This window comes from Xanthomarina sp. F1114, from assembly GCF_026410255.1.
Lineage (GTDB): Bacteria > Bacteroidota > Bacteroidia > Flavobacteriales > Flavobacteriaceae > Xanthomarina.
Map to the genome: position 1 here is coordinate 57,672 of NZ_JAPMLL010000004.1, position 165,986 is coordinate 223,657.

A 165,986-nucleotide genomic window follows, 5' to 3' on the forward strand; every position below is an offset into this window, starting at 1 on the left:
AGCATTCCTAATACTACGGATAATTGTTCTATTTATGTGTGTTTCAAATAACTGCTGATTATAAATTTTTAATTTCTTATTGCGTTCTAATAAATCAGCAGCAGCTTGTATAGTTTTTATAATAGTGTTTGTTGCTTGTTTTCGTTGTAATGAAACGGCATTAATGTAGAATAATAGATTAGGATCCGATGGCTGAATGTTTAAATGTTCTAATTGTTTGGTTTTAATCAGTACTTCAGATTTTCGAAGATTAGCTTCTTTTGTCTGACTAATATTTTCATCGTGCCAACGGTATTTTAATAATGATTCTGGAAGATTATGAAATTGCGTTTTATGAATTAATTGACTCCACAAGCCATAATCTTCTGCTGGTACATATTGATGTTCAAAACGTAGATTTCCTAAAACAGATTTCCGGAACATTACCGTAGGGTTTCCAATCCCGCAACTATGTAAAAATTGAACTTTTAAAGCTTCATGAGATACTTCGTGTTTTACTGTTTTACTTTTGGTTCCAAAAAATGTAAACCATGTGCCACAAACACCCACTTCTGGCTGTGCTTTTAAATAATCCAACTGTTTTTCAAGACGTGTAGGTAAGGCTATGTCATCCGCATCAAGCAGGGCTATAAATTCCGTTTTGGCCTTTTCAATACCTTCATTCCGTAAATTTGCTGGACCTTCATTTTTGGTTTTTGTAATTACTAAAACCCGGGAATCTTGCTTTTTATAATTATCTAAAATTTCTGCTGTAGCATCAGAAGAATTGTCGTTTAAAACCAATAATATAAAATCTGAAAAGGTTTGACTCAAGATGCTGTCAATAGATTCTTTCAGAAATTTTTCGCCATTATAAACAGGCATTATTACAGTTAATAGAGGCATTTTGGACAATTTTAATAACAAAAGTAGTTATTTATGTGTCATAAGCTATATTTGTAAAAAAATAATCTATGAAAAAAATTCACGTCGGTTTTTTATTGTCTTATGATTACGATAAACTAAAGAAGTCTATTCCTCCCGTATATCAGGAAGCGGATGCTATTTTTATTGCTATGGATCATAAAAACAGAACGTGGTCTGGAGAAACATTTGATGTGGATCCTACTTTCTTTAAATGGTTAGATACTTTTGATGTTGATAATAAGATTCAACTATATAAAGACGATTTTTATGATGAAAATTTAATTGCTATAGAAAACGATAATCGCGAGCGACACATGTTGTCATTAAAAATGGGCATTGGTAATTGGTTGGTGCAAATTGATAGCGATGAGTATTTTGTAGATTTTGCCAATTATGTAAAAGATTTAAGACGCTATGATAGTTATTTAGACAATCCTGAAAAAAACAATATTCAAATTGCTGCATTTTTAATCAATTTGTATAAGTACACAGATAATGGTGTTTTGTTTATAAAAGAACCAACGCGTGGAGTTATTGCCACAAACTATCCAAACTATAAAGTAGCAAGAAATACCCGTAAGCGTATTGTTTATACACAAAATATTCTACTTCATGAAAGTATTGCTAGAGATGAAGCGGAATTGGTTTTAAAACTGGATAATTGGGGACATAATATAGAAGTTCAGGACAAAGAAACCTTTTTAGAAAAATGGCGAACAACAAATAAATCCAATTATAAAGAACGAGAAAATTTCTTTTATATAGAACCAGAAAAATGGAAACATTTGGAGTTTTGTGAAGGGAATACTATTGAAGAAATTCGTAAAAACATTAATTTAGATGGGATTATGCCTTCTAAGTTTTTTATTGCTAAAAAGAATTTCGGACAATGGTTCAAACATTTATTTAAGTAAACTTTCGTACACTTTTAAATATTGTTTCGCCGTGTCGTCCCAGGAATAAGAATTGGCATGCTGCTGTAATTTGGCCTTGTAGCCTTCTGGGTTTTCATTGTAAATTTTCATCCCGTTCTGTAAAATATCTGCCATATATTTAGGTTCAAAATGTTTCCAATAAAATGCGTATTTTCCACCTACTTCAGGAAGGGAACTTTTATTCGATAAGAAAACAGGTTTTCCATATTGCATAGCTTCAATAGGAGGGATTCCAAACCCTTCACGTAAAGATGGAAAGCAAAATGCATAACAGTTTTCTAGATAATAAGCTTTATCAGCTTCACTTATTTTTCCAGTTAAAAACACTCGGTTTTCAAGTTGTAACTCGTCAACTGTTTTAAGTATATTTTTAGCGTAATCTGTGGTGTTTTTTCCGGAAATAATTAAGTTTAGATTTGGTAAATGCGCAAGCATTTCAACTAAAGTATGGAAATTCTTTTTCTCTAAAACTTCACCTATGGTAAAAATAAAATCACCTTGTGGCAGTAGTTGAGGTTTGTGGCTTTTGGGTGTTTCAATGGGTTTAGAACTTCCATTATATATAACATATTCAGGAATATTAGGTACTTTAAAATACCTGTGGGTCATGGTTTTTGCATATTCAGAAATATAGGTAATAGCATGACTGCGTTTTAATTTGTTATTAAAGAGTTTAACACGTTTGTTTAATGCTTTCCCAGATAATTCTTCCATAAAGTTTACATCGTGAACGGTCAATAAATATGGAATGCTTTTATAAGGTTCAACTTTTGTATTCTGATTTAAAGAATGCCATAAATCGTAAGGCTTCCTAATTCTGAAGAGTTTGTTACGTTGTAGAGAATTATATTTTTTATAGGAGAACGTGTATCCGAATTCTGCTTCCAATTTCTCTGGATACTTACTGATTAGGGTAATTTCAACATCTAAAGCTTTTAAAAGCTCTTGATTATTATGGAATCCTTTTATTAAATGATAATTAAATTGCCCAAAACCGAAGAATAAATTATCAATATTATGAGACTCCAAACAAATTGTGCGCATACTAAAAGCTTTTGTGCAAATTATATAATTTGTGAAAGAACTGCTAATTTTATTCATAATTAAAACAAAATAAATATTGTAATATTGTAGTATGAATTATACCGTGCATAAGGCGTTTCAAAAGGATAAGCAACAGCTTACAAGCTATATTGAAAATTACGAAACGACTGGTGAAAACTTTGGAAATCAAGATAGGAACTCGCTTAAATTATACAATTTAAATGGGCTGACAATCAATGTGAAATCTTTTAAAATTCCAAATATGATCAATCAGATTGCGTATCGGTTTTTTAGAAAAAGCAAGGCTCAACGTTCTTTTGAATATGCTAATCGTCTATTAGATTTAGGAATAGGAACTCCGCAACCTATTGCGTATTATGAGTATAAAACGCCATTATTATTCAAGAAAAGCTACTATATTAGTGAGCATTTGCCATACGATTTAACCTATCGAGAATTGACATTCGATTTTAATATGCCTAATCACGAAGCTATTTTACGAGCTTTTACACGTTTTACTTATGGACTTCATGAAGCTGGTGTGAATTTTTTAGACCATTCGCCAGGAAATACTTTAATTCAATTGAATAATGGAAAATATAAATTCTTTTTGGTAGACTTAAACCGAATGGAGTTTGGCGATCTGGATTTTGAAACTCGTATTAAAAACTTTGCTCGGTTAACCATTCATAAATCTATGGTAGAGATTATGAGCGATGAATATGCCAAATTAGGTGGCTATGATTATAATCGGGTTTTTAATTTGATGTGGGAGGAAACAGAAGCTTTTCAAGAGCGCTTTCATAGAAAAAGACGTATCAAAAATAAAATCTTGTTTTGGAGACAGAAGAAATAATTACTTTAAATTTCTACGTAATAACCAAAGTTTAACATAACGCATAAATACCACATAAGCTTGAATAGTACCAATGGTTAGTCCGACGACGCCATCTCTAAATCCGCTTTGTACAAAATAGTGTTTAAAAAATCCCCAAAAAGGTTTTATAACAAAATGATAAGCTGTTAGTTTGCCTGTTTTTTTATCATATTCTTCAGCTTGTTTAGTGGCATACCGATTCATTTTTTCAATATAGGCATCTATTGTGGTGTAAGTATTGTGGTAAAGTTTGTTTTTAAGAAAGCCAATAGAACCGTCTGCCACCATTTCTTCGTGAACCAACTTATCATCGTACTTACAGAAATCTCTTTTAAATAAACGAATCACTTTATCATTACGCCAACCGCTATAGTTTACGCGTTTGCCCATAAAATGATTGATTCTTCCAATCCAAAATGCGACATGTTTTTGTTTGGTATTTATAATATCAATTATTTCTGTTTGTAATTCTGGAGTTACGCGTTCATCGGCATCAACAATCAATACCCAATCATGTTTTGCTTGAGGAATGATCCAGTTTTTTTGCTCAGCGTGGTAACTAAATTCACGCTGAATTACAGTTGTATTTAAGCTTTTTGCTTTTTCAAAAGTCCCATCGGAACTAAAACTATCAACCACAATAATTTCATCTGCAAAATGTACAGATGCAACTACCGATTCAATATTATGAATCTCATCTTTTGTAAGAATAATGGCAGTTAGTTTTTCCATATTATCGGTTTATAGTTTTTAGAAACCTGTCCAACTTAGATTCAAATAAATTTGGTGTAAATTCCTGATACAATTCCATGGCCTGTGGCTTCACGTCTTTCTCTGTTTTTCCACTATATAATTTAGGCTTATAATCTTTTAGGTGAACAGATTCATTTATATTTTTTTCTTCAAAAATATTCCAGGTGTCTTTATCAATCCAAGTTGAAAAAATAGTAAAGGTTTTTATATTTAGTGCTTTTGCCATATTTACTGCGCCACCTTCGTTTCCAATTAAGGCATGACAATGAGCGGTGAGGGCTAAAAATTCTCTCAGGCTTTTACCAAAAAGATTCATATAAATATGAGTTTGGGTTTCAGGTTTACACAAGTTAAAGATAGCCTTAGCTTCTGCTTCTTGCTTCGGGATATAATTGAATAAAATTTGCCCATTGGTGGTGGCAATAATCTGGTCAATTACCTGAGACATATAGTCAAACGGATAGGTTTTATTGGTGCCACTACCTAAAACACTAATCATAATAAGTGCTTTTTCAAGATTAATACCGTTGGAAATTAGAAATTGTTTACTCGTTTCTGATTCTTCTGAAGTTAAATATATTTTAGGTTTAGCAGATTGAATGTGAATGTTTAAAGGTTCTAACAACTGTAATCTGTTTACAATGGCCAAACCACAAGTTTCGTTTGTTTGTTTATCTCGTTTTATATTGTGCGTATATATAAAAGAACTATAATATTTATAATACGAAATTTTAGTTTTTGCACCGGATAAGGCGGTAATCAGATTGCTAGATAATTTAGAATATACATCAATGATAACGTTATAATCTCTTTTACTTATTGACTGCGCTAAATTCCAAAGCTCCTTTTTACTTTTCTCTGTTTCTGGTGTAAAAAGTATAAACTCATCAATAAAAGGATTGTTTTCAACAACTGGCATAGTATGCGAATTGATTAAATAATCCAATTGCGCCTTTGGGTAGCGCTCACGTAAGGCCTCAAATAAGACACTTGATGTAAGCACATCTCCAATCATTTTTTGTTGTATAACTAATATTTTCAAATGCGAGTTATAATTTTATTTAATGCTAACTTAAACTAAAAATTAGTTAAACGGCTACATCATATTCACGTAAGGCATCGTTTAAAGATGTTTTTTTATCCGTACTTTCTTTGCGTTTACCTATAATTAGCGCACACGGAACTTGAAATTCGCCAGCCTTAAACTTTTTAGTATAACTTCCAGGAATTACTACAGAACGAGCTGGAACTACACCTTTGGTTTCTACTGGTTCGTCTCCTGTTACATCTATAATTTTGGTACTCATAGTTAATACGACATTTGCTCCTAAAACAGCTTCTTTTTCTACGCGTACCCCTTCAACCACAATACAACGAGAACCAATAAAAGCACCATCTTCAATAATTACTGGAGCTGCTTGAAGTGGTTCTAAAACACCACCAATTCCTACACCTCCAGAAAGATGTACATTCTTACCAATTTGTGCACAACTTCCAACGGTAGCCCATGTATCTACCATGGTTCCTTCATCTACATACGCACCAATATTTACATAACTTGGCATTAAAATAACACCCTTAGAAATATATGCACCATGACGCGCAACAGCATGCGGTACTACACGAATGCCTTTGTCTTTATAACCAGTTTTTAATGGGATTTTATCGTGATATTCAAAAATACCTACTTCAAAAGTTTCCATTTTTTGAATTGGGAAATATAGCACCACTGCTTTTTTTACCCATTCATTAACTTGCCAGCCATCTTTTGTTGGCTCAGCTACACGAAGAGTTCCTTCGTCAATTAAATCAACAACATTTCTAATGCTATCAATAGTTACTTTATCGGTTAATAATTCGCGATTGTCCCACGCGTTTTCTATTATTTGTTGTAGTTGTTTCATAATTAGTTTACTAAAAATTGAAAATCTAAATCTAAGATTTCTGCTCTTTTCACAAAGATAAAGTTATAATTGAATTCCTTATAACTGATTCTCTTTAAATACCAGGTTTTCCTTAAAGAGTTTCGTTTTTAATAGTAACTTTGTCATCTATGGGACGCATACTTGCAATAGATTACGGAAAAGTTAGAACAGGAATAGCTATTACAGACGAACTTCAAATAATAGCATCTGGATTGACAACGGTTGATACCAAAGAGCTTATCAGTTTTTTAGAAGATTATATTAAAACAGAATCTGTGGAGTTGTTTTTAGTGGGAGAACCAAAACAAATGAATAATACTCCATCTGAAAGTGAAGCTCTTATAATTCCTTTTTTGGAAAAACTTGAAAAAGCTATTCCAGATATTCCTATAAAACGTGTGGATGAACGATTTACTTCAAAAATGGCTTTTCAAACAATGATTGATAGTGGACTATCTAAGAAAAAACGTAAAAATAAATCCTTAGTAGATCAGATTAGCGCAACATTAATTCTTCAAAATTACTTGTATTCTAAATAAATAATTTAGATTTCAAGTTCATCTTATTGCTTTTGTTTTTTTATAAATAAGTGGTTTTTAAAATAGTTTATTGCTTGCCAATCGATAAAAATCAATTGTAAAGGATTATAAGTAGTACGTTTATCGATAAAATAAAGGTCTTTATCATATTATCGATTTTACACTGGGTTTCAACAAGTTTATTCTTTTTAAAGCGTTTTGTGAAGTTATATTTGTTTTGCTATTAATTAATACTGTAGAACATGAAATTTTTTGTAACCTTAATTTTTATTACCTTTTTATCTGTTTTTCAAATGAATGCTCAAGAAGAAGTTGGGACATATAATACTTCTGAAGCATTTTTATTAATTAGTTTGTCTAATACAGATACAGAATTAGCCGCTAAGAAGAAAGACATTTTAAACACCAAAATAAATTCCAAATTGAAAGGAGAAGTAGATTTGTTTTTTATTGCTGATAAAAGTAAAATTTGTTAAATATTTAATCCATCATTAGATATAAATTAAAAACTCCTCTTTTATAAGGGGAGTTTTTTTATGTATCTAAATTAAAGATTGTATTTTTGCAAAGAATTTTCAAAAAGAACAAAATGATATTACCTATTGTAGCTTACGGAGATCCTGTTTTAAAGAAATATGGAGAAGAGATCACTAAAGACTACCCAAAATTAAGTGAGCTTATAGAGAACATGTACGAGACCATGGATGGCGCTTTTGGAGTTGGTTTAGCTGCTCCTCAAGTTGGATTACCTATAAGATTATTTATTGTAGATACTGCGCCGTTTGCAGAAGATGAGAATTTGACTCCTGAAGAAAAAGCTGTATTAAAAGATTTTAAACGCACATTTATTAATGCAAAAATAACTCAAGAAGAAGGCGACGAGTGGCCTTTTAATGAAGGTTGTTTAAGTATTCCAGATGTTAGAGAAGATGTTTTTAGAAAACCTTCAATTACTATTGAGTATCAAGATGAAAATTTTAAAAAACAAACAGAAAGCTTCGATGGTTTAATTGCTCGTGTTATTCAACATGAATACGACCATATAGAAGGTATTTTGTTTACAGACAAACTGTCTACCTTAAAAAAGCGTTTAATAAAAGGAAAATTAACAAACATTTCTAAAGGGAAGATTAATGTAGATTATAGAATGCGCTTTCCTAATCAAAAAAAGAAACGATAATATTTGCTTTAAAATAACAAACTTAGCATATTTGCCCTCCTTAAAAATTAATTATGAGTTTAGAAAAAGTATTGGCCATATCTGGAAAACCGGGATTATATAAATTAATTACACAAACGCGTGGTGGTTTTATTGCAGAATCTTTATTAGATAAAAAAAGATTGTCTGTAAATATTCATCAAAATGTGAGTGTATTAAGCGAAATAGCGATTTATACTCTAACTGAAGAAGTTCCTTTACGTGAGGTTTTTAGTAAGATCAAAGAAAAAGAGAATGGAAACACAACTCCTATTAGTCATAAAGATAGTAAGGACAAACTAGAAGAGTATTTCTTTGAGGTATTACCAGACTACGATGAAGATCGTGTATACGCTAGTGATATTAAGAAAGTGGTGCAGTGGTACAATTTACTACACAAACACGATATGCTAGATTTTGAAGCGGCTACAAATGCTTCAGACGAAGAAGAATAAACCGTTTATTTTAAATATAAATAACAAATAAATCTAGCTTAATTGGCTGGATTTTTTTGTTTTATATTGAAAAGCATTCCTTTTAAAAATTGTAATTTTATACCTGTAACTTATTAGCTTACCAGGTAATAAAAATCCACACAGATGAATTCTAGAGAAAATCAATTAAAAGCGTTCGATCGTTTATTAACCATTATGGACGAGTTGCGCGAACAATGTCCATGGGATAAAAAACAAACAATGGAAAGTTTGAGACATCTTACTATTGAAGAAACTTACGAATTGGGCGATGCAATTTTGGATCAGGATTTAGAGGAAGTAAAAAAAGAATTAGGAGATGTTTTGTTGCATATTGTATTTTATTCGAAAATTGGTAGTGAAACCAAAGACTTTGATATAGCAGATGTGTGTAATACTATTTGCGATAAGTTAATACATAGACATCCACATATTTATAGCGATGTTGTTGTTGAAAATGAAGAAGATGTTAAACGTAATTGGGAAGAACTAAAACTAAAGGAAGGAAAATCTAGCGTATTAGAAGGTGTTCCAAAAAGTTTACCTGCTTTGGTAAAAGCTAATAGAATTCAAGATAAGGTTGCAGGAGTAGGTTTTGACTGGGAAGAACCAAATCAGGTGTGGGAAAAAGTAGAGGAGGAGCTGAGTGAATTTAAACAAGAGGTTAAAAATGGCAATATGGATTCTATGGAAGACGAATTTGGCGATGTCTTATTTTCTTTGGTTAACTATGCCAGATTCTTAAAAATTAATCCTGAAAATGCGCTAGAAAGAACGAATAAAAAATTTTCCAAACGGTTTCAGTATTTGGAAACTAAGGCAAAGTCTTTAAATAAAGATATAAAAGACATGACTCTATCTGAAATGGATGTGTTTTGGGAAGAAGCAAAACAGTCCTGAAAACATTAACTATTAAACCTGATATTTTTAAATAAATTGATTTAAAAATCAGGAAGAAGTTAAAAAAATGTAAAATTTCTCACTTCTCGTAATCCAAAAGAATAATCTGTGCGTATATATAATAATTGAATGGCTACTTTTATTTCATAAGTAGTAGATTAATAGCTTAAATTCTTACCTTTTAGAGAGCCATTCAAAAAATAAGTAGGTTATTTTTTTGTTGGGAAAAAAATAACTGTTTAGTTAGTTTAGTTAGATTAAATCCTATTTAAGAATAAGTTTTAAACGTATTCGATAAATAGGATTTAATGTTTTTAAGCTATTTTGAAAATTCATAGAATGTTCTGTTCTAATAATAAATCTAATACAACTCTTTAATCTTTCTTAGTTTCGTTTTCCAAAGTTCTAAAGCTTCTTTCTGTTTTTTTACATTGTCAATAACATCCTTAACCAATGGATTACTTTCATCTACATTAGTAAAGAACTGTAAATTATTTTCTAACTGATTGATTTCGCTTTTAACCTCATTTATTTTTTTACTTATAAACGAACGCTCGTTATCTAAATGTCTTGAATCTTCAGCATTGTTTAAAGTCTCCAACTTGTTGTCGAATTTAATCAGCTCAGCCTCAGTTTTGTTTAATTTTAAGCTTTTAAAAGATACATCTAGAGTTTTATTTAATTTTCCTTCAATATATCTTTTGTTGGAAGGCACATTGCCAATAGCTTTCCATTTTTCTATATGTATCTTAATGGTTTCTAAATCGGTTTCTTTGTTGCCAGAAAACTCTAAACTCTTTATTTCTTCAAGTAATTTTACTTTTGCTTCGTAAGCTTCTATTTCTTCTTTATTAGCTTCGTTTTTAGCTGCATGTAGCCTATCGAAATAATGGTTACAAGCTGCTTTAAACTGGTTCCAGATTTTATCGCTATTTTTTCTTGGCACGTGTCCAATCTTCTTCCAGTCGCTTTGAATTTTTTTCATTAAAGGCGTAGTTGCCTCGAAATCGTCACTATCCTTATTGTCTTCTGCAATTTTAATTAACTCCTGTTTTTTCTGAAGGTTATCGTATTGATCCTTCTTTAAGTCTTTATAATAAGAGTTTTTCTTCTTATTAAATTTTCTAACAGCAGTTTTAAAAGAAGCCCAAGTCGCTTCATTTACTTTAATTGGAACTTTTCCAGCCTCAAAAAATTCGTTTCTTAAAGCTTCAACTTCTTTAATTTTCTTTTGCCATTCGCTGTGCGTTTTAGCACCTTTATCACCTATAATAGTTATTTTTTCTATAATAATCTTTTTATTCTCTAGGTTTTTCTCGAATTCAATATCTAGTTGATCAAAATATACTTGGCGTTTGTCGTGAATTTTTTTTGTAGCTGCTTTAAAACGCTTCCAAATACCTTCTCGATGTTCTTTATCGACAGGACCAAGTTCTTCTTTCCACATTTTATGTAAGACCTGTAATTCTCTAAAAGCTCTATTGTGATTATCGTCTTGGGCTAATTCTTCAGCGCGCTCGATAATTTTAGTTTTTTGTTCTAAATTATGCTTGAAATCTAAGTCACGTAAATCTCTATTTAGGTGTAAAAAGTCGTAAAAAATCTCCACATGATGGTGGTAACTATTCCATGCATTATTGTATTTGTCTCTAGGAATAGGACCAGCTTTACGCCATCTTTCCTGTAAATCTTTAAAATGCTTATAGGTGGTATTAATGTTTTCTTCAACATTAATTAAACCTTTAATTTCTTCAATTATTTCTAAACGCTCGGCTAAATTGTCTTTTAAACTTTTTTCTAAACCTTTATAATGTGCATTTAGGTTAGAACGATATTCCTTTATGGCATCTTTATATCTTTTTTGAGTAGGATTGGAGTAGAAAAAGTCGATTTCGTTCCCGCCTTCATTTAAAAACTCTTCTTTCTTTTCGTCTAAAAGAGAACTAAATTTGGATTTAAATTCGCTTCTAATTTCTTCTACATGAGTTTTTATCGCTTGAACTTTTTGGTTTTTCACCAAATTTTCCAGCTCGTCTGCCAAGGCATCTAAAGACATTTTTTCATAGTCTTTTTTCTCTATGCTATGTCTATCTATATTACCTTCGTCTTCAGCATCTTCAGCATTAGATTCTTCAATTTCAGAAATCACCTTATCGTCGGTTTCTGTATCTTCAGGTTTATCTAAATTTTCGTGTTTTGTTGTTGTAGAATCTTCGTTGTTTTCTACTGAAGCTGTTACTTCTTTCTTTCCGTCTGCTTCTTGCAGGTTATCTTGCTCTGACATCTTTAAAATGTTATAGTTCGTAAAAATAGTATAGCGTTAAAGATACTAACAACTGTATTACTTACAAAGTCATCCTAAGTTTATTTGCTTTTGTAGAACGATTATAGATTCCAGATCTCCCAGGCTTTATTTGCTTGATAAATAAGCATATCTAAACCATTGATACAGGTTGCATTTTTTTCTTTCCCGAAACTTAGAAATTTTGTCTCTTGTGGATTGTAAATTAGGTCGAATAAAATGTGGGATTTAGTTATGGCCTGATACAGAATGTTTGGGCAAGCTTCTATATCTGGATAGGTGCCTAAAGGCGTGCAATTAATAATTATTAGATGGTTTTCTATGTCGATTTTTGATAACGAATTATAAGTAAACGCCGTTTCTTTTGAAGCACTTCTTGAAACAAAAGAAGTTTCAATTTTAAGTTCCTTTAAGGCAAATTCAATTGCCTTACTTGCGCCACCAGTTCCTAATATTAATGCATTTTTGTGAAATGATTGAAGTTGAGGTTCTAAAGACTTTGAAAATCCAAAATAGTCTGTATTGTATCCTTTTAATTTTCCGTTATCTAATATTTTAATGGTGTTTACAGCTCCAATTTTCGCAGCTTTTTCATCTATCTCATCTAAAAATGGAATAATAGATTCTTTATACGGAATGGTTACGTTTAAACCTTTTAAAGTTGAGTGTTTTGATAAAATACTTGGAAATTCTTCTATATTTTGAATATCGAAATTTTCGTATGAAGCATTTAAAATACCTTCGTCTTTAAACTTGTTTTTAAAGTATTCTCTTGAAAACGAATAGGAAATGTTTTTTCCTAAAAGGCCAAATTTATTCATTTAGTTTTTCGCGTTTTTCTTCCATATCTTTCTAAAGCGAGTACAATTACAATTCCTAAAATAATATAGGCAATTGCAAAATAAGTTTCGCTATTAAGTTCTGGAATATACCGTGTATAATTCTCTATAATAGTACGACCGGAAGAATCTAAAACATATTGTCCATCTGCATCTATTTTTAGAATGGTTTTTTTCCAAGGCCAAACGACACCTAAAGAACCGACTATAAAACCTATAATAGCCGAAATGGTAATACTTTTATAATTTTTTAAAATATAATTTAAAATATGAGAAAAGGTTACTAGACCAACTACAGATCCAATGGTAAATACGGCTAAGACCTTGATCATTCTTATGCGTTCTTGATTGTGAATGAAACTAAAATCTCCGGTAAGAACTTCGGCAAAAGTATCATACAAAGCATTTACCGAATCTACTAAAAGTAATACATAATTTCCTAATAGTATTAATATAAAAGATCCAGAAAAACCAGGAAGAGTCATGCCGGATACACTTATAATACCACAAAAGAAAACAAAAAACAGATTATCGTTTTCTGTTGCTGGATTTAAAAAACTGATACTTAATCCTAAAATAATTCCAATGGCTAAAGATGTGTAGGTTTTGTAATTCCAGTCTTCAAAATCCTTGCTTATATAATAGATGGAGCCAATTATCATTCCAAAGAAAACACTCCAAACATATAGTTCGTGATGTTTAATTAAATAATCTAGAAGTTTGGAAACGCTAAAGTAGCTTATAATCATTCCTAAGAAGAGTAAGCTTAAAAACCGTCCATTAATATATTGGTAAAAACTTTTAAACCTTCCGTTAATAAGTAACTTAAAAGCTTTGCCATTTACTTTTTGTAAGGAATAAATAAACTCTTCATAAAAACCAGCTACGAAAGCTACGACACCTCCAGATACTCCAGGAACTTTATTAGCAGCTCCCATTCCTAAGCCTTTTAGAACTAGGAATAATTTATCTGAGAATGTCCTTGTGCTCTGCATTATGCTTGTTTATTACCTACCTTTTCAAGAATAAAAATAGTTAAAAATCCTACAACTATAAGAATCAAGGCAGGTATTAATTGAGAGTCCACCCCATTATTTATGGAAGAATATACAAATGGCGAAACACTTTCTTCAGTAACTATTTTATAAGATTCAAAATCGTTTATTTGTTGTTGATATACAGCTAGAGTTCCTAATTCTGAAATACTTGAGAATGCAACAGTTTCTCCACTAAGATCGTTTAAAACTGAAATAGATCTTTTCCACGGCCAGATTTTGTTTAAAGACCCCATTATAAAACCTGTTAATAAGGCTAAAGTTGTATTCTGATAGTGTTTAAATAACCATTTTAAAACACGACTAAAACTCAATAAGCCCACAATTGCTCCAGCTCCAAAAATAGCAATTCGCTTAAAATCCCAGTGATGAATTGCATCACTTAAAGTTTTATAAGCCCCGAGAATAACTAAAATAAAAGATCCCGAAATCCCTGGTAATATCATAGCGCAGATGGCTATAGCGCCAGCTATGAACAAAAACAAGGGGTTGCTATTGCTAGCCATAGAAGGTAAGGTGGTAACATAATATGCCAATAGAGTTCCTGCAATTAAAGCAAGAACGGATGCTACGTTCCACTTGCTAATTTGTTTTCCAACAAAGAAAATACTAGCAATGATTAATCCAAAAAAGAAAGACCAAATTAAAATTGGATAATTTTCAATTAAGTATTTTGCCAAGCGCATAAAAGACACAAAGCTGGTTAAAATACCTATTAAAAGTGCTAAGATAAAATTACCGTTTAATTCTTTCCAAAATGCTTTAAAACCATTTTTGCGTAGCGTTTTTATCAAGGATAAATTAACATTGCTAATGGTGGAAATAAGTTCTTGATAGATGCCGGAGATAAGCGCTATTGTTCCCCCTGAAACTCCTGGAACAGCGTCGGCAGCTCCCATGGCAAGCCCTTTTAATGTAATTAGAAAATAATCTTTAAAACGTCTCTGCATACTTAGTTTATAAATAAGAAACCAAAGATATGTAATTTAAAAAGATATGTTATTTAAGTTAGGCGTTTTTCCTGTTACTTAGATTTAAGAAGGTTTTTTATAAGTCGTTTTTTGTAAACTTTAGGAAAGAGCTCTTCTATAATAAAGGCATATTCTGTATTAAAACATAAACCGTTTTTTAAGTGATATTCTCCTTTTTCAGTTTCGTTTAAACTAAAGTATAATCCAGCTAATCGATATTCGATTTCTGCGTTTTCTGGGTAGAACTCTGATGCTTGAATAAAATTGTAAATAGCAGCTTGAGGTTCGCCAAGTTTTAATAAAATATCTCCTCGAACCAACCATGTCTCTAATTCATAGTTTCCTAATTCCAAAGCTTTTTTATAACCTCTTTCAGCTTCTTCTAAGAAATTTAATCTAAAATTTAACTGGGCATAAAACTTCCAGAAAGACACGTTTTCAGAATCGATATTTATTGCTTTATTTACATAGTAAAGAGACTTTTTATAATTTTGCTTTTTGTTGTAAAACTTAATTATGGCAATCCATCCTTTGTCTAATAAAGGATCTTCTTTTATGGTTTTTTTGTAATACTGAATAGCTAAATCGTCCTGATTTAACTTTTCATAACACTGTCCAATTCTTAAAAGAGCAAAAGAAGTGGCGTCATCAAGTTCTAAAGTTAATGTATAGGATTCTAAAGCATCTTCATAGCGTTTTAGCTTTTCTAATACTTTTCCTTTTTCTAAATAGGCTCCAACAAAGGTGTCATCAGAAATTATGGCAAAATCAAAAGAAGTTAAGGCTTTAGTGTATTCTTTAAGAGCATAATACTGTTTTCCTAATTGATGCCAGGCAACCTCGCTGTAAGGGTTTTTATTTAATAAGGAGTTTAGATATTCTATAGCTTCGTCTTGTTGATCTAAAAATTCAAAGCAATATATCATATTGTACAAGGCAGAGTAATCTTCTGTATCCTCTTCCATACATTTCATGAAATAATATTTAGCATCTTCAAATTTGTCTAGAAACAAATATTCCATGCCAATCAAAGAGTAAATATCTTGCACATCATCAGTAAGTTCTAAAGCTTGTTTTAAAACGTGAATGGCTTTTTTATGATTGTCTTTTTTTGAAAATATATTAGCCTTTTGAATATAGATTTCGTCATTATGAGGTTCTAGTTCATAAAGTTCGTTAAGTAATATATCTGCTTCTTTCAGCTTATCTTCAAACACGAAAATTTCAACCTTGAAAAGCCTTAGGTTAATAGAGTCAGGGTGTTGCTGCAAGCCTAATTTTATTGCTTTTTTAGCTAAAGAAACCTTACCTAAGGTCAGGTAATGGTGTATTATATTTTCAAATTCTTCCGAGTCGAAAAACAAAACATGATTCGTTTTTAACATCGATTCAAATTTTGTTAGCGGCAAATTATTATTGGGACTAAATTCCATAAGCACATTTATTATGGTTTACATGACTAAATGTAACGTACTATTTGAGTTTTAAATGAAAATTGCTCAAATCTTTTTAACAAAGTAATGAACAGTTTTGATTAAATGCATGTAATTTACTGATTATCAGCATGTTAATTAATGGTGTTCTGAGTGTATTTTATCCAGAACTTTTAAGATTATTTGACAACCTTTAATTATTTCGTCATTAGAAATGGTTAAAGGAGGTGTTATTCGAATGGCTTTGGGTTCAAAGAGCAGCCAAAATAGTATGAGACCTTCATCTTGACATGCTAAAATAACCTGGTTTGTAATATCTGCCGAAGCTGTCATGGCAGCAAGCATGAGTCCTTTTCCACGAATTTCGAGAATTAATGGATGTACCAAGTATTTTCTGAAAATTTGCTCCTTTTCTAGAGTTTGAGCTATTAAGTTGCTTTTTGTTACTTCTTTTAAAGTAGCTAATGCTGCTGCAGCAATTACGGGATGTCCACCAAAGGTTGTAATATGTCCTAACTTAGGATTGTCTTGTAAGGAGTCCATAAGTTCTGCCGAAGCTGTAAAAGCGCCAATAGGCATACCTCCTCCCAAACCTTTTCCGGTTACTAGAATATCTGGTACACAATTGTAATGCTCAAAACCAAATAGTTTTCCTGTTCTACCAATTCCCGGTTGAATTTCATCTAAAATTAACAGAGCTCCAACTTTATTGCATCTTTCTCTTACTTTTTCTAAATAATGGTTTTTAGGTTGGATAAATCCGGCACCACCTTGGATGGTTTCTAAAACAACACAGGCTGTTTTCTTTGTTATTTTATTTAAATCTTCTTCATTATTAAACTCAATAAAGGACACATCTGGCAATAAAGGTCTAAAGGCTCTTTTGCGTTCTTCAAAACCCATAATGCTCATAGATCCCATAGTGTTGCCATGATAGGCGTTTTTTGCCGAAATAATACCACTTCTTTTAGTAACCCGTTTGGCCAATTTTAGAGCTCCTTCTATGGCTTCTGTTCCTGAATTGGTTAAATAGGTTTTTTCCAGATTGTTGGGTAAATGTTTAGCTAATAATTTAGTTAGTTCTACAGCTGGTTCTTGAATATACTCGCCATAAACCATAACATGTAAATATTTATCCAATTGCTCCTTAACAGCAGAAACCACTTTTGGATGACCATGACCTAATGTGCATGCTGAGACACCTGCAACAAAATCTAAATAGGCTTTATTGTCAACATCGTAAACATAAGAGCCTTTAGCGTGAGATATTTTTAACGCCAAGGGATGTGGAGATGTTTGTGCTTGATATTTTAAAAAATCTATAGCCATTTTTATTTGTTTGTTTCTGGAGACAAGGTGTTTTTGTTTACTCGTTTTTTATTCTCTTTTTTTAAGTTTATACTATCCATAACAGCTTGAGGCACATGTCTACTAGCTTTAAAGTTTTTATTTTGATTTTTTTCCTCTTCCGAAACATCTTCTAAGGAAGGTTTTTCTGCTTTTTTTGCTTTTTCAATACGGCCAACCAGGTTTTCATCAAAAAACTCTTCCTGTGGCACATAGTCATCTAAACCTTCAATTACAGGCAAATTTAATGGTGGATCGTCACTAAATAAATCTTCTACGCTTTTAGGGCGTTCTTCTTCTCGCCAATCAAATCCTCTTAGTTTTCTTGCATTTTTAGGGAACTCTGAATCAGGATAAGTTTTGGCGTCTATTTGGTTATATCGGTTGTATTTTTCAATCTCTCCATCTATAAAGAAAATGGATATACTTCCAGACTTCGCTTTGTCAATTCCAAAAAGTTCCTGTTCGTCGTTTCTGGCATAAAATATAGATTCAGCATTTTTTATAACATCTACTTGTTTTAGATTATTCTGTTCGTCAAATAAGCCAATAAGCCTTTTTCCAGATACTTGATTATAGCCATCCTCGCTAATGGTGTCTTTGCCAATTAAAAAGGCATCGTAAAAGACAAGCAAAGAATCTAACTTTTCGGTTTTCGGATTTGATTTAATATGAATGGTATCTCCAGTTATCTGCTTTTCTAAATTCCAAATAATAGGACGTCGTTGTACTGCAAATGCATCTTTAGATGAGAGTTTAGAAATATTAATTAGTTGGGTTAACCCAGTATGATGATTAACATGAATGGAATCTGCTTTACCACTCATATCAGATTTGTACATTTTTGTATTTCTAAAAGCTCTTGTAATTCGTTTGTCTGCTTTTCCAGTTACCATTAATGTGTCTGCATGAATATAGATGGAATCTTTTTCCTGAACAGATATAGCCAAAGCTCTTTTGGTTATGAACACAGAATCTTTGGCTTTGTACACTTCGGCATAATGTCCTTTAATAATACTTTTATTAACCGTATCTGTAACCTTTATATTATTGGTTGCCGAAGCAAAATTTCTTGTATTATCAAAATACATACTATCACCTTCAAATATGCGGTTGTCGTAATTAATCTTTGTTTTTTTAACACCATATCCAGTTTTATTTTCAGTATCGTAAAAACCTTTTTCACAGTAAGTTTTACTCTCATCGGTTATTATAGTTGAAGGTCCATAGAGATAAGCATAACCGCTTTCAGAATAAAAATCTAAATGCATGGTGTTGATATTGTAATCAGGATGCGTTAAAACCACATTATTGACAAACTGGTATTTTTTGGCATTCATATAATAGCGTCCAATGGTACTGGTAATTGTTCCGGAAGAATCTCTAACAACTTGTCCACCACTTTTATAATAAGACTGTTGTTTAGCTCTGTCAAAATATAGAGTATCTGTGGTTAGGGTTGAATTAGGTTCGGTAAGTACCACCTCGCCACTTGCAAAAGCCAACTTTGTTTTTCCACTGTACTCCACATATTTAGAAGTCATATTAATGGTGTCTCCTTGAATCATTCTAACGTTTCCGTAAGCTTCAATAAAGTCTTCGTTGCTATAAAGTAAGGCTTGGTCGCAATACATGTTTACGCCTTCGTGGACAACATGAATTTGTTGAGAGTCATCTCGAGTCATTACTTTTAATCCCGGAGCATCTTCTTCTTTGAATTCCAAAAATCCAGAATATTTAATTTCAATGCGCTTTTGTTCTTGGGCATAAGAAACCCCTAAGAATAAAAGGCAAAAGAAAAAGCTAAGTAAGTTCTGACTTGGTTGTAGCAACATTTTAAATTTTGTACAAAAATAATGATTAATATGTACTGTTGTATTGCATTAGGATATTTTTAATAGAAAAGACCTTTCAGGTTAAATAACTTGAAAGGTCTAATATTATTGTTTTGTAGAGTAATTACCTAAAAATAGTCTGTTTTCTATCTGGTCCAACAGAAACTACTTGAATAGGAATTTCTAATTCTTTTTCTAAGAAAGCTATGTAGTCGTTCAATTCTTTTGGGAATTGCGCCTCTTCTGTCATTTTAGTTAAATCTTCTTTCCAACCTTTGAACTCTGTATAAATTGGTTTTAGATTTTCTGGTTCAATACTGTAAGGTAGATGCGTGATAGTTTCACCTTTATAATTATAAGCTGTACAAACTTTTAAAGATTTGAAGCCTGAAAGCACATCGCCTTTCATCATCATTAATTTAGTGACACCATTAACCTGACAAGCATACTTTAAAGCTATTAAGTCTAGCCAACCACAGCGTCTGTTACGTCCTGTAACTGCTCCAAATTCGTTTCCAATTTTGGCCATTTTTTCTCCAACTTCATCAAATAATTCGGTTGGGAAAGGACCAGAACCAACACGGGTTGTATACGCTTTAAAAATGCCATATACTTCGCCAATTTGATTTGGGGCTACACCTAGGCCAGTACATGCTCCTGCTGCTGTTGTATTACTTGAAGTAACAAAAGGATAAGTTCCAAAATCTATATCTAATAAAGAACCTTGAGCACCTTCGGCTAGAATAGTTTTCCCAGATTTTTGCGCTTGGAATAAATATTCTTCAGAATCTATAAATTGTAAAGTTTTTAAAACTTCAACAGCTTCAAAAAACTCTACTTCCATTTCTTTTAAATTGTATTGAACATCCACATTGTAGAATTCAATCAGAGCTTCGTGTTTGTTAGCTAAAGCACGGTATTTTTCTTTCCAGTCAGACAGTTCTAAATCGCCCACACGAATTCCGTTTCTTCCGGTTTTATCCATGTACGTTGGTCCAATTCCTTTAAGGGTAGAGCCAATTTTAGCTTTTCCTTTTGAAGCTTCGCTGGCAGCATCCAACAATCTATGTGTTGGAAGAATAACATGTGCTTTTCTAGAAATAATTAGATTCTTTTTATAATCAATATTAAATTGATCTAAACCTTCTAATTCTTTAGCAAAAACCACTGGATCGATTACCACACCATTGCCTATAACGTTAACGGATTCTTTATGAAAAATTCCAGAAGGAATAGTCCTTAAAACATGTTTTATGCCATCAAATTCAAGCGTATGACCGGCATTTGGTCCTCCTTGAAAACGTGCAATAATATTGTAGTTGGAGGTAAGAACATCGACAATTTTTCCTTTGCCTTCGTCTCCCCATTGTAGTCCTAGTAGTAAATCTACTGCCATTTTAAAATAAGTTATTTGGTTGTTTTTCTGTTGCCGTAAAAGTAGAGTGAATGGTTTTTGATTTCTATATCAAAAACTTCTTCGATTGTTTTTTTGATACTTTGAATTCTAGGATCGCAAAATTCGATAACTTCCCCAGTATCTGTTAGAATAACATGGTCGTGTTGTTTATCAAAATACGATTTTTCGTAATGTGCTTGATTTTGTCCAAATTGATGTTTTCTAACCAAGCCACATTCCAATAATAATTCTATGGTATTATAAAGGGTAGCTCTAGACACACGATATTTTTTGTTTTTCATACTTAGGTATAAAGACTCGATATCGAAGTGTTCGTCGCTATTATAAATTTCTTGTAAAATGGCATAACGCTCTGGTGTTTTACGATGCTTTTTTTCTTCTAAAAAAGCCGTAAACACGTTTTTTACAATCTCTTGGTTTTTTGTATCTGTTTTTAAACTCATAATTCTGTGGCAAATTTACATTAATTTTTAAACTCTAGATACTTTATCTATACCATTAATTTTTTTCAAGTTATCCATGAGCTTTTTAAGTAAGGTAATGTTTTTTACGACTACATTAATTTTACCTGTAAAAATGCCGTCATCGCTTTGAAAACTTAAGCTTTTCATGTTAACATGCATATTGGATGAAATAACTTTAGTAATATCATTTACCAGGCCTAAATTATCAATTCCTGATAGAATAATCTGTGCCGCAAATTCTTCTTGCGAAGAGTCTATCCATTTAGCTGTCATAATTCTATAGGCATAATTGGATTGTAAGCTTACTGCATTCGGGCAGTTTTTTTTATGAACTTTTAAGCCATCGTTTATAGTTAAAAATCCAAAAACAGGATCGCCCGGAATAGGATTACAGCAGTTGGCAAATTTGTAATCTAATTTTTCTTCTTCTTTTCCAAATACCAGTAAATCGAATTTGGAGGTAATTTCATCTTTATCAATTTCCTCTTTGGTAATAGTTGGTCTTCTGGAAATTTTATTTTTAATATAACTCATAAAAGCATTGCTTCTAGATGAAGCAAACTCTTTTAGCATATTATTATCAATAGTTCCAATTCCAATTCTGTAAAATAAATCTAAACTTGTTTTAAGTTTAAAATAATTTACTAATTCATTAACCGATTTCTCGTTTAAAGTAATTTTTAATTGTTTTAATTTTCTTCTTAAAATTTCCTTTCCGTCTTCGGCTATTATTTTTTTGTCTTCTTTTAAAGCAGATTTAATTTTACTTCTGGCTTTTGCCGTGGTTGCATAATCTAACCAGTTGGAGTTGGGTTTGGCACTTTCTGAAGTTAAAATATCTACCCGATCTCCACTTTTTAAAACATGACTAAGTGGAACTAATTTACCATTTACTTTAGCGCCACGAGTTTTCATACCCACTTCGGTATGGATGCTAAAAGAAAAATCTAATGGCGTAGCTCCTTTTGGTAAAGATTTTAATTCGCCTTTTGGAGTGAAAACAAATATTTCTTTGGAATATAAGTTAAGTTTAAATTGCTCAACAAAATCTACTGCATTGGTTTCATGGTTTTCTAATGCTTCTTGTAATCTAGCAATCCAAACATCTAAGCTGTCATCTTTTTCGCTTCCTTCTTTATATTTATAATGTGCTGCAAAACCTTTTTCGGCTACTTCGTTCATGCGTTCACTCCTAATTTGAACTTCAACCCAACGGCCTTTTGGGCCAACAACCGTAATGTGTAATGCTTCGTATCCAGTAGATTTAGGTGAAGAAATCCAATCTCTAAGTCGGGTAGGGTTTGGTCTAAAATGATCCGTTACAATTGAATAAATTTTCCAGGCTAGGAACTTTTCGTTTTCCGGTTCACTTTTATAAATAATCCTTACAGCAAACTTGTCGTAAACCTCATCGAAAGTTACACCTTGATTTTGCATTTTTCTCCTAATAGAAAAAATAGATTTAGGTCTTCCTTTTATTTCATATTCTAAATTTTCTTTATCTAAGGTTGTTTTTATAACTCCTGTAAACTCGTTTATATATTCGTCTTGTTCTTCTTTGCTGTCTTTTATTTTAGTTAAAATATCGTGATATACTTCTGGTTCGGTATATTTTAAACCTAAATCTTCCAGCTCGGTTTTTATATTATAAAGTCCGATTCTATGAGCTAGTGGTGCATAAATATAAAGTGTTTCGGAAGCAATTTTAACTTGTTTATCAGAACGCATAGACTCCATGGTCTGCATGTTATGAAGCCGGTCTGCAATCTTTATGATAATTACCCTAACATCATCGTTTAATGTTAAGAGCATTCGTCTAAAGTTTTCAGCTTGAAGAGACACGTCCATTTCTGTATCTAACGATGAAATTTTAGTTAAGCCATCCACGATTTTTGCTACGGTTTCACCAAATAACTGTTCGATATCTGCTATAGAATAATCTTCGTTGTCTTCAACTACATCATGAAGCAAAGCAGCAGCAATGGACGTTGCATCCATACCAATTTCCTGAGCTACAATTTTAGCCACAGCAATAGGATGGAAAATATAAGCTTCTCCAGATTTTCTGCGCTGTTCTTTATGTGCATCTACAGCCACATCGAAGGCTTTTCGAATAAGTTTTTTATCCTCGTCTGAAAGTGTTCTATAACTTACGCGAAGTAATTCTTTATAAGCCTTGGCAATTGCAACATTTTCTTTTTCTAGCTCTAGTTCTGTCATAAATTTAAAAATAGTATAAAGGAAACAAATTTACAACCCTTTTCTACTTAAAATAAATGGTGCCACGAAGTTTTAAAATGGGTGTATTTTATATAAATATAAGATGTTTCCCGATTTTATGACATTTAAAACTAAAAATATTTTATTAAATTAATTGTAGACCTATAATTTTAAATTTCTAATCCTTTCCAAGAGGGTAGGATGTGAATAATGCATAAAAACATATGCCTTATGTGGTGTTAAATTGCTCAAACTATTTTTTGATAGCTTTTTAAGTGATGTAATTAAAGGCTCTGCTTTATACGTAGTTTTGGCATAATTATCTGCCTGATATTCGAAGGCTCTGGAAAACCAATTCATAATTAGGCTGGTTACTTCGGATATAGGCGCATAAAGTAATCCGAAGGCAATTAAACCTATGTGAAAACTTGGAGTGTTTACACCCAAAGCATTTGAAAGCAGAGGGTTTGATATAAAAATTGACAAGATATAAAGTGTTAATCCCGTAAGTAAAACGGAAGCAAATAGATTAAATACGATGTGCTTTTTCTTATAATGGCCAACTTCGTGAGCAAGAACTGCTACTATTTCTTCATCTTCTAAATCGTTAATCAGGGTATCGTAAAGTGTGACACGTTTTTCACTTCCAAATCCAGAAAAATAAGCATTGGCTTTGGTGCTTCGTTTGGACCCATCGATTACAAATATTTTATCTAATTTAAAACCGACAGTCTTAGCATAATTAGAAATCTTATTGCGTAATTCTCCTTCTTCTAAGGGTGTCTGTTTGTTGAATAAAGGCACAATTAATTTGGCGTAAAACATGTTCATAACTATTGTGAAAGCTGTAACTAATGCCCAGGCGTACAACCAGAAATCATCTCCAGAAAACTGATAAAACCAGATAATAAGTGCCAAAATACTACCGCCTACAACAGCTAACATGAGCCAGCCTTTTATTTTGTCTAATATAAAAGTCTTTTTTGTGGTTTTATTAAACCCAAATTTTTCCTCAATAACAAAGGTTTTATAGTAGGAGAATGGTGTTGAAAGAATATCGCTACCAATCATAATAATTCCAAAGAAAACTAGTGCAATAATAATAGGGTTTTCTGAATAGTTTCTGGCCATATTGTCAACAAATTCAAAACCGTCAAAAATTAAAAAAGCAAGAGTTAAAATAATTGAAAAGCTAGACGTAAGTAATCCAAATTTATAATTTGTTTTTTTGTAGGCTTGAGATTTTTTGTATTCCGTGTCATCATAAACATCTTGAAGCTCTTGCGGAACTTCATCATTAAAATGTTTTGCATTTAAAGCATCAAGGATTTTATCAATAACAAAATTGATAATAATTATGGCTATGATGATATAGAATAGAGTAGTAGAGGTCATTCAGTTTATTTAAAATTGCGTTGTCTTTTGGCTTCAAAAATAAGAATTCCAGCTGCAACAGATACATTCATAGAATCTATTTCACCTTGCATAGGAATAATTATGTTTTGTGACGAATTGTTTAGCCATTCTGTGCTTAATCCAGTGGCCTCCGTACCAACTACTATAGCTGTTGGTTTTGTATAATCTTGAGTGTGGTAAGAAACTGATGCTTGTAGGGCAGCACAATAGATAAAAAAGTTGTTTTCTTTTAAAAATTGAATAATTTCTTTGGTACTTCCGGTTGCAATCTGATTTGTAAATACACAACCTACGCTAGAACGAATAATGTTCGGGTTATATAAATCGGTTTTTGGATTAGCTATTATAACAGCATCTACATTTGCTGCATCTGCAGTACGTAATAAGGCTCCAATATTTCCTGGTTTTTCAGGAGCTTCGGCAACTAAAATTAAGGGGTTCTTAGTTTTAAATTCCAAGTTTTTTAATGTAAATTCCTTGGTTTTAGTTACTGCAATAAGACCTTCTGTTGTTTCTCTATAGGCTAATTTTTGATAGACGTCTTTAGAGATTTCTATGATGTTAGTTTGGGAATTAGCCAACTCTTTTGTTTGAGTTTCTGAAAATAATTCAGGGCAAAATAAAAGGGTATCAATAAAATAATTTCCTTTTATTGCTAAACTAATTTCTCGAATTCCTTCAATTAAAAAGAGTCCAGAGGTTTTTCGCTCTCTTGATTTTTCCTTTAATTTTAAAAGTGATTTTATATAAGGATTTTGCGTGCTTACTATAACTTTATTCATGATGCAAAAATAGAATATCTAAATTAAAAAGCTTCAGAATTATTCTGAAGCTTTTTCTGTTTACTGATTCTTATATTTTTCCGAATAACGTTCATAGAGTTCGGTTTGGTGGGTTTCCAAACTAATGTCCCTACCTTGAATAAAAGCTTTGCTTAATTTGTTTGTTCGCATATCTAAAGCATCTCCTTCGCTGATAAAGAGAGTTGCATCTTTTCCTGTTTCTAAAGTGCCACAAATATCATCAATGCCAAGAATTTTTGCTGTATTACTAGTAATAAGTTTTAAAGCTTCCTCTTTATCCAATCCATAAGCAGCACAAGTTCCAGCATAGAATGGAAGGTTTCTAGAATTCATGCGTTCCATTTGTCCACCATTAACTTGTAGAGCTACTAGAATACCATTATCCACAAGAGTTTTCGCCATTTTATAAGGTAAGTCGTAATCTTGATCATCGCTTGTTGGCCTGGAGTGAACACGTTTAAGTATTACAGGAATATTGTTCTGTTTTAAAATGCCTGTTACTTTGTAGGCTTCATAACCACCAACAATAACCATGTCTTTTATGTTATTTTTTTTAGTAAATTCAACAGCGTCGGTTATTCCTTTAGCATTATCTACATGAATATATAATTTTTTAGAACCCATAATAATACCTTGTAAAGCTTCAAAAGGCAAGTGTTTTGTTTGTTTTTCCCCTTTTAAATATGCTTTGCCTTGTTCCAAATAATCTGTGAGTTCTTCTATTTGTGTGATATAATCTTTATTTGGTTTTAAAGTAGAAGGTTCGCCCAGCCACCATTTGCCTTTAGTATAAGGATTTGGCCAATTTATATGTACACCATCGTCTGTTTTTAGGGCAGCATCTTCCCAATTCCATGCATCAAATTGTACAATGGATGAGGTTCCTGCAATGCGTCCACCTTGAGGAGTTATTTGTCCAATTAATACGCCGTTTGGTCTCATGGATTCCACAACTTTAGATTCAGTATTATAGGCAATTAAGCTTCTAATATGAGGATTCATACTTCCCACTTCATCATTATCTTGTGTAGCACGGACAGAATCAATTTCACCTAAACCAAGTGTGGAGTTTGGTACAATAAATCCTGGATAAACATGTTGGCCATCTGCGTTTATAACTTCCATATTGGACATGTCTATTTTAGAAGTAGTCGCATTGGCAACGAGCTCGATTTTTCCGTCTTTTAAAACAATAATACTGTTGTTTATTACTTGTCCGTTACCAATATGAGCGGTTGCGCCAATAATACAAATGTCTTGTACTTGTTTAGGAGCTGGAGTTTGTTGCGCTGAAATTATTGTAGTACACAATAAAAAAGCAGTTAAAATGTATATAAATGATTTTTTCATCTTTTTAATTTTTAATGTGTATGACCTTCAACAGTATCACAGTGAAATGTTTGTTTTTCTTTTTTCTTAACAGGAACTGTTTTTAGTCCTTTATTTTTTGCCTGAAGCATCATATTAGTGAGTTCGTTTTTTTCTTGTTTCATCTCACGTCTTAATTGTTTATCTCTTTCTATATCAAAATAGGTGATACCATCAATCAATGTTTTCTCAGCCTTGGCGTAGATAGATAAAGGGTTATGGCTCCATAATACTACATCCGCATCTTTTCCAACTTTAATACTTCCAACTCTATCGTCAATATGTAGTAATTTTGCCGGATTAAGGGTTACAAACTTCCAGGCATCTTCTTCGCTAACGTCTCCGTATTTAACAGATTTTGCAGCTTCTTGATTTAATCTTCTAGACATTTCTGGATCATCACTATTAATAGCAACTGTAATCCCAGCATTGTGCATAATTGCAGCATTATATGGGATGGCGTCGTTAACCTCGTACTTGTAAGCCCACCAATCGCTAAAAGTAGAGCCACCAACACCGTGTTCTTTCATTTTGTCGGCAAGTTTATATCCTTCCAAAATATGTGTAAAGGTGTTTATATTAAAATCAAATTGATCAGCGACCTTCATCAGCATATTTATTTCACTTTGTACGTAAGAGTGACAACTAATAAAGCGTTCTTCATTTAATATTTCGACAAGTGTTTCCAGCTCCAGGTCTTTTCTATAAGGTTTGCCACTTTTTTTAAGTGTTTCGTATTCTTTAGCTCTTGTAAAATAATCGATGTAAACTTGTTCCACACCCATTCTTGTTTGAGGAAAACGTATATTAGCATGGCGACCCCAATTGGATTGTTTGACATTTTCTCCAAGAGCAAACTTGATGAATTTTGGACTGTCTGTATAGATTAAGTTATTTGCTGTTTCTCCCCATTTTAATTTTATAACTGCCGAGCGACCACCAATGGGATTAGCTGAACCATGAAGTATTTGAATAGACGTAACACCACCAGCAAGGTTGCGATAAATACTTACATCTTCAGCGTCTATAACGTCCTCGATTGTAACTTCTGAAGATGCATTTTGTCCTGCCTCATTGACTGCTGAGGTTGCAATATGCGAATGCTCATCAATTATTCCAGATGTTAGATGCTTTCCTGTGGCATCTACTACTATGGCATTATTTTCGTTTAAATTGTTTCCTATTTTTGCAATTTTCCCGTTTTTAATTAAAACATCGGTCTCATTTAAGATTCCTTCTTGCTCATTAGTCCAAACGGTAGCATTTTTAAATAAAATGGTTTCTTGTTTAGGCATTGTTTTAAAACCATACGCTTCATTTGGATAATTAACAGGAATGAAAACTGGTGCATCTTTCTTGGTTTCTTTTTTATCTTTTGAGGTTGAATCTGTCTTTTCTATTTTCTTTGCGGAGAATGTGGTTTCATTTCCATTGGGTAAAAATGCCTTTCCCTTTATAGAATTGATATTTGAAATTTTTGATGTTAACCTGACATAATTTTGTTTCGTGGTATCAATATTAGAGAATGTAAGATTTAGCCAATTGTCTTGAAAAGAAATTTTTGAACCTAAGGTTTTCTCATTGGCTTTTACGGTCGATTTTAATTTTTCCATTTTCCCAGAAACATTTAAATCGTATGTGTTTCCGGCAAGTGAAATGCTATAATCTCCACGAATATCTTTGGTTGTCATAGAGGTGATTTCATATTTCTCACCTTTTACCCAGTTTTCATAAAGCGTGACATCTTTTTCGAAAATATCTCCAGAAGTAATTAAAAAATTAGCGTACGTCCCATCTTTTAAAGATCCAATTTGGTTTTGCTTCCCTAATATTTCTGCAGGAACAGTTGTAAGAGCTTCTAAGGCCATGGTTTTATCTAAACCGCGTTCAATAGCTTTTAAAAGATTTGGCATAAACTCTTTAGGCTCCTTTAATCCTTTTAAAGTAAGAGTAAACTTGATGTTGTTCTCTGCCAATATTTTAGGATTTGAAGGCTTTTGATTCCATTCTCGTAAATCTGATAAATTAGCTGCTTCCGCAATAAACGGATCTTCCATATCAAAAGCTGCAGGAAAATCTATTGGAATAATAAATGTAGCTTGTGTTTCTTTAATGGCATCGATGCGTTCGTATTCATCACCTCCACCAACAATTACAAACTGCGTATTAATTTCGTCTCCAACTTTATCAAAGCGTAAAGCATTGACTTTACTTCCGGCATCTATTATTTGAACTAAAGATTTATTTGTATTATAAGCTTCAAGGGTTCTATCCGTTACTTTAGAATGACCATTTGCATACCACTCTGCATCGTAATTTACTTGACGTAATAAAGCCATGGTTCCCATTAAAGACGTAGGATAAGACTGTCTGGATTGTACACTTTTTTTTGTTGAATAATATTGAGCAGAGCGATTATCTAATATCCTGGAAGCATCACCGCTATTAGGTGTTAAAGCTATTAAAGTACCGGTTCCTCTAATAATGCCATCTGGAATATGAGTGTTGATAACACCAAAGCCTGCTTTACGTAAATTATTTGCTTCTTTTTGGTTGTATTTAAAATGTTCTATAGCATTTTGTTCCGAACGGATATGGTCGTTCCAATAAAAACCTTCACGATTTGAATCGTATTGTGGACTATTAGATTTTGCTGCTGCCTGAGGCTTTTCTAATCCGAAGTTTGAATAAATATCTATAAACGACGGATAAATGGTTTTGTTAGAAGCGTCTATAATGACGGCGTTTTTAGGAATTGAAACTGAAATTCCTGTTGAAACAACTTTGCCATCTTTAATTAGCAATGTAGCATTTTCAATAACCTGATTAGGAGTTATATAAATTTTAGCATTGGTAATAGCTGTGTAATTAGTGTTCGTTGTGTGTACACCATCATTTTTCGGAAAATACTCTTGTGCATAAGTGCTAATATAGCCCAATAACAGTACAAGAATGGAGAACTTTTTTATCATTTAGGATTGAATAATTGGTAAGTTTCTAAAAATAGAAAATATTGATTGAGAAATTTAAATTTAAGAATTATTTAACGTGATTCGTTTCAAAATAATTCACAATTAGAGCCACCACATAGCTATAGCTTTTCATACCGTCTTTTTGATTATTGGCTATTAAATAACTGTTGTATGTGCTTTTAAATAATGGTTCGGCAGGATTTTGATAACTGTCCCAAAAATCTTGGACTTCCTGATAGTTTTTTAAAATACCTTTATTTATGGTTTTTAAGGTGTCAAAATATAAATTGGTATCCCGTTTGTAGATCTCCAATAAACAGTGTTTTAATAAGAATGTATAACCACTATAATTAAAATAAACATCTGGATGATTAATAGCTGCTAAACCCCCAATAAAATTAGCCTCGTTCTCTTTAGCATAACCTAATTGATGGGCCACCTCATGCGAACCAACTACTGGAAATCTATAAGAAACAATTAGCCCATTAATTTGTGCTTCGTTGGTTAAAGGGTTTAAATACCCACTAAAACCCATATAAGTTAATGGTAAACTAAATAATGATTTTTTAATACTTTTTGGATGGTATTCTAAATGTGGAAATTCTTTTTCTAAAGCTTTATATCCTTTAGGAATTAGAGAAATAATCTCATTCTTACTATATGGTAAATCTATTTTTACGGTATCGTTTTTAACTAGTTTTAAGTGAAGCGCGTTTGATTTTTCTATTAATTTTTTAGTCACAGAAATAAGTTGCTCGTTGGAGTAATCAGCTTCTAAATTTAAGTTTTTATGTAAAGGCATTCTGTGATAATTCATGGCCCAAAACAAGTGAAATGCAAAGTATATAATTGAAACAGCAGCAAACACATCAATCAACCAATGTTTGGTGTCTTTTATTACACGTCTTCTATTTAAAATAAGCCATCTTATTATATAGATTATGGCAAAACCATAAACTAGATCTCCAAATGAGAAAGGTATCCAACCTAAAGTAAAACGAAAAAAGCTAGAAATAATAGGGTAAATTCTCAGGCTGTAATAGGTTTCTACAACTTCTGGAAACTGCTTTAATAATTTCACTATTAGAAATAATGGAATTATGGAAAAAGCTATATACGGTTTTGGGTTTTTAAGCATCTTTCAAAAATAGACAAATGTTTTAATACTCTATAAGATATAAGTACCTTTGTAAAACTTAAAAATACAGATATGAATTCAGAAATAAGAAACCTAGAGCCAAAAGAACTTTGGAACAAATTCGCCGATTTAAATGCTGTGCCAAGAGCTTCAAAAAAAGAAGAACAGGTTATTGCTTTTATGAAAGATTTTGGTAAAAAGTTAAATCTCGAAACTATCGAAGATGAAGTTGGTAACGTCATTATAAAGAAACCTGCAACTTCTGGCATGGAAGATCGTGTAACAATTGTTATGCAATCGCATTTAGATATGGTTCATCAAAAAAATGCAGATACTAATTTCGATTTTGCTACTCAAGGCATCGAAATGTTTGTGGACGGCGATTGGGTTCGTGCAAAAGGAACAACTTTAGGTGCCGATAACGGCTTAGGTGTTGCTACAATTATGGCTATTTTAGAAAGTACAGATATTCCTCATCCGGCTATTGAAGCTTTGTTTACCATAGATGAAGAAACAGGTATGACTGGAGCTATGGGATTAAAAGGAGGTTTGCTTGAAGGTGACATTCTTTTAAACTTAGATACAGAAGAAGATGATGAAATTGGTGTTGGATGTGCTGGAGGTGTCGATGTAACTGCAACTAGAACATATAACGAAGAAGAAACGCCTGAATTTAAAACTGGATTTTCTATTGTAGTAAGAGGCTTGCAAGGTGGACATTCTGGAATGCAAATTCATGAAGGATTAGGAAATGCTAATAAGCTAATGAACCGTTTATTATTTGATGGTTTTGAAAATTTTGGGTTGCGTATTTCTGAAATCGATGGAGGTAGCTTAAGAAATGCTATTCCTAGAGAAAGTAAAGCTATTGTTGCTATTGATGCAGTTCATGAAGATGCTTTTATTGCTGAAATGACAGATTATGCCATGGAGATAAAAACAGAACTGAAAACTATGGAACCAGATTTAGAGATTGAAGTTTCTAAAACTGAAACTCCTAAAAAGATTATGGATTTAGGGGTTCAGGAAGGTTTAACCAGAGCTTTATATGCAGCCTTAAATGGAGTTTATAGAATGAGTGCAGATATTCCTGATTTGGTAGAAACGTCTAATAATGTTGCTAGAGTGGTTGTAAAAGATGGACAAATAGAAATAGCATGTCTAACGCGTTCCTCTGTAGAAAGTTCCAAATGGGATTTGGCTAATATGTTAAGAGCTACTTTTGAATTAACTGGTTGCGAGGTTGAATTCTCTGGAGATTATCCGGGATGGAAACCAAATATGGATTCGGCTATTTTAAAAGTATTAGATAGCTTATATCAAAAGATGAATGGAGAGAAAGCACATGTAGCTGCTTGTCATGCTGGATTAGAATGTGGAATTTTAGGTCAGAATTATCCAGATATGGATATGATTAGTTTTGGTCCAAACATTAAAGGAGCACACTCTCCAGATGAAAGAGCCCAAATATCTTCAGCTCAAAAATACTGGAAATTTGTTTTAGAAATTTTAAAGCAGATTCCTAAGAAGTAAATTAAAATTATACTTAGGTTTATAAAATGAAAAAGCAGCTCCATGGAGCTGCTTTTTTAGTGCATATATTGGAAAGGAAACAGAATTTTTATTCTGCTACTCCCATAATTTCTAAATCGAAAATTAAATTGCTATTTGGTGGAACTGGTCCCATTCCATTAGACCCATAACCTAAATAACTTGGAATAAATACGCGTGCTTTATCTCCTACATTCATATTAAGCATAGCTTCTCTAAAACCAGGAACTAGACTGGCTGTTTCGTTATAGATCATAGCAAATGGTTTGTAACCACCTTGAGCGTCACGCTGCTCGTTATATTGGTTGTTTTCTTTGGCTACATCAGCCCAAGAGGTGTCGAATAAACGTCCATCCTCAAAAAAGCCTGCATAATTAACAAGTACTTTTTGTGCAGAAGTTGGCTTTACGGCAGCTTCGTCTTGTTTGGTGAAAATCATAACCACTCCAGTATCTAACTTTTTAACTGTTCCGTTTAAATCGGCATTTTTGCTTATAAAAGTTTCAGCAGACTCTTTAGCACTTTCCTTAAGCTTCTTGTCTTCTAATTCTTTTAATTCTTTTTGTCTTTGTTCAACCTTAGGAAGCTCTTCAGTATAAACTTTGGCAGCATCAAAAGCTTCTGCATCTTTTCCTTTTCTAATTATGTTTAAAGATTCTATAATAACAGGATCAACAGGCTTGTTATCTCCTCTGTTAACTTCAACATTAGAAATACTATCTTGTACATCCATTCCAAGAACTAATTCTCCAAAAACTGCATGTCTGTTATCTAAATTAGGAGTAGGAATTTCGGTAATAAAAAACTGACTTCCATTAGTGGCAGGACCAGCATTGGCCATAGATAAAACACCAGGCTTATCATGTTTTAAATCCGGGTGAAATTCATCTAAAAACTGATAGCCAGGACTTCCAGCTCCCGTTCCAGTTGGATCTCCACCTTGAATCATAAATTTATCAATAACTCTGTGGAAAGTTGTTCCATTGTAATATTTTTTTCCTTTTAAAGAATCTGGAAGATTTGGATGTGTTCCTTCTGCTAAAGCTACAAAGTTTGCTACTGTTACAGGAACTCTTTTGTAGTTTAATTTTGCTACCATTGTCCCTTTGTTTGTAACAAATTCGGCATATAATCCATCTTCTAAATCAGGATATTTTTGTTGTTCGCAAGAAGTGAAACTTACTAAAATTGCAAGGATTAAAATTTTCATAGTATGTTTTAAAATATTCATTTGTAATTAATTTTTCGGTTGTAAAAATAGTGTTTTATTAAATTATTATTTGAGGTTATTTGTCAATAATTGAGTTTATAGAAACTTCACATTTTAATGGTACATTAATACCAATTCTATTATCGTCTCCATAATACCCATATGCTTTTTGCGACGGGAACATAAAAGTAACTGTTTCTCCTGTTTTCATAAGTTTTAAACCTTCTCTTAGACCAGAAAAAAGTTCTTGTTTATCCATAACATAGGTTTGGGGTTTAAGATCTTCTTTAGAATAAATAAGTTGGTCGTCTAAGGTTTTAACGTTGTAGTTGAAATTAACAATATCACCGAATTCTGGTGACATTAAACTGTCTGCCTGTTTTTTATTGTAGTAATACCAGAATCCACTTTCTGAGGCTATATAAGTCTCCTCAGGATGTTCTTCCATAATATTTTTAATATAGGCTTCTTCGCGTTCTCTTAATTTAATATTTCTCTCAATAGACTCATCAATAAATGAACCGGATTTGGAGGAAACTGGTCGTCTGGCTTCAGGCGATTTACATGCAATTAGAAACACGGTACTTAGTAATATACAGAGTATTCTACTCATTGTTTAGGGCATTTTTATAGCGTGGTAAGATACTAATAAAATTTTCAACTGTGGATTTTAAATCTAAATTGCTTTTTCCACCAGCAGCATTGGTATGTCCTCCGCCTTCAAAATGTGCTCTAGAAAATTCGTTAACAGAGAAATTTCCTTTAGAACGTAACGAGATTTTTACGATGTTATTTTGCGCGTCTTCAATAAATATAGCGGCAAAAATAATATTATTAAGAGAAAGCGCGTAATTCACAAAACCTTCAGTATCTCCTTTTTTATAATTAAATTCATTTAACTCATCTTGAGAAAGTGTTATAATAGCTGTTCGGTATTCTGGAAAAACCTTTAAATTACTTAACGCACGTCCTAGAAGCTGCATGCGGTCGTAGCTATTATTGTCAAAAATCTGATTGTGAATTTCTGAATGATTGGCACCATTATCTATTAAATCTCCAACTACCTGATGAGTTCTACTTGTGGTTGAAGGAAATCTAAACGATCCAGTATCTGTTAATATTCCGGCATATAAACAACTGGATATGTTCTTGTCTATCAGGTTTTTTTCTCCAAGCATTTCTATGAAATTATATACCATTTCGCAAGTGGAGCTCATGCTAACATCAGAGTACATATAAGTAGCATAATTGTCTGGTTGCTGATGATGGTCTATCATAATTTTCAAAGCCTTGCTTGTAGCTAAAGCCTCTTCCATGTCTCCGGTTCTATTAAGAGCATTAAAATCTAAAGTAAAAATAATATCTGCTTGAGAAATTAACGTATCACTTTCCTCTTTTTGAGAGTCGTATTTTAAAATTTCTGATTCTCCTGGCATCCATTTTAAAAAATCGGGGTAATCATTTGGAGCAATCACTCTTGCGTTTTGCTTGTGTTTTAAAAGATAATGGTATAAACCTAAAGTAGAACCAATAGCGTCTCCATCTGGATTTTTATGGGGAACAATAACTATTTGCTTAGGTGTTTTTAACAGCTGTTTTATTTTTAAAATATCGTCTTTCTTCATAGGCAACGAAGATACAATTTTTTAATATTGGTTTTTGAGGTTTTTTTACAGAAAAGAGTTACTTTTGCACCCAAATTAAAAAAATAATAAATGGCAACTAACAGAACATTTACAATGCTTAAGCCTGATTCAGTAGAAAAAGGGCACATTGGCGCAATTTTAGAAAAAATCAATGCTTCAGGTTTTAGAATCGTAGCAATGAAATTAACACAAATGACAAAAGCAGATGCTGAGACATTTTATGCAATTCACAACGAAAGACCTTTCTTTGGAGAATTAGTAGAATATATGACTCGTGGTCCTATTGTAGCTGCTATTTTAGAAAAAGAAAATGCTGTTGAAGATTTTAGAACTTTAATTGGTGCTACTAATCCTGCAGAAGCTGCAGAAGGAACTATAAGAAAGTTATATGCTGCTTCTATTGGAGAAAATGCTGTTCACGGGAGTGATAGTGATGAGAATGCTGCTATTGAAGGAGCTTTCCATTTTTCTGGAAGAGAGATGTTTTAATTAAAACAAGCTTTTATATAAATATAATAAGGCCTGAAAATTTAAATTTTCAGGCTTTTTTTATGCTTTTTAATTTAAATTCGCACATCTTAAAAAATCTACTCATGAAAAAAACAACAATCCTCTTGATTGGTTTTGTATTTATTAGCGCTTTAGCTTTTTCTCAAAATATCCAGGATGCCATTAAAAAACTAGAAAGTGAAACTGAAGCTAAAATTTCTGTCAATGCGAATGGAATAGCAGAATTTATTAAATTTCCTGGAAATAAACCTATGGCCTTGAATGGCTCAACTCTACAAGCTAAGGTGATTTCGTTTTTAGAACTAAATAAAGGGTTGTTTCCTTTTGAAACAGTTGAAAGTACTTTCACATTTGGAACTATTAAAGAAGACAATTACGGGTATAAACATATAGTTTTAACGCAACATAAAAATAATGTGCCAGTTTTTGATGGACAATTACGTTTTCATTTCAATACAAATAATAAGTTAACTGCCATAAATGGCAATTATATTCCTAATATAAAAAATAGTACAGAACCTTCCATAAGTGTTTTACAGGCAAATACTATTGCAATTAATACAGTAGACAAGCAGGAACTTAATACATCTGGCATCGCATTGTTTGCTTTTAAGACTACATTATATGTATTTCAAAAAGGTTTAATAAATAATAGTTTTGGGACAACTTCTTTGGTTTACGAAGTTGAGGTTAGAAATGATGCAGATGTAAGAGAATATGTTTATGTAAATGCACATTCTGGTGAAATTACAGAGCAATTTACCGGAATGGCTCATGTTTTAGATAGAGTAATTTACGAAAACAATGTCTCAAATATTGTGTGGCAGGAAGGAGATGCTTTTCCAGGTCCTTTAAATATTTGGCAACAAAATGAGGTTGTAGCATCAGGGCATGTTTATAACTTTTTTAACAATGCTTTTGGTTATGTATCGTACGATGGTGCCGATGCACAAATGCGAACCATAAATAATAATCCCAATATTTCCTGTCCCAATGCCAATTGGAATGGCGTTACGGCAAATTATTGTAATGGAACAGCGTCGGATGATGTAATTGCGCACGAATGGGGTCATGCTTATACCGAATATACTAGTGGATTAATTTATGCTTATGAATCTGGCGCCATAAACGAATCTTTTTCTGATATCTGGGGGGAAACTATAGATTTACTAAATAACTATGAAGATGAGGACGATGACAATTCTCCAAGAACAGCTTGTTATAGTTCAGATAGATGGAGAATTGGAGAAGATGCAACTGCTTTTGGTGGAGCTATTAGAGATATGTGGAATCCGAACTGTAATGGAGATCCAGGGAAAATAAGCGATTACCAATATTATTGTGGTACTGGAGATGCTGGAGGAGTTCATTATAATTCTGGAATTCCAAATCATGCTTATGCACTGTTAGTAGATGGTGGTTCTTATAATGGACAAACTATTACAGGAATAGGCTTTACAAAAGCCGCCCATATTTTCTGGAGAGCACAAAGTGAGTACCTTACAGCTACAAGCGATTTTTATTCGTTGGCAGATGCTTTGGAAGCCTCATGCACAGATTTATTAGGAATTAATTTAGAGGGTTTAAGTACAGATGCTCCAGCAGGACTTTCTAATGAAGTTATTACAGTTTCAGATTATAATCAATTAGTTAATGTTATATTGGCTGTAGAATTACGAACAGAGAATAATTGTAATTATCAACCACTTCTATCAGATACGGACGAGCCTTGCGAAGCCGGCATAAATGCACCAATCTTCTTTGAAAATTGGGAGTCTGGAATGGCTGGTTGGACATTGGAGCAAATTCCATCAGACCCTTCCACTTGGGAAGAAAGAGATTGGGAGATTGTTTCAAACTTACCAGAAGGAAGAGAAGGACAAGCTATTTTTGCTGTAGATCCAATAAATGGAAATTGTGTTACCTCGCTACAAGATGGAATTATTAGGTTAGAAAGTCCTGTAATTACTATCCCAAATCAATTGACTGGAATATTTGAAATGACTTTTATGCATTTTGTATCTACAGAAAACAATTGGGATGGCGGTAATATAAAATATAGTTTAGATGGAAGTGCATGGGCACTTTTACCGGCAAGTGCATTTACTGCAAATCCTTATAATGCATATTTAAATGTAGAAGGCAATACGAACCCAATGGGAGGTGAAATGGCTTTTACAGGTACAGATGAAGGTAAAGTTACTGGAAGTTGGGGAAGAAGTTATATTGATTTATCATCTTTAGGAGTGGTTGCAAATTCAAGCATTCAGTTAAGATGGGAATTAGGAACAGATGCTTGCAATGGAAGAGAAGGTTGGTATGTAGATGATATTTCTATTTATAATTGTGAGATGTCTCTTTCGGTTTCGGAAGTTGAAAACATGGAAAACAATATTAAAGTTTATCCAAATCCTTCAAACGGAAAATTCACACTTAAAAGTTTAAATAACATAAACTTATTAAAAGCTGAGATTTATGATATTAACGGAAGATTAATTAAATCGATTGATCTTTATAATAGTAAGAATCTTCAAACTATAGATATTTCGCAGGTTACTTCTGGAATTTATTTTATGAATGTGCATGCTAGAAATGCTACTCAAGTTATAAAACTGATTAAAAACTAATCCAGTTTATTTCTAATAAAAAAACCCACGACATGTAGTTGTGGGTTTTTTTGTTCTAAAAAGATAAGCGTATATACTAGATAACTTTTACGTTTATTGCGTTTAATCCTTTTTTGCCTTCTGTTAATTCGAATTCAACTTCATCTCCTTCACGAATTTCGTCGATTAGTCCTGAAATGTGTACAAAATGTTCTCTGTTTGAACCTTCTTCTATAATGAATCCAAATCCTTTGGTATCGTTGAAGAACTTTACTGTTCCTTTACTCATAATATTATAATTAAATTAATTATAAACTATAGAGCAAATTATATGCCAAAAACTTATTTGTGTTTAATTGAGGTATAGAGAATTAGCGTAATACTAATTTGGTTATAACGTCTTTTCCAAGAGATTCGTTTAACATACTAATAATTTTTTCTTTACCATAACTAAGTTCTTCTCTTAAAACACTAGAACTTAATTGTACATAAAGCGTATTGTTTTTTAATTGGATATCTGTTGTATAATTATTGACGCCATTTCCCATCATTTCTCTCCATGTGTCTTGTACTTTAACTACATCTAAGCCGTATTCTAATTTATTGGTTTCAACAAATTCTTTTAAGGCATCTGCAATGCTAATATGTTCGTTGTTTCGTTTTGCCATGATTTATAAACTTATTTAGTAACGTCTATAGCTGTAAATCTCTTATATAAAAATACAGCTTTATTTTTATTAATAACTTTAAGTTGCTCTTTATTTGCTGACAAAACCGTTTCTTTCCAAGTATCGAAAGGAGTTTTATAATATAAGTTTAAACTGTCATTTTCTATTTTAATAGTAAATTGCTCAGTGTCATTAGAGGTTTCATATGTTCCATCGAAACCTGGTTTTAATTTTAGCCTAAACCCAGTTAAACTGTCCGAAACTTTAATATAATCTACGGTATCATTATAAGTATATTTTTTCTTTGTACCATCTGCTAATTGTACTTCTTCTATTTCCCAATAACCTTCAAGATGTTCTATATAGGTTTCTGGGTTTTTAGAGCAGCTGTTTAAAATTAATAAGCTTAGAAATAGAAAGAGGTATTTTGAGTTCATAATTATATAGATGTTACAGTTTACAATTCAAAGTTTAAAAAAATTGAATTAAGTAGCAAGTTTAAAGTATTAAGAAAATAGGAAACTAAAAGTACACTCGCTATAAGATACTCCTATTTTATTTTTTATTTAAAGTTTAAATATTTCATAAGCTTGATGCACTTGTTTAATGGCTTTTTCGGTTCTATCAGCATGAGTGTCGCTTATAAATAATTGTCCAAAATTCTCGTCGTCCACTAGTTTTATAATTTGCGAGACCCGGTTTTCATCTAATTTGTCAAAAATATCATCAAGTAACAAAATGGGATTGTGTCCACTTTGAACTTTTATAAAATCGAATTGAGCCAATTTTAAAGCTATTAAAAACGACTTTTGTTGCCCTTGGCTTCCAAATTTCTTTATGGGATGATCTTCAATTTCAAAAGATAAATCATCTTTATGAATTCCTACACTTGTATATTGTAAAGCTTTGTCTTTGTTGATAGATTGTTTTAAAAGTGTTTCCAGTTCACCATCTAATAAATGACTAGTGTAAATTAAATTTACAGCTTCGTTGCCATTACTAATAGCTTTATATCGCTCTTTAAAAATGGGAATAAAAGTCTCTAAAAAAATCTGTCTCTTTTCAAAAATAACCTGTCCGTAACTATCTAATTGTTTGTTGTAGATGTCTAAAGTATCTGCGTTAAATGTGTTGTTTAAAGCAAAATACTTTAACAGTGAATTTCTTTGAACCAGTACCTTATTATAATTAATTAAACTGTCTAAGTAGGTTTTATCGCTTTGCGAAATGACACTATCTATAAATTTTCGTCTTGTAGTACTACCTTCAATAATTAAATCTCTATCTGCTGGCGAAATAATAACAAGAGGCAAAAAACCAATATGATCGCTAAATCTATCGTAATTCTTTCCATTGCGTTTTATAATCTTTTTTTGTCCTTTTTTTAGGCTGACAACAATTTTTTCGGTTTTATCAGATTTCTCATAATCGCCATTTATCACAAAAAAACTTTCGTTATGTCTAATGTTTTGAGAGGCAATAGGGTTAAAGTAACTTTTTCCAAAGGACAAATGATAAATAGCGTCCAGTATGTTAGTTTTACCCACACCGTTGTTTCCCACAAAACAATTAATTTTGTGATTGAACTCAAAAGATTGACTTTCAAAATTTTTATAATTGAGTAAAGAAAGCGATTTTAAAATCATAAAAAAGCGGCTTAAATATGGTTTTGAATTTATAAATGTATATGTTGCGCAAATTATTGAAAAATAACAAATAAATAGGCTTTTAAATATGAAGAAAAATCATATTTTTGCCACGCATTAATTAAAAAAATATGGCGACTTACAAGAAAAGAGGATACAAACCATCAACGAAAGAAGAAAAAGAGCATGATGAGGTTGATAATTCAACAACAGCTGAAGTGTTTAACACCCTGGACGAATCTGCTTCCAAAACGGAAGATTGGGTAATTGCAAATCAAAAATATATTTTTATAATAATTGGTTTGGTAGCGGCAGTAGTGTTAGGCTATTTAGGTTTTAACGAATTTGTTGCAAAACCAAAACAAAGTGAAGCTATGAACGAAATGTTCCAGGCTCAAAAATATTTTGGTCAAGCTGTAACTGGTACAGAAAAAGATTCTCTTTATACTTTAGCTCTAAATGGAGGTGAAGGAAAACTAGGAATGCTTGATATTGCTTCAGAATACAGTGGTACTCCGGCAGCTAACTTAGCTAATTATTACGCTGGAATGGCTTATTTAAACTTAAAAGATTATAAGAACGCTGTAACTTATTTAAGCGATTTTTCTAGCGATGATTTAGTTTTAGCTCCAATGGCAAAAGGAAGTATTGGTGATGCATTTGTGCAATTAAATCAACCGGAAGATGCTTTGGATTATTATACGCAAGCTGCTAAATTAAGAAAAAACGATTTTACAACACCTTTGTACTTATACAAAGCGGGGATTATTGCAATGGATTTAGGAAAATCTGATAAAGCCCTTACTTTCTTTAAGGATATCAAAGAAAACTATGCGTCTTCTACCGAAGCAGAGAATATTGATGTATTTATCGGTAAGGCTCAAGTGTTGGCTAACAAATAATTTCTCCGATTTATCGGAAAGTAAACATGGCAACAAAAAATAAAAATTTATCAGAATATGATAAAGCTACAATCCCAAACGCGAAAGATTTTCGGTTTGGGATTGTTGTTTCAGAATGGAACGACAATATTACAGAAGGTTTATATGAAGGTGCAGTTAACACATTAATTGAAAACCAGGTTTTACCAGAAAATATTATTCGTTGGAATGTGCCAGGTAGTTACGAGCTTATCTTTGGTTGCAAAAAGATGCAAGAACAAGAGGTAGATGCTGTAATTGCAATAGGAAGTGTTATTCAGGGAGAAACTAAGCATTTCGATTTTGTGTGCGAAGCTGTTTCACACGGAATTAAAGACTTAAATATTCTTTATAAGGTACCAGTCATTTTTTGTGTTTTAACAGACAATAATATGCAACAAGCTATAGATCGTTCTGGCGGAAAGCATGGAAACAAAGGAACGGAGGCTGCTATTGCCGCTATAAAAATGGTAGAATTAAATAAACAGTAAATTTATTTCAATAAGAACCTATCTGTAAAAAGTAGGGTTAATTCGCAATTCATATATTTTAGGTTAAAGATTTAAAATATATGAATTGTCGTTTTTTAATCAACTTCGTTAGTGTTAACAATTTTTGGCACTTCAAAACCTGTTTTTCTTTGTTTTTTAAGTATTTTTGAAAGATATCAAAGTATACTAATCGTGGCATTATTCAAGAAAGACAGACAATTTACTATCAAACCTAAACATCAAACTGAAGCAGATGGAAGGGGAGATGAGAATATCCAGTCAAAATGGAACGATTTAAAACAAACTAGAAAACGAAAAAGCAATATTCTTACCTCTCCTTGGTACATGATTTTGTTTTTAATAGCAATTTTAGTGCTTTGGTATTATTTAAGTGGTTATGAATAGAAGATATTATGGGGATTTTTAAAACAAAAAAGAATAAAAGATATAGCTATACACCTCGACATTATAAAGGTGAAGGCAGCCCTTTTGAAATAAAACACAAGTTTGACGATTATAGAAGCACTGTTGGGAGCAATAAAGGACTAAAAAACAAACTTGTTTCGGCATTAGAAGACTATAAACACAACCATAACAAGTCGGCAAATAAACGTGTTTTAATAATTATTGGAATTTTAATTTTAATCTTCCTACTTATTATCGAGTTCGATTTATCCATTTTCTTTTAAAAACGCTCATGTCAGATATCATTCAGTTACTACCAGATCATGTAGCAAACCAAATTGCAGCAGGAGAAGTTGTTCAACGTCCAGCTTCTGTTGTTAAAGAGCTTTTAGAAAATGCTATAGATGCAGAGGCAAGTAGTATTAAACTTTTAATTAAAGACGCTGGTAAAACTTTGGTTCAGGTTATAGATAATGGTTCAGGAATGAGTGTTACCGATGCCAGATTAAGTTTTGAGCGTCATGCAACTTCAAAAATACGTTCTGCCGAAGACTTATTTCAGTTAAATACTAAAGGCTTCCGAGGGGAGGCTTTAGCAAGTATAGCTGCTATTGCTCATGTAGAATTAAAGTCTAAAACAGAGGAAGATGAGGTTGGAACCCAATTAATTATTGAAGGAAGCGAAGTGGTTTCTCAAGAGGTTGTTGTAACTCCAAAAGGAACATCAATTGCAGTAAAAAATCTATTCTTCAATATTCCTGCTAGACGGAATTTCCTAAAATCTAATCAGGTAGAAACTCGTCATATTATAGACGAATTTCACAGAGTAGCTTTGGCACATCCAAATATTCAATTTGTTATGTACCATAATGGGAGTGAAGTTTTTAATTTACCTGAAAGTAATTACAGACAACGAATTGTAAATATTTTTGGATCAAAAACAAATGAAAAACTAGTTCCTGTTAATGAAGAAACAGAAGTAGTTAAAATCTCTGGATTTGTAGGGAAACCAGAATACGCTAAGAAATCCAGAGGAGAACAATTTTTCTTTGTCAATAATAGATTTATAAAAAGCGCGTATTTAAATCATGCTATTTCATCGGCTTTCGAAGGACTTCTTAAAGAAAGTACTCATGCCAGTTATTTCTTAAATCTTAATGTTAATCCAGAAACTATAGATATTAATATTCATCCAACTAAAACGGAAATTAAGTTTGACGATGAACATACGCTTTACGCTATTTTAAGAGCTTCGGTAAAACATAGTTTGGGTCAATTTAATATTGCTCCTGTTTTAGATTTTGAAAGAGATTCTAATCTGGATACACCTTATGATTATAAAGATATTCAAAACCCGAGTACGCCAAATATTGAAGTAGATAGAAGTTTTAATCCGTTTCAAGAAAGACAAACGTCAGGAAATCGGGCAACAGCTTTTAAAAAACAAACTCCTAGTAATTGGGATAGTTTGTATGTAGGTTTAGAATCTAAAGGTACAAAATCTCAACAGGATTTTACGAGTGTTCAGTTTGAGAGCGAAGAACAAACGGGATCTATATTTAATCAGCAAACGCCAGTAGAAACTAAGCAGAGTACCTTTCAAATTCAGAATAAATACGTTGTTAGCACTATTAAATCTGGAATGTTGGTAATAGATCAATATCGTGCGCATCAACGGGTTTTATATGAAGATTTTTTGAAGAATATGACAATTAAGGAAAGTATGAGTCAGCAATTGCTGTTCCCAATTCAATTGCATTTCTCTTCTCAGGAAATAGATATATTAAAACAAGTAAAAGAAGATTTAGAATATACGGGGTTTTTGTTTTCAGATATATCAAAAGACAGTATTGAAATTTCCGGAGTGCCCGTTCATGTGCCAGAGAGTGAGGTCTCTGTTATTTTAGAGCAGTTAATTAATGATATAGAAAACGAAGTTCCTGATAGCAATTTTAGTCCCACAGATTTATTGGCAAAATCTATGGCCAAAAGTTTAGCTGTTAAAACAGGACAGTCATTATCTGTACCAGAACAAGAGCATTTAGTTAATAGTTTATTTGGTTGTAAAGAACCAAATATGTCACCCACAAATAAATCTACATTCATAACGTTAAGTGTAGATGAATTAGATAAGAAATTTATATAAGTACATTTTTATGTTAAATAGAATTACAGATACCGTAAAGCATTTGATTATTATAAACGTGATTATGTTTATAGGAACTCTTGCAATTGGAGGTCAGGCTTTTGGAGCAAATGAATTATTTTACGATTGGTTTGCCCTTCATTTTCCATTAAACGACACCTTTCAACCTTGGCAAATAGTAACGCATATGTTTATGCATGGTGGGTTTATGCACATTCTTTTTAACATGTTTGCACTTTGGATGTTTGGTACGGCAGTAGAACAACAATTTGGAGCAAAAAAATTCCTTTTCTTTTATATTTCATCAGGTTTAGGAGCTGCTATTTGTATGATTGCTTTCTATTATTTCAGGTTTTATTCAGGGATGTCCATTTTAACAGATGCAGGTTTTAATGAGGCTCAGGTTATGGAAACCCTGAAATCTGGTTATAGCATGTACGATAGACGCTGGAGCGAATTTTTAAATCAAGAACAATTACAACATTTTGTTGGAGTTTTTAACAGTACAATGGTGGGAGCTTCAGGTGCTATTATGGGGGTTTTAGTGGCTTTTGGAATGTTATATCCAGAGTCTAAATTAATGCTTATATTTTTACCTGTTCCTATAAAAGCTAAGTACTTTATTCCAGGAATTATAGCCTTAGATTTTATTTCTGCAGTTACAGGGCAATCTTTTTTTAGTCCAAGTAATACGGCCTATATTGCTCACGTTGGTGGTGCTTTAACAGGTTTCTTAATTATGTGGTATTGGAAAAAAACACAGTTTAATAAAAATCGTTGGGACTAGATATGGCAAGCCTTAACAGAGACATACAAGACAAATTACAGAACCTGAATATATTTGAAAAAATAATAGGAATAAATTTTCTCATCTTTTTTGTGGGTTTATTTATTCGAGTTATTTTTAATATAAATGCAAGTTTAAGCTGGATAGAATTGCCTAGCGACTTTATGGATGCCATTTTGCAACCATGGGCAGTGCTTACTTACGGGTTTACACACTACGATTTTTTACACATCCTATTTAATATGATTTGGATATATTTTATTGGAAAAATGTCTATGAATCTCTTCCCAATAAAAATGGGATTAAATGTCTATTTCTTAGGAATTATATCTGGAGGTCTATTATTTTTATTGGGCTACAACGTATTTCCAGGCTTTTTTGAAGGCAAAAGCAGATTAGTTGGAGCATCTGCTGGAGTTCGAGCCTTATTGATTTTTTTATGTGCATATATGCCAAAAATGGATGTGCGCTTCTTTACCTTTAATATAAAACTCTGGTATATTGGTATTGCTATTGTAATTATTGATGTATTAGGCCTTTTTGGATCAAATTCTGGTGGCTATTTAGCGCATCTTGGAGGTTCTTTATTGGGCTACTTTTATGCTGTTCAATTAAAAAAAGGAACGGATATAGGAAAAGGTTTTGAAAACCTAATGGATGGAGTAAGCAGTATGTTTAAAAAGTCTGGAAAGTCGCCTTTAAAAACTGTACATAGAAAAAAAGCTGAGAAATTTGCTGGTTATACCAAGTCGGAATTTAACGAACTTAATAAGCAAAAAAAAATAGATGTTATCTTAGATAAAATTGGAAAAAGCGGGTATGACAGCTTAACCAAAGAAGAAAAAGAATTTTTGTTTAAAGCAGGTAAATAATAGATTATATATGAAAAATCTAAAGTTTGTCGAAAAGTTGATGTATTCAATTAACGCTTTAATGGCAATTATGCTTTTACTTTCTTATATATTACCATATTTCCCTCCAAAAAAGTTTGCCTTACTATCTGTATTAAGTTTGGGAGTTCCTTTTTTGATTCTCATCAATGTACTTTTCTTTATTTATTGGTTAATTAAAGTAAAAAAACAACTCATTCTCTCCTTGACGGCTTTAATTATTGGTTATTTTACCTTGGGTTCTTTTTATAAATTTACATCCTCTAATGACGTGCCAGATGAAACTGATTTGTCTGTAATGAATTATAACGTTCGCTTGTTTAACTTATACAATTGGATTCCAGAAAAAGGGATTGAAACTAAAGCAGTCGATTTTATAAAATCTAAAGCTCCGGATATACTTAGCTTGCAGGAATATCATCCACATAAAAACATCGATTTATCATTTTTTAAGTATAAATTCGAAAAACTTTCAGGCAATAAAGTAAAATATGGTCAAGCTATTTTCTCTCAGTATCCCATTATTAATTCCGGATCTGTGGAGTTTCCAAACACGTCAAACAACGCTATTTTTGTCGATATAGTTAAAAATAACGATACACTTCGTATTTATAACGTGCATCTACAGTCTCACCGAATAGATGCAGATTTTGGAAAACTGACTAAAGAAGAGTCTCAATGGATTTTTAAACGGGTAGAGCAGACCTTTAAGATGCAACAGGTACAAGCTGAATTGTTTTTGAAACATAAAAATGCCAGTCCGTATAAAATGATAATTTGTGGCGATTTTAATAATTCGGCGTTTTCTTATGTGTATAAAGAAATTAAAGGAGATTTAAAAGATGCCTTTCAAAAGGCAGGAAATGGTTTTGGAAGAACTTACGACTTTAAATTTTTTCCTGTAAGGATCGACTTTATTTTTGCCGAAAAAGAGTTTGAAGTTACAGACTTTAAAACTTTTGATAATAAATATTCAGACCACTATCCACTTTTGGCTAGTTTTAAGCTAAACCCTTAATCTTTATAAAAACGAATTGGATTTTATTAATTGTTGCGGGACTATTTGAAATGGCTTTTACTGTTTGACCTAGTAAAGCTAAGGAAACTACAGGAAACGAATTGACTTCTTGGTATGTTAGATTTTTAGTTTGTCTGGCAATTAGTATGTATTTCTTGGTTAAAGTAACTCAAGAATTATTCATAAGAACAGCTTATGCCTTCTGCACCGGAATTGGAGCAGTAGGAACTGTGTTGGTTGAGATTTTTATGTTTAAGGATACCAGTAAGCTTTTGGAGAGTCTTCTTCTTAATTACTTTAAAGGATTAGTTTAGGCCTAAAACTTGCTTCAAATAAAACTTCTACATGAGTAAACAATCTACAGAATCGGCTATAATATGAATTACTAACCCTAAACCTATTAATCTGGTTTTCTTAGGAAGTAATAAAAGGACATATATACCAATTGCGTAATAACTGTGTAAAGGATGAAAGTTAATACTACATCTATTTGGATCGAACATGGGGTTTGCAAGCAGATGATCTAAATCTATTAACATTCCTAATATCATGATAAGATAAGCAGTTTTCCATGCCGATTTAAAGAATAAAAAAGCAACAACTAAGGGTAGTAGAAAGTGTATTCCATAATGTACAAGTGGTTGTAGCATTATAAATATTTGTATTGATTTTCTAAGTAATTTAAAGTATTTGGACCTTCACTAAACAACAGGTCTAAAATGTTTAAGTTTGGAATAAAACCATGTTTGTCGTTAAACACCTGGGTGTAAGCATCAAAATTATAAAACTTTTCTTTTCTGGCATTTGCTAAATACCTGAAATCCATTTTGTCTTCTACAGTTTTCTGAAAGGTTTCAGTTTTAGAACTGTTAATTTCCCATTGTAAACAATCTAAAACAGCTTCCATACATTTAAAGTTGAAGTCTAATAGAAAATCGGCTTTTTCAGTAAATAACGGATGAAGTTCATCTTCATAAAACTCAAAAAAAGGGGAGGTTCTATAAGCTGTTTCTAATGATTTCCAGTGGTTATCTTGCCAGTTTTCTTCATTATATATTTTTATATCCCGATACTTTTGTCTTTCCTTTTGAGTATGAATAATAGGGATGCTTAATTTTAATATACCGTTAGCACCATAAATATAAGTTCTGTTTCTATAGGTCTGCTTTTGGTAATTATCGTCCATTTCAAACGTAACTTCATCCGCATGAAGCATGGCTGCAGCATGCGCAATATTAGGGAAATATGTAGGATGAATAAGCGCGTTCATAAGAATAACTGTTTCCTGGAAAATTTAAAAATTAGTAATTTCTATGCTTTGGCTTTCTTGTGTTTTCTCCATTTATTAAACCCAAATAGAGCAGCTAGTAAAACTAAAAATGGAATAAAGTACGAAACTGGTTCTCCGCTTCCATGAACTGTTGTAAAGAAACGTTCCCAACGTGGTTTACCAAATCTATCCCAGCTCATCCAAATAAGAACAGGCTTTCCTACAACATGGTCGAAAGGCACAAATCCCCATGATCTGGCATCTTGGGAGTTATGACGGTTGTCTCCCATCATCCAGTAATAATCCTTTTTAAATGTATAAGTATTTGCAACTTCCCCATTAATATAAATCTGATTTCCTTTTACTTGAAGCGTATTATCTTCATACTCCGTAATAGCTCGCTTGTATAAAGGCAGAACATTTAGGTTTATATCGATAGTTCCTCCAGCTTTAGGAATATAAAGTGGACCAAAGAAATCGTTGTTCCAGTGGTAATTAGGGTCGTGTGGAAATACGCTAGCTTCTCTTTCGCCTTTTTCACGTTTTAAAGATTCTACACTTCCTACATTTGGATGGTCTTTAAACTGATTTAACGTCTCGTCTGTTATTCCAGGAAAATAGCTTAAGGAATAATCCTGATTATATTGAGGCAGATCTGTTATACCATATCTTTTTGTTAACTGGTCATTATTGAAGGGGCCGTTTTTAGGTTCAATTTTATAAGCAAACTGAAGTTTGGCTCTATCAGGTAGTTCGTTTTGTTTCCCATCTATAAAAACATAACCATTGCGAACTTCTAAAGTGTCTCCAGGTAAACCAACTGCACGTTTTACATAATTGGTTTTTTTATCTATAGGTTTGTAGTGGTTTCTATCCGTATAGCGCATGTTTAACATGGTGTCTACAGGCCAGTTAAAAACCACAATATCGTTACGCTTTATTTTCTGAAAACCTGGAAGGCGCATATAAGGCAAAGACAGTTTATTTACGAAAGCCGTTTTCTTTTTCTCTACATGGTCGTTGTATAAATACGATTTCTTATTAATAAAAGGAATGGTATCATGTACCATAGGAGCAGCAATAGTAGTCATTGGTACTCGAGGTCCATAATGAAATTTACTTACAAATAGGAAATCTCCAACTAATAATGATTTTTCTAGAGAAGAGGTTGGTATAGTATAGGGTTGGATAAAATATGTATGAACAATAGTTGCAGCTACAATTGCAAAAAGAATAGAACTTACCCAATCTCCAGCTGTTGTTCTTGGATGTAAACTCCTGTCTTTTATGTATTCTAAATCTAGTCCATAATTAAGATAGAAATTATAAAAACCTAAAGAAAATATAGCTAAAATAGTATCTGTGGTCGAATTCTTCCCAAAACTTCGCGCCGTTTCCACCCAAACAACAGGAAACATAATGAGGTTTACAATAGGTAAGAATAGTAAAATAGTCCACCACCATGGTCTATTGATTATTTTCATTAAAATTACGGCATTATAAACGGGAACAAAAGCTTCCCAAGCTTGCCTGCCAGCTTTAATGTATAGTTTCCAAGTTCCTAATCCATGAATTATTTGTATAACTATAAGGAAAATAAACAATTGTGTTAAGGTCATAATTTCTTCTTTTGTTTTTTTATTAGTGCAAAATCACTAAAAAATGTTACTTCTTTTATATGTGTTAACCTATATTTAACACATCTTTCATGGTAAAAACGCCTGCTTTGTCTAGAATCCACTCTGCAGCAATTACAGCTCCAAGCGCAAAACCTTCCCGGTTGTTGGCTGTGTGTTTAATAGAAATACTATCCGCTTCACTTGCATAAGTAATCTCATGTGTACCCGGTACAGTATCAATACGTTTGGATGTAATAGAAATGGATTTTTCTTTATTTTTGTTTAAAATCCAATGTTTATATTCTTGATGTTTTTCAATAATACCTTCAGCTAAAGTAATGGCGGTACCACTTGGTGCATCTAGCTTTTCTGTGTGGTGTATTTCTTCCATAGACACCTCATATTGCTTTAAGTGGTTCATCAATTTAGCTAAGTTTTTATTCAGCTCGAAAAAAATATTAACCCCCAAACTAAAATTAGAAGCAGAAAGGAACGCCCCATTATTTTCATGACATAGTTTAACAGCTGCATCGTAATTTTCTAGCCATCCTGTAGTTCCCGAAATTACAGGAACACCAAGTTTCAAGCATTTTGCAATATTAAAAAAAGCTGCTTTAGGAACACTAAAATCTATGGCGACATCTGCAGAACTTAGATCGTAACCATCTTCATCATTTGTTTTAATTACTATTTCATGTCCACGTTGTAAAGCAATTTGTTCTATTGTTTTACCCATTTTTCCGTAACCTAGTAATGCTATTTTCATATTAAAACTTATAGTTAAGTGTTAAGCCAAGATCTCCAACATTGTCCATTTCGTTAATTTTATAATGAGGCCTTAAGGATAGTTTGTCATCTACATTATATTGCAGTAAATGTGCATCCACATTGGCGTCAATAATGTTTAGCGCATAAATACCTATAGTTACTAAAAGAGATATTTCTCTGTTTCTACTATAAGTTTTCTGTGCTTCTCTTAAACCAGATGTGGTTACTGTTCCAAAAAACTCGTCGTCTTCAAAACCAGCCAAACGTCTTTTGTAAGCATCTCTATATCTATGGTATTCGTTGTTATTATTTATATAGAAATAAACACTTACGCCTAAACCGGCATATACAATTGGAATTTTCCAGTATTTTTTATTGTATGCTTGACCTAATCCAGGAAGAACGGCAGAGTAGAAGGCGGCTCGTGCTGGGGCAAGTGGATCTATTGGATCTTGAATTATAGAACCTGCTTCAACAACCAACTCTTCGGTTGGAATATTGTTTTCGTTCTTTTTCTTATCTTTTTTCTTGTCTTCCTGGGCGAAAGTCGATAAACAAAATGCAAGTAAAAAAACAACTAGTATAACCTGTTTATTTGGCACTTTTAATAAGTTTTAACATGCGATTAAAGTCTTCTTCCGAATGAAAGGGAATTGTAATGCTTCCTTTTCCATTCTTAGAAACCTTAACGTTAATTTTATGTCCAAAGTATTCTGAAAAATCTTTAACCCCATCTTTTAAGAAAAGAGGTACTTCTTTCTTTTCAGGAACTTTTAGTGTTTTTTTGTTTTGATAGGTTTTTACTAATGCTTCCGTGTCTCTAACAGAAAGCTTATTAGTTATAATTTTCTCGTAGATATCTAATTGAATGCCTTGATCTTCAATATTTATAATGGCTCTTCCGTGACCCATGGAAATAAAGCCATCCCGCATACCTGTTTGGATAATTGGATCTAATTTTAATAGACGCAAGTAATTGGCAATGGTCGAACGTTTTTTACCCACACGTTCGCTCATTTGCTCTTGAGTTAAATTAATTTCGTCTATTAATCTTTGATAAGACAGAGCTATTTCTATTGGATCTAAATCCTGACGTTGAATATTTTCAACAAGTGCCATCTCCAACGATTCTTGATCGTTAGCAATTCTAATATAAGCAGGAATAGTTTTTAAACCAATAAGTTTTGAAGCTCTAAAACGTCTTTCTCCAGAGACCAATTGAAATTTATTGAAATCTAATTTTCTTACTGTAATAGGTTGAATTACACCTAATTCTTTAATAGAAGAAGCAAGTTCTACAAGAGTTTCTTCGTTGAAATTGGTTCTAGGTTGAAATGGGTTAATATCGATACATTCAATATCTAATTCAACGATACTGCCAATAACTTTATCTGCATTTTTATCTTGAACAGACGAAATGTCGTTCGATGGATCTTTTAAAAGAGCCGATAATCCTCTACCTAAAGCTTGTTTTTTTGTTGCTTTCGCCATTATTAAGAGTTTTTAATAATAAGTTCTTTTGCCAAACTTAAATAATTTGAAGCACCTTTACTACTAGCATCATAATTTATAATACTTTCACCATAACTAGGAGCTTCACTTAATCTTACATTTCTTTGAATAATGGTTTGGAATACCATATCGTTAAAATGCTTTTGAACTTCTTCTACTACTTGGTTAGACAGACGCAAGCGGGAGTCGTACATAGTTAATAACAAACCTTCAATATCTAAGTTTGTGTTGTGTACCTTTTGGATGCTTTTAATTGTGTTTAAAAGTTTTCCTAAACCTTCTAAAGCAAAATATTCACATTGAATAGGAATAATTACCGAGTCTGCTGCTGTTAAAGCATTTAATGTTAACAGGCCAAGAGAAGGAGCACAATCAATTAAAATAAAATCATAATCATCTTTTATGTCTTGTAGCGCTTTTCTTAACATGTATTCACGTTCTTCCTTATCTACAAGTTCAATTTCAATAGCAACCAAATCTATATGAGAAGGAATGATATCTAAATTAGGCGTACTAGTTTTTATAGTTACCTCTTTAGCTTGTTTTGTATGTTCAAGTAGTTGGTAGGTTCCAACTTCTATAGTGTCTACATCCAAACCTAAGCCAGATGTGGCATTAGCTTGTGGATCTGCATCTATTAAAAGTACTTTTTTTTCAAGCACCCCAAGAGAAGCCGCTAAATTAACAGAAGTGGTTGTTTTGCCAACGCCTCCTTTTTGGTTAGCAATTGCTATGATTTTACCCATTAATAATTTGGTTTTTTGTACCGGTAAAAATACAATTATTTGTGAGTTTAAAAAACGGACTTGTTAACAAAAACAGATCTTTTTTGTTAAACTCATTTATGTTAAGAATTTTGTTTAAAATTAAAATATATAGGTAGCCTTTAGTTGGAACCCAGAAGCTTTGTAGTAGGAAAAAATACTTTTTAAAACATGAGTATTTATAAGTTCAAATTTAGTTTCTGGTTGATAGGTTAAATTAAAATCTATTTTTTGTTTTCCAAAACGGATATATGTCCCAGCACTAAAGCTACTTGCTAACTTATTGGACGATTCATAAAAATAAGTTGGTGCGCCATATATATTTTGTTGTTCGGTAATCGTAGCCATACTATTAAATATAAATCCTCCGTTAAAACCTAAGTAAGGGCTAAATGTTTTACTCATGTTGTTAAATGTATAACGTATCCCTATCATAGTAGTTAAATAGGATAAATCTGCTTTTAAAAAAGTCGAATTTTCACTGGATTTAAATTCGTTAGGGAAAGTATAGTCAACTAAAAGTACAAAACCAATATTGTTTTTTAACATATTAGTGTTAAAGTACACTTGAGCTCCAAGCACTAGGGCTCCATAGTTATTATTCACTCCTGGAGATAATTTATCGAAAGAGGTGTTAAGAAAATTGTAACCCAAGTTTACTCCTACTTCTATAACTTCTTTCGGGGCATTCGCTTCAGTTATCACGTTTGTAGCAAATTGAATATCTTCATTTAAATTACAATTATTATATGTGTTTACAATAGACTGTAATGTACCAAAAGTTATAACCTGGCTCTTATTATAAGCTTGTTCTTGAGCTTCTTTGCATTTGTTTATATAAACAGATAAGGTGGCATACTCAAATTTATTTAATTCTTTATCATTTACTACAACTCTGGATATCTCTCTAAAGCCATGTTCGTCATTGTTTAAAAAATAGTGTTTCCCACTTTTATAAACTGAAAGTGCGCCTATGATAACCTCTTCAAATAAGTAAATAGTGTTTTTATATTGTCTAGGTACATACCTGGTATTATTGTCGTTGAAACTTTCTATTTCAGTAACACCATAAGTAGTTTTTACATTATTATCAGTTTTTGCTATTATTCCAATAATATAGGAGTCTGAGTCTAAATTAAAACTGGTTTTTTTAAACTGAACTTTTGAACCATCTTTAAAAGTTATAGTAGGAAGGTTTTTATTTTGAGCAAAGACAAAAGTGGAAAAAAAAATTAATAGTAGAAAGATTGGGGTTTTCATGTTATCTTTTTTAGTTTTATCAATCAAAGATATTATTTAAAAATTAATTACATGACTTTAGTCATGTTTTTCCTCTATTAGGACTTATATATTTGCAGTGTAGGATAGAGGATAGATTTGTCCGATTTATGTAATTTTAAAGAAAACCACTAAAAATCACACTTATGAAATCAAACCAAAAATTAAAAAGAAACTTAGTAAAGAGTATTGCTTTGTTGGCAATGCCCATGTTTTTTGTAGCTTGTTTAAACGACAAGAAAGAAGAAACAAGCACAGCTGAAATACCTGTAAACCAGGAAATGATGGCTGAATTAACCGCTCCTCCTAATGTGCCAACACCCGTTGGAACAAGAAAAGCAAAAAAACTTAAGGTTAATATGGAGATTCTTGAACAAGAAGGAGAATTAACTTCTGGAGTAAGATACAATTACTGGACTTTTGGAGGTTCTGTCCCTGGAAGCTTTATTAGAACAAGAGTTGGTGACGAAGTAGAATTTACATTATCTAACCATCCAGATAATAAATTACCTCATAATATTGATTTGCATGCTGTAACAGGACCTGGAGGTGGAGCCGAATCGTCGTTCGTTGCACCAGGATTTGAAAAAACCTTTTCATTTAAAACCTTAAACCCAGGACTTTTTGTTTACCATTGTGCTACAGCACCAGTTGGAATGCACATTGCAAACGGAATGTATGGTTTAATTTTGGTTGAACCAGAAGGAGGTTTATCACCTGTTGATAAAGAATACTATATTATGCAAGGTGATTTCTACACCAAAGGTAAAAATGGTGAAAGAGGGTTACAACCATTCGATATGCAGAAAGCTGTGGACGAAAATGCAGATTATGTTGTGTTTAACGGAAGTGTTGATGGTTTAACTGGAGACAACGCTATTACGGCTAAAGTAGGAGAGACTGTAAGACTTTATGTTGGTAACGGTGGTCCAAACTTAGTTTCATCTTTCCATGTAATTGGAGAAATTTTCGACAAAGTATATGTAGAAGGAGGAGACTTAATTAACGAAAACATTCAAACAACACTTATTCCAGCTGGAGGTGCTGCTATTGTTGAGTTTAGAGTGGATGTTCCTGGATCTTTAGTATTAGTAGATCACTCTATATTTAGAGCCTTTAATAAGGGTGCTTTAGGTATCTTAAATGTTGAAGGAGAAGAGAACGAGAAAATTTATTCTGGTGAAATATATGAAGGAATTTATTTGCCAGAAGGTCCTGGAATTCAAAGTATGCCTACTACAGATGAAATTGTGGAATCTGATGTACCAGCGAAGTCTATGGAAGAACAAATGAAATTTGGTAAGCAAGTTTATATGCAAACCTGTTTTGCTTGTCACCAAGGGGAAGGCCAAGGTATTCCTAATGCGTTTCCTCCATTGGCAAAATCAGATTATTTAAATGCTGATGTAAATCGTGCTATTAGTGCTGTGGTTAATGGACTTAGCGGCGAAATTACTGTAAACGGAGAGACTTATAATAGTGTTATGACAAGACAGATGATTTCTTCTGAAGAGGTTGCTAATGTTCTGACTTATGTTTATAACAGCTGGGGTAATAATGGAACAGTAGTGTCTAAAGAAATGGTAGAGAAAGTTAAAAATCAATAAGAAAATAATAGAAAATATGAAAACCAAAGTCTTTAGTTTGTTTATAATATGTATCACGTTTCAATCTTTAATGTTTGGACAAGCTAAAGACATGGTTCTTATAGAAGGAAACCGATATATACCATTGTATGGTCGAGACTCGACTGTAGTAGAAGTGAAAGACTTTAGGATGGATGTCTATCCGGTAAGTGTTGAAGACTATACAAAATTTTTAAAAGAGAACCCGAAGTGGCGAAAATCTAAAGTAAAAGGATTATTCGCGGATAAAAGTTATTTGTCGAATTGGGACTCAGATTTAAAAATGAACGATTCTGTTAACTCTAACAGTCCAATTACGAATGTATCTTGGTTTGCTGCCAAAGCTTATTGCGAATGTCAAGATAAACGTTTGCCAACTATTGATGAATGGGAATATGCGGCAATGGCAGACGAAACCACAAAAGATGCCCGAGTTAAGCCTGAGTACAATTCAAGAATTTTAGCTTGGTATGAAGCTCCAAAGAAACAACCTGTAATAGGGGAAAGTCCTAAAAATATATGGGGAGTTTATGATTTACATGGATTGGTTTGGGAGTGGACACTTGATTTTAATTCGGTATTAATAACGGGAGAATCTAGAAAAGATACCGACAAAGATAGTAACCTATTCTGTGGCAGTGCATCCATTAATGCTACAGACTTAATGAATTATGCTGCCTTTATGCGTTATGCTATCAGAGGAAGTTTACAGGCGAAAAATTCTATGAAAAACTTAGGGTTTCGTTGCGTTCAGGACATAAAACAAAATATGTAAATGAAGAATTTAAAAGCTATTATATCTATGTTGATGTTATTAACTGTAATAACATCATGTAATTCTGATAAATCTAAGGCATCCCACGAGCAATTAGTTGTATACCAATGCCCTATGAAGTGCGAAGGAGGTAAAACCTATGATGAAAATGTAAACTGCCCAATTTGTAAAATGGATCTTCAAGTAGTGGAAGGTGAAGTATCAAAAAAAGAAACCACAAATGAGATTTCAGATGAATCTATTTTTAACCTTACAAGTAAGTGGCATACAGAAGAAGATGAGGAAATTCAGCTAAAAGATTTAAAAGGGAAAAATTTAGTTATGGTTATGATTTATACGTCTTGTAAAGCTGCTTGTCCAAGACTAGTTGCCGATATGAGAAATATTGAAGCGCAAATTCCTAAAGAAAACCTTGGCGACCTTCAGTTTGTTCTAGTAAGTATAGACCCTACTGTAGACACACCAAAACGTCTTAAAGATTTTGCCAAAGAAAATGCTATGAATGACGAACACTGGACATTTTTACAAGGTACAGAAAGTGGAGTCAGAGAATTTGCTAATGTATTATCGGTTAAATACAAAGAAATTTCACCGATAGATTTTTCACATTCAAACATTATTAGTGTCTTTAATAAAGAAGGAGAATTAATTCACCAGCAAGAAGGTTTAGGTGTCGATAATAAAGAAACGGTTGAGTCTATTTTACAACTAACACAATAATAATTAGTATTCAATAAATTATTGAAAGCGTTATAAAACGCGAAAATCCTTATAAAAATTCAGATGAAAAAACTATTAGCAGTCCTATGTATAGGACTTGGCATGGCGACTTATGCCCAAGAATTTGAAATTTCTGCCGAGTTAAGGCCGAGATTTGAATATAGACATGGATACAAAACTCTAGCCGATGATATGCTTGATCCGGCAGCCTTTGTATCTCAACGTACACGGTTAAATTTTGGCTATAATAGCGAAAAGTTAAATGTTTATTTTAGTGCTCAAAACGTAAGAGTTTGGGGAGATGTAGCAACATCATCTTTATCCGATAAAAATGGAACAGCTATTCATGAAGCATGGGCAGAACTCTTGTTAAATAATCAGTTCTCCTTGAAGTTTGGACGTCAAGAAATTATTTACGACGATCAGCGTATGTTTGGTAATGTTGGTTGGGCACAACAAGCTAGAAGTCACGATGCTTTAATTGCAACGTTTAGGCCTAACGATAATAATAGAATAGACCTAGGTTTGGCAATTAGTGCCGAAAGTGAATCTTTATTTGAAATAGATTATAATGTTAATAATTATAAATCGTTTCAATATGTATGGTATCACGCCAATTTGGATAGCTTCGGATTAAGTTTTTTAGCACTTAATAATGGCTATGCGTTTGAAAATAGCAATAATGAGCAAGAGGTAGATTACAATCAAACTTTTGGGACACATGCCACATATGGACAGAATAAATTAAAAGCAGATGCTTCTATCTATTTTCAAACAGGAAAAATTGCCAACACTAAGTTAAGCGCATATAATTTTGCTTTAAATGCACATTACGCAATTGGCGAAAACTTTAATGTAGGCTTAGGTGGAGAATATTTGTCTGGAACCGATATGGACTCTAACAGTAACAAAATAGAGTCTTTTAATCCCTGGTATGGAACCAATCATAAATTTAATGGATGGATGGATTATTTCTATGTTGGAAACCATATAAACTCTGTAGGTTTATTAGATATTAATGCAACAGTCGCTTTTAATAAGAATAAATTTTCAGCTAAGTTAATGCCACATTTCTTTTCTTCGGCAGCAACTATTGTTGATGGGATGGGAGAGAAAATGAGTAATTCTTTAGGTACAGAAATCGATTTAGTGCTAGGTTATAGTTTGTCTAAAGACATTCAGTTTCAAGTAGGATACTCTCAAATGTTTGCAACAGAAAGTATGGAAATTTTAAAAGGAGGCGATAAAAGTGAAACAAATAATTGGGCCTGGGCCATGATTGTTGTTAAACCATCATTATTTAAAACATCTTTTAAGAAAGCAGAGACTATAGATTAATTTTAAAATTTAAAAAACCTCTACAATTTATAAATTGTAGAGGTTTTTTGTTTTAAAAAGACTTGTATAAGATATATATTATGAATTACTTCCAAAATTCATCATCCAGGTTGTCGTTAAAAGGCTCCGATTGATGAATTTTTTCTATATATAATAACTGCGCTTCCGTTGCAACCTTTTGTACCTCTGGAAAAAGAACTCGTTCTTCAAAGCGGATGTGTTGCTCTAATTCCTCTTCAATTTTACTCAAAGTTTTAGGTTCTACTTCGGTTTCAGAAAACAATCGCTTCAGACGCCTGTGCTCTGCTAATGCGCGTTTTACTAATTCATTGTTTTCATCTAAAATGGAAAAAATATGGGCTTCTTCCAATTCAAAATGAGGAATTAAATGATTTTCAAAAAACCAATCAGCATATGCTTTTATACGCTTTGGTTCGATACCTTTATTAAAACCACTTCTTATTTTCCAAGATAAAAGTAAGCCATGATGATGTTCTCTGCTTAAAGGTTGTAAGGCTTTATGACGTTTTTGAGGTTTAGTTTTCATACTAATTTGGTTTTGTAAATATTAAAAATAAGGCTAAAAACTCCTAAAGGAAGTAAGATACTACTAATAAATAGCAGGACATAATAGTTAGGCAACAATCCAATACCTACGTAGAATAAACAACCTTGAGCTATAATTATAATTTCGGTAAGAATAAATCCTAAAATAAAAATATACATACCATAATTTAAGTTTCTACTTTGTGTAACTAATTTACTTTGTAATATAAATGCAAATAAAAATCCACTAATAACTCCTAACATAGTTAAATGGATAAAACCAATAACTAAATTTCTATGTTGAAAAGCCATATTTGAAATCTCAGGAATTAGAGATAAGGTTTGGAGACCAATTTTTAGTATAAAACACAGCAATGAGAAGTGGAACATATATCTGGTAATTTTAGAACTGGAATCTAAAAGCTGCTTAAATGGTTTTTTAATTAATTTTAAAAACAGAATAAGACTTATAATTTGTAGAAATACGCCTAAGCCATTAATCCATAATAACGAAATATGTGGGGCAAACCAATTTACTGGAAGCGCAAAAGTTAGAATAGTAGAAATAATTAGTAATTTAAAAAATGTTCTAAATTCTTTAGAGTCCTTTATTTGAAGTTTATATATTAAAACGGCTAAAACGGCAATTAGAAACCAGCCATTAAACTGAAAATGTAAAAAGAACTGTATGGCAATTTGATAAAAAGCAGATGCCTGACCTAATAAGCCAACAGCTGGTCCCAAACACCAAACGCCAATAGTAGAAACAGTCATAAAAATAAGAGAAGACTTGAGTAAATAGCTAGTAACTACGGAATCTGTTTTATGATTTTTCCAAATAAGTCTAACAAAGTAATAACTACAAAATATATGAAGCGTAGAGAAGCTTATTGATATAGCAGCATAGCCTTGAAATGGAAAGCTAATCATCATGCCTACTACTGCGAGTTCTGTAACCCAAAATAGTCTATTATAGATGGGTTTCTTTTCTGGAACAAAGAAATATATAAACAGTGTATAAAGCATTAAATACACCCATCCCAACATAGCCACATGAGAATGTGCATGTGTTAAAAATCTATAATTAAATGGAATTGGCGAGATATAAGTATAGCGTAAAGCTAATCCCATGAGGGCGGCAATAAGAAAATTTATTAAGCAAGTAAGTACGAGCTTTTTGGGCATAAATTAAAATAAATAGCTGAGTTGTAAATATAAAGATATAATTAAAAAAAACACTCCTCTTGTATGACAAACTAAAGAAACATAAATTTACTCCTCAACAAATTTAAACTATTATTAGTAACAGGAGAAGTGCTTTTAATGAACAACTATTATAAATAAAAATTATAATTAAACCTGGAAGTTTTATTGGGGAATGACTCCCAGGTTTATATTAGAAAATACCATTAAAGATTACTGAATAAGTTTTTCTAACTTTTCAGCTTCAGGGAATAAGATGTTATTTTCTAAATGTATATGTAAGTGTAAATCTTTTTCAAATTCATCCAACATAGCAAATGTTACTTTATAGGTATTACAAGCATCTGCTGGTGGAGTATAATTGTCTGATAGTTCGGCAATTTCTCTAAAACGTTCACCCTCATTTTCATGTTCTGCCATCATCATTGCAATTGGGTTCTTAACCGTACCAAATTGGGGAGATGTAACCGGACTTTTGTCTATTTGAGCTTTCACCATTTTTTTAATGAAAGGAAAAAGAATTAATTCTTCTTTTTTCATGTGCGAAGCTAACTCTCCTGTAGATGCAGTAAACAATTCGTTGATTTTAAATAATTCTGGATGTCTACCACCATGAACTTTACACAATTTGTCTAAAAATTGGTGTAAAACCGGAGTTTTTTCCTCTACATATCTGTGGTGTTTTTTCTCCACATACTCTGCTAATAAATCTAAAGGCCAAGATCTGTAATCTATAGACTGATCTGTATTAGTAGATACAACTTTTTCTAAATCGTTTAATAATAAGTTGCTATCAAGATTGTTTTTAGTACAAACTTCTTCAATAGTTCTATTTCCTTTGCAACAGAAATCTATTCCGTATTTAGAGAAAACTGATGCAGTTCTGTAATCTTCGGCAACATATTGGCCTATTTCCTTTTGTGATTCTTTACTTAATGTTTCCATGTGCTTCTCCCAACCTTTTCTTTTATTTGTTATTCTTTCTATGTTAAAAGAATTGGTGTTTTTAAGGGTGTTTTATTAATTAATACTTGTTTTTAATCTATTCGGATATTTTTGTCCTATTTGTTTTTAAATTTTTTTAAGTCTTTAAAAATGCTACTCCAGATTTTATGTCTAAAGCTAATTCTTCTAAATTAGTATGTTCAAGCATGTGTTTTAGTTCGTCTCTTACACTTTTAAATTTGTCGTGAACAGGGCAGGGATGGTTCTCATCGCAGGTATTCAACCCTAAACCACATCCTTTATAAATATTGTCGCCATCAATAGCATTTACAATTTGCGATAATTTTATACTAGAAATAGCGTATTTATCTATCTCAAAACCACCATAAGCACCTTTTACAGATTTTATAATACCATTTCTTACTAAATCTTGAAGAATTTTTGCTGTAAAAGCTTCTGGCGAATTTATTTCCTTAGCAATAGCCTTAAGGCTTACCCGTTTACTTTCGTAAGAGTTCAAGGCTATAAAAATAGACGCCTTAATTCCGTATTCGCATGCTTTAGAAAACATATATTCTTTTTAATTATGGTACAAATGTAAATTAAATATTTAATACGGACAAACTTATCCGAATTAAATATTGTTAATTTTTTTGCCTTTTATAATAGAGGTGAAAATTAGTTCTATTTTCTTACGAAATCGGAAAGGAGAGAAGCTTAATTTGAAATTTAGATTATAATTAGTATGTTAGTATTTTAGCTATAACTGCAAGTAATTTGCAAATAGTTATTAGAATTGTAGTATTCCATTGAAATAGATAAGTAGTAAAACTGGTTATTTGAGGTTTTGTTTTACGATAAAAACAAAATATTATCAAGTTTAGAGTACTTAGAGTTTTAGCAAAATGAAAACATAAACCATACAGGCAAGGTAAATAAAGATTGTTTTTAATCCGATTTCTCTTAGTTAGATAAACTAAAATCGGAATATTAGTTAAGTGAAACCCCTTGAAAGATTATTTTTCAAGGGGTTAGTTTTTATTTAAAATTATTAAATAGATAGGTTAATCAGGTTTGTTTATTTGATAACACAGGCAGTTTTCATATGCTGGATATGCTTTTAGTTTTGGGTGTTTAAATTCACCCGCCTTAGTCATTCCAATTTTCTTCATCACGCTTTCCGATTTAAAATTACGCTCTGTACATACTGCAATTACCTTCTTTAACTCCGTTTTTTTAAAAGCGAAGTCAAGACATTTTTTTGCGCCTTCTGTAGCATAACCATTTCCCCAGGCAGACTTTTTTAGTCGCCAACCAATATCAACAGCAGGGGTAAAATCTGTTTTATAATCTTGGTAAGCTAAACCTATAAATCCTATAAACTCTCCAGTTTCTAAAATTTCGGTAGCAAAATAATTATAACCGTATGTTTTATAATGGTTTTGAAGTCTTTCAATAAACTCCGATGTTTCAGTTGTAGTTAGAGTATTTGGAAAATGCGCCATAACGTCGATATCCGCATTTATTTTAGCAAACTCCGTTAGGTCGTTTTTGTTCCAATTACGAAATCCGAGTCTTTCTGATTTAAAAATGTATAAATTCCCCATATTATAAACTGTTATATTTTGTAGTTAGATGAAAATTTGGCCATACTATTTAATTCAATTTTCATTCCAATAGTAACTATCCGGATGTTCTCTTTTGCCAAAAATAGCCGTACCAACCCGTACCATGGTGGACCCTTCTTCAATAGCCGTTTCCAGATCGCCGCTCATACCCATGGATAATTCATGAACAGGAATCCCATTATCCAGAAGTTGTAACTGAATATTTTTTAACAATTTAAAACATTTCCTTACTTTTTCGGTTTCAGCTGAAAACAAACCAATTGTCATAAGTCCTTTAATATTAATTCTGTCAAATTGTTGAAGCTCTACAGCAAATTTCATTGAATCCTCTGGTTTCATTCCAAATTTACTCTGTTCGTAAGAGGTGTTAAACTGAAGAAAAGCGTCTATGGTTTTGTCCTCATATTCCAATCGGTTTTGTAACTTTTCTGCTAAACGAAGTCTGTCTATAGACTGAATGCAATCTACATTGTATTTCAATAAATCTTTAACCTTATTAGTTTGAAGATGACCAATAAAATGGGTTTGATGACCAATGGTTTTTAAAGCTTCATACTTTTTACTAATCTCGTGAATTTTATTTTCACCTATTAATGTCTGGTTGTTTTTAAAAGCTATTTTAATGTTTTCGGCTGAAACTGTTTTGGTAGCCATTAGAAGCTTCACATCTTCTGGATTACGATTTGATTTTAGACAAGCATTTTCAATTCTTTTTAGAATTTCTGCAAGGTTATTTGTTATTGAATGTTCCATTTTAATAGGAGTTTTGAGCCACGTATATCCACACCTCTGCTCCAGAAGCTGTAGTTTCTTTAACTCTTTTATAATTAGAAAGCCCAAATCTATCAATCTGCATGAGTTCTTCTCCCAATATTTCAAATACCAAGCCCTTAATATGGTCATTTTCTTCTCTCGATTTTGTCGCAATTGAAAGAATTTCTGTTTTGTGTATTTTAATTACCGAAGTGTCTTTTATTTCTTCATCGGTTAATTTATATCCAGATAATAAATCTTCTGTTCCTTTAAGTTCTCTCCCAAAATTGTCTAGTTGTACTTCTTTAGATTTTAATGCTCCATAAGAGAAAAGTAAATGTTTTCTTTGTTTTTCATATTGAATAATATGTGCTTTAATCTGTTGAAAAGCGAGGTCCTTCGCTTCTGCAAAAGAAATATTGTAGGTTCTCACTATCTGATTTATGCCTTCAGGAAAACTAGATAAAATTCCGTCGTAATATATATCCAGAGCTTTTTTAGAAGGTAATTGATATTCCAGTTTTATCTGAAATCGTCTTAATAGAGCCGTGTCAATAATGTCTAAATGATTGGTTGCGCAAATAAGTAAGGAAGTATCCGATAAATGATCTATTTGTTGAATAAGAGCATTAACCAATCTTTTTATTTCGCCTGAATCTGTCGTGTCATAATCTCTTAATTTACCTATAAAATCGAATTCATCTATAAATAATATGGCCTTTTCATTGGATGCCGTTTTAAAAATTTCTGAAAGATTTTTTGCTGTTTCTCCTAGTCTTGAAGAGACAAATCCACCTAAATTTAGAGTTATTACTTTTTTATTTAATGCCAAGCCAATAGCATGAGCTGTAGCGGTTTTTCCACATCCTGTATGTCCATGTAATAATATTTTATTATCTACCGGAATATTTAGGTTATTTAGCGCGTCTATATAAGTGAATTCCTCAATTAGCTGGTTTATCCTGTTTCTGTTTTCATTATTTAAGTGTAGCTCTTCGAGAGATAAAATTGTTTTTTTTGACTTTAAAGTTGTGTTATGGTTTGCCATGGGGTGTTTTATTCTGAAGACATTAATTTCTTTATTAAGCTTTTAATCAAAGAGCTGCGAGAAATGAATACTTAGTTTAAGAATAAGTGATATTGAAATACACTTAAGTTGCGCACTAAATTAAGCAATTTTAGTAACAGTTTTGAAAAGCATTTAAATTTTTGATATTATATTTAATGATATTCCAAATCTCATTTTATTCAGTTTATCTGTTTTTGAACTGATTAATTAAAAAGCTGGAAGCGTACTTCCTATCAGGGTTATTTAATTATACAAGAATAGGATTGTTTATATTAAACGAAATACTCCTTTAACAATCATTAAATTAGAATTCGCTACAATTTTTATCCATTTAATTTGAACTGAGTAGTTTTTATCCAAAGGATTGGGAACATAAAACACTGTAATTATAGTCGTAGGAAGTGATATGAAGAATATTTCTAATAGTCAATATGTTTTCTATTTGGTTCTAATTCAGTCTTTGTTATATTTCTTATGTGCTATTTTCTTTTGCTCTAAAATTGCATAAAATTTTCGCGGCGAGATTTTTAAATCTTTTGTTATTTCGCTCACTTTTTTCTTTCCTTTTTTATACAACTTTAAGTTTTCGTTTACTTTCTTATTGAAATAATGCTTTTCTAGTTTTTCAACGATTTGCAATTCTGTAAAATTTGAATCGTTCGCATATGTATCAATTTCCGATTTTATGTTTTTTAGACTACTCATAAGTTTGATTTTTAAGGTTCCAAACCAATTCTGTCAACACTTTTGTTTAACATCTTTAGCTCCGTTTCGCTACTAAGTTAGTAAATAATAACCGAATATAAAATCCGAAAGGATTTTTGCAAGTAGGCTTGAGTTAGCCTTTAATTTTAAACGGTGTTCTACCAGTTTTTATTTTTATCAGACTCAAAATCAGAAGTCCGATTAAAATAATATTTGTCCGAAATGCAAACCTTTCTATTTGTTCGTTTTTGTCCGTTTTGAAAGTTAGTTCTTTTGCGATTTGTGCTTTACTTTGGTCAATATTTTGGTTTTCTATTATTTTTAAATCAAACTGACTTTTGTTTTCTGTGATGACATTCAAGTAATCAATTTCATTATTTGCGGTTTTTGCTACAATCCAAAATTCAGAAGTTCCGTCATTCTCAAACCAAAATTCAGATTTTTTATTCGGTTCTAATTCTGTGTCATAAGTCACAATACTTCCTGTTCCGTTCCAATTATTGCTCCAAAATGCGATGGCATAGATTTTCAATTTTTTGTCGGTAAGATTTTCAATCCGAACATTAACTGGCGTTGAAGCTCCGATTGAGTCGTCAAACAAAGAGTGTAATCCCAAAGCTAAAAACCCAATTAAAACTCCAAAACTCACGAGTATTTTTAATCCACTTTTGTGCTTTGAACTCGCAAAATAATTAATCAATAAGATTATGAATAGAAGTAAGGCTGTAAATAGTAATATCGTCATTTTACGAATTGAAGTACAACTAGTTATATGAAACTAAAACTTTTACTATACACGAAATTCCATATGGACATTTTTTCATTTTAGAATTTTTCCTAATCCGTTAATATTTCTAAAATCTGAATTGCAGCATCACTAATTCTAGTTCCTGGTCCAAAAACAGCCATGGCTCCAGCATCGAATAAGTATTGATAATCTTGCTTAGGAATGACACCACCAACAACCACCATTATATCTTCGCGGCCATACTTTTTAAGCTCGTCGATTACTTGTGGAACTAAAGTTTTGTGTCCAGCAGCTAAAGAAGAAACGCCAAGTACATGAACATCATTTTCTACAGCTTGTTTAGCTGCTTCTTGTGGAGTTTGGAACAGAGGACCAATATCTACATCAAAGCCAACATCTGCATAACCTGTGGCTACTACTTTGGCACCTCTATCGTGTCCATCTTGCCCCATTTTAGCAATCATTATACGTGGTCTTCTTCCATCTTGTTCCGCAAAAGTATCAGCCATTTGTTTAGCTTTACTAAAAGAACTGTCGTTTTTTATCTCTTTACTATACACACCTGAAAAGGATTTAATTTGTGCTTTATACCGTCCAAAAACGGCTTCTAAAGCATCGCTTATTTCTCCAAGAGTTGCTCTTTCTCTTGCAGCTTCTACAGCTAAAGATAAGAGATTTTCTTTTCCTGATTTTGCAGCAGCCGTTAAATTAGTCAAAGTCTTCTCTACTTTTTCAGAGTTTCGCTCAGCTTTAATCTTATTTAATTGTTTTATCTGTTGGGTTCTAACCGTTTGATTATCTACTTCTAAAGTAGCAATAGGATCTTCTTGTGCAAGTCTATATTTATTTACTCCTACAATAATATCTTCTCCAGAATCTATTCTAGCCTGCTTTCTGGCAGCAGCTTCTTCGATACGTAACTTCGGAATCCCGGCTTCAATGGCTTTTGTCATACCACCAAGTTCTTCCACTTCTTCTATAAGTTTCCATGCATTTTGAGCAATATCGTTTGTTAGTTTTTCAACATAAAAACTTCCAGCCCAAGGATCAACAGTTTTGGTGATTTTAGTTTCTTCTTGAAGAAAAATTTGGGTGTTTCTGGCTATTCTAGCAGAAAAATCTGTTGGTAGCGCAATTGCCTCATCTAGAGCATTGGTGTGTAAAGATTGTGTGCCACCAAAAGCAGCAGCAGCAGCCTCAATACAGGTTCTGGCTACATTGTTAAAAGGGTCTTGTTCTGTTAAACTCCAACCACTAGTTTGACAATGGGTTCTAAGAGCGAGTGATTTTTTGTTTTTAGGATTGAATTGTTTTACAATTTTAGCCCATAGCATTCTAGCCGCTCTCATTTTGGCAATCTCCATAAAATGGTTCATTCCAATAGCCCAAAAGAATGACAGTCTAGGGGCAAAGGTGTCGATGTCCATTCCAGCATCTAGCCCTTTTTTTATGTACTCTAAACCATCGGCTAAGGTATAAGCTAATTCAATATCGCCGGTAGCTCCAGCTTCTTGCATATGATATCCGGAAATACTGATACTGTTAAATTTTGGCATGTTTTTGCTGGTAAATTCAAAAATATCTGAAATAATCTTCATGGATGGCGTAGGAGGGTAGATATAGGTGTTACGCACCATAAATTCTTTTAAAATATCATTTTGAATGGTTCCAGCCAATTGGTCTGGGCTTACTCCTTGTTCTTCGGCAGCAACAATATAAAAAGCCATAATTGGTAAAACAGCGCCATTCATGGTCATGGAAACACTCATTTTGTCCAATGGAATTTGGTCGAAAAGCACTTTCATATCTTCTACAGAATCTATGGCTACTCCGGCTTTTCCAACATCCCCAAATACACGAGGGTGATCTGAATCGTAACCTCTGTGTGTAGCTAAATCAAAGGCTACGGATAAGCCTTTTTGTCCGGCAGCTAAATTTCGTCTGTAAAAAGCATTGCTTTCTTCGGCAGTAGAAAATCCGGCATATTGGCGAATAGTCCACGGTCTGCGAACATACATCGTGCTGTAAGGTCCACGAAGAAATGGCGAGATTCCAGCTACAAAGTTTAAGTGTTCTAAATTACTTAAGTCTTCTTTGGAATAGGTGGATTTGACATCAATATTTTCAGCTGTATTAAAAACGGAAGAAGCCAAAGGCTTTTCGTCTTTTAAATCTGATTTTAATGTGATATGTTGAATGTTTTTTCTTGACATTTTAATGTGGTTTCAATTCCTTAGCTTTTTTGTTCGGCATTAATAATAACTTTACTAGAGTTATTTTTTTACTGCATTATTAGCATTCGGTTGATTGGTGTTGCTGACTTGTTCTTTTTCCTTAACTTTTGTTGGATCTACGTTAAATAGATTGGCGTAAAATAAATCAAAAGCTACAAAAGCAGCCATATACCTGTCTTCGTGCGAGTTTTTTACAAACTTAACAAGCGGTGGCCCAAATATATCCGAACGCATACTATTAGTGGAAACTAAAGCATGAAAAGTAGCTTTTAAATCGTTGTTTCTAAAATTGTTTCCAATACAGGTAAGTAGTTTAGAATTGTAATTAATACTGTTGTCTTGGTTCCATAAATCTGTGTCTTTTTTTAATGCTTCAAAAACCTTCATAGTATGCGGAGATACAATTTCTTGGAAATTTACTTTTCCAGCTAAAGCGTCTCTGGTGAAAAAAGAATAACCTCTTCTCAGGTTTTTAGTTGAAGGATCGTATTTGTCGGTCATGTCATCCTCGAAAGAAACTAAAGCTTCAAAATACAGTTTCGTGTCTAAACCATTGCAAACTAATATATTTTCTTGGTCGGCATACTTATAATCATTAAAAGTTGATGTTTCATTTTTACAGTTAAAAAGTGTCAAACTAAATGTTACAATTAATAGTTTTATTAGCGATTTGTTCATGCTGTTGTTTATAATTAATAGGTGTTTAAAAATCTTTAGTTTTATACGTGTTTTATTTTTATTCTGCTTCTAACCTGTTTTGCTCCAAAGTTTCTGCCAATCGTTTTTCTATAATTGGTTCAATAAGTGTTTTTCTCGGGTTGGTTTTAACAAAAGGATAAAGTTCTAACTCATGTTTCATCTTATCTTCTTGATTAGGATGCTTATTGGTTCCAAGTAACACCTCTTCGCCCTTATTAAATTGAGTTTGTTCTTTTTCAGCACTTTCTTTAATTTTTCTTTGAATAATGCCTTCTTTTAATTGTTTTAAAAAACCACCATTGGCTTCAATGTCTTTAAACAATTCCAAGGCTTTTTCTGCCAATTGTTGTGTAAGACTTTCAATATAATATGCACCATCTGCAGGATTGTTTACATTGTCAAAATAGCTTTCATTCTTTAATATTAAGAGTTGATTTCTGGAAATTCTACTTCCAAATTCGTTGTCTTTATGGTAAATAGCATCGTAAGCTAAATTGTTTATGGTATTTGCACCACCAAGAATGGCACTCATACATTCGGTAGTAGTTCTAAGTAAATTTGTGTTGTAATCGTAAAGTGTTTTATTACGTCTTGTAGGAGTTACAAAAATAAAGCACTCTTCTGGAATCTTGTATTCTGATGCTAATGTTTGCCATAAAATTCTTAAGGCTCTAAGTTTTGCAATTTCAAAGAAATAATTGGTGCCTACTGAGGTTGTGAAAACAAGCTTAAGAGGTTGGTTAGAATTATTTGTAACAAAATTTAAATATTCATTAGCATGAGCTAAGGTATAAGCTAATTGCTGCACCATTGTAGCGCCAGCATTTTGATATAGAGACAAATCAACACTAAATAAGGCTGTTTTATTTACTATGGTTTCAAACTGTTTATGGTCTTCTTGGAGATTAGTAAACCAATTTCCACTTCTGGCAAGATTTCCAATAATATCAATAAATATAAAGGTGTTTTCTTTTGAGGTTACTTTCAAAATCTTAGTCACATAGTTCGAAGACAAAAACTGAAGTTCAAAATAGAGTTTTGTTTTAGTTAAATCGATATTCTTTAAAAGAGATTCAATTTCAATATCTTCAGAAGGGATAATAAATTTTAAACTATCCGCGCCCCTTGTCAAAAGTTCTATAGCACGACTGTTAGATTTTTCAATATCGGCAACAAAAATGCTTTCGCAGATTTGCCATTCGGTTGCTTTCGATGAAGATACGTTAGGTATAGAAGTAAATTCATCTGCGTGATAAAAAGGTTTTACATCAATTCCTTCATTGGTCTTCCAAATAAGTGTGTCGTTATAATCGGCTCCTTTTAAATCTGCCTGAATTTTTTGCCTCCATTCTTTGGATGAAACTTCGTTAAAATCATTAAATAATTTTGTACTCATTTTTCTTTAGTTTTTGGAAGACTGTCTTGATATTCTATAATAAATATCTCTTCATTGTCCTGCTTCATATAATATTTTTCTCGAGCCAATTTTTCAACACCTTCTTCTGTGCTCAATTCTTTTATGGCTTTTTTGTCTTTAATTATTTCGTTTTTATAAAAATCTTTTTCGGTTTCTAATTCTTCAATTTCCTTATTTAATTCGTTATGAATTAACCATGAATTGGCATCGAAAAACAGCATCCAAATGGCAAATATTAATAGTATGAAAACAAAAATATTCTTAAAAGGTTTTATGTATTTACTTGGTTTTTTTGCCACTATATAAGACTTTGATTGATAATTGTTTTTACAATATCTACTGCAACCGTATTGTATTTATTGTTGGGAATTATTATGTCTGCATACTCTTTCATTGGCTCAATAAACTGTTGATGCATGGGTTTTAAGGTGTTTTTGTATCTGGCAAGAACCTCTTCAATATCTCTACCTCGCTCAGTAATATCACGTTTTAAACGACGGATTAATCGCTCGTCGCTGTCTGCATGCACAAATATTTTAATGTCGAACATCTCTCTTAATTCTGGATTTGTAAGGATTAAAATACCTTCAACTATCATAACTTTTCTAGGATGTGTTAAAATAGTATCGCCAGTCCTATTGTGTTTTATGAAGGAATATACAGGTTGATGGATGTCGTTCCCTTTTTTTAATTCTTTTAAATGTCCCTCCAACAATTCAAAATCAATGGAGCGTGGATGATCGAAATTAATTTTCACTCGTTCATCCAAACTTAAATGCGAGGTGTCTTTATAATATGAGTCTTGAGAAATTACTCCAACCTCTCCTTCTGGCAATTGATTTAATATTTGATTTACAACGGTTGTTTTACCACAGCCAGTTCCTCCAGCAATTCCTATAATTAGCATGAATACATCTTTTTTTTAAAGCACAAATTTAGTTATTTACATTCAAAATATAGCGGCTATCTCTGAAACTTACAAAACCAAATACTATTTAGTTCATAGGTAAAAGTTTAACAATTCCTAAATTTTCTATTCCTACATAAATATATCCGTCGGGTCCTTGCTCTAAAGAGCGAACTCTTCCTAGCCCTTCTAGTATCTTTTCTTCATTTACAACCTCTTTATCTTTAAGAACACATCTACTAACATACTGAAACTTTAAAGAACCAACCAATAAATTACCCTTCCAACCAGGGTACTTATCGCTAGATATAAAAGCCATGCCACTAGGAGCAATGGATGGTACCCAATAGTGAATAGGAGGTTCTAAACCTGGTAACTCTGTATAATCTGATATTTTGGTTCCTACATAATTTACTCCAAATGTTACTTTGGGCCAACCGTAATTTTTACCAGATTTTATAATATTAATTTCATCACCTCCTTTTGGTCCATGTTCATGTGTCCAGACTTCTCCAGTTTCTGGATGAATTTTCATGCCTTGAGGGTTTCTGTTCCCATAGGTGTAAATAGCTTTTTTGGCATTAGGCGTATTGTAAAACGGATTGTCTTCAGGAATGCGTCCGTCGTCATAAATTCTATATACTTTTCCGCCATCTTTTGTTAAATCTTGTGGATTTATATCTTTTTCTCCACGATCTCCAATGGTAAAATACAAGTAACCAGCCTTGTCAAACACCAAACGCGACCCAAAATGATAACTAGCTTCTGTATTTGGAGTGGCTTTATAAAGTACTTCTTTATTAGTTAATTGATTATTCTCAATTTTTGCTCGCATTATAGCCGTGTTGCATCCTGAACCTTCCCCTTCTGGAGACGCATAAGAAAAATAAATCCAACCATTATCGGTATAATTAGGATGTAATTTTATGTCCATTAATCCACCTTGACCAAGTAGTTCTATTTCTGGAAGATTCTTTATCTGTGTCTTTTTTCCATCTTTATAATGAATAAGTTCTCCTTTCTTTTCAGTTATTAGTAAGGAATTGTCTGGTAAAAAAACAAATCCCCAAGGGTTTTGTAAATCGGATACTACAACCTCATAAGAGCTTTCGGGAGCTTTCTTGTTTTTTGTTTGAGCGCAAGATAAAATGCTTATAAAACATACAAGGACGGGCGTAAATAGATGTAACTTCATTTTTTTGTTGATTTGTCCATAAATTTAAACATAATACTTGTTAGTTAAAAAAGAAAAGCTATATATTTGCAGCTCGAAATTGATAACCGATTTATAAGTTGAGGTTCTTAAATTTTCTAAGAGTAATCACTTATAAATTAAACATCTCGGGGTGTAGCGTAGCCCGGTTATCGCGCCGCGTTTGGGACGCGGAGGTCGCAGGTTCGAATCCTGCCACCCCGACTAAAAAAATCCAATCATGAAAATGATTGGATTTTTTTTATTATAAATTTTGTGTTTTAAAAATTTTATTATCCAAATAGTAAAAATAAAATTCCTTCAATCTTTTCTCCAACTTTTTCCCTTAAAATAGCAAACGCCTTTGTTATGTGCGCTTCAACTGTTTTAAGTGAAATACTTTTGTATTCTGCAATTTCAATATTAGTTAAACCTTCTTCTTTACTAAGTAAAAAGGTTTCTCTACATTTTGGAGGTAAATTTTGAATTTCTTTTTTTACTAAAGCAATCATTTGCTCGATAGAACTTGGGTCTTGATCTTCGGTTATAATTGTAAGTTCGTCTATGTATTTCTTTTCTAAAGGGAATACGTTTTTTTGTTTTCTATATTGATCTATAAATTCGTTATAAGTCAATTTGTAGAGAAAACTACTTATAGAAAATTCGGTTTTTAACTTCTCTCTTTTATTCCAGGTTTTAATAAAAATATTCTGTACAATATCTTCTGCCAAATCATGATCGCGGGTTAATCCATATGCATAAACACAAAGTTTGTGGTGGTATGTATCGACCAAGAAAGTATAAGCTTTTGGTTTTCCAGATTTTAGAGCTTCAATAAGTTGCGTATTGTCTTTAAAAGGATCCATGTTATAAGAAAATACCAATAAAATCAGCATTTGTTGCGCAAATTATAAAAAAAGTCACAATAAAAATTAGGGTTAACAAAAAATCCGTCGTTATAAGTGTAAATAATGTAGTAAATGATACCCCAAAAAACAGAAAAATTAATTGTTAAATATCTTACTAATCAGGCAACAGCTTTAGAGTTAGATCAGTTGGAGGAATGGTTAAAAGATCCAAATAACAAACAGTTATTTAGTACATACGTTAAATTAAATTACGCTGTGGATTACAATACAAAACAGTTTGATTCGAGTGCCGTTAAAAGGAAGTTAGATCAACTTACAAAGCGTGAAAATAAAGTAATTAGATTGAAAAAATCTCAAGAGTTTTTAAAGTATGCTGCAGCTATAGTTATTGGAGTATTTGCTCTTGGCTATATGTTTAAAGACGATATATCTTTTATAAATAAGGAAGCTCAATCTGTTGAGATTTCAGATTATTCTATTGAAACAGGTTCTAATAAAGCTATTCTTACTTTAGAAAATGGAAAGGAAGTTGCTTTAGAGAAAACAAAAACCTATCAAACGGAGCAAGTTACTAGTAATGGAGAAGCTATAGTTTATCAACCTTCTAAAACATCTAATAAAGAGATTGCTTATAACTATTTAACAATTCCCAGAGGAGGTCAGTTTTTTATTACACTTTCAGACGGAACAAAAGTGTGGTTAAACTCCGACTCTAAATTAAAATACCCAATTTCATTTCAAGCTAAAGAGCCTCGTGTTGTCGAATTAGTCTATGGCGAGGCTTTTTTTGAAGTATCTCCCAGCAGCATGCACCAAGGAGCATCTTTTATTGTAAATTCCAATAATCAAGAAATCGAAGTTCTAGGTACGGCTTTTAACCTAAAAGCTTATGCCGATGAAACAAATACGTATACTACTTTAGTTGAAGGTAAAATTGCATTAATTACAGAGGAGACTAAAAATATATTAAAACCTACTCAGCAAGCAATTTTAAACAAAAATCAACCTGATAATATTTTAATTAAAACAGTAGATGTATATAACGAAATATCCTGGAAAGATGGTGTGTTTAGTTTTAAAGCAAAACCTTTAAAAGAATTAATGATTGTACTTTCTAGATGGTACGATGTCGATGTTGTTTTCGAAAATAAAAAATTAGAAAACACCACTTTTAGAGGCGTTTTAAGTAAGGAGCAAACAATAGAAGATATCTTATTAGCAATTCAAAATGCTAGTATTATTAACTCTTTTACTATAAAAGATAAAACAATAACAATAAAATAAAAAAGGGAACAAAGATTAGACCGTCCAAAGCTTAATACTTTATTCCCAGATAGTCATTACTAATCAATTAAATGTTTAACCAATTAAATAATATGCAAATTTATGGAAATTAACTTAAAGACAGTTTTTTTCGGCTTTAGAAAAAAACTACTCATCCAGATTATGAGATTATTCGTGTTTTTATGCTGCCTTTCGGCTTTTAGTTTTACGCCAAATACTATTGTTTCGCAAAATGCGAAAGTTACAATTGATATGGATAAAACAGTATCAGTAGATGAAGTTTTCGACATTATTATGACGCAAACTGATTACAGATTTATTTACCAAGAAGGTCTGTTTAACAACTTGCCAAAAGTAAATCTAAGGAAGGGAAGTATTAGAGCAAATAATTTATTAAAAAGAAGTTTGTCTTCGGGTAACTTTGATTTTGAGTTTATACAAAACAACACCATTGTAATTAAAAACGTACCATTGTCTGAAATGATGATTCCACAAGAACGCGAAGTAACTGGAATGATAAAAGACGAAACTGGGATGCCAATGGCCGGAGTTACAATTGTAATAGAAGGCACACAAAAAGGTGTGGTTACCAATTTTGATGGTGGTTACTCAATATTTTTGGATGGAAGTGAAGACGTTTTAGTGTTTTCATCTTTAGGTTATAAAACAGAACGCATAACAGTTGGAGAACAAAAGGTTATTAATTTAACCATGAAAGAAGATTTAAGCCAATTAGAAGAAATTGTACTTATTGGTTATGGCGAACAAAAACGTGAAGATGTAACTGGAGCAGTATCTTCTGTAAAAACGGAGGAAATTGTACAAGCTGCCACAGGAGCTATTGGATTCGATAAAGCTTTAGGTGGTTTAGTAAAAGGGGTTCAAGTAAGTCAATCAAGCGGACGTCCTGGAGCACCAGCAAGGCTAAATATTAGAGGTGTTACTTCGCCACTATCTAATGTTGGTGGTTTAAATCAACCGTTATATGTTATCGATGGTGTACCTTTTAATATAGATGCGCTTGGGGGAGCTAATCCTTTATTAACTATCAATCCAACAGATATTGAAAGTTTCGATATTCTTAAAGATGCTGCTGCTACTTCTATCTATGGATCTCGTGGTGCAAATGGGGTAATACTTATTCAAACAAAAAGAGGAAAACGTAATCAAGACCCAACTATTAATGTGTCTTTTACTTCAAGTTTTGCAAAACCAATAAATACCTTAGATGTATTAAATGGGAAACAATATAGCGAGTTTTACGATTTGTTATTACAAAATAGTGTAAACGCTATGAATGCTGGACAAATGGATCCATTTATGGCATTCGACTTAGCAAATATTGGATATGTAGATATAGACTTTAGTACTTTTGAAGTAACTTATGACGGCTTAAGAGAAGATTATTTCGGAACAGCTAACACTGATTGGAACGATGTTGTTTTTAGAGATTTAGCACTTACAAGCCAGGCAAATGTTAGTTATAATGGAGGGAGCGAAAGAACAAATTACTCGCTTAGTTTATCTCTTATAGATCAAGAAGGTTTAACTGTATATGATGAGATGTCTCAATATACGCTCGGTATATCTTTAGATACAGATGTTAGCAAATACATTAAAGTTGGAGGTTCGGCTAACTTGGGTTATACAAAATCACAGTCTGGAGAAGACGATTTATTCGGACAATATACCGTAAACACTGCAATTGCTCAAGCAAGACCAGATTTACCAGTTTACGATGAAAATGGGCAACTTTTAGGGCAAGAAGTGTATACTTATGGTTTTCCAACTTACGAGCCAAACCCATTAATGCGTTTGCAAAATAAAACAACCAATCAAGCTTATAATTTTATAGGGAACGCATATATTGAGGTAGAGCCTATTAAAAAACTTAAAGTTAAAGCAGATGTTAATTCGGCTGTGTTTTATTCAGACTACAGCAGCTTTATTCCAAAAATTACGCAAACAGACTTTGTGTTTTTTGAAAACGATTCCTTTTTATCAGAAGAAACAGCGTTAGTATCTAATTTAACTACCAACTTAACTGCAAGTTATGATTTTACTTTATCTAACAATCATTTTAATGTGATGTTAGGAGCTGCTTGGGATCGAACTAATTTTGATAATAAAAATCAGTTTTATAGTGGCTTCCCTAACGACGATGTGTTGATTAATGCCACGGCTGCAGAAACGGTAATTGGTTACGGACATACCAAGTTAGAAACTGGGTTAAACTCATTATTTTCTCGTGTTACGTACGACTATAAAGGAAGATATAATGCAACTTTTAATTTTAGAACAGATACCTCTTCTAAATTTGGTCCGGATAATAAACGTGCTTATTTCCCTTCCCTTTCGGCTGGATGGAATATTACAAACGAAAATTTTATGGCAGATTCAAAAACCTTCGATGCTTTAAAGTTTAGAGCAAGTGCTGGTCGTGTAGGATCTACAAATGTTTCAGATTATGCTTATATCCAATTTATTGGAACAACAGTTGCAGATAACTACTTGGGTAATACAGGACTGGTGCTAGGAAATAATTTTCCAAACCCAAATGTAGGATGGGAAACAACCGAAGAGTTAAATTTGGGATTAGATTTTGGTTTGTTTAATTCAAGACTTAGAGGAGGTATAGATGTGTATACCAGAAAAACCAATGGTGCTTTAGTAAAAGCTCCTATCCCATTAGAATTAGGTCCTAGTACTTATTATTCTAATTTAATAGATGTTACCAACAAAGGGGTAGAAGTAAGTTTAGGTGGAGATATTATTAAAAATAACAACTTTACTTGGTCTGCAAATATTAATTGGGCTTTAAATAGAAATAAATTAGTTAGTTTAAATGGTGCTAACATTAATAATTATCAATTAGATTACTTTATTGAAGGACAACCAGTAGGAACCATAAAAGGCTATAAAGTAGTTAAAATATTCCAATCTCAAGACGAGGTAGATGCGCTTAATGCAGACTCTCCAACAGGTTTATACGACCAATTCTCTACAGGAGCTGGAGACTATATGTACGAAGATATTAATGGAGACGGATTAATTACACAAGAAGATAGAACAATTATTGGAGATATAGAACCAGATTTCTTTGGTGGAATATCAAATACATTTCAATATAAAAACTTGACTTTAACAGCCTTATTCCAATACTCTGTAGGCGCAGAATCTGTTTGGAATTCTATTCCACAAGGGACATTCAATAACTTGGGTGAAAACAAATACAGCGAATATGCTTTAAACACTTGGACGCCAGAAAACCCAAATGCACAATATGCAAGAGCATTGTACTTCGATCCATCTGCAAGTAGTAGAGTGTCAGATCGCTATTTACACGATGCTTCTTATTTAAGACTAAAAAGTTTGCAGCTTAGCTACAAATTAGATAGTAACTTAATGAATAAAATGGGTGTGGATTTTGCCACTATTATGTTAACAGGATCTAACTTGGTTACATGGACTAAATGGCCAGGTGTAGACCCGGAAACTTTTTCTGAAAGAGGAGGAATAATTGATAGCGTTAGTAACGAAGATCCTTATCCTTTGGCTAGATCGTTCTCATTAGGTTTACAAGTTCAATTTTAAAAAAAAAGAAAATGAAAACATTTAAAAACACATATAGAAATTTTGTTTATTTATTGCTTTTAGTAGTAGCTACAAGCTGTAGTATAGACGATGTAAAACCTATTTATCAGCTGCCTGCAGATCAGGCTGTCACAGACGAAACATCTGCACAACAAGTATTAAATAGCGTATACGATTTAGGGCGACAATTCGACGTAGGAGGCTTCCCTTTATATCTAGCAGCTTATGGAAACGAAGGAAAGATTTCTGGTTTCCTTTCTGGAGGAAATGGGTATAACACCAATCAAGTGCCCGTAGAAAATATTTATTTAGCAAATCTTTATAATGGATATTATAAGATTATAAATCAAAGTAACTTTTTAATTAGAGAATTAGAAGCAGGAAAAGCTGTAGGTATTTCAGACGAACGTAAAGCAGAAATGATTGCCGAAGCAAAATTCCATAGAGCTTTTTCACACTTTACTTTATTGCGTTATTTTGGTCAGTTTTACGATCTAAACTCAAATCTTGGAATTGTAATAAAAACACAATACTCAACAGAACTGGTAGCATTACCAAGACATTCTGTACAAGAAGTTTACAACCAGATTATTGAAGATTTAGAATTTGCCGAAGCTAACGGCCCTGTTTTTATCCCTCATTACTTTACCGGTAGTTTAGCAGCACGTGCGTTATTAGCTAAAGTATCTCTATACGTTGGAGACTACCCAAGAGCAGCCACCTTAGCCAATGAGGTAATTAATAATTCTGAAGGCTATGTTTTAGAAACAGATTACTCTCAAATATTTTTAAAAAGCTTCGATTCTCAGGAAGTTATTTACGCTCCGTATAGTGGCCCAGGAAATGAAGGAGGTTCTACCATGGATCAAGTTAACAGAACCACATATAGCTCAAACTTAGAAGCCTTATCAGATGCGCAAGTTGGAGTAGTAGGAGACGGCGATTTATTTGGAAATGGTTCTGGATACGACCCGAGATTTAGTTTTGCCTACTCCGAATACACACAAGGAAATAACCAAAATGCTAAATATCCATTTTTAGATAACGTGACTTCTCAAGGAAATACCTTGTTTCATTTGCGTTTGGGCGAAATGTATTTAATTCATGCCGAAGCAGAAGCAAGACGTCCAGGTGGAGTTTTAATCGATGCTTTAAATAGCTTAAATGCGCTTAGATTACGTGCAGGTGTAACGGCTAAAGCCCTTGACACTTCAACCATTTTAGAAGATATTCGTGAAGAAAAACTATTAGAATTGTTTTTCGAAAATGGAGAACCTTGGTTCGATATGGTAAGGTATGCAACACTAGGCGATATTGATATATCTTTAGTAAAACCAACCATAATATCAGAAAACCAATATGTATTACCTATACCTTCGCAAGTAAGAACAGGTAATAACAATGTAAGTCAAAATCCAGGTTACTAATTAAAAACCTGAAAAAATAACTTTAAAAAAACACTATTTATGAAACATATTAGTTTAATAACACTATTAGTGCTTGTTCTGGTATCTTGTAAGCAGGAACAACCGCCTAAAGACTATTTAATTTTACATGGAAAGGTTACCAATCCAATCGATAGTTTAAAGCTACGTTTGTTTGATCCGGTTGCTAACAACACAATAATGGTTGGAGTGGATAAACAAGGTGAGTTTAGAGATACTATTAAATTAGAAAAACCAGCGACATTTACTGCTGTGTACAAAAATGTATTCGATCTGTATTTACAAAATGATATGGATATTAAAGTTGAATTTAATTCCGAGGATATAAGCAACAGCTTAAACTTTTCAGGAAAAGGTTTGGCAGAGAATAATTATTTAAAAACGAAATCTAAATCGACAAGCAAACTTTTTGGTAAAAACTATAAAGACTACCTTAGTTTAGATCAAGCAAGTTTTGATAAGAAAACAAATTCTTATGTAGATGACTTAAGAAGCGAATTAGATTCAAAAGCAGATCAAATAGATTCTACTTTTTTAGTAAATCAGAAAAACGCTTTAGAAAAGTTTAAAACGGATATTGCTAAGCAGCATAAAGAACAGTTACAAATTAATGAAACTTTAGGTAAAGGAAACCCATCTCCACAATTTGTAGATTATGTAAACTATAAAGGTGGAACAAACTCTTTATCAGATTATAAAGGGAGTTATGTTTATATCGATGTTTGGGCCACTTGGTGCGCACCATGTAAATACGAAATTCCATTTCTTAAAGAAGTAGAAAAAAAGTATCACGACAAAAATATTAAATTCGTAAGCCTTTCAATTGATAGAAAAGCAGACGAGAATAAATGGCGAGATATGATTAAAGAGAAAGATTTAACAGGTATCCAGTTATTAGCAGATAAAGATTTCGATTCTAAATTTATAAAGGATTATTACATATACGGAATTCCGCGTTTTATCTTATTAGATCCAGAAGGAAACATTGTTAGTTACGATGCTCCAAGACCTTCAGAAGACAGATTAATCGAGTTATTTAATAGCTTAAATATCTAATCATTATTGCAATGAAATTCAGAAACCAGAGAGGCAAAAATCTCTCTGGTTTTTTTAAATTATTATTTATCACATTATTATAATTAATAGATTGTAGCAATTCATATTTACACATGATAGTAGCTATGGTTTTAAAAACTCATCGTTGTATGACAAATAAAAAAAAGTTTAGTACACTATTAATGCTTGCGTTTTTAGTAGCGCCATTTTTTATGATATCTCAAGAATTAAAAACTAAATTTGAGAAGGTATCAGAAATGGGAGAAATTGAAGAATATCTGTACCAACCTAATGGGATGGAAATTTTATTACTTCAAGATAATTCTGCACCAGTGGTAACGGTCCAAATAGTATATCGTGTGGGTTCTAAACACGAAGTTTCTGGAAACACGGGTTCTACACACTTATTAGAACATTTAATGTTTAAAGGAACAGAAAAGTTTAATAAAACTAAAGGAACTTCCATAGATAGTAAATTAACGTCCATAGGAGCCCAAATGAATGCGACTACTTGGAATGATAGAACAAATTACTATCAAACAATTCCAAGCGATAAGATTGAAATAGCTTTAGATATTGAAGCAGATAGAATGCGTAACTCTCTATTGCTTAAAGAAGATAAAGAAGCCGAAATGACGGTTGTAAGAAATGAGTTTGAAAGAGGTGAAAACAATCCAAACAGTGTTTTAAGAAAAGAAATTTGGGCTGCTGCCTATATGGCTCATACCTATCACCATTCTACCATAGGATGGCGTTCGGACATAGAAAATATGTCTATGGAAGCTCTAAGAAACTTCTACGATACATACTACTGGCCAAATAATGCCACTTTAACTATAGTTGGAGATTTTCAAAAAGACAATCTTTTTCAGTTAATTGACAAGCATTTTGGAGTTATTTCTAAAGCACCACATGTTATGCCTCAACCAATAACTAAAGAACCTAAACAATACGGTCCAAGAAAAGTGGTAATTAAAAAAGCAGGACAACAAGGTGTTATTAATGTTACGTACAAAATTCCAGGAAGATTACACGAAGATTTACCAGCATTAACCGTTTTAGGTGAAATTATTGGTAGTGGTCCATCTTCTTTACTAACTAAAAACATGGTAGATAAAGGTTTAGCTTATTATGGCTATGCTAGTCCGTCGCAATTTCAAGAAGTAGGCTTATTTACAATAGGTTTAGGTTTTGAACCAACATCGGACCACGATAGCTTAAATAAAAAAGTTTTAGACATTTTAGAACAAGTTAAAACTGAAGGTGTAAAGCAAGAGGAAGTAGATAGAATTATCGCCAAAATTAATGCCGAAACTATTTTGTATAGAGATGGTTCTGCTAGTATTTCTGCCGAGTTAACAGAAGTTATTGCAGCTGGAGATTGGAAGGAGTTCTTTAATGCAAATACAAAATTAGCTCAAGTTACAGCAGAGGATGTTAAGCGTGTTGCAAATACGTATTTAGTAGAAGACCAAAGTACAACTGGTTACTTTATTCCTGTAATACCAGGAGCTAATAAAGAGACTGCAGAAGAAGCAAATAAGGTTTTTGAAGCAGACGAATTTGGAAAGTTCTATTACAGACATCCAGAGCATACCAAAACAGACCTTGAAGCACATAAATTAGCTGATAATAGAACTGCTGAAGTTTTAATTGTAGAGCAAGACAAAGACTTTGAACGTAAAACCATAGCTGGTATAGATGTTATTTCAAAAGAAACTGGAGCTAAAGATTTTATTACTGTGGCGGCTAGTTTTGCCATTGGAGAATACTTGGCCCAAGAGCATAATGAGATGGTACCATCGCTAACGACACAGTTATTAAGTAAAGGAACTCTTAAAAACGATAAGATTCAGTTTTCTCAAAAATTAGAAAAATTAGGTGTTAATATTTCAGTAAGCGCAGATAGTTACAATGTTAATATGTCTTTTAAATGTTTGAAAAAAGATCTAAATACAGTTGTTGAATTATTAGCAGAAGAGTTGAGATATCCATTATTTGACGAAGATGAGTTTCAACTTATTAAAGATCAAAACATCGGTCAATTAAAACAAGGTTTGTTAGACCCTTCAACCATGGGTAATATTGCTTTACTGCAAATTATTTACCCTGAAGGACATCCAAATTATGCAACGTCCATTGAGGCTTTAATTGAAGAAGTACAAAACACAAGTATAGAGGATGTAAAAGCATTTCATAAAAAATACTTCGGGCCAAAAAGTATGCACTTAGTAGCTATTGGAGATGTTGATGCCAAACCCTTATACAAAGCTATATCTACGTCTTTTAAAGGCTGGAAAGGAGGTGTTGACCAATTGTTAACTTCAAAAGAAATAGCAAAGGTTAATGCTGAAACTAAAATTATAACCATTCCCGAAAAGCCAAGTGCAGAAATGATTATTGCTCAGTTTACAGGTCTAAATAGATTAGATAAAGATTTTTTACCTTTTTATATTGGTAACAGTGTTTTTGGTGGCGGATTTTCAGGTCGTTTAATGAGAACGGTAAGAGATGAAGATGGTTTAACTTATTCTATAGGTTCAGGACATTCTGGACATACCTATAATAAAGGATATTGGATGGTAAAAGCTTCTTTTAATCCAGAGTTATTTCAACAAGGTTTAGATGCCACTATGGTACAATTAGAGAAGTGGGTAAACCAAGGTATTACACAAGAAGAGCTAGACGCTAAAAAAACGAATATTACTGGTAGTTTTAAAGTAGGAATGGCAACCACTACAGGTTTAGCAGGAACTATTTTAAATTTTGTAAAAAGAGGTCAATCTCCAGATTATATGTATCAATATTCCAAGGATATTGAAGCAGTAACTTTAGAACAAGTAAATGCAGCGATTAAAAAATACATTGATTTAGATAAATTAATTATTGTTAAATCTGGTTCCTTAGACGAAAACGGAAAACCACTTGAATAAAAGACTTTAAAAAAGATGCTTATTTAATTCGTACATTTATATTAATATAATGAGTCACTTTTAACTAATTAGCTAAAAGTGATTCATTATAAAATGTTTAAAATCATGGGTAAAGCAATAACTGATACAGTTTCAAAAAATAAAATTTCTGACTTAGAAAACTATTTTAAACCTTTTAGAGAACAGATTATTGGATTAAATCAAACATTCCAATCTCCTTATGGGAAAATGGATATGCTTTATGCCGATTGGACTGCAAGTGGCCGACTTTACAGACCCATTGAAGAAAAGTTTTTAAATACTATTGGTCCTTTTGTGGCAAACACACATACGGAAACTTCTACTTCTGGTGCAGCTATGACCAAAGCGTATCATGAAGCTAAACATATTGTTAAAAAGCATGTAAATGCTAACGATAAGGATGTCTTAATTTCTGTAGGCACTGGTATGACGGGAGCCATCAATAAATTTCAACGTATATTAGGTTTAAAAATACCAGAAGCAGCAAAACCTTATACAGATATTCCTGCCGAACTAAAACCAGTAATTTTTATTTCGCATATGGAACATCACTCTAACCAAACGTCCTGGTTGGAAACTATTGCAAAAGTTGAGGTTATTCCTTGCGATGAAACAGGTTTAATGTGCTTTAAAAGCTTGAATAATTTATTAGACAAGTATAAAGATCGGCCTATAAAAATAGCTGCAATCACGGCCTGTTCTAATGTTACTGGAATTAAAACAGAATATCACAAAGTAGCTAAAATTATGCATCAAAACAACGGACTTTGTTTTGTGGATTTTGCTTGTTCTGCACCTTATGTAGCCATAGATATGCATCCCGAAGATCAAGACGCATATTTAGATGCCATTACTTTTTCTCCACATAAATTTTTAGGAGGACCAGGAGCTTCAGGAATATTAATCTTCAATAAAAAATTGTATAAAAACCTTGTACCAGATAACCCAGGAGGAGGTACGGTTGCCTACACAAACCCATGGGGAGATCATGATTATATTGAGGATATTGAATCTCGTGAAGATGGTGGAACACCAGGTTTCTTACAAACAATAAAAGTAGCTTTGGCTATTAATTTGAAAGAAAGAATGGGCGTTGAAAATATTTTGGAAAGAGAACATGAGATTAATAATCGGGTGTTTGAAAAACTAACTAAAATTGAAAATTTACACTTGTTGGCTGGAGAACATAAAAATCGTTTGGGCGTTTTTTCATTTTATATAGATCAAGCACATTATAATTTAATTGTTAAGCTTTTAAACGATAGGTTTGGAATTCAAACAAGAGGAGGATGTTCTTGTGCAGGAACTTATGGTCATTTTTTATTGCATGTAAATAAAAAAACATCAAAAGCTATAGAGGAAAAAATCTTAAAAGGGTTTTTAAATGAAAGACCAGGTTGGGTACGTATGTCTATTCATCCAACTATGACCAATGCCGAAATAGATTTTATTTGTAATGCCATAAAAGAGGTTTCTATTCATTTTGAAACATGGGGAGATGATTATACTTTCGATAAAGTAAAAAATGAATTTACTCATAAAACTCAACCTAATATAGAAGAGCAAATAACAAAGGACTGGTTTTGTATTAGTTAGTTATTTTCTGTTATTCCAAGCGCATCCGAAAATAATATAATAACCAAAATCATTATTAGACCAGGCTACGTCTATTCCCATACGGATTTTAAACTTTCGGGCAATTAGGTATCTAAATCCTGTTCCGTAATTATAAACTAATTCGGCATCATTAAAAGAAACATTTTCCGGAACGGCTTTGGCAAGACCTCCAAAACCCATTAAACTCCATCTGGTAGAAAAATCAAAACGTTGTTCTGTTTCTATTAGATAGGTAGATTTTCCTTGATATCTCATTTTTGGAACCCCACGTAAGTTTATAAATGGCTCGGCATAGAAAGGAGCTTTATTGAATTGATTTTCAGAAGCAAAACGAAACCCACTAATCAGTTTGGGTATAAATGGCTTATAATACATAGCCGAAAACTCTAAGTTTCCAAATTCGTAATCACTTCCTGTCCAATTCGCATTAAAATGATAAGTTGCATTTATTAAAAAGCCAGTATCAGGCGTAAAAATATTATCTCTATTATCAAACTCTAAAACCAACCCCGGGCTACTTAAAGTACTTTCTAACGATTTATTATCTACAAAATCAGGAAGCTTTTCAAACTCAAACTCTGGTGTTATTTCGTTTTTCAAGTATAAGTACTCAACACCTACATAAAAACCAGAATTTTTAATCTCTTTTAAAATAGAACCAAAAATGGGCAGTGATCTAAAGTTAAAAGCAAAATCTTTTTCTCCAATTAAAGGAAGCGTTCTATAAAAATCCATATTTACAGAAGCATAAGACATCATTAACTGGTATTTTATATTGTATTTAGTTATAGATGCCATTCTAAAAGCACCAACCATCCATGAGTCGTTGGCTGTATAACCACCAAATGCCGAAGTGATATTTGGAGGTGTATACCTGCCTTCCATAGGGTGTTTGTTTGGTTTAATAAATATTGGCGAAAATACGCCACCTATATTCCCTAAAGCCGGTTCTGTTACGGGTTGAATTAAAGGAATAAAGCCTTCCGGATTCATTAAAAAATTACTAAAATCTAATTTATTATCTAAAGAATCTCTAAAAACACGCCTCTTTTCTTTAGTTTGAGATGCTATCGGAATAGTAAAAAATAAACCGAGGGTAATTATAATAATCGTTTTTATAACTTTCATGTAAATTAAGTATAGCAATTAAAAGTAGATAAAAATACTTCTTTTCAGATGAATTTAAACTATTATTTGAGTTGATAATAACGTTAATTTTATAATAAGATGGCTGAGTGTTATGGTTTTCCGACTAATAATTGGTAATTTTGCCCAAATTTTAAAAAGACAATTTTATGAGTCATGTAAAAGAAAATGATACGGTAAAAGTACATTACACAGGAAAACTAAGCAACGGTCAAGTTTTTGATAGTTCTGAAGGAAGAGATCCATTAGAATTTACACTTGGTCAAGGCATGTTAATTCCAGGTTTTGAAAAAGCTGTATTAGAGATGAAAGTAAACGATAAAAAAACAGTTGTTATTGCTAAGGATGAAGCTTATGGCGATGTTCAAAAAGAATTATTTCACGAAGTGAAAAAAGAACAATTACCACAAGATATGGCTCCAGAAGTAGGAATGGGACTAGCGTCTAAAAATCCTGATGGATCTGAAAATCAATTTCGTGTAGCTGCTGTTAATGAAGATCATATTGTAGTTGACGGAAATCACCCACTTGCAGGTCAAGATTTAACTTTCGAATTAGAATTAGTTGAGATAAAGTAATATCTTAAATATATAAATTGATAGAAAGCCTGAGATAATTCTCAGGCTTTTTTATGTTTAGAATGTTAAAATAACTTTAAATAAGCTACTTTTATTAAAAATCTTACATATACTAACATAAATCAATAAGATAAGATGACCTATATGTCATCGTTTTTTATTAAATTAGAGTAAGGAATATAATACCAGGATTTTTTTGAATGGTGTTAAATTGCTTGTCTTTAATTAATTCAAATTATTTAATTTAAAAATTTAAAATTATGGGAAAAGAGAGTAGTACATTATTAGGAATTTTGGCAGGTACAGCCATAGGAGCAACATTAGGAATCTTATTTGCACCAGATAAAGGTTCTAATACAAGACAAAGAATAGCGGATGAAGCTGCATCGGTTAGAGATAGAGTGTCTGATGAAGCTCATCATTTAAGAGATAAAGTAGCTCATTCAGTATCTAACAAAAAGGAAACCTTAGACGATCAATTGGAAGATATTGTTAGTAATGTGAGTCATAAAACTGAAGATGTGATTACCTCCTTGGAAAAAACTCTAAAGGATCTTAAAGCCAAAAATAAAAAGTATCAAAAATCTTAATTTGAATGAATTTTTTTGAATCCATAAACGATACATCTGGTAAAATGGGAGATGCAGGAGAGACTTATTTAAAAAAATCTCAAGAGTATTTTAAACTAAAGGTCTTTCAGCAAATTACGGCTTCTATTAGTTTAGTAACTAAAGTGCTTATTATTGGAGGATTGCTATTTATTGGCTTAATTTTCTCCGCTTTTGCTTTAGCCTTGGCAATAGGACAATGGTTAGGAGACTTAGCTTTAGGCTACTTAATTGTTGCTTTAATCTTTTTAATTACTACAGTTATAGTTTATTATAAGAGACAGTTTATAAATAAAATAATTATAAAAAGCTTATCATCTAAATTTTTCGACTCGTAATTTATCTAACATCTTTTGCTCTCCTTAAAAAAAGGAAAAACGAAAGGTAGTTATACCAAATTAGAAATTGGAGCACAAGTTAGCACACGAACGACGGTTTTTTTAGTATTTAAACTAAAACAGTTACCAATGTATGTTGTGCTTATGTTAAGTTGAAATATAATAGATAAAAAACAATAGAAAGAACTATGAAACAGTATCAATCTTTTGAAGACATAGAAAGAGAATTAAAGCATTTAGACTTAGAGCGGAAAATAGCGTGGGAAGAAATGAAACTTTTAAAAAGTGAATTTCAAGATGATTTAAAACCTGCAAATTGGGTGCAATTAGCGCTTAAAATAGCCGGGAAGTATGGCTTGTTTTTAATTTCTAAAAGATTTTTTAAGTAAACCTTATTTTAAGACAGTTCTAAAACTATTGTAATCAATAGCTTTAGAGCTAAGATTAGAATGTTTTGAGTCCGTTTTTAAATGCTTGAATCTATATATTTGAGAATAACATTTAAATAAACAATTATGAAAATTCTTAAAACATTTATGGCAGTTTGCCTTCTATTTATATCAATTGGAGTAACTGCTCAAAACGACAAGGACAAACAAGTTATTTCCGATGCTGAAAAAGCAAAAACAACTTTACTGGAAAAAGATGCCGGATTAGAAAAATTCTTAGATACATCTGCAGGATATGTTATTTTTCCAAATGTGGGTAAGGGAGCCTTAATTATTGGTGGAGCAACTGGAAATGGCGTAGTTTATGAAAACGAACAGATTATAGGAATGTCTAAGCTAATGAATTTAAGCTTGGGATTACAAGCAGGAGGAGAGTCTCATATTGAAATTATCTTCTTTGAAACTCAAAAGGCTTTAGACGAATTTAAAGAAGGGAATTTTGAGTTTTCTGCCAGACTTTCTGCAGTTGCTGCTGATAAAGGAGTTTCTAAAGATGCTGATTATAACGATAATGTATTAGTTGTTACTATGCCTAAAGTAGGACTAATGGCAGATACTTCAGTAGGTGGACAAAAATTCACCTTTCATCCATTTAAATAAAAAAACACTTTAACTTTAAAAGGTTGGCAGTTTGCCAGCCTTTTTTTGTTACTAATACAACTTAGGTTTATTAAAAACGAATTGAGTTAAGCTAATCTTGCTTTCAGTTAAGCTCAAAAGTTATAAAATAATAACTTTAAATTATGAAATTAATAAAATATGACGTTTTTGTAATAGGAAGTGGAGTAGCAGGACAACTCGTGGCTAAATCTTGTGCAAAAGCAAATTTAAAAGTAGCTATTGCCGATAATAGAGAATATGGAGGTACTTGCGCCAATAGAGGTTGCGATGCCAAGAAAGTTATATTAGGACCTACAGAGGTTTATCAACAGGCTTTAGATTTAAAAGGAAAAGGAATTGTTTCTGTTCCTAATTTAGATCCGGAAAAACTTCAAAACTTTAAAAAAACATTTACAGACAAAGTTCCAATGGGAACTGAGAAGGCTCTTAAAGAGATGAATATAAAATGCTATCATCAATCTCCTGTGTTTACAGATAAAAACACATTATCAGTAGAAGGAAAAACAGTAACAGCAAAAAAAATAGTTATAGCTACAGGACAAATTCCAAGAAAACTTAAAATTTTAGGAAATGATTTATTGAAAACCAGTGACTATTTTCTTAAGATGAAAGCGTTTCCAGAAGAAATTATTTTTATTGGAGCTGGGTATATAGCTTTAGAATTTGCCCATATCGCTGCTAGAAATGGAACTAAAGTTACTATTTTGGACCATGGAAGCACAGCCTTAAATGGTTTTGATCCTGATTTAGTTTCTGAACTTATAACCAAATCTGAAAAAATGGGCATTCAATTTATATTTCATGCTCAGGTGACAGAAATTGAGAAATTACAGAAAAATTATAAAGTTATTTATCAATTGGATAATAAAGAAAAGTCGCTAAAAGCTCAGCTTGTTTTTAATACGGCAGGAAGGACTCCTGCTATTGATGCTTTGCATTTAGAAAAAGGAGAAGTAGATTATACAAAAAAAGGGGTTTCGGTAAACAAGTATTTACAGAATACAAGAAACCCAGATGTATATGCTTGTGGAGATGTATCGGATCATAGTTTACCATTAACACCGCTATCAGGAATGGAGGCAGCTGTTGTAGCAGACAATATTATAAATGGTAATAAAAAGCAAATAGAGACTCCTGTGGTGCCTTCAGTAGTGTTTACTCTACCAAACATGGCAGCTGTAGGTTTAAACGAAGACGAAGCAAAGAAAAAATATAAAGATCTTACTGTTAATTATCAAACTGTCTCAAATTGGTATAATGCAAAGCGTATAAATACTTCTGTATATTCGTTTAAAATAATAGTTAACAAACGTAATAAGCAAATTATTGGCGCCCATATTCTAGGACCCTATGCAGCTGAAACCATAAATTTATTTTCTATGGCTATGCATCAGAAAATGACAACGGAAGATCTTAAAAAAGTAATGTTTACTTACCCTTCTTGGGGTAGTGATATAAAAAGTATGATATAATATATATGACTCAATCCAATCCAAATAAATTTAAAATCCAAGATTTACCATCGCTTATAGTCGAAACCTATAAAGCTTGGGATGCTAGTAACCCATTTAGACTAAGTGCCGTTGTAGCTTATTATGCCGTGCTTTCTATGCCTGGATTATTAGTTATTATAATTAATTTGGTTGGTTCTGTTTGGGGCGTAGAAATTGTTCAAGGTAGGTTAACAAACGAAATATCTAGCGCATTAGGAAGCGATGCAGCAGAAGCCATTCAGACCATGATGATAGAAACCCAAAATGAAAGCAAAAGCACCTTAGCAACTATTTTGGGTATTATAACACTTGTATTTGGTGCTACAGGAGTTTTCTATCACTTACAACTCTCACTAAATCAAATTTGGAAAGTAAGCGAAGAAAACACAATGAGTTTTGGAAGAATGCTCCTTAGCAGGGCTAGGAGTTTTGCTTTTATTTTAGCCATGGGTTTTTTACTATTAATTAGTTTTTTAATAACTACAGCTATCTCTGTTTTAAACCATTATATACAGGGTCTTTTTCCTGATTTAATAGTTTATATTGCTTTTGTATTCGATTTCTTGGTGTCTATTGGAATAATTACCGTCTTATTTGCTATGATTTTTAAATTCTTACCAGATGCCAAGATTCGATGGAAAACCGTTTGGATTGGAGCTTTAATAACTTCAGTTTTGTTTGTGCTTGGTAAGTTTTTACTTGGTCTTTATTTTGGAGAGGCCAATCCGGGATCTACTTATGGCGCAGCAGGAACCATAGTGCTAATTCTACTCTGGGTTTCATATTCTTGCTTAATTCTATTTTTTGGAGCCCAATTCACCTGGGTTTATGCGAAACGTTATGGCTTAGGAATCCAGCCTAGCAAAAATAAAATAGATACTAATTAATTAACAAGCAACAGAGTTTGGAAAAACTGGAGTAACTTAAGCGGATAGAAAGTGCTTTATTTAGAATTGCGTGTTTTGTCAATTTTTAAATCTATATATCCAAAAAGTAAATTTATAATTAAGACAAGAAGTGTAAGTGCTATGAGCTCAAAAAACATAGAAGTTGCTGCCAGACATCCGGCGCCAGCGCTACACCAAATTGTAGCGGCAGTGGTTAATCCTTTTATACTATCTTTTTTCTGAAGAATTACGCCACCACCCAAAAAACCAATTCCAGTAACAACTTGACTTAATACTCGGGTTATATCAGCATAAGCTTCTCCTTGAAATTTTAAAGAAATAAGCACAAAAACGGCAGCACCAACAGCCACAAGTGCATTGGTTTTTAGTCCCGCACTTTTCCCTTTGTATTCCCGCTCTAAACCAATTAGGAGACCAGAAACACAAGCCAAGCCAGTTTTTATGGAAAAACTTAATAATTCTGATATTTCAAAATTAAATATTTCTGCAATCATTAGTAATAGATATTAAATTAAAAACTCCCCTAAATAGAAGATATTAGGGGAGTTTTTAATTGGAAAATAATTTGTGTTACAGGATTTTACCAATTCTTGATTTCCTTTTCTATATCTTCTTTAGTTTTGCCTGTTTTTTCCTGAAGTTTTCCTAACAATTCGTCAAATTTACCTTCAGCATATGTCAAGTCATCGTTGGTAAGTTTTCCATATTTCTGTTTAAACTCGCCTTTTACTTGTTTCCATTTTCCTTCTAACTGATCTTTGTTCATAATATTTTAGTTTTAGTTCATAAATCTCTACTGCAATTTAAGGAATTTTATGACTACTATTAACTCAAAAACAAAAATTGTTATACCAAAAGAAAAGTTGTCAGTATTTGATTGCAGCTAATATTTTTTCTGAATGTGCTAATAAAAACTCAAATGTTTATAGAAGTTTATACTTTAAAATTGAAATATTATGGGAAATCAGAAAATTAAAAACGAATCGCAGTACAAAGCTTTAAAAGACAAAGGCTATAGCAAAGAAAAGGCAGCTAGAATTGCAAATACACCAGATTCGGGAGTAAAGGGAGGCAAAGCTAAACCTTACGAAGAGTGGACAAGAAGTGCTTTATATCAGCAAGCAAAATATATTGGAATATCGGGCCGGTCTAAAATGGATAAAACAGAACTAATAAATGCATTGCGCAACAATTAATTTGTTAACTTTCATTATAAATTAAACTCTAATCGATCAACTCTATTTTTTATGATCAATTCAAAAATAATTCGTCAAATATTTTTACTTCTATTAATAACATTAATAGCTATATTAATTTTTCGGGAAATTGCACCGTACTTCTCAGGAGTTTTAGGAGCTATTACCTTATATGTTTTACTTAAAGAGTTAATGGCAAAAATGGTTAAAAAGGGATGGAATTCGCAATTAGCGGCTATTGTTTTAATGTTACTTTCATTTGTGTCTATTTTAATTCCTATTGCAGGAGCTGTTTTAATGTTGGGAAATAAAATAGGAAAAGCAGCTCATAATTCTGAAAAAGTAACAAATGTCATTAAAACTCACTTAGCAGAATGGGAGGGACGTCTAGGGTTTGATTTTAGTTCTCAAATAGATGCATCGGCAATATCTAATTGGTTGTCTACGCATTTACAAGGTTTTGCGGGTGGAACTTTTAATACCGTAATTGCTATAGCCATAATGTATTTTTTATTGTTTTATATGCTTACCAATCGTAAACAACTTAAAGAGTCTTTAATGGATTATATTCCGCTTGGTAGAAGTAATCTAAAAATATTAGGCGAGGAAACTAAGAAAATGGTTAGAGCTAATGCTATTGGTATTCCTTTAGTAGCTATTGCACAAGGAATTGTAGCCTTGATAGGTTTTTTAATTTTCGGGATTGAAAGCCCGTTTTTTTGGGCTGTTATTGTAATTATTGGGTCTATGATTCCTTTTGTTGGAAACTTGTTGGGTACTATTCCTGTGTTTATTTTAACTATGGCTAGTGGCAATGATTTTCAAGCGTGGGGAATATTAATTTACGGGATTGTAGTAGTGGGTTCTACGGATAATGTTATTCGCTTATATGTGCTAAAAAAACTAGACAATGTACATCCTTTAATTACACTAATTGGTGTTATTGTTGGAATTCCATTGTTTGGATTTATTGGACTAATTTTTGGCCCGTTATTGGTTAGCTTATCTTTTATAATTGTAAAAATTTACAAAGAAGAATATGCTTCAAAAAAAGAAAATAATTTGGATGGATAATAAGCAAATTCTGTAATTGATTTTTCAGTTTTTAGTTTTACATCGATTTATAAGAACTTACTTATTGGTCTTCTTCATAAATTATTTCCTCCTATAAATCTATTAGTTTAAAACCTGATACTTATACTATAAGTTTTTACTTGATTTGAATCAATGTTTTTCTGCTTTACGGCAACACTTTATCTAATAAATAAATAATTTGCAGTAGATGTCAATTAAAAAAAAGGTAAAATGAACGCAGCAGAACAAATAAGATTAGAAAATATAGCAGATACCCAACACGAAATATTTGCGCTTCTTAAACAAAGATACAGCCCAAGAACTTTTAAAAAAAAACCTTTAAAAAAGGATCATTTAGAACAACTTTTCGAAGCTGTACGCTGGTCTGCAAGTTCTAATAATTTACAACCTTGGCGTTTTATCTACGCTGAAAAAGGAACTGAAGCTTATAATAAAATTTATAATTGTTTTAGTGACTTTAATAAATCTTGGACAAAGAATGCACCTGTTTTAATGCTTTCGGCTTATAAAGAAAAAACAAAAGAAGGAAAAGAAAACTTTCATGCCTTGCACGATCTAGGTTTAAGTCTGGGTCAAATGACAGTTCAAGCGCAATATCTTGGAATAGCTCTACATCATATGGCAGGAGTAGATTGGGAGAAAGCGCAAAAGGTATTTCAGGTTCCAGAAGGGTTTCACATTTCTACTGCTATAGCATTAGGATATTATGGAGGAGATTTGGAAGATCTTCCTGAAGATTTACAGGACCAGGAAACAGCAAAACGCAAAAGAATACCTATAAAGGAATTTGCCTTTAGAGAAAATTGGAATCCAGAAGCGTAATAAATTAAAAAAATAAAATCATGAAAATTGGAATAATAGGTAGTGGACAAATTGGTGGAAATTTAGGAAAGCATTGGGCAAAAGCAGGACATCAAGTTCTCTTTAGCTCCAGACACCCTAAAGAACTTATTAATTTGGCTGAAAATGCTGGAAATAATGCCCGAGCAGTTAGTGTTGCTGAAGCCTTTGAGGCCAAGGCAGATGTTTATCTTTTAGCAGTTCCTTTTAAAGCTATAGATGACTTAGCAGAAATTTATGCAGGGGAATATGAAGATAAAGTTATTATAGATGCCACAAACCCTTATCCAGAAAGAGACGGAAACGTGGCTCAAGAAGTTAGAGATGCTAATTATAATTCTACAGAATATACAGCAGTAAAATTTAATACAGCCAAAACCGTAAAAGCATTCAATACTATTCCTGCTCAACAATTACAGAATAGAGCATTCGAAAACACCCATAAATTAGCAATACCCTTTGCGGCACAAGATGAATTAAGTAAAACAGTAGGACTAGAGTTAATAGAGGGTATTGGCTTTGACGCCTGTTATATAGGCGATTTAAGAGAAACAAATATAATGGATCCAGAGCATGAAATCTTCGGCAAATCTTTAGAAAAAAATGAGCTAGAGAGGTTAATTGCTTCTGCTAGAGCTTATTAATTTGTTAAGACAAAATCTGATATTTTAAAATATTAACTTATTTAATGAAACAAACTTCAGGTTTGTTTTATATTTTTAATTACAAAAAAGGCTTTTTAGAATATTTATTTAAATAGGTTAAACAATGAGTTTGGAAATTATTTTAATGTTTTCAGTATTGCTTCTAACTGTTATATTCTTCGTTTTTGAAGTATTCCCAATAGATAAAATAGCTTTTTTCATTATTGTCTTACTTATTTTATTAGGACTAGTAACTCCAGAAGAAGGTATTAGTGGTTTTTCTAATAGCGCAACCATAGCTGTCTTGGCTTTAATGATCTTAGCCATCGCTATGGAAGAAAATGGGGTAATTAACTGGTTGACCTCAGGTATGAGTAAAGTAAAATCTTTGCCTATTTATGTAATAGCTCCTATTTTTATGTTTGTAACTGCTGGTATTTCAGCCTTTATTAGCACCACAGCTGTCGTTATTGTTTTTATAAAAATAATTAATCAGCTATCAGAAAAATATAATATCTCTCAATCAAAACTCTTATTACCAATTTCTTTTGCCGGGATTCTTGGAGGATCTTGTACTTTAATGGGTACTTCTACCAATTTAATTGTCAATTCGGTATCAAATAATCTAATCTCTCAAAAATTAGGCTTTTTTGAATTCTCTATTTTAGGACTGATTTTTTTAGGAATTTCTATCGTTTACCTTACAATATCTTTGCGTTGGTTACCCTGGGGAAAACAACAGAATTTAGATAGGGATTACCAAATTGAAAATTATATAACAACTGTTAGAGTAACTGAAAACTCAAAATTAGTAGGAAAAAAGATTCATGAAAGCTTTTTACATAATAACCCAGATGTACTGTTGTTAAAACTTATAAGAAACAATTATACACATAATTCTCCTGGAAAATATATTAGCCTTAAAGCAAACGACGAATTGATTTTAATGTGCGATTTAGAAAATTTAGCACGTATAAATAAGTCTGTAAATATGAATATTTATGATATAGAAAATCTAAAAATTCAAGAAGAAAAGAAAATAGAAAAGCTTAATAACCCCGAAAAGGAAATAGAGGAAGAAGAACGGGTTTTTGTTGAGCTTCTTATGTTGCCGGGAGCTTCGTTATTAGGAAAAACTTTAGGAAATTTGAGAGGTTTTATGATGCAAGATACAATCCCTATTGCCATAAAAAAACGAAAAACTCTGATTAATGAAAAAGAAAGAATGGTTCATAGTAGTGAAGACAAACTCGAACTGAAGGCTGGCGATAGACTGTTGATAGAAATTTCTAAAGAAAAAATAGATGCTTTAAACACCATGGAAAATATGGTGGTGTTACAAGAATTTGAAAAGGTAACAAGGGTGTCTAAAGTAAAAAGATATTTTACTTTTTCAGTACTTTTGTTAGTCATAGCGTTGGCAGCCACAGGAGTGTTATCAATTATGGTTAGCGCATTAACCGGAATTAGTATTTTGCTGGTTACAAAAAATCTTGATTTAAATACCATCTATAAAAAAGTTAATTGGCAAATTTTTTTCCTTTTAGCCGGGATGATTCCTTTGGGAGTAGCCATGCATAATACAGGAGCAGATATGTGGATTTCTGAAAAATTATTAGGATTTTTGGATGGTCAACCAAATTTTATAATAATAGGGGTTTTGTTTTTTGTAACTATGGTTATGAGTGGCGTAGTAAGCAATAATGCTACAGCAATTATAATGACTCCCATAGCTATTTCAGTAGCTTACGAACTAGGTTTAGATTATAAACCTTTTATTTTATCGGTTATGTTTGCTGCTAACTTTAGCTTTTTTACACCTGTAGGTTATCAAACAAATACCTTAATTTACGGAATAGGAAATTATAAATTCAAACATTTTTTATGGATTGGAGGCTTACTAAGTCTTATATTGTGGATGGTTGCAACCTTTTTATTAACTAAAATGCTATAAACACTAAAACTTATATGAAAGATAAATTTTCCGTAGAGGAGGCCATTGTTAAACTGTGGGATAAAATAGACGGTTGGTTAGAAGCTATTATTTTAAAGTTACCAAACTTAGTAATGGCTATTGGAATCATGATCTTGTTTTATTTCTTAGCTCGCATAATTAGAAATGTTTTTAGAAAGTACGTATTAAAAAACATTAGTCAGAAATCTATTCAAGAAATTATTTCAAGAATTATTTTTTTAACAGTTGTTTTAATAGGCTTTTTTATTGCGCTAAGTGTTTTAAACTTAAATAAGGTTTTAACAAGTGTTCTTGCGGGAGCAGGAGTTTTAGGTCTGGTAGTTGGGTTAGCGCTTCAAGGTATTTTAACTAATACTTTTGGAGGTTTAATTCTTTCTTTTATGCCAAATATTAGAATAAACGATTATATCGAAACCAATAGTATTGAAGGGTTTGTTTCTGAAATTAGTCTTCGTAATATAGTAATACGCCGGTCAGATAATAACTATGTTATTGTACCAAATTCTAAATTTATTGATAATGCTTTCACCAATTATTCGCTAAGTAAAAGAAGTAGAATCGATGTCTCCTGTAGAGTTGGATACGAAAGTGACATAAAAGAAGTAGAAGATTTGGTAACCCGCATTATTACCGAAAATTTTAAACAAATTGGAGACGAGTATGTTGAGTTTTATTTCACTGAATTTGACGATAGCTCCATTAAATTCATGACACGATTTTGGATTAATATGGTTAAAAGTAAAGACAGGTATCAAGGAAAACATAAAGCTATTACTCTTATTAAAAACCATTTTGACGAAAATAATATTCGTATTCCTTATCCAATTCACAGATTGAATTTTGATAATGACCCATTTAATAATAATGAAAGAACTAATAATAACAACTAATTAGCTCTTTCAAGTGTTAAATAGGTTTTAATTAAGTCCAAACACATCATTTTTTTGTTTTTATATAAGTTAAATCTTTATTTACAACTTGGCATATTTCGAATAAATAATATATCTTTAAATCCCTTAAAAAAAAACAACGAAGGGATTTAATATCAATGACGCTTTTTGTAAAATATAATTTCGACTTGGTATGTAAAACCCTACTAAAAGAGAAACTTGACGCTTTAGATATTTCCTACACTTTAGGGAATGTTGGCGAGATTCATATAGACAAAACTTTATCAGAAGAAAAATTGAATACGCTTTCTGCTTCTTTAAAGAAGTATGGCATTGATATTTTAACAAATCCAAAAACCACTATGGTGGAACGTATTAAAAATTCTATAGACGAGTTTTTAAGAGATAAAGATTTACGTGCCATTAATTTTTCAACCTACTTAGCAGATAAATTACATTACTCTTATCCACATTTATCTACTATTTTTTCTGAAAATACTTATACATCCATCGAAAACTATATCATTCTTAAAAAAGTAGACTTAGCAAAAGAACTTATGTGTTCTACTAATTTAACTTTAACCGAAATAGCATTTCAATTAGACTACAGTAGTGTAGCCCATTTGTCCGGACAATTTAAAAAAACGACAGGACTTACCCCAAGTACTTTTCAACGAATTATGAAAAATAAAACACATAACTAACCAAAAATAAATGAGTGATAGATTATTAAATATTGCTTTGGCAGACGACGATGAAGACGACAGAATGTTGTTTAGCGAAGCCATAGATGAGATAGAAATAAGGACAAAACTCTCTCTCTTTAATCATGGGCAAGAGCTCATGGATTATCTTAATTTACCAAATGTTGTTTTACCTAGCTTAGTGTTTTTAGACCTTAATATGCCTATAAAAAATGGACAACAATGTTTGGTGGAAATCAGGAGTAATCCTAAGCTTAAAGACTTATGTGTAGCTATTTATTCCACCTCGTCTTCAGAGAAAGATATAGAGGAAACTTTTTTAAATGGGGCAAACATTTATGTAAATAAGCCCAATAACTTTAGTAAATTGCGTGAAGTGGTAGAGAAAGTTCTACAACTTAATTGGCAGTATCATACTTCCAATTTAAATAAAGAGACTTTTCTTTTCCGTATTTAAAGCTATTTGTTACTATGGATTTTAAGCAGTTATATACGTCTTCAAAAACGTATATTTTTTTATTGTTTGTTGCTTTGGGATTATTTTTATTCTCAACACTAACTACTTATAAGCAGATTATACGTATGCAGAAATCTGCAGAAACAGTAAAACACACGCTACAAGTTTATAATGGAATTAGTAATTTAACAACACACTTTACTGAAGCGGAATCTGAAGAATTTAGAAAAAATATTTTAAAAACAGAAGGTTCAAGTAGAGCTTTTGAAATCTATAAATTAGAAGGTCAAACTATAGTAGATAGTTTAAAATTGCTTATTAACGATAATCCAGACCAACTAAACCGACTGGAAACCTTAAATACTTTGTTAGACAGATTGTATCAACAACTTAAAGAAGTTGAAGGTCAAGAAAGTCAGGGCTCTATGGAGTCTTTTTCCTTTCCACAGAATCAAACAATGAAAATAAATGGTACCTTACACCATCTTCGGGAAATTAAAAACGAGATGTTGGTCGAGGAAGAAAGTTTAATGCAAGAGAGAAAAGCCGACTATGATTCATATAAGTCTTTAGCTCCAAAAACCTTATTGTTCCTCGCATTTTTTGCGCTCTCTGTTTTTGTTATTTCATTTATAAGAATTTATAAAAATAAAAGACGATTTAGAGAATCTGAGGCATTTTTAAAAAGTGTCTTATCTACCACAGATAATGTGGTTAATTATTACGAACCCATTATAGACGATACAGATAAAATTGTAGACTTTTTAATTGTATTTGCAAACGATTGTAATCGAGATTACTTTGGATTGGAGCCAGATGAAATTATAGGTAAAACCATTTCTGAAGTCTTTCCTTTTATAATGGACAATGGCGAATTTGAAGAAATGAAATTCTGCTACAATAAAAAAAGCAAAACCATTTCAGAAAGACAAGTTGTTATTAAAGGTGAAAAAATGTGGTTTGAGTCCATAGTAACTCCTTTGGCAGATGGTATTTTAGAAACAGCTCGTAATACTTCGGCGCAAGAAAAGGCTAAAACATTGCAATTATCTTTAAAGAAAAGACTAGAGAAGCAAAATTTAACCTTATTAGACAATCGTGCATTTTTAGCTAATATCTTTAAAAGTATTTCTCATGTAGTAATGAATTTTAAAAGTATTAGAGATACAGAAGGAAAGATTGTTGACTTTGAGATTTTATTTGTAAATAATAGAATTAACCCACTTACTGGAGATGTTCCGGAAGATTTAAAAAACAAAAAAGTATCGCAAGTATATCCGCATATTTTTGAATCTGGAGTTTTTGAATATTTAGTAAATGCAATTGAAAATAACGAATCTGAAACTTATGAAATTTCTCATCAGATAAACGATAAATTATATTGGTTTAGATCAACTGCTATAAAATTGGGAGATGGAGTTACCGTAACCTCTAGAGAAATTACAGAAGAAAAAGAGAGAGCAGATCAACTTATTAATTTAAACGAGCAGCTTGTTATTAGAAACTCTATTTTAACAGGTGCAGAAGGTATTGCTAAAATTGGGAGTTATTTATGGTATATGGATTCCGATATTTCAGAGATATCCGATAACTTTTTTCGCATGTTAGGCTATCAAGTTAATGAATTTGATCCATCGTTAAAAAAGTATACAGAATTTATTCATCCGGAAGATATTGAGTTTGTAAAAAATATTACAGAACAGGTTTTACAAGATATGAAGCCTAGAGAATATACCTACCGGGTAATTACAAAAAGCGGCTCTATAAAACACTTTAAAACCAATGGGCAGTTTATCAATAAGAATAATAAAACAGTGATGATTGGTGTTGTTCAAGATGTAACTGAGACCGTTGAGACCGAAGAAAGTTTGCGTAAAAGTAACTTAGACCTTAAACAAAGTAATGCAGAATTGGAATCTTTTAATCGTGTAGCTAGTCATGATTTACAAGAGCCACTTAGAAAAATTCAGTTATTTGTATCAAGAATAGAAGATAAAGAAAACGAACGGTTTTCAGAAAAAAGCAGAGCTTATTTCGAAAAAGTAAAGCTGGCTGGAAGCCGAATGCAATCGCTTATACAAAACTTATTGGCTTACTCTCAAATAGATAGTAGTAGAACAGATTTTGAAAGTGTAAATTTAAATCTTGTTTTAGAAAAGGTGTTAGAAGACTTAGCAACACGTATTGCCGATGCTAACGCTATAATAAAAGTAGATGACCTTCCTGAAATAAAAGGTGTACTTTTTCAATTAGAACAATTATTTTCAAATCTTATTTCTAATGCACTTAAGTATAAAAGCAAAACAGAAACGCCCACTATTGAAATTAAGTTAGAAAAAATCCATGCTTCAAATATTTCTATCGATTTTGTAAAATCTCACCTTTATTATTATAAAATTACGGTTGCCGATAATGGTATTGGTTTCGATGATAGACATTCTAATAAGATTTTTGAAGTCTTTCAGCGTTTGCATCAAAAAAACGAGTATTCTGGAACGGGAATTGGTTTAGCGATTTGTAAAAAAATTGTTGAAAACCATAACGGCTTTATTCATGCTAGTGCAAAACTGGGCAAAGGCTCTCAGTTTTTTATTTATTTACCCGCTTAAAACAGGTTTTAGACGTTTCTTTTTCAACAAAAAAACATTTTAGAACTTATCTTAAAAAGTTACTGATTCATTTTATTTTAGACCAAATATCTACGTTTTATATTTTATTTAACAGCTATTTGCATAAAATCCTATAGTTCTATAACACAAAACGAAAATTGTGTAAGAGAATATGGTCATTGTGTTACGACCTTTATAATCGAGCTTAACAAGCATCCATTTATAAAACAAAACACTATGAAAACCACACATTTAAAATCAAGCAGTATAAAGGCCATGTTAGAACAATTACAAGCTAATTTTGGCGGAAATCTTTTAAAAGATTTAAAGGAATATACCTTAGAAATAAACAATGAAATTGGAAAAGGAAAGATTAAAGGAATGACCTTAAAAGGTGGTATTTCTTATCTTGAATTTGATATGGTATTTTATCATAATTTAAAATTGTCTATAAATATTAAGGACAAGAATCCTATATACTTTACATATTGTTCTAAAGGAAGCATAACTCATAGTTTTGGTTTAAATGAAGAGAAACGTACTCTGGAAAGTTACCAGACAGGAATTTTAACTTGTAATAAAAATAACGAACACGTTTTGTATTTTACTAAAGACAAACAGTTAAAAACCACTTTAATTACTGTACAAACCGCAAATAGAGGTAATATTCCTGGAAACGATGGATTAAAAGACAAACTCAAAGAAACCTTTTATAGTAAGGATTCTTCAGAAAACTACGTTTATATCGGGTCTCATAATCTACAGATTGCTGAAAAAATAGAGCAATTAAATGCTATTTCGCAAAGAGGAGTAGTTAGAAGTCTTTTAATTCAAGGTCTAGTTCATGTTATTCTAGCGTTAGAAATACAGCAACACGCAGACGATCTTAAAAATCCACAACAAGATACGGGTTCATTAACTAAAAATGAAATTGAAACTATTCAAGAGGTATCAAGATATATTAATAAAGATTTCGATAATCAAATTACTATTAACCAATTATATAGACAATTTGGACTTTCGCCATCAAAACTTCAAGAAGGTTTTAAATTAATGCACGGACATACAGTTACAGAATATATTAGAGAAGTACGTATTAAAAAGGCCGAAGAATTAATTAAAAATACAGATATGAATATCTCTGAAGTAGTTTATTCTATTGGTTTAACAAGTAGAAGTTATTTTTCTAAAATTTTTAAAGAAAAGTATAACTGTAGTCCTAAAGATTACAAATTTGCACAGGGTTCTGTTGCAATTTCTGCCTAATCTTAGACAAAATTATCTTTTAAAGTTTAATCTTAAAAACATATTACAATGAGTACTATAAATTATAAAAAACACGAACAAGGATTTCAAAAAATTAGAAACCTAATAGACGAACCTAAAATTGTTATGCTGGCAACAAAATTGCATAAAGCTCCGTTTTCGGTGTGTCCTATGACATTATTACAAATGGATAACCAAGGAGATTTGTGGTTTTTTACATCAAAAAATAGTGAACATTTTAGAAATATTGCATTCGATAATCGTGTTCAGATTTTATATTCTAATGAACATAAACAAAATTATATTTCCATTTTTGGGAATGCCACACACATAGTTGACGAGAAGAAAATCGACGAGCTATGGAGTCCAATGATAAACAAATGGTTTGATGGGAAAGAAGATCCAGATTTAGCCTTGTTAAATGTTAATATGGAAACAGCTTATTATTGGGATGCCAATTTAAATAAATTAGTGTCGTTTTTCGAACTTATCGAAGCAGTAGATTCAAATGTTGACAAAAAAGGTTATGTTAACTTACAAAGTTACTAGTAACATATAAATTTATAACAATTTTAAAACCCGACTCTTGTCGGGTTTTTTCTATTTACATCCTAAAGTTTTGTGTAATCTTAGAAATAGACTCTCTATAAATCCTTTCATTCTGTAACTCGTTGTAAGAGGTGTTATTACATAATGAAGCATAAGTTTTAATAAAAATAATTGACTCTAAATGGCAATAGTTTTTCTAAAACCATTTAAAATATAAGCCAGAAATTATCACCGCAACAACTAATATAAAAAGTGCTATAATAATAAAAGTGGCTCCAAATTTAGTTTTCTTATCGTCTTGTAATAAATAGTCTTCTCTTTCTGAGTTTTCGTCTTTAATAATTGGCATAGTTTTTAGTTTTATGAGTTAATATATACTGTTTTCTTGTTTACAAATTCATGAATTCCTTCTTTAGAAAGCTCTCTTCCATAACCTGAAGCTTTGGTGCCTCCAAAGGGTAATCTCGGATCAGATTTTACAAGTTCGTTTATAAAAAAAGCACCATCTTGGATTTTTAAAATTTGTTTTTTTGCTTTCGATTTGTCTCTTGTAAAGACCATTGTCCCTAAACCAAATCTTGAGTTTGTAGCTGTTTTATAAGCCTCTTCAGCATCTTTTACTTTAATTATAGCTGCAACGGGGCCAAAGGTTTCTTCATCAAAAACCGGCATTCCGGGCTTTACGTCGGTTAGAATAGTTGGAGCGAAAAATGCTTTTTCAGTTTTATTTCCTATGAGAATATTTGCTCCTTTTTTAACAGAATCATTTACTTGTTTTTGTAAAATTTCAACTAAATCTTCTCTGGCTAGAACACTTACTTCTGTAAATTCCTTAACAGGGTTTCCAACTTGTAAAGAAACTACTTTAGCTTTAAACTTCTCAAGAAACTCATCGTAAACAGATTCTTCTACTATAAAACGCTTTGCTGCAATACAGCTTTGCCCGGTATTTTGCATTCTTGCATTTACCATAGTAGCTATATGCTTATCTAAATCGGCATCTTTCAAAACAATACAAGCATTATTTCCACCTAATTCTAAAACTGCTTTTTTAAGATTATTTCCTGAAATTTTAGAAATATGTTTTCCAGCTTTTTCACTTCCTGTTAAAGAAACTGCTTTAATTCGTGGATCGGCAATGAGGTTTTCAACCTGCTCATGATTAATAATAAGGGATTGAAAACAACCTTCAGGAAAACCGCTGTCTAGAAATAAATCTTGAATGGCTAAAGCACAGCCTGTAACATTACTAGCGTGTTTTAATAATGCCGTGTTTCCTGCAGTTAATGTTGGAATTGCAAACCTAAGCACTTGCCAAAATGGATAATTCCAAGGCATAACGGCTAAAATGCATCCCAACGGATCATAACTTATAAAACTTTCTTTGGCGTCTGTTTCTATAAGTTCGTCTGCTAAAAATTGATCTGCATTTTTAGCGTAAAAATCACTTAAAAACACACATTTATCAATTTCTGCTAAACTTTGTGAAATAGGTTTTCCCATTTCTTCTGTCATTAAAGCAGCATAATGTTGTTTGTGTTTAATAAGATTCTTGGATAGGTTTTTTAGCAATTTAGTTCTGTGAGAAATAGCTTCTTCACTCCAAGTATTAAACACTGTTTCCGACCGCTTTAAATAAGTCTCTATAGTAGATTTAGAAAACTGGTTATAGCTTTTAATCTCTTTTCCCGTATAGGGATTTATTGTTTTAATTTTAGTTGACATAATAAAGTATTTATTTAAATATATGGATTGTTTAGATTGTAGTTTGCCGTATTCCATAAAACAATGAACTCTTTTACCTATATGGGTTTCGGTCAAGAATTTAATCTTTAGCGTTAATGAACTCCCTCCATTTGTTGGATATTTGTAATAGTAAAAAAGAAGTTTAACTAAAAAGTATAAATTATTATGAATAATAACGGAAGTACAGCATTAGGAGTTTTAGCAGGAGCATCCCTTGGGGCGGTTCTAGGAATTTTATTTGCTCCAGATAAAGGAAGTGTAACCAGACAAAGAATTGCAGATCAAGCAGAATTGCAAAAAGATAGATTATCATCTTCAGCGTCTGATATTAGAGATAAAATTGCTCATACAGTAAGTTCTGAAACTCATAATTTAGAAGATAGAATGGAATCTATTGTCTCTGACGCTAGTTATAAAGCCGAGGATGTTATCTCCACTTTAGAAGCTAAATTAAAAGAATTAAAAGCAAAGAATAAGAAGTTTCAAAAAGCATCATAAAACATGAACCTATTTAATTCTATAGGAGAAACTACAGACAAAGCTGCAGATATAGGTGAGACATATTTTAAATCGTCTCACCAATATCTTAAGCTAAAAATATTTCAACAATTAACTTTGTCCGTTAGTATGGTTACAAAGTTGGTTGTAATAAGTGCTTTTCTATTTCTTGGAATTATATTTTGCGCTGTTGCTGCAGCTTTAGCTATTGGAGATGCTTTAGAAAACCCTTTATTAGGTTTTTTAATAGTAGGTGTTTTCTTTATGCTTATTGCTATTTTAATATATGTAGGTAGAGGTGCTATCAATAGAATAGTGATACAAAAAATTGGAGATAAGTTCTTCTCTTAGAAACTCAATCTATAAACAATTACTAAAATTATATGAAACCATCCTATACAAATTTTGATCAGATTGAAAACGATTTAAAACTTCTCGATCTTCAACGTAAAGTTGCATGGGAAGAATTAAAGGTGGTAAAAACGGAGTTTAAAGAAGAAATCAATCCTTTAAACTGGATAGAAAACTTTTTAAGTCGAACTGGGAAATATGGAGTATTTGTATTCTTAAGAAAACTTTTATTAAAAAAATAGTTGCTAGCTAATTAGATAGAAGTCAGGGCTGCAACAATATGAATACTACAATTCTCTTAATTGAGAAATGGTTTTTAAGAATATTAAATAAGATTACCGCTATTAAATTGATTTGGGTTAATCTTATTTTTTTTTGCACTAAGCAAAACTCTTTTAAAGACTTAATTTTATAATATAAATATCAAGATTCTTATCGGATATTAAAAGATGACAAGCAACAGACATCTATAAAGAACATGTTTAAAATATTAATATATTTATTATGAACTCATACACAAAAGAAGTAGGAAATAAGTTAAACGCCTTACTAGAAAAAAATTACGATGCTGAAAAAGGATTTAAAAAAGCTGCAGAACATACAGATCATACAGCTTTAAAAAACTTTTTTAACCGTAAAGCGGCAGAACGATACGACTTTGGACATCAGTTAAAATCTGAAATTAAAAATTACGGTGAAGAACCGGAGAATAATGGAAGCGTTACTGGTGCTGCACATAGAACATGGATGGATGTGAAAGCTGTTTTTTCTGCAGATAATGAAGAGTCTATGTTAGAAGAGGCAATTAGAGGCGAAAAGGCTTCAGTTGAAGAATATAACGAAGTTTTAAACGAAACTAATTTACCTTCGTCTACAAGAAATATTGTAATGAATCAGAAAAACACTATTTCGCAAGAACTTAACACCATTAAACGTCTGGAGGATCTAAAATAATTCCAGAAGTTTAAACTTAACAAGAAAAGAGACGCTTTTTTAAGTGTCTCTTTTCTATTTTATAAAAAGTGGCTTTATTATAATTGAGGTTTATGGTTTAAATTTAAAAGCTTATTTGAGTTAAAGGATATTTCGATAGAGCAACCTACAGCGAATATAAATACCGATATTTATAGTATAGAGATTTGATAGTCAGTTCTCTTACAATTAACCCTTTAAACCAAATATTATGTTACGTTGGACAATCACATTTATTATAATTGCTATAATCGCCGGAATTTTAGGTTTTGGTGGTATTGCTGGAGCAGCAGCCGGAATTGCTAAAATATTATTTTTCATATTTATCGTTCTATTTATTATTTCGCTATTTATGGGACGTAAAAAAGTATAAACAATAAACTTAAACAATCAATCTTTTAAAACCATTTATTATGAGAAAGTTACTTTATATATTTTTGTTTTCATTCGCTATTTCCTTGGTGCTTCCAAGTTGTAGAGAGAAAAAAAACGACAGCATTGAAGATGTTGCAGACGATGTAGGAGATGCAGTTGATGATGCTGCAGACGATGTTGAAGACGCGTTTGATTAACAAAAGTGAAAATCAATAAAATTAGTTAGTTTGGTTAGTAGTGAAAAAGCAGATAAGCATTCTTCAAAGAGCTTATCTGCTTTTGTTTAATTTTAAAATTTATATTATGAATCAAGATAGAAACGAATTAGATATAATAGAAAAATATCAGAAAAAAGGATATACATGTAATTTTACATGCGAAAATAATTTTTTAGTAGAACTAGAAAGTAAAAACAAGTATCAACCTCAACAAATTACTATTTTAAGAGAACATAGATTTGAAGGTTTAAGTAACCCTTCGGACATGTCTATTTTATACGTTATAGAAACAGACGATAATTTAAAAGGTTTGGTTACGGCAAGTTATGGAGGAGGAAGCGATACAAGCGTGGGAGAGTTTTTTAAAGAAATCCCGAAAGAAAACGATCGTTCTAACGAAAACATTTAATAAAAAAACCTTTAAGTTTTTACTTAAGGGTTTTTTTGTTCTCCTCAGATTCAAGGTGTTTGGTAATTTGAGAAGGCGTTTCAATTAAATGAAACTCCTTCCCATTTACCAATATAGGACAGCGCAAGGTTTTTGGTTTGTTTTGTAGCACTTTAATCCAATCTTCTTTATCCAAAGATATTCCAGAACCATAGTTGTTTTTAAAGTCAGGATGTTCTTGATTTACAAGTTTTGAAAGAATGGTATGTAAATTTTCGGAAATTTCTAACCATTGCGTACCAGTAATTTTTGTTTTAGAAATATCCACTGCTAAGACCTTTTTGCTTGAAGCTTGAACAAAGCCATAGGCTTGCTTGCCTAAGGGGGTCTCCGAGTTGTAATAAAGTATAATTTTCTTTTTATCTGTTGAAATTGTTCCCATTAGTTTTATTTTATCTACTAAAATAGTTTACAAAAAGAGACCAAGCTAACTCGAAAACAAATAATCTTAATTCATTTAAAATAATAACATGTATCAATATGGTTTTAAATTGAATTTGTATAAAAGCTATAAATTATTGATTTATTGATAAAAACACCCTTCTAATTTGTAACTTAAACCAAAGGATAAAACAAAGCTATCTTACAATAATAACTTTTAATAAGATTGAGGGATGATTTCTTTTAAAAGCTCTATTTTTGCATAAATAAATTACAATTGTATTATGTCTGAAAAAATAGAGAAATTAAAGTGTTTGATTATAGGATCTGGACCTGCAGGATATACTGCAGCAATCTATGCCGCTAGAGCGAATATGAATCCTGTTTTATACCAAGGAGAGCAACCTGGTGGTCAATTAACTACAACTAATGAGGTTGAGAATTTCCCAGGATATCCAGATGGTGTTACCGGCCCAGAAATGATGATAGAGTTACAAAAACAAGCCGAACGTTTTGATACAGATGTTCGTAATGGTTGGGTAACGCGTGTAGACTTCTCGGGAGATGTGCATAAAGTATGGGTAAACGAAACTAAAGAAATTCATTGCGATACAGTAATTATTTCAACGGGAGCTTCAGCTATGTATTTAGGCTTGGATTCTGAACAAAAATATCTAAAACTAGGAGGAGGAGTCTCTGCTTGTGCAGTTTGTGATGGTTTCTTTTACAGAAATCAGGAAGTTGTAATTGTTGGAGCAGGAGATTCAGCTTGCGAAGAAGCGCACTACCTTTCTAAACTTTGTAAAAAAGTAACTATGTTGGTAAGACGCGACGAGTTTAGAGCTTCTAAAATTATGGCTGCGCGTGTACAAAAAACTGAAAATATTGAGATTCTTTACAATACAGAAACCGATGAGGTTCTAGGAGATGGACAAGTGGTTACAGGTGTTCGTGTTTTTAATAATATAACCAATAAGAAGTTCGAAATTCCAGCAACTGGGTTTTTTGTGGCAATTGGACATAAACCAAATACAGACATCTTTAAGGGCTTTTTAGATCTAGATGAAACTGGGTATATTAAAAATGTGCCAGGAACTTCTAAAACTAATGTAGAAGGTGTTTTTGTTTCTGGAGATGCGGCAGACCATGTTTATAGACAAGCTGTTACTGCAGCTGGAACAGGATGTATGGCAGCTCTTGATGCAGAACGTTACTTAGCTGCGAAAGATGCTGATTTTGAAGTAGCAACTTCTACATATAACTAAATAGAATTCTTTTTATAATGGAAAATCCGGAAACAAAAGTTTTCGGATTTTTTTGTTTTATAAAACATAAATAAAAAAATATAATGTTGTTAATTAACAAAAATTAGATTTCAAATGATTAAATTATAATCGTGATTAGAAAATATTTAACTAAGGATAAACCAAGGCTAATAGAGCTGTTAAGACAAAATACTCCGGAATATTTTGATGTTTCAGAAGAAGGCGATTATATAAACTATTTGGATAATAAAATTGAAGACTATTATGTATACGAAGAAAATTCTATAATTCTTGGAGCAGGTGGAATTAATTACTTTCATAAAGAAAAAATAGCTAGAATATCCTGGGACCTTGTAGCTTCAGATTCCCACGGGAAAGGAATTGGTAAAAAACTAACTCAATTCCGAATTGATCATATAAATAAGAATCGAAAAATAGAAGTAATCGTTGTTAGAACTACTCAGTTAGCCTATAAATTTTATGAGAAAATGGGATTTGAATTGGAGTTTGTTGAACCCGATTTTTGGGCAAAACACTTTGATCTCTATCAAATGAAATTAAAGACTAAACAAATTGGTTATTGATATTAATTTTTTAATAGAAAAGAAAACCTAAGTACTACAGAAGGATAAATTTGGGAACTAGTTTTTTAATGTATAACTATTACCAGAAAGGGGGGATTAAAACATAAAAAACCACCAAACTTTAAAAGTTCAAGGTGGTTTTACTTTTAATTGATAATTATCTCTTAGTCGCTTTTTATAGAACCAGAAACGTTATCACTTTTTTCTAATACTTCTGGGCTCCCAACATATCTAATGTCTCCACCACTAGAAGCTGTAGCCGTTAACTTTTTAGATGTATTAACAACAATGTCTGCACCACTCGAAGCTTTTACTTGTGCATTTACAGTTATTAAATCTTCAGCTTCAATAGAACTTCCACTTGATGCTTCGGCAATAAACGTATCTGTTTTACCCATTAGTTCTAAATCGCTTCCACTTGTAGATTCACAAGAAATAGATGTTGCATTAATTGATAATTCCATATCGCTTCCACTTGTTGTAATTAATTCTATGTCTTGAGCCTGAATAGTATTTGTTGTATATACATCGCTACCACTTGTAGCTATAATAGAACTTAAGTCTTTAAAGCTTAAAAGTATTTTCTTTGAAGAGGATCTTCCAATATTATCTGTGGTCGAAATAATAAGTTGGTTATTTTCTACAATTGTTGTAATTAGTTCATGCAGGTTTTCATCTGCTTCTACTGTTAAATTTTCAACATTGCTTTGGGTTAAGTATACATCTAAACCACGACTTACTTTTACCGAATTAAAGGATTTATCTAGAGGCCGTTCTTTAGAAATTACTTTTCCGTTACCTTTAACTCCCATCCCAAATTTCCCGTCGAAATTGCAGGACATCATTACAATGGCCATAATAATAGAAGCTAAAACTTTTGTTAATGTGTTCATAATTGTTCGTTTTTTGATGTGTTCTCCAAAGTTTTAGCTTAGAGAAATGATTAGTTATTCAAAGATTATTTTTTAAAGGTTGTTTAGAAACTAAATAGTTCTGAACTGTTATTATTAATAGATGAACTGATTAATTTCCATCTGAGGTTATATTTATGCCATTTTCGTCTATATCTACTCTAACGCTTTCGCTTTTGGCTTTGACACCTTTATGATTAATTTCTAGACTGGAATCGTTTGACTTAATATCTATTCCTTCATTATTTATTTTAACTTTAGACTTCTTTTTATTAACATCTATGTCTAGATTAAAGCCGTCGGGACAGTCTAGGCAATACATAGAATTATCCATAATTTTCAAGAAGTAGCCTTCCATACCTTGTTCCAGAATGTCGTTATAACGACTTGAATTACTATGATAACTGGAAGTGTTTTCATCTGCAACAAGAGTGGTACCTTCTGGGAGGTATAAAATAATTTCAATTTCCTGATCGCTAAACTTATTTTTATATTCTGTTGTTAGATAATAATCCAACTTCAATTCCTTATTTCTTAAATTGTAATTGTAATTAATATTTGTAGCACGTTCTTTGGCCTGTTTATAGCTACTGCCCTCAGCACTTTTTTCTATTTGGATATAAGCTAAGCTGTCTTTTGTGGATCTAACGATAAGTCTCACATTTGAAGAGAAAATTATTTTCTCGTCCTTATCATTATAAACCAACTTAAACTCGGAGCTTCTTCTAGTATGTTTTTCATAAGAATTATTACCATACATTTTAATTTTTAGAGTGTCGTTAGCTGTAATATTAAGCTCTGTCTTTTTTGTAATACTAGCGTCAAAAGCATGTTCACTGGCTTGTTTTATTCCTATTACTGATAAACTAATTAGAGCCAATAACCAAATGCCTAATAAAGAGAACTTAGCAATGTTTCCAATAGATTTCAAATTGTTAATTAGAATTTTTAATCCCAAGTAGAATAAAAAGAAAAACGGAATTCCTATAGCAAAAAACAATAATAAAGACATGAGCCAAAGTGGTGTGTTTGCTGCATTGGCTGCATCTAAAAAATCAATTCCAGGAACTTTAATAATGTCTGCAACTCCCACTGTAAAAAAGCCTATAATCAAGCCAATTAATACAGATGCGCCGGTAACTATTAATAATATTCCAATGAATTTTGCAATAATATTTAAAAAGAACATGACGATGTCTCCAATAGTGTCAAAAAACGACTTAGAACTTGATTTTATTTTATTACTCTGTTTAGAGACGTCAATGTTTTTTACTGTATCGGAAACGGTTTGTGTTACATTTTCAAACCCATCTTTAATTTTTTTTTCAATGTTGCTAATGTTTACAGGTTCACCTGTCATAGTGAGCTTATCTGCAGTAGTTAAGGCTTCAGGAACTAATATCCAAAATAAGATATAAATAAAGATAAAGGTTCCACCAGATCCTAGAGCAAGTAGAATCCAAAGTAATCTAACCCAAAGAGAATCTATTCCTAAATAGTAACCAAGGCCAGAAGCTACTCCACCAATATACGAGTTGTCAGGATCTCTAAACAACTTTTTAGATGCTCCAGAATGACGACTTTGATAATGGGATTTTGGCTCATCTTCAAAGATTTCATCATCTACCAAGTAATCTTCTGGTTGTCCCATTATGGTAATTACCTCATCAACTTCTTTGTTGCCAATAACATGTTTGTCATGTTTAACGCGTTCGCTAAAAAGTTCAGCAATTCTAGCTTCAATATCTGCAATAATTTCAGAACGTCCTTGAGAATCAGTAAATGAACGTTTTATAGCCTCAAGATAGCGTTGTAGTTTTAAGTATGCATCTTCATCTATATGAAAAAATATACCTGCTAAATTTATGTTGACTGTTTTATTCATTATTTCGTGTTTTTTTGACGGGTTACTATATTAACTGCGTTTTGTAATTCACTCCAAGTAGTGTTTAATTCTTGAAGGAATAATTTTCCTGTTTCGGTAAGACTATAATATTTTCGAGGTGGACCAGAGGTGGATTCCTCCCATCTATAACTAAGTAGTCCTGCATTTTTGAGACGTGTTAATAAAGGGTAAATAGTACCTTCTACTACTAGCATTTTTGCATCTTTTAGGGTTCCTAAAATTTCCGCAACATAAGCATCTTCGTCTTTTAGGACAGATAAAATGCAGTATTCTAATACACCTTTTCGCATTTGCGCTTTTGTGTTCTCTATCTTCATATTCTAAAGCATTTTTAATTTTTTAAACTGTTCATTTTTTTGATTGAATTAATTGATGATATTTAATTTAAAAAGTTGATGGTAAAGGGATATTTATAATTTTCTCCATCTTTTGCAGCTAGACTTGCTTTTACTATAAAAACCAATTCAAGGATAAACCCAACGACTGCAATAAAACCGAGTCCTCCAGAAATATATAACAGAGGTGAAGGTTTGGTTAAACTAATATGAATGCTGTTAAAAGAAACAATTTCCATAAAGTCAAATCCATTAATTAGGTTAAATACAAATAATGGAATTGTTATCATTCCCAGTATAATGGCATACAATAAAATACTAATTTGAAAATTTAATGCTTGTTTTCCATGCACATCTATAAAGTCAGATTTATCCTTGTTAGCAATCCAAAGAACGAGCGGTCCTAAAAAATTTCCTAAAGGGAAAAAGAATCTAGAAAAAGTTGATAAGTGTATTAATGTGGCAATATTTTTGTGGTTTTTGTCCATCATCTTAAAAGTATATAATAGTAGCTTATGCAAATATATGTCTTAAAAAAGGTATTATGCAATACAAAGTACTAAAAATTAACAAAAAATTAACAAATACCGATTCGTTTATTTTTAATATATTGTCATTTGGATAATATGTTTTCAATTAAAGTTTGCAGTAAAATGAAGAGGTTGGTATTTGTGTTGTTTTTAATGTGTTCTATTGGTTTTGCTCAAACATATCCGAAGGACGAAAACATTATGGAAACTAAATGGGAAGCATACACACCTGCATTGACAGCTCCCGAATATTTGGTGCCCTTTACAAATAGTTTTGGTAATCAGGTAACTCGAGTAAGCGATGTGGAAGTTATTGGAGGAGATACTCAGCAATTACGTCATCATTACAGTAAAGACTCTCCATGGAATAGTGACGAAACACTTATTAAATTAGCGGGCTTTCCTGCTGCTATCTTAGATGGCAATACATATAAATTTATAAAATGGGCTAAAATCCCTAGTTCTGCAACCTGGTCGAATACTAATCCTAATCTAATGTATGGAACTAAAGGGAATAGATTGGTTTCATTTAATATTATAATTAATGTTAGTCAAACAATCCACACCTTCAGAGATTTTCAAACAATAAGCTACGGTTATAATGAGGGTAATATGTCTTACGATGATAGATATATTGGCTTAATAGGAGAGAATTTTAATAATGTTACCTTAATAGTTTTCGATATTTTAAATTCTACTATTGTGGGAACTAAATTTTTAGGCTCAAAAGAAGGGCTAGATTGGTTTTCGGTTAGTCCTTTAGGAAATTATGCAATTGTAAGTTGGCAACCAGATGGTAATGCTGATAATCAAGGGTTGAAAGTCTATGATCTGGATTTTACAAATAAGAGACATTTAACTGATTATACTACTCATGCCGATCTCGGGATTGATGTTGATGGAAATGAAGTTTATGTGGCTTTTGGAGATGAAGAAACAAGAGCTAATAATTATTATGTAAAAATGATTCGATTGAGTGATGGCCTAATAACTCCACTTTTTGAATATACCGAAGCCTATGGAGTTTGGGGAGGGCATATTAGTTGTAGAAATACGAATAGACCGGGCTGGGCCTATATCAGTGAGGGATGTTGCAAAACTATTGGCGAAAAAGAGATTTTAGCAATAAAATTAGATTCAAGTAATACAATTGAAAGATTTGGGGTTCATCATGCAACCTATCACGACAGCTATGAACAAGGTGCCCAAGCTGTACCCAATAGAGATGGAACAAAAATTATGTTTGCTAGTAGTTGGGATTGTTTATTTACTACTAAATACCCGCCAGCTTTTATTGTAGAGAAAAAATAAAATATATAAACACGATGGTTTTTGTTAAAAGATGCAGTTGCTTAAAGTTAATAGATTCTCATTAAAAAGAAATAAATAAAACTTAAAAATTAAAAAAGTGAAACTCTTGTTTAAACAGGAGGTGTTTTAATAAAAAAAAATGAAGATAACACCAAATAAACTCAATACATACTTACTTTTTAAATTACCATCAGCCTACTTTACTGGCGTGAGAACTCGTTATATCGATAAGGAAAAATGTGTCGTTACTGTAAAGCATAGGTGGGTAAACCAAAATCCATTTAAGTCCATGTTTTGGGCAGTGCAAGGTATGGCAGCCGAGCTAACTACTGGAGCCTTAGTCATGCAGGAAATTAAAGAGAGTGGAGAGAGAATTTCTATGTTGGTAGCTAATAATCAAGCAAGTTTTGTAAAAAAGGCTACTGGAAAAATAACCTTTGTTTGCACAGATGGAGCTCAAGTAAGAGAGGTAATTAAAAAGGCTATAGAAACGGGTGAAGGACAAACATTGTGGATGCACGCAAAAGGGACAAATGCTGATGGAATAGAAGTTTCTAACTTTAAATTTGAATGGACTCTTAAACTAAAGTCATAGATTTCAATTGTACGGTTTTAATAACTAGTTGTTAGATTGAATTTTTTTCCAAAAAAGTGTAACTAATTATCAAATTCACTAACTGATAAATTAACCAATAAACAACAAAATTATGAAGGCTCATGAAATAGATTACAAGATTTACGGTGAAGAAATGCAGTTTGTAGAAATAGAGCTTGACCCACAAGAGGGGGTTGTGGCAGAAGCTGGGAGTTTTATGATGATGGACGATGGCATTAAAATGGAAACTATTTTTGGAGATGGTTCTTCTAAAGATGAAGGTTTCTTAGGTTCTATACTTGGAGCAGGGAAACGTATTCTAACTGGAGAAAGTTTATTTATCACAGCTTTTTATAATAACCTATCGGGTAAACGTAGAATTAGCTTTGCTTCTCCATATCCTGGAAAAATAATTCCAATAGATTTAACAGCTTTTAACGGCAAGTTTATTTGTCAGAAAGATGCTTTTCTTTGCGCAGCTAAAGGAGTTAGTATTGGTATTGAGTTTAGCAAGAAACTTGGACGAGGCCTGTTTGGTGGCGAAGGTTTTATTATGCAAAATCTAGAAGGCAATGGAATGGCTTTTGTACATGCCGGAGGCACTATGGTTAAAAGAGAATTGCGTTCGGGCGAAATTCTTCGTGTAGATACTGGCTGTATTATTGGTTTTACACAAGATGTGGATTACGATATTGAGTTTATAGGAGGGATTAGAAATACTATTTTTGGTGGTGAAGGCTTGTTTTTTGCTAAACTTCAAGGCCCAGGAACGGTTTATATTCAATCTTTACCATTTAGTAGATTGGCTGGCCGTGTATTGGCTGCTGCTCCAAAAGGAGGTGGGAAAGATAAAGGTGAAGGTAGTATTCTTGGAGGTTTGGGAGATCTTTTAGATGGAGATAATAGATTTTAAATCTATAATAGATTGTTAAATTTTCCTTTATTTGGGAAAGCAACCCTTTTTTTTATTAAATTTAGCATACTAAACAAAACTATAAAGCGTATTATACAAATCTACTTATAACCAAAAACTATTAAAATTATGTCTAGAGCAATGTTCGAGTACACTAAAACTGTACTTGATAAAGTAAGTTTTGACACTACATTGTTTTGCAGAGAAGTACAAAAGGCCCTTCAAAGATTATTGCCCTATGAAATTGAAGAGTTAAAGGTTTTTATAGAATCTCTTGTACAGCAAAACCCTGACTTAAATCAATGTCTAATCTATTTAAAAGAGTAAAAAAAAGCGACCAAACGGTCGCTTTTTTTTTACTTATCTGATTATCTAAAAGGAAAAAGTTTATAAAAACTTAATTCTTTATAATTTTTTTGTTTAGAGTTTTTCCGGTAGCTAAAGTCACTTTTAAGATATATGTACCATTAGATAAAGTTGCCACATCTACTTTGCTTTTATCTGTTTCAGAAAGAACCAATTGTCCTAATACTGAATAAATTTCAATAACAGAAACTTGCTCTTTTGAAGTTATTATTAGCTCAGATTGTGTTGGATTAGGATAAACGCCTACATCATGCAAATCAAAATCGCTTACACCAATGGTGTCGTCCGTATAGGTTATAATTAAATACGGTTTTCCATTGGATGTTTGTTCAAGACGAGGACTTCCATAAATACCAATTTGTTCTGTTGCATCTAAAGTATAATTTCCTTCAGGAGCAAAACTCAAAGAGAAAATTCCCGAAAATAAACTACTTTCTATATAACTTGGAGCTATGCTTGTTAAATCTAACGAGGCGTCGGTAGAAGTTACTCCTGGATTTACAGAAAAAAATGCGTCACTAGGATTTTCACCACACATATTATATAATGTTGGACCTGTTTCTTGATTTGGAATACCACTAACTATTGGTCCTACTCTTATATATTGTCCTTCTGGTTGATATAATGAGTTGAGCCCAATATAACAACCAAAAACAACATTATCTACAGTTGAGCCATCTGGAATGGTAGATACATCAAAGGAAGCCCAAGCTCTAAAAAAGCGTCTAGTTCCGGTTTCCTGCCCGTATGCAAATCTCATCCCTGCATAAATATCGGCAGGTGCTGTTTTGTTTGCTGTTCCTTCATTGTCAATGCAACCTGTAACATAATCTCCGTTTCCGGTTGGATAAACTGTTACTGTTGGGTCAATAAATACTGGGTAGTTTAACCCAGATACTAGCCAACTTTTTTCTACCAATGTATATATAGTATTATTACGCACTATATAGTTAGAAAAAACCTCCTTATTGTCGCTATCGTAATGTTTAGGCAAATCATATCTAAAAACAAGTTCTCCTTTTAATAGAATATTGATATTAGAAATTCCAGATTGATTTTTCTCAGGTACTAAAGTAGCACCTTCAGGAAGCTCAATGTCTTCAGCAAAAGCTAGATAATGAACATCTGGAGAAAGGTTTTCTGTAATATCGGCATGTCTTAATACATAATCCATTTTTCTCCCATCATTCAGCTGTGTGTAAATTAAATCGATTCCTGAGAATACATCGCTAAATTCAACAGTATTGTTTCTAACATTGGCAGTAGAATGCGCCATGTTAAATTCGGAAATAGTATTGAAATTTACATCCAGCCAAACCATTCTCTTATTTAAACCTTCTTTAACAGTTCCCTCAGTATAGGTTGTAATAATTCCTTGAGATACATCATTTGGATAATAACTGTGGAATCTGTTTTTTGTATTTTCCCAAGGGTGATTTGGAAATTTTTGGGTATTACTAGCAATAATATTATTATCAATAGTTTGCCATTTGTTTTCAGTATTCGTGTAGTTTAAACTATTTCCAGCGGTTACAATGGCCGTTGAAGTACCATCTTCATTAATAAAATGCTTAGAAAACTGACTCCGTTTTGCTGGAATTTCTGTACCTTTTTGCGTATTTATTGCCTCGATAACTGTTTGGGCATTTGTGTTAAAGATAGCACTTATAAAAAATATGAAAACTAATAAAATAGATGGAGTTACATACTTTAGATTTGGAGTAAAGTTGTTGTTCATTTACGGGGTATTTTTAGATTTATTATTTAGGAAGCAAACATAATAAAAAAAGGCATGAGTTTATTCTATGAGATTACTATAAAAAAGCGGTTTAATAAAAGTTTGTCCAAATTAAAATTTGATTAAAAAGTAATACTTTTAAAAAGGTTTTTTATTTATTTGGTAACGGACTTATTATTTCTACGTTTTCAAATGCAATGGCACCTCTAATTATACTAGAAATAACAGTTTGAATAGCTTCAATAATCTGCATTTTCAATTCACTTTTATGATATAATAAGCTTACCTCTCTAGCTGGTGTTGGTTCGTTAAAGTGATGTAGGTTTGCTTTAGTTTTGTCGTTGAGGTCCAACGTGTGTAGATAGGGTAGTAGGGTCATTCCTAAACCTTCATTAGATAGTTTTATTAAGGTTTCAATGCTACCACTTTCTAATTGAAAATTAGTGTCTATCTGATTTTTGAAGGTTTTACATAAATTAATAACTCCATCTCTAAAACAATGGCCGTCTTCTAGAAGTAGCATATCGTCTATATCTAAATCGGATGTATTTATTTTTTGCTCAGAATATAATCTATGATGCTCAGGAATGTACCCAACAAAGGGTTCGTAATATAGTACACGTTCTTTTATGCTTTCAATTTCTAACGGAGTTGCCGCAATAGCAGCGTCTAGATGGCCTTCATTTAATCTGGAAATAATTTCGTCTGTGGTTAACTCTTCAATTTTAAGTTTGATTTTTGGGTATTTCCTTATAAACACCTTCAAAAACATCGGTAAAAGTGTAGGCATTATCGTAGGAATAATACCTAGTTTAAATTCGCCACCAATAAAACCTTTTTGTTGATCTACAATGTCTTGAATTCGGTTAGATTCATTGACTATATTTTTAGCCTGATTTACTATCTTTCTACCTACATCTGTTAATTCAATCGGTTTTTTGCTCCTGTCAAAAATTAAAATATCTAATTCTTCTTCTAGTTTCTGAATCTGCATGCTTAATGTGGGTTGGGTTACAAAGCATTTTTCAGCAGCTTTTGTAAAATTCTGATTTTCGGCTACTGCCAAAACATAGTTTAGTTGAGTAATGGTCATAAGTATCAATTTAGATTATAAAAATATAAAATCTATCAATTAAATCTATGTATAAAATTGTTAATTATCTTGTAAATTTGAGTATATAATTAAAAAACAAGATATTATGACTATTAATAGTATTGGATTAGACCAAAATAAAACTAAAGACATTGCTAAAGATGTAAATAATCTATTAGCTAATTTTCAAATATATTATCAAAACCTAAGAGGAATCCATTGGAACATAAAGGGGAAACGCTTTTTCGATTTACATGTTAAGTTTGAAGAATTATATACAGATGCCAATATTAAGGTAGATGAAATTGCTGAACGTATTTTAACTTTAGGGGAAACACCTTTACATACTTTTGAAGATTATACAAAGTTGGCAAAAGTGCCGGTTGGTAAAAATATTTCTCAAGACGAAAAAGCGGTTCGTCTAATTGTTGATTCTTTAACTGAATTATTGAAAATAGAAAGACAAATTCTAGATAAAACAGATGAGGCTAATGATGAAGGGACAAACGCCATGATGAGTGACTTTATTTCGGAACAAGAAAAAACCGTTTGGATGATGAAAGCTTGGTTAGGAGAAACTGTGTAATATCCCCAAGATTAATAGCAAGTAAAAAGTGACCCTTTTGGATATTTTATTTATCCAAAAGGTCGCTTTTTTTTTATGTAAATACATTTAGAAGTTTTATAATCTAACATCTAATTCTAAATCTTTATTTTCTAGATTAAATTTGGCATCAGTAAATCTAGGTGGTCCATAAAGCATCGGGTTATTAGACATGCCATAAGATTCTAATGGCATTCCATTAATATCAAAATCCATCTTTCCGTTATCATTCTCATCATGAAACACCATAACAGCATAAGTTCCTGGTGTTATATTTTCAAAAGTTACCTGTACTTTTCCATCCACAATTTTACTTTTTTTATTGTCAGGACCTTTGCCTTTCATAAAAGTGTTTTCAGTATGTAAGCCAATTAGCATGCTCCCATTGTCATTTACGGCATTATCAATCTTTATAGTAATACTGTGAGTTTCTAAGCTGTCTTGAGCTTGAACAAAGGTTGTAGTAAGAATTATTGAAAAAAATAGTGCTAAAGTTTTCATGTGTTTTGTTTTAGTTGATTAATACTGTCCAAAGTTGCATAAAATGCCAGCTGTAATCTAAGTAAATATGCTGAACTGTAGTTTAATACCTCTGAATTGTAGCTTAAAAATTAATTCGCTTTCAGATTTCTAACATAAACCTTTTAATTGGTTTACAATTACCTTTATTTTGCCCTATTAAATACAATCGTGGATTAAACTATTCGTCCAGATAATAATTAAAAAAATAATTATAAATGTTTTATAGCTTAGATATTTTAGGAACGGTAGCCTTTGCCATTTCTGGTGTTTTAGTAGCTTTAAGTAAGCGTATGGACCCTTTTGGTATCTTGATTATTGCTTTTGTTACTGCTGTAGGTGGAGGAACTTTACGCGACGTTCTAATTGGTGACACTCCGGTGAGTTGGATGAAAAACATGACTTATACTTATGTTATTTTAGGTGCAACTATTTTTGCCGTTGTACTTAGAAATAAGATTGATTATTTAAGGAAATCTTTATTGTTATTCGATACTATTGGTATTGGTTTATACACTGTGGTAGGTATAGAAAAAGGTGTTTCCGTTGGGTTAAACCCCATTATTTGTATTTCATTGGGTACTATGTCTGCCTGTTTTGGTGGAGTTATTCGAGATATCTTGTGTAATGAGATCCCTGTTATTTTTAGAAAAGAAATCTATGCAACTGCTTGTATTGTTGGTGGATTTTCATATTTTTTATTTAAGAAACTTCCTATAGAAGTTGATCTTGCTTTTGTTTTGGCAGGACTAATAGTTATTATAATAAGACTTTTAGCCGTTCGTTTTAAAATTAGCTTACCAAGTTTATATAAAAACGAATTAGACTAGAAGTTTAAATTAAACTGCTTCATTAAAAAACTAATCAAGTATTTCTACCTTCTCTATATAGATATTGCTTAGAGGCCAGTCTGCGTCATCTGTTTCTTGTTTTGCAATCTTATCTATTACTTCCATGCCACGAATTACTTTCCCAAAAATGGTGTAATCTCCATCTAAATGATGGGCACCACCTTCTTGTTGAACAATAAAAAACTCAAATGGTGAAGCCAATTTGTAAGGATTTTCAATATCGCTACTTGGCATACTTATAACGCCTCTATCATGCTTAAAACCTCTTTTGGTATCTGTGGGCAAAAGGTACCTTCCAATATTATTTCGCTTTTTTGAAACCTCAGGATTATCGGAGTTTCCTCCTTGGACAATAAAATTATCTATCACTCTATAAAATTGCGTTCCATCAAAATAACCTTTTTTTGTTAAGTAAATAAAATTGGCTCTATGAAATTTGGTCTCATTAAACAGGAGTATATCGATAGTTCCAAAACTAGTTGTTATTCGCACTTTGTTTTCAGGATTTTCTTTTTCATATTGAAGAAAGAACTCCATGGCATTTTCGTCTGTAAGAGTTATGGTATCTTGAGTTTTAACTTCTACTGTTGCTTTATCTTTTAAAATACTGTCTTTTTTTATTTTTTTAGAGGTTTCTTTTAAAGTGGCATTCTTATCTTTATTAGATTGCTTATCTTCACAATTCAATAAAATAACACTAAATAGCACGAGAAAAATATATTTCATAAATAAATTTGAATGGTTTTAAAACATCAGGTTTATTAATATTTGCTTAAGGTCTATATATAAATAATAACCATGGAATTTGATAAGTTTTGTAAGCTAATTTCAAAAATAGAAAATATCCCACTTCCAGCCGAGCCTTCTCAGTTAAAAATGTCTCCTCCTTTTAGGGAAGCCTTACAAGAGAAACAAAAACATTTGATTAAAAAGGCTAAGAAGGCTGGGGTTATGGCCTTGTTTTATCCTAATAATATCCAAGAAACTTATTTGGTTCTAATTTTAAGAAAAACTTATAAAGGGGTACATTCGGCGCAAGTTGGTTTTCCAGGAGGAAAATTAGAACTGTCAGATAGTTCCATAAAAGCAGCTGCTGTAAGAGAAACTTTTGAAGAAGTTGGTGTACCAACACAAAATATAGAGGTTTTAAGAGAATTGACACAAGTTTACATTCCGCCTAGTAACTATTTTGTACAACCCTTTATTGGTATTTCAAAACAGACGCCACATTTTGTAAAACAAGAAGATGAAGTGGAAGACATTTTGGAAATTACTTTAACCGAATTCATTAACGACGCTAACGTTGTTACTAAAACAGTTTCAACATCTTATAATATGGATGTTGTGGTTCCTGCATTTCAATTAAATGGTCATGTGGTCTGGGGGGCTACAGCCATGATGCTGAGTGAAATAAAAGACTTGTTAAAACAAGTCTTGTAAAAGTTCTGTTTTATTACCTTTGTAATTGCTAACAATGAAACTAATTTTATGGGATTGTTTAAAAGAAACCCTTTCGGACATATACTTTTTATAAAAAAATGGGTGATTAGAATTATCGGTTCTTTATCCCATAGACGCTTTAGAGGGTTTAATGAACTTCAAATTGAAGGCTCTGAAATTATTAAAGGTTTACCTGATAAGAATGTTCTTTTTATATCCAATCATCAAACGTACTTTGCCGATGTGGTTGCCATGTTCCATGTATTTAATGCTAGTTTAAGCAACCGTGAAGACAATATAAAAAACATTGGGTATTTATGGAACCCCAAACTTAACATCTATTATGTAGCGGCAAAAGAGACCATGAAATCTGGTTTGCTACCTAAAATATTGGCATATGCCGGATCTATAAGTATTGAGCGTACTTGGAGAGCTAAAGGCGAAGATGTGAATAGACAGGTTAAAATGAGTGATATTTCAAATATTAAAATGGCCTTAGAAGATGGTTGGGTAATTACTTTTCCTCAAGGAACCACAACTCCTTTTAAGCCTATTAGAAAAGGAACGGCCCATATAATAAAACAGTATAAACCTATTGTTGTACCTATTGTAATTGATGGGTTTAGACGCTCTTTTGATAAAAAAGGTTTGCGTGTTAAAAAGAAAAATATCTTGCAATCTTTTGAAGTTAAAGAACCTTTAGAAATTGATTACGAAAATGAAAGTATTGCGGATATTGTAGAGAAAATAGAGTATGCTATAGAACAGCATCCTTCTTTCTTAAAAGTAATTCCTAGAGAAGTATTAGAAGAGAAAGAAGAGCTAAATAAACAGAGAAAATGGCGACTAGAAGATGATTATTAATCTTAATAACCATCTTTTTTTAAATTGCTTATTAAACCTCCAACCTTCTTAGTTCTCTGTAGTTCTTGTTTAAGCGTTTTAATAAAATTCCATAAATTAGGTAGTAAAAACCTAAAATAAAGGCAATAAATATTGCTAGAGCTACAGCGGTTATTAAAATAATTAGAGCATAGAATTTTAATGCTTCCCCGTTTGCAGATGCTTTGTCCAAAAGAGAAATCATTTCTTTATCTCTGTTAAACTGGATACCCAACACAATAAAAGTAGATATGGCTAAATATATTAAGTTAAAGCCAACATACTGTTTTACCGTACGTCTAGTTTTTAGAATGTTTTCCATTAATATTTTAGCATTATCTGTGGCAGAAATTGTTTTGTAATTTTTATAAAATCTATAGAAAAAATAAACCAAAATAAGGTAGCCTAAAACTATAAATGGAGTCATTATTTTATCCGCATGATAGGTTTCAAAACGTTTATTGAAATCAGCATCTTTTAATGCAAACGATATAAACAACCAAAAAATAAATTCTAAAAGACTGATTATAAAAATCCATTTGACTATGGAAGAAGATTTCTTCAAAATCATGTTATAAATCTCTTTGTAAGAAAGTTGTGGATATTTAGTATCTTCATCTTTCTTCCAGTCTCTTTTTAATAATTCTAATTCATCCATAGGGTTACGGATTTAAAATGGTTCTTAACTTTGTTTTCACTCTATTCATTTTTACCCTTGCATTAACTTCAGTTATACCAAGTGTTTCACTTATTTCTTTATAGTTTTTGTCTTCCAAATAAAGAAAGACAAGTGCTTTTTCAATATCGTTTAACTGATGTACGGCTTTATATAGAAGCTTTAGTTGTTCTTCTTCTGTATCGTCGTATGGTTCAGATTTTATTTTGTATTGAAATGCACTAAAATCTTCAGTAGTAATCGAGCGTTTACGTTTTCTGTAAAGTGTAATGGCCGTATTTAGCCCTACGCGATACATCCACGTGCTAAACTTCGAGTCTCCTCTAAATTTAGGATAAGCTTTCCAAAGTTGTATGGTAATTTCTTGGAATAAATCGTTGTGGGCTTCTTGGTTATTTGTATAAATTCTACAAACCTTATGCACAATATTTTGATTCTTCTCTAATTTTTCAACAAAGCTATGTTCTAACTCTTTTTTCAAACTGATGGTTTAGTTACTCTATAAGTAGTTGTTTGTTTCATTTAGTTACAATTAAGTGAAAGATTATTTAAAAATAGTCATTAAGGCTTGTTTATTGTATCTTTGTTTTAGATTTTTTCTACAACTTTATGAATATTCCAAAGTCTACAAATCCACGTATTGTTATTATTGGAGGAGGTTTTGCAGGTGTAAGTTTGGTAAAGAAATTTGCTAAAAAGAAGGTGCAAGTCGTACTTTTAGACAAACGTAATTATCATACGTTTCAACCTTTACTATATCAAGTATCATCTTCAGGTTTAGAACCAGATTCGATTGCTTATCCGTTAAGGAAGATTATAAAAAAACATGATAATATCTTTTTTCGTTTAGCAAAAGTTTCAAGCATAGATGCTAAAAACAACCAGGTTGTTACGGATATAGGTTCGTTATCTTTTGATTATTTGGTAATTGCAACAGGTACAAAGACTAATTATTTTGGTAATAAAGGAATTGAAAGCCAAAGTATGCCAATGAAAACCGTACCGCAAGCCCTAAATATAAGAAGTCTAATTCTTCAGAATTTTGAAAAAGCAACTATTGCTAAATCATTAGAAGAACGAGAAGCTTTTTTAAATTTTGTTATTGTTGGTGGGGGGCCAACAGGAGTAGAACTGGCAGGAGCTATTGCAGAGTTAAAAAACAATATTCTTCCAAAAGACTATCACGATTTGAATGCTCGCGATATGCAAATTCATTTGTTAGAAGGCGGACCTAAACTTTTGCCACCCATGAGTGAGCATGCTTCAAAAAAAGCCTTTGAATTTTTGAAAAAATTAGGGGTTGCTATTCATTGCAATACCTTTGTTAAAGATTATAATGGCTTGGTAGTTTCTACAAATACTGACTTGATTTTAGAATCCGAAACTCTGATTTGGGCAGCAGGAGTTACCGGAAATCCAATCATGGGATTATCTGAAAATGCATTGGAAAAAAAAGTGAATAGATATCGCGTAAATAAGTACAATCAAGTGGAGGGATATACCAATATTTTTGCTCTTGGAGACATTGCCTTAATGGAGACTGAAAACTATCCAAAAGGACATCCTCAAGTTGCTCAACCTGCTATTCAACAAGGTAAATTATTAGGTATTAATTTGATAAAGTTAATAGAAGGAAAACCCTTAAAAAAGTTTGAATATAAAGACAAAGGTTCTATGGCAACTATTGGAAGAAATAAAGCTGTAGTAGATTTAAAAGCCTATAAGTTCTCTGGTTTTTTTGCATGGTTTATTTGGATGTTTGTACATCTCATGTCTTTAGTCGGTTTTAGAAATAGAATTATAGTTTTGTTCAATTGGACTTATAATTATATTAATTTTGACAAAGCTGCCAGGTTAATTATTAGACCGTTTACAAAGTTAAACTAATAGTTTAAGGCTTTGTATTTAAAATTTTGATTACAAGAGAGAAAGCCGCTTGTTATAAATATAATCTATCGTTGTTTTAAGAGTCCAAAAACAATAAAAAGCTGTGCGAAAGCATACGTAAACATAATACTAAAATTTGTAAATGGCAAAGGTTGGTAAAATTTATTTAAAGCAAGAATACTATCGGAAATCATAAATAAAATAGCTCCCGTAAACACTAAAATATAATTGTTTTTTACAACCTTCCCTTCTCTTAAAAATGCGGTTGTTGCCATACTTAAAATAACTAGCATATATACAATCACTGGAATTAACATGTCTCCTAAACCATCTTTTAAAAAGTAGAATAGAATGGCTCCGTAGGCTAACATTAGACCTATAAAAAACAAACCATTTTTAGAAGGGTTTCTCTGCTTTAGAAAAATTAGAACGTAGAAAATATGAGCTGTTAAAAAAGCGACTAAACCTCCTATAAAATAGTTGGCAGATAGACTTACAAACATGAGTAAAATATCTCCTATTAATGAGAAAATTAAAGCTAAAAAAATCATAAGCCTCATTTTCTTATCCAAATGCGAACTTTGTTTTCTAAAATAGAATATTAATGAAATTAGTAAAGCAGGTTTAGCTAAATAATTTAAATCAGAAAGACTTTCAAAACTCGAAGTTGCAATTTCTAGTGCAAGAAGAATGACGAATAAAAATGAAAATGATTTTTCGCTTTTTGTTAACATGGCTATAAGGTTAAAATCAAATATATTCAATTCGTAATAGACTTATTACAATTTTGTTGATTTTAGTTCTATTCATCAGAATAGAACGGATAATTAATAGAATAATCGTATGGTTTAAAACTGATTAATATCATAGTTATTTGACAGTAAGTGTTTTAACTTTAAGATACTAAATCTTATTGTCATGGAACCAAAAAAAAATCCAAGTGTGGAAGTTGGTAGAAATAGTAGTCTCTATTTTGCCTTAGGTTTAAATGTCATGTTGCTTTTTACCTACTTGGGTATTGAGCATAAAAGCTATGAAACTACAGATATTGCTCTAGAAAATGTTCAAATAGTTGAAGAGTTTGAGGAAGATATTCCAATTACCGATTTGAACATGCCACCACCACCGCCACCACCGCCAGTTCTTGCAACACCAGAAACAATTACGATTGTTGAGGATACGAAAGATATTGAAGAAACAGTATTGGAAAGTACGGAAACCAGTCAGGAGGAAAAAATCGAGGAACCTATCATTCAGGTTGAAGATGTTCAGGTAGAAGAAGTGGAAGAAGAAATTTCAGTCCCTTTTTCTGTGGTTGAAAAAGTCCCTGTTTTTCCTGGTTGTACAGGAACCACAAATGAAGAATTAAAAGATTGCTTTAGTAAAAAAATGAACGAACATATTACTAAAAATTTTAAATATCCTTCTACAGCCCTAGACCTGGGAATTTTTGGAAGAGTTATAGTTCTGTTTGTTGTTGATAAAGATGGAAATATCACTGGAATAAGATCGCGTGGTCCAGATAAAATGCTAGAAGAGGAAGCGGAGCGTATTATTGGATTGTTACCGAAGATGAAACCAGGAATGCAACGAGGGAATCCGGTAACAGTGCCTTATAGCATTCCAATTAACTTTCAAATTCAGAATTAAAAATTTTATTAAATCCTGACTTACCTAAGCACTTTCATCTAAAAATGAAAGTGTTTTTTTGTTTAAAATTAATATGAAGTGTAAAAATCAACAAAATACAGTTTGTGTGTTTCTATTTTTAATTACGCATAGTAATCTTCTTTATTAGTAATTAACTCTCCTAATTACAATTCAGAAATAAAATTTGACAGTTCAGAAAGACTCTTTTTTAAAACAGTGTTGTTTGATAGATATTTGTCTTAACAAAAACAATATGAATGCCATATTTAAAATACTTTATCATGAATACAACTACTATTAAAGCATTAAATTAATACTAAAGTATTTTAAATAAAGTTGAATAGAAATAATTGTGTTTGTTATTTTGGTCAGGATTTATAGTCATTTTTAAAGATTAGCAAAAGAGCCTTAGAACTTTTTGCTAACTTTAAAACCCAAAAGGTAGTTTGATCTAATTGGAAGAGAAGAAAACGCTGACGAAGTTTTTAAAGAATGCATTTAAAAAACATGAGTAAAAACACTAAAAATATTTTTATAACCTTTGGCATTGGCTGTTTGGTTTTTATAATTGGTAGTGCACTTTATTCAGGTTTCGAATTTAAATCTGTAAACGAATTTCTTATCAATTTTGTTTTTTATCAATTATACGCGTTTGTTTTAGGTTACTCTAATATGTACTTTTTTAATTATCTGGAAAAGTATCCTTGGAAAGAAAAAGACAGTGCAAAACGTATTGTAATTGGGATATTGGGTTCTATTGTTCTTACTTTAATTGGTTTGTTTTTTTTAAGAATGGCAACAGCCATGATTTATAATGATAAAACCTTTCAGTACTTTATAGAAAGTGAAACCTATAGAAATTACACCTTTGGATTATGGATTACTTTATCTATTGTAATTACGTTTCATGCGGTTTATTTTTTTAAAAAGAATCAAGAAAAGAAGGTAAAGGAGTCGCAAATAGTTGCTCAAACACAAACGGCCAAGTTTGATGCATTGAAAAATCAACTAGATCCGCATTTTCTATTTAATAGCTTAAATGTTTTAACAAGTTTAATAGAAGAGAATCCGGAAAAAGCTCAGGAATTTACAACATCCCTTTCAAAAATATATAGATATGTTTTAGAGCAAAAAAATAAGGATTTAGTGTCTATAGACGAGGAGTTGAAATTTGCCAAAACTTATATGTCTTTATTAAAAATGCGTTTCGAAGATAGTATTGTTTTCTCTATTCCAGAGCAGGCGTCAAATCCAGAAAGTAAAGTAGTGCCTTTGTCTTTGCAGTTGCTATTAGAAAATGCTGTTAAACACAATATAGTAACGGAAAAAAAGCCTTTACACATAAAAATTTACGAAGCTGATGGGTGTTTAATTGTCGAAAATAATTTACAGCCCAAACAAATAGTTAAAAAGAGTAGCGGGGTAGGTTTAAGTAATATTAAACAACGCTATCAATTATTGAGTAAAAGAAAAGTTATTATCAATCAACAAGCAGATAGGTTTGCAGTTGCAATCCCAATGCTTACTAAACAAATTACAATCATGGAAACAAGAACATCACATAGTAGAGAAGATGCTTATTACAGAGCAAAAAAACAAGTAGAAGAAATCAAAGGGTTTTATGGTAATTTAATTTCATACATGCTAGTAATTCCCTTTTTAGCATTCTTAAATTATCAAACTTCTTGGAGTTTTCAATGGTTTTGGTTTCCTATGTTAGGTTGGGGAATGGGATTAGTATTTCATGGTTTTGCTGTTTTTGGATATGGTAAATCATGGGAACAGAGAAAAATTCAAGAGATTCTAGATAAAGAAGAAGAGTTTAAACAAAACAAATGGAAATAATTATGGAACGAAATTATTCAGAACAAGAACGCCTTGATCGTGCTAGACAACGAGTAAAAAAAATAAAAGGATTTTACTCCCACCTCTTGGTATATGTTGTAATAAATCTAATGCTTGTTGTTATAAATGTTCAAAATTTAGAACCAGGGGAAAGTTATTTTCAATATAAAAATTTCTATACCTTATTTTTCTGGGGAATTGGCTTAGCAATTCATGGTTTCAGTGTGTTTTTGCCAGACTTTATTCTAGGTAAAAACTGGGAAGAACGAAAAATCAGAAAATTGATGAACGATGAGAAAAAACATTGGGAATAAATTTGACTTAAGTAAATTCTAAAACAGCCAACCAACCTTGTATTTATATGAAAGTTATAATAATTGAAGACGAAAAACCATCTGCAAGAAGATTGCAACGTATGTTGGATAAGATTGGTATTCAAACCGAAACCATGTTGCATTCTGTAGAAGAATCTGTTAGTTGGTTTCAGGAAAATGAACATCCAGATTTAATTTTCTTAGATATTCAACTGAGTGATGGTTTGTCTTTTGAAATTTTCGATTTAATTGATGTTAAATCAGCTATTATTTTTACAACAGCTTACGATGAATATGCGCTGCAAGCATTTAAACTAAACAGTGTAGATTATTTGCTAAAACCCATTGACGCAGATGAAATGGAACAAGCTCTGAAAAAATTCAATTCAAATCTAAAAACAAAACAGCCAATAACTTTAAATTTTGACGACATTAAAAAACTCTTAGTAAACCCCATTGAAAGAGAAGAAAAAGAATATAAAAAACGTTTTTCTATTAAAATAGGGCAACATTTAAAACTTATTTCTATCGAGGAAATAGAATGTATTTATAGCGAAAATAAAGGCACTTATCTATATACAACTGAAGGAAGAAGTTATTTAGTAGATTCAACTTTAGAACAATTAGAAGAAGAGTTGCAACCAGAAGTGTTTTTTAGAGTTAATAGAGCATTTTACGTAAATATTAATGCCATTAGAGATATGATAAGTTATACCAATTCGCGATTGCAAATAAAATTACAATCTTACAAAGAACAAGATGTAATTGTAGCTAGAGAGCGAGTAAAGGATTTTAAAAACTGGTTGGAATAAAAATTATTCCTCAATTCTATTGTCATCAAAAGATGAAGGCAAGAGCTTTGGTATAAACTTAATTACCAAAGGCAATAATAAAGCGCCACCGGGTAGCATGAAAATAGCTAGACTTGGTATAGATTTAAAAATATCTAATAACTGACTTTGGACTTTTTTCTGTTCTTCGTCGCTTAAATCCCTAACGGTCGATTTAGATAATAATACCATCAATTCCTTACTTTCAAAAAGTTCTTTTTGTAAACGTTTGCTATTTCTGGAAATAAGCTTACTTACCATTTTACTCGAATTGGAGTAAAAGGTTTTTACAATGTTTTGGGAACTTAATAGAGCAATTTTTTCCTTGTTATTATTATAAAAAGTTTCAATAAACTGGATGGAATTGTCAATGCGTTCTTGTTCTAAATTAAGTTTATTACCCAATTTTATAAGAAGTGATTTTTCGCTCGTGTCAATATTTAAATCACCCCAGGTTGCCATACTGGCAATATCCATTATATAATATTTTTCTAAATCGGTATTAATAAATTCTAATGCTTCTTGGTAAGTAAGAGTTTTATGAGATTTATATCTTATAGACTGTTCTACTAGCCTTATTAAACTGTTATCGTATTCTGTCTTTTTATTTTTAGAGTTTAAAACTTCGCTTACAATACTTTCAATAGCGGACTCCAGATGTTGAATGTGTTTTTGCGAAATTTCTTGAGTTTGTAAAAATGCTTTATAAGCTAAAATATCGGTGAAAAGTAGTGCGTTTGTAATAAAATAATTGAAACTTCTATCAATTAGATTATCGTCAATTTGAATGCGCTTATGTATAATTTTTTCTAATAAGGAAGCCGTTTTCTTTTCGCCTAAAATTTCAGAAAAAATAGAAGTAGAATAAGCGTTTATTTCAATATAAAAATTGATAATACTTTCAACAAAACCAGCCTTTTGAGTGTTGTTTTCTTCAAAAATAAAGTTTAAAGCAAGTAGGAAATTTACTTTACAGATCTCCTCTTCAGTCAATCCCGGATAATCAAGATGGTCTTTTACAACTTTTATATTGCTTCCATAGATAAAACCACTTTCTCTTAAACTATCATAAAATGTGTTATAGTCCGTATGTATCCAAATAGGACTCCGTTCTAATTCGTTTAATAACTTATTTATCCAGCCACTAGCTGATGGGTTCATGATTAAAAGTATTTCTTAGATGTAAAGATAAATTTTATATCGAATATGGACTAATATTATTATGGTGTAAAAAATAATATACACAAAATAAAGAAATTAAAACTAGAAAGAAAGCACCCTTTATTTACAAGGCAATTTCAAAAAGACTAAAGGGACCATCTTTATAATGTTCTGGTAAATCGGAGGTCCACTCAATACTTTTAATTCCTTTATAAGTAAATCCACAACTTTTGTAATATGTATTAATTTTTTCGTTTCCGCTATGGGTGTCAAGTCTAACAAAATCAATATTTTTTTCTTTAGCATATTGTATGGTCCAAGCCACTATTTTTTTTACATATCCCTGACCTCTAAAATTTGAGTTTGTTGCTATTCTATGAAGGTAAATAGCATTGTCATGCCCTGCATCTTCCCATATTACAGGGTTTTTAAATGCAATTAAAAAAGTACAAGCTAATTCCTTGCCTTCTATAATTTTAAAATGTCTGTTTTCATCTATTTCCTGCTCTACAAGGCTTCTGCTAAAACCTCTCCAACTCTTATTATTTACCTTTTTTTGATAAGATGTGGCATCATCATAAAGCTTAAAAATATCATTTATATCTTCAAGTGTACTCTTTAAAATCTTCATTAATATAAAATGTTTATTACTATTATAACAAGATGTAATTCTTATAATAGAGACGGTTTTACTAGTTAGTTTTGGGTTAGTACCAGTCGGTATCTCTTTCTAGAAAGATACTCAATATCTTATCATTAATATCAACAAAACTAAATCCTTTATTTAGGTGTTAATTCTACTAATTTACCTAATTATATCTATGCAACCTATATACAGTTATATCTTTTTAATATATGTTTTAGTGGTAAATTTTTAAAATGTTAAAGAATAGTTAAGACTTATAAGCTCTCTATTGTGTAATATTATTTTTACCAGTTAATTGCCTATCAGCTAAAGATTATTATTTATGAAGCATTTTTCTACTATCTTATTTCTCTTATTTTTTTATAATATCACTGCTCAAAACCTAAAAGGTGTTGTTAAAGACGAACAAAACCAGCCTCTCGAAGATGCTTATATTTATAACGCAAGTTCTTCTAGTCATGCGCATTCCATTGCAAACGGCTCTTTTGTTTTAGACAATAATAAACCTGGAGATTCTTTAAGTATTGGTTTATTAGGGTATAAGAAAACCTTTGTTGTTTTAGATGAAAACCATTTTAACAAGGGACTTGTAGTTGTTTTAAAAAGTAAAACTATTTTATTAGACGAGTTGGTGATTACTGAACAAATAGATGCATTAAATAGTATTGCAAAAGTAGATTTACATACCAATCCGGTAAACTCGTCTCAAGAAATTTTACGTAAAGTTCCAGGTTTGATTATTGGGCAACATGCTGGAGGAGGAAAGGCCGAACAGATTTTTCTTAGAGGTTTCGACATTGACCACGGAACAGATATTAATCTATCAGTAGACGGAATTCCAGTAAACATGGTGTCTCATGCCCATGGTCAAGGTTATAGCGATTTACATTTTATAATTCCCGAAACTCTAAATAATATTAACTTCGGAAAAGGACCATATTACGCCAACAAAGGCGATTTTACCACAGCTGGTTATGTAGATTTCAACACAAAAGAAGATATTGGTGCTAGCGAAATAAACTTTAGTTACGGACAATTCAATTCTTTAAGAACGCTTGCTATGTTAGATTTATTAGGAAACACGCCTAATCAAAATGCCTATGTAGCTTTAGAATATATTCAGTTTGATGGCCCGTATGATTCTCCACAAAACTTTAATCGTATTAACTTATTTGGAAAATATACGACTTATTTAAAAGGAAATGATCAGTTATCGGTCTCACTCTCACATTTTCAAAGTCGTTGGGATGCTTCAGGTCAAATCCCTCAAAGAGCTGTAGATAGTGGTTTAATTGATCGTTGGGGATCTATAGATGATACCGAAGGAGGAAACACATCTAGAAGTAATTTAAATCTCGAGTATAATTCGCAATTAGCCGAAGATTTACAGTTTAAATCTAATGTATTTTATTCGCAATATAATTTTGAGCTCTATTCAAACTTCACTTTCTTCCTTGAAGACCCAATAAATGGCGATCAATTAAAACAAAAAGAAGCTAGAGATATTTTTGGGTTTAATACCGAGTTTATTAAAGATTCTCATTTAGGCTCGGCAGATGCTAAATACACTGGAGGTTTTGGAATGCGTTACGATTTTGCAAACGATGTAGAATTGTCGCATACTGTAAACAGGAGTGAAACACTAGAATACATGGCCTTAGGAGATGTTAACCAAACCAATATGTATGCTTATATTAATGCTGAAATAGATTTGGGGAAATTTGTTATTGCCCCAGCATTACGGTTAGATTATTTTAAATTTATGTATAACGATGCTTTAGTTCCGGAATATGAAACTTTGTCTGAAACCAAAACTATTGCTAGTCCTAAATTGAATCTCTTTTTTAATCAAAACAAGAATTTGCAATGGTTCTTAAAGACAGGAATTGGTTTTCATTCTAACGATACCAGAGTAGTGGTACAGCAAAGAGGTGAAGATATTTTACCAAGAGCTTATGGTGCAGATTTAGGAGCTATTTGGAAACCTTTTCCCAAAGTAGTTTTTAATACAGCTTTATGGTATTTATTTTTAGAACAAGAGTTTGTTTATGTTGGAGATGGCGGAATTGTAGAGCCAAGTGGAAGATCCAGGCGTTATGGTTTAGACTTAGGATTGAGGTATCAAATAATGGATTGGTTATATTTTGATACAGATGCTACTATAAATAATGCAAGAAGTGTAGACGAACCTGCAGGAGAAGATTATATTCCTTTAGCACCAGATTTTACACTAAGTGGGGGTTTATCTGTAAATAGTTTAAACGGTTTTTCTGGCGCTTTGCGTTATCGTTATATAGATGATAGGCCTGCAAATGAAGATAACTCTCTAGTTGCCGAAGGGTATTTTGTAACCGACTTAAACCTGAGTTACCAATTTAAAAATAATCTAACTCTAGGTATAACTATTGAAAACCTTTTCGATACGGAATGGAACGAAACACAGTTTGCTACAGAAAGCAGATTGCAAAATGAATTAGAACCTGTAGATGAAATTCATTTTACACCTGGAACTCCATTTTTCTTTAAAGCTAATATTAGCTATAGATTCTAAAAGCTGAACAATTAAGACGATAAAGGCGCTTGTTAAAAAAAACGAGCGCTTTTGTTTTTTCATGTTGTTTTTTTAGTAAGAAAACAAAAAAAGCTACCAAAAAGGCAGCTTTTTAAAAATTATCAATCTAAAAGAGATTATTTAATAATACCTCCACAACTTACTCTTCCCCCAGCATCACCTGTTGGTTGGCTTGTAAAGTCGTCTACTCCTTCATGCACAATTACGGCTTTATTGAGTATGTCTTTGTTTGGGTCTCCACATCCAATACACCATTGATCTGTACTAAAAGTAATAGTAGCATTTCCATTTGCATCGGCTTCCATATTTCCTATGTCACCTTTATGGTATCCTTTAGCATCTCCCCATTTTCCATGAGGTTCATTTGTTGGGTTCCAATGTCCTCCAGTCGAGGTTCCATCTGCAGCAGAGCAATCTGCTTTTTCGTGTAAGTGTATGGCGTGAGTTCCTTCGGTTAAACCTTCAAAAACAGCAACCATAGTTACTTTTCCGTCTTCTTCAGTAAAAACAGCAGAACCTTTTACGTTGCTATCACTTTTAGGATTTAACCTAATTTTTAGTTTAGTAACCTCTTCTTCTTGGGCAGGTTCGGTTGCTTGTTCTTCAGTGACAGTAGCTTCTGCTTCTGTGTTTTCCTTTTTGTCGTTTTTACAGCCTATTGCTAGACTTATTGTTAACAATAGGGCGATTAATATTGGTTTTTTCATCTTGAAATAATGTTTATTTGTTTACTCAAAGTTAAGCAATTAATAGACGTTTTTAAAACTTTAGTCGCGCTAATATGACAAAAATCATATTTTACAATTCGGTTTAAATATACTTTTGCACCTTAATTAGTTAGGTATGAAGAACTCATTAATAAATAAATACAATGTAGCTGGCCCAAGATACACCAGTTATCCAACTGTTCCTTATTGGGATAATAGCACATTTTCTTCTAAATCATGGAAGCAGTCACTTATAAAATCTTTTAACGAGAGTAATAGTTCTGAAGGTTTAAGTTTGTATCTGCACTTACCATTTTGCGAAAGTTTATGTACGTTTTGTGGATGCAATAAACGTATTACAAAACGTCACGAAGTAGAGTCGCCATATATTACCGCGGTTTTAAAAGAATGGGATATGTATTGTAAATTATTTGATGGGAAACCTCATATTAAGGAAATTCACCTTGGAGGAGGAACGCCTACGTTTTTTTCTACAGCTAATTTAAAAAGACTGATAGATGGACTTTTAAGAAAATCCACATTAGCAGAAGGCTATGAGTTTAGTTTTGAAGGACACCCTAATAATACCACCAAAGATCATCTACAAACTCTTTACAATTTAGGATTTAAACGTGTAAGTTTTGGGGTTCAGGATTATAATGAAGTGGTGCAAAAAGCCATTCATAGAATTCAACCTTTTGAGAATGTGAAACGCGTAACAGAAGAAGCGCGAGAAATAGGTTACACCTCTGTAAGTCATGATATTATTTTTGGCTTACCATTTCAAACTATAGAACATGTAGAAGAAACCATCAATAAAACCAAAGAACTTATGCCAGATCGTTTGGCATTTTACAGTTATGCGCATGTACCATGGATTAAAGGAAATGGGCAAAGAGGTTTTAAAGAAGAAGATTTACCAAGTCCAGAAACAAAGCGTAGACAATACGAATTGGGAAAAAAACGTTTATCCGAAGCTGGTTTTGTAGAAATAGGAATGGATCATTTTGCTCTAAAATCAGATTCTCTTTATAAATCTATAGACCAGCATAAACTACATAGAAACTTTATGGGTTATACAGCTTCTAAAACAAAAGCTATGATTGGTTTAGGAGTTTCTTCCATTAGCGATAGTTGGTATGGTTTTGCTCAAAATGTAAAAGGCCTGGAAGAATATTATCATTTAATAGAAGAAAATATTATTCCTATTTATAGAGGACATCTTTTAAATGAAAAAGATTTATTAATAAGAAAACACATTTTAAATCTTATGTGTCAGTTCCAAACATCTTGGGACGAGAAAGAACTTTATTTTGAAGAGCTTCCTGAAGTTTTAGAAAGACTTAAAGAAATGGAGTCGGATGGTTTGATGGAGATTAAAGGAAACTCGATACAAGTTACAGAAAAAGGAAAACCATTTGTTAGAAACATTTGTATGGCTTTCGACTTATTGTTGCAAGAAAACATGCCGGAAACCCAATTGTTCTCAATGACTATTTAAAACCACACAACCAAAAATCATGAAAAAAATAATTGTACCAGTAGATTTCTCAGAGCAATCTGAATTTGCTTTAGAAGCAGCTGCCGTATTAGCTAAGAAAAATAATTCTGAAATTCTTGCTTTACACATGTTAGAAATGTCAAATGCAATTTTAACAAAAGCAGATGGCGCGAAGCAAATGGAAGCTATTTACTTTTTAAGACTTGCAGAAAAGAAGTTTGAAGACTTTTTGAATAAAGACTATTTAAAAGATATAAAAGTAACCCCAATAGTAAAACAGTTTAAGGTTTTTAGTGAAGTCAATGATGTGGCTAAAGAACATAAAGCCGATTTAATTGTAATGGGTTCTCAGGGAGCTAGTGGTCTTAAGGAAGTTTTAGTGGGTTCTAATACAGAAAAAGTAGTAAGACACTCAGAAGTTCCAGTATTAGTTATAAAACATAACCCAATCTTAATGGAGTTTGAAAATGTGGTTTTTGCTTGCGACTTTTCGGAAGAAGCCATAGAACAATATATAAGAGCAAAACAAATGATTGAAAAATTAGGAGCCACCATGCACTTGGTGTATGTTAATTTACCAGGTTCTAAATTTAAAAGCTCGGCAGAAATTGAAAAACAAGTGGCTAACTTTTTAAGAAAATCAGATGGAGGAATAGAAAAAATGCACGAAGTAAATTATGTTAATGATTATACTATTGAAAAGGGAATCTTAAATTTTTCAAACCTTATTGGAGCAGATTTAATTACTGTGGCAACGCACGGAAGAAAAGGAATTGCACATTTCTTTGAAGGAAGTATTTCAGAAGATATCGCCAATCATTCTACATTACCGGTAATGACTTTTAGAATGTAACATATAGAATTAATTGATAATTAATTTTGTAATTCTAAGCTCTGCATTTAGAAAGTAGTTTAGTAAAAATAATTAGTGTTTATAAAAGAGTTAAATTTTGGTTTAACTCTTTTTTTTGTTTCATCTTTTTTATTTATATTGATAATCAGTTTATTAAACTATAAGTCTCTTTGTTTGCATATAGTGGTAAAAAAAACATCTCATTTAGAAGATGTTTTTGTCCTAAATATGATTAATGTCATATTTTAATGTAAACTTAGCACTTACATTTGTCATATTAATAAAATAAAACACATCATGAAGTTAACACTAAAAATTTTTACCGTACTATTTATTTCACTACTAATGAGTTGTGGTGGAAAAGAAGAGAAAAAAGAAGAAACAAACACTTTCCAGAAAAAAGCGCCAGTAGAGAAAAAAGAAGCTCCTAAAGAAGCAGAGGTCGTACCTCCTTCTAAAAGGGTAGATTTAGTTAATAAAGGTGTAGGTCCAATTAAGTCTTTAGAATTACCTGCAGAAATAGACCAGTCTTTAGCTACAAAAGGTGAAGATATTTTCAAGAAAATGTGTACAGCTTGCCACAGACCAGACAAGAAATTTATTGGTCCTGCTCCAAAAGGAGTTTTAGATATTAGAACTCCAGAATGGGTAATGAACATGATCTTAAATCCAGAGGTAATGGTTAAAGAAGATCCTTTAGCTAAGGAATTATTAGTAGAGTTTAATGGATCTCCAATGGCTAACCAAAATTTAACTGAAGACGAGGCAAGAGCAGTACTAGAGTATTTTAGAACACTTTAATAATAACCAATATGAAAACAACAACCAACCTTAAATTTTTATTTACTATCTGTCTTGTTGTATTATTTGTAAGTTGTAAAGACAACAAAAATAATACTCAAGAAGAAAATGTAGCCGTACCTGCTTCTACAGAAGCACCAGAAAAACAAGGTCAAGCTTTTATTGAAGACGACGGATCAACACCTAATGTGCTTCAAATTGCTATAGGCTCACCAGACCATACAACGTTAGTAGCAGCCGTTCAAGCAGCTCATTTAGAGAATTCCTTAGTTAATGCTGGACCTTTAATGGTATTTGCACCAACTAACGAAGCGTTCGATGCTTTGCCAGCTGGAACAGTAGACGATTTATTAAAACCAGAGAATGAAGATGCTTTGGCTAATATTTTAAAATATCATGTTACTCCAGGAAATTACTCTCAAGACTTTTTGAAAAAATTTAAGAAGTTGGGTCAGGCAAATGGGCAAGATGTTGCTATTGTGGTAGAAGGTGACGACGTGTATGTAGGCGGTGCTAAAATTATTGCAAGTATCCCTGCAGGAAACGGAATTGTTCACGTAGTGGATAAAGTAATTTTACCAGCAAACTAATCTATAAATCAATTTAACTTAAACAATAGAATAATGAAAAAACCATTTAATATTTTATATTTCCTTATCATAGCTGCTGCAATGGTTAGTTGTAATAACGGGAATGGAAATGACAGTAAAAATAAAAAAGGGCAAGGTGGTCTTTCTACCAATGCGGCAGAGCGCGTTTACGTAGCTCCAGGTGAGCACGATGAGTATTATGGATTCTTCTCAGGAGGATATACGGGGAACTTAACAGTTTACGGACTTCCTTCAGGACGCATGTTCAAGGAAATTCCAGTATTCTCTCAATTCCCTACCAATGGTTATGGGTACTCAGAAGAAACCAAACCCATGTTAAACACTTCTTTCGGTTTTGTGCCATGGGATGATTCTCATCACCCTGATATTTCACAGACTAATGGTAAATTAGACGGACGTTGGATTTTTATAAACGGAAATAATACGCCACGTATTGCAAGAATAGGCTTGGAAACTTTTGAAACTGAAGAAATTATTGAAATTCCAAACAGTGCAGGTAACCACAGTTCATCTTTTATTACCGAAAATACGGAGTATGTAGTTGCAGGTACACGTTTCTCTGTTCCGGTTCCTCAAAAAGACATGTCTATTAAAGATTACAAAGGTAACTTTAAAGGAGCACTTACTTTTATTAGCGTTGATCAAGATACAGGAAGAATGGGAATTAAATTCCAGTTAATGATGCCTGGATTTAACTACGATCTTTCGCACCCTGGACGTGACAAGAGTCATGGTTGGTTCTTCTTTACTACCTATAATACGGAAGAAGCTCACTCATTATTAGAAGTAAATGCCTCACAAAACGATAAAGATTTTATTGCAGCCATAAACTGGAAGAAAATTGAGGAATACGTAAATAATGGTGGTGGAACAAAAGTTCCTGCTAAATACGCACATAACGTTTATAGTGATGAGAACCATACAGCTACTTCTACAATGATTGACGAAGTACTTTCGGTAAATCCTTTAGATGTTCCTGGAGCAGTTTACTTTTTACCAACTCCAAAATCGCCACACGGCTGTGACGTAGATCCAACTGGAGAATATATTGTAGGTAATGGGAAACTTTCTGCAGATTTAACTGTGCATAGTTTTACTAAGATGCTTGATGCTATTGAAAACGAGAGATTTGATGGAGAAGCTTATGGTATTCCAATCTTAAACTTTGAAGATATTTTGGCTGGTGTAGTTAAACAACCAGGTTTAGGACCATTACATACAGAGTTTGATGACAAAGGAAATGCATATACCACTTTCTTTATCTCTTCTGAGGTTGTTAAATGGAAAGTTGGAACTTGGGAAGTATTAGATCGTCAACCAGTATTCTATTCAGTAGGACATGGTATGATCCCAGGTGGAAACTCACGTGAGCCTTTTGGAGAGTACTTTGTAGCTATGAATAAGATTACAAAAGATCGTTACCTGCCAACAGGACCAGAGTTGGAACATTCAGCGCAGTTGTTTGATATTACTGGCGATAAAATGGAGCTTTTACTGGATTTTCCAACACATGGAGAACCACACTATGCTGCTGCTATTCCTGCTGACATTGTGGCTAAAAACTCTAAAAAAATATATAAGTTGTCAGAAAACGAACATCCTTATGCAACGCTTTCTTCTGCAGATGCCAAGGTAGAACGTAATGGTAAAGACGTACATATTTATATGAGTATGATCCGTAGTCACTTTACTCCAGACAATATCGAAGGTATAAAAGTAGGAGACAAAGTATACTTCCACGTTACTAACCACGAACAAGATTTCGATGTACCTCATGGTTTTGCTGTAATTGGTGCCAATAACTCTGAGTTATTGATTATGCCAGGACAAACAAAAACATTAGTTTGGGAACCAAAAAGAGTAGGGGTATGGCCATTCTATTGTACGGATTTCTGTTCTGCACTTCACCAAGAAATGCAAGGATACGTACGTGTATCTCCAGCAGATTCTAATATAGAATTATCTTGGTCTTTAGGCGAGGACTAGTACCTAGTTAATAACTAATATTATAAGTTTAGGAAAATTTTGTTTTAGTGTTTATTTTCCTACTATAAGGCGAGAGTTGATTTGTCGCTCTCGCCTTTCTTTTTTAAACGCTATTAACTGAATGGTTAATTTAATTTGATATTACTATGAAAAAAGCAGGAATAATTATGATAATTGGGTCCTTGCTATTATTGGGGCTTTTTAAATTTCCTTTGTGGAACATCATGCTTGGCGCACCGCAATATCCAGATCCTCTAGGAATGGATATTTATATTGAGGGAATTCAAGGTGTAGAAGAGTTTGATATACAGAATATAGATGGTCTTAATCACTATATTGGTATGAGGCCAATTCCTAAAGTTGAAGATATGTGGGAGTTTGAAGTCTTTCCACTTGTAATTGGAACTATGGTTGCTCTTGGAGTAATTATAGGTTTACTAGGTTTCCTAGGGAAACTAAGTTACAAATGGTTTTTAGGCTGGTTTGTACTTATGTCTATACTTGGAATTTTGGGTATGTACGATTTTAATTTATGGTTAATAGATTACGGGACTAATTTAGATCCAAAAGCTATTATGAAACTTGAAAACTTAGATGGTACACCTATGACATATAAGCCACCACTTTTAGGATATCAAAAAATGCTTAATTTTGATGTAGATTCATGGCCAGGTACAGGCGCTTATATGATTTTTCTAGGAATGATACTTACTTTAGTAGCGTTCTTTGTTGGAAAAAATGAATCTAAAAAAGCAGTTTAATTATCCATTACTAAAATTTATACAGATGAAACAGTTTATTTTTCTGGCTATTATAAGTCTTTTGTTGTCTTCGTGTAATGTTAGCCCACAGCCAATAAATTACGGCTCAGATGCTTGTCATTATTGCGATATGACGATTGTAGATAGACAACATGCTTCACAATTAGTAACATCCAAAGGGAAAGTATATAAATACGATGCTATTGAATGTATGGTTCATGCTTTACAAGATGAATTTAAAGATACAGAAATGGCACATTATTTAGTGGCAGACTTCCGTCAACCTGGGGAGTTAATAGATGCTACAAAAGCTACTTTTTTGGTGAGCAAAAAATTACAAAGCCCAATGGGAGCAAATCTTTCAGCCTTTTTAAATAAAGATGCCGGAGAGAAAGCCCAAGAAGAATTTACAGGTGATATTTATACTTGGGAAGAAATTCAGAATCATCTAAAACTTTAAAATAATAAAAAACTTCAGCAGTTTCTTTATGGTTAAAATACCATCAATACTTGCTGAGGTTTTTTTATTAAATTTGTTTTCTGGAAGATTCAATTTTATAGAGTTCAAGTCTTTAAACTTCATTAAAATCTGTATCTTCAAACTTTATTTTATCTCGCGAGAGAATGACTTAGCATTGATAAATTTTGACTTCATTTTGAAAAAAAAACACAACACATTCTTCTTCATAATTGCATTGTTGTTTTGTACAAGTGTATGGACACAAACAACAACAGTTTGTGCTTCTTGCGACATAACAACAATTCACGAAGCATTACAACAAGCGTCTGACGGTGATACAATTCTAGTAAAAAAAGGAATCTATAAAGAAGCCAATTTAAAAGTTAATAACAGTATAACCTTAATTGGAGAAGATTTTCCAATTATAGATGGTGAAGAAAAGGGAGAAGTTATTACCATTGGTGCCGATAATGTTACGCTAGATGGCTTTAAAATTATTAACGTAGGCGTAAGTTATACTACAGACTATGCAGCTGTGAGGGTTGTAAATAGTGAAGGCTTTATTATTCAGAATTTAGAGTTAGAAAAACTCTTTTTTGGAATCTATCTTCAAAAATCAAAGAATGGAAAAGTATTAAATAATAAGGTAAAAGGAGAAGCCGTAACTGAATTTAATTCCGGAAATGCCATCCATTTATGGTATTGTAAAGATGTGGAAGTAAGAGGGAATGATGTCCGTAAAGTTCGAGATGGTATTTACCTTGAATTCTCAGACAACATAAGTATTATAGATAACTTTAGTAAGAATAATATACGCTATGGTCTTCATTTTATGTTTAGTAACAAAAACACGGTTATTAATAATGTTTTTGAAACCAATGGAGCAGGAATAGCTTTAATGTTTTCGAAATTTATGGAAGTTGAAAATAATATTATTACCAAAAACTGGGGTACAGCATCATACGGATTACTGTTAAAAGAGGTTAACGATGCCAATCTTATTAACAACCACTTTATTGAAAACACCGTGGGAATTACGGTAGAAGGAAGTAACCGTTTAGTGTATAGTAATAACGATTTTATTAGTAATGGTTATGCCATTAGGGTAAAAGGTGCTTGCTATGAAAATCAGATTATTGACAATAACTTTTTATATAATTCTTTCGATATTTCATATAATGGAAGAATTAACGATAATAAATTTAATAATAATTTTTGGAGCAATTATACCGGTTACGATCTAGATAAAGATGGTATTGGAGATGTTCCTTATAGACCTGTAAAATTGTTTTCTTATATAGTGAATAAAACCCCGGAGACCATAATTCTATTACGAAGTCTATTTATTGATCTCATAGATTTTTCAGAAAAAGTATCTCCAGTGTTTACTCCAGACGATTTAATGGATGAAAACCCAAGAATGAAACGCATTGAGCATGATAGAAATTAAAAATTTACATAAAAAATTCGGAAAGAATCAAGTCTTAAGTGGTCTTGACCTGGAAATTGGAGAAGGCGGAATTTTTGCTGTATTAGGTCCAAATGGCTCCGGAAAAACAACACTAATAAAGTGTTTGTTGGGAATGGTAATTCCCGATAAAGGAACTATTTCTGTTTTAGGTGAAAATATAAAAAATAGCTCTGATTATAGACATAGAATAGATTATTTACCTCAAATTGCTAATTTTCCAACTAACTTAAAAGTTAAGGAATTAATTACAATGATTAAAGACTTACGGGGTAAAACAGATTTGGATAAAGAACTAATTAGTCTTTTTAAATTAGAACCTTTTTTAGATAAAAAATTAGGAAACCTCTCTGGAGGAACTAAACAGAAAGTAAACCTTGTGTTAACTTTTATGTTCGATAGTCCTTTAGTAATTTTAGACGAGCCAACATCTGGTTTAGATCCAATTTCGTTAATTCGATTAAAAAAATTAATCCAGGCAGAAAAAGCTAAAGGAAAAACAGTATTGATTACCTCGCATATTATGAGTTTTGTTGAAGAGATTTCAGATGAAATTGTATTTCTTCTTGAGGGTAAAATATACTTTAAAGGAAGTATTAGTGAGCTTAAAAACAAAACCAATCAACCGGATTTCGAACATGCTATCGCATCCATATTAACAGACAATCATGCTTAAAATTTTAAAATATAGTTTTTACGATTTAATGCGAAGCCGTTGGAGTTACGTGTATTTTGCATTTTACTTATTACTTGGGGTTGTTTTGTTGTTTTTAAACAACGACCTATCTAAAGCTGTAATTACACTTATGAATGTTATTATTGTTTTAGTGCCACTAATAGGAACCATTTTTGGAGTTATGTATTATTACAACTCCAAAGAGTTTACAGAGCTCTTATTAGCGCAGCCCTTAAAAAGATCTTCCATATTTCTAGGGCAATATCTGGGAGTGGCTATTTCTCTGTCTATGAGTTTAATTTTAGGTTTGGGAATTCCGTTTATTTTTTACGGTTTGTTTAAATCTAATGCTATCTGGGATTTCTCCTTATTACTAATTACAGGAACTTTTTTAACTTTTATTTTTACTGCCTTAGCTTTTAATATTGCCTTGTCTAACGAAAACAGAATTAAAGGTTTTGGTTATGCCATTTTATTATGGTTATTTTTAGCTATTATTTATGATGGTATTTTCTTAATGTCGCTTGTTATTTTTGAGGATTATCCTTTAGATAAATTGTCCTTAATTGGAACCATGTTAAACCCTATAGATTTATCTCGGACACTTATTTTATTAAAGCTTGATATCTCGGCATTACTGGGTTATACAGGAGCTGTGTTTAAACAGTTTTTCGGAACAAATTTTGGACTAATAGTTTCAATCAGTATGCTTACAATTTGGATAATTATGCCTGTTTTAAGAATCATTTTTAAAGCTAAAAAGAAAGATTTTTAGTCGATTTTTCGTACCTTTGGTTAGAGCACTATTTATATATTAATTAGAGCTAAGATTATTAAAATAAGTATCAGAAATACTAAATATTATCAACACTAAAACCTATCAAAAATGAAAAAGATTATTGTTCCAATAGATTTTTCCGATCAATCAGAGTATGCGTTGGAAGCGGCTGTTAAAATAGCCAAAAATAGCAATACTGAAATACTGGCATTACACATGTTGGAAATGTCTAATGCTGTGCTTAATACTTCAGATTCAGAACAACAACAAAAAGCAATTTTCTTTTTAAGACTTGCTGAAAAAAGGTTTACAGAGTTTTTAGATAAACCCGTTTTTAAGGGAGCCAAAATTACGCCTATAGTTAAACACTTTAAGGTGTTTAGTGAGGTTAATGATGTAGCTAAAGAACACAGCGTTGATTTAATTATTATGGGCTCGCAAGGAACTAGCGGATTGTCAGGAATGTTTGTAGGTTCTAATACGGAAAAAGTAGTAAGACACTCAGACATACCTGTATTAGTTTTAAAAGATAGATTTAATAAAGATATCTTTAACGATGTTGTTTATGCCAGCGATTTCTCATTGGAATCAGTAGATGTTTATAAACGTATGTCTAAACTATTTCAAGGTTTAAATACCAAACTGCATTTGTTATATGTTAATTTACCTTCAGATAGATTTAGAAGCAGTAATGAAATGGAGCAGACTGTAAGCGATTTCTTAATGCAAGCCGAAGGAAACCATTCGAAATTAAATGATGTTAATTTTGTATCCGATTATAGTGTTGAGAAAGGTGTTTTAAATTTTGCTAATAAAATTGGAGCAGACTTAGTAGCTGTTGCAACCCATGGAAGAACGGGAATAGCACATTTCTTTGAAGGAAGTATCTCAGAAGATATTGCAAATAGATCTGTTTTACCGGTTATGACCTTTAAAAGATAAAATACTATTTTTCTATAATAAAACTAAAGAGCTAAATCCTGAATTTTAGCTCTTTTTTTATTTTAAATAAGAATAAATAAAGTGACTTAAATCATGTTTTACAAAGGTATTCTTGTGTAAATTTGCGTATGATTTCATCAGTAACTCATAAAATAACAGCTTTTATACTTGTGTTTATATTATTTGCACATAATATAAACACGCTGGTTATTGTAGGAGAGTTTCTTGTAAATCAAGATTTTATTGCTAAAACCTTATGTATTCAAAAAGATAATCAACAAGGTTGTAATGGTAAATGTCAATTAGCAAAACAACTTGTAGAAAACGAGCTAGATTCTAATAGTCAAATTCCAGCTCAAGAAAGCAAAAGAATCGCTTTAGATGTGTATTTTGTTTCAGATATCAATACCATAGAATCGCAATTTATAGAATACAAATTACCTCAAGTTTTATTAATTCATAAGTCGTCTAAAATCGTAAAAACGTTTTTAGAGATCGATACGCCACCTCCCATTTTTAGTTAATTTTTCTTATTAGATAAACTCCCAGAGTTTAAGCAGTTACTAACCTATTTTTAGATGTTAGCCTAATTTGCTACACGAAATTTTAAACTAAAAACACACAAAATGAAACTAAAATATATATTACCAATTCTATTTATTGCCTTGTTTTCAACTGCCTGCTCATCAGACGATGATAATAATGACCAACCACCTGTAATTAATGAAGTAGAAGGATTAACAAAGATTCAAGATTTTACAAATAACAATCATACCATTGAATTATGGAGTGAAACCGGACATTTTAAAACAGGTTATAACGATATAAGTGTTAGAATTAAGGATAACACTAGTAATAGCTTTTTCGAAAATTTTACAATAAACTGGATGCCAGTAATGGAAATGCCAAGCATGGAACATTCTTGTCCTAAATCTACTATTGAAAAAGCACCAGGAAAGAATACGGTTTACCAGGGATATATTATTTATCAAATGACGAATTTGGATGGATCGGGATGGTCTTTAACTTTAAATTATACTATTGATAATGTAGATTATACGGTAACAGATACAATAACAGTTACGCAAAACTACAATCAAAATGTAACTACTTTTAAAGGGAGCGATGATGTAAAATATGTCTTGGCCTTAATAGAACCACAATCGCCAAAAATTGCTACAAATATTATGAAAGTAGGTTTGTATAAAATGGAAAACATGATGTCTTTTCCTATTGTAGAAGATTACACGATTACGCTTGACCCAAGAATGCCGGATATGGGTAACCATAGCTCTCCAAACAATACAGATTTAACCTATAGAAGTGATGGCATGTATCAAGGAAACCTTTCTTTAACCATGACAGGGTATTGGGTTTTAAACCTACAACTTTTAGATGAGACAAATACTGTTTTAAAAGGTGAAGCAGTAACCTTAGAGAATCCGCAAAGTAGTGTTTATCTAGAACTGGAATTTTAATTAAAAAAATCTTATTAAGGTATTAAAGACAGGTTGGTATTAAAAACAGCCTGTCTAAATATCTCCTAAACTTATTTCCATGATAAAATATATATTATTTGGATTTGGTTTCCTCTTTACTGCGCTAACATTTGCACAAGAACTGGAGGCAACCGTCGACAAAGATACCACCCAATTAGAAGAAGTTATTCTTATTGGCGAACGCAAATTAAGTAATTACAGACAAGAAAAAACCTTATCTAGTATAGACGATTACTTAGAGAAATCGAATAAAGTAACCATGATTAAACGAGGAAACTATGCCTGGGAACCATCTTTAAACAATATGGACAGCCAACGTTTAAGCGTAACTATAGATGGCATGCAGATTTTTGGTGCATGCACGGATAAAATGGATCCAATTACCTCTTATGTAGACGTATCTAATCTTGAAAAAGTAAGTATTGGGTCTGGTCAAGAAGGAACCGAAAATGGGCACTGTGTTGGTGGAGGAATCGATTTAAAACGTCCTAAATCTAAGTTTAATGGCTCCGGATTTAAATCTGGAATCGATTTGGGTTATGAAACTAACGGAAATTATAAAACTGCTGGATTGAATGCAGAATACGTTGGGAATAAGTTTTATATAAATGGAGATGGAATTTTTAGAAAATCGGATAATTACGATGCTGGAGGAAATGAAGAGGTGCTTTATTCTCAATTTCAAAAATATAATATCTCTTTAAAAGGAGGTTATAAACTTACCGAAAAACATACTTTAGATGCAGATGTTATCTACGATAAAGCTACAGATGTTGGTTATCCAGCATTGCCAATGGATGTTTCCTTAGCCGAAGCTTTAATAACCTCTTTAACACATACCTATAAAAACGATTCTACCAGAATTAAATCTTGGGAATCAAAACTATACTTTAATACCATTACACATATTATGGACGATTCTAAACGTCCAGATGTACCAATTAGAATGGATATGCCAGGTTGGAGCGATACCTATGGGTTTTATACAAAAGCTACTTTAACAGAGAGTAAACACAACTTGTTAATTAATTTAAACGGGTTTTATAACCGCTCTTTAGCCGAAATGACTATGTATCCAAACAATCCAAATCAACCAGCTATGTTTATGTACACTTGGCCAGATATTAGAACCTTATATACCGGAGTTTATATAAAAGATGCTTTTGCATTAACAGATGAGAAAACCATATCAGCATCTGCACGTCTGGGCTATCACAATAATATAATTGCCGAAGAATCTGGCTTAGAAAGTTTGCAAATATTTTATCCAGATTTAACCGATTCTAAGAGTAGAATGCTGATGAGTTTATCTGCAGAATATAAGGTAAAGAAAGACAATTACGATGCCACTTTTGGTTTAGGTTATGGCGAAAGAGCGCCATCTGTAAGTGAAGGTTATGGCTTCTTCTTATTTAATAGTTTCGATAATTACGATTATATAGGTAATCCAACTATGAAAAATGAAAAGTCTTTAGAAGCCAATATAGCAGCTAATTATTATATAAATAATTTTAAAATAGGCTTTGAAACATCATATTTTTATCTCACGGATTATATTATTGGTGAGCTGGATGAATCCATAAGTCCTATGACTATTGGTGCCGATGGCGTTAAAGTTTATTCTTCGTTACGCCATGCTAATATCTTTGATTTTTATGTGAATTCTTCTTATAAGATTTCAGATGCCTTTTCAGTAAACGGAACCGTGGGGTATAATTATGGGAAAGGTAGTAATAAAGAAAACCTTCCTTTTATAAAACCATTTTCTTATTTAGCTGAGGTTAATTACACCAGAGATCTTTTTAATGCAGCTTTACAAATAAATGGAAATGGAAATCAATCAAATTACAGTAGTTTTTATGGAGAAAATGAAACGGCATCCTATGCTGTTTTAAACCTAAACTTAGGAAACGTGTTCTATATAAAAAATAATAAAATGGTCTTTAAATATGGTATTGAAAACATTTTAGACACTAATTATTCTACTTATGCAGATTGGAATAATATTCCTAGACAAGGTCGTAATTTTTATATGAATGTCTCCTATATCTTATTTTAAATAGATGGTTTATGTGAAGGTTATTTTTTCTTCAAATGTTTTTATATAAGGATAGATTTGAAATAATCTTCAGAGCGGTAAGTTAACAAAGAAGAGTTTTTTTGTTGACTTTTTGCTTTTATAGCTATTCTAATTTAATTAATCGCAATCAATCTCACCTTCAACCATTTCAACAACAGGAGCAGGGGAGAGGTAAGGAATTCCTAGACCTAAACCACGTACTATAAATAAAAGACCTATAATAACTACAAAAATGGGAACAGCTTTTTGAATACGTTGTTTGATATTGGCATTTAGAAATTTCCCCAGATAAATGGCAGTGGTCATTAAAGGAACAGTTCCTAAACCAAATAAAAACATATACAAACTGCCTTGTAAAGCACTTGTGGATGCTAGAGATGCAAAAACGGCCATATAAACCAAACCACAAGGTAAAAAACCATTTAAAAAACCAATAGTTAAAAAGGTGTCTGCAGACTTCTTCTTTAAAGCTTGTCCTAAACCAGACTTTACTTTAGAAATGAGTTTATAAATGGGTTTTGAGAAATTGTATTTATTAAATATTCTTGTAGGTGTTAGAATAACTACAATCATTAAAACTCCAATAGCAATGGATAATTGTTGTTGAAAACCAAATAAATATAAACTCTTACCAACAAGTCCAAATACAAGTCCTATAATACTGTAAGCTAATAACCTTCCAAAATGATAGGTGGAAATTTGAGCTATTTTCTTAACCGAATTACTTCTGTCTACAGGCAACATAAAGGCAATTGGCCCACACATACCTACACAGTGGAAACTTCCTAATAATCCTAATACAAGGGCAGACCAAAGCATGATATAAGTAAAGTTTTAAAAACGGGTTATTCTATAGTCTACATGAGACTTAATACATAATCTCCTTTTTATACAAATAGGCATTATCTTGATATTTCCAATCTACTTTAAGATTCCATCTGCCTTCCAGTAAAACCTTATTCTCTATAAGCATGGTATTATTGCTAATTGAAATAGGTAATTCGAAATCTAATTTTTTATTGGATGTTCTGTATAAAAATACGGTTCCAGTAATGTCTTGAGTATCTAAATTATCAGGAAATGTTATTAGCAGACCATCCTCTGTTTTTGTAGAACTCACATTTTTAACTAGATTTCTAGAGTTTTTTTCTCTATCTATTTCATCTTGAAAGCCTAATTCAGCTTTATAATATTCCTCGACTACTAAGTCATGATCGTATGTACTATCTGTATTTACTTTTATAATAAAATACATGATAAAGCTAATAAAACCAATCATAGCAATTACAATACCTGTTCCCCAATTTATTTTCATAATCATTTCCCACGAAAGTGAGAATCTCTTTTAATTAAACTTAATTTTTTTAAAAACCTACAAGCGTTTTAGGTTCTTGAAGGTTTTCATTATCCACGACGTGTACTGTTTATTGAAAACTTACACTGCCTACAATTTTTAATTATAACTTCTAGGCGCTAAAAAGTTAACTGTAGTGGTTTCAATTAATTCGTTGCCACTGTAAACTTCAATGGTAAGTTTGTTCTTATCTCCGTCTAGGTTATTTTTATCTATTTCAATAAATAAAGTACCCTCGGCCATTCCTTGTTCTGGAACAACAAATGTGTCCGAATTTGAAACCAATTTTATTTCACCTTTATATTTTTTTAGTTTGAAGTTTATATTATCAACAGGTCTTGTAGTTTTGTTTATTAGTTTGTATGTAAATACATTACTAATTATATCTCCTTCCTTATGTTCATATAACTGTCCTGGCAGTCGTAATACACGTGCTTCAATATCGTTTCTCAAAGATAACATTCCAAATAGAACACCAGTTAACACCAAAAGAACAGCGATATAGCCTTTCATTCTGGCAGTAACTTTAAATTTTTCTTTCTTTTCAATTTCATCTTCACTTGCATACCTAATTAATCCTTTAGGTAGATTAATGCTCTCCATAATATGATCGCACTCATCAATACAAGCGGTACAGTTTACACATTCTAATTGGGTCCCGTTTCTAATATCTATTCCTGTTGGACAAACATTTACACATTGAAAACAATCAATACAATCTCCATGACCAAGAGCTTCTCTGTCTTCTCCTTTTCTAAATTTCTTTCTACCGTTTTCGCCTTCACCACGTTTATGGTCGTAGGCAACAATAATAGATTTGTTGTCTAAAAGCACTCCTTGTAGTCTACCATAAGGGCAAGCAATAATACATACTTGTTCTCTAAACCAAGAGAATACAAAGTAGAAAATAGCAGTAAAAATAATTAGAGGAAAAAGTGTTCCAGTATGCTCTAATGGCCCATCTATTACGTATTGTATTAGTTTGTCGCTTCCAATTAAATAGGCTAAAAATATATTAGCAATGAAAAAAGAAATGAGTATAAAAATAAACCATTTTAGACTGCGCTTTCTTATTTTTTCGGCATTCCATGGTTGGTTGTCTAGACGACGTTGTTTATTTCTATCGCCATCAATCCAATATTCTATTCTACGGAAAACCATTTCCATAAAAATGGTTTGAGGACAGATCCACCCGCAAAATATTCTTCCAAAACTTACTGTAAATAGGGCAATAAAAATAACTCCGATAATCATGGAGATTACAAAGAGATGAAAATCTTGGGGCCAAAATGGAAATCCAAATATATTAAAGCGTCGCTCTAAAATATTGAATAATAAAAATTGATTGCCATTAATTTTAATAAATGGAGCAGCAATTAAAAAAAGTAAGAGAACATAGCTAACTATTTTGCGATATTCATAAAATCTTCCACTTGGTTTTTTAGGATATACCCAGGCGCGCTTTCCGTCTTCAGTTAATGTGCCTAAGGTGTCTCTAAATGCTTCGTTGTCTGGAGTTTCCATAACTTTATATTAAGCATCAAGAATTAAGACATATGGTTGGAAGATGTGGCCTTAATTCTTGATTTAAATGATGTAAATAATTTATTCTGTCCAGATATCACCCTCTGCTTCTTTTGGTTTTGCAGGAGTAGTACCTTGAAATTGTAGAACATAACTTGCTACTTGAGCAATTTCTGATGGTTTTAAACTTTGTTTCCAGGCAACCATACCTTTACCGGCACGGCCCCCTTCAGAGATAGTTTTAAATATATGGCTTATTCCTCCACCCAGAATCCAATGTTCATCGGCTAGGTTTGGCCCTATTCCACCGCCACCATCGGCCATATGACAAGCAACACAATTGACTTCGTAAATTGCTTTTCCATTACTTAAGTCGGAGGCACTTGTTAAAACTTCAACCGTATTAAAATCCACTAAATCTTTAGCTGTTTTTTTGTATTCTTCTATGGCTATTTTGGCTTCGGCGTATTCGGTTTCTAACTCGTCGTATTGCGTATATCCGTCAAATACTTCAAATCTAACTAAATAAATAACCGCAAAAACTATTGACGCATAAAATCCATATAACCACCATGGTGGAAGATCGTTATCGAGCTCTTTTATACCATCGTAATTATGATCTAATACAATTTCGTGTTCTTCGGCCATTGGCTTAGAACCTAAAGATTTTTTGTAAAGAGATTGAATTTTGGTTATCCATTTAGAAGTTTGTGGCTTTTTAGCGTCGTATATAGCTTTAGCTTCATCATCTAAACTCTGATAAAGAATGTTACCTAAAGAATTAACTATAGCTTCTATGGCTACTAAAACAAAAAGAACAAAAACATAAAACAGTAGAACCATAGGATACTCTACAAAAGCAGGCATTCTACCTGAATTTACGAAGTATTCTACTAGCGCAAAAATAATAAAGAATAAAACGGGTACCCTTACCCATGATGGGATTGATTGTCTCATAATATTTGGTCTTTTTGGTTATCTAATGGCATGTCGCTTACTTCTTTGATGTATTCTTTTTTGGCTGTAAAAACCCAGTAAAATAAACCTACAAAGAAGGTGAAAAATATCAGTAAGGAAATGATAGGGAAAATTTCAATTCCCGCTATACTATCCATATAATTTTTTGCGAATTTTAACATGATTTCTTAGTTTATATTGGTTGATGCATTTTCGTCTAGATCTTGAACTTTAATATCGGTTCCTAAACGTTGTAAATAAGCAATAACAGCTACAATTTCACGATTACGCATTTCAATAAAGTCTTCTCCTCCAGCTGCTTTATCCGCTTCATAAGATTCTGCAAAATCTGGATCAGAATATAAGTTTTTCTCAATTTGTGTTCCTTGCTCTAACATATGCTCTTGTGCATTTGCTATATCTTCTTCAGTATAAGGAACCCCTAATTTAACCATAGTTCTCAACTTGGTTTCTGTGTTCGACTTATCTAACTCGTTTTTAATTAACCATTGATATGCAGGCATAATAGAACCAGAAGAGGTGCTCTGAGGATCGTACATATGATTTAAGTGCCAGTTATCAGAGTACTTTCCACCTATACGGTGTAAATCTGGACCAGTACGTTTAGACCCCCATAAGAATGGATGATCGTATACATATTCCCCGGCTTTAGAGTATTCTCCATAACGTTCTACTTCACTTCTAAATGGTCTAACCATTTGCGAGTGACATCCAACACAACCTTCGCGAATGTAAATGTCTCTTCCTTCCAATTCTAAGGGTGTATATGGTTTTACACTACTAATAGTTGGAATATTGGATTTTACCATGATGGTTGGTACAATTTGAACAATTCCCCCAATTAAGATGGCAATAGTTGCAAAAATAGTAAGTTTAATAGGCTTACGTTCTAACCAAGTATGCCATCCTTCTCCAGCAATACGTCTTTTTGAAACGCGTTGTAAAGCAGGTGCTTCAGCTAACTCATCGGTAACTGCAGAACCTTGTCTTATTGTTTGAATAACGTTATAAACTAATACTAACATTCCTGTTAAATATAAAGTTCCACCAATAGCACGCATCCAATACATTGGCATAATTTCAGTAACAGTTTCTAAAAAGTTACCATATACTAAAGTTCCATCTGGGTTAAATTGCTTCCACATACTCGCTTGAGTAAATCCAGCAACATATAGTGGTAAAGCATACATTATAATTCCTAAGGTACCAATCCAGAAGTGGAAGTTAGCAAGACCTGTAGAGAATAATTTCGATTTAACTAATCTTGGTACTAACCAATATATCATACCAAAGGCTAAAAATCCGTTCCAAGCTAAAGCCCCTACGTGAACGTGTGCAATAATCCAATCTGTAAAGTGACCAATTGCGTTTACGTTTTTAAGAGAAAGCATTGGACCTTCAAAAGTTGCCATCCCGTATCCAGTAATAGCTACTACCATGAATTTTAAAACAGGATCTGTACGTACTTTATCCCAGGCGCCACGAAGAGTTAATAATCCGTTGATCATCCCTCCCCAAGAAGGCATTAATAACATAACTGAAAAGGCAACACCTAAGTTTTGAGCCCATTCTGGTAATGCAGAATATAATAAATGGTGAGGTCCAGCCCAAATATAAATAAAAATCAAGGACCAGAAATGTATAATAGACAGTCTATATGAGTAAACTGGTCTATTAGCAGCCTTAGGTACAAAATAATACATAAGACCTAAAAACGGTGTGGTTAAGAAAAATGCCACAGCATTGTGCCCGTACCACCATTGTACTAGAGCATCTTGAACTCCGGCATAAACAGAATAACTTTTAAATCCACTTACAGGAAGTTCTAAACTATTAAATATATGAAGAACTGCTACCGTAACAAACGTAGCTAAGTAAAACCAAAGGGCTACGTATAAATGGCGTTGTCTTCTTTTAATCATGGTACCAATTAAGTTAGCACCAAAAGCAACCCAAACAATAGCAATAGCAATATCTATAGGCCATTCTAGTTCGGCATATTCTTTAGAGGTTGAATAACCTAACGGAAGTGTAATAGCAGCTGCAACAATAATTAGTTGCCAACCCCAAAAGTTTAATTTACTTAACGCATCGCTATACATTCTAGCTTTAAGTAAACGCTGAGTTGAATAATATACTCCGGCAAAAATAGCATTTCCTACAAAGGCAAAAATAACAGCGTTAGTATGCAATGGTCTTAAACGCCCAAAACTTAACCAGGAAATACCGTCGGTTAAATTTGGAAATAAAAACATAAATGCTAGCAGTAAACCTACTATCATTCCTACAACTCCCCAAAGTATGGTTGCGTAAAGAAAATTTCTAACGATTTTGTTATCGTAATAAAATTGTTGTACTTCCATAATAGTTTAATTAGTCTTTTTTGGTTTTTTTATTTGTTGATTTAGTTTGTTCTTTTATTAGTTCATCTTCAAAAAGCATTCTTACAGAAGGGGTATAACTATCGTCAAATTGTCCACTCCTTACCGCTAAAATAAAGATAATAAAAAAGAAAATTGCAACTATAATGCTGATACTTAATAATATATATATAGCACTCATACCTACCTGAACTTATGGCTCAAAAATACTTTTGTAGCCGATTTAAAAATATGATTTTTATCATATTTGTTTATTTGTAATCATTCTAATCTTCTTCCTAATAAATTTGTTGCAATAGTAGTAAATACTACAATACTAATGGAACTTAAAGGCATTAAAATTGCAGCAATCACAGGAGCTAACTGCCCGGTAACTGCAAAATATAAACCAATAACATTATAAAAGAAAGATAGAGCGAAACTCCATTTAATTATTTTAATAGCTCCTTTAGAAGCCTTAATATATTTATATAACTGATCGAATTTGGAAGCATCCAAAATGGCATCGCAAGCTGGAGAAAACACATTCACATTTTCAGATACCGAAATTCCAACATTACTTTGAGCTAAAGCTCCTGCATCGTTAAGACCGTCTCCTAACATGAGGACTTTTGCTCCTTCAGATTGATGATATTTAATATACTCCAACTTGTCGTCAGGTTTTTGGTTGAAAATTAGCTTTGTCTTCGAAGGTAGTAATTTTTTTAGATTTTCTTGCTCTCCTTCGTTGTCTCCAGATAAAATTACTAAATCGTAATCTTTTTTCAAAGTGTTAAAAAGCTTAGACAATCCTTTTCTATAGTTATTATGGAACGTATATTTTCCTTTGTAAATATTATTACTACTAATATGTACAGATGTTGATAGGATGTTAGTATCATTTGTGTTTCCAACAAAAACGGCCGAACCAACTCTCATATTATTATTGTTGTGGCTAGCTTCAATTCCTTTTCCTATATGTTCTACAAAATAATTTAGAGATACAATATCATGTTCATCCAAAATATCATATAAAGATCTACTTAACGGATGGTTCGAACCTCGAAGTGTATTTTTTAAAAGCATTTCTTCAGAGATAGATAATTCTTCTCCCTGATACGTAGCACTACTTTTTTGATTCGTGGTAATAGTTCCTGTTTTATCGAAAATAATAGTGTTTATCTGAGCTAATTGTTCTACTACCGAAGAATTTTTAACATAAAACTTTAATTTACCAAAAATACGCAACATATTTCCTAACGTAAAAGGTGCAGCTAGAGCAATAGCACACGGACACGCAATAATTAAAACGGCTGTAAAAACATTAATTGCTTTTGATGAGTCTACAAACAGCCAATACGCTGTGGCTATAAATGCAATACTTAAAACAGCATATGTAAATCGTTTACTAATAGTATTGGTTAAAGTAGTAAAACCATCTTCCCGGTTTTTGTTAAAAACATCGTTACTCCAAAGTTGCGTGAGATAACTTTGCTCTACAGACTTTAAAACCTCCATTTCTATAACGCCAGAAGTTTGCTTTCCACCTGCAAAGAGCTTATCGCCAGATTGTTTTGAAACCGTTTCAGATTCGCCGGTAACAAAACTGTAATCTATAGACGCATTTCCATTAATTAAAATGCCATCCACAGGAATTAACTCTTCATTTCTAATTAAAAGCCTGTCTCCTTTTTCAATATCGTAAACCTGGATAGGAGTTTCTTTTCCATCTGCAGATATCTTAGTAATGGCAATTGGGAAGTACGATTTATAATCTCGTTCAAAAGATAAAAATGAATACGTTTTTTGTTGAAAAAATCGTCCTAATAAAAGGAAAAATATCAATCCTGTCAAGCTATCGAAAAATCCCGATCCATAATCAAAAATAATTTCAACAGTACTTCTAATAAATAAAACAGAAGCCCCTAAAGCAATAGGTACATCAATATTTAAAATTTTGGAACGAAGTCCTTTATAGGCCGAAATAAAATAGTCTTGAGCTGAATAAAAGATGACGGGGACAGAAAAAGCGAACATAACCCACCGGAAAACATGTTTATAGCGTTCTAACCAGAATTCGCCAACATCAAAATACTCTGGAAAAGATAAAAACATGACATTTCCAAATGCAAAACCAGCAACTCCCAGCTTATAAATTAAAGATCTGTTTATATTGTCTTTTCCAGCTTTAAAATCGTCTAAACTTATATAAGGCTCATACCCAATAGAGCTAATTAGAAGTACAACGTCTTTTAAAGAGCAGAGATCAGAATTGAAGGTAATACGAACCTCTTTCTTCCCAAAATTAACTTGAGACGATGAGATTCCGGGATTTAATTTATTGAGGTTTTCTAAAATCCAAATACAAGAACTACAGTGAATATGAGGAATATAAAGCGTGACAACCTGTGTGTGTCCATCTTGAAATTCAAGGAGTTTATCTATAATTTTTTGTTGATCTAAGAAATCATATTTCCCTTGTATTTCTTTAGGAATAGCTCCTGGAGAACTCTGCAAGTCGTAATAACAAGTTAAATCGTTTTCAGAAAAAATCTCGTACACGGTTTTACACCCATTACAACAGAAAGATTTCTCTTGAAAGGTAATTGTGCTAGTCCCACAAGAATCCCCACAGTGGAAACATAAGTTATGTTCCATATTAAATAATTTGCTCTTTTAAATCCCGTTACAAAGATGAAAAGATACTAAGAATTTAGATATGATATTTGTCATGTTTTGATTAATTTTGCAATAGATTAAAAATAGGGTATGAGTAAGTGCGAACAGTGTATAGTAAGAGAATTTAGTTCTTTAAAATCTTTGTCTAAAGAAGAGTTGTTGAATATCTCTGGTTGTAAAACATCTAAAACTATTAAAAAGGGAGAAGTTATCTTTGAAGAAGGCGAATCTCTAAACGGTGTCTATTGTGTAAAAGACGGAATTTGTAAACTCACCAAGTTAAGTGCTAACGGAAAAGACCAAATTGTAAAGCTAGTAGTAAAAGGAGATTTATTAGGGCAACGTTCATTAATTGTTAACGAGGCTGTTAATTTAAGTGCTGTAGCTTTAAATAATATGGAGGTTTGCTTTATTCCTAAGGATGAGATATTTTCAAATTTAAAAAATAACTCAGACTTCTCTATGGATATGCTAAAACAGATGGCTCACGATTTAAAAGAATCGGATAATGTAATTGTAAACATGGCTCAAAAATCTGTAAAGCAACGTTTAGCCGAAGCTCTTATTTATATTCATACAAGCTTTGGAGTAGATAAAGAAGGGTTTTTAAATGTTATTCTCTCCAGAGAAGATTATGCCAGTGTGGTTGGAACAGCTACAGAATCTGCTATTAGAGTCTTATCTCAATTTAAAAAAGAAGGTCTTATTGCTACTTCAGGAAAGAGAATTAAAGTGAATGATGTAGAAGGTTTAAAACGTATTGAATAACATAGTCTTAAAAACTTCATATTAAATCAGCTTACTATTACCAGTTACTTCTACTTTTAATATTTGCTTGACATAGTTTTATTTTTTCAGCTATTCGTTATTTTTTTAGTTGTTTCTTTTTTTACCTGATATAACCAATACAAATAGCTTTTTCTATAGGAAGGAGCAAAGTTTTTGATAGTTTATATAAGCTTCAGAATTATTACTAAATGCTTTTTGTGAATTTTCAGGAATAATCTCTTTCTCAACATCGTCTAGAGCTCTCCAGCAGCCATTTTGTTTGGCTAGCTTAACTTTGTCTAAACCACTTTTATGCATCAAGCCTAAAGCTAAAAGCTCTTTTATATGCTTCTTATATAAAGCACTCCAAGCGCTTTTTGGATTTCTATGAGTAAAATATTGTCGTCTTTTGCCATTGCCTAAACTCTTTACGGTAGAATCTATCCAGCCAAAACACAGAGCTACTTTTACGGCTTCTTCCCATCTCATACTATCATTTGCATGATTTGCTTTGTATAAAATAATATAAACCCCTTTCGCAGTATCATGATTTTTAAATAATCATTCACGCCATTCTTTGTCGGTTTTAAAATAAACTTCTTGAATAGCCATATGTTTTAAAGAGCTTTAACTTCTATATAAAAATTTGGGTCTACTTTTAATTCATTTCCTTCCATAGGCATAGTTTTCCATTCAGCTGTTGGATGGATCCATTGTTCTTGATTGTCTATACTAACTTTAAGCGGCATAGCAAACTTATCGACAATGTTAACCCAGTGGTATTTAAGCTCATTGTTTTCTATAATATATTCTAAAGTTGGAATTTTAGTATCTCTTAAATATTGATTGAAAAAAGGAGCTAAATCTATTCCTGATTGTTCACTTATATAATTCTCAATTTGTGCAGTTGTAACCGTTTGGTGATAAAACGTTTTGTTTAATCCACGTAAAATACCACGCCATTTTTCGTCGTCAGCAATTAGCTGTCTTAAAGTGTGTAACATATTGGCTCCTTTGTAATACATGTCTCCAGAACCTTCTTTATTTACATGATATGGACCAATAATTGGACTGTCGTTAACAATATTATCTCTAATACCTATAACATATTCCGATGCTGCCTCTTTTCCAAAATAATAATCCACAAATAAGTTTTCTGAATAGGAAGTGAAACTTTCATGTATCCACATATCTGCAATATCTTTATAGGTAATATTATTAGCAAACCATTCGTGTCCAGATTCGTGAATAATAATAAAATCGAACTTTAAACCCCAACCCGATTTTGAAACATCTCTTCCTAAATAACCGTTTTTAAATTGGTTTCCATAGGTTACAGAACTTTGATGTTCCATGCCTAAATAAGGTGCTTCCACGAGTTTATAGCCATCTTCATAAAAAGGATAGGGACCAAACCAATGCTCGAATGCCTTCATCATTCTTGGAGCTTCTTTAAAATGATTTTTTGCTCTCACCAAATTATCTCTCAATACATAGTAATCCATGGTTAATGGACCATTTTCTCCTTCGTAAACTTCAGAAAAATGGACATAGTCACCAATATTTACATTGACGCCATAATTGTTTATTGGGTTACTTACAAACCAATTAGTAGTAATGGTACCATCGCTATGCCTTTCGGTACTTCTTAAACGGCCGTTAGATACATTGGTTAGGTTTTTTGGAACATTAACGCTTATCAACATACTATCAACTTCGTCGTACATATGGTCTTTATTTGGCCACCAAACACTGGCGCCTAAACCTTGACAAGAGGTAGCTATAAATGGAATTTGGTTTTTATCTTCTGCCCAAGTAAAACCGCCATCCCAAGGTGCACGTTGTGCTTCTTGTGGAATACCTTCGTAATAAACATCTACAGACTGAACACTTCCTGTTTTCTGTTCTTCTAAAAGCGTAATAAAATGCGCATTCCCATCATGTTTCACCTCTAAGTCTTTTCCATTTTGAGTGACTTTCGTTATTTTTAAAGGAGCCTGTAAATCTACTTGCATTACAGAGTACGGCTTAAGTACGGTATATTGAATGGTATTTTTTCCTGAAATGGATTTTTTTTCTGGATTTATTTTAATATCCAAGTGATAATAAGTTAAATCCCACCATTCACGTTCTGGAGTTATGCTTCCTCTTAAGGTATCTTGATGCGTGAAAGTAGATTTTTTTTGAAGTATGTCTTGCGAGTAACTGTGCCATTGAAATCCTAAAATGAAACATATAACTATAGTAAAAACTCTCATCTATTTTGTTTTTCGTAAAATTACAGAAAATAATAATCATTTATGACTATAGAAGGGGTTTTACCATGTTAATTAAATCATAATCACATGTGAATTTTACGACTTGTTTTTCTCAGATAAAAACAAAAAAAAGGTCGTTTTGTGTACAAAACGACCTTTTCACTTCTAACCAAACTTAATCTAAAAACAATATTTATTTTCAGCTTTTACTTTTTCAGCAATAGCTATACGTAAATCTACAATATCAGGGTAGTTTGCATATTTTACAAAGCGTTTTAATCCCATTAATAACATACGTTGCTCATCGCCTTCAGCAAAAGAGATAATACTTTCTTTTCCGTTTTTCTCTACTATAGAAACAGCGTTGTATAAGTATAACTTAGCCATAGCAATTTGTACAGCTTGTTTGTCTTCTCCAAAGCGTTTAGCATTTTTCTCAGCTCTAAGAATAGCCGATTCTGCCATATAGATTTCAATTAAAATATCTGATGCTGCAATTAATAACTGTTGGTGCTCTTCTAAATCTGGACCAAACTTTTGAACAGCAGCTCCTGCAACCATTAAGAAAACTTTTTTAAGTTTTGCCACCATTTCTTTTTCTTCAGCAAATAACTCTGAGTAATCTGGTGTATCAAAAGATGGTATTCCCATAAGTTCTTCCTGAACCTTTTGAGCAGGACCTAATAAATCAACATGACCTTTCATAGCTTTTTTAACAAGCATACCTACCGAGAGCATTCTGTTAATTTCGTTGGTTCCTTCGTAAATACGTGCAATTCTGGCATCTCTCCAAGCAGCTTCCATTGGCGTTTCTTCAGAGAATCCCATACCACCAAAAATTTGGATGCCTTCGTCCGCAGCATTTTGAACATCTTCAGAAACAGCTACTTTTAAGATGGAACATTCAATAGCATATTCCTCTACACCTTTAAGTTCTGCTTCTTGATGCGAATTTCCAGCTGCTTGACGTAGTGCAATTCGATCTTCAATGTTTTTTGAAGCTCTATAGGTTGCCGATTCGCCAGCATAAGCACTTGCAGCCATTTCAGCTAATTTGTATTTAATGGCACCAAAATCTGCAATTGGCGTGTTAAATTGTTTACGTTCGTTAGCATATTGAACAGCCGTTGTTAAAATACGTCTTTGAGAGTCTAAACAAGCAGCAGCTAATTTAATACGACCCACGTTAAGAGCATTCATGGCAATTTTAAATCCTTCACCACGACCCGCTAACATGTTTTCTACAGGAACAACCGTATCGTTAAAAAATACTTGACGCGTAGAAGAGGCGCGAATACCTAATTTATGTTCTTCTTCGCCTAATGTAATTCCATTAGGGTTTTTTCCATCATATTCTACAATGAAACCAGTAATGTTTTTATCATCTTCTATTCGAGCAAAAACAATCATCAAACTACAGAAGCCTGCATTTGAAATCCACATTTTTTGTCCGTTAATTTTATAACTTTTACCGTCTTCAGAAAGGGTGGCAGTGGTTTTTCCCGAATTTGCATCCGATCCTGCGCCTGGTTCTGTTAAACAATATGCTCCAAACCATTCGCCAGTGGCTAATTTAGGGACATATTTTTTCTTTTGTTCTTCGGTTCCATATAGAGTAATTGGCATAGTTCCAATTCCTGTATGAGCTCCAAAAGCTGTACTAAACGAACCGGTACCACTAGATATATAATCGCAGGTTAAAACTGTTGAAACAAAACCCATTCCTAAACCATCATAGGCTTCAGGAACTGCCACACCTAAAAATCCAAGCTCTCCAGCTTTACGCATTACCTCTTCAGTTAACGCATAATCTTTTGCTTCAAATCTAGGTTTGTGTGCAATAATTTCACGCTCGTTAAATTCCATAACGGCTTCTTTCATCATCGTTTGCTCTTCTGAAAAATCTTCAGGAGTAAATACGTCTTCGCATTTTGTTTCTTTTACTAAGAATTGACCTCCACGAAGGATATCATTATTTTGTGTCTTTGACATAATTTTTTTTTTT

At 32.1% G+C, this 165,986-nt stretch carries 166 protein-coding genes, 1 tRNA gene and 1 pseudogene (1 of these 168 only partly in view); 86 read left to right on the forward strand and 82 right to left on the reverse strand.

Annotated features, from left to right (window positions below; genetic code table 11):
* Positions 1-885, reverse strand: the 5' portion of a protein-coding gene (locus tag OS188_RS04085; RefSeq protein WP_267147551.1) for a glycosyltransferase family 2 protein. 108 nt of this gene lie to the left of the window's left edge; 885 of the gene's 993 nt are visible here — the first part of the coding sequence; its start codon is at positions 883-885; the stop codon falls past the left edge of the window.
* A gap of 68 nt (positions 886-953) precedes the next feature.
* On the opposite strand from OS188_RS04085, the gene OS188_RS04090 reads away from it, so the two are divergent.
* On the forward strand, positions 954-1,820 hold the full coding sequence (locus tag OS188_RS04090) for a hypothetical protein (RefSeq protein WP_267147552.1): 867 nt from the start codon (positions 954-956) through the stop codon (positions 1,818-1,820).
* Here OS188_RS04090 and OS188_RS04095 read toward each other — a convergent pair.
* A complete protein-coding gene (locus OS188_RS04095; RefSeq protein ID WP_267147553.1) occupies positions 1,809-2,885 on the reverse strand; it encodes a glycosyltransferase family 4 protein in 1,077 nt (358 codons plus the stop codon). The genes OS188_RS04090 and OS188_RS04095 overlap by 12 nt on opposite strands.
* Positions 2,886-2,976: 91 nt before the next feature.
* On the opposite strand from OS188_RS04095, the gene OS188_RS04100 reads away from it, so the two are divergent.
* The gene (locus OS188_RS04100) at positions 2,977-3,741 is read left to right on the forward strand and encodes a lipopolysaccharide kinase InaA family protein (protein ID WP_267147554.1); all 765 of its coding nucleotides are present in this window, start codon (positions 2,977-2,979) and stop codon (positions 3,739-3,741) included.
* Here the strand turns inward: OS188_RS04100 and OS188_RS04105 are convergent, their stop codons facing one another.
* The 3 genes from OS188_RS04105 to OS188_RS04115 are packed head-to-tail and all read right to left on the reverse strand — an operon-like array spanning position 3,742 to position 6,419.
* The gene (locus tag OS188_RS04105) at positions 3,742-4,494 is read right to left on the reverse strand and encodes a glycosyltransferase family 2 protein (protein ID WP_267147555.1); all 753 of its coding nucleotides are present in this window, start codon (positions 4,492-4,494) and stop codon (positions 3,742-3,744) included.
* A 1-nt stretch (position 4,495) separates the two neighbouring features.
* Positions 4,496-5,557 (reverse strand): glycosyltransferase family 9 protein, encoded by a 1,062-nt coding sequence (locus tag OS188_RS04110; protein ID WP_267147556.1) that lies wholly within the window; start codon positions 5,555-5,557, stop codon positions 4,496-4,498.
* 46 nt (positions 5,558-5,603) lie between these two features.
* Positions 5,604-6,419 carry a 2,3,4,5-tetrahydropyridine-2,6-dicarboxylate N-succinyltransferase gene (locus tag OS188_RS04115; protein WP_267147557.1) on the reverse strand — a complete coding sequence of 272 codons (816 nt, stop codon included), beginning with the start codon at positions 6,417-6,419 and terminating at the stop codon, positions 5,604-5,606.
* 149 nt (positions 6,420-6,568) lie between these two features.
* On the opposite strand from OS188_RS04115, the gene ruvX reads away from it, so the two are divergent.
* The 5 genes from ruvX (at position 6,569) to mazG (ending at position 9,550) form a co-directional block, all read left to right on the forward strand.
* Complete coding sequence (ruvX, locus tag OS188_RS04120; protein ID WP_267147558.1) at positions 6,569-6,979, forward strand: Holliday junction resolvase RuvX; 411 nt, start codon at positions 6,569-6,571, stop codon at positions 6,977-6,979.
* A 242-nt stretch (positions 6,980-7,221) separates the two neighbouring features.
* Entirely contained in the window at positions 7,222-7,455 is a 234-nt protein-coding gene (locus OS188_RS04125) for a hypothetical protein (protein WP_267147559.1), read from the forward strand.
* Between the two features lie 113 nt (positions 7,456-7,568).
* On the forward strand, positions 7,569-8,159 hold the full coding sequence (gene def, locus OS188_RS04130) for a peptide deformylase (RefSeq protein WP_267147560.1): 591 nt from the start codon (positions 7,569-7,571) through the stop codon (positions 8,157-8,159).
* 53 nt (positions 8,160-8,212) lie between these two features.
* Complete coding sequence (locus tag OS188_RS04135) at positions 8,213-8,632, forward strand: DUF5606 family protein (RefSeq protein WP_267147561.1); 420 nt, start codon at positions 8,213-8,215, stop codon at positions 8,630-8,632.
* A gap of 144 nt (positions 8,633-8,776) precedes the next feature.
* Complete coding sequence (gene mazG / locus OS188_RS04140; RefSeq protein ID WP_267147562.1) at positions 8,777-9,550, forward strand: nucleoside triphosphate pyrophosphohydrolase; 774 nt, start codon at positions 8,777-8,779, stop codon at positions 9,548-9,550.
* Positions 9,551-9,911: 361 nt separating this feature from the next.
* Here mazG and OS188_RS04145 read toward each other — a convergent pair whose 3' ends face one another.
* The 15 genes from OS188_RS04145 to OS188_RS04215 form a co-directional block, all read right to left on the reverse strand.
* Positions 9,912-11,834 (reverse strand): DUF349 domain-containing protein, encoded by a 1,923-nt coding sequence (locus tag OS188_RS04145; protein ID WP_267147563.1) that lies wholly within the window; start codon positions 11,832-11,834, stop codon positions 9,912-9,914.
* Positions 11,835-11,935: 101 nt separating this feature from the next.
* Positions 11,936-12,673 (reverse strand): shikimate dehydrogenase family protein, encoded by a 738-nt coding sequence (locus OS188_RS04150; protein WP_267147564.1) that lies wholly within the window; start codon positions 12,671-12,673, stop codon positions 11,936-11,938.
* A complete protein-coding gene (locus OS188_RS04155; protein WP_267147565.1) occupies positions 12,670-13,686 on the reverse strand; it encodes a DUF368 domain-containing protein in 1,017 nt (338 codons plus the stop codon). Before OS188_RS04155 ends, OS188_RS04150 begins: the two co-directional genes overlap by 4 nt.
* Positions 13,686-14,696 carry a DUF368 domain-containing protein gene (locus OS188_RS04160; RefSeq protein WP_267147566.1) on the reverse strand — a complete coding sequence of 337 codons (1,011 nt, stop codon included), beginning with the start codon at positions 14,694-14,696 and terminating at the stop codon, positions 13,686-13,688. Before OS188_RS04160 ends, OS188_RS04155 begins: the two co-directional genes overlap by 1 nt.
* A 74-nt stretch (positions 14,697-14,770) precedes the next feature.
* The gene (locus OS188_RS04165; RefSeq protein WP_267147567.1) at positions 14,771-16,150 is read right to left on the reverse strand and encodes a tetratricopeptide repeat protein; all 1,380 of its coding nucleotides are present in this window, start codon (positions 16,148-16,150) and stop codon (positions 14,771-14,773) included.
* A gap of 138 nt (positions 16,151-16,288) precedes the next feature.
* Positions 16,289-17,479 carry an aspartate aminotransferase family protein gene (locus OS188_RS04170; RefSeq protein ID WP_267147568.1) on the reverse strand — a complete coding sequence of 397 codons (1,191 nt, stop codon included), beginning with the start codon at positions 17,477-17,479 and terminating at the stop codon, positions 16,289-16,291.
* Between the two features lie 2 nt (positions 17,480-17,481).
* Complete coding sequence (locus OS188_RS04175) at positions 17,482-19,332, reverse strand: OstA-like protein (protein ID WP_267147569.1); 1,851 nt, start codon at positions 19,330-19,332, stop codon at positions 17,482-17,484.
* Between the two features lie 124 nt (positions 19,333-19,456).
* Positions 19,457-20,728 (reverse strand): adenylosuccinate synthase, encoded by a 1,272-nt coding sequence (locus tag OS188_RS04180; RefSeq protein WP_267147570.1) that lies wholly within the window; start codon positions 20,726-20,728, stop codon positions 19,457-19,459.
* An 11-nt stretch (positions 20,729-20,739) separates the two neighbouring features.
* Entirely contained in the window at positions 20,740-21,192 is a 453-nt protein-coding gene (locus tag OS188_RS04185) for a Fur family transcriptional regulator (RefSeq protein ID WP_267147571.1), read from the reverse strand.
* A gap of 27 nt (positions 21,193-21,219) precedes the next feature.
* A complete protein-coding gene (locus tag OS188_RS04190; protein ID WP_267147572.1) occupies positions 21,220-23,433 on the reverse strand; it encodes a RelA/SpoT family protein in 2,214 nt (737 codons plus the stop codon).
* A gap of 162 nt (positions 23,434-23,595) precedes the next feature.
* On the reverse strand, positions 23,596-24,828 hold the full coding sequence (locus tag OS188_RS04195) for a M48 family metallopeptidase (protein WP_267147573.1): 1,233 nt from the start codon (positions 24,826-24,828) through the stop codon (positions 23,596-23,598).
* Positions 24,829-24,833: 5 nt separating this feature from the next.
* Complete coding sequence (locus OS188_RS04200) at positions 24,834-25,631, reverse strand: TrmH family RNA methyltransferase (protein WP_267147574.1); 798 nt, start codon at positions 25,629-25,631, stop codon at positions 24,834-24,836.
* Between the two features lie 60 nt (positions 25,632-25,691).
* Entirely contained in the window at positions 25,692-27,002 is a 1,311-nt protein-coding gene (locus tag OS188_RS04205; protein ID WP_267147575.1) for an amidohydrolase family protein, read from the reverse strand.
* A gap of 11 nt (positions 27,003-27,013) precedes the next feature.
* Positions 27,014-29,992: an amidohydrolase family protein gene (locus tag OS188_RS04210; RefSeq protein ID WP_267147576.1), complete on the reverse strand. Its 2,979-nt coding sequence runs from the start codon at positions 29,990-29,992 to the stop codon at positions 27,014-27,016.
* Between the two features lie 67 nt (positions 29,993-30,059).
* Positions 30,060-31,073, reverse strand: a complete 1,014-nt coding sequence (locus OS188_RS04215; protein ID WP_323370442.1) for a DUF3810 domain-containing protein — start codon at positions 31,071-31,073, stop codon at positions 30,060-30,062.
* Positions 31,074-31,202: 129 nt separating this feature from the next.
* Here OS188_RS04215 and OS188_RS04220 point away from each other — a divergent pair, with 129 nt between their 5' ends.
* The gene (locus tag OS188_RS04220; protein WP_267147578.1) at positions 31,203-32,663 is read left to right on the forward strand and encodes an aminoacyl-histidine dipeptidase; all 1,461 of its coding nucleotides are present in this window, start codon (positions 31,203-31,205) and stop codon (positions 32,661-32,663) included.
* An 88-nt stretch (positions 32,664-32,751) separates the two neighbouring features.
* On the opposite strand, the gene OS188_RS04225 is transcribed toward OS188_RS04220, so the two are convergent.
* The 3 genes from OS188_RS04225 to OS188_RS04235 form a co-directional block, all read right to left on the reverse strand.
* Positions 32,752-33,891 carry a peptidylprolyl isomerase gene (locus OS188_RS04225; RefSeq protein ID WP_267147579.1) on the reverse strand — a complete coding sequence of 380 codons (1,140 nt, stop codon included), beginning with the start codon at positions 33,889-33,891 and terminating at the stop codon, positions 32,752-32,754.
* A gap of 76 nt (positions 33,892-33,967) precedes the next feature.
* Positions 33,968-34,504 carry a gliding motility-associated peptidyl-prolyl isomerase GldI gene (gene gldI / locus OS188_RS04230; protein ID WP_267147580.1) on the reverse strand — a complete coding sequence of 179 codons (537 nt, stop codon included), beginning with the start codon at positions 34,502-34,504 and terminating at the stop codon, positions 33,968-33,970.
* Complete coding sequence (locus tag OS188_RS04235; protein WP_267147581.1) at positions 34,497-35,516, reverse strand: DHH family phosphoesterase; 1,020 nt, start codon at positions 35,514-35,516, stop codon at positions 34,497-34,499. Before OS188_RS04235 ends, gldI begins: the two co-directional genes overlap by 8 nt.
* A 90-nt stretch (positions 35,517-35,606) precedes the next feature.
* On the opposite strand from OS188_RS04235, the gene OS188_RS04240 reads away from it, so the two are divergent.
* Together OS188_RS04240 and OS188_RS04245 are read left to right on the forward strand one after the other, a co-directional pair.
* Positions 35,607-36,026, forward strand: coding sequence for a nucleoside-diphosphate kinase (locus tag OS188_RS04240; protein ID WP_267147582.1), 420 nt, complete (start codon positions 35,607-35,609; stop codon positions 36,024-36,026).
* Positions 36,027-36,130: 104 nt separating this feature from the next.
* The gene (locus tag OS188_RS04245) at positions 36,131-38,674 is read left to right on the forward strand and encodes a M4 family metallopeptidase (RefSeq protein ID WP_267147583.1); all 2,544 of its coding nucleotides are present in this window, start codon (positions 36,131-36,133) and stop codon (positions 38,672-38,674) included.
* A gap of 76 nt (positions 38,675-38,750) precedes the next feature.
* Here the strand turns inward: OS188_RS04245 and OS188_RS04250 are convergent, their stop codons facing one another.
* From OS188_RS04250 to recF, 4 genes are all read right to left on the reverse strand, one after another.
* On the reverse strand, positions 38,751-38,942 hold the full coding sequence (locus tag OS188_RS04250; protein ID WP_267147584.1) for a cold-shock protein: 192 nt from the start codon (positions 38,940-38,942) through the stop codon (positions 38,751-38,753).
* Positions 38,943-39,024: 82 nt separating this feature from the next.
* Entirely contained in the window at positions 39,025-39,321 is a 297-nt protein-coding gene (locus tag OS188_RS04255) for a DciA family protein (protein WP_267147585.1), read from the reverse strand.
* An 11-nt stretch (positions 39,322-39,332) separates the two neighbouring features.
* Positions 39,333-39,758: a hypothetical protein gene (locus OS188_RS04260; protein WP_267147586.1), complete on the reverse strand. Its 426-nt coding sequence runs from the start codon at positions 39,756-39,758 to the stop codon at positions 39,333-39,335.
* 129 nt (positions 39,759-39,887) lie between these two features.
* The gene (gene recF, locus OS188_RS04265; RefSeq protein ID WP_267147587.1) at positions 39,888-40,967 is read right to left on the reverse strand and encodes a DNA replication/repair protein RecF; all 1,080 of its coding nucleotides are present in this window, start codon (positions 40,965-40,967) and stop codon (positions 39,888-39,890) included.
* Positions 40,968-41,098: 131 nt separating this feature from the next.
* Here recF and OS188_RS04270 point away from each other — a divergent pair, with 131 nt between their 5' ends.
* The 9 genes and pseudogenes from OS188_RS04270 to OS188_RS04310 all read left to right on the forward strand — a co-directional run bounded on the left by OS188_RS04270 (position 41,099) and on the right by OS188_RS04310 (position 47,973).
* The gene (locus tag OS188_RS04270) at positions 41,099-41,869 is read left to right on the forward strand and encodes a tetratricopeptide repeat protein (protein ID WP_267147588.1); all 771 of its coding nucleotides are present in this window, start codon (positions 41,099-41,101) and stop codon (positions 41,867-41,869) included.
* A 26-nt stretch (positions 41,870-41,895) separates the two neighbouring features.
* A complete protein-coding gene (gene ribH / locus OS188_RS04275) occupies positions 41,896-42,378 on the forward strand; it encodes a 6,7-dimethyl-8-ribityllumazine synthase (protein ID WP_267147589.1) in 483 nt (160 codons plus the stop codon).
* A 192-nt stretch (positions 42,379-42,570) separates the two neighbouring features.
* Entirely contained in the window at positions 42,571-42,783 is a 213-nt protein-coding gene (locus OS188_RS04280; RefSeq protein WP_267147590.1) for a hypothetical protein, read from the forward strand.
* A gap of 8 nt (positions 42,784-42,791) precedes the next feature.
* Positions 42,792-43,067, forward strand: coding sequence for a riboflavin synthase subunit beta (locus tag OS188_RS04285; RefSeq protein WP_267147591.1), 276 nt, complete (start codon positions 42,792-42,794; stop codon positions 43,065-43,067).
* A gap of 8 nt (positions 43,068-43,075) precedes the next feature.
* Positions 43,076-44,929 carry a DNA mismatch repair endonuclease MutL gene (gene mutL, locus OS188_RS04290; RefSeq protein ID WP_267147592.1) on the forward strand — a complete coding sequence of 618 codons (1,854 nt, stop codon included), beginning with the start codon at positions 43,076-43,078 and terminating at the stop codon, positions 44,927-44,929.
* A gap of 10 nt (positions 44,930-44,939) precedes the next feature.
* Complete coding sequence (locus tag OS188_RS04295; RefSeq protein ID WP_267147593.1) at positions 44,940-45,716, forward strand: rhomboid family intramembrane serine protease; 777 nt, start codon at positions 44,940-44,942, stop codon at positions 45,714-45,716.
* A 2-nt stretch (positions 45,717-45,718) separates the two neighbouring features.
* Positions 45,719-46,588 carry a rhomboid family intramembrane serine protease gene (locus OS188_RS04300; protein WP_267147594.1) on the forward strand — a complete coding sequence of 290 codons (870 nt, stop codon included), beginning with the start codon at positions 45,719-45,721 and terminating at the stop codon, positions 46,586-46,588.
* Between the two features lie 10 nt (positions 46,589-46,598).
* A complete protein-coding gene (locus tag OS188_RS04305; protein ID WP_267147595.1) occupies positions 46,599-47,624 on the forward strand; it encodes an endonuclease/exonuclease/phosphatase family protein in 1,026 nt (341 codons plus the stop codon).
* A 50-nt stretch (positions 47,625-47,674) separates the two neighbouring features.
* Positions 47,675-47,973, forward strand: a pseudogene (locus OS188_RS04310) (DMT family transporter).
* On the opposite strand, the gene OS188_RS04315 reads toward OS188_RS04310, so the two are convergent.
* From OS188_RS04315 to OS188_RS04350, 8 genes are all read right to left on the reverse strand, one after another.
* Entirely contained in the window at positions 47,966-48,274 is a 309-nt protein-coding gene (locus OS188_RS04315; RefSeq protein WP_267147596.1) for a DUF6122 family protein, read from the reverse strand. The pseudogene OS188_RS04310 and the gene OS188_RS04315 sit on opposite strands and share 8 nt — an antisense overlap.
* On the reverse strand, positions 48,274-48,894 hold the full coding sequence (locus OS188_RS04320) for a WbqC family protein (RefSeq protein WP_267147597.1): 621 nt from the start codon (positions 48,892-48,894) through the stop codon (positions 48,274-48,276). The genes OS188_RS04315 and OS188_RS04320 overlap by 1 nt, the downstream gene beginning before the upstream one ends.
* A 41-nt stretch (positions 48,895-48,935) precedes the next feature.
* On the reverse strand, positions 48,936-50,513 hold the full coding sequence (lepB, locus tag OS188_RS04325; protein WP_267147598.1) for a signal peptidase I: 1,578 nt from the start codon (positions 50,511-50,513) through the stop codon (positions 48,936-48,938).
* Positions 50,514-50,577: 64 nt separating this feature from the next.
* Entirely contained in the window at positions 50,578-51,279 is a 702-nt protein-coding gene (dapB, locus tag OS188_RS04330) for a 4-hydroxy-tetrahydrodipicolinate reductase (RefSeq protein ID WP_267147599.1), read from the reverse strand.
* Between the two features lies 1 nt (position 51,280).
* The gene (locus OS188_RS04335) at positions 51,281-51,883 is read right to left on the reverse strand and encodes a DUF5683 domain-containing protein (protein ID WP_267147600.1); all 603 of its coding nucleotides are present in this window, start codon (positions 51,881-51,883) and stop codon (positions 51,281-51,283) included.
* The gene (locus OS188_RS04340) at positions 51,873-52,772 is read right to left on the reverse strand and encodes a ParB/RepB/Spo0J family partition protein (RefSeq protein ID WP_267147601.1); all 900 of its coding nucleotides are present in this window, start codon (positions 52,770-52,772) and stop codon (positions 51,873-51,875) included. The genes OS188_RS04335 and OS188_RS04340 overlap by 11 nt, the downstream gene beginning before the upstream one ends.
* A 2-nt stretch (positions 52,773-52,774) precedes the next feature.
* A complete protein-coding gene (locus OS188_RS04345) occupies positions 52,775-53,539 on the reverse strand; it encodes a ParA family protein (RefSeq protein ID WP_267147602.1) in 765 nt (254 codons plus the stop codon).
* Positions 53,540-53,659: 120 nt separating this feature from the next.
* A complete protein-coding gene (locus OS188_RS04350) occupies positions 53,660-54,817 on the reverse strand; it encodes a hypothetical protein (RefSeq protein WP_267147603.1) in 1,158 nt (385 codons plus the stop codon).
* A 164-nt stretch (positions 54,818-54,981) separates the two neighbouring features.
* Between OS188_RS04350 and nirK the strand changes: the two genes are divergently transcribed.
* The 4 genes from nirK to OS188_RS04370 all read left to right on the forward strand — a co-directional run bounded on the left by nirK (position 54,982) and on the right by OS188_RS04370 (position 59,293).
* Entirely contained in the window at positions 54,982-56,442 is a 1,461-nt protein-coding gene (gene nirK / locus OS188_RS04355; RefSeq protein WP_267147604.1) for a copper-containing nitrite reductase, read from the forward strand.
* Between the two features lie 16 nt (positions 56,443-56,458).
* Positions 56,459-57,235, forward strand: coding sequence for a formylglycine-generating enzyme family protein (locus OS188_RS04360; RefSeq protein WP_267147605.1), 777 nt, complete (start codon positions 56,459-56,461; stop codon positions 57,233-57,235).
* Complete coding sequence (locus OS188_RS04365; protein WP_267147606.1) at positions 57,236-57,955, forward strand: SCO family protein; 720 nt, start codon at positions 57,236-57,238, stop codon at positions 57,953-57,955.
* A 63-nt stretch (positions 57,956-58,018) separates the two neighbouring features.
* Entirely contained in the window at positions 58,019-59,293 is a 1,275-nt protein-coding gene (locus OS188_RS04370; protein ID WP_267147607.1) for an alginate export family protein, read from the forward strand.
* An 85-nt stretch (positions 59,294-59,378) separates the two neighbouring features.
* On the opposite strand, the gene OS188_RS04375 is transcribed toward OS188_RS04370, so the two are convergent.
* From OS188_RS04375 to OS188_RS04450, 15 genes are all read right to left on the reverse strand, one after another.
* Positions 59,379-59,840, reverse strand: coding sequence for a hemerythrin domain-containing protein (locus OS188_RS04375; RefSeq protein ID WP_267147608.1), 462 nt, complete (start codon positions 59,838-59,840; stop codon positions 59,379-59,381).
* Positions 59,837-60,970 (reverse strand): hypothetical protein, encoded by a 1,134-nt coding sequence (locus OS188_RS04380; protein ID WP_267147609.1) that lies wholly within the window; start codon positions 60,968-60,970, stop codon positions 59,837-59,839. The genes OS188_RS04375 and OS188_RS04380 overlap by 4 nt, the downstream gene beginning before the upstream one ends.
* A gap of 285 nt (positions 60,971-61,255) precedes the next feature.
* Positions 61,256-61,987 carry an iron-sulfur cluster repair di-iron protein gene (gene ric, locus OS188_RS04385; protein WP_267147610.1) on the reverse strand — a complete coding sequence of 244 codons (732 nt, stop codon included), beginning with the start codon at positions 61,985-61,987 and terminating at the stop codon, positions 61,256-61,258.
* A 136-nt stretch (positions 61,988-62,123) separates the two neighbouring features.
* Entirely contained in the window at positions 62,124-62,558 is a 435-nt protein-coding gene (locus OS188_RS04390) for an RrF2 family transcriptional regulator (RefSeq protein ID WP_267147611.1), read from the reverse strand.
* Between the two features lie 493 nt (positions 62,559-63,051).
* Positions 63,052-63,594 carry a GNAT family N-acetyltransferase gene (locus OS188_RS04395; protein ID WP_267147612.1) on the reverse strand — a complete coding sequence of 181 codons (543 nt, stop codon included), beginning with the start codon at positions 63,592-63,594 and terminating at the stop codon, positions 63,052-63,054.
* A 54-nt stretch (positions 63,595-63,648) separates the two neighbouring features.
* Positions 63,649-64,368 carry a YggS family pyridoxal phosphate-dependent enzyme gene (locus OS188_RS04400; protein ID WP_267147613.1) on the reverse strand — a complete coding sequence of 240 codons (720 nt, stop codon included), beginning with the start codon at positions 64,366-64,368 and terminating at the stop codon, positions 63,649-63,651.
* Position 64,369: 1 nt separating this feature from the next.
* Positions 64,370-65,416 (reverse strand): AAA family ATPase, encoded by a 1,047-nt coding sequence (locus OS188_RS04410; RefSeq protein ID WP_323370443.1) that lies wholly within the window; start codon positions 65,414-65,416, stop codon positions 64,370-64,372.
* A 474-nt stretch (positions 65,417-65,890) separates the two neighbouring features.
* A complete protein-coding gene (locus OS188_RS04415; protein WP_267147614.1) occupies positions 65,891-66,142 on the reverse strand; it encodes a hypothetical protein in 252 nt (83 codons plus the stop codon).
* A 133-nt stretch (positions 66,143-66,275) separates the two neighbouring features.
* Positions 66,276-66,791 (reverse strand): hypothetical protein, encoded by a 516-nt coding sequence (locus OS188_RS04420; protein ID WP_267147615.1) that lies wholly within the window; start codon positions 66,789-66,791, stop codon positions 66,276-66,278.
* Positions 66,792-66,979: 188 nt separating this feature from the next.
* Positions 66,980-69,103 carry a methylmalonyl-CoA mutase gene (gene scpA, locus OS188_RS04425; RefSeq protein ID WP_267147616.1) on the reverse strand — a complete coding sequence of 708 codons (2,124 nt, stop codon included), beginning with the start codon at positions 69,101-69,103 and terminating at the stop codon, positions 66,980-66,982.
* Positions 69,104-69,163: 60 nt separating this feature from the next.
* Positions 69,164-69,802, reverse strand: a complete 639-nt coding sequence (locus OS188_RS04430) for a hypothetical protein (RefSeq protein ID WP_267147617.1) — start codon at positions 69,800-69,802, stop codon at positions 69,164-69,166.
* 58 nt (positions 69,803-69,860) lie between these two features.
* Positions 69,861-71,219 carry a methylmalonyl-CoA mutase subunit beta gene (locus tag OS188_RS04435; RefSeq protein WP_267147618.1) on the reverse strand — a complete coding sequence of 453 codons (1,359 nt, stop codon included), beginning with the start codon at positions 71,217-71,219 and terminating at the stop codon, positions 69,861-69,863.
* Complete coding sequence (locus OS188_RS04440; RefSeq protein ID WP_267147619.1) at positions 71,216-71,539, reverse strand: FtsB family cell division protein; 324 nt, start codon at positions 71,537-71,539, stop codon at positions 71,216-71,218. The genes OS188_RS04435 and OS188_RS04440 overlap by 4 nt, the downstream gene beginning before the upstream one ends.
* Entirely contained in the window at positions 71,539-72,147 is a 609-nt protein-coding gene (udk, locus tag OS188_RS04445) for a uridine kinase (protein ID WP_267147620.1), read from the reverse strand. The genes OS188_RS04440 and udk overlap by 1 nt, the downstream gene beginning before the upstream one ends.
* An 88-nt stretch (positions 72,148-72,235) precedes the next feature.
* A complete protein-coding gene (locus OS188_RS04450; RefSeq protein WP_267147621.1) occupies positions 72,236-73,342 on the reverse strand; it encodes a PQQ-dependent sugar dehydrogenase in 1,107 nt (368 codons plus the stop codon).
* Positions 73,343-73,489: 147 nt separating this feature from the next.
* Between OS188_RS04450 and OS188_RS04455 the strand changes: the two genes are divergently transcribed.
* Positions 73,490-73,564: transfer RNA gene (locus OS188_RS04455), tRNA-Pro, on the forward strand.
* Between the two features lie 68 nt (positions 73,565-73,632).
* Here OS188_RS04455 and OS188_RS04460 read toward each other — a convergent pair.
* Positions 73,633-74,205, reverse strand: coding sequence for an RNA polymerase sigma factor (locus OS188_RS04460; protein WP_267147622.1), 573 nt, complete (start codon positions 74,203-74,205; stop codon positions 73,633-73,635).
* Positions 74,206-74,319: 114 nt separating this feature from the next.
* Here OS188_RS04460 and OS188_RS04465 point away from each other — a divergent pair, with 114 nt between their 5' ends.
* From OS188_RS04465 to OS188_RS04490, 6 genes are all read left to right on the forward strand, one after another.
* Positions 74,320-75,492 carry a FecR family protein gene (locus OS188_RS04465; RefSeq protein ID WP_267147623.1) on the forward strand — a complete coding sequence of 391 codons (1,173 nt, stop codon included), beginning with the start codon at positions 74,320-74,322 and terminating at the stop codon, positions 75,490-75,492.
* A 162-nt stretch (positions 75,493-75,654) separates the two neighbouring features.
* Positions 75,655-79,086, forward strand: a complete 3,432-nt coding sequence (locus tag OS188_RS04470) for a SusC/RagA family TonB-linked outer membrane protein (RefSeq protein WP_267147624.1) — start codon at positions 75,655-75,657, stop codon at positions 79,084-79,086.
* An 11-nt stretch (positions 79,087-79,097) separates the two neighbouring features.
* Entirely contained in the window at positions 79,098-80,513 is a 1,416-nt protein-coding gene (locus tag OS188_RS04475; protein ID WP_267147625.1) for a RagB/SusD family nutrient uptake outer membrane protein, read from the forward strand.
* A gap of 39 nt (positions 80,514-80,552) precedes the next feature.
* Positions 80,553-81,587 (forward strand): TlpA family protein disulfide reductase, encoded by a 1,035-nt coding sequence (locus OS188_RS04480; RefSeq protein WP_267147626.1) that lies wholly within the window; start codon positions 80,553-80,555, stop codon positions 81,585-81,587.
* Positions 81,588-81,736: 149 nt separating this feature from the next.
* Positions 81,737-84,520: a M16 family metallopeptidase gene (locus OS188_RS04485; protein WP_267147627.1), complete on the forward strand. Its 2,784-nt coding sequence runs from the start codon at positions 81,737-81,739 to the stop codon at positions 84,518-84,520.
* Positions 84,521-84,625: 105 nt separating this feature from the next.
* The gene (locus tag OS188_RS04490; protein ID WP_267147628.1) at positions 84,626-86,137 is read left to right on the forward strand and encodes an aminotransferase class V-fold PLP-dependent enzyme; all 1,512 of its coding nucleotides are present in this window, start codon (positions 84,626-84,628) and stop codon (positions 86,135-86,137) included.
* Here the strand turns inward: OS188_RS04490 and OS188_RS04495 are convergent, their stop codons facing one another.
* The gene (locus tag OS188_RS04495) at positions 86,138-87,286 is read right to left on the reverse strand and encodes a BamA/TamA family outer membrane protein (protein ID WP_267147629.1); all 1,149 of its coding nucleotides are present in this window, start codon (positions 87,284-87,286) and stop codon (positions 86,138-86,140) included. It lies immediately after the preceding gene.
* A 167-nt stretch (positions 87,287-87,453) separates the two neighbouring features.
* On the opposite strand from OS188_RS04495, the gene OS188_RS04500 reads away from it, so the two are divergent.
* From OS188_RS04500 to OS188_RS04530, 7 genes are all read left to right on the forward strand, one after another.
* Positions 87,454-87,882, forward strand: a complete 429-nt coding sequence (locus OS188_RS04500) for an FKBP-type peptidyl-prolyl cis-trans isomerase (RefSeq protein ID WP_267147630.1) — start codon at positions 87,454-87,456, stop codon at positions 87,880-87,882.
* Between the two features lie 260 nt (positions 87,883-88,142).
* Positions 88,143-88,472 (forward strand): YtxH domain-containing protein, encoded by a 330-nt coding sequence (locus OS188_RS04505; RefSeq protein ID WP_267147631.1) that lies wholly within the window; start codon positions 88,143-88,145, stop codon positions 88,470-88,472.
* Between the two features lie 5 nt (positions 88,473-88,477).
* A complete protein-coding gene (locus OS188_RS04510; RefSeq protein WP_267147632.1) occupies positions 88,478-88,828 on the forward strand; it encodes a phage holin family protein in 351 nt (116 codons plus the stop codon).
* 188 nt (positions 88,829-89,016) lie between these two features.
* A complete protein-coding gene (locus OS188_RS04515) occupies positions 89,017-89,217 on the forward strand; it encodes a DUF6327 family protein (RefSeq protein WP_267147633.1) in 201 nt (66 codons plus the stop codon).
* Positions 89,218-89,343: 126 nt separating this feature from the next.
* Positions 89,344-89,877 carry a lipid-binding SYLF domain-containing protein gene (locus OS188_RS04520; protein WP_267147634.1) on the forward strand — a complete coding sequence of 178 codons (534 nt, stop codon included), beginning with the start codon at positions 89,344-89,346 and terminating at the stop codon, positions 89,875-89,877.
* 143 nt (positions 89,878-90,020) lie between these two features.
* Positions 90,021-91,370: a dihydrolipoyl dehydrogenase family protein gene (locus OS188_RS04525; protein ID WP_267147635.1), complete on the forward strand. Its 1,350-nt coding sequence runs from the start codon at positions 90,021-90,023 to the stop codon at positions 91,368-91,370.
* A gap of 5 nt (positions 91,371-91,375) precedes the next feature.
* Positions 91,376-92,278, forward strand: coding sequence for a YihY/virulence factor BrkB family protein (locus OS188_RS04530; protein ID WP_267147636.1), 903 nt, complete (start codon positions 91,376-91,378; stop codon positions 92,276-92,278).
* Positions 92,279-92,334: 56 nt separating this feature from the next.
* On the opposite strand, the gene OS188_RS04535 is transcribed toward OS188_RS04530, so the two are convergent.
* Both OS188_RS04535 and OS188_RS04540 read right to left on the reverse strand, forming a co-directional pair.
* Positions 92,335-92,793: an MgtC/SapB family protein gene (locus OS188_RS04535; protein ID WP_267147637.1), complete on the reverse strand. Its 459-nt coding sequence runs from the start codon at positions 92,791-92,793 to the stop codon at positions 92,335-92,337.
* 86 nt (positions 92,794-92,879) lie between these two features.
* Entirely contained in the window at positions 92,880-93,065 is a 186-nt protein-coding gene (locus OS188_RS04540; protein ID WP_267147638.1) for a CsbD family protein, read from the reverse strand.
* A 190-nt stretch (positions 93,066-93,255) separates the two neighbouring features.
* Here OS188_RS04540 and OS188_RS04545 point away from each other — a divergent pair, with 190 nt between their 5' ends.
* From OS188_RS04545 to OS188_RS04595, 11 genes are all read left to right on the forward strand, one after another.
* Positions 93,256-93,495, forward strand: coding sequence for a DUF7218 family protein (locus OS188_RS04545; RefSeq protein WP_267147639.1), 240 nt, complete (start codon positions 93,256-93,258; stop codon positions 93,493-93,495).
* 51 nt (positions 93,496-93,546) lie between these two features.
* Positions 93,547-94,569 (forward strand): AI-2E family transporter, encoded by a 1,023-nt coding sequence (locus OS188_RS04550; RefSeq protein WP_267147640.1) that lies wholly within the window; start codon positions 93,547-93,549, stop codon positions 94,567-94,569.
* Positions 94,570-94,800: 231 nt separating this feature from the next.
* Complete coding sequence (locus OS188_RS04555; protein WP_267147641.1) at positions 94,801-95,412, forward strand: nitroreductase family protein; 612 nt, start codon at positions 94,801-94,803, stop codon at positions 95,410-95,412.
* Between the two features lie 20 nt (positions 95,413-95,432).
* Entirely contained in the window at positions 95,433-96,074 is a 642-nt protein-coding gene (locus OS188_RS04560) for an NADPH-dependent F420 reductase (protein WP_267147642.1), read from the forward strand.
* 124 nt (positions 96,075-96,198) lie between these two features.
* The gene (locus tag OS188_RS04565; RefSeq protein ID WP_267147643.1) at positions 96,199-98,028 is read left to right on the forward strand and encodes an SLC13 family permease; all 1,830 of its coding nucleotides are present in this window, start codon (positions 96,199-96,201) and stop codon (positions 98,026-98,028) included.
* A 14-nt stretch (positions 98,029-98,042) separates the two neighbouring features.
* Positions 98,043-98,939 carry a mechanosensitive ion channel family protein gene (locus OS188_RS04570; RefSeq protein WP_267147644.1) on the forward strand — a complete coding sequence of 299 codons (897 nt, stop codon included), beginning with the start codon at positions 98,043-98,045 and terminating at the stop codon, positions 98,937-98,939.
* Between the two features lie 158 nt (positions 98,940-99,097).
* Complete coding sequence (locus OS188_RS04575; protein WP_267147645.1) at positions 99,098-99,643, forward strand: helix-turn-helix domain-containing protein; 546 nt, start codon at positions 99,098-99,100, stop codon at positions 99,641-99,643.
* Between the two features lie 10 nt (positions 99,644-99,653).
* The gene (locus OS188_RS04580; protein ID WP_267147646.1) at positions 99,654-100,100 is read left to right on the forward strand and encodes a response regulator; all 447 of its coding nucleotides are present in this window, start codon (positions 99,654-99,656) and stop codon (positions 100,098-100,100) included.
* A 14-nt stretch (positions 100,101-100,114) separates the two neighbouring features.
* Positions 100,115-102,709, forward strand: a complete 2,595-nt coding sequence (locus tag OS188_RS04585; protein ID WP_267147647.1) for an ATP-binding protein — start codon at positions 100,115-100,117, stop codon at positions 102,707-102,709.
* Between the two features lie 237 nt (positions 102,710-102,946).
* A complete protein-coding gene (locus tag OS188_RS04590; protein ID WP_267147648.1) occupies positions 102,947-103,975 on the forward strand; it encodes a helix-turn-helix domain-containing protein in 1,029 nt (342 codons plus the stop codon).
* 48 nt (positions 103,976-104,023) lie between these two features.
* On the forward strand, positions 104,024-104,524 hold the full coding sequence (locus tag OS188_RS04595) for a pyridoxamine 5'-phosphate oxidase family protein (protein ID WP_267147649.1): 501 nt from the start codon (positions 104,024-104,026) through the stop codon (positions 104,522-104,524).
* Between the two features lie 196 nt (positions 104,525-104,720).
* Here the strand turns inward: OS188_RS04595 and OS188_RS04600 are convergent, their stop codons facing one another.
* Positions 104,721-104,873, reverse strand: a complete 153-nt coding sequence (locus tag OS188_RS04600) for a hypothetical protein (RefSeq protein ID WP_267147650.1) — start codon at positions 104,871-104,873, stop codon at positions 104,721-104,723.
* 11 nt (positions 104,874-104,884) lie between these two features.
* Positions 104,885-106,249: an NAD-dependent succinate-semialdehyde dehydrogenase gene (locus tag OS188_RS04605; RefSeq protein WP_267147651.1), complete on the reverse strand. Its 1,365-nt coding sequence runs from the start codon at positions 106,247-106,249 to the stop codon at positions 104,885-104,887.
* 186 nt (positions 106,250-106,435) lie between these two features.
* On the opposite strand from OS188_RS04605, the gene OS188_RS04610 reads away from it, so the two are divergent.
* The 7 genes from OS188_RS04610 (at position 106,436) to OS188_RS04640 (ending at position 109,093) form a co-directional block, all read left to right on the forward strand.
* Positions 106,436-106,768, forward strand: coding sequence for a YtxH domain-containing protein (locus OS188_RS04610; RefSeq protein ID WP_267147652.1), 333 nt, complete (start codon positions 106,436-106,438; stop codon positions 106,766-106,768).
* A 3-nt stretch (positions 106,769-106,771) separates the two neighbouring features.
* On the forward strand, positions 106,772-107,119 hold the full coding sequence (locus OS188_RS04615; RefSeq protein WP_267147653.1) for a hypothetical protein: 348 nt from the start codon (positions 106,772-106,774) through the stop codon (positions 107,117-107,119).
* A gap of 32 nt (positions 107,120-107,151) precedes the next feature.
* Entirely contained in the window at positions 107,152-107,361 is a 210-nt protein-coding gene (locus OS188_RS04620) for a DUF6327 family protein (protein WP_267147654.1), read from the forward strand.
* 262 nt (positions 107,362-107,623) lie between these two features.
* Positions 107,624-108,073, forward strand: a complete 450-nt coding sequence (locus tag OS188_RS04625; protein ID WP_267147655.1) for a ferritin-like domain-containing protein — start codon at positions 107,624-107,626, stop codon at positions 108,071-108,073.
* Between the two features lie 229 nt (positions 108,074-108,302).
* Positions 108,303-108,464 carry a DUF1328 family protein gene (locus tag OS188_RS04630; protein ID WP_267147656.1) on the forward strand — a complete coding sequence of 54 codons (162 nt, stop codon included), beginning with the start codon at positions 108,303-108,305 and terminating at the stop codon, positions 108,462-108,464.
* 40 nt (positions 108,465-108,504) lie between these two features.
* Positions 108,505-108,663 (forward strand): hypothetical protein, encoded by a 159-nt coding sequence (locus OS188_RS04635; protein ID WP_267147657.1) that lies wholly within the window; start codon positions 108,505-108,507, stop codon positions 108,661-108,663.
* Positions 108,664-108,769: 106 nt separating this feature from the next.
* Positions 108,770-109,093, forward strand: coding sequence for a hypothetical protein (locus OS188_RS04640; protein ID WP_267147658.1), 324 nt, complete (start codon positions 108,770-108,772; stop codon positions 109,091-109,093).
* A gap of 19 nt (positions 109,094-109,112) precedes the next feature.
* On the opposite strand, the gene OS188_RS04645 is transcribed toward OS188_RS04640, so the two are convergent.
* A complete protein-coding gene (locus tag OS188_RS04645; RefSeq protein WP_267147659.1) occupies positions 109,113-109,514 on the reverse strand; it encodes an arsenate reductase family protein in 402 nt (133 codons plus the stop codon).
* A 283-nt stretch (positions 109,515-109,797) separates the two neighbouring features.
* On the opposite strand from OS188_RS04645, the gene trxB reads away from it, so the two are divergent.
* Complete coding sequence (trxB, locus tag OS188_RS04650; protein WP_267147660.1) at positions 109,798-110,778, forward strand: thioredoxin-disulfide reductase; 981 nt, start codon at positions 109,798-109,800, stop codon at positions 110,776-110,778.
* 131 nt (positions 110,779-110,909) lie between these two features.
* Positions 110,910-111,362: a GNAT family N-acetyltransferase gene (locus OS188_RS04655; RefSeq protein WP_267147661.1), complete on the forward strand. Its 453-nt coding sequence runs from the start codon at positions 110,910-110,912 to the stop codon at positions 111,360-111,362.
* Positions 111,363-111,526: 164 nt separating this feature from the next.
* Here the strand turns inward: OS188_RS04655 and OS188_RS04660 are convergent, their stop codons facing one another.
* The 4 genes from OS188_RS04660 to OS188_RS04675 form a co-directional block, all read right to left on the reverse strand.
* Positions 111,527-112,255 carry a head GIN domain-containing protein gene (locus OS188_RS04660; protein ID WP_267147662.1) on the reverse strand — a complete coding sequence of 243 codons (729 nt, stop codon included), beginning with the start codon at positions 112,253-112,255 and terminating at the stop codon, positions 111,527-111,529.
* A 130-nt stretch (positions 112,256-112,385) separates the two neighbouring features.
* Positions 112,386-114,158: a PspC domain-containing protein gene (locus tag OS188_RS04665; RefSeq protein WP_267147663.1), complete on the reverse strand. Its 1,773-nt coding sequence runs from the start codon at positions 114,156-114,158 to the stop codon at positions 112,386-112,388.
* Positions 114,158-114,496: a PadR family transcriptional regulator gene (locus OS188_RS04670; protein WP_267147664.1), complete on the reverse strand. Its 339-nt coding sequence runs from the start codon at positions 114,494-114,496 to the stop codon at positions 114,158-114,160. The genes OS188_RS04665 and OS188_RS04670 overlap by 1 nt, the downstream gene beginning before the upstream one ends.
* Before the next feature lie 62 nt (positions 114,497-114,558).
* The gene (locus tag OS188_RS04675; protein WP_267147665.1) at positions 114,559-115,005 is read right to left on the reverse strand and encodes a DUF4870 domain-containing protein; all 447 of its coding nucleotides are present in this window, start codon (positions 115,003-115,005) and stop codon (positions 114,559-114,561) included.
* Positions 115,006-115,167: 162 nt separating this feature from the next.
* Between OS188_RS04675 and OS188_RS04680 the strand changes: the two genes are divergently transcribed.
* The 4 genes from OS188_RS04680 to OS188_RS04695 all read left to right on the forward strand — a co-directional run bounded on the left by OS188_RS04680 (position 115,168) and on the right by OS188_RS04695 (position 118,190).
* The gene (locus OS188_RS04680; protein WP_267147666.1) at positions 115,168-116,355 is read left to right on the forward strand and encodes a T9SS C-terminal target domain-containing protein; all 1,188 of its coding nucleotides are present in this window, start codon (positions 115,168-115,170) and stop codon (positions 116,353-116,355) included.
* A gap of 139 nt (positions 116,356-116,494) precedes the next feature.
* Positions 116,495-116,950 (forward strand): DUF4442 domain-containing protein, encoded by a 456-nt coding sequence (locus OS188_RS04685; RefSeq protein WP_267147667.1) that lies wholly within the window; start codon positions 116,495-116,497, stop codon positions 116,948-116,950.
* 112 nt (positions 116,951-117,062) lie between these two features.
* Complete coding sequence (locus OS188_RS04690) at positions 117,063-117,863, forward strand: TIGR00266 family protein (RefSeq protein ID WP_267147668.1); 801 nt, start codon at positions 117,063-117,065, stop codon at positions 117,861-117,863.
* 129 nt (positions 117,864-117,992) lie between these two features.
* Positions 117,993-118,190 (forward strand): hypothetical protein, encoded by a 198-nt coding sequence (locus OS188_RS04695; protein WP_267147669.1) that lies wholly within the window; start codon positions 117,993-117,995, stop codon positions 118,188-118,190.
* A gap of 70 nt (positions 118,191-118,260) precedes the next feature.
* Here OS188_RS04695 and OS188_RS04700 read toward each other — a convergent pair whose 3' ends face one another.
* Positions 118,261-119,967 (reverse strand): T9SS type A sorting domain-containing protein, encoded by a 1,707-nt coding sequence (locus OS188_RS04700; RefSeq protein ID WP_267147670.1) that lies wholly within the window; start codon positions 119,965-119,967, stop codon positions 118,261-118,263.
* Positions 119,968-120,118: 151 nt separating this feature from the next.
* Positions 120,119-121,060 (reverse strand): LysR substrate-binding domain-containing protein, encoded by a 942-nt coding sequence (locus OS188_RS04705; protein WP_267147671.1) that lies wholly within the window; start codon positions 121,058-121,060, stop codon positions 120,119-120,121.
* Positions 121,061-121,166: 106 nt separating this feature from the next.
* On the opposite strand from OS188_RS04705, the gene OS188_RS04710 reads away from it, so the two are divergent.
* Entirely contained in the window at positions 121,167-121,646 is a 480-nt protein-coding gene (locus tag OS188_RS04710; RefSeq protein WP_267147672.1) for a Dps family protein, read from the forward strand.
* Positions 121,647-121,742: 96 nt separating this feature from the next.
* On the opposite strand, the gene OS188_RS04715 is transcribed toward OS188_RS04710, so the two are convergent.
* The gene (locus tag OS188_RS04715) at positions 121,743-122,165 is read right to left on the reverse strand and encodes a DUF2141 domain-containing protein (RefSeq protein ID WP_267147673.1); all 423 of its coding nucleotides are present in this window, start codon (positions 122,163-122,165) and stop codon (positions 121,743-121,745) included.
* A 236-nt stretch (positions 122,166-122,401) separates the two neighbouring features.
* Here OS188_RS04715 and OS188_RS04720 point away from each other — a divergent pair, with 236 nt between their 5' ends.
* Entirely contained in the window at positions 122,402-123,013 is a 612-nt protein-coding gene (locus OS188_RS04720) for a trimeric intracellular cation channel family protein (RefSeq protein WP_267147674.1), read from the forward strand.
* Between the two features lie 30 nt (positions 123,014-123,043).
* Here the strand turns inward: OS188_RS04720 and OS188_RS04725 are convergent, their stop codons facing one another.
* Complete coding sequence (locus OS188_RS04725) at positions 123,044-123,760, reverse strand: peptidylprolyl isomerase (protein ID WP_267147675.1); 717 nt, start codon at positions 123,758-123,760, stop codon at positions 123,044-123,046.
* A 72-nt stretch (positions 123,761-123,832) separates the two neighbouring features.
* On the opposite strand from OS188_RS04725, the gene OS188_RS04730 reads away from it, so the two are divergent.
* Positions 123,833-124,474 (forward strand): NUDIX hydrolase, encoded by a 642-nt coding sequence (locus OS188_RS04730; protein ID WP_267147676.1) that lies wholly within the window; start codon positions 123,833-123,835, stop codon positions 124,472-124,474.
* Between the two features lie 48 nt (positions 124,475-124,522).
* Positions 124,523-125,338, forward strand: coding sequence for a lysophospholipid acyltransferase family protein (locus tag OS188_RS04735; protein ID WP_267147677.1), 816 nt, complete (start codon positions 124,523-124,525; stop codon positions 125,336-125,338).
* 31 nt (positions 125,339-125,369) lie between these two features.
* Here OS188_RS04735 and OS188_RS04740 read toward each other — a convergent pair whose 3' ends face one another.
* Both OS188_RS04740 and OS188_RS04745 read right to left on the reverse strand, forming a co-directional pair.
* The gene (locus tag OS188_RS04740; RefSeq protein ID WP_267147678.1) at positions 125,370-126,014 is read right to left on the reverse strand and encodes a DUF8845 family protein; all 645 of its coding nucleotides are present in this window, start codon (positions 126,012-126,014) and stop codon (positions 125,370-125,372) included.
* A gap of 4 nt (positions 126,015-126,018) precedes the next feature.
* Positions 126,019-126,513: an RNA polymerase sigma factor gene (locus OS188_RS04745; RefSeq protein ID WP_267147679.1), complete on the reverse strand. Its 495-nt coding sequence runs from the start codon at positions 126,511-126,513 to the stop codon at positions 126,019-126,021.
* A 128-nt stretch (positions 126,514-126,641) separates the two neighbouring features.
* Here OS188_RS04745 and OS188_RS04750 point away from each other — a divergent pair, with 128 nt between their 5' ends.
* Entirely contained in the window at positions 126,642-127,919 is a 1,278-nt protein-coding gene (locus tag OS188_RS04750) for an NAD(P)/FAD-dependent oxidoreductase (RefSeq protein WP_267147680.1), read from the forward strand.
* A 65-nt stretch (positions 127,920-127,984) separates the two neighbouring features.
* On the opposite strand, the gene OS188_RS04755 is transcribed toward OS188_RS04750, so the two are convergent.
* A complete protein-coding gene (locus OS188_RS04755; protein WP_267147681.1) occupies positions 127,985-128,653 on the reverse strand; it encodes a lysoplasmalogenase in 669 nt (222 codons plus the stop codon).
* Between the two features lie 184 nt (positions 128,654-128,837).
* Here OS188_RS04755 and OS188_RS04760 point away from each other — a divergent pair, with 184 nt between their 5' ends.
* From OS188_RS04760 to OS188_RS04775, 4 genes are all read left to right on the forward strand, one after another.
* Complete coding sequence (locus tag OS188_RS04760) at positions 128,838-129,569, forward strand: energy transducer TonB (protein ID WP_267147682.1); 732 nt, start codon at positions 128,838-128,840, stop codon at positions 129,567-129,569.
* Positions 129,570-130,076: 507 nt separating this feature from the next.
* On the forward strand, positions 130,077-131,414 hold the full coding sequence (locus tag OS188_RS04765; RefSeq protein ID WP_267147683.1) for a histidine kinase: 1,338 nt from the start codon (positions 130,077-130,079) through the stop codon (positions 131,412-131,414).
* The gene (locus tag OS188_RS04770; RefSeq protein WP_267147684.1) at positions 131,405-131,728 is read left to right on the forward strand and encodes a 2TM domain-containing protein; all 324 of its coding nucleotides are present in this window, start codon (positions 131,405-131,407) and stop codon (positions 131,726-131,728) included. Before OS188_RS04765 ends, OS188_RS04770 begins: the two co-directional genes overlap by 10 nt.
* A 47-nt stretch (positions 131,729-131,775) precedes the next feature.
* Positions 131,776-132,540 (forward strand): LytR/AlgR family response regulator transcription factor, encoded by a 765-nt coding sequence (locus tag OS188_RS04775; protein WP_267147685.1) that lies wholly within the window; start codon positions 131,776-131,778, stop codon positions 132,538-132,540.
* Between the two features lie 3 nt (positions 132,541-132,543).
* Here OS188_RS04775 and OS188_RS04780 read toward each other — a convergent pair whose 3' ends face one another.
* Positions 132,544-133,719 carry an LETM1-related biofilm-associated protein gene (locus OS188_RS04780; RefSeq protein WP_267147686.1) on the reverse strand — a complete coding sequence of 392 codons (1,176 nt, stop codon included), beginning with the start codon at positions 133,717-133,719 and terminating at the stop codon, positions 132,544-132,546.
* Positions 133,720-133,843: 124 nt separating this feature from the next.
* Positions 133,844-134,350: a GNAT family N-acetyltransferase gene (locus OS188_RS04785; protein ID WP_267147687.1), complete on the reverse strand. Its 507-nt coding sequence runs from the start codon at positions 134,348-134,350 to the stop codon at positions 133,844-133,846.
* 337 nt (positions 134,351-134,687) lie between these two features.
* Between OS188_RS04785 and OS188_RS04790 the strand changes: the two genes are divergently transcribed.
* Positions 134,688-136,916, forward strand: coding sequence for a TonB-dependent receptor (locus OS188_RS04790; RefSeq protein ID WP_267147688.1), 2,229 nt, complete (start codon positions 134,688-134,690; stop codon positions 136,914-136,916).
* A gap of 137 nt (positions 136,917-137,053) precedes the next feature.
* On the opposite strand, the gene OS188_RS04795 is transcribed toward OS188_RS04790, so the two are convergent.
* Complete coding sequence (locus OS188_RS04795; protein ID WP_267147689.1) at positions 137,054-137,644, reverse strand: superoxide dismutase family protein; 591 nt, start codon at positions 137,642-137,644, stop codon at positions 137,054-137,056.
* 136 nt (positions 137,645-137,780) lie between these two features.
* On the opposite strand from OS188_RS04795, the gene hemN reads away from it, so the two are divergent.
* The 14 genes from hemN to OS188_RS04865 all read left to right on the forward strand — a co-directional run bounded on the left by hemN (position 137,781) and on the right by OS188_RS04865 (position 152,039).
* Positions 137,781-139,145 carry an oxygen-independent coproporphyrinogen III oxidase gene (hemN, locus tag OS188_RS04800; protein WP_267147690.1) on the forward strand — a complete coding sequence of 455 codons (1,365 nt, stop codon included), beginning with the start codon at positions 137,781-137,783 and terminating at the stop codon, positions 139,143-139,145.
* A 19-nt stretch (positions 139,146-139,164) separates the two neighbouring features.
* Complete coding sequence (locus OS188_RS04805) at positions 139,165-139,998, forward strand: universal stress protein (protein WP_267147691.1); 834 nt, start codon at positions 139,165-139,167, stop codon at positions 139,996-139,998.
* A 297-nt stretch (positions 139,999-140,295) separates the two neighbouring features.
* Positions 140,296-140,799, forward strand: a complete 504-nt coding sequence (locus tag OS188_RS04810; protein ID WP_267147692.1) for a c-type cytochrome — start codon at positions 140,296-140,298, stop codon at positions 140,797-140,799.
* Between the two features lie 11 nt (positions 140,800-140,810).
* Entirely contained in the window at positions 140,811-141,389 is a 579-nt protein-coding gene (locus OS188_RS04815) for a fasciclin domain-containing protein (protein WP_267147693.1), read from the forward strand.
* Positions 141,390-141,422: 33 nt separating this feature from the next.
* Entirely contained in the window at positions 141,423-143,396 is a 1,974-nt protein-coding gene (nosZ, locus tag OS188_RS04820; RefSeq protein ID WP_267147694.1) for a Sec-dependent nitrous-oxide reductase, read from the forward strand.
* A 146-nt stretch (positions 143,397-143,542) separates the two neighbouring features.
* Positions 143,543-144,157, forward strand: a complete 615-nt coding sequence (locus OS188_RS04825; protein ID WP_267147695.1) for a hypothetical protein — start codon at positions 143,543-143,545, stop codon at positions 144,155-144,157.
* A gap of 25 nt (positions 144,158-144,182) precedes the next feature.
* Positions 144,183-144,617, forward strand: coding sequence for a nitrous oxide reductase accessory protein NosL (locus OS188_RS04830; protein WP_267147696.1), 435 nt, complete (start codon positions 144,183-144,185; stop codon positions 144,615-144,617).
* Between the two features lie 193 nt (positions 144,618-144,810).
* Entirely contained in the window at positions 144,811-146,067 is a 1,257-nt protein-coding gene (locus OS188_RS04835; RefSeq protein WP_416236504.1) for a nitrous oxide reductase family maturation protein NosD, read from the forward strand.
* On the forward strand, positions 146,054-146,761 hold the full coding sequence (locus OS188_RS04840) for an ABC transporter ATP-binding protein (RefSeq protein ID WP_267147697.1): 708 nt from the start codon (positions 146,054-146,056) through the stop codon (positions 146,759-146,761). Before OS188_RS04835 ends, OS188_RS04840 begins: the two co-directional genes overlap by 14 nt.
* Complete coding sequence (locus OS188_RS04845; RefSeq protein WP_267147698.1) at positions 146,754-147,536, forward strand: ABC transporter permease; 783 nt, start codon at positions 146,754-146,756, stop codon at positions 147,534-147,536. The genes OS188_RS04840 and OS188_RS04845 overlap by 8 nt, the downstream gene beginning before the upstream one ends.
* Positions 147,537-147,647: 111 nt before the next feature.
* A complete protein-coding gene (locus OS188_RS04850; RefSeq protein ID WP_267147699.1) occupies positions 147,648-148,481 on the forward strand; it encodes a universal stress protein in 834 nt (277 codons plus the stop codon).
* A gap of 128 nt (positions 148,482-148,609) precedes the next feature.
* Entirely contained in the window at positions 148,610-149,005 is a 396-nt protein-coding gene (locus OS188_RS04855; protein ID WP_267147700.1) for a hypothetical protein, read from the forward strand.
* Between the two features lie 102 nt (positions 149,006-149,107).
* Positions 149,108-149,959, forward strand: coding sequence for a hypothetical protein (locus OS188_RS04860; RefSeq protein WP_267147701.1), 852 nt, complete (start codon positions 149,108-149,110; stop codon positions 149,957-149,959).
* Positions 149,960-150,038: 79 nt separating this feature from the next.
* Complete coding sequence (locus OS188_RS04865) at positions 150,039-152,039, forward strand: TonB-dependent receptor plug domain-containing protein (protein WP_267147702.1); 2,001 nt, start codon at positions 150,039-150,041, stop codon at positions 152,037-152,039.
* A gap of 138 nt (positions 152,040-152,177) precedes the next feature.
* On the opposite strand, the gene OS188_RS04870 is transcribed toward OS188_RS04865, so the two are convergent.
* From OS188_RS04870 to OS188_RS04905, 8 genes are all read right to left on the reverse strand, one after another.
* Positions 152,178-152,879 carry a sulfite exporter TauE/SafE family protein gene (locus OS188_RS04870; RefSeq protein WP_267147703.1) on the reverse strand — a complete coding sequence of 234 codons (702 nt, stop codon included), beginning with the start codon at positions 152,877-152,879 and terminating at the stop codon, positions 152,178-152,180.
* Between the two features lie 49 nt (positions 152,880-152,928).
* Positions 152,929-153,375 carry a FixH family protein gene (locus OS188_RS04875; RefSeq protein ID WP_267147704.1) on the reverse strand — a complete coding sequence of 149 codons (447 nt, stop codon included), beginning with the start codon at positions 153,373-153,375 and terminating at the stop codon, positions 152,929-152,931.
* Between the two features lie 138 nt (positions 153,376-153,513).
* Positions 153,514-154,938, reverse strand: a complete 1,425-nt coding sequence (gene ccoG, locus OS188_RS04880) for a cytochrome c oxidase accessory protein CcoG (RefSeq protein WP_267147705.1) — start codon at positions 154,936-154,938, stop codon at positions 153,514-153,516.
* Positions 154,939-155,019: 81 nt separating this feature from the next.
* Positions 155,020-155,895: a cbb3-type cytochrome c oxidase N-terminal domain-containing protein gene (locus OS188_RS04885; protein WP_267147706.1), complete on the reverse strand. Its 876-nt coding sequence runs from the start codon at positions 155,893-155,895 to the stop codon at positions 155,020-155,022.
* Entirely contained in the window at positions 155,892-156,077 is a 186-nt protein-coding gene (locus OS188_RS04890) for a CcoQ/FixQ family Cbb3-type cytochrome c oxidase assembly chaperone (RefSeq protein WP_267147707.1), read from the reverse strand. The genes OS188_RS04885 and OS188_RS04890 overlap by 4 nt, the downstream gene beginning before the upstream one ends.
* A 6-nt stretch (positions 156,078-156,083) precedes the next feature.
* On the reverse strand, positions 156,084-158,279 hold the full coding sequence (ccoN, locus tag OS188_RS04895) for a cytochrome-c oxidase, cbb3-type subunit I (RefSeq protein ID WP_267147708.1): 2,196 nt from the start codon (positions 158,277-158,279) through the stop codon (positions 156,084-156,086).
* Between the two features lie 10 nt (positions 158,280-158,289).
* Complete coding sequence (gene ccoS / locus OS188_RS04900) at positions 158,290-158,478, reverse strand: cbb3-type cytochrome oxidase assembly protein CcoS (RefSeq protein WP_267147709.1); 189 nt, start codon at positions 158,476-158,478, stop codon at positions 158,290-158,292.
* An 80-nt stretch (positions 158,479-158,558) separates the two neighbouring features.
* Positions 158,559-160,934, reverse strand: coding sequence for a heavy metal translocating P-type ATPase (locus OS188_RS04905; protein ID WP_267147710.1), 2,376 nt, complete (start codon positions 160,932-160,934; stop codon positions 158,559-158,561).
* Positions 160,935-161,045: 111 nt separating this feature from the next.
* Here OS188_RS04905 and OS188_RS04910 point away from each other — a divergent pair, with 111 nt between their 5' ends.
* Complete coding sequence (locus OS188_RS04910) at positions 161,046-161,723, forward strand: Crp/Fnr family transcriptional regulator (protein WP_267147711.1); 678 nt, start codon at positions 161,046-161,048, stop codon at positions 161,721-161,723.
* A gap of 153 nt (positions 161,724-161,876) precedes the next feature.
* Here OS188_RS04910 and OS188_RS14780 read toward each other — a convergent pair whose 3' ends face one another.
* The 3 genes from OS188_RS14780 to OS188_RS04925 form a co-directional block, all read right to left on the reverse strand.
* Entirely contained in the window at positions 161,877-162,248 is a 372-nt protein-coding gene (locus tag OS188_RS14780) for a YdeI/OmpD-associated family protein (RefSeq protein WP_524499772.1), read from the reverse strand.
* Between the two features lie 92 nt (positions 162,249-162,340).
* On the reverse strand, positions 162,341-163,981 hold the full coding sequence (locus tag OS188_RS04920) for a M1 family metallopeptidase (RefSeq protein WP_267147712.1): 1,641 nt from the start codon (positions 163,979-163,981) through the stop codon (positions 162,341-162,343).
* A 180-nt stretch (positions 163,982-164,161) separates the two neighbouring features.
* Entirely contained in the window at positions 164,162-165,973 is a 1,812-nt protein-coding gene (locus OS188_RS04925; protein WP_267147713.1) for an acyl-CoA dehydrogenase FadE, read from the reverse strand.
* Positions 165,974-165,986: the final 13 nt, after the last annotated feature.

Bases quoted from the DNA above. Each gene is read 5' to 3' on its own strand.
- mazG (WP_267147562.1), top strand. From the start codon at position 8,777: ATGAATTCTAGAGAAAATCAATTAAAAGCGTTCGATCGTTTATTAACC.
- ccoG (WP_267147705.1), bottom strand. From the start codon at position 154,938: ATGGAAACTCCAGACAACGAAGCATTTAGAGACACCTTAGGCACATTA.
- ruvX (WP_267147558.1), top strand. From the start codon at position 6,569: ATGGGACGCATACTTGCAATAGATTACGGAAAAGTTAGAACAGGAATA.
- OS188_RS04855 (WP_267147700.1), top strand. From the start codon at position 148,610: ATGATTTCATCAGTAACTCATAAAATAACAGCTTTTATACTTGTGTTT.
- OS188_RS04570 (WP_267147644.1), top strand. From the start codon at position 98,043: ATGAAAGATAAATTTTCCGTAGAGGAGGCCATTGTTAAACTGTGGGAT.
- OS188_RS04905 (WP_267147710.1), bottom strand. From the start codon at position 160,934: ATGGAACATAACTTATGTTTCCACTGTGGGGATTCTTGTGGGACTAGC.
- OS188_RS04370 (WP_267147607.1), top strand. From the start codon at position 58,019: ATGAAAAAACTATTAGCAGTCCTATGTATAGGACTTGGCATGGCGACT.
- OS188_RS04415 (WP_267147614.1), bottom strand. From the start codon at position 66,142: ATGAGTAGTCTAAAAAACATAAAATCGGAAATTGATACATATGCGAAC.
- OS188_RS04920 (WP_267147712.1), bottom strand. From the start codon at position 163,981: ATGAGAGTTTTTACTATAGTTATATGTTTCATTTTAGGATTTCAATGG.
- OS188_RS04395 (WP_267147612.1), bottom strand. From the start codon at position 63,594: ATGGGGAATTTATACATTTTTAAATCAGAAAGACTCGGATTTCGTAAT.
- OS188_RS04500 (WP_267147630.1), top strand. From the start codon at position 87,454: ATGAGTCATGTAAAAGAAAATGATACGGTAAAAGTACATTACACAGGA.
- OS188_RS04190 (WP_267147572.1), bottom strand. From the start codon at position 23,433: ATGACAGAACTAGAGCTAGAAAAAGAAAATGTTGCAATTGCCAAGGCT.
- OS188_RS04620 (WP_267147654.1), top strand. From the start codon at position 107,152: ATGAAACCATCCTATACAAATTTTGATCAGATTGAAAACGATTTAAAA.
- OS188_RS04430 (WP_267147617.1), bottom strand. From the start codon at position 69,802: ATGAACAAATCGCTAATAAAACTATTAATTGTAACATTTAGTTTGACA.
- OS188_RS04810 (WP_267147692.1), top strand. From the start codon at position 140,296: ATGAAGTTAACACTAAAAATTTTTACCGTACTATTTATTTCACTACTA.
- OS188_RS04305 (WP_267147595.1), top strand. From the start codon at position 46,599: ATGAAAAATCTAAAGTTTGTCGAAAAGTTGATGTATTCAATTAACGCT.
- OS188_RS04750 (WP_267147680.1), top strand. From the start codon at position 126,642: ATGAATATTCCAAAGTCTACAAATCCACGTATTGTTATTATTGGAGGA.
- OS188_RS04870 (WP_267147703.1), bottom strand. From the start codon at position 152,879: ATGCTTTGGTCTGCCCTTGTATTAGGATTATTAGGAAGTTTCCACTGT.
- OS188_RS04155 (WP_267147565.1), bottom strand. From the start codon at position 13,686: ATGCAGAGCACAAGGACATTCTCAGATAAATTATTCCTAGTTCTAAAA.
- OS188_RS04165 (WP_267147567.1), bottom strand. From the start codon at position 16,150: ATGGAATTTAGTCCCAATAATAATTTGCCGCTAACAAAATTTGAATCG.
- OS188_RS04350 (WP_267147603.1), bottom strand. From the start codon at position 54,817: ATGAAAACCCCAATCTTTCTACTATTAATTTTTTTTTCCACTTTTGTC.
- OS188_RS04590 (WP_267147648.1), top strand. From the start codon at position 102,947: ATGAAAACCACACATTTAAAATCAAGCAGTATAAAGGCCATGTTAGAA.
- OS188_RS04320 (WP_267147597.1), bottom strand. From the start codon at position 48,894: ATGAACGCGCTTATTCATCCTACATATTTCCCTAATATTGCGCATGCT.
- OS188_RS04660 (WP_267147662.1), bottom strand. From the start codon at position 112,255: ATGAACACATTAACAAAAGTTTTAGCTTCTATTATTATGGCCATTGTA.
- OS188_RS04390 (WP_267147611.1), bottom strand. From the start codon at position 62,558: ATGTTTTCTAAAGCATGCGAATACGGAATTAAGGCGTCTATTTTTATA.
- trxB (WP_267147660.1), top strand. From the start codon at position 109,798: ATGTCTGAAAAAATAGAGAAATTAAAGTGTTTGATTATAGGATCTGGA.
- OS188_RS04565 (WP_267147643.1), top strand. From the start codon at position 96,199: ATGAGTTTGGAAATTATTTTAATGTTTTCAGTATTGCTTCTAACTGTT.
- OS188_RS04505 (WP_267147631.1), top strand. From the start codon at position 88,143: ATGGGAAAAGAGAGTAGTACATTATTAGGAATTTTGGCAGGTACAGCC.
- OS188_RS04250 (WP_267147584.1), bottom strand. From the start codon at position 38,942: ATGAGTAAAGGAACAGTAAAGTTCTTCAACGATACCAAAGGATTTGGA.
- OS188_RS04695 (WP_267147669.1), top strand. From the start codon at position 117,993: ATGTCTAGAGCAATGTTCGAGTACACTAAAACTGTACTTGATAAAGTA.
- OS188_RS04210 (WP_267147576.1), bottom strand. From the start codon at position 29,992: ATGATAAAAAAGTTCTCCATTCTTGTACTGTTATTGGGCTATATTAGC.
- OS188_RS04520 (WP_267147634.1), top strand. From the start codon at position 89,344: ATGAAAATTCTTAAAACATTTATGGCAGTTTGCCTTCTATTTATATCA.
- recF (WP_267147587.1), bottom strand. From the start codon at position 40,967: ATGATTTTAAAATCGCTTTCTTTACTCAATTATAAAAATTTTGAAAGT.
- OS188_RS04485 (WP_267147627.1), top strand. From the start codon at position 81,737: ATGACAAATAAAAAAAAGTTTAGTACACTATTAATGCTTGCGTTTTTA.
- nirK (WP_267147604.1), top strand. From the start codon at position 54,982: ATGAAATCAAACCAAAAATTAAAAAGAAACTTAGTAAAGAGTATTGCT.
- OS188_RS04555 (WP_267147641.1), top strand. From the start codon at position 94,801: ATGAACGCAGCAGAACAAATAAGATTAGAAAATATAGCAGATACCCAA.
- OS188_RS04600 (WP_267147650.1), bottom strand. From the start codon at position 104,873: ATGCCAATTATTAAAGACGAAAACTCAGAAAGAGAAGACTATTTATTA.
- OS188_RS04480 (WP_267147626.1), top strand. From the start codon at position 80,553: ATGAAACATATTAGTTTAATAACACTATTAGTGCTTGTTCTGGTATCT.
- OS188_RS04830 (WP_267147696.1), top strand. From the start codon at position 144,183: ATGAAACAGTTTATTTTTCTGGCTATTATAAGTCTTTTGTTGTCTTCG.
- OS188_RS04585 (WP_267147647.1), top strand. From the start codon at position 100,115: ATGGATTTTAAGCAGTTATATACGTCTTCAAAAACGTATATTTTTTTA.
- OS188_RS04770 (WP_267147684.1), top strand. From the start codon at position 131,405: ATGGAAATAATTATGGAACGAAATTATTCAGAACAAGAACGCCTTGAT.
- OS188_RS04805 (WP_267147691.1), top strand. From the start codon at position 139,165: ATGAAAAAAATAATTGTACCAGTAGATTTCTCAGAGCAATCTGAATTT.
- OS188_RS04360 (WP_267147605.1), top strand. From the start codon at position 56,459: ATGAAAACCAAAGTCTTTAGTTTGTTTATAATATGTATCACGTTTCAA.
- dapB (WP_267147599.1), bottom strand. From the start codon at position 51,279: ATGAAAATAGCATTACTAGGTTACGGAAAAATGGGTAAAACAATAGAA.
- OS188_RS04605 (WP_267147651.1), bottom strand. From the start codon at position 106,249: ATGTCAACTAAAATTAAAACAATAAATCCCTATACGGGAAAAGAGATT.
- OS188_RS04145 (WP_267147563.1), bottom strand. From the start codon at position 11,834: ATGTCAGAGCAAGATAACCTGCAAGAAGCAGACGGAAAGAAAGAAGTA.
- OS188_RS04850 (WP_267147699.1), top strand. From the start codon at position 147,648: ATGAAAAAGATTATTGTTCCAATAGATTTTTCCGATCAATCAGAGTAT.
- OS188_RS04625 (WP_267147655.1), top strand. From the start codon at position 107,624: ATGAACTCATACACAAAAGAAGTAGGAAATAAGTTAAACGCCTTACTA.
- OS188_RS04725 (WP_267147675.1), bottom strand. From the start codon at position 123,760: ATGAAATATATTTTTCTCGTGCTATTTAGTGTTATTTTATTGAATTGT.
- OS188_RS04175 (WP_267147569.1), bottom strand. From the start codon at position 19,332: ATGTTGCTACAACCAAGTCAGAACTTACTTAGCTTTTTCTTTTGCCTT.
- OS188_RS04740 (WP_267147678.1), bottom strand. From the start codon at position 126,014: ATGGATGAATTAGAATTATTAAAAAGAGACTGGAAGAAAGATGAAGAT.
- OS188_RS04760 (WP_267147682.1), top strand. From the start codon at position 128,838: ATGGAACCAAAAAAAAATCCAAGTGTGGAAGTTGGTAGAAATAGTAGT.
- OS188_RS04475 (WP_267147625.1), top strand. From the start codon at position 79,098: ATGAAAACATTTAAAAACACATATAGAAATTTTGTTTATTTATTGCTT.
- OS188_RS04845 (WP_267147698.1), top strand. From the start codon at position 146,754: ATGCTTAAAATTTTAAAATATAGTTTTTACGATTTAATGCGAAGCCGT.
- OS188_RS04450 (WP_267147621.1), bottom strand. From the start codon at position 73,342: ATGAAGTTACATCTATTTACGCCCGTCCTTGTATGTTTTATAAGCATT.
- ribH (WP_267147589.1), top strand. From the start codon at position 41,896: ATGGCAACAAAAAATAAAAATTTATCAGAATATGATAAAGCTACAATC.
- OS188_RS04675 (WP_267147665.1), bottom strand. From the start codon at position 115,005: ATGATGGACAAAAACCACAAAAATATTGCCACATTAATACACTTATCA.
- OS188_RS04180 (WP_267147570.1), bottom strand. From the start codon at position 20,728: ATGGCAGTAGATTTACTACTAGGACTACAATGGGGAGACGAAGGCAAA.
- OS188_RS04795 (WP_267147689.1), bottom strand. From the start codon at position 137,644: ATGAAAAAACCAATATTAATCGCCCTATTGTTAACAATAAGTCTAGCA.
- OS188_RS04825 (WP_267147695.1), top strand. From the start codon at position 143,543: ATGAAAAAAGCAGGAATAATTATGATAATTGGGTCCTTGCTATTATTG.
- OS188_RS04185 (WP_267147571.1), bottom strand. From the start codon at position 21,192: ATGAGTTTAAAAACAGATACAAAAAACCAAGAGATTGTAAAAAACGTG.
- OS188_RS04765 (WP_267147683.1), top strand. From the start codon at position 130,077: ATGAGTAAAAACACTAAAAATATTTTTATAACCTTTGGCATTGGCTGT.
- mutL (WP_267147592.1), top strand. From the start codon at position 43,076: ATGTCAGATATCATTCAGTTACTACCAGATCATGTAGCAAACCAAATT.
- ccoN (WP_267147708.1), bottom strand. From the start codon at position 158,279: ATGGAAGTACAACAATTTTATTACGATAACAAAATCGTTAGAAATTTT.
- OS188_RS04225 (WP_267147579.1), bottom strand. From the start codon at position 33,891: ATGAAAATTTTAATCCTTGCAATTTTAGTAAGTTTCACTTCTTGCGAA.
- OS188_RS04125 (WP_267147559.1), top strand. From the start codon at position 7,222: ATGAAATTTTTTGTAACCTTAATTTTTATTACCTTTTTATCTGTTTTT.
- OS188_RS04560 (WP_267147642.1), top strand. From the start codon at position 95,433: ATGAAAATTGGAATAATAGGTAGTGGACAAATTGGTGGAAATTTAGGA.
- OS188_RS04235 (WP_267147581.1), bottom strand. From the start codon at position 35,516: ATGAAGAAAGACGATATTTTAAAAATAAAACAGCTGTTAAAAACACCT.
- OS188_RS04245 (WP_267147583.1), top strand. From the start codon at position 36,131: ATGAAAAAAACAACAATCCTCTTGATTGGTTTTGTATTTATTAGCGCT.
- OS188_RS04105 (WP_267147555.1), bottom strand. From the start codon at position 4,494: ATGGAAAAACTAACTGCCATTATTCTTACAAAAGATGAGATTCATAAT.
- OS188_RS04205 (WP_267147575.1), bottom strand. From the start codon at position 27,002: ATGAAAAAATCATTTATATACATTTTAACTGCTTTTTTATTGTGTACT.
- OS188_RS04700 (WP_267147670.1), bottom strand. From the start codon at position 119,967: ATGAACAACAACTTTACTCCAAATCTAAAGTATGTAACTCCATCTATT.
- OS188_RS04910 (WP_267147711.1), top strand. From the start codon at position 161,046: ATGAGTAAGTGCGAACAGTGTATAGTAAGAGAATTTAGTTCTTTAAAA.
- OS188_RS04890 (WP_267147707.1), bottom strand. From the start codon at position 156,077: ATGTTAAAATTCGCAAAAAATTATATGGATAGTATAGCGGGAATTGAA.
- OS188_RS04635 (WP_267147657.1), top strand. From the start codon at position 108,505: ATGAGAAAGTTACTTTATATATTTTTGTTTTCATTCGCTATTTCCTTG.
- OS188_RS04400 (WP_267147613.1), bottom strand. From the start codon at position 64,368: ATGGAACATTCAATAACAAATAACCTTGCAGAAATTCTAAAAAGAATT.
- OS188_RS04090 (WP_267147552.1), top strand. From the start codon at position 954: ATGAAAAAAATTCACGTCGGTTTTTTATTGTCTTATGATTACGATAAA.
- OS188_RS04680 (WP_267147666.1), top strand. From the start codon at position 115,168: ATGAAGAGGTTGGTATTTGTGTTGTTTTTAATGTGTTCTATTGGTTTT.
- OS188_RS04380 (WP_267147609.1), bottom strand. From the start codon at position 60,970: ATGGGATTAGCTTTACGCTATACTTATATCTCGCCAATTCCATTTAAT.
- OS188_RS04270 (WP_267147588.1), top strand. From the start codon at position 41,099: ATGGCGACTTACAAGAAAAGAGGATACAAACCATCAACGAAAGAAGAA.
- OS188_RS04785 (WP_267147687.1), bottom strand. From the start codon at position 134,350: ATGAAGATTTTAAAGAGTACACTTGAAGATATAAATGATATTTTTAAG.
- OS188_RS04160 (WP_267147566.1), bottom strand. From the start codon at position 14,696: ATGCAGAGACGTTTTAAAGATTATTTTCTAATTACATTAAAAGGGCTT.
- OS188_RS04240 (WP_267147582.1), top strand. From the start codon at position 35,607: ATGGCAACTAACAGAACATTTACAATGCTTAAGCCTGATTCAGTAGAA.
- OS188_RS04665 (WP_267147663.1), bottom strand. From the start codon at position 114,158: ATGAATAAAACAGTCAACATAAATTTAGCAGGTATATTTTTTCATATA.
- ric (WP_267147610.1), bottom strand. From the start codon at position 61,987: ATGGAAACATTAAGTAAAGAATCACAAAAGGAAATAGGCCAATATGTT.
- OS188_RS04735 (WP_267147677.1), top strand. From the start codon at position 124,523: ATGGGATTGTTTAAAAGAAACCCTTTCGGACATATACTTTTTATAAAA.
- OS188_RS04545 (WP_267147639.1), top strand. From the start codon at position 93,256: ATGGGAAATCAGAAAATTAAAAACGAATCGCAGTACAAAGCTTTAAAA.
- OS188_RS04550 (WP_267147640.1), top strand. From the start codon at position 93,547: ATGATCAATTCAAAAATAATTCGTCAAATATTTTTACTTCTATTAATA.
- OS188_RS04615 (WP_267147653.1), top strand. From the start codon at position 106,772: ATGAACCTATTTAATTCTATAGGAGAAACTACAGACAAAGCTGCAGAT.
- OS188_RS04610 (WP_267147652.1), top strand. From the start codon at position 106,436: ATGAATAATAACGGAAGTACAGCATTAGGAGTTTTAGCAGGAGCATCC.
- OS188_RS04315 (WP_267147596.1), bottom strand. From the start codon at position 48,274: ATGCTACAACCACTTGTACATTATGGAATACACTTTCTACTACCCTTA.
- OS188_RS04780 (WP_267147686.1), bottom strand. From the start codon at position 133,719: ATGAACCCATCAGCTAGTGGCTGGATAAATAAGTTATTAAACGAATTA.
- lepB (WP_267147598.1), bottom strand. From the start codon at position 50,513: ATGACCTTAACACAATTGTTTATTTTCCTTATAGTTATACAAATAATT.
- OS188_RS04670 (WP_267147664.1), bottom strand. From the start codon at position 114,496: ATGAAGATAGAGAACACAAAAGCGCAAATGCGAAAAGGTGTATTAGAA.
- OS188_RS04875 (WP_267147704.1), bottom strand. From the start codon at position 153,375: ATGAAAATAAATTGGGGAACAGGTATTGTAATTGCTATGATTGGTTTT.
- OS188_RS04860 (WP_267147701.1), top strand. From the start codon at position 149,108: ATGAAACTAAAATATATATTACCAATTCTATTTATTGCCTTGTTTTCA.
- OS188_RS04435 (WP_267147618.1), bottom strand. From the start codon at position 71,219: ATGAGTACAAAATTATTTAATGATTTTAACGAAGTTTCATCCAAAGAA.
- OS188_RS04345 (WP_267147602.1), bottom strand. From the start codon at position 53,539: ATGGGTAAAATCATAGCAATTGCTAACCAAAAAGGAGGCGTTGGCAAA.
- OS188_RS04170 (WP_267147568.1), bottom strand. From the start codon at position 17,479: ATGGCTATAGATTTTTTAAAATATCAAGCACAAACATCTCCACATCCC.
- OS188_RS04095 (WP_267147553.1), bottom strand. From the start codon at position 2,885: ATGCGCACAATTTGTTTGGAGTCTCATAATATTGATAATTTATTCTTC.
- def (WP_267147560.1), top strand. From the start codon at position 7,569: ATGATATTACCTATTGTAGCTTACGGAGATCCTGTTTTAAAGAAATAT.
- OS188_RS04300 (WP_267147594.1), top strand. From the start codon at position 45,719: ATGGCAAGCCTTAACAGAGACATACAAGACAAATTACAGAACCTGAAT.
- OS188_RS04525 (WP_267147635.1), top strand. From the start codon at position 90,021: ATGAAATTAATAAAATATGACGTTTTTGTAATAGGAAGTGGAGTAGCA.
- OS188_RS04645 (WP_267147659.1), bottom strand. From the start codon at position 109,514: ATGGGAACAATTTCAACAGATAAAAAGAAAATTATACTTTATTACAAC.
- OS188_RS04790 (WP_267147688.1), top strand. From the start codon at position 134,688: ATGAAGCATTTTTCTACTATCTTATTTCTCTTATTTTTTTATAATATC.
- OS188_RS04100 (WP_267147554.1), top strand. From the start codon at position 2,977: ATGAATTATACCGTGCATAAGGCGTTTCAAAAGGATAAGCAACAGCTT.
- OS188_RS04150 (WP_267147564.1), bottom strand. From the start codon at position 12,673: ATGAATAAATTTGGCCTTTTAGGAAAAAACATTTCCTATTCGTTTTCA.
- nosZ (WP_267147694.1), top strand. From the start codon at position 141,423: ATGAAAAAACCATTTAATATTTTATATTTCCTTATCATAGCTGCTGCA.
- OS188_RS04510 (WP_267147632.1), top strand. From the start codon at position 88,478: ATGAATTTTTTTGAATCCATAAACGATACATCTGGTAAAATGGGAGAT.
- OS188_RS04865 (WP_267147702.1), top strand. From the start codon at position 150,039: ATGATAAAATATATATTATTTGGATTTGGTTTCCTCTTTACTGCGCTA.
- OS188_RS04465 (WP_267147623.1), top strand. From the start codon at position 74,320: ATGATACCCCAAAAAACAGAAAAATTAATTGTTAAATATCTTACTAAT.
- OS188_RS04375 (WP_267147608.1), bottom strand. From the start codon at position 59,840: ATGAAAACTAAACCTCAAAAACGTCATAAAGCCTTACAACCTTTAAGC.
- OS188_RS04730 (WP_267147676.1), top strand. From the start codon at position 123,833: ATGGAATTTGATAAGTTTTGTAAGCTAATTTCAAAAATAGAAAATATC.
- OS188_RS04135 (WP_267147561.1), top strand. From the start codon at position 8,213: ATGAGTTTAGAAAAAGTATTGGCCATATCTGGAAAACCGGGATTATAT.
- OS188_RS04885 (WP_267147706.1), bottom strand. From the start codon at position 155,895: ATGAGACAATCAATCCCATCATGGGTAAGGGTACCCGTTTTATTCTTT.
- OS188_RS04580 (WP_267147646.1), top strand. From the start codon at position 99,654: ATGAGTGATAGATTATTAAATATTGCTTTGGCAGACGACGATGAAGAC.
- OS188_RS04195 (WP_267147573.1), bottom strand. From the start codon at position 24,828: ATGACCTCTACTACTCTATTCTATATCATCATAGCCATAATTATTATC.
- OS188_RS04285 (WP_267147591.1), top strand. From the start codon at position 42,792: ATGGGGATTTTTAAAACAAAAAAGAATAAAAGATATAGCTATACACCT.
- OS188_RS04200 (WP_267147574.1), bottom strand. From the start codon at position 25,631: ATGAATAAAGTTATAGTAAGCACGCAAAATCCTTATATAAAATCACTT.
- OS188_RS04470 (WP_267147624.1), top strand. From the start codon at position 75,655: ATGAGATTATTCGTGTTTTTATGCTGCCTTTCGGCTTTTAGTTTTACG.
- OS188_RS04685 (WP_267147667.1), top strand. From the start codon at position 116,495: ATGAAGATAACACCAAATAAACTCAATACATACTTACTTTTTAAATTA.
- OS188_RS04925 (WP_267147713.1), bottom strand. From the start codon at position 165,973: ATGTCAAAGACACAAAATAATGATATCCTTCGTGGAGGTCAATTCTTA.
- OS188_RS04640 (WP_267147658.1), top strand. From the start codon at position 108,770: ATGAATCAAGATAGAAACGAATTAGATATAATAGAAAAATATCAGAAA.
- OS188_RS04295 (WP_267147593.1), top strand. From the start codon at position 44,940: ATGTTAAATAGAATTACAGATACCGTAAAGCATTTGATTATTATAAAC.
- OS188_RS04815 (WP_267147693.1), top strand. From the start codon at position 140,811: ATGAAAACAACAACCAACCTTAAATTTTTATTTACTATCTGTCTTGTT.
- gldI (WP_267147580.1), bottom strand. From the start codon at position 34,504: ATGAGTAGAATACTCTGTATATTACTAAGTACCGTGTTTCTAATTGCA.
- OS188_RS04595 (WP_267147649.1), top strand. From the start codon at position 104,024: ATGAGTACTATAAATTATAAAAAACACGAACAAGGATTTCAAAAAATT.
- OS188_RS04410 (WP_323370443.1), bottom strand. From the start codon at position 65,416: ATGGCAAACCATAACACAACTTTAAAGTCAAAAAAAACAATTTTATCT.
- OS188_RS04115 (WP_267147557.1), bottom strand. From the start codon at position 6,419: ATGAAACAACTACAACAAATAATAGAAAACGCGTGGGACAATCGCGAA.
- OS188_RS04515 (WP_267147633.1), top strand. From the start codon at position 89,017: ATGAAACAGTATCAATCTTTTGAAGACATAGAAAGAGAATTAAAGCAT.
- OS188_RS04715 (WP_267147673.1), bottom strand. From the start codon at position 122,165: ATGAAAACTTTAGCACTATTTTTTTCAATAATTCTTACTACAACCTTT.
- OS188_RS04575 (WP_267147645.1), top strand. From the start codon at position 99,098: ATGACGCTTTTTGTAAAATATAATTTCGACTTGGTATGTAAAACCCTA.
- OS188_RS04720 (WP_267147674.1), top strand. From the start codon at position 122,402: ATGTTTTATAGCTTAGATATTTTAGGAACGGTAGCCTTTGCCATTTCT.
- OS188_RS04255 (WP_267147585.1), bottom strand. From the start codon at position 39,321: ATGGCAAAACGAAACAACGAACATATTAGCATTGCAGATGCCTTAAAA.
- OS188_RS04260 (WP_267147586.1), bottom strand. From the start codon at position 39,758: ATGAACTCAAAATACCTCTTTCTATTTCTAAGCTTATTAATTTTAAAC.
- OS188_RS04365 (WP_267147606.1), top strand. From the start codon at position 57,236: ATGAAGAATTTAAAAGCTATTATATCTATGTTGATGTTATTAACTGTA.
- ccoS (WP_267147709.1), bottom strand. From the start codon at position 158,478: ATGAGTGCTATATATATATTATTAAGTATCAGCATTATAGTTGCAATT.
- OS188_RS04690 (WP_267147668.1), top strand. From the start codon at position 117,063: ATGAAGGCTCATGAAATAGATTACAAGATTTACGGTGAAGAAATGCAG.
- OS188_RS04490 (WP_267147628.1), top strand. From the start codon at position 84,626: ATGGGTAAAGCAATAACTGATACAGTTTCAAAAAATAAAATTTCTGAC.
- scpA (WP_267147616.1), bottom strand. From the start codon at position 69,103: ATGTCAAGAAAAAACATTCAACATATCACATTAAAATCAGATTTAAAA.
- OS188_RS04220 (WP_267147578.1), top strand. From the start codon at position 31,203: ATGAATTCAGAAATAAGAAACCTAGAGCCAAAAGAACTTTGGAACAAA.
- OS188_RS04495 (WP_267147629.1), bottom strand. From the start codon at position 87,286: ATGAAAGTTATAAAAACGATTATTATAATTACCCTCGGTTTATTTTTT.
- OS188_RS04705 (WP_267147671.1), bottom strand. From the start codon at position 121,060: ATGACCATTACTCAACTAAACTATGTTTTGGCAGTAGCCGAAAATCAG.
- OS188_RS04535 (WP_267147637.1), bottom strand. From the start codon at position 92,793: ATGATTGCAGAAATATTTAATTTTGAAATATCAGAATTATTAAGTTTT.
- OS188_RS04755 (WP_267147681.1), bottom strand. From the start codon at position 128,653: ATGTTAACAAAAAGCGAAAAATCATTTTCATTTTTATTCGTCATTCTT.
- OS188_RS04340 (WP_267147601.1), bottom strand. From the start codon at position 52,772: ATGGCGAAAGCAACAAAAAAACAAGCTTTAGGTAGAGGATTATCGGCT.
- OS188_RS04630 (WP_267147656.1), top strand. From the start codon at position 108,303: ATGTTACGTTGGACAATCACATTTATTATAATTGCTATAATCGCCGGA.
- OS188_RS04775 (WP_267147685.1), top strand. From the start codon at position 131,776: ATGAAAGTTATAATAATTGAAGACGAAAAACCATCTGCAAGAAGATTG.
- OS188_RS04710 (WP_267147672.1), top strand. From the start codon at position 121,167: ATGACTATTAATAGTATTGGATTAGACCAAAATAAAACTAAAGACATT.
- OS188_RS04840 (WP_267147697.1), top strand. From the start codon at position 146,054: ATGATAGAAATTAAAAATTTACATAAAAAATTCGGAAAGAATCAAGTC.
- OS188_RS04540 (WP_267147638.1), bottom strand. From the start codon at position 93,065: ATGAACAAAGATCAGTTAGAAGGAAAATGGAAACAAGTAAAAGGCGAG.
- OS188_RS04530 (WP_267147636.1), top strand. From the start codon at position 91,376: ATGACTCAATCCAATCCAAATAAATTTAAAATCCAAGATTTACCATCG.
- udk (WP_267147620.1), bottom strand. From the start codon at position 72,147: ATGCTAATTATAGGAATTGCTGGAGGAACTGGCTGTGGTAAAACAACC.
- hemN (WP_267147690.1), top strand. From the start codon at position 137,781: ATGAAGAACTCATTAATAAATAAATACAATGTAGCTGGCCCAAGATAC.
- OS188_RS04460 (WP_267147622.1), bottom strand. From the start codon at position 74,205: ATGGATCCTTTTAAAGACAATACGCAACTTATTGAAGCTCTAAAATCT.